Origin of the sequence: Pelagibacterium sp., from assembly GCF_048264985.1 — a bacterium.
Classification (GTDB): Bacteria; Pseudomonadota; Alphaproteobacteria; order Rhizobiales; family Devosiaceae; genus Pelagibacterium.
Map to the genome: position 1 here is coordinate 282,731 of NZ_JBLXCL010000002.1, position 192,153 is coordinate 474,883.

Sequence of the window (192,153 nt, forward strand, 5' to 3'; positions counted from 1 at the left end):
GTTGGCGTCGGAATCAACTTCCTCGCGGATACGCGAAGCAGCCTCATCAACCTCATACAGCGTCATGTCCTTGCCGCCAGTGATCGAAATCAGCAGCCCGCGGGCACCCTGCATCGAAACATCGTCGAGCAGCGGATTAGCGATAGCCGCTTCAGCAGCGTGACGCGCACGATCCTCACCCTCGGCCTCGCCAGTCCCCATCATCGCCTTGCCCATACCGCGCATCACGGCACGCACGTCGGCGAAATCGAGGTTAATGAGCCCCTCTTTGACCATCAAGTCCGTAATACAGGCAACGCCCGAGAACAGGACCTCGTCAGCCATGGCAAAAGCATCAGCAAACGTCGTCTTCTCGTTGGCAACCCGGAAGAGATTCTGGTTTGGAATCACGATCAGCGTATCGACGTGGCGATGCAGCTCATCGATACCTTCGTCCGCAAGCTTCATGCGGCGATTGCCTTCAAACTGAAAAGGCTTGGTTACCACCCCAACGGTCAGAATACCCTGCTCACGGGCGGCACGGGCCACAACTGGAGCAGCGCCTGTACCCGTACCACCGCCCATTCCGGCAGTGATAAAGACCATATGCGAACCCGAAAGGTGGTCATTGAGTTCGTCAAAACTCTCTTCGGCAGCGGCACGTCCGACCTCGGGGTGCGACCCAGCACCCAGACCTTCGGTTACACCGACGCCCAATTGAATAACACGCTGCGCGCGGGACAATGCCAGCGCCTGCGCATCTGTGTTTGCCACAACGAACTCGACGCCTTCAAGGCCCGAGTTTATCATGTTGTTGACCGCGTTTCCGCCTGCACCACCGACGCCAAAGACGGTGATTCTCGGCTTAAGCTCTTGGATTCCCGGAATCTGTAGGTTGATTGTCATCTCTGGCCTCATAGTGGCTGTATGGGAAAGATGTAGCGCTCAAATCGTTAACCGGACCCTAACAAAGCCATCGATTTCGTTAACCAAACTGCAAAATGCGAGACTTGACAGCCACAAAGTCACCGCATGTTAAGCATGATTTGGCCGCTTCGCCGTCAGTTTGACTTCACGGTCGATTGCCTCATAATCGGTCGCTGCGCATAGCTGGCTCTTTGGAGGAGGCTTGCATGTCTCGCATCACCCCAAGCCTATGGTTCGACGACAATCTCGAACAGGCGATGGAATTTTACGCTTCTATTTTCCCCGATGCCAAGGTTCACGGCACGACCCGTTATGGCGAAGGCGGCATGGGCAAGCCGGGAAAAGTCATGACCGGTGACTTCGAAATCCTTGGCCAGCGCTTCAACGCCATCAATGGCGGGCCACATTTCAAATTTTCTGAAGCGACTTCATTCATTATCGATTGTGTCGATCAGTCGGAAGTGGATTACTATTGGGACAAGCTCACCGAGGGTGAGGGCACCGAAAGCCAGTGCGGCTGGGTCAAAGACAAGTTCGGCCTTTCCTGGCAAATCGTCCCAAGAGCGCTCTATCGAACTGTCACGGGCAGTGACCCGTCTGGCGCTCAACGCGCCACCCAGGCCATGCTCAAGATGAATAAACTGATCGTCGCCGATCTCGAAGCCGCCTACCGCGGGGACTGAGCAAAAGCTTCTGTTCGCGCATAACACTTTGCGCGACAGCGGCGTAAGCGATCCGGTTTCCGGCATCGCCTGAGCGCTGACTTAAGCAATTGCAGGCACCACTGATCATTAGTGTTGTTCTGCGTTCTAAAGGAGCGGTTCAGGTGAACACTTCCTTTCAAACGAACCCGGACTTCAGCCAGCTTCCGACTTTGGCAAAGTAGCCGTCGGAGCCCGTCAACTTCCGCGTCGGTCGCGGTTGAACGTATTCGGCTCCGCATACTTGCGGATAGACGAGCATGCCAGCCACGGTGGCAAAAGCTGCCCCTTTAGCGCGATCAGGCAGACCGGACACCCCCAGCGGACGCCCGTTGCGCACGTTTCGTGCCAACATGCGACGCGCAAGTTCAGGCAACCCCGTCAGATCTGAAGCCCCACCGGTCAAAACAAAGCGCCGACCCGAAACGTCCATCATACCAGTTGCCTGCATGCGATCTCGAATTGCATCGAGAATTTCCTCGACGCGCGGCCGGATCACCCGCGTCAGCATCTCGCGCGAGATCGAGTTGGGCGATTCATGGGAATTGGCTCCGATGGGCATCACCGTGATGACGTCGGTTTCGTCCGTTTGGCCCTGCAGGCACGACCCGTAAAGCGTTTTCAGACGCTCGGCATCGGCCACGCTCACCGAAAGCTGCCGGGCGATATCGAGCGTGATGTGATGTCCGCCGATGGCCAACGCGTCGGCATAGACAAGATGGCCCTCGTTGAAGACCGAAACCGTCGTCGTCGCTCCGCCCATGTCGATGCAGGCAACACCAAGATCGGCTTCGTCGTCGACAAGCGTTGCAAGCCCCGACGCATAGGGCGTCGCCATCAGCGCTTCGACTTCAAGGTGGCATTTGTTCAATGCCAGCTCGATATTGCGCATGGCTAACGTTTCCGCCGAGACCACAGCAACGTCCACGCCCAATGTTTCACCAACCATGCCGCGTGGATCGCGCACACCCTTTTGCCCGTCCAGCGCATAGCCGATCGGGAGCGCATGGATAATTGAGCGTTCGTCGCGCACACTGCGATCATTGACCGCAATCAGCACACGCGAAATATCGCTTGGCTCGACCTCATGACCATCGAGCGAGACACTTGCCGAGAAAGTTTCTGACCCGAGCCGGCCGGCGGTGACGTTCACCACCACCGATTGAACTGTGATCCCCGCGGCCCGTTCCGCCATGCCCACGACCGAGCGGATCGCCTGTTCGGCCTTGTCGAGATCGGTCACGACCCCGCTCTTGACCCCGCCTGAAGGCCCGTAACCGAAGCCGATAATCTCGGCCATATGCGTACGACCACGCAGGGCCCTGCCCTCCCGTGGCACCAACCGTGCAATGACGCAGCAGATCTTTGTCGAGCCAATATCGAGCACTGTAACGAGCGAAGACCGTCCAGGCTGGACTGGCTTCAGGCGCGCTGTCATCGCAGAGGTCATCATTGATCGTCTTCTTCACGAACTGTCGGTCGAACGGCCACATATTGGGCAACACGCATGTCGATAAGATCGAGATCGCGTTGCAAGACCTGGTGATCGAGCTGGTAACCATTGAGCCGCCCCAACGCGTCGACAACGCCAGTTTCGGGCAATTGCACGCGCAATCCTGAATAGAAAATCAAATCCCAGCGGCGATCTGCCACGCGGTTCAGAGCCGCGAGGTCGAAGGTCAGATCTGGGTAGCGGTTGACCAAATTGATCATCGCCATGGCGTTATCTCCAGCACCCTCGCCGATAACGAGCGGCAGGTCGCCATTTTCGATGCTGGCCGGCGCAATGGGTGCGCCCGAAGCATCGATCAGCATCGTCGCGCCATCGATCCGCCACCGCGCCATCGGGGCTTTTTCGGTAATGGAAACCATAAGGGTATCGGGATAGACCTTGCGAATTGTCGCGGATGCGATTGAGGGGATTTCCTCTACTCGCAGGCGCGCTTCTGCAATATCAAATCCCAGGCTGGTTGAACCGATTTCAATTCCCAGCGCATGCGCAACATCGGCCTCCCGAGTCAGCGATAACCCATTGATCTCGATTTTCTCGATTCCGAACCCGACATCTGCCATATGGCCGGTCAGCACACTACCGACCACGTTCAGCCCTTCGGACACATCTTCGCGCATGACGTAGCAGCCCGCAGCCACACATAGCGCAACGAGCAGCGCGATAGCCCGCAGGGCCAGCCGCTTGTGCAACACCCACCAATTGCCAAGTGTAACCAGCATCCCACCGCGCCGCCGCACCGGCACAAGCATGCCGCGGCTCCCAGCCAGCGCCGGTGAGCGATCTCGGGTCAAAGGTGAAAGGCTCGGGACCACCCGCAGGGCAGGACGCTCGATGCGTGGCGCGGGCGGCGCGAGAGGGCTGGAAGCGGGCACGGCCCCTATTGCTTCCTTACGCCTCATCTGTTGCAACTTGCGTCCTCCACCATCCAACTTACCAACTCTTCGAAAGAATGGCCGGCATGGGCCGCCAATTCGGGCACCAAAGATGTTTTGGTCATCCCCGGCTGGGTATTGATCTCAAGACACACAAGCTCGCCATCATCGCCACCGCGCGCGTCGTAGCGGAAGTCGCTTCGAGTCACCCCGCGGCAGCCCAAAGCGGCATGGGCCATCAGCGACATCTTCTGAACTTTTTGGTAAATTTTCGGTGAAACTTGTGCCGGCAACTCGTGCCGCGAGCCACCATTTACGTATTTCGCCTCATAATTATAGAAAGCGAGGTCAGTGGCGATCTCGATCACCCCAAGAGCGACGTCTCCCATCACAGCGCAAGTTAGCTCACGTCCCGGTATGAACCGCTCCACCATCAACTCTTCATCGCCGTCCCAATCGCTGCGCAATATTTCCTGTGGCGGGTGCTCCTGTCCCTCCTTGACGATGAACACGTTGACGCTCGACCCGTCATTGTATGGCTTGACCACATAGGGCGGGCTCATCACATGGCTTTGCGCAATTGCATCCCTCGTCGCAATGACGTGATCGGTCACAGGTACACCGGCAGATTTGAACATCACCTTGGCCTGATGCTTATCCATAGCCACCGAAGAGGCCAGAACGCCTGAGTGAGTATAAGGAATACCCAGGATTTCCAGCATACCCTGAATGGTTCCGTCTTCGCCGAACCGTCCATGCAGCGCGTTAAACACAACATCCGGTTTGAGAGCACTTAGAACCTCACCTATGTCGCGCTGCACATCAATTTCGGTGACCGTATATCCAGCGTTACGTAATGCCTGAGCGCATTCCCCGCCCGAACTGAGGGACACCTCACGCTCATGAGACCATCCGCCTTTCAGCACTGCAACATGTTTGGCCATAGGTTCGCCCACTCCGCCTAGAGGATCGGCTCAATCAAGAGCCGCAGTTTCATTTCACGCCAGCAAACACATCGCCGTCGAGAAACTCTTTGACTTCTTGCCCTGGCAAAAAATGGCCCATCCGTCGGATTTCCCAGACAAGATCAAGCCCATGGGTTTTACGAACTTTTGCCCGCACGGTCTCGCCAAGCGTTTCAATGTCGTAAGCGGTCGCCGCATCGAGATTGACCAGAAAATTGGTATGCATTTTCGACACTTGCGCATCCCCGATCCGCAATCCACGGCAGCCGGCCTCATCGACAAGTTTCCAGGCCGAATGGCCGTCTGGGTTTTTAAACGTCGACCCGCCGGTGCGCGTATTGGTCGGCTGCGTGCTCTCGCGCCGCTCGGTAATATCGCGCATCTTTGCCAGTATTTCCTCGCTGTCCCCTGATAGCCCCTCAAACACCGCGGAGGTGAACACCACCCCTTCGGGCCCGTTGGACTTGCGATATTGATAGCCCATATCGGCATTGCGCAATTCGATGACGTCGCCCTGCCGCGTAACGCCGCGCAGGCTTACCACCCGCTCCTTGGCTTCGGTGCCATAGCACCCCGCATTCATGTACAGGGCGCCCCCGACCGCCCCGGGGATGCCCCGGAAGAATTCCAACCCGTCGATCCCCGCCTTGGCCGCCGCCGTGGCGATCTTGACGTCGGGAAGCCCGGCTCCGGCCCGAACCCGATTGCCCTCGAACACCTCGACCCCGCCGAACGTCTTGGCCGGCAGTTTGATAACCACCCCATCGATCCCGCCATCGCGGATCAGAAGGTTCGATCCCAGCCCGATTACGGTCACCCGGATGTCTTGAGGCAAATTTCTCAAAAACAGCGCAAGGTCGGCCTCATCAGCAGGCTCGAAATAGAGCTGCGCCGGCCCGCCCACGCGGAACCACACGGCTTTGGCCAGCGGATGATTGGGGATCAGCTTGCCCCGCACATCACCAATCCAGTCCGAAAACTGCGGCACGAGATCGGGAAAGCTCATGCGCTTGCCTTGGCCTTCCCAGCCAGTTCGGCTTCCAGCTCGCCGGGCAGCAATGCGGCCCAAAGCGTAATGTTCCCCGCGCCAAGGCACACGACGTAATCACCCTCGCCGGCCCGATTGGCGATTAGACCTGCAAGTTCTTCCGGCCCGGCAATCGCGCGGGCGTCGCGGTGCCCGCGCGCCCTGATCCGGTCGACAAGTTCGATATGGCTTACGCCCTCAATCGGCGCTTCACCCGCTGCATAAACCGGCGCTACCAGCACAGTGTCAGCCTCGTTGAAACAAGCCGAGAAGTCGTCGAACAAATCCTTGAGCCGCGAATAGCGGTGCGGCTGCACGACGGCGATCACGTCACGCTTGGTCGACTGCCGTGCAGCACGCAACACCGAGGATATCTCCACGGGGTGGTGACCATAATCGTCGATGATCGTAATTCCGTTGACTTCGCCAGTCCTCGTAAAGCGGCGTTTGACCCCGCCAAAGCCTTTTAAGCCTGCGCGAATCTGCGCGTCAGAGATCTTCAGCTCCTGCGCTACTGCAATCGCCGCAGTCGCATTGAGAACGTTATGCATCCCAGGCATCGGCAGTTCGAGCGCATCGATCAGCCGCGTCTGGCCGCTAATTCGATCCCGGACCACCACCGAGAATTTTGAAATCCCATGATCGTTGACGACATCGATCAGACGCACATCGGCTTGCGGATTGCATCCATAGGTAATCATCCTGCGATCTTCGATCTCACCGACCAGCGCCTGCACCGTGGGATGATCAAGACACATCACTGCAAAACCGTAGAACGGAACGTTCTCAACGAAATTGCGGAAGGCTTTCTTGACACCATCAAAGTCATGATAATGGTCAAGATGCTCGGGATCGATATTGGTCACCACAGCGACATCCGCGGGCAGCTTTACGAAAGTCCCGTCGCTTTCATCGGCCTCAACGACCATCCAGTCGCCCTGCCCTAACCGCGCATTGGTCCCATAGGCGTTGATAATACCGCCATTGATGACCGTCGGATCGAACTGGCCCGCATCGAGCAGCGCGGCAACCATCGAGGTTGTCGTCGTCTTGCCGTGTGTTCCCCCGATGGCGATTGCGTTTTTGAAGCGCATGATCTCGGCCAGCATCTCGGCCCGCCGCACGATCGGCAGCCCCTTGGCTCGCGCTTCCATCAGCTCGGGATTATCTTTCTTGATCGCAGAAGACACCACCACAGCCGCCGCATCACGAATGTTTCCAGCCTTTTGCCCCACCATTACTTCGATACCCATCGACTGCAGGCGCTGGACATTGGCGTTCATCGAAGCATCCGAACCACGAACTGTGTAGTTTTGGGTATGGAGCACTTCGGCAATACCGCTCATTCCGATCCCGCCAATGCCGATGAAATGCACAGGCCCGATATCGCGTGGCATCTTGGTGTTCATGAGTGTCCTTTGGCGGTTTGCTCAACGAGATCAGCGAGCCGTTCAACGGCATCGGGCATCCCCACCGACAAAGCGGCGGCGGCTGCTGCCCTAAGGCGATCCGGAGCGTTCAAGAGATCGTGAAGCTGGGTGGCAAGAGATTGCGGTGAAAGCGTGGCCTGATCGAAGACCCAGGCACCCCCGGCATCCTGCATGACCAGAGCATTCGATCTCTGATCCTGGTCAAGCGAGCCGGGCAATGGCACGAGAACCGAAGGGCGCCCCAAGGCTCCCAACTCGGCGATGGTTGATGCCCCCGCACGTCCAATCACCAGATGACTCGAAACTATGCGCTCGGGCAAATCGGCAAAAAACCCCGCAAGCTCCACGTTCACCCGCGCCGCCCGATACGCTTCGGCGACACGATCGAGATCTTCATCACGGCATTGCTGCGTGATGTTCAGCCGACGCCTGAGTGTCTCGTCCAATTCGGCGATCGCTGCAGGCACGATGTCGGAAAACGCCCGCGCCCCCTGACTTCCACCGAATACCAGAAGGTTTATCGGTCCATCCTCGGCGAGCGTCGGATAGCTCATTCCCGCGATAGCTCTAACTCTGTCACGGACCGGGTTACCCACAAGCACCTTTTCAGTTTTGAAAGCATCTGCGTGCGCGGTCTGGGCAAAACTCATCGCCAGAACTTTTGCAAATCGCGCCAGAGCACGATTGGCGCGCCCCATCACTGCGTTCTGCTCATGCAAAATGCCCGGGATGCGCAAAATCGACGCCGCGAGGAACGGTGGGAAGCATGGGTACCCGCCGAAGCCCACTACCGCAGCGGGCTTCATATTGCGCAGGATGCCAAATGCTGTCGCTGTGCCGCCGAGAATTGTAACTCCGGCTTTTGCGAATTTGACCGGATTGCGGATCGAGGGCGTTGCCGCGGCCACGACATGAACGGCGGTTGCCGGAAACTCCGCACCATAATGGCTGACCCGCTCATCGGTGACCAGATGAATGTCATGTCCCCGCCGGCGCAGTTCCTGCGCCAGTGCCATCGCTGGAAATAGATGTCCGCCCGTCCCCCCGGCCATCAATGCAAATGTACTCATAACTACCTGTTGTTCGTGCGCTGGAGGGCACTGCGGTTCAGCGTTTGCCTTGCACGCCCGATTGATCCAGGGCGCTGCGGATCGGCAGGCCGGTGGCAAAAGTTTCTTCGGGCTTGCGGCGTGTCAGCGCCAGCAATAACCCCATGGACAATCCAATCGCAATCATCGAAGTGCCGCCGTATGAAACGAACGGCAATGTCATCCCCTTCGGTGGCATCAGATTGAGGTTAACCGTCAGATTGATCGCCGACTGAACGCCAAATTGAATGGCCAGTGCGCTCGCCGCCAACCGGTTGAACAAATTGTGCTGGCACAGCGCGAGATTAAGCGCCCGGATGACGATGAAGGCAATTAAGCCCACCAGCATCAGGCAAAACAGAATGCCAAACTCGCTGGCGCCGGCAGCAAATACAAAGTCGGCATGAGCGTCGGGCAAATATCGCCGAGCGATCCCTTCTCCTGGCCCCATACCGAACCACCCTCCTTCAAGCAGCGATTCGAGCGCCCGCTCGGCCTGATAATTGTCACCGTTTTCGGGATTGATAAACGCATTTATGCGCCGGGCAACGTGGGGGAAAAACAGGTAGGCCAAGCCAACCATTCCAGCGGCCGCCCCACTGAAGGCAGCAATCAACCACCAGGAAATACCCGATAAAAACAACAAGCCACCATAGGTCGCGACCATCAGCGCCGTCTGACCAACATCAGGCTGCAAAAGCAGCAGCCCAACGATCAGCGCTGTTAGCCCCCCAGCCAACACGTGACCGGGAACATCCTTGCGCTTCATTTGCTCGGAGATCAGCCAGGCCGAAATAATTGCATAGGACGGTTTGACGAACTCGGAAGGCTGTAGCGACTGCCCCATAAACGATATCCAGCGTCGCGCACCTTTTACCTCTACGCCAAAGCGTAAAGTTAACGCCAATAGGACAACCCCGCTCACAAGTGTCCCCAGCGCAATGACGCGTGCCCAGCGCGCATTAACCAGTGACGCCAGCAGCATAGCCCCGAGCGCAGGAACGCAGAACAACACATGCCTTTGTGTAAAATGCCACGGCCCTAGTCCGATGCGCTCTGCCACCGGTGGGCTCGCGGCAAAGCTCAAAAGCACCCCGAAACCCATCAGCGCAAGCAATGCAAACATCAGTTCCCGGTCCACAGTCCACCACCATTCGGCGATGGGCGTCTTTCGCTCACGGGAAAACCAGGCTGAAATGGCGGTCACGGGTCACTCCGGTACGCAGGGCATAAATTGCAGATTGCAACACTTACCACTCCAGTGGTTACCATTTCGCAACCATGACTTTGTCGCGCCGCTCCATTCCACAATTGCGCTCGATAACGCCGGCATCGTCGCACAGATTCAGATCATCGAATTGAGACACTCATGAAAACTGTCCTCGCCGCGCTCGCTTTGGCTTCGCTAATGCTCCAATCCCAAATTGCCGCCGCCCAACGCGGCGAATTTGACAGCGTCCGCATCCTGGCGTCACAGCTCGAAGAAAACTTTGGCGCTCGTGTGGGCATTGCCGTGATGAATACAGCTACGGGCCAGATATGGAGCTGGAGGGGCAACGAACGCTTTCCCATGAACAGCACATTCAAGGCTTTTGCCTGCGCAGCGCTGCTGTCCGAACATGATGCTGGTGACGCTAGCTTGGAGGCACGTATAACTATTGCCCCAGAACATATTGTAAGCCATTCACCGGTTCTTGAGGGTCGGATCGATGCCTCCCTGAGCTACAGGCAATTGTGCGAAGCGGCGCTTTCGCAGAGCGATAACGCTGCCGCAAACCTCGTCGTCGATTATCTCGGCGGTCCGATGGCAATAACCGGCTTCATGCGATCGATTGGCGATACCCAGTTCAGCCTCGATAGGCTTGAACCGGAAATGAACCTTTCCGATCCAGAACGAACGATCGATGCCAGCACGCCGCTGGCAATGATTGCCAGTCTCCAATTGCTGCTCGAAGGCAACGGTTTGAGTGAGGCGGGTCGTACAACATTGACTGGCTGGCTGAAAAACAATCAAGTTTCCGACGAGTTGCTGCGCGCCTCGCTGCCTTACGGCTGGACGATCGCTGATCGCAGCGGAGCTGGCCGAACTCACACGCGCTCAATAATCGCCATGATTTCTCCGCCTGGCCGACCGTCATACTTCGTCGCGATATATCTCGACAACGCCAACAGCGACCTTGCCGCGCGAAGCGCTGTTGTCGCTGAGATTGGCGCCAGCGTGCTGGCTGTACTAACGCAACTTGAGTGAGGACAGGCCAATCAGCGCCAAGACCATCGCGATAATCCAGAAGCGGATCACGATCTGGCTCTCGGTCCATCCAAGATGTTCAAAATGGTGGTGGATGGGTGCCATCTTGAATACGCGCTTGCCTGTCAGGCGAAACGAAACAACCTGAACGATCACCGACACAGCTTCAAGAACGAACAAGCCACCAACAATGGCCATGACGATTTCATGCTTGGTGGCCACTGCTATTGTGCCGAGCGCACCGCCAAGCGACAGCGAACCGGTATCACCCATGATGATCTGGGCAGGCGGCGCATTGAACCAGAGAAACCCTAGCCCAGCGCCGATCAAAGCGCCGCAGACAATGGAAAGTTCGCCCGTGCCCGGCACGAAATTGAGAAACAGATAGTCTGAATAGACCTGGTTACCCACGAGATAGGCGATCAATCCAAAAGCCGACGCCGCGATCATAACCGGCACAATCGCCAGCCCATCCAGCCCATCTGTCAAATTGACGGCGTTGCCTGCCCCGACGATGACAAATGCCCCAAAAATAAAGAAGAAAAGTCCAAGATTAAGCGCCAGATCCTTGACGAATGGCAACAGCAGCGCATTCTCGTAGCCTTCAGGCGCCTGGGTCGCGATGATGATGCATGCAGCAATCGCTATTACCGATTCAATGGCCAGACGCGCTTTTCCGCCAAACCCTTTGTGGTTCTGGTGCTTGACCTTGAGATAGTCATCGTAAAAGCCGACAAGCCCAAATCCTGTCGTCACGAGCAACACGGCCCAGACATACATATTGGACAGATCTGCCCACAAGAGGATCGAAACCAGTCCCCCCGAAAGAATCATCAGCCCCCCCATAGTGGGCTTGCCCTTCTTGGTCAGTAGGTGGCTTTGAGGTCCATCTTCGCGAATGGGCTGCCCCTTGCCCTGTCGCACGCGCAATGAATTGACCATGCCGGGCCCGAACAAGAACACAAAGAACAGTGCTGTAATGATCGCACCACCTGTTCGGAATGAAAGATACCGGAACACGTTGAAGACTGGAAAGGCGTCAGCAAACTGCTGCAGGAAATAGAGCATGGGGTACCGTCTGTGCCTTTAATCTATTGAGCCGAACCGGTCTCGTATGCGAACCACCAAAGTGCCCAACCTCACTCCGTTCGATCCCTTGAGCATAACTGAGTCGCCCGGTGCAAGCGTTTCCAAAACACTTCCGGCAATGTCGTCCACAGCCTGTGTCCGAGCCGCAACAAGCTCTGCAGGCAGTTTTTCAGCCAAAGCGGCCATGTGCTCGCCCACCAGAAACACCAGATCCGGCTTTGCCGTAATCACGTCGCCTGCAAGGTCAGCATGATAATCGGCTGACGCTGCACCCAACTCACGCATATCGCCTAGCACCAATATCCGACGGCCCCGGGTTGGCACCTGGGCAAACACTTCGAGCGCCGCGCGCATCGAGGTGGGATTGGCATTGTAACTTTCATCGATCAGTCGAATCGGGTCGGCGACATTTCCAAGCAGGATCGCTGCGCCACGTCCTTCGGGCGCTCCGTGGGCTGACAGCGCCTCCAAGGTCGTCTGCTCATTGGCGCCAACCTGGCGGGCAGCCAATAGAGCCGCCACGGCGTTCGCCAGCATGTGCCGCCCCGCGGTGGCAATGGAGACCTCAAGACTAATCCCGACACCATCGACATGCCCTTTAGCGCCCTTTGGGGTCGATTGGTAATCGGAGATCCCAACATCTGCACGCATGTATCCATAGGTGGTGGTTGTTAGCCCTGCCGCCTGGGCCGCTTCAACGAGCCGGTCAACATGTGCATGATCGCTTCCAATGATTGCATGGCCGCCCGGTTCAACACCGACAAATATCTCCGCTTTTGCATCGGCAATTGCCGCCTCGGAAGCAAAGAACTCGATATGGGCTGGAGCCACAGTGGTCACGATTGCCACATGGGGGCGAACTAGCTTTGAGAGTGGCGTAATTTCTCCGGGCGCGCTCATGCCGATCTCGAATACTCCGAACTCTGCATCCGCTGGCATGCGCGCCAGCATAAGTGGCACGCCCCAATGATTGTTAAAGCTCTTGATCGAGGCATGGGTCGTTCCGTTCGCCTCAAGGGCCACCCGGGTCGCCTCCTTTGTGGACGTTTTGCCGACACTGCCGGTCACCGCGATGACGCGGGCCTTCGATCGCGCGCGTGAGAATGCTGCAAGGCCACACAACCCCTCCAGCGCATCCTCCACAACAATCAGCGGCAGCCCAGATAGGGCATCGGCCTGATCGCAGTTGACCATAGCTGCAACGGCTCCTGCCTGAATGGCCCTGGCCACAAAATCATGCCCGTCGAAATTGGCACCTCTGATGGCCACGAACAGCGCGCCGGCTGCAATTTCCCGCGAGTCTATGGAAATTGACGAGACACCGTCAGCTGCGACATCGCGGGCAGCTCCACCGCATGCAGTGAGAATGTCATCAATTCCATAGAGCATTGGCAAACTCAGCCCCCGAAGGCCGCGCGCGCGACCACATGGTCAGAGAATTGATGTTTGGTATTACCCACGATCTGATAATCTTCATGGCCCTTGCCAGCGATCAGCACGACGTCCTCTGCCCCCATTTGGGCGATTGCATGACTGATTGCTTCGGCGCGGTCGCCGATTTCCAGAGCGCCTGGTGCTGTCGCAAGGATTTGGGACCTTATGGCCGCAGCGTCTTCGGTTCTGGGATTGTCGTCGGTCACGATGACAAAGTCTGCCAACCTTTGAGCAACCTCACCAATTTGCGGGCGCTTGCCGGGATCTCTGTCGCCGCCACAGCCGAAAACCACAATCAGTCGTCCCTTTGCAAAGGGACGCAGCGCTGCAAGTGCGTTCTCGAGTGCATCAGGTGTGTGCGCATAATCGACAAAAACTGCAGCGCCACCACGCTGGGCAACCATTTCTAGCCGACCCTTTGCGCCTTGAAGCGTTTCAAGCGCTGCAATTGTGTCGCCGTTGGAAACGCCTGTAGCCATGGCAAGACCGGCTGCAACCACCGCGTTGTCCACCTGAAATCGCCCTACCAAAGGCAGGAAGAATTCGATGGGCTCGCCCACGAGCTTACCTTTGACCCGCTGGCCGAAACCCTCGCTCTCCACACTATCGACATCGATATGCGCCCCGCCAGCGCCGACTGTGAACACGGTTGCTCCCGTGTCCAGCGCGGCAAACATGAAGGGCAAGCCCTCCTCATTTTCAGCGTCCACGACGGCCGTCGCGTTGGCGTCGATCAATTCACGAAACAGCCGCAGTTTCGCATCGCGATAAGCTTCAATCGTCTCATGGTAGTCGAGGTGATCGCGGCTAAGATTGGTAAATGCGACCGCAGAAAATTTCACCCCATCCAGGCGTCGCTGATGGATGCCATGACTCGAAGCTTCTATTGCAACGTGGTCGACGCCTTCAGCTTTCAGCTTCGCAAGGGTTTTGTGCAACGACAGCGTGTCAGGAGTAGTCAACTCTCCCGGTACGTGCTCGTCACCCACCATAAGGCCCAACGTGCCCAGGCTCGCCCCGCGAATACCCGCATAAGCCCAGATTTGACGCAGGAAAGACACAACCGATGTTTTGCCATTCGTCCCTGTTACTGCGGCGCAAACGGCCGGTTGTGGCCCGCTGATGCTGGCGGCGGCAACGGCGTAGGCCGCCCGAACATCCTGGGCAATGACCACGGGAATACCCGGATCGATTTTGAGTGCCTCATCGGTAACAATCGCCACAGCGCCGCGCCCGGCGGCGTCCTGAGCGTATAGGTTTCCATGCCCGCGCGTGCCGGGCAAAGCAAAGAACACATCACCTTCGCCGATCAACCGACTATCAGCGTTGATACCTTTAATCTCGATGTCCGGCACAGACGTCATCACGCCGTCCCGTTGCAGAATGTCGGTCATCTTATGCGGCAATCTCACGTCCCCCGTTTTCCGCCACGTACATCAGAACCCGGTAAACTCGGCCCCGGTGCGCAACTGCATCGGAACAAGCTGCGCGTCAATTTCCGGTCCCAGGATCGGCTGGACACCAAGCATCGGCGCGATACGCTTTACAATACGGCCGGACATCTGACCGGCGTTCCAGCCCGCGGTTCGGCCCGACTGCTCATTTTCCGGCTTGGGTTCGTCTACGAAAATAATGAGGGCATACTTCGGATCATCAAGTGGAAACGCCGAAGAAAAGAAAGCGGTTACGAGGCTGCTCGAATAGCGCCCATCAACGACTTTCTCTGCTGTTCCCGTCTTGCCACCCCAGCGATAGCCCTCAGCAATCCTGTTGCCTGTGCTGCCTGAACCGACTGCGCCGTTCATACGCATCAAGTAGCGGATGTAGTCGCTTGTCTGCTCGGATACGACCTGCGTGGAGGCGGCCATAGCCTCCTGATGAGTCCGCGGAAACAATGTCGCATCCATCAGGTGTCCGCCGTTAACCAGCGCTGCCGTTGCCGTCAACACTTGCAGCGGCGTCACACTCAACCCGTGCCCAAACGAAGCTGTCGCTGCTCCAACCTCTGAAAAGCTCGCCGGAATAGCTGAACGCGTCACTTCGGGTAATTCGATCTGTGGAGAACCATCCAGACCGATACGAGTCAGAAAAGCCCGGAAGTTGTCCTTCCCCATAGCCTGCATGATTCTGATCGTCCCGATATTGGACGAATAACGGAAGACTTCCGGCACAGATAGCATGCGGTACTTGCCGTGAAAATCTTCAATCGTATAGCGCCCGAAACGAACCCCAAACCGTGCATCAATGCTGTCGGTGAGCTGTATCGCGCCAGCATCGAGAGCCGCAGCGAACGTGATCGGCTTGAAAATCGAACCCACTTCAAACTTGGCAGCGGTCAGACGATTAAAGCGGCCCTCCTCAAGCATGCTTGCTGGCGCATTGGGGTCGAAATCAGGAAGCGAAGCCATCGCGATAATCTCGCCGGTTCGCACATCCATGATTGCGCCCCCCGCGGCGACAGCCTGATAGCGATCCATGGACCCGACGAGCTCTTCGTGCAGAATGCTCTGGACACGCAGATCGATGGCAAGATTGACCGGTGTCAACGCACTGTCGCGTGCCAGTCCGAGATTCTGCAACAAAGCCAGATTGTCGTCATCGAGATGCTTTTCAACACCGGCAATTCCCACATTGTCGATGTTGACGGCGCCCATAAGATGGGCGGCAACCGTGCCACCGGGGTAGAACCGCTTGCTCTCTTCGAGAAAGTCGAGCCCCGGAATCCCGAGTCTCATGATCCGATCGCGTTGGGCTGGAGTCAATTCGCGCGCAACCCACACAAAGCCCTGGTCACCAGTCAACCTGTCGCGCAGCCATGCGCTGTCGAGATTGGGGAGGACAGTCAGGATCGCATCGGCGGCCTCATCGACATCAAGAATGCGCCTTGGCTCGGCAAATAAAGATGGGACCCGGATGTCGACGGCCATCTCAAGGCCATTGCGATCAAGAATTGCCGGTCGAGACGCCATAATGGCGTCACGTGTCTGACCCTCGATGGTTGTATCGATCTCGACATTTCCCAGCCAGATCAACCGCCCAAACATCACCGCGAATACGATAAGGACGAACGCCATCGCCCAGCGAATACGGGCGCCTGTAAGATTGCCACGCGTCTTGCGCGTACCATCAAGAGAAATAGTGTCCGGAGTGATCGCGCTCATAGCAACCCCTCCAAAAGGGATCCGATCGGATCTTCGCCCGCCTCTATCGTTTCGAACAAGGCGTCAAGGGACTCGGTATCCAGACGCTGTTGAGGGCGCATGGGCAAATCGGCAAAACTGCCGAACTGCTGTGCCTGCGCAACCTGGAGATTCAGAACATCGTTGTGACGGTCAACGATTGGTTGCACATGCGTTGGCTGGTTGAGATAGGCCCAGTCGGCCTTGAGAATCGACAGGTCCGCCTGTTGCTGGGCGATGGTCCGCTCGACCCTGCCAATTTCCTCGGCAGTGAGTTCAGCCATATGCTTTTGCGAGTATACGGCAACAACGGCGATCACAGCGATGACCCCCAGCACGATATTGAGACTATGCAGAAACCGGCTCACGCTGCGCCTCTCCGAAAACCTGGAACACCCAGACCCGCCGACTGCTGAGGTCGTGCTGCAGCTGCGGTGCGAATACCACTACGCAGCGTTGCTGAACGGGAACGTGGGTTGCGAGCCAATTCTTCGGCGCTGGCCCTGACGGCTTTCCGAACCGGCGCCCAACACGCCTCGATAGGTTCGGAGTATGGCAAGTGGCGCGATTGCGGCGCAGCCGTCTTGGTCTGATCAAAGAAGCGTTTGACGATACGGTCTTCAAGGGAATGGAAGGTAACGACAGCCAGCCGCCCGCCTTCGGGGAGCATGCGCTCTGCTGCGAAAAGGCCCGAAACCAGCTGATCGAACTCGCCGTTAACGGCGATCCGCAAGCCTTGGAACGTCCGCGTCGCGGGATGGGGAGAGCCGGGTTTGCGCCCGACTGTCTTTTCGATGAGTTGGGCCAGCGCGAGCGTATCGCTAATCGGCGCCAGTTTGCGCGCCTGGACGATCGCCTTTGCGATCCGTCGGGCAGCCCGCTCCTCACCGAACGCAAAGATCAGATTGCCAAGATCTGTTTCACTCAGCGTATTTACAAGATCGGCGGCTGTTTCGCCTTGCTGCCCCATGCGCATGTCCAAGGGACCGGATCGCATGAAGGAAAAGCCGCGTTCTGCTTGGTCTAGTTGCATAGAGCTGACCCCGATATCAAGCACGACCCCATCGACGACCGGCTCACCCACCAGAGTATCAATTTCGGAAAATGCTCCGGCAACAAATACGAAAGTGTCAGGAAATTCAGTACCAAGGGCATCCACGAATGGTGCAACTGTTGGATCGCGATCAATTCCGGTCACCAATGCGCCGGCAGTCAGAAGCGCCCGCGAATAGCCGCCCGCCCCGAACGTACCGTCGACAATGCGCGCGCCATCAAGCGGCGCAAGCGCTGTAAGCACTTCGCTCAACAACACCGATTCATGAGAGGATTGTGGCTCGCCCATCTGGTCAGATACTCGCGCCCGGCGCTCCTTGGGCCAGCCGAAATTCGGCTGGAACTCAAACAAAAAAACGTGGCATGAATCCACATTAAGCAGATTGCATCTCAGTCTTTAAGATTTTGTTTCCCAAACTGATTTGAAAGCAAAATGAACGGAAATACGGTCACCAGTTGACCTATAAGCCGGGTTCTGTAGGGCCCGCGCCGAAACGCAGACGTGGCGACCATTCATCTGGGAACCGCATTGCTGCAGTCCTCATGCAACCAACCCGGACGACAAGCCGAGAAAACACGGCCGAGGCAAGCCTCCATCGTCCCTATTCGGTTTTGCTCCCGGTGGGGTTTACCGTGCGATCCCTGTTGCCAGGCACCCGGTGCGCTCTTACCGCACCCTTTCACCCTTACCCCGGACAAGTCCGTGGCGGTTTGCTTTCTGTGGCACTTTCCCTGGGGTCGCCCCCGCCGGGCGTTACCCGGCACCGTGTTCTCATGGAGCCCGGACTTTCCTCCAGACGTAAAACGTCCAGCGGCCGCCCGGTCAACTGGTGACCGGGTGACATAGGGTGCTGACGGCAATACGGTCAAGTCGATTAAGTTGTCACCAATGCCGGCCGCGTGCCGCGAGCCTGGGTAACGTCACGATAGGCCGTGTTGATGGCCGCCATTTTTGCAGAGGCCAACCCCATCAGTTCGTCAGGAACACCCTTGGCGATCATCCGGTCGGGATGATGCTCTGCGACTAGCCTGCGGTAAGCGCGGCGTAGTTCGTCGTCAGTCACGTCTGGCGCCAAGCCCAGCACCGCATATGGGTCGCGATGCCCAGACGGAAGCAGGACATGTTGCGATGCGATCTGTTCGAACCGCACGGAGTCGAAGCCGAAAATTTCGCTCACTGCCTGCAAATAGGCCATCTCGTCGCCATGAACGAAGCCATCGGCAGTGGCAATTTCAAAGAGAGCATCAAGAACATGTTCGAGAGTGGCCGGACTGTCAGCGAACAGCTTGCGCACTTTGCGGGCATAGCTGTCGAACCCGGTGACGTCCTGTTGAGCAAGCGCAAAAAACCGGTCCACATGTGCGTCGGCCCCTTCGGGTATATCGACCAGTTTGTGAAAAGTGATGACCTCGCGCCGACTCACAACGCCATCTGCGACCGCCATTTTGGCCGAAAGCGCTATGATCGACATGGTAAAGGCTGTCTCGCGCCCGCCCGGCATCCAGTTATCGGGGTCCAGGACGCTGGCAATACCACCAGCCAAACCTGTCCCTTGCGAGAAAGATCCGAGGAGCGCTGCAATTTGCTGCCAGATCGACATGACCGTATTCCGTGCGAACCTTTGCCGGGACGTTCTTTATCGTCAGCAGCAATGGGGCACAAGCAAGACGGTTCGTCGGCCCTGCGTCAATGCGCGCCACTGTGTTAGTCTATTCGTAAACGAAGCCAAACGGGTTGGTCTGCGGCACCTGTTGCCTGCGCTCGATCGTGACTCGGCTGTTCAGGGTCGGCACCTGTTCCTCATAAACCCAGAGAACTTCACCGTTAGGCCCCACAACGCCAATCAGTTCGTCCTGCTCGGGCCGACCGCCGAGATTTCGTTCGTAGTCGGCGTTGGTTTCGGTCAAGGGTGCAAGCAACTGCGTATCGGGCGGCGTCAGAAAGTTGGTGACACTATTCTCATAATTCTCAATCGGGCCACGTGCAGCATTGGCAATTGCATCATAGTCGATGCCGTCAGCGTTCTGTCGCTGCGGTTTCTCGAGTCCCGCTGGCCGCGGCAAAGGGCGCGGCGGCTCAATCGCGGCCGTTTCAGCACTTCCGGTTACGGGAGCTGTCTCCGCCCCAACCGGCTGTACCGGCGCCTGCGGCGGTGTAGGATTGTATAATGCCGAATCTTCACCCAATGGCCGGCCATTGACAGTCACCACGGGACCATGGGTTGCCTCGCCTGCCCGATCGCGTTCCGCCTGAGGTACAACCGGAAAGCCTGCACTTTCCACCACGCGATCAGCAGCCGTCGCCTCCCGATCGAGAGCGGCGCTTTGTTGAGGCGCAACCGGTACATCGACAAAGCCAGCACCTGGTTCCTGCTGCAAGGCAGCAGCAGCAACGGCACCCATCATCACAACCAGCATTGCACCCGACGCAACGGGCTTAGACAGCATCATGTCTTTGATCCATTCGGCCTGTGGCCAGTGTGCCCCCGCACCACCAATCTCTTCGCCTTTGAAAATGGCAGCAGTTTGGTGAACGGAACATGAAGGCACCCTCAAAGCCTAAACTTATCAGGGCCGAATACCAAGCAATCGCGCCAGCGCAAGAACCAGATTGGAGCGATTGAGTGTATAGAAATGGAACTCGGTAACCCCTGAATCCAGAAGTTCAGTAACTTGCTCTGCCGCCACGGCCGCAGCAACCAGCGCATGGGTTTCGGGATCCTCATCGAGCCCACCGAACCGGTCCGCCAGCCATTGTGGAATTGAAGCTCCGCAGCGACCGGCAAAGCCAGCGATTTGCCGAAAGCTGTGAATCGGCTGGATGCCAGGCACGATAGGCGCCGAAATACCAGCCTTGCGGGCCCTCTCGACGAACCGCCAGTAGTCGCCATTTTCAAAGAACATCTGCGTAATCGCCCTGTCAGCCCCGGCGTCGAGTTTACGCTTGAGATTGTCGATATCGGCGTCCCAATCAGCGCTCTGTGGATGCTTTTCGGGATAGGCTGCAACTGAGATATCGAAATCACCGAGCTTTCGGATGCCCGCTACAAGATCCGCTGCGCTGTTATAGCCGTCCGGATGCGGTGTAAAGGCGTGCCCGACACCTTCTGGAGGGTCTCCGCGCAAAGCAACAATCCGGGCAATGCCCGCCTCTGCGTAGCCGCGCACAACGTCATCGACTTCGCCGCGCGTGGCTCCCACACATGTCAGATGGGCTGCCGCCGGCACACCGGTTTCATTGGTAATGCGCGATACCATGCGCAATGTTCGCTCTCGGGTCGAGCCACCCGCACCATATGTTACAGAAACAAACCGCGGGCCGAGCGGCGCCAGCCGGGAGAGGCTCGCCCAGAACCTGTCCTCCATTGCGTCAGTCTTTGGTGGGAAGAACTCAAAGCTCACGGCAATGTCGGGACGCCCTTCTTCGGGCTGACGGCTCAGCCGGCTCTCGCCTGTCGCAGACACCACGATCAGACTCCTTTTGTATTGTTCGAATTCAAATTCTCTAGCGCCCACAAGCACACGGTTAGCCCATCAGCGCGCGATGGTGGAAATGTTCGGCAGGTAACCACCGACAGGCCCGCGGCGTTCGCCCAAAGGGCCATCTGTTCCTCTGACAGCCCAAGGCGACGATGGGCCTGCTCACTACGCAGAAACTCAAGGTCGTGGGGCGCAAAATCGACTACGAGCATCCGGCCGTCGGGTTTCAGACATGACGCAGCGTGAACGATGGGAATTGACGGATCATCGAAATAATGAAGCACCTGGTGCAGCATCACAAGGTCAGCAGTGTCTCGATAATCGTCGAGCTCGATGATATTGCCCAGCCGCACCTGCGCTGTTTCGATCCCCTCGGCATCGAGTTTAGCGCGAGCCACCGAGAGCATCTCTCGGCTTGAATCCAACCCGATGCCCTGGACGTAGCGGTCAGCAAGCAGTTCAAGCATCCGGCCAGTGCCCGTACCAAGATCAAGGAATATGTCGATGAGTCCCTGGCCGGCTTCAGCGACAATAGCATCCTCAAGTGCGGACTCCGCGATGTGTAGACTACGCAGCTTGTCCCAGCTTTGAGCAATTGTGGCAAAAAAGGCCGCAGCACGCTCCTGCTGAGCACCGCGCAAGCTCGACAACTTATCCAGATCCCGCCGTATCTCTGGCGCATCGGTATCGAGATGCTCCATCAACCACGCAGAGAGAGCGCCACTGGTCTGGTCGCGATTGAGCCGATAATAGGCCCAGGCGCCCTCTGCATGCCGTGTGACCAGTCCCGCATCGGCAAGTAATTTTAGATGACGCGATATCCGCGGTTGGCTCTGCCCCAGAATCTCGGTGAAATCCTTGACCGAAAGCTCACCTTGAGCCAAAAGCGCAAGCAGGCGCAGGCGGGTAACTTCACCCGCCGCTTTCAATAGCAAGACGATGTCCTGCGGTTGCCGCATTGCTGTCCCAATCTGTCAAAACAGTTGGGGACATAAAGATATCTTTATATCTATCCTGTCAAGCCTGACGGCCGATCATGCTACAGCTTCTTCCTGGCGGCGCCGGAAAGAATGAGATCTCCACAGATCGAAAATACCTGAAGCCTCGTCTTCGCTCAGCGCTTCATAGCGTTTACGCACATTGACGATGTCGACTCGGCTCGGCATGTCGCGCCACGGCAGCACACTAACTATGGATTCAAACAGTGCTGCATCAAGTCCGATTGCACGGGCCGCAACCGTAAATGCCACGTAGTCTTGCATGGCCAGCCATTTAACGACAATTTCGGGTCTAACCTCGAGCAGCATTGTCAGACCGGCGGCCGTATGGTGTCCATAGCCGAAGCGTGTAAAGCGGTGCAACGCCTTGAGATCAAAGCGACGACGGTCGGCAAGCGCTTTCACCTGGTTCCAGGCAAGCTTCCACTCTTGTGATGAAAAGCCGGCCTGGTTCTTGATACGGTTGTAGACAACCGCCTGAACCCGGGAGGCAGTCTTGGCATTGTCCATTCGCGAGAAAATGCCGATTTTCTCCAACGCCGCCAGGCCCACAGTCGAAATTTCAGCTCTGGCCCCGGCCCAATCGATGTCTTTGCGGCCACGCAACAACGGTGCGAACGCCTCGTTTTCGAGTGCTCGCTGAGCAATCTTGTCAACGGCAAGATAGGTAATTTCAGCTTTGACATTGCCCAGCAACCCCATGATGGAAGGCTGCTCACCGGAGGTGGCGATAGCTTCGCCGACACGGCCCGCGAGGCCCTTTCGGTTGGCAATGGCCGACCGATGCGCCTCTGAACGATGCTCAACGATCTCGATGAGATCGTCATCGGAAAGCACCTGAGAGAATTCAAGAAGAGGCGCCGCAACTTCGATTTCGTCATTGGCAAGCTTGAGAACGACCGACCCTGGCGCCCTGTCGAGCGGAGCCAGCAACTTGGCCACATGCGCTCTTGCCTCTACCTCAACGATATCGGCAAGTTGACACAATACTTCATCATACTGCGCAACTTGTTCGTCATCGCATCTGTCCGATACGTAAGAGAACAATTGCGCCAAATTGCGGATCAGGTGATCGCGCTCGCCCGCATCAGCTTCGCCATTCAGAACCCTGAAATTTGCGAAGGCCCGTACGCTGTCACTTGCTTCGGTCATTATGTTCTCCCCGGCTGGTTGCCGCATGTTCGGTCTAGCTAACCGTTGCGCCTTTTCAGCCGGCTGAATTCGTCGCGTGACATTTAATTAAAAGGCTACGTACTTCTACTCTTGGCATAAAAAAGGGACCCGGCCCGAACCGGGTCCCACATTTGAGCGACATAATCGGGCTTATTCGGCTGCCGAGATTGCTGCCGGGCGTTCGGTCTTGCCGGCGGCAACCGCTGCGCGCACTCCGGCGCCGTACTCAGGATGAACTTCGTCGAACAACTTGCACTGACGCTCGATTATCGCATCCGGAGCATCGCCCATTGCTGCAGCAATATTGGCGAACAGACGCTTTTTCTGATCGTCGTCAAACAGATTGAACAAAGCGCGGGGCTGACTAAAATCGTCATTGCCATCGCGATGATTATACCGGTCCGCGTCACCCGATATTTTGAGCGGAGGCTCCTGAACCGACTTGTCTTCCGCCGGACCGTCAAAGCTGTTGGGCTCATAATACGCGTCAGGATTGCCGGTTTTAATACCGCCATAGAAATTCATTTGCCCATCGCGATGGTAGTGATGAACCGGGCATTTTGGCGCATTGACGGGCAATGCTTCGTAATGGGTTCCCAGTCGATAGCGATGAGCGTCGGCGTAAGAGAACACGCGAGCCTGCAGCATCTTGTCGGGCGAATGGCCAATGCCAGGCACGATGTTCGACGGTGAGAACGCAACCTGCTCGATTTCCGAGAAATAGTTTTCGGCGTTGCGGTTCAGTTCGAGTACGCCGATCTCAATTGGCGGATACTCGGCATGCGGCCATACTTTAGTGAGATCGAACGGGTTGTAGCTGGTCTTTTCAGCGTCCGCCTCAGGCATGATCTGAACCTGAACAGTCCAACGCGGAAACTTGCCGTTCTCGATCGCGCCGAAAAGCTCTTCCTGATAGCTCTCACGCGTAGAACCGATAACTTTCTCGGCCTCTTCATTAGTATAGTGCTTGTGGCCCTGCTGGGTCTTGAAGTGAAACTTCACCCAGAACCTCTCACCATTGTCATTCCAGAACGAATAAGTATGCGATCCGTACCCGTTCATGAACATTGGCGCGACAGGAAGTCCGCGATCGCTCATCAGGATGGTGACCTGGTGAAGGCTTTCCGGTGACAGTGACCAGAAATCCCACATCGCCGTTGCCGAGCGCAGATTGGTCTTGGGATGACGCTTTTGCGTGTGGATAAAGTCCGGGAACTTGAGCGGATCACGGACGAAAAAAACCGGTGTGTTGTTGCCAACCAGATCCCAGTTGCCTTCTTCGGTGTAGAATTTGATAGCAAAGCCGCGAACATCGCGCTCAGCGTCAGCAGCACCGAGCTCTCCGGCTACTGTTGAAAACCGCAGGATCAAGGGCGTCTCCGAGCCGGGCTGCAGGGCCTTGGCACGCGTGTATTTTGAGATATCGCCAGTGATCTTCAGAGTACCATGCGCACCCCAGCCCTTCGCGTGCACAACCCGCTCCGGGATACGCTCACGGTTCTGATGGGCAAGCTTTTCGATGAGCTGATAATCCTGCATCAGCACCGGGCCGCGCGGGCCAGCAGTAATCGAATTCTGGTTGTCGGGAACCGGCGCCCCAGCGCTGGTCGTCATCGTCGGCTTGTCGGACATGAGGCCTCCTAGTTTGTATCGATTCTAAAGAGCTGCCCTTTAGTAGCGCCACCATAACAATCATGCAAATTGATAAAACTGACAATTCTGATAACAATTACTTATCAAAATGAACGAGCCGCCATGCACACGATTACGTTGCGACAACTGCATTATGCGCAAGCCATCGCCGAAGAAGGTCATTTCGGTCGGGCTGCAATACGATGTCATGTCACCCAGCCAGCGCTGTCTCAGCAGATCAGGCTGCTCGAAAACCGGTGCCAGACGGCACTTTTCGACAGGCTCGGAAAAACAGTTACGCTGACCCCTTTCGGCAAGGAGTTTCTCGCCCATGCTGGCCGGGTACTAAGTGCAGCCGTCGACCTTGAGACATTTGCGGATATGTCCACAGGTCAACCTGCCCGAGCTTTGCGCTTTGGGCTGATACCCACAGTCGCACCCTATCTGTTACCCGATATACTGCCCTCGCTTGGAACCGACCTCGCCGATATCCGGTTCTCGGTGAGCGAAGGCAAGACAGAACGTTTGCTTGCAGCTTTAAATGATGGCGACCTCGATCTGGCGCTGATCGCCACGGACGCTGAACGCTCGAACCTGACATCAATGGCCCTGTTTGCCGATCCGTTCGTTCTGGCTACCCGCAATGGCACCGAATTGTCCAATCCGGTCAGCCTCGAAAATCTGCCGCGCGACAAATTTTTGCTGCTCGAAGAAGGCCATTGTCTGCGCGATCAAATGGTCGACGCCTGCGCTTTGAAGCCCGACCTGCAGGGCCGCACGTTCGCGGCGACCTCACTGACAACAATTTTAGAACTGGTTGCGAATGGATATGGCGTCACGCTCTTGCCCAGCATCAGTTTGCGACGCGAGAAGCACAACAGGCGCATAGAATTTCATACACTTGGCGCTCCGGGCGCATCGCGGGTACTTCGACTGGTCTGGCGTGCCAACTCCCCCTACGAGGCGCTGTATCGCAAAATCGGTGACATCGTTACTAGAGTGGGGCAATCCAGCCTGCGAACAGATCTGCAAAAAGATGTGAACGACCCCTCTAGTCTTCATCCAGATCGTCGTCTTCGGACTGTCCCGTCACCATCCTCAAGAACTCAAGCATGAGCGGATTGAAAAGTTCGGGCCGCTCGAGACTCGGCAAATGCGCTGTGTCCTCAATGACAACAGCAAAGGCGTTTTCCATCTCATCGGACAGATCGTCGTGGCGATTGACGATATGAGGAAAATCGAGTTCACCCGCAACAAGCAGCGCCGGCGTGTCGATCTCTGCAATGCGGTCGAGTGCAGCCTCAGGGCGCTCTTCCCGGGTCATTTCGCTCTTGCGCAGTATGTTGGCGTTCATTGCCTGAAACAGCGCCCGCACTTCACCCTTTACCCGACCACTCTCAGACAGTGGCCCGTCGAGCCAGGCGTGCGTATCAACCGCATTTATCGCGTCGACATCTCCGCTCTCTTCCACAGCTTCCATGGCATTGGCGATCTGCATGATTTCCGGTGGCAAATGCGGCACCCTGGCGCCGCTGATGGACGTGCCGACCAGTACCAACCCAGCAGTGCGCTCAGGATTGACGAGTGCAAAATCCAACGCCAATGCGCCCCCCATTGAGCAACCGACAAACACCGCCGCATGGACATCGAGGGCATCGAGAACCGCTTCTAGATCCTCCAGATGGGAGAAACCCTCATCCGGAGACGTCGTATCACCAAATCCACGCCGATCGTACGCAATGCCCCAAAACCCTGCGGCCGCAACTGCCTCAATCTGATTTTGCCACATGCGACGATCGCAGACCCCAGCATGCAAAAAAACAACCGGAATCCCTTCTCCTGCCTCAAAGCCAGCAAACAACGCATCGTCAATCTGGAGAGAAAACGGTTCAGCCATAATCAAGAGCCTATCGCAAAATGAACGGGCCGGGAAAAATCCCCGACCCTCATTCACAACCTTGTTACGTGCGCGAAATCGCGGCTTATCGCGTCAACGGTTTGTAACTCACCCGCTTGGGATTGACAGAGTCCGGTCCCAGGCGACGGACTTTATCCGCCTCATAATCCTGGAAGTTTCCTTCAAACCATTCCACATGACTGTCGCCTTCAAACGCCAGGATATGGGTGGCCAAACGATCGAGGAACATACGATCGTGCGAGATGATGACAGCGCAACCGGCAAATTCCTCAAGCGCTTCTTCGAGCGCCGCCAGCGTTTCAGTGTCCAGATCGTTTGTCGGTTCGTCGAGCAGCAGCACGTTGGCGCCGGATTTGAGCATCTTGGCAAGATGCACACGGTTGCGCTGTCCGCCGGAAAGTGTGCCGACGGGTTGCTGCTGGTCGCCACCCTTGAAGTTGAAAGATGATGTATAGGCGCGCGAATTGACCTCACGTTTGCCCAGCTTGATGATGTCGTTGCCGCCCGAAATTTCCTCCCAGACGCTCTTTTTTGCATCAAGGCTGTCGCGGCTTTGATCCACATATCCCATGTGGACGCTCTCGCCGACAGTAACAGACCCTTCATCGGGTTGTTCCTGACCGGTCAGCATCTTGAACAATGTTGTCTTACCCGCACCGTTTGGGCCGATAACCCCGACTATGCCCCCTGGCGGCAGCTTGAAGCTCAACCCGTCGATCAGCAAACGATCCCCGAAGCCTTTCTTGACGCCTTCGATATCGATAACATTCTGACCCAGTCTTTCGCCAGGCGGAATGATGATCTGGGCAGTGTTGGACTGCGTCCGTGCTTCGTTGATCTTGACCAGTTCATCATAGGCTCGGATACGTGCCTTAGATTTCGTCTGACGCGCTTGCGGCGACTGGCCCAACCATTCCTTTTCACGTTCCAGCACCTTAGAGCGCGCCTGATCTTCGCTCTTTTCCTGCTGCATGCGTTTGGCCTTGGCCGTCAGGTACGCTGTGTAATTGCCCTCATAGGGAATGCCACGACCACGGTCGAGTTCAAGAATCCAGCCAGTGACATTGTCAAGGAAGTAGCGATCGTGGGTGATGATAAGTACTGCGCCGGGATAGTCACGGAGATGTTTTTCAAGCCACGCAGTCGTTTCGGCGTCCAGATGGTTGGTCGGTTCATCGAGCAGTAGAAGATCGGGCTGGCTGAGAAGCAACTGGCAAAGAGCTACCCGGCGCTTTTCACCGCCTGACAAATTGGCAACGCTCTCGCTACCCGGCGGGCAGCGCAGTGCATCCATCGCCATCTCGACCTTGGAATCGAGATCCCAGAGATCGTCGGCATCGATCTGGTCCTGAAGCTTCGCAGCCTCATCTGCAGTCTCATCGGAATAGTCCATCATCAGCTCGTTGTACCGATCGAGAATGGCCTGCTTTTCCTTGACTCCGATCATGACGTTGCCCTTAACGTCGAGCTGTTCGTCAAGATGCGGCTCCTGCGGCAGATAGCCCACGGTGGCGCCGTCGGCCGCCCAGGCTTCACCGGTAAATTCGGTATCGATCCCTGCCATGATCTTGAGAAGAGTCGACTTACCAGCCCCGTTCGGCCCCAAAATACCGATCTTGGCATCGGGATAGAATGAGAGGTTCATGTTATCGATGACCTTCTTCCCGCCGGAATAAGCCTTCGACATGCCGTGCATGTGATAGATGAATTGACGCGCCATAAAGCGAGAGCCTCTTGGAAATTCGGATGTTTGAAACTTTGGGCCGTATGTAGGACAAGCTGGGTAGAGGTGCAATGGTCGTCCAGCGTTCGTGGCGGCGCGAGGAGGACAGCATGAACGGATCCGCAATCAGACTATCGAACCATTTCAACGCAAGTGATAGCGCTCTTTCCGTCGGGCATTACGCCGAATTGCGCACAATCGAATTCGATGGCAGCGACGAAAAGACCATCCTGATCGCCGACCAGGTCATCGAAGCCCCAAATTGGACGCCCGATGGGCAATGGCTCATTTTCAATGCAGGCGGAGAACTCTGGCGCATACACGCCGAAGGCGGCTACGAACCTGCGCTGATCGACACCGGTACCATTCGTGAGATCAACAACGACCATGTGGTCTCGCCGGACGGGCGAACCATTTACTTGAGCAATGGTGACGGTCACCTCTATGCAGCGCCTATTGCCGGCGGTGAACCACGCAAAGTCTCAAACGAGCACGGCGGCTTTTTTCGCTACTATTTGCACGGGATTTCGCCGGATGGAGAAACCCTTTCGTACATCGCCATCGAGGGTGACGAGCCGCGCCGCGTCAACATTTTCACGATTCCAGCCGCAGGGGGACCGGACAGGCGGCTGTCAGATATCGACAGGCCCAATGATGGCCCTGAATATTCGGCTGACGGCGAATGGATCTATTTTAACTCAGAGCGCGCTGCCGAAACGCCGGGACACGCTCAGATTTTCCGCATGCGCACAGATGGCTCGGGCATCGAGCAACTGACCGATGACGAGCGGGTGAACTGGTTTCCGCACCCCTCGCCGGACGGACAATGGGTGGTTTATCTCAGCTATCCCCCTGAAACGCTTGGACATCCACCGGACAAACATGTGATCTTGCGCCGTATGCGACCGGACGGCTCTGACATGGCCGACATCACCGAAATGTTCGGCGGCCAGGGGACGATCAATGTCAACTCCTGGGCTCCCGACAGCCGCCGCTTCGCATTTGTTGCCTATCCGATCACCGCTCGATCCAAATCGGAACCGACTTGAAGGCAGGTGTTTTCGAACGCGGGTCGATGACCGTGCCCACCAGAACATTGGCTTCGGGATAGTAGGCAAGAGCCGACCCGCGCGGAATATCGAAACTCAACGCCTTGAGTTTGCTCATTCTTCCTTGCTCGGAAGCTATATCTATGAGGTCACCTTCCGCGATCCCCATCTCCTCCATGTCCTTGCCGTTCAACAGGACTGACCAACGCGGGGCCTTGTTGCGATAGCTGTCGGTCTCTTCATAAACAATTGTGTTGAACTGCCCCTCGGAGCGGATTGTCGCAAGCGTAAGGGCCCTTCGTCCCTCTGGTGCGGCCGGGGTTTCAGGAATGGGGAGAACCTGGAAGTGGCCCTTGCCATCATCTGTCGAAAATCTCGGCTCGTGCATGACACGATTGGCGATATGGAACTCACGCTTTGCCACGTCAATCTCAGCTAAGTCCTTGAGCCCCGGAACAATTTCAGAGATTGCCCGTCGCACTTCAGTGTGTTTCTTGAAGGCCTGAAAGTTTATTGGGCTGTCGGGCAACAGACGGGTGGCGAGGTCGGTGAGGATGACGCTCTCTGGACGAACATTGGCCAGCCTCTCAATACCGCCATCCGATAAACGTATGAAATTAAACATCGATTCCTGTGTTGTCGGCTCCCACTCCTCGTCACGCGCTGTGACAGGGAGGATCAAACTCTCAGAGTCATCGTGCCCGTGGACGTGCCCAAGATTAAGTGTTGTTGTCAAAAAAAGCTTGAATCCTATGGAGTTAAGAGCTCTCTCCGCCCAGGCTGTGTCGGGCGCAGCGCCGTAGAGGTTGCCGCCCATGATGACTGCAGCGTCCATCTTGCCGCCATGGGCAGCATGAAGGCAGGCCATCGTGTCCAAGCCATTGGAACGACTAAGAGAAATCGAGAACTGGCGCTCCATTTCGGCCATGACGTCTTCGGCCAGCAGCGGTTTGACACCGATTGTGCCTATGCCTTGAACATTGGAGTGTCCGCGCAGTGGCAAAAGCCCGGCATGGGGGCGGCCAATCATCCCGCGCAGCAGCGCCAGATTAGCGATTGATTCAACGTTTTCAACACCGTGAACGTGATGGGTCATCCCCATCCCCCAGGCAAAGACCACATTCCTGGCGCGTCCATAGCGGTGCGCCACGCGCTCGATGTCGGCCCGCGTCACGCCCGTTGAATCTTCAATGTTTGCCCATGAAATTGCATGGACTTGAGCTCTATAGGCCCCCACATTGCCGGTAAATTTCTCAATAAAGTCGGCATCTTCCATGCCCGCCTCCATCACCGCTTTGGCGATGCCGAGCATCAAGGCAATGTCGGAGCCGATCCGAGGCTGGAGATAATCGGAAGCGATCTCATCTCCGCCCTTGAGCATGGATGATGGTGATTTGGGCACAGCGAATTTGACCAGCCCAGGCTCGCGTGCCGGATTGATGACCACGACCTGACCACCCCGGTCGCGGCAATTTTTTAGCATATGGATAAAGCGCGGATGGTTCGATGACGGATTGGCTCCGATCACAAAGATCATGTCGGCGCCAGTAAGGTCCGCAAGTTCAACGGTCGCTGTTCCCTTACCGATCGTGGTCGCCAATCCCTCACTGGTCGCCTGGTGGCAGAAGTACGAGCAATTATTGACATTGTTCGTGCCCAGAGCCCGCGCCAGAAGCTGAAAGATGAACCCGGCCTCATTGGACGACCGGCCGGAGGAATAAAAGAAAGTCCGATCCGGCACAGTCGCCAGCAACCTGCTGGCGGCATGGTCCAGCGCCCAATCCCAGTCGACCACGCGGTACTTCTGTGAATTGGCCGGCTTATAAACAGGATCGCCAAGGCGTCCCAGATGCTCCATTTCCTTGCCGGTCAGCTCTTTGAGATCGGCAAGGTCGTGGGAAAAAACCGCATGCGGTATTGCTGGCTGGATGTCTGTCGATTGCGCCTGCACCGACTTGTTGCAAACCGAGGGAAACTCGCCCAACTCGTTGGTCATGCCACCCTGTTGACCGCCCATGCCATAGGCGCAAGCCTTGCACGTATTCTTTGCGGTCAATGCCTTTGCAGCCTTGCCAACGCCCATGCGCGCAACTGTTTGCAGCGTATACAGTACCTTTTTGGGTCCCCCTCCAACGGTCTGGTACGGTTGCGACATGAAAATTCTCCTCGACCTAGTATGGACAGGCCCGGGCCTGCTTACCAGTGGCGATAAACAAGATCATCTGGATGGGGGCGGGCAGCATCGGCGTCGAGAACGGCGCCAAGCCGCTCCGCAAGGCTTCGGGATCGATAATTATCCCGATCGACATAGCTAACAAGCGTTCTTAAGCCCAGCGTATCCCGTGCCCAGCACTTGAGACATAACGCAGCTTCTTGAGCATAGCCCTTGCCCTCCGCCCCTTCATAGACCAACCAACCCAGTTCATGTTCGGGAAACAACGGACCTGCGTTCACAGCGACTTGCCCGACGGCCCGCCCCTCAGCCTCGATCATCAAGGCACCATGGCCAAGCAAAAGCCATTGGGCAGCATCATGGCAGAAGGCATGCCAGGCGCCCTCGATATCGAAGGGGCCGCCCATATGAACGGCGCGATCGGACTGCATGAGCGCTGAATAGGCTTCAAAATCAGCCATCACAGGCGCGCGCAGCACGAGACGGTCAGTATTGAGAAGAGGCGGCGTTGCTGTCATGTCCGGACTTTGCCTTTGGCGGCTGAACGAATGCGCTTATAGCCATTGTACTGCCCACTGGACGATTCGCCATGCCATCCTCGTCGCCATCAGTATACCGCCCCGCGCCATTGCACCTGCTTTTGGCCTTTGCAAGCGGTGGCCTGCTGACTCTGATGGTTGATTTCAACGGCCTGGTTGGCCTCCACGGCGGCGCCTTGTATTCGTCATGGGTCGCGCACGGTACCGGAACAATAGCGGCAATCCTCTTTCTGGCACTGCTGCGCCTTCGCGCCCGGCCGGCGGCCAATATCGATAAGCCCCACGCTCCGCTGTGGGCCTATCTCGGGGGCGTTTCCGGTGCGCTGACCGTCATGCTGACATCAACGACCGTCAATACCCCACTCGCGCTTTCAGGCACACTCGCGCTCGGCCTTGCCGGGCAAGTGCTGTTTTCGCTTGCCGCCGACCGCTGGGGGCTTTTCGGATTGCCCAAACGTATTCCAAGGCTCAAGGATTTTGCAGCGCTGGCTCTGATATTTGGTGGCTCGATGATCATTATTTTCGGCCAGGGGTAAACCAAATGACGACAGCTATTGTCTTTGCACTGCTTGCCGGCATTCTGGTTTCGCTCTCTCGTCAGCTGAACGGCCGGCTGGCGCTGTCGACGACCGCCTTGATCGCTTCCTATTGGAACCATTTTGTCGGCTTTGCCGTGCTGACCGTGCTGGGCCTTATCATTGGTGGGTTGTGGCCGGAGGGTGCTCTACGTGCACCCTGGTATGCCTATCTCGGCGGCATGATCGGCGTGATCTTTGTTGCGTCGGGAAGCTGGCTGATCGCCCGGATCGGCGCCATCAATACCGCCATGCTGGTCATTGGCGGGCAAATGATTTCCGGGGTACTGCTCGACCTTGCGCGCGGCAACACCGAGAACCTGTTGGCCAGCGGTATCGGTGTGGCCATGATTATCGCCGGCATGGCGTTGACGCAGCAGCGAAACTAGGCTGCCGACTACAAATTGCGACATCACGGGCTCTGGCTTATCAGCATAAATGGGCGTATATCGCGCCCATCAAATTGGAAATTGCCCGCAATGCTCCAGACCATGCTTGTCCCTGTCGCCGGCCTGATGATCCTTGTTGCTGCCATCAAAGGATTGATGCCCAAGGCAAAATGGCGCGAACGCCTTTATTCGATGTTTGCAGGTAGCTGGTCAGGTTTCGGCGTCGCGATCTATCACCCCATCTGGCTTGGCCGTTTCGCTCCGATGGGCTGGATACACAATCCCAACATCGTCATGGTGTTTGGCTTTGGCCTTGTGGCTCTTGGCGTTTTCGGAGCGTCAATTATGATTGGCGACCGCTAACTGCGCACTATAGGCTCGCTTGTATGCGGGTCGTGCCTCGCCGCGGGCAACATAAGCGCACAAATTCGGAAAATTCTCCAAAATCCCCTCGCCTTCGATCCGGCGCAGTACAAGCACCATAAGCAGATCGGCAGCGCTGAATGTACCGTCCAGCCAATCATTGTTGCCCAAACTGTCGGACAGCTGGCTAAGGCGAGTGCGGGCGTTTTCATTCATCACATCCAGCAACTGTGGAAACCACGGCATGTTACCGACGGTGAAATGGGCCTGTTCCCGCTCGACAATTGGCGGTTCCACAGTGTTGAGCGCAGCAAACATCCAGGTGATCGCTCGCGCACGCGCATACGCGTCGTCAGGCAAAAGACCGGAATTGTGCTGAGCGATGTGAAACACGATAGCGCCTGTCTCGAACAACGCCAACCCGCCCTCCTCATAGGTGGGAATCTGCCCGAACGGGTGAATGGCCATATGCGCGGGCTGCTTCATCGCCTTGAACGATACCAGTCGCACCCCATAGGGCCGGCCGACTTCCTCAAGCGCCCAGCGCACCCGCATATCGCGCGCCAGCCCTTTGCCACCGTCGGGCGACGTTTCAAAAGCCGTAATCGTAATCGTCATCACAGTTCTCCCAGACTGCCATGAAGACGGCCAATGGCGACCACTTCCGACACTCGGTCAAACAATTACGAAGATCGGTCCACCTCAGCCCGCCATTGTGGTCGAGCGGTGCGCCCATCCGGTCGTGCGTTTCTCGATCCATGCCATCAGCGCATACATGATGATGCCCTCAACAGCCAACATCACGAGGCCGGCAAAGACCAGCGGCACGTTGAATTGGGACTGCGCCGAACTCATCATGAACCCCAGGCCGGAATTGGCGGCAACGGTTTCCGAGATCACCGACCCCACGAACGCCAAGGTGATTGCCACTTTGAGCGATCCAAAGAAATAGGGCATCGAGCGCGGAATACCGACCTTGAGCATGATGTCCATTTTTTTGGCCCCGAGGGCGCGCAGGACGTCCTCGGTTTCCGGTTCGATGGTGGCAAGGCCAGTGGCAACGTTCACCACGATGGGGAAAAATGCGATAAGGAATGCCGTTAGCACCGCTGGAACCGTGCCGATACCGAACCAGATCACAAGAATGGGGACCAGAGCCACTTTCGGAATGGCATTAAAGCCCACCATGATCGGATAGAGCCCGGCATAGATTGTACGCGACCAGCCGATCAAGAGCCCCAGCGCCAGTCCGCCGACCACGGCAAGAATGAAGCCCAGCGTCGTCGTATAGAGCGTCTGGATCGAATGGCGCTGGATGGCCGGCCAGTATTGGACGATCGCCTCGAATATCCGGGACGGCGCAGGGAAAACCGTATGCGGCAGCCCCGAAAGTCGCACCCCGATTTCCCAAATGGCGAACAGGGCAACCGTATAGATCCACGGCATCCATGGCAGCCAGTTGAACGGCTTTTTGGCAATGGGGCGACTGACGGCGATTGCAGGTGCGGGATTGTCGGTCATGCCACGGCCCTCGCTTCGGCGATTTCTGCACGCAAGGCGTGCACCATGTCATTGAATGCCGGCTCGTACATCACGTCGAGCTCACGCGGGCGCGCGAAAGGCACTTTGTGGACGTTCACCACCCGTCCCGGTCGCGCACTCATGACATGGATTGTATCGGCAAGAAATGCAGCTTCGCGCAGATCATGGGTGACAAGAACAATGGTTACCCCCTGCGCTGCGTGCAGATCACGAATGACCTGCCAGAGCTCTTCACGTGTGAAGGCGTCCAGCGCACCAAACGGTTCGTCGAGCATCAGGAGTTCAGGCTCATGGATCAAGGCGCGGCACAGATTGGCGCGTTGCTGCATACCGCCCGACAATTGCCAGGGATATTTCGACCCGAACCCCTTTAGCCCCACGGTCTCCAGAAGCGCTTCGGCCTTTTCGACATACTCGGCCTTGTGCCGACGCAAACGATGGCGATGTCTTTCAACGATTTCGAGCGGGAGCAGTATGTTGTCCAACGTCGTGCGCCAAGGCAGCATTGTCGGGTTCTGAAACGCCATGCCCACTATCGACACAGGCTTGGTGACGTAGGTTCCCGCCACGGTCACCGCCCCGGTCTGGGGGATATGAAGGCCGGTGACAAGTTTCATCAAAGTGGATTTTCCACACCCGGATGGGCCGACCACCGCGGCAAACTCGCCCTTGGCAACAGCCATATCGAGGCCGGATACGGCCAGCGTGCCTTCAGCGCCACCATAGCGCATGTCGACGTTTTCGATTTCAACGAGCGGATTGCTCATGGTGTGCCCCTGCCCCAGATCGTTCCGGCCGAGCCGATGGTGTGGCCCGGCCAGGGTTGCGTCAATCGCTAGTCGAACATGCGTTCTTGAGCTGGCGAGAGGAAGCTGTCGTCAAAAACATCTGCAGCAGCAATGTCGGACGAGATGCCGATCGAAGTACCAAGTTGGGCGATGGCCCGATCGAGACGATCATAGTCGATACCGCCAAAGCCGTTCTCCTGAACGTATGGGGTATTGATATTCATCTCGTTGGCCATGGTCAGCCGCTCGGTCTCGATGTCGATATCGAGAATGTCGTTGGCAGCAACCACCGCTGCTGCACCGGCAGCGGGGTCGGCCACAGCATCGGCGAAGCCCTTGGCCAGTGCACGCAGCACGCCTTCGACAACGTCCGGATTTTCATCGGCAAAGTTGGTGTTGACCATGATGGCGTTGCCATAGAGCTCAAGTCCATAGTCGGCCATCATGATCGGCACGATATCCTCGTCGGACACCCCTTGCGCCTTGAGGTTGAGGATCACCGAAAAGGCAAAACCGAAAACCGCATCTACATCACCCTGAGCCAGCATCGGCTCGCGCACGGGAAAGCCGATGGATTCGATAGTGATATCGGACGTATCGATACCCGATGCCTCAACGAAAGCCGGCCATTGGGCAAAGGCACCATCGGGCGGCGGCGCGCCCAGCGTCTTGCCTTCAAGCGATGCGGGATCTTCGGTGATGCCCAGCGAAGAGCGCCCCACGACCGAGAAGGTCGGGGTTTCATAGACCATCATCACCGCCTTGATCGGCTGGCTGGCATCTTCGTCGAGAAATTTGATCAGCGAGTTGATATCGCCAAACCCCATGGCGTAAGCGCCGGTGGCGACACGCGGAATGACTTCGACTGAGCCGTTGCCGACATCGAATGTGACATCGAGCCCCTCTTCTTCGAAATAGCCATTGTCACGGGCCAGCATGAAGCCGGCCGCCGGACCCTCGATACGCCAATCAAGCGTGAAGCGAACCGGCGTCAAATCCTGGCTCATGGCCGGAACGGCAAAGCTTGCACCCAGAACCAGCGTCCCGGCAGCAAGCGTGAACACTCTGCGGTTGAACATGATGAAATTACCCCTTGGTTTTGCCCAAGGTTGATACAAGCGCGGCGATTTTTGACTGTAAAGTAAAAAATGCCAATTCCTGTGCAAGCCCACTCAATTGCCTAAGGCTTGAGCAGACTGTACAGGGGTTTTGGTTTTGCAATGAGCACTTGCGCCAGCCGGACCCTCCCCGACTAGCGCACGTCATCACCAAGTCAAGCGGCGACCCTGACCTTGGACACCCCGCCCTCGACATTGCCGTCGGCAACGCGGAAGATCTCGACAATGTCGTCGAGCTGACGCGCCTGAACTTCTGTCTGTTCGATGGCGGCGTTGGTCTCTTCGACAAGCGCAGCGTTGTGCTGGGTCATTTCGTCAAGCTGGCTCACGGCCCTGTTCACGTCCGAGATGGACTCGGCCTGCTCGCGATTGGCGCTGGCGACTTCGCCCATCAGGCGGGCGTTGACCAGAATCGCGTCGCGCATCTGTTCGAGCATGCCTGCTGCGTCCTGCACCAGTTTGGAGCCGCCATCGACTTCGTTGGCACTCTGCTCGATCAGCGCCTTGACGTCGGAAGAAGCCTGCGCCGCTGATTGAGCCAACCGGCGCACCTCAATTGCGACGACAGCAAAACCCTTTCCAGCTTCACCAGCCCGCGCGGCTTCCACCGAAGCATTAAGGGCGAGAAGGTTCGTCTGGAAGGCGATGTCGTCGATCATGCCGATGATATTTGAGATTTTACCCGAAGACGTCGTGATCCTCTCCATAGCGTGTGTGGCGCTGGCCATCACCTCTCCACCGCTTCCTGCAAGTTCGGAGACGTCGTTGACCGTATCGAGAGCCTGCTGCGCCCGCTGAGCATTCGACGCGATGGCCGCGGCGACGACTTCCATTGCCGCCGAAGTCTCTTCGATGGTTGCTGCCTGGCGCGTTGTGCGATTTGCCAGATCGGTAGCTCCAGACAGGATCTCGCCAGTTGCGGTGCGCACCGAACGCGAGGTCTGGCGCAAACGCCCGACGATTTCGGCCAGCCTGTCGGCGACCGCGTTGGTATCGGATTTGAGCTTGTCGAACGCGCCGCTATAGTCACCGGTGACACGCCGTGTCAGATCGGTCTGTGCCAATGCCGCGAGCACGCCCCCAGTTTCCTCTAGACCGTTGGCAACAGTGGAGACCAAGCCGTTGACGCTGCGTGCCAGCGCATTGAGCTGCTCGTCAGGGAAGGCTTCGTCGACCCTGTGAGAAAAATCACCCTCGACAGCGGCATCAACGACAGCTCCGAACGCGTCACGCAACTGTTCCATCATTGCAGCACGCTCGGCGCGGCGTTTTTCGACGGTCTCGCGCTCACTTTCGGTCATCTCGGCAATCTGCACACCGTTCTGCCGGAACACCTCAACCGAACGTGCCATATTGCCGATTTCGTTGCCGAAGTCGGCGTAGGGCACCTTTGCGCTGACCGGATCCGCCGCGACTTCGTCCATGCTCGCGGCCAGACGCACAAGGGGGCGCATCAACCGGCGCGACGCCACGAACACAATAAGGCCGGCAAGCAAGAACACGGCAATCGAAAGGCCACCGAGTTGCAACAATACCTCATCCTGATGTGCGACGATCTTGGCCCTTTCCACGCCGACATAAAGAATGCCCACAATCTCGCCACTGGGCGTCATGATCGGCTGGTAGGCTGTAAAATAGGGCTTACCCAGGATCACAGCCTCGCCCAGATACGTCTCGCCGGCCATGACCACTGGGTACACGGCGCCGGACTGGCCAAGCTCGGTGCCAATGGCACGTGTTCCGTCGGGCTTGATGATGTTTGTCGTACGGCGCCAGAAATCCTGGGTTTCATCATCCCAGACAAAGATTGTCGCCGTTTCACCGGTGATTTGGGTGATCTCGTCGATCAGGCTGTTGTCGGTAAATTCGGGAATAGCCGGCAGCGTTACTCCGGTGACTTCATTTTCCGCGTTCCAGGAAACTTGGCCACCCTCAACTGCACCAGCGAGCATCGTCGCGGCGATGCGAAGATTCATCTGCTGATTTTCGTGCGCGGTAGACGCTGTTTCAGAGCGAAACTGACTATCGATGAGCCAGTATATACTCCCGACAGACACGGCAAGCGCTACAAGAAACAGTAGAACGACCGAAGTCGATATCTTGATATTTTTTAGAGTAACCCGAGGAATTTTCATTGTGCACCTGCCGTGTTCGATGCCCAAAGAAATAGATAGTTCGATTAAATTTCGATAAACCAACTTAAGAAAGTGAGAGCAATAGCAACCGAAAAAAGCTATAGCGGGAAATGACTCAACTGTTTGACTTCACGAATACTCAAGTTTGAATGTATTCGTGCGACACCTGGCAGGCGGGCAACGAGGTCACGGTGAAGGCGTTCGAATGCGGCAGCGTCCTCGCAAACGACACGCAAAATGTAGTCTGACTGCCCGGCCATCAGGTGGCATTCAAGAATTTCCGGTATGGCCCGCACCGCTTTCTCGAATGCCTCAAAAGTCGTTTCTGACTGGCTGGTCAGCGACAGCTCAATAAAGAACTGCATCGACAGGCCAAGTTTCTCGCGGTTCAGCACAGCGCGATAGCCGGATATATAGCCGCGTTCTTCGAGCGCTTTGAGACGACGGTGACAGGCTGATGCGGAAAGCCCGATCTGATCGCCCAACTCGCTCATCGAGCGCGCTGAATCTTTCTGGATAGCGCGCAGGATCTTGCGATCTATCTCGTCGATTGGCAATTTCATCATCCATATCCCCCATATTGCACGATGCTATCCCGCCATAGCGGGAAATGGCAATGCAATCTGCAACAGGACTGTGCGGTTGAGGCGTTACACTGATTTCTTCACAAGGAGAGGAGATCGTCATGCGTATCGGCGTGCCGAGAGAAATCAAGAACCATGAATATCGGGTCGGCCTGACCCCTGAAAGCGCTGCCGAACTGAGCGCTGCAGGCCATGAAATTCTGATCGAGACCGGCGCCGGTGCCGGGATCGGGGCATCCGATGAGGCGTATCAGTCTGCAGGTGCAAAAATTGCCCCCGATGCGGGTGCTGTCTTTTCGACAAGTGACATGATCGTAAAGGTCAAAGAACCTCAGGCCGCCGAACGCGCAATGCTGTCTGACGGGCAGATCCTGTTCACCTATCTCCATCTCGCTCCGGACCCCGACCAGACCAAAGATCTTGTCAAGTCAGGCGCTGTCTGCATTGCATATGAAACCGTGACCGATCAATCCGGAGGCCTGCCGCTCCTCAAACCGATGAGCCAGGTGGCTGGGCGCATGTCCATACAGGCCGGTGCAACAGCGTTGGAAAAATCCCACGGCGGCCGTGGTGTTCTGCTCGGCGGTGTGCCGGGCGTACATCCAGCCAAAGTGACGGTACTGGGTGGGGGTGTTGTAGGCTTTCACGCAGCACAAATGGCCGTCGGGTTGCAGGCCGATGTATCAATCCTGGACAAGAGCCCGGCTGCACTCGAGCGGCTTTCAAACCATTTCGGCGCATCAGCCCGGGTACTCTACTCCAACCGCGCCGCTGTCGCCGCAGCCGTTGCAGAGGCCGATCTGGTGATCGGCGCTGTACTGGTTCCCGGCGCCGCAGCGCCCAAACTGGTGAGTCGCGAAATGCTGACGATGATGCAACCGGGCGCTGTGCTGGTCGACGTCGCTATCGATCAGGGTGGCTGTTTTGAAACATCAAAGCCCACCACACACGCCAACCCGACCTATGTCATCGATGACATCGTCCACTACTGCGTAGCAAACATGCCGGGCGGAGTGGCCCGCACATCGACCTACGCGCTCAACAACGTCACCCTGCCCTTTGCCCTGGCGCTCGCCAACAAAGGATGGAGAAAAGCTCTGGCCGACGATCCACATTTGCGGAACGGGCTCAACGTCGCCCGTGGCGCCGTCACCTGTGCGCCAGTAGCTCAAGTTCTGGGCTATAATCATATCCCTGCCGAACAGGTAATCGGGGCATAGATCCGGCGCAGCTTTCGCGGGTCCGATGGCCCGCCGCGCGACAATGGATCATTATCACCGCTCGTCCTGATCCACCAATTTGGATCATTCGGAGGATTTGACTGTGAAAATCGCTATATTGACGCCCGCTGCGCTCCTGGCAGCCAGCATTGCGTTGCCAGCAACGGCCACTGATTTCGACTATTCGAGCCTGATAGGTGCATGGACGGTCGAAGGAGTTGCCGTACCTGACGATGGTGTCCAGGCTTTGATTGAAGACGACCCCCAATATATGGGCGACGTAATCGAATTTGGCCCAGACATGATCGAATGGACAGCGGGTACAGATACCCGGCCCATTGATCCCTCAATCGACAATTGTCCGTCAGGTCCAAGCCTGGCGCCACATGCCGAAATGCCCGATGAAACGCCCATCGAAAATGGCTTCGACATAATGTGCGACAATGAGGAGTGGGGCACTATCGTACCTGTCGATGACCAAGGCATCCAATTGCACTGGTATGACAATGGTGTCCTCACGCTGACGCGGGAGTGATCGAGACGATGCGTTCTCCATCCTATCAGACTACGCGCAACGTGCCGAAGTCAGCATAAATCGATGCTCAGCAACTGTGACCGGGGCGATGGATGAGCCATCCTTCCGGTCACGGGTTTCCATTGGTGTGTGCAAGGATCACCACGCTGCGCGGTGGCAATGTCAACCGGGCATCCTCGATGGTGATTTCGGCATCGACTGCCGAGACCAGAGCCACTTCGAAATTCAAACCCTGCTCGCCGGGTAGATTGACCTCGACATCTTCACGCAACCTGTTGAACCAGACAAGCAGCACCTCGCCGGCCTCGTGCAAGAACATGCCCAAGACCCCCGCATCGGGACGGTTCCAGTCCTCTTCGAGCATCTCCACGCCATCAGGGCGCAGCCACATTACATCCTTAAAGCCGTCGGCTTTTTCGCCCGTGAGAAACGTGTCGCTCCTGAAGGCTGGATGATTGCTGCGCATTTCCGACAGGCCGGCAACGAAATTGACGAGATCGCCGTCGGCATTCTCCCAATCGAGCCAGGTGATTTCATTGTCCTGCGCATAAGCGTTGTTGTTGCCGCCCTGGGTGCGTCCGAACTCGTCGCCCGCAGTGATCATCAGCGAACCGTGGGAAACGAAAAGCGTAGCCAAAAGGGCTCGTGCATCATTGCGCCGAGCCGTAACGATGGCCGGGTCGTCAGTCTCGCCCTCTACTCCGTTGTTCCAAGAGTAATTGGCGTTGTGACCGTCGCGATTGTCTTCGCCATTGGCGTCGTTGTGCTTGCCCTCGTAAGAAACCAGGTCGGCAAGCGTGAACCCGTCATGGGCCGCCAAGAAATTCACCCCGGCCGAGGGCTTGCGTCCATCATGATTGAACTGATCGGCGGATCCGGCAACCTTTCCGGCCAGAGGGCCGATCATGTGATCCTCGCCACGCCAGAATTTTCGAATTGTATCGCGGTACTGGTCGTTCCATTCGATGAACGGTTCACCGAACTGGCCGACGTGATAGCCGCCCGGACCGGGATCCCAGGGCTCGGCAATCAACAGGCAGTCCTTTAGAATATCGTCATTGCGGATGCGCTCGAGCAATTCTGCTTCGCGCGAAAAGCCGTCAAGCGACCGCCCGAGGACTGTTGCGAGATCGAAACGAAACCCGGCGATGCCAAATTCCGTCACCCAATAGCGCAAGCTGTCGATGACAAGATCCTGCACCGCTGGATGATCGCAACGCAGCGTGTTGCCGGTGCCGGCGTCATTGACCAGATGCATTTCCCCATCAGCCTCGACATGGCGATAATAGGTCAACGCATCCAGGCCCTTCATAGAGATGACCGGGCCCTGGGAATCACCTTCTCCAGTGTGATTGTAAACGACATCGAGGATCACCCGGATGCCGGCCTCGCGATAGGTTTCGACCATATGGCGAAGCGATTGCGGACCGCGCGGGATGATGCGGGGATCGGTGGCGAAATATGTTATGGGGTTGTAACCCCACACATTGGTGAGCCCAAGCGACGGCAAATGCCCATCATCAATCCAGCCTGCAATCGGCATCAGCTCAACGACATCGACGCCCAAGTGTTGCAGATGCTCAATGACATAGCCAGTGGTCATTCCCGCCAGCGTTCCGCGTAATGGCCCCTGAACCGATGGGTGGCGCATGGTGAACGGGCGAACATTGAGCTCGTAGATGAAATTGGGACGGGTGGGATCGGGCTCAAGACCAGCTTCTGTCACGGGCCCCTGGACCAGAGCCTTGGGGACCAAGGGTGCTGTATCGACAGATTCGTCACGCGCCAGGCGCAGTTTGGGACTGCGCACGAACGTCCGGTCGATGCGGCGCGCATAGGGATCGACGAGAAGCTTGTTGGGATCGAAATAATAGCCTTGCGCCGGATCGTAGCGTCCATCGGCACGCAAGCCGTAGACGGCATTGGCGCCGATGCCTTCGATATGGGCGGACCAGCGATGGTCATCGTCCCGACTCATCTCTACCCTGTCGGTCTCTTCGTCCCGATCGTCGAACAGGCAAACCCAGATCTTTTCAGCAGTTTCGGAGTAAACTCCAAACGCCACACCGGTATCGGTCACCGTCGCGCCCAGGGGTGCGGGTGAGGCAGACTTGTTCTGTGATGACATTGAGTGACTTTCCGTCAGGTAATGACACTTGGCCCATCGCGGCCGGTTCGCGCCTTGATGTCGGCGACAGCATCGGCCAGAGAAATCAGGTCGGCAAGTGCTTCCTGGGTATCCCTGTCATGCATACCGTCGCTCGGTTCGAACCGTTCGATGTAAACGCGTAAAGTCGCGCCGACCGTTCCGGTTCCCGAAAGACGAAACACAACGCGCGATCCATCGTCAAAACCGATGCGCAACCCCTGCCCGGTGGCTGTCGAGCCATCCACGGGATCATGATAGGAAAAATCATCGGCCAGGATCACCTTGCGTCCATTCAGTCCATTGGCCAGAAAGCCCGGCAGCTTGGTGCGCAGATCGGTCATCAGCGCCTTGGCGTTATCGGCATCGACCTCTTCATAATCGTGCCGTGAATAGTAATTGCGGCCGTAGGTCGCCCAATGATCGAGCACGATCTCATCAATGCTCTGCTTGCGCGCGGCGAGTATGTTGAGCCACAGCAAAACGGCCCACAACCCATCCTTCTCGCGCACATGGTCCGAGCCGGTTCCGGCACTTTCCTCGCCGCAGATGGTCACCAGCCCGGAATCGAGAAGATTGCCGAAGAATTTCCAGCCCGTCGGTGTTTCATAAAGGGCAATGCCGAGCCGGTGGGCCACCCGGTCTGCCGCCGCGCTTGTGGGCATGGACCGCGCGATACCGGCAAGGCCTTTTGCGTATCCCGGCGCCAGATGCGCGTTCGCTGCCAGCAATGCCAGCGAATCCGAGGGGGTCACGAAACGGTTTTTCCCAATGATCAGATTGCGATCCCCATCGCCGTCTGAAGCGGCGCCGAAATCGGGGGCATCGGGGCCCATCATCAGATCGTAAAGGTCCTTGGCGTGGACGAGGTTGGGATCGGGGTGACCGCCGCCGAAATCTGGAAGCGGTGTGCCGTTGACGACGGTGCCGGGCTCCGCGCCGAGCCGACCTTCAATAATCGCCGCGGCATACGGTCCGGTCACAGCGTGCATAGCATCGAACCGCATGGTGAAACCAGCGGCGAACATCGACGCAATCGCGTCGAAATCGAACAGCGTCTCCATCAGTGCGGCATAATCGGCGACCGGATCAATCACTTCGACGTTCATGCCGGCAATCTCGTGAACGCCGATAGTTTCGAGATCGATATCGGCGGTGTCTACGCTCTTGTACTGGGTGATTTCCATCGAACGCGCATAGACAGCATCAGTGATCTTTTCCGAGGCTGGGCCGCCATTGGAAGCATTGTATTTGATGCCGAAATCCCCGTCCGGGCCGCCCGGATTATGGCTGGCCGACAGCACCAGCCCGCCAAACGCATTGTGGTGCCGGATGATGTGCGAAGCGGCCGGAGTCGACAAGATTCCGCCCTGCCCCACGATTACCTTGCCAAACCCATTGGCCGCAGCCATTCGGATCGCGATCTGAATGACAGTGTCATTGAAGTATCGTCCATCCCCGCCGATCACCAGTGTCTTGCCTTCACGACCGGACAGACTGTCGAACAATGACTGAATGAAGTTTTCGACGTAATTGGGCTGCTGGAAATGGCTGACCCGTTTGCGCAGTCCCGATGTCCCCGGCTTCTGATCTGAAAAAGGTGTAGTGGCGACAGTGCGGATGCTCACTGGGCTTCCCCCAAGATTTTTTGATAAAGGCCGGCATATTTGCCGGCGCTGTTGGTCCACGAAACGTCTGTCTTCATGCCCTTGCGCTGCATGCGCGTCCAGACGTCCGGGCGCTGATAGAGCGAAACTGTACGCGAAATCGCCTCGCCCAGCGCAAGTCCATCGACCGGGGAGAACTGTACGCCGGTCGCAACGCCGGCCTCCACCGCCGCTTCATTGGCATCGATCACCGTATCGGCCAGACCTCCAACGCGGCTGACCAGAGGCACCGCGCCATAGCGCAAGCCATAAAGCTGGGTTAGCCCGCACGGCTCGAACCGCGAGGACACCATGAGCACATCGGCGCCACCCTGCATCAGATGCGACAGCGCCTCATCATAGCCACGTATGAAACCCACGCGGCCCGGATGGCGCTCCGCAGCGTCGCTCATCGCCGCTTCAAGATGGCTATCGCCCGAGCCCAGGATCGCAATTGAGCCACCCAGCGAGATGAGCCAATCGACATTTTCGGCAATGATATCGATGCCTTTTTGCCATGTTAGCCGCGACACCAGCCCAAACAGGGGACCACTACCGGGCTCAATACCAAACCGCTCTGAAAGTGCGGCGCGATTGGTCGCACGCGCCCTTGTGTTGGCCGCAGTGTAATGCGCGGGCAGTTCAGGGTCCGTCTGCGGGTTCCATGCAGAAGAATCGATCCCGTTGAGAATACCATAGAGGTCATGTCCGCGCTCATTGAGCAGCCCCTCAAGACCCATGCCATATTCAGGCGTGCGGATTTCGCGCGCATAGGTTGGACTGACGGTTGTAATTGCGTGCGCGCAGCGCAGCCCGCCTTTGAGGAACCCGACCCCGCCATAATATTCCACCCCGGACATATCGAAGGCCTGCGTGGGCAGGCGAAGGTGGGGAAAAATGTCGGCACCGAACTGGCCCTGGAAGGCAATGTTGTGAATGGTAACGATCACCCGCGTTCGCGTATCGCCGCCAAACGCCACGTAAGCCGCAGCCATCGCAGCCTGCCAGTCGTGTGCATGAATGATAGCAGGCCGGTAACCCGCGACGAGACCATTGGCCAACTCGGCCGCAACCCACGATAGCGCGGCATAGCGCTGCCAATTGTCCGTCCAGTCCATCCCTGTCTGATCAACATAAATACCACCCGGACGATCATAAAGATGGCCAGCATCGATAACGATCAGATCAAGCCCGGCCACCCGCGCAGCAATCAGTTCGGCCGGCCCGCCGAACAGGTCATCGAAGGCTGCGACGGTCCGCCCCCGCTTTATTGCCGCCTTGACCTGTGGATAGCCCGGCACCAGCGTTCGCATAGCGATCTCGTGCTCGACAAGTGCAGCGGGCAGCGCTCCAGCCACATCGGCCAGTCCGCCTGTCTTGACCAGCGGGTAGATTTCGGAAGTGACCGAAAGAACGTCCATCATCGGGAAGCAACGAGTCTGTTGATCATGGGTTGGGTAATGAGTGTGACGCCACTCTCGGTGCGCCGGAACCATTTGGCATCGAATTCAGGGTCTTCTCCGACAACGAGACCCTCGGGAATTTCAACCCGCGCATCGACGACGACCTTGTTGAGCCGCACGCCACGACCGATTGTGCATTGGGGCAGAACCACGGCTTCGTTAAGTTCGGAATAGGAATTGACCCTCGCGCCCGTCGCCAGCAGCGTGCGCCGCAACTGCGCACCCGAGACGATGCAGTCGCCCGATACGAGCGAGGAAATCGCCTGGCCACGTCTCCCGTCGATATCGTGGACGAATTTTGCGGGGGGAGTGATTTCAGCGTGTGTCCAGATCGGCCATTCGCGGTCATAGAGATCGAGCTGGGGGGTAATGTCGGTCAAATCGGTATTGGCTTCCCAATAGGCGTCGATCGTTCCTACGTCCTTCCAATAGGACACCTGCTCATACTCCGAACGCACACAGGAGCGCGGGAACCTGTGGGCCCAGGCGGTGCCATTGGCGACGATATGGGGGATGATGTCCTTGCCGAAATCGCGGCTGGACCCCTCGGTCGCTGCATCGCGGCGCAATTGGTCCATAAGGAATTTAGTCTCGAATACATAGATGCCCATGGACGCCAGTGAGATGCCGGGCTTATCCGGGATCGAAGGCGGGTCCTTGGGCTTTTCCATGAACTCGACGATACGGTCCCGTCCGTCCACATGCATCACTCCGAACGCCGAGGCTTCGCTGGAGGGGACTTCGAGACAACCCACAGTGACATCGGCACCGGTATCGACATGCTGGCGCAGCATGATTTCGTAGTCCATCTTGTAGACGTGGTCACCTGCCAGAATGACGATGTACTTGGTGTTGTAGTCATCGATGATATCGATGTTTTGATACACCGCGTCCGCGGTGCCCGCATACCACATGTCTTCGGCAACGCGCTGACTAGCGGGGAGAATATCAAAACTCTCGTTACGCTCGGTGCGCAGAAAGTTCCAGCCGCGCTGCAGATGCCGGATCAGGCTGTGCGCTTGGTATTGCGTTGCAACGGAAATGCGGCGGATGCCTGAATTGATGGCGTTGGACAGCGCAAAATCGATAATTCGCGATTTGCCGCCGAAATAGACGGCCGGCTTGGCACGCCTGTCGGTCAGTTCCATAAGCCTCGTACCGCGCCCTCCCGCCAGGACATAGGCCATGGCATCACGAGCCAGCGGTGCCGGGTTGTTCTTATCGACCATCATCCTCTCCTTCGTTTCGCCCCCGATCGGTCTCTCTGACGGGGGCGTTTGCAGTCTTTTTTCAGAACGCTTCCGACGGAAAAGCCAATGTCCCGGTTGGATGCGCAGTCATCAAAAGCACCTATCCCGGTTCAAATTGCAGGATGAGGGTCGAGAGCGGAGGCAAAACAACCTCCGCAGTTGCCGGATAACCGAATTCATTGCCTTTGGTTGCAGTGACCACACCTTGATTGCCGGTATTGGACCCGGCATACCAACCTGCATCAGTGTTGATGCGCTCTATCCATCGCCCGGCGGCGGGCATTGGCAGACGATACTGCTCGCGCGGCACCGGGGTCAGATTGGTTATGACCACAACGGGCGCGGCGTCAGGAGCCTTTCGCACCCAGGCCAGAACCGAATTGGCATGATCATTGGCGATGATCCATTCAAACCCTTCAGGCTCGCAATCGCGCTCGTGCAGAGCGGGCAATTCGCGATAGACAGTGTTGAGGTCGGACACCAGCCGCCTGATCCCCTCATGAGCTTGCGCGTCGAGCAGCCACCAGTCGAGCGCCTGCGCCTCATTCCACTCTTCGCGCTGCGCAAATTCCTGCCCCATGAACAGAAGTTTCTTGCCCGGATAGCCCCACATGAACGCGTAATAGGCTCGCAGGTTTGCAAATTTCTGCCAGTCGTCGCCAGGCATCTTGTTGAGCAGCGATCCCTTGCCATGAACGACCTCGTCATGGCTGAGCGGCAGGGTGAAGTTCTCCGAGAACGCGTAGAGCAAACCGAAACTAAGATCGCTATGATGGAAGCGGCGGTGGATCGGTTCGCGCTGCATATAGCGCAGCGTATCGTTCATAAAGCCCATGTTCCACTTGAACCCGAACCCCAGTCCATCTGCGTAAGTCGGTGCCGTAACGCCCGGCCAGCTTGTGGATTCTTCGGCGACAGTAAACGTGCCAGGATGATTTCCGTACGTTTCGGCGTTCACACGCTTGAGGAAGGCAATGGCCTCAATATTTTCATTACCGCCATGCTGGTTGGGCACCCACTGGCCGGGCTGGCGCGAATAATCGAGATAAAGCATCGAGGCAACCGCATCCACGCGCAGGCCGTCGATGTGGAACTTCTCGAGCCAATACAGGGCGTTATTTGTCAGAAAGCTCGAAACTTCCTTGCGCCCAAAATTGTAGATCGCTGTATTCCAGTCAGGGTGGTAGCCCTGCCGCGGGTCGGCGTGCTCATAGAGCGCCGTGCCATCGAACTTGGCCAAACCATGCTCATCGGTTGGAAAATGCGCCGGCACCCAATCAAGAATGACCCCCAACCCGGCAGCATGGGCCGCGTCGACGAAGCGGGCGAAACCTTGAGGATCCCCGAACCGTGCAGTCGGCGCATAAAGCCCAGTCGGCTGATAGCCCCAGCTCGGATCATAGGGATGCTCGGTAATGGGCAGCAATTCGATATGGGTAAACCCCATATCGGCGGCATAGGGGATAAGTTGTTCAGCGAGTTGATCGTACGACAGAAACCCGCCATCCGGGCGTTTGCGCCAGGAGCCAAGATGGACCTCGTAGACGCTCATCGGCTCGTGGCGATAGTCGCGCGCCTTGCGCGTTTCCATATAGCCTGCATCTGTCCAGGCGAAAGGCGCGGGATCGGCGACCACCGAGGCGGTCTTGGGACGCAGCTCGGACTGCTGCGCGTAGGGGTCGGCCTTGAGCGGCAGCAATTTGCCCTCTTTGCCGATAATTTCATATTTGTACTGAGCACCCGGTCTTACGCCAGGCAGGAAGATCTCCCAGATACCGATCTGGTTCCGGCGCCGCATGGCGTGACGGCGGCCATCCCAATCGTTGAACGAGCCCACCACCGAAACCCGCTTCGCATTGGGCGCCCAGACAGCAAAATGGGTACCTTCGACGCCCTCAAATGTCATGAAATGAGCGCCCATTTTATCGAAAAGGCGCAGATGGGAACCTTCGCCGATAAAGTAGTCATCCATCGGGCCGAGCACCGGTCCAAAAGAGTAAGGATCGACCACGTCCCATTCGCCACCGTCATTGCCGGCGTGATAGACTACAGGCTGGAAGGCATCGATTTTGACCGCGCCTTCGAAAAACCCGGCATCATCTCTTTTCTCCAGTTTACCCAGAACCTTGCCATCAAGCGTACGCGCTTCGGCCCATTGAGCGTGCGGCACGAACGCGCGAGCTGTCCATTTTCCATCATGGGCGTGCAACCCCAAAATCGCGAACGGATCGTCGTGCTGGCCGCCGACGACGCGTGCGATCTGCTTGGGATCAGCTTGCCATTCTGACTGCTTTTTTGCCAAGTGCTCTACTCCCCCTCTGATGATTGTACATCAGCGTCTTGTTATTGAACCCGCCGGGGACCCCCAAGTTCCGGCGTCCCGCAGTCATATCTTTCAGATGTGTGGCGCTCCCCAGATATCATCGGCATATTCGCGGATCGTCCGATCCGAAGAGAACCAGGCCATACGGGCAGTGTTGCGGATCGCCATGGCGTTCCAGACCTTGCGGTCCGCCCAGTGGGCATCCACCTTGCGCTGACCTGCGCAATAGGCATCGAAATCGCGCGCCACCATGAACCAGTCGTGATCGTAAAGACCGTCCATCAGGCCGCGATAGCGCGCGCGGTCGTCCGGGGAGAACACGCCAGAGCCGATCGCTTCGATAACCTCGCGCAACGCATGGCTCGCTTCGATAATTTCGCGCGGGGACCGGTTTTGCGCCCGCATATCGTCGACCTGTTCAGCGCTCATGCCGAAAATTACGATGTTTTCGGGGCCTAGACGCTCGCGCATCTCCACATTGGCGCCATCCATAGTGCCAATGGTCAAGGCGCCATTGAGCGCAAATTTCATGTTGCCTGTGCCCGAGGCTTCCATGCCTGCTGTCGAAATCTGTTCGGAAAGATCGGCAGCGGGAATGATGGTCTCGGCCAGCGACACGTTGTAATTTGGCAGGAACACCACTTTCAACAGCCCACGTACTGCCGGGTCGTTGTTGATGACCTTGGCCACATCATTGATCAGCTTGATGATCAGTTTTGCATTCCAATAGCTCGGCGCTGCCTTGCCGGCGAACACTTTGACCCGTGGCACCCAGCGCTTTTCAGGGTGGGCGCGGATCATGTTGTATTGAGCAACAGCTTCCATGATGTTGAGCAGCTGGCGCTTGTATTCGTGGATACGCTTGATCTGGATGTCGAACAGCGCATCGGGCGACACCGAAATGCCGGTGCGCTCCTTGATGAGCGCTGCAAGCCGGTCTTTGTTTCCGCGTTTGACGGCTGCGAACTGATCCTGGAACGACTTGTCCTCGGCGTGTGCGTCGAGCTTGATGAGCTGCTCAATGTCGTCGCAAAAATCGGGACCGATCCGCTCGGATATAAGCCGCGTCAGTGACGGATTGCACTGCATCAGCCAGCGACGGGGGGTTACGCCATTGGTCTTGTTGTTGATGCGGTCGGGATAGAGGTTGTGCAAGTCCGCAAAGACAGTCTTCTTCATCAACTCGGTGTGCAGCGCCGATACGCCATTGATCGAATGCGATCCGACGAAGGCCAACTGGCCCATGCGCAGGCGGCGGCTGCCATTTTCGTCGATCAGGGAAATCGCTGCGATGCGCGAGTCTTCAAGACCCTTCTCGCGCGCCTCTTCCAGCACCATGGCGTTGATGGCATAGGCGATCTGCATCTGGCGCGGCAGCAACCGCTCAAGCAGGGCGACAGGCCATGTTTCAAGCGCTTCGGGCAATAACGTATGATTGGTGTAGGAGAATGTACGCTGGGTGAGCTTCCACGCTTCGTTCCAGGCGAGACCCTGGACGTCCATGAGGATCCGCATCATCTCGGCAATCGAGATCGCCGGGTGCGTATCGTTGAGCTGGATGGCAACCTTGTCCGGCAGCGATCCCAGATCGCCATATTGCTGCAAGTGACGCCTTACAATGTCTTGCAGCGACGCTGAAGAAAAGAAGAACTCTTGCCGCAACCGCAATTCCTGACCAGCGGGGGTAGAATCGGCGGGATAGAGCACGCGGGTGATCGAAACGGCGCGGGCGCTTTCCTCAAGCGCTCCGATGTGGTCGCCGGCATTGAACCTGTCGAGCAGGATGGGATCTATCGGCTGGGCGCTCCACAGGCGCAGTGTATTCACACGCGCACCGCGCCAGCCGACGACGGGGGTATCGAAGGCCACCGCACACACATGTTCGGCAGGGTGCCAGACCTGGCGCACACTTCCATCGGGCTGGGTAACGGGTTCTACCGAGCCGCCAAAACCGACTTCATAGGCGCTCTCTCGGCGCTCGAATTCCCACGGATTGCCGTGAGCCAACCAGTCTTCGGGCAGTTCGACCTGCCAGCCATCACTCATTTCCTGCCGGAAAAGTCCATGGACGTAACGGATGCCATAGCCATAGGCAGGCACCTTGATCGTCGACATCGATTCCAGAAAACAGGCGGCCAAGCGCCCCAAGCCGCCATTGCCCAGCGCAGCGTCGGGTTCACGCTCGATCAACTCGTCAAGATCGACATTGAAAGACGCCAGCGCTTCGCGCACCGGCTCCATCATGCCCAGATTGGATACGGCATCGCGCATCAGGCGCCCGATGAGAAACTCGAGACTGAGGTAATAAACGCGCTTTTGGGACGTCCGCCACGTGTCGCGTGTGGATTCCATCCACTGATCAATGATCCTGTCACGGATGGTCAGAATTGTCGCTGTCAGCCAGTCCGACCGGCGCGCAACAATTGGATCCTTGCCAACGGCATATGTCAGCTTTTCCAGGATTTCATTGCGAAGCGTTTCAGCGTCGCTAGCCCGGGGCTGAGGCGTGGGAGCATCGTAAACGATCGGCTTTTGCGGCATGTCGCAACCCATGGTTCATGTCTGTTCCTCCCCTCAGAGACCAAGAGTGTTGCACGAGTTCTGCCCGCTTTCCAGCACCTTTAGCACAGGCTCCACTTTCGCGTTTCTGGACAGAGGGATGTTGGCCGAAGGATGAGGGTGCGCGAAAGCGGTCGCGCCATTCCGGATGGAGCTCTCAGGCCGAGCGGGCGCCGATAGCGCAATGAAGATTTTCCGTGATGGTCAAGCCTGGCACTCAAACGCGTGGGGCTCGGTATGGCCGACTGGTGTCATGCGGTGATTCTCACCCAAACATGATTGAAGAAAAAAAGTTGGCGGTACGGAACCGGCAGCAGCCGTCGGCGTTTTATCAACAGCCGATGGAGGCGCCCCTACCTCCATCGTGCCAAGCCCTGACCCTAAAGAGGATTGCTGCCCGGCGATCCTCTTTTTTTATGCCAAGCAGGAACCATTTCCGGCTGATTGCATTTAGGGAGGACGCGAAGGCGTTTCCCCCAAACGCAGTCGCGCAAAAGAGAGACCGGGTGCCCCAAAAGGCGTCCCGGTCTTTCCTCGTTTTAGGCATGATTTCCAGTCCGAGCGAATTACTCAGGTGATGTGATTGCCGTCTATGCGCAATGCATAATCAACGCGGCTGCCCGCGACGGCCAACTCTCCCATGCCGTCGACGGCAAGCGGAACAACACTTTCAAGGAACTTGCGCGTCAGCGGTTCGATATCCTGCGCAGTTGATCCTGCCCTCAGGCGTTCAGTCCATTTTACCACCAGATTACGACCGCCATCCGAGCGCGACTCGACACTGAAGGCAACCTCAATTGCACCATCGCCCGGAGATAGCTGACCATTGCGGACGGCATTGGAGGCAAGCTCGTGGATGGCCAGCCCGACATAAAGCGCAGCGTTTGGGGATACCACGAGATCGTCGCCCCTCAGTTCTACGGGCAGCGCATTGTCACGATGGAACAGAGCAATCTGGCGCGATATCAAATCGCTGAGCAGCGCACCTTGCCAGTCCCGGTCGGTAACCAGATCCTGCGCCCGGGCAATTGCTTGCAGGCGCCCGGAAAAGGCTGTGACAAAGGCCGGCACGCTGGTCGCGCTGCGCGCCGTCTGGGACGCGAGCGAAAGAACTATGGCCAGCAGATTGCGGGAACGGTGGCTGACTTCGCGCAGAAGGTTCTTGAGCTGGACCTCGCGGCGCTTCTGGGCACTGATGTCGATGATGGTCGAATAAACGCCCATCGCGGATCCCGCCGGTTCAAGATCAGGATCGATCCAAATGTCGAACCACCTCACCTCGCCGGAGATATTGACGGGCAATTCGAACCGCTGGGGTTCACGCGTCTCAATGACATGGAGCTTGGTGACCCGTAGTCGTTCAGCCGCGAGGCGAGGAAAAAAGTTGGCGTCAGTATGCCCCAGGACATCATTGATCTCGACACCACTCGGGAGGTTCTCCGCCCACTCATAGATCAAGTCCCGGTTCTGGTAGCTCAATGACACCGGCGTCCGACTAAGGGCTCGCATCGCAAAGGCGAAGCGGCGAGAGCTGTCACGATCGCCCCCACCCGACTTTCCGTTGTCCTGCCCCTTCATAGTCGGCGCGTATTTGTCGGAATGTTCCACAAGCCCCACTTGGGCCCCGTTTGCGGGAGGCCCGGTTTTCGTCCCCAGATGGAGAGGCCCTTAACGCGCACGCCGAGCTAACCCCAGAATGAGACCAATAACCATTGCGACGAGAAATACAAAGAAGAGAATCTGTGCAATCGAAGACGCCGCTCCGGCGATCCCTCCAAAACCGAGAACGCCTGCTATTACCGCGATGATGAGAAATGCAAGTGCCCAGCCGAGCATGGAACGAACTCCCTAAATACTGAACTGCGGAGAGAACGAACCGGGGCGCCGGGTGGTTCCGGCGCCTCGCCGATTTATGCTGCCTGTTCCATCTGTTCGGAAAAGAACAGAACCTGGCTGACCAATGCCTTGACCATGTCGGGCTGGAACGGCTTGGTAACCAGGAAGGCGGGTTCAGGGCGTTCACCCGTCAACAGACGCTCCGGGAAAGCGGTGATGAAGATGACCGGCACACTGGCAGAACGCAGCATGTCGTTGACAGCATCAATACCCGAGCTGCCATCGGCAAGCTGAATATCGGCAAGCACAAGGCCGGGACGACGCTGATTAAACAGCTCCATGGCTTCCTTGTGGGTCCGCGCCACACCGGTCACCGTATGACCGAGTGCCTCAACCATCTGTTCGATGTCCATGGCAATCAATGGTTCATCTTCGATGATCAGCACGCTGGTCGCCACCTGACGCGCCATCTCGGTTGAAGCCGTGTCGATGAGATCTGCGAACTCAACGTCGCTGACGCCAAGAATTTCGGCACCTTCTTCATTTGAAAAACGCTCGACGGCCACCAGCAAAAAGGCCTGACGGGGCAATGGCGCTATGGCACGCAGGCTGCGACGTGCCTGCTCTTCCCACGCATGGGCAGCCGGAGGAAGTTCGGCGAGATTGATATCGACCGATTTCCAGAGCTGAGAAAAAACTTTGTAAAGCGCGACTTTGGAGTCGAGATCCGTCGGAAAGATCGACCTGTCGGCAACGAGCGCCTCAAGTGTAGCCGAGACATAAGCGTCGCCGCTGGACTGACTACCGGTCAACGACCGCGCAAAACGTCTAAGATAGGGTATGTGCGGCGCAATCAACTCAGCAAGATTCATAAATATAACTCCCTCGCATAGTCACGTCGCCCGACGCGCAGGCGATGACAATGCACCGGTAACGACACTTTTGAGAAATAGTTCCCCGGCCATTGGAACTTTTTTTGACTCGTCGCGTTTCCGAGGCCAATAAACAAGACGCAATGTGGGGTAATCGTGACGCAACTCAGCAGCAGAAATATGGCCAAGGACGAGCAGGACAGCAAAGAGCCCCAGGGCGAGACCAAGCCCAATTTGGGCGCGGATTCTCAAGCTTTTATCGGCCTTAAGCTCCGAGAATTCTACGACGATGTCGTCGCAGAGCCGGTACCTGATCGTCTTTTGGAGCTGCTAGGCAAGCTCGGAGACGACGACAAACCCAAGTCCGAGTAGGTGGTGCCCATGTCAGACACATACGATTTTCGCGCCGAACTTCTTGCTGTCATCCCAAACCTTCGCGCCTTTGCGATGTCGCTGGTCGGCGCCGCTGACAAGGCAGACGATCTGGTGCAGGAAACTCTGGTCCGCGCTTGGGACAAACGCTCATCGTTCACACCCGGCACCAACCTGAAGGGCTGGCTTTTCACGATTTTGCGCAACGAGTTTTATAGCCAGATGCGCAAGCGCAAACGCGAGGTTTCAGACCCTGAAGGGGCAATGGCTGAACGTTTGTCGAGCCACCCCGAACAGGTCGGTCGCCTCGACATGGAAGATTTCAAAAAGGCGGTCAACCAGCTACCCGAGGATCAACGCGAAGCGCTTATCCTGGTCGGCGCATCGGGCTTTTCCTACGAAGAGGCCGCCGACATCTGCGATTGCGCAGTCGGAACGATCAAGAGCAGGGTCAGCCGCGCACGCACGCAGCTTGCAACGATTCTCAAGCTCGAAGGGGACGGCGAGTTCGGTCCCGATGCGGTTGCCGTCGGCGTGATGAACCTCACTTCGTCAAGCGCAGCCTGAAAACAGCACAAACGCCCATATTTCAGGGGTTTCGGGCATTTCGCCCGGAACCTCTTTTTTGTTTCGACGTTTAAGCTGCGGGTATAACTCCAACATGGGAGGCCATCATGGCCCGAGCCGCAACGACTGCCCGTACAACAGCAAAATCAGACGGTGACGATCCCGCAAAGGATCTGGACGCCGAGATTGCAGCGCTGCGCGAAGACGTCGCCGCGATTACAGCCACGCTTGGCGATGTCGTGAAACATCGCACCACCGAAGCCAAAACCGAAGCCCGCCGACTCCGCAAGAATGTCGAACGCAAAGGCGAAGAAACGCTGGAGCAGGTCCAGGACAGTTTCGAGGCCGCGGAAGGCGAACTGAAAACGATGATCCGCGACAAGCCGATCTCATCAGTGCTTATCGCGGCCGGAATTGGCTACGTACTTTCCAAAATACTTTAAGGAGCGGCGCTATGGCGCTGACAGCTCCTTTTTCCGCGGTAACCAGCCGCGCAACGTCGGCCGTCCGCTCCGCCGGAATGTCCGCCGCCTTTTATGTAGTGATCGGGCTTTTGGGCCTGGTCGGTGCAGGGTTTCTTATCGCCGCGCTCTTTATCTGGCTGGCCCAGGAAACAAGCCCGCTGGGCGCAGCACTTCTTATGGGGGCCGGGTTTCTGGCAATTTCCGGCATTTCTCTTGCTATTGCGATCGCACGCAACAATCGCAAGAAGGAAGAACGCCGCCGCAACGCAGCCAGCTCGGCAACGATGGCGTCGACGATGTCATTGGCATCCGCGGGGATACGTCTCGCATCGCGTGCAAAAAAGGGCCCGCTGTTCTGGTCAGCCGTCGCAGCACTTGCTGCAGGCTGGTATTTCGGCACCTCAGGGGGCGACGACGATTGATTGAAATTCCCAGAGACTTTGAAAAAGGGCCGGTCCTTGCGACCGGCCCTTTTTTGTACCGCACGCTCCACCCGCCGGGACGCCATGCCCAAGACGGGCGCCAACAAAGCAAGCCGTACGATAGCTCGGCGGTTGTCCCAGGTCGCAAAGATTGATGAGAGTCAGAGACATGACGGGCGACTGAAATTCCAGTCGGAGAGAGCTTGAGGGCTCAAATGGCTTTGCGAGCCGGGCAGTGCGAGCGGCTGGAAAGCATAGTCTTTTCAAAGCGTAGGCACCAGCTCTCATGCCTTACTGGCGTTGGACATGAGCAGGGCTCAAGCAAGAGCTCATCTCATTTGTTGGGAGATCTGCACTTCGGTGGGCGGACTAGCTTGAGCTGCATGGACGTTAGCGCGGTGTTCGTGCGCCCATGGAGCTCTCCCCCGCGGTCGAATGGCAATTACCCACAGCAAAAGGGCCGGCTTTTCAGCCGGCCCTTAGAGATCGAACGTTAGAGACGATTACTGAACGATCAGCGAATTGTCTTCAGGAGCCGTGAGATAAGCATCCTCTTCATACTCCGGAGCAGCTTCCAGTTCCTCTGCAGTCAGCGGAGTGCGCAGGATCAGGCCACCATTTTCGTCGCGAACGAAGGTCAGGTTATCGAAGGCGACGGCAACAGGCTTGGTGCCGATACCGAGGAATCCGCCAAAGTCGATGATGACAGCATCAACGGCGCCATCTTCTGACAGAAGGATATCACCGATATCGCCAATTTCTTCATCACCCGCACCATAAACGGCGGTACCTGTCAGCTCTTCAGCTGAAATATCGGCAGTGGCAACAGCCTCAAGGCTGTCGAAGTCCATGGCGTTTGCATCTGATGCCATGGCATCATTGGCCGGAGCTTCATCGGCAGCCATAGAGTCTTCTTCAACGGCCATTGCGTCAGCAGCCGGCGCATCTTCTGTCACCACTGCATCTTCTTCGACGGCCATGGAGTCATCAGCAGGCGCCATTGCATCACCAGCCGGTGCCGCAGGGGCCATAGCGTCGCCAGCAGGAGCAGGAGCCATGGCATCGCCAGCGCCCATTGCGTCCATCTCAGCAGCGGCAGCCGATTCACTTGCCAACCATTCCTGACGATCGAACTCAGCTGCATTTTCGAGCTGTTCGCGGGTCATGGAAGCGACAAGGCGGTTGTTACCGTCCATATCCTGAGAGAGCTCAAGGTCCGACCAATTGATGGCAACGCTTTTCTGGCCAATACCAAGGAAACCGCCAACACCAACGACGACTGCGCCGATCTCACCGTTCTGATCGAGAACGAAGTCGTTTACATCGCCGATCTCTTCAGCATCGTCGCCTGTCGAATTGTAGATTGTCTCTCCGATGATTTCTGTCGCGAGCCAGCCATCGGCGTTAATGCCGGTTTCGGACGCATTGACGAGGGGCTCCTGCGGGGTTTCCGCCGGGGCTTCCATTGTGGGTTCTGCAGGGGCCATGGCGGGCTCAGCCGGAGCCGTTTCCTGAGCAAAGGCGCCGCCGGTAACAACCAGGGCCAGAGCGGTCGAGGCAAGTAGCTTGCGATACATTAGTTTTCTCCTGAAATCGCTTGTTTCAAGTTCTCAGGCTGGGGCCGCGAGGCTCAAACTTTTGCCTCGGTCGGCGATCCAACCGTCATGGCAAAAGAACGCCCCCTACCTCTCTTGGTTCCGCAACGGAACGAGAATCTCCAACAAATCGGGTGCTTGGAACCCAAGCGATTGGTAGGCCGTTTCCTAAGACTCACCTCAAACAGAGACAGGCGAAAATGTGTCGCGAATGCCCTTGTGTGGGCATGTTTGGGCCATCGGCCCGGCACATTCACCAAGGATAACCCGGTAGATCATCAACCCCTCCCGGATTTGTGATTTATGAGTTTACCAGGCTTTGCACGTAACCCAGCACACTCCACCACGTCGGCGCCAATAAGGGGCTGTAATCGACGCGGTTTCGTCATTGGGTGGTTGGCTATTATGTTGATTGCCGTTGCAGGCTACGTTTTTGCTTCGAGCCAGCTCTCACCATCGAGCGCACATTTGCAGCTCGCCAATATTGCCGGAACTGTCCACACGGTGCTTAGCCCAGGCTAGGCTGCAAGGCCGGCGGCCCGACCTGACGCCCAGGCCCATTGGAAATTGTACCCGCCAAGCCAGCCGGTAACATCGACGGCTTCGCCGATAAAATACAGACCAGGCACCGACTTGACCTGCATATCGGTGGAACTTAGCGCCGCCGTGTCAATGCCTCCAAGCGTTACCTCGGCAGTGCGATACCCTTCCGAACCGACGGGTTTCACCTGCCAGGCTGAAAGGCCAGCAATTATCGCGTCCATCGCCTTGCGCCCAAGATCGGCGAGATTGCCGGAAACGCCCGCTTCTCCCATGACGATTTCCGCCACACGGCGTGGCACAAGCTCAGCCACAGCGTTCAATGCCGACTGCTTGCCGTTCCGGGCACGCGCTTGCGCGAGCCATCCAGTGACATCAGTTTCCGGCGCCAAGTCGATGGCAACGGCGTCACCTTCACGCCAATAGGATGAAATTTGCAGGATCGAGGGGCCGCTCAACCCGCGATGGGTGAACAACAAGCCCTCGCGGAACACAGTCTTGCCGTGACTGACCCGCGCATCAACGGACACGCCGGCCAGTGGACGAAGACGCTCGAGCATGCCCGCTTCAAAGGTCAGCGGCACCAGGCCCGGGCGCGGGTCGACCACCGGCACGTCAAACTGGGCGGCTACCTGATAGGCAAATCCGGTTGCCCCCATCTTAGGAATGGATTTGCCGCCGGTGGCGATCACCAGCGATGTGCAGGTCACAGGTCCATCCGAAAGACGGACTGTGTACCCATCGCCCGTACGCTCAATGGCGTCTACGCTGGTCTCAAGCTTCAGATTCACCCCTCCCGACTGCATTTCATCAATCAGCATGTCGATAATCTGCTGGGCCGAGCCATCGCAAAACAACTGACCTAGCGTTTTTTCGTGATGCGCGATGCCGTAACGATCGACCAGAGCGATGAAATCGGCCGGGCGATAGCGTTTTAACGCCGAAATGGCAAATTTGGGGTTTTGTGAAAGGAAGGATTTTGGCGTCGTGTGGATGTTGGTGAAATTGCACCGCCCCCCGCCTGAAATCCGGATCTTTTTGCCCGGCGCATCCGCATGATCGACGATAAGCACTGATCGTCCGCGCTGACCAGCCTTGGCCGCGCACATCATGCCGGCGGCCCCGGCTCCTATCACAACGACATCGAAAGCGGCCATGACACCCTGCTGAAAAAAACGACCCGCCCGGTCGGTACCGGACGGGCGAGACTGGCGCAAACGCTCAAACCATCAGGCGACGATTAATGTGTTGCCTGTCGATACGCGCGAATAGAGATCCATGATGTCCTGGTTCATCAAGCGAACGCAGCCAGAGGACACGTTGGTTCCGATAGTCCAAGGCTCAGGCGTGCCGTGAATACGATAAAGGGTATCGCGGCCATTCTGGAAGATATAGAGGGCGCGCGCGCCGAGCGGGTTTTCGAGACCGCCAGGCTGGCCATTACGCCATTCCTCGAGTTCAGGCTGGCGCTCGATCATCGCGGCAGGTGGTGTCCAGGTCGGCCACGAGCGTTTGAACTGGATGGTGCCGCGGCCCGACCAGCCAAACCCCTCACGGCCAAGTCCTACGCCATAGCGCATCGCCTGACCATCTTCCTGAACCAGATAGAGATAATAGCTTGTGGTATCCACATAGATCGTACCGGGACGCTCGCCAGTGGGATCGGGAACGACCCGACGATAAAATGCGGGATCGACAAAGCGCAGATCAACTGCAGGAACGTAGAATTCGCCATCCTGCACTGCGCCATACATGTTCACATAGAACGGATCGAGTTGCGGGAGCGCTGGTTCCTGCGGAGCGGGCGTGCCCATGCTCGAACAGCCGGCCAGCGCAAGCGCCGAAATGCTGGCAGCTCCAGCTAGGAAACGGCGGCGGGGGAGTTTCGTGGTCAATGAGGTCATCTTGTCTGCTTTTTGTTATGCGGATGGCATGCACGGCGCGATAAGAAATATGGCAGAGGCGACATTGTTCCGCCTCGCTTGACGCAGCAAAGCCCTGTGTTGCCTTTCGGCACCACGGCCCGGTTGCATCCGGATGGTCCCCCGCGGATCACCGCACATCCTGAAAAGCGGCCCAATCGGCCCGGAAGCCGGCAATTTCCATGCGCGGTTATCTCAAACACGATCTAACCCGATATTGGTTTACAATCGGGAAAGGATAAATGTGATCGCAGATTTGTGAGAACCCCCGATCAGCCCTCGATCTCCTCACGCATCATTTCGAGCTCCAGCCAGCGATCTTCCATTTCAGCCAGTTTGACCTGCGCTGCGGCCAGATCGGCTGTGGCTTTCTCGAACTTACCGGGATCCTGATTGTAAAGGTTAGGATCGTCGAGCGTCTTTTGCAGGGCCGTCATCTTTGTACGTACGCCATCCATTTCCTTGGGCAAGGTTTCAAGCGCATGCTTGTCCTTGAACGTCAGCTTGCGTTTCTGCTGTGGCGGAGGCGCAGTGGGAGCGGACTTGGACTTTGGCTGAGTTTCGGCCTTTTCAAACTTGCGGGCAGACACCCCTGCCCCGCGCTGAACAACCATATCGGCATATCCGCCGGCATATTCGTTCCAGGTGCCATCGCCTTCGGCGACAATGACCGATGTCGCGACCTTGTCGAGAAAGTCCCGATCATGGCTGACCACAATGACCGTTCCCTGATAATCGGCAATCATCTCTTCGAGCAGGTCGAGTGTTTCGAGATCAAGATCGTTGGTGGGTTCGTCCAGCACCAGGACGTTGGACGGTAATGCCAGCGCCCGCGCGAGCGTGACCCGATTACGCTCCCCGCCCGACAGCTTACCCACAACTGTGCGCGCCTGCTCGGGTGTGAACAGAAATTCTTTCATGTACCCAATGACGTGCTTTGGCTCGCCATTGATCACTATGGTATCGCTGCCCCCGCCTGTCAGGACGTCCTTGAGCGTGGCGTCCGGATCCAATGATGCGCGCCGTTGATCGAGAACTGCGAGTTCGAGCCGCGTACCGAGACGCACGGTTCCGCTGTCCGGTTCGAGATCACCGGTCAACATACGGATCAGCGTGGTCTTGCCCGCTCCGTTTGGCCCAACGATGCCCACCCGTGCATTGCGCATGACGCGGGTGGAAAAATCCTGCACGACGACCCGTTCTCCAAACGCTTTGCGGATGTTTTCGGCTTCCACGACCATAGCGCCGGAACTGCGGCCCTCGGCCACCGTCATTTTTACAGTGCCCTGCGGGCCGCGATAGTCCTTGACCTGCTGACGCAGTCCGCCAAGCAGATCCATACGTCGCACATTGCGCTTGCGGCGAGCGGTAACGCCATAGCGCACCCAATGCTCTTCGGCAGCGATTTTGCGCGCCAGCTTGTGCTGTTCTTTTTCTTCCTGCTCGAGGAAATCGTCTCGCCAGGCTTCGAATGCCCCAAACCCCTGATCGATACGGCGTGTCTGGCCGCGATCGATCCACACTGTGGAGCGGGTCAAGTCGGATAGGAAACGGCGATCGTGGCTGATGAGGACGAGCGCGGATCGTAGAGATTTCAATTCGTCTTCCAGCCACTCGATGACCGGCAGATCGAGATGGTTTGTCGGTTCGTCCAGAAGCAAGATATCGGGTTCGGGTGCCAAAACGCGGGCCAGAGCCGCGCGACGCGCTTCTCCGCCTGAAAGGGACGAAGGGTTTTCGGTTCCCGTAAGACCGAGCTGCTCAAGCAGGTATTGCGCACGATAATTGTCATCGGCGCCTTCCAGTCCGTCCTCGACATAGGCAAGGGTTGTCTCGAACCCAGTAAGGTCAGGCTCCTGGGGAAGATATCGCACTGTTGCGCCAGGTTGAAAGAACCGTTTGCCGCCATCCGGTTCGATCGTCCCTGCAGCGATTTTCAGCAAAGTCGACTTGCCCGAGCCGTTGCGGCCGACGAGCGCGATCTTGTCTCCGGGAGACACCGATAGCTCGGCGCCCTCGAGCAAGGGCGTCGACCCCATGACGAGACCTATAGATTGCAGGGAGAGGAGTGGCGCGGCCATAAAAAACTCTGGTCATTTCGGGGAAATCTGTCGTGGGCGACAGATGGCCAATATCGGCGGCCAATGCAAGGGTCGCAGTCAGGCAGACTGCGCGATATCGCGTGTCTCGGCGTTGATTTTTATGCGCGCCCAGACAGGAAGGTGATCGGATCCCTTGCGTGACAGTTCGGACATATGCACGCCCGAGGCTGCGACATCGATATCCAGTGTGGTGATGATGCGATCGAAATAAAGCACCGGGCGCGACGAATGAAAACTTGGCCCCGGCGCAATGACCTGGTGGTTTTCAGCGAAATGAGCCAGACACCCGCCCTCAGTCGTCCATTGGTTGAGATCGCCCATGATGACCGTCGGCAGGCTTTCATCGAGAATATCGAGCTGGTTGAGCACCGATTGCGCCTGTCGGCGCCGCCAAAGATCGACAAGACCCAAATGCAGCCCGATAACACGCAAGCGCTCGTTGCCAACTTGAAAATCACCAAGCACGGCGCCCCGAGGCTCGAGAGCCGGCAGCGTTAGGGTCTTGGTATCGTGTACCTCAATGCCCTGGCGATAAAGAATCGTGTTGCCGTGCCAACCAAGGCTCTGTTCGCGCACACCGAAGCTTATGGCTCGATACTCGCTACGCTCGGACACCATCTCGGGCGACAGCGAGGCCGCACGACTCCCAAACCGCCTGTCGACTTCCTGCAGCGCGATTATATCTGCGCCGATTTCGGTAATAATATCAAGAATACGGGCTGGGTCGCGCCGCCAGTCAGTGCCCACACTTTTGCGGATATTATAGGAAGCGACAGTAATCATGGGGCCATCATTGCCGAGCGGATACGGCAGATCAATGAAGCCGGCCGCACTTGGTTGCTAAAAAATACTGTTCGCATGCTTCTCAATAATATCAACGGCACCTGCAAGCTTTTCATCGATGACCGCAAGGTCGCGCGTCCAATCGTTTATCCCGTTCAACGGTCCCACACCATCGGAAATGCCCCGAACGACAACGAGCGGCACCTCAAACGACTGGCAGGCGCGCATGATGGCAAAAGATTCCATATCAACCATATCGGCGTCGATAGCCGCGTAGGCCGAGCCCGATACCACATTGGCACCTGTCGATAACCGCGCCTGTACCAGACCCGGAATCTGAGGTTTGAGTGGCAGAAGGGCCGGCAGGTCCAGGAAAGGCGTTTCCCCGGGCGCAAAACCGAGCGCTGTTGCGTCCATATCGCGATAAGCGACCGAACTTGCCTGATACACTCCGGTATGATCGAGCGTTGACGATCCTGCGGAGCCGAGCGAGACAACGAGATCGGGCAATCGATTGGCAGCTTTGCGTTCTGACAAGGCGCGCGTTAGTGCAATCGCGGCTTCAACCGGACCGACCCCGCACATCAAAGGCGTAATCCGGGATTTCAGATGCGATCCATATTCAGGATCGGCAGCCATGACATAAAGAATTGAGACCATATATCTGCCTATGGCCCAGCCCAAATGCCCGCAAGAGAAATCACTCTAGGGCGTATCGGGGACGAAGACCTCGACAACCGACGAGCGGTCTCCACCAGCGGTCGGCGCCCCCATAAGCGTGAGGATCTGCCCATCGTGAACCACAGCGCCAAACCCATGTCGTGGCGTGGGCAATGGCGCCAGCGGAACCCAGGTGTCGGAGCTGGGGTCATAGGCCTCGGCGGCGTCAAAGGTGACCTCCCGCGTTTCGCCACCGAACACGAATGCCTTTCCATCGACCTCTGTGACTGCGACGCCGCTGCGGGCGGTGGGCATCGGCGCACGCTCACCCCAGGTATCGATCGTGGGATCGTAGATTTCCACTGTGTCGAGATTAAAGGCCGGATCACCGTCTATGCGCCCTCCCATGGCCACAAGTTTATCATCGATGACAACAACACCCAGATGATCGCGCTGTGTGGGCATGGGCGTAGCGGCGTCCCAAGCATCAGTCCGAGGATCATAGATCATGTGCACATCGGCATTGACTGCGCCCGACAAAGACCCGCCAACCAAATGGATTTTGCCATCGATGATGCCAGCGCCGCCAGCAGCGAGTCGGCTGGGCATAGGCGAAGCCTGGCGCCAATCAAGCGTTGCGCCATCGAGCACCCAGACCGCATCGCTTGCCTCCCACCCATTTACATAGCCACCGAACACAAAAACGTCTCCGTCCAGCGCTGCGGCCATCGGGTGATGGATCGGATACGGAAAGTCTGGCCCAACGGTCCAGGTCCGAGCTTCAAGATCGTAAATGAGCACCGCTGTGGCGCCAACAAAATCGCCGATGAGATAGGCACGCGATCCGTCCTGCGCCACCGCCATTTCCGATCGCGGCTGCGGCCCTTCAACACCGGTCTGCCAATGGCCCCGTTCGTGGGCACTAGAGGCAAACTGAACAGAGAAAACCAATACAAGAGCCAGACCAAATTGACGCAACATCGGTTAGTTCCTCCTCTCTAGCCGCCCAACTTTTCGGCAATGCGCCCGGCAACATCGCGCATTCGTGGCGCGAGGTCCTCAACACCCTCCCCTTCGCTGATCACACGGCGCAAAACCATGAGGCCCAGTGAGCCGTACAGTTCTTTTTCACCACGCACCGGAACGCTGATGCCCCAGATATCAGTGCCAAATGTGTGGGCAAGATAATTTGCATCGGCAACAGCATAGCCCTTCTGGCGCACGCCGGCGATCAATTCACTCACTTTCGCCGGCTCGGCTGCCATTACATTCCAGCCAGTCGGTTCGCGGCGAAGCACGTCCAGCAGGTCTTCACGCTTGTCGTCATCCATGAACGCCAGATAAGCACGCCCCAACGACGTCGTGAGCATGGGCGGCCGATGATGAGGCTGCCGCGTAACCATCATGCCGCGCCAGTCGCGTGTTGTGTCGGCGATGATCATGGCGTCGCGGTCGAAAATGCCAAAACTCGCCGGCCACTTGAGAACATCTTGACTGTCCCGCAGTACGGGACCGACCAGCCGCCCCATATCGTAAACGGCAGAGTAGCCGGCAGAGAGCGATATTGTTTTGCCGGCGGCCCGCCAATGGGCGCCTTCCGAGCGCACCACATAGCCATCCTGCTCCAGCGTTTCGAGCATGCGAACGATCGTTGCCTTGTCCAGCCCTTACTTCGCGTGAAGGCTGCCCACTGTCGCCTGGGTCTCCTCGTTAACGTATCGCAATATCGCCAGGCCGCGACTGAGCGCTTCCACTTTCTTGTACGAAACCATGCTTCCCCTCGCCTCGCTCCCACCGCAGATCAGTACAGCCGGTATAATGCATGTAACTAGACTTTCGTCTAACCCAACCTCATTCCCGCCAAGATTCGTATGATTACGGACGCATCAAAAACGATTTCGCACCATTTTTTGTGCAATTGACGCCCAAACAGGACGTTCGTTTCGCAGTCACCCCAAAATCCGGAATAACTTTGCGCAGCATTACTGACATATCAGCTTGACTTGGACCCGAACTAAGGCGCAATTTTGTGAAATGGCGTTTCACAATGCGACGCCTCGTCACCCCGGCCATAGGCCGCAACAGGTGATGTCAGCCGATTGAACCGGGAACAGGTGATCGGTGGAGGGAGAGGACATTCGGTTCTGAAAATGAAGGATTTGAGTATGTGGACATCCATCGATGTGGGCCGCGCTGGCCGGACGGCCATCGTTGCCGCCGGATTGGTCGCAGCGGTCGCAACGTCGGCTTTCGCGTTCGACAACATGACGGCCGAGCAACGCGAAGCGCTTGAGGCCAACGCGGCGGCAGCAGAACCAGGGCAAGCCTCCGGGAGTGGTGATGCCGGAGGGCGCACCATTTTTGATGGCGTCTACACCGAGGAGCAGGCTGATCGCGGCATGGAGTTCTTCGGAACTGACTGCGCGACTTGCCACTCCAATACTGCACGCGGCTCTTCCGCAGCCCCAGGACTGATCGGGTACACGCTTGACAGCAAGTATGCAGACCAGCCGCTCTACAACTATTTCGACTACATGCGCGCCAATATGCCCCCGGGCAATGCCGGCTGGTTCACCGACGAGGAATATGCCGACATCACTGCCTATCTGCTCGAACTGCATGGCGCACCCGCCGGCGATACCGAGCTAGCGGGTACCGAAGAAGCGCTGTCCTCCATAACAATCGTGCCCACGCCATAGGCAAGCGCGCGCGACAGCACACCAATTTGGAATGCCGAAACCGGCATATCCGTTTGGTTGAAAACAAGACTTCAAAAAGGGAAAGGGAGTGAGGCAATTGTCTTCCAAACTACTGAAAATGGTCCTTGTAGGGACCACGGCGCTCGGGCTGACCGCAGTACCGACGTTCGCCCAGACCGCAATCAACGATCTGGCGCCAGTGACAGATGACATGCTGGCGAGCCCGGCTGACGGTGACTGGCTGGCCTATGGCCGTGCCGTTGACAATTACCGGTTCAGCCCACTCGACCAGATCAACGACGACAATGTGAGCCAGCTTCAAATGGTCTGGTCTCGCGGCCTTGAAACCGGCCCGATGCAGACATCGCCGATCGTTTATGATGGCATCATGTTCATCGCCAACCCCGGCGACACAATCCAGGCACTGGACGCGGTGACAGGCGATCTGATCTGGCAATATCGCCGCCGCCTGCCCGATACGAACACGCTGCACTCGCTCGGCGACCGCAAGCGCGGAATCTCGATCTATGGCGATCACCTCTACTTCATGAGCTGGGATAATTATCTTGTCGCCCTGGACATGAAGACCGGCCAACTGGCCTGGGAAGTTGACCGCGGCCAAGGCACCGATTTGGTGTCAAACACCTCCGGCCCGGTCGTGGCCAACGGCGTTATCGTCGCGGGTTCGACATGCCAGTACTCAGCCTTCGGCTGCTTCATCTCCGGCCATGACGCTGAAACCGGCGAAGAGCTTTGGCGCAACACGTTCATTCCCGAGCCCGGCGAAGAAGGCGATGAAACCTGGGGCAACGACTATGAATCGCGCTGGATGACCGGCGTTTGGGGTCAGATCACCTATGATCCCGAACTCGACCTGGTCTTTTACGGTTCAAGCGCCGTTGGTCCGGCTTCGGAAACTCAGCGCGGCACCCCCGGTGGCACGCTTTACGGCACGAACACCCGCTTTGCGGTCAATCCGCAGACCGGTGAAATTGCATGGCGTCACCAGACCCTGCCCCGCGACAACTGGGACCAGGAATGCACTTTTGAAATGATCGTCGCCGATACCGACGTCAATCCCAGTGACTCCATGGATGGCCTGCAGGCAATCGGCGCCAACGCATCGGGCGAAGGCCGCCGCGTTCTGACCGGGGTGCCGTGCAAGACCGGAACGATGTGGCAGTTCGATGCCGAAACCGGTGAGTTTCTCTGGGCACGTGACACCAATTACCAGAACATGATCGAAAGCATCGACGAGACCGGACTGGTGACCGTCAATGAAGATGTGGTTCTGACCGAAATCGGCGTACCGGTTGAACATTGCCCCGCCTATCTCGGTGGTCGCGATTGGCCGCCCTCGGCCTTCAACCCGAACACGGGCATCTACTACATCCCGCTCAACAACACGTGTCAGATCTCCACGCCACGTGACAACGAGCCGACGGCACTCGATGTCTACAACACAGATTCCGAGTACGTTCTGCCGCCCGAGGAGACCAGTGTTGGCCGTATCGACGCCATCAACATCTCGACCGGCGAAACCCTCTGGAGCTGGGAACAGCCCGCCGCTCAGTATTCGCCAGTCATGACCACTGCGGGTAATCTGCTCTTTACTGGCGGTGGCGACCGTTACCTCAAGGCGTTTGACGCCGAGACCGGTGATATGCTGTGGCGTTCGCGCCTTGCTTCGGACGCTTCGGGCCACGCAATAACCTATGAAGTCGATGGACGTCAGTACGTTGCGATCCCCGCAGGTCCAGCAGGCTTCTCTTCGGCCCTGATGGGGATGATCGATGACAATGTCGATCAGGGTGGCAGCAGTTCTGCCGTCTATGTCTTCGCATTGCCCGAAGAATAAGGTCCGGCCACAAATCAGGGGTTCAGCGGCTTGCCGCTGGACCCTTTCTTGCCTCCAATGGGCAATTCACCAGAATGACCTGCGCTGATTTGGATGTGATTTTATCTGCGTTTCAGAACGATCAGAGTGGTATTCAACACTGTACGAAACGCCCTAAATGCCGATCATCCGGCGCCCGCGGACCTTCAGGGAGGATGGATGCCGCTTTCAAGCAAAATTGCAGTCCGCATCGCAATGCTCGGGACGACTCTGACGCTGTTCATTGGCTCGGCGCTGGGCCAGTCCTTCGACATCGTGCCCCGCGACCTCTACACCGAACGCATGCGTCAGGAAGGCAGCAAGCTGGTGTTCTGCATCAACCCCGAGGGGGTTCTCGCCCAATTCGAACGCGATCTCGCCCATAACATCGGACAGAGCCTGCTGGCTGAAGTCGAATTCTACGAAGTTGGCGCAGGCGACTGGCCAACACGGCCGCTGCCGCTCGATTATCGTATAGTGCTCACCGAACAGCAGATGTTCATCATGCTGGCGCAGGAGTGCGACGGCTTCATGGGGTTCCTGTTGTCTGCGAGCAATCCGAGCTGGATGACCATCAGCCAGCCCTATATCAGCGCCCGCACGGTGCTTGTGACCAGGTCCGATACCGCAAGCCTCGCCGAAGTGCCCTATGGTGAAAAGATCGGCGTGCGCATGATGGCTTCAGGCGACAACCGGCTAATCCAGTATCTTGCCGCTCAGCCCGATGATGCCAACTGGCGGCGCACGCCCTATCCGGACAATGCATTGATGCTCGAACGCCTCACCGACGGCACCATTGGAGCGGGCATGATCTGGGAATACGGGCTATTCGGCGCGACCGAAGGCGAACCGGCGGCCGCTGGCTTGAGCTATTCCTACGAGCTGCCGTTTCCCGTCGACCCCATCGAAATCGGCATCGCCACCCGCTCCGAAGACAGCTATCTCAATAATGTACTGTCCGAAGCGATAGCAGCGCTCAGAGCCGATGGCACCATCGACATGCTGCTTGCCGAGAACGGGCTGACAGCCGCAAGCGGCAATTAGACGATGATGGTCGCAGCGTTTGGAAGAAATCTGGACCTGGAGGCTCGCCGATGTTCGACCTGAGCTTCGTACAGATTCTGACCCGCGCCATAGCAGCCGCGCTTGTGTTGGCGCTAATGGGATTTTCTCTTGCCGGTTTCGCCAGGCTTCTTGGCGACAAGGGCGCTGTCCATGACGGCAAGCTGACGATCAATCCCCTCGTTCACGTCGACGCATTTGGCCTGTTGGCAGCAATCGCCGGACGGGTCGGATGGGTACGCCCGATCGCCATTTCTCCAAACGCCGGACGATTGGGCAAGGCAACGCCGGTCGTGGTTGCAGTGCTGACCATGGCCGCGATCCTTGTGTTTGGGCGTCTTATATTGCTGGCCCTGCCCTGGGTCGCAGCCTCATGGCCAACCAGCAGCGCTGCATTTGTCGATGCAACGATCAGGATGACAGCCGATGTTGCTGCCTGGACTGTGGCCATCAACATCATTCCAGTGCCACCGCTGCTGGGGGGGTATTTGCTGCTCACCATAGCCCCAGACATCCATGGATGGCTTGTGAAACGCCACCTCTACATATCGATTGGTCTGGCGGTTCTGATCGTGCTTACCTATCGGAGTTTTCCAGCGACACCATTTGGCGATTTGGCCCGCTTTCTTGGAGCGCGGTAATCCATGGACAATGTTGCGCTCTCAGACCCTATCCTTTCGCCACTTTACAAGGTTATCGCCCGGCGTCGGACCCGCACGCTGGCGCGCATTGCTCTGGCCTGCGCACTGACCGCACTGATTGCGCTTTTTGCCGTACTCGTCTTGAATCGATTTGCACGCCTTGCCCTTGATGCGATCACAATCGTAAGCGCAGTTGCATTGGCCACAATGCTAAGCGGAGCGATCATTGCATGGCTGCGCCGCCGATCCCCGGTGCAGGAAGCGTTCTTCATCGATCACGCCACCGGGTTCGGCGACGCCTATGGTACTGCTGTCGATCTTGTGCAGGGGTCAGTGTCGCATGACAACCCCGTCCCCCGTGAACTTCTCAATTCGGTGCGACGCCGCATCCACACCGTCGCGCCCAAGCGTCTGCTGAACATTGTAACGCCAGGTTTTGCAGTTGCATTTTGTGTTGCCACGCTCTTGGCTATTGCAATCGCATGGCTATTGCAGATGCCACCGCAACCGGTTGAAAATCTGCCTGACCCCGGGCAAGCAAGTCAGCCAGCAGCCCCTGAGACGATCACGACACTCTCGCAAATGCTGGCCGAAGACGCCGAGGCCCGCGATGATGTGCTGCTCGGCGCAATTGCCAGGACGCTTGCCGAAAGCGCTCAGACCGCCGGCGCAGATGGCATAACGGACGCGCTGGCTCGCGAAATCAACGATCTACTCGACCAGGCCGCGGCAACCTATGGCGACAACCCTCCCGATTGGCTCGGGGATGCTGATGGAACGCGGCTCGATACTGTCGAAGCCGGTCTCCAGGATATGCACGAGGACGTCACGGAAATACCATCGAGCGCGCCGCTGGCGCCAGTCCAGGGTCGCGGAGATGCAATCCAGGCAACGCCAGAGGCGCCAGGCATCTACGATACCAGGCCCGAGCTTGCAGAGCAGTATGGGGAACGGACAGATGATGAGCGCCTGGGCAACGCTGAGATTGTGTCCAACGGCGAACCACCGACTGATCTCGGCGGCAGTTCATCAGGCGAGGGCCCGCAATTGATGGAGCCGCAACAGCTTCAGTCCATCGGTAGCATACCCGTTGGTGCAGCCCTCGAATCCGGCCGCGGACTGTCCAATGCGGCTGGCCTGGGCGAACAGGACATGCAGGCAGACGACAGCTTCACCCAGCTCGGCGCCACCCCAGGCGAAGACATGATCGTCAGCGCAGAACCCAATGCCGGTGGCAGCCGCATCCGCATCGAGATTGCGCCACAGGCGGGTAATGTTACCGATGCCGGAGCTGCCAACGCAATCGGAGGCCAGATCGAGGCAGGCTCATCCGAGCCCGTAGCGCGCGACTTCATTCCGTTTTCGGCACGCGATATCACCGCGCGCTATTTCGAGCGGCAGCCGCAATGAACGTGTGGCCCACCCCATGATCGGATTTGCCGCGCCATTTTTCGCGATCCTGCTCGTCGCGGCCGGATTTGTCTGGTTCCTGCACAGCCGTAGGGAATACAGGCAAGTGGTGCCCAGTCTTACGCTTTGGCGGCAACTGCAGACCCATGCGGGGCTAAAGCCGAAAGCGCGGTTGATCCCCCCGATCACGCTCCCTCTGATATTCCAAATTCTAGCCGTCGCGCTACTGTCTCTGGCGCTGGCTCAGCCCTTCTGGGGCGGCCGCACCGTACCAGATCACTTGATCGTCATAATCGATACCGGCGCCGGGATGGGGACGGACGCCGAGGGTACGACGGCATTCGAAACGGCGAGAGATTCAATCGTCGAGAAATTTTCTCGTGATCTGCAACCGACGCCTGAGCGTGTCTCGGTGATTGCTGCGGGACCGCAGCCTTCCTACATCGCGGCACGATGGGCGTGGTCGGGCGATGCATTGGCCAGCGCTCTGGCCCAAGTATCCCAAACCGATGGCGCCCCCGATTGGCAGGAGACGGCCCGGCTCATTCCCGGCATTGTCCGCGCCGACGACGCCACCGAAGTGCTGTTTGTCTCCACGGCCCCGCCGCCCACCGGATTTTCCGACGGCCTCGACGATGTGGTCATATCTCAACATATCATCGCGACGCAGGGCGATAACGCCGGCATCAGTGGTTCACTGACGTTGACCGATGCTGCACGAAACGCCTGGACGTTGAGCGGCATCGGCCAAATGGGGGAAAACGACACGCTGCCCATTACCGTGCAATACGCAGCGGACAGCAGCAGAACGCCCCTCGACTGGACGACGATCACGTTGGAGCGATCAGGTACAGACTCCGTAGCGTTTTCGGAAGAGATCGAGCTTCCCGGTCCGGGCTTTGTAACTGCCTATATTCCCGCCGACACCACCCCCCACGACAACAAGCTGCGCTTTATCGCCGAACCGAATGCCAACACCCTCGACATTCTCTATGTCGGCGATGGCGAACAGCCCCTGCTTCGGGCGCTAAACGCTGTGCCAGGCGTTCAGATTTTTCAGGATTCGGGGCTCAACGAAGTCGCAGACGAGTTCGATCTGGTAATCGTGGAAGCAGACGGGCCTGTGGCTGCGCCAAAGACCAATATGATCAGTATTGAGACAGGGAGCACTCCGCTTGCCGATGCCGACCCCGACGATTGGGCGGTTGCTCACCCCCTCTCGCAAGACATCGACTGGCCAGCTCTTACCATAGAAGCGGCATCAGGGCTGACGATTGCGCCCGGTGAAACGACACTGCTGTCAGCTGATGGCGTGGCGCTGATATCAGCGGCCGCGAACGAAACCGGACGGCAAGTCCGCATCGGCTTTGACCCGCGACAATCGAACTGGCCTGAAACCACTAGCATGCCGATCTTTATCGCCAACTTCATAGATTGGATCGGCCAAACGCCAGGCGCTGAGCCACCCACGAGCTGCACAGTGGGGCTGCCCTGCCGGCTCGATGCGCGCCTGTTGGACCAGCCGCTCCTCAATCTCGAAAGGCCTGGCGCGCCGGTAGCGCGCGTGCCCGATGGAGATTTTATCCCCGATTCCGTTGGACTCTTTCGCGTGGGTCAGGGCGCCCTGACCCATCTTTTTGCCGTCAACCCCGCAGCGCAAGACCCCAAGGCTGGGAGCCTGGAGGACAATGTTGCTGCCGGTTGGCCGCAGGGCCTGGCGCTTTGGGCGCTCGGGGCCGGATTGGTTGTCCTGATCATCGAAGGTGCTATCACCGCGCGCAAGCAGGGCTGGATGCCACGCTTTTCGATGCTTCGTCTCGTCACACTGGGCCTGCTGGTGGCCGGGATCGCCAATCTTGCGTGGCCGTGGCCGGGTTCAGGCACGAGCGTCGTGGTCGTGAGTGCCCAGAACGCTGACATCCCACCCGCGAGCTCCAATGCTGTGGGCACGGCCCAGATCGGCAGCCTTGTCTCTGGCCCTGCAGCCCGGATCGAGGCTGACATCGGTGCAAGAGGGACAGCTATAGCCAATGTCTTGCGCGTGACGCACACAGCGCGAGCTGTCGAGCTTGCAGCCGCGATGATCCCACCCCTAGGGGAGCGACATCTGGTTCTGGCCGGCGACACGGCGGTCGAGCCTGAACTCGGACGGATTCTGGCCGCCCGCGGCATAATTGTCGATTATCTCGAAACCCCGCCTCTCGATGACCGGGAAATTTTGGCGGGACATCTCGACGTGCCCCAACAGGTACTCACAGGCGAAGCGGTGCCGTTCACTGCGCTCATCCATAGTGCCGGTGCACAGACGGTGAGCATGGACGTCTTTGCGAACGGCGAGTCTGTCGCAACCCAGAACGTGGACCTCGTGCCCGGCCAAAACCGCATAGAGGCCGTTCTGCCCGAAATCGAAAGCGGCGAAAACCTTGTCGAAGTCCGACTTGCCGCGACCGACCCCCATCCGCAAAATGACGCGATGGGACAAGTGTTGTCCACGGCCCCGGTCCGCCCCGTCGCCATCATTTCAGCCGACCCTGCCCATGGCGAAGCCTTTCAAAGACTACTGGAAAGTCAAGGGCTTGAGGCCGTCGTACTCGAGCCGCGTCGCGCGCCCTATTATATTAAAGACTGGCTGGAGTTCGGCGATATCGTGCTTTTGAACACGCCTGCCCTCTCGCTTACGACGCTGCAGCAATCCCTGATCGAAACTGCGGTCAAAGACTATGGCATGGGGCTATTGATCCTTGGCGGGCCGAACAGCTTTGGTCCCGGCGGATATTTCGGCACACCGCTCGAAGCCGTATCGCCGCTGTCCAGCCGTGTGCCACAGGATGCGCCCGAAGTCGTTATGGTTTTTGTCCTCGACCGCTCGGGATCGATGCAACAACCCGTGGGTGAAGGCAATCGGCTTGACGTTGCCAAGAGCGCGACACTGGCGGCCACCGAGCTGCTTAATCCCCAGAGCCGGGTCGGCATCGTCGCCTTCGATGCCGAGGCACAGACATTGCTGCCGCTGACCCGGCTTGCCGATGCGCCTGACGCGGCACAGGCATCGCTTGAGGGCTTCGACCCAGGTGGAGGTACCGCCATTTACCCCGGCCTGGTTGAAGCACTCGCACTACTCGAGGGCGTCGATGCACCGGCAAAACATGTTGTGATGATGACCGATGGGCTGAGCCAACCAGGAGATTTTGCCGGCATCGTCGGTCGGCTGCGCGCGGAAAATGTAACGGTTTCGGCAGTTGCCATCGGACAGGGTGCCGATACCAACATCGCCCGCACCATCGCCGATCTTGGCGGCGGTGCAGCCCATGTCACCTCAGACTTTGAAGCGCTCCCATCAATTTTGTCCCAGGAAGCGATGCTGTTCGCTTCACCGGTCAAGGAAGGTGTGACCCAACCTGTTTGGCAGGACCGCAGTGCTAATTTTCTACAGGCACTTCCCCCGCAACTGCCGCCGTTGACCGGCTTTGTCAGCACGACTGCAAAACCCGATGCGGAACTGGTGGCGACAACCACCGATGATGAAGGACGCGATATGCCCGTGCTTGCCTATTGGCGATATGGCAACGGCATGTCCATGGCGCTGACGACCGATGCGACAGGGCCTTGGTCGGAAGCGTGGCAGCGCCTGCCCCAATACGGTGCGCTTTGGAACGATATTTTACTCCAGTTCCAGCCGACAACGCCCCGGCCCGGCCTGACGTTGACCACGCAGAGCGATGGCGATTATCTAGATGTGCGCGTCAGTGCCCTCGACGAAGAGGGGCTGCCACTGACCGGTCGCACACTGTCGGCCACGATCACACCACCGAATGACCAAGCAGCCCAGATCACACTTTTGAGCGAAGTGCGGCCCGGGCTTTATCAAGGTCGGCGCGTCCTCGATGCCGTTGGTCGTTATGGCCTGAGTATCGAACAGGGCGATGAAACCGAGCCGGTCCAAGCAGCCTATTACCATGCCTATGATACGCGCTATGATTTCACGCGTCGTGGCGGCGCAGACGCTCTGGCACGCGCGACTGGCGGAAGGGCAATAGCCCCCGCCGAGATTTCCACGCTCGGGGCGGGTCTGACCCTCACCTGGCTGCGCAACTGGCCCGCATGGGCACTCTTGGCCTTTGCGGTTTTTCTTATCGATCTCGCTCTGCGCTATCGCAGATTTTCAACCCGGCGCCGTTCCGGAACATCAACTGACCACACTCGGACCTCGCGCCAAGGAGCATCAATCTCATGACTGCGATCTCGCCACACACATCACTCGAGGACGGCGCGCCCCAACTGGCCGCGCTGCGCGAAGCGCTGGTCCGCACACGCGAATCCGTTGCGACGACGGTGATCGGGCAGCATGGGGTTGTCGATCTCATGCTGATCGCGCTCATGGCAGGCGGTCACGTTCTACTTGAAGGACCGCCGGGTGTCGGCAAGACCTTGATGGTACGTTCGCTCGCCAAAGCTGCCGGGCTGAGTTTTTCTCGGGTGCAATTCACTCCGGACCTCATGCCGGCCGATATCACCGGGGCCTCGGTGCTGGTGCCGGGTGTCGACGGTCGCACACAGCTCGAATTTCGCAAGGGCCCCATCTTTGCGCAACTGCTCTTGGCTGACGAAATCAACCGCGCCACACCGCGCACGCAGTCCGCCCTCCTCGAAGCCATGCAGGAAGGCACTGTGTCGGCTGGTGGCACCACAATGGACTTGCCCAAGCCCTTCTTTGTTCTGGCAACGCAGAACCCCATCGAAATGGAAGGCACATACACGCTGCCCGAAGCCCAGATCGACAGGTTCCTGTTTCGCATCGACGTGCCATATCCCGACCAGGAGGTCCTGACGGGCATTCTGACGGCAACAACAGGAATCACTCGGGACACGCTGACCCAGGCGATGACCGCCGAGGATATATTGGCTTTGCAGACCCATGTGCGCTCTGTGCCCATCGCCACGGCAATTCAGCAGGCGATTGCAAAATTCTGTCTGGCCACCCAGCCCGGCGGCGCAACGGCAGACAAAGATGTTTCGAAATATGTCCGGTTTGGAGTCAGCCCGCGCGGTGCGCAGTCCCTTGTTGTCTCGGCCAAGGCACATGCATTCATGGCTGATCGCAACCACGTCTCGATTGACGATTTGCGCGCGGTTCTGTTGCCGGTCATGCGCCATCGCGTCCAAGTCAATTTCGAAGGTCGCGCAGCCGATATCGACATCGACAAAGTGTTGTTGCGCCTCTTCGATCAAACCATGGGTAAGCTCTGATGCGTCCCCCATCCGCTCTTCTTGAACGCATGACCACCAGCCGTTTGCTGCCAGCCTTCGCGCAGCCATCGGTGGGCACGGGCGAGCGCCCTTCGCGCCGCAAGGGAGCGGGTATGGAATTTGTCGACCATCGCCCCTATCAGACAGGCGACGACACAAGGCACCTCGATCCGCATCTTTATGCACGCACAGGCGAGTTCGTTGTGCGTGAGTATTCTCTCAACCAACAATTACCAGTCACCATAGTTCTTGACCTGTCAGGATCGATGAGCGCGGGCACCGGTGAAAAACGCGACCACGCCAAGCTCATTGCCCAATTGCTTGGGTTTGCTGCGCTTACCGGCGGCGACCGCGTGCAAATTGTGGTGCCCGGCGAAAAGACGAATATCTTTTCCCCGCGCTGGCACGGTGGCGCCCGCGCAGACTTGATGTTTGATTGGGTTGCCAGAGCCCCCGACGCGGGCCGGGCCGATCTTGAGGATACCTTGCGGGCGCTGCGCCGCGACCTGCCTTCACACGGGTTGGTCATCGTCGTGAGCGACTGGTGGGATGGCGATGTCGGCCCGGCGCTCGATATCTTGTTTTCCGCTGGGCACGAACTTCTTGCCATCCAGATCCTCTCGCCGCAGGAAATCGATCCGGCGACGATTGAAACAGGCGTTGTCACTATGGAAGACGCGGAAACCGGTGCCGAGCTCGAACTGTCCATAGATGCCGGGCTCTTGAGCCGCTACCGCAAGCTGTTTGCCGCCCGACAGGAAGAAATACGCGGACTTTTCAATTCAAAACACTGGCATTTCGTGACCGTATCGACTGACGATGATATCAGCCAGTTATTCACCCGCACGCTGCGGGCACAGGGAGTTCTTTCATGAGCGATGATGCCGCGGTCGCACCAGCAATTCTGGTAGAGGGCGTATCCAAGCGTTTTGGCCGCGTGCTGGCGCTCGATGACGTCTCCCTCTCGGTGCCGCAGGGCGAAACATTTGCTTTGCTCGGTCCGAACGGTGCGGGCAAATCGAGCCTGATCGATATCCTGTGCACCATTAGCCAGCCTGACGGCGGCCGCGCCGAGATCGCCGGGATCGATGTTGTCAAACAGCCCCTGCGTGCGCGCAAGCAACTGGGCGTGGTGTTTCAGGAAGCGACCCTCGATACTCGTTTGTCGGTTTACGAAAACCTCGATTTTCACGGTATGGTCTATCAGATGAGCCGGGCAGACCGGCGGCGGCGCATCGATGAAATGCTGAGCCTTGTCGAACTGACCGACTGGCGCGATGCCGTAGCAAGAACGCTTTCGGCCGGTATGCGGCGGCGGCTGGAAATCGCACGTGGCCTCATGCACCAGCCCAAAATCCTGTTTCTCGACGAACCGACTGTTGGCCTCGATGCCCAGTCGCGAGCCAAGATCTGGTCCTATCTCGAGCAGCTTAGAAAAAGTCAGAACCTGACCATAATCGTGACCACTCACTACATTGAGGAGGTCGACACCTGCGACGCGATCTGCATCATCGATCACGGCAAGATCCTGGCCAGCGGCACACCGGAGTCGCTCAAGGCGGCGCATGGCACGAGCCTTTTCCGCGTCACTCCGCGTACCCCCCAAGCCCACGCTGCACTCTTGGCGCGCTATCCCGAGACGGTTGAAGGGGCCGAAGGGCAATTGCTCATCAAGGCCGAGAACGCAGGCAGTGCGGATGCCTTGCTGGCCGAGTTCGGCACCCAGTTGCGCCAGGTATCCGTGGATCAGCCCAGTCTCGAAAGCGTCTTTCTCTCGCTCACCGGGCGCGATCTGCGCGAAGCGCCCCCGACCACAAGCAAGAAACGGGGGCGTCGATGAACCAGTCCACGCCCAACGCGATAGCTATTCAACCGGGCGGCGAGCCGGGCCCTTGGCTCGTTGCTGCAACCCGGATCGGGTTTCTGGGGCTCTTGATCATCCTGTGGTGGATCGCCTCGATCAATGTCGCGCGCAATATCATCCCCTCGCCCTGGGCAACGCTCCAGGCGGCAAGCGGGCTGTTGCAGGAAGGTCGTTTGCAAGCCGCCTTTATAGATTCGGTTTCAATCTATCTCTCGGGCTATGGCCTGGCCATCCTGTGCGCCATCCCCCTCGGTGTAGCGATGGGGGCGTTCAATCTGTTCGGCCGCACACTCGAGATATACGTTTACGCACTATCGGCAACGCCGCGCGTGGCATTTATCCCGCTGATCATCGTTTTGCTCGGCCTGGGCAGCGAGGCAAAGGTCTTCATTGTCTTTCTAGGCGCCGTGATGCCCATTCTGATCAACACCTATGCCGGTGTGCGACAGTCCGACCCCGAACTTATCGAGATGGCGCGTTCGGTCGGCGCGGGCCGCCTGCGGATATTTACAAAGATCGTCCTGCCCGGAGCTGTGCCTTACGTCATAGTGGGCCTGCGGCTGGGGGCCACAATCGGGCTTATCAATACAGTTGTTGCCGAGCTTTATACGGCAGTCCGCGGCCTGGGCGGGCTACTGGCTATATACGGCAACACATTCAGGATGGCGGAGTATTTCGTCATCGTCCTTTCGCTGGCAGTCATCGGAGTCATCGTGACCGAAGGACTGCGTTTCGTCGAACTGCGCCTCGCCAAATGGCGGCGCTAAAAACCCCTAAGGGAGAGAGTAGATGACCAGAAAAACCATGATGCTGGCCCTCGCCGGATCGGTCGCGAGCCTGGCCCTGACGACCGGTGCAGGCCTTGCTCAATCAAGTGAACCATTCCGTCTGATCGTGACCCATCTCGAAGCGCCACTTGTACCAAACTCGGTAATGGATCTGGCGCTCCAGCTTGGTTATTTCGAGGCCGAGGGTGTCGATGTCGAGCTGGTGCGGGTACAGCAGACCCCTTCGGCCATCGCCGCACTGCAATCGGGTGACGGCGAGATGGCCAATATTGGTGTCGATGCGCTCTTGCAGGTAATTCACAACGGCGCAACCGATTTCCGCGCCGTCACATCGCCCAACAAATCGCTGCCCTTCCTCATCGCCTCCAAGCAAGACATCGTGGCTCCCGCCGATCTGGCGGGCCGCAGTTTTGGTGTCGGTCGGGTGGGCAGTCTCGATCATTCGCTGTCGACGCTGGTTCTGTCGAGCCAGGGTGTTTCGATCGACGATTCCGAAGTCGTCGCACTCGGTCAGCCCAGCGTTCGTGCCCAGGCGCTTCTAGCGGGTCAGGTCGATGCAACGACAATGTCGATTGGCGTATGGAGCGAGTTGCCCGACACCGAAGGGCTGCATGTCTTGATCGATCAGGATGCCTATTATGAAGGTGCTCCGGTGGTCAACAAGGTCAATGCCGTGTCTGGCGACGTACTTGCCGAACGTGCTGACGATGTTGAAGCCGTGATCCGGGCGCTGACCAAGCTGTCACGTGACTTCGCTGAAAGCCCCCAGATGTGGGTTGATGCAATGACAGACGCTCGCCCGGACGTCAGCCCCGACGTACTCGAAATGCTCGCCGACTCCTTTGTCGGAAGCTGGAGCGTCAATGGCGGCATGAGCGTCCAGGAGCTGACCTTCACAAGCGAGTGGCTCTATGAAACCGAGGACTTCGCCGATATCGAGCCTCTGGCGCTTGAAGAGTGGGTCGATTTCGCGCCCGTCGACGCCGTCCTCGCCGATCTGGGCACCGACGACACCATGGACCCCGCCGATCGATGAGCGTGGTCCGTTTCCCGGGAGGTGATCACGTGGCACCAAAGCCGCAGGCGTCAAAGACCCTGCTCACATTCGCCGATGTGCAAAAACGCTTCGTCCAGTCTGACGGCACCGTCAACACGGCTGTCGATGGCGTTTCGCTCGACATCGTAGAACGCGAATTTGTTGCCCTTATCGGCCCTTCTGGATGCGGAAAGACAACTGTACTAAGGCTGGCCAACGGCCTGATCGTTCCCGATACGGGATCTGTCAGGATCGACGGCCAGCCGCCTCGGCCCGGCCCAGACATGGGATTTGTATTTCAGGCCTTCCGGCTCATCCCCTGGGCCAACGTACAGGCAAATATCGAGTTCGCCTTGGAAAGCCTGGAGCTTTCAAAAGCCGAGCGTGCCGAAAGGGCCAGGCATTATCTCGATCTCGTGGGGCTCTCGCGTTCGGCAAAAGCCTATCCGGCCCAGCTTTCAGGCGGCATGAAACAGCGTGTCGCTCTGGCGCGCGCATTGGCCGGCGAACCGCGCGTCCTGTTAATGGACGAGCCGTTTGCAAGCCTTGATGCCCAGACCCGCGAGTTGATGCAGGGTGAGCTGCTCTCGATCTGGCGGCGTCTGACCCCCACTGTGATGTTTGTCACCCATAGCGTGGACGAGGCGCTGGTGCTTGCCGATACAATCGTCGTGATGGGAGCTGGCAAAGTGCTCGAAACCATCACGATAGACCTGCCCCGCCCACGGCTGACAGTGGAAATGCGTGCCGATCCCCGATTTCTCGAACTGCGGTCCTACCTCTGGAACCGCATTCGCGACCTTGTTCTCACCGACCCGGCCTCTGAGTTTTACGGCCGAAATCTCAATGAATAGGAGCTCCCGATGACCGCCATATGGGGACAACTGGTCGGCGTTTATGCGATCTGGCTTCGCGAGGTCAAACGCTCGCTGCGCGACAAGGGACAACTGATCGGCGGCATCAGCCGTCCCTTGCTATGGGTTCTTATTCTGGGCATCGGGCTCAATCCGTATTTCCGGGGCGAAGTTTATGGAGAAGTGCGGTTTGTCGTGCCCTATACCTATCTTCAGTTCATCTTCCCCGCCGTCATCGTTCTCAACATTCTCTATACCTCGATCCAGTCGGCGGTTTCGCTGATCTGGGACCGCGAGTTCGGCTTCCTGCGCGAAGTGCTGGTCTCTCCGATGTCGCGCAACATGATTCTTCTGGGCAAAGTGCTGGGTGGCGCGACCACCGCGGTGATCCATGGCTGCATGGTGCTGGTGGTAGCGCGTTTTGTTGGCGTCGCTCTGACGCTCGAAACAGTCCTTGCAGCGCTGGGTTTGATGTTTGTCCTTGCTTTCGGTCTGACCGCATTCGGCATCGTCATCGCCAATTACGTGCGCGGTTTCGAAAGCTTCGGGGTGTTCTCGAACGCCGTGATCCTGCCGCTGTATTTTACCGCAAGTTCTGTGTTCCCGCTCGATCCCGCACTCACGCGCGCGCAGACATTGGTGACCTACCCTGAATGGCTGGTGATCATCGTCGAGCACAATCCGCTGACATACGCAGTCGACGCCATGCGCGGCATACTTATCAAGTTCAACCAGTTCGACCCCGCTCTTGGCTTCCAAGTTGTGGGAGGCATGGCCGTCGGTCTCTTCCTGCTGGCCATGTGGGAGTTCAGGAAAGTCTGATGTCTACTCCTGCTTCCAATCGACCGCGCAAACGGCACTGGCTGTTCGACATGATACCGCTCGGCCTGTGTTTTGCGCTGCTGTTCGGCGTTAGTTTTCTGCCCCCAGACAATGCGCGCTACGAGGTCGACAGGCTCGGCCGGCTGAGCGTTTGCATGCCGAGCCTTTATCCACCTCTCGTCACAGGCAATTCTGAAACGCCCGGCTTCGAGGTCGAGCTGATGCAGGAAGTCACCGAGCGGCTCGGCTGGCGGCTTAATATAGTGTCCAATGCTTCGATGGGGCGCGACTTTAACCCCCGCAACTGGCGCATAAATCGCGCCCAGTGCCAGATGCTGGCGGGAGGAATTGCGATCAATTCAACGACGAGTTCGTTTCTCGACACCACGGCGCCGCATCTACTAACGGGATGGGCTTTGATCGCACCGCCAGGCGCGACAATCGACACTATCGACAGTCCCGTCGGGTTCATGGCGGGCTTGACCGGCCTCGACCGGATTGGACTGGGCCAGTTCCTGCGCCAGCAGGACATTACGGCCACGATCGTCAATGACGCGAGCACCCTGCGCTCGCGTATGGAGGCTGGCGACTATGATGCAGCGATCACCGAAGCGTTGCTGGCCAGCACAACCTTCTCGGACGCAGATGTACAGATCACTGTTCTTGGCGCCCCTCTCGAACGCATTCCATTGGGTATGGGATTTTGGAAAGGGGATTTGACGCTGAAGCGCGCCGTCGAGACTACCCTTGCCGAGATCCGCGCCGATGGGACGCTTGCCGCCATTGCCGAACGGTATGACCTGGACGTTGATATCCTGTGTCCGTCCGGGGCCGGCATTTGTTGAAATGCGCACCCTCAGGCTGCGACGTCCATCTGCCAACCGATTTTGACGAGCTGATCGATTAACACTTGCGCGTCGTGATCTGAAAGCGCGATCAAAGGCGGGCGCAGCGTTTTGAGGCGCTGATCGTTCAATTTTCGGGACAACACAGCCTTGGCCGCTGCAATCAGCGGATAGCCAGCAAAAACTTGTCTTATGGCGGCTGCACGTGCCTGCAGTGCACTCTCTTGTTCGCTTCCCAACGCCTCGAGCAATGCGCGTATGCCCGAGGGATTGATGTTACCTGAAGCGCTGATGCAACCAACTCCGCCAAGGGCTGCCGCGCGCACGATGACGCCTTCTGAACTCGGAAAGACCCTGAAGCCGGGAAAGGTCTTGAGCAACGCTTCGGTGTTATCCCAATCGCCCGAACTGTCCTTGATCCCAAGGACAGTTCGCGGGTGGGCATCGATCAGCCGGGCGACGAGATCATGCGGGACCCCCACCCCTGTCATCTGGGGAATATGATATAGCCAAAGCCCGAGATCTGACGATCCGACGGCCTGGATGATCGTATCGTACGCCGCAAACAAACCATCGGACGTTACCGGCTTGTAGTAGAATGGTGGCAGTGCCAGTACCCCACCGCAACCCAGCGATACAGCATGGCGGGTCAGCGCTATCGTATCGGTTATCGAACACGTCCCGACGCCGGGCATAAGCACTGAAGGGTCCACCCCCGCCCCGACAAGACCCTCAAGTAAGTCCATCCGTTCAGTGGTCGAAAGCGAATTGGCCTCGCTTGTCGTACCCATCACCGCCAAACCGTGCGCACCATTGGCCAACAGCCATTTGCATGTATCGACAAACGCGTCCCGGTCCGGTGTCAGGTCTGGTTTGAACGGGGTAATGGCAGGCACGAGCAAGCCGCCAAACATTGTCTTGGGCATAGCGAAAATTCCTCATTTGCGCGATGCGAAAGCTGGCACGCGCCTTCGACCGAGGCAACGCTTCATGCCACCTTGTCGAAATCGATCCGACCGGCTGCGAGGAACCGGGGTATATCGATGGCGCGGATGGGCGGCGAGAACAGAAAGCCCTGGACCTCATCGACGCCTGGCAGCTCCCGGAGCAACGCAAGTTGGCGCGGCGTCTCGACACCTTCAACCACAACGGACATCCCCAACTCCGAGCTCAGGCTCGCCACACCGGCCAGCAGGCGACGCGAACGGCTGCTCACCTCGACATCCTGCAGGAAAGACCTGTCGATCTTCACCTTGTCGAGAGGGAAGTGATGAAGATAGCTCAGGCTGGCATAACCGGTCCCGAAATCATCAAGGGAAATGCGCACGCCAAGGCTGCGCAGCTTGTCGAGCGTTCCACGGGTCGCTGCGGTGTTTTCGAGGAGCAGGGATTCAGTGATCTCGATTTCGAGTCGATGGGCCGGCAGACCCGATTTTTCCAGCGCCGACATGACCGAAGAAATCACATCGCCGCGCCGGAACTGGACCGGCGAAATATTGACGGCGACATTGACGGTTGCCGGCCAGTTCATGCACTGCCGGCAGGCCTCGTGCAAAATGAACTCACCCAACTCGATGATCAGATTTGTTTCTTCGGCCACCGGAATAAACTCGCTTGGCGAGATCAGACCGCGCTGAGGATGCCGCCAGCGGGCCAGCGCTTCGCACACCGAACTCTTGCCCGAGCGCATATTGACGATGGGCTGAAAGAAGACCTCGAAATTCCCGTTATCGATAGCATTACGGATATCAATCTCAAGGGCGCGTCGCGCCTGGACCCTGGCGTCCATGTCCGGCTCGAAAAAGCGCCAAACACCACGACCGTCGGACTTGGCGCTGTATAGCGCCAGATCGGCACACTTGAGCATTTGTTCAAAGCTGGTCCCATCGCGGGGCGCCATGGCGATGCCAATGCTTGCGCCGATAACAAACTGATGGTCCTGAACGGTAAAGACCTCGGCCAAAGTCCGCACTATGCGTTGCGCGACTTGGCTGGCTTCATCGACCTGCCCGTTGAGTTCACGCAGAACGACAAACTCGTCCCCCCCGAGCCGGGCAATGATGTCGGTCGGCTTCATGACCTTGCGCAAACGGTCTGCAACAAGGCACAAAAGCGTATCGCCGCATGGGTGACCGAGCGTATCGTTGACCACCTTGAACTGATCGAGATCGATGAACAGCAATGCACAAGGTTGGCCACGCGAGACCAGTGCCTCGAACTGCTCCTGGAAGTGAGACCTGTTCGGCAGCCCAGTCAAAGCATCGTAGCGGGCAAGGTGCTCGATCCGTGCCTCTGCCTTGCGCTTCTCGGTGATATCTTCGATCAAGAGCACAAAGCCACCAGCCTCAATAGGCTGAAAGGTCAACTGAAGGATTCTGTGACCGGAAGCGTCGACCACAAGCGCATCGCCACCCTCCGATCCAAGCCAGCGCCGGAAAGCGGAAAGCACCACATCGCTGCCTGGGCTTGTTACCCCATTGGCGCTGAGCGCCGTGGTGAGAACTGAAGTAGCCTCCTGGCCCTTCCAGGTGGCACGACCATCGAGATTGAGCAGGCTGGTAAACCTGTCGTTGAAGACCACGAGCCTTTGGTCTGCGTCGAACATGCACAGCCCATGGGGCATGTTGTTTACAGCTGTATCGAAGTGGGTAGCGAGCGCACGCAGATCGTGTGAAGCCACAACGGCGTCAAAAAGGGTAAAGCGCAGCCGCGTAGCTATGGTCCGCACACTGAGAAAAAAAGGTATGAGCAAGACGGCCAGGAACACGTAAGCCGTTTCCATACGGAGCAGAAGCCCCATGATCATCGGTATTGCAGCGCTTGCCGTTGTGAACGTAACAAGCTGGTCGGACGAGTAGTTTCGTCCGGTAATGCCGATCATATAGGCCAGGCATACGGCAAAGCTGACAAGATGGACGGCCGCATCCTTCGAGAGCGCAAATGCCAGAAAACACCAGAGGCTCAGCAATACTGCGAAAGTCGATGAGCCCACGATATAGCGCCGTTCCCATCCGCGCGCCTCGTCAACTGTTTGCGCGCTGGACGTCTTGCGCTGATAGGCGTTCATGTCCATCCAACGCAGCAGGCCGGTTAGCGCAAGTGGCAGGGAGCACAGTGCCAGCCAGACAATGCCGCTGATCCATCCCGTCACGAGCGAAGCGGCCACCGCGCTGGCGGTGCCTGAAAAGAGTGAACGCCGGTCCCTGTAAAGTGCGCTCACCGAGGAAATATAGACCTCGGCGGGGAGGTTGGGCGCGTTTTCGGGAGAGCCTATACCCATGGTTAATTCGCCATACCCCTACAGAACCAATACGATATAAATTGAATACTTTTAAAATTCACTCACATCATCCCGACAATTTTAAATATTAACTCAAATCAGGAAAGTGAATGAAGACATTTTCCTACTAATAGAGCGCAATTTTGGCGCCATTCTCTTAAATTTCAAAAAACATGCAGAAGCCCGACCTGACGTCAGGCCGCATAGATTACATGTATTAGTTGGTTAATACTTAGTTAACGCTTAATTTTGGCATATGGATATGGAGCATAAATGCCAAAAAAGGCCATTGCGCGACCCGTGGCATGACAGGCCGTCAATTGACCGTAGTTAAAATTTAGTTAAAAGTGTCCCTAGTACGGTTAAGGGGGCAGTTCATGAGTTCACTAGCATCAGCAGGGACAGTTTCATTTTCCCAGCGCCTGATCGATTTCCTCAAGCGTATCGAATACCGCAGGCTCGAAGGCCCGGGAGATCGCGAGCATGCGTTCCATTTACGCTATGAAGCTTACGTGCGCGAAGGCATGATTCCGATTGGGTTTGAAAAACGCCTGACCGATGACTACGATCACTCTGAAAACGTGCATGTATTTGGCGTTTACATGGATGGCGACATGGCCAGCACCATTCGTGTACATTACGCCAGCCCTAAAAATCCCCACTCCCCTACTGTCGACGCGTTCCCAGAAACGTTGCGTCCCGAGATCGACAAGGGACATATCGTTGTGGATCCGACGCGCTTTGCCGTCAGCCCCTCAGTAAGCGGAAGACATCCGGAATTGCCCTATATCACGGCCAGACTTGGCTTTCTCGCCTCTGAATATTATAGCGCAAGTCTGGGCCTTGCATCCGTACGCGTTGAGCATCAGGCGTTTTATCGCCGCCTGTTCGGCATGAGGCCATTGTGCCCACCCCGCCAATATCATGGCTTGAAAAAACAGTTAAGCCTTATGGGCATTGACTATTGCGCTGTACGGGAGAGCGTTATTGCGCGCTACCCTTTCATGAACACTACAGCGGCAGAGATGGATTATTTGTTCGGGCCTGTTCATTCTTCACTCGAAACTATGGCCACAGCAGTGTTCTCGGGACGAGTGGAGCCCGCCAACCTCCACTAAATGCAAATCAGCCGTGGCGCCGGTGCAATCCCGACGCCTGGCTATTCGCCGCATAGGCCGCAGCATCGTTGATGAACCGGCCAAGCAATGCGTTGAACTGTTCAGGCGCCTCAAGAAACGGGGCATGTCCGGCCGCGTCAATAACATGACACTGCCCATCCCAAAGATTGGCATAATCTAGGCCCGCCAGATAATCGAGGCGGGCAAATGGCTCCCGCTTGCCATTGACCACCGCGAAAGGGACTGGGCTGTGCTCGACGACTTTTTTCTGATCGACGCCGGCGCCCATCATCAGGCCATGTCCCATGACTTTTCTCATCCGCCAGTCGGCACGCGCGATCGCGTCATGCAAGTTCTGAGGCGCTGCATCGCCAAAACACAACCGCGCCAGCCTCGCCATTTCCCTGCGGGTCAACCGACCCTTCGTCGTCAATGTGAGATCGAACTGCTTGTGAAAGCCACGGAGCAAACCGAGCACGCCACCGGATACCGGCGGTGTTCCAACAGCCATAAGCCCGGCTATGCGCGGATCTTTGTCAAGCAGCTCGATACCGACATGACCGCCAAGAGACCATCCGACAACCGCTATGGCTTCGACACCAAGCGCATCGATCAGCTCAACAACGGTGTCGGCAAATCCAGGAATTGTGTAGCCAGCCTTGGGGTCGGCGGCATTGTCCGACGCACCGTGGCCGGGCAAATCGATAGCGATGAAGCGATATCGATCTGCCAAAGGCGATTCAAATTGTTTGTAGAAAGCTGCGCTGGAACTCGAATTGCCGTGCAAAAACAACACCGGAAAGCCTTCTCCCCGGGTTTCAAGCAACGCGATGCTGGCTTGTCTCGTCTTTATGCGGCTGTACAACATCTCAGGTTCCACTCAGGATACCAGTTGAGCCAAACTACCGGACCGGACGTGTAAGCCACGTTAACGGCACCATCGAGAGCTTTCCGCGCACAAAATCCCAGTGCAACAGCCGACACCTTATCTTCAGAGGACCCCATGAGCGCCCAGCAGACCCAAGCAAAAGAGCACGATTATATCCTGGGCCATTCCCAGCGCGAGCTGGTTCGGCTTGAGCGTCAGGCTGCCCTGTTCGCAGAGCTGACGCGCGACATTCTGCTGCGCTCGGGGCTGAAAGAGGGTATGCGCGTCCTCGATGTTGGGTGCGGAGTTGGCGACGTTTCACTGATTGCAGCCGAAATCGTCGGGCCCCAAGGCAAGATTATAGGACTTGATCCCTCCGAAGCTGCACTTTCGGTGGCCAGGGCACGTGCGCAGGCCAAGGGCCTTGATGTGAAATTTGTTTCCGGCACGCTCGAGGACGCAACACTCCCCGCTGACATCGATGCAGTGACCGGCCGCTTTCTCTTGCTGCACATGGCCGATCCAGGCGCCGCAATGGCCGGTCTGGCCCAGCGCCTGAAGCAAGGAACGCTTGTCACGTTTATCGAGTTCGATATCTCAACGTCTTATGCTCAGCCGGCCCTGCCGCTCTTGCACAAATGCATCGATCAAATCAGTGAAGTGTATCGCCGTTCAGGCCGCACTGCCGATATGGGCGCAGCACTCTATCCAGCATACCGCACGGCGGGACTATCACCGGCCATGATCGGGCTGACGCGGATCAGCAACGATCAAGATGTGGACGGCTTCGAGTTCATCGTCGAATCCACGCGGAGCCTCATGCCGGCCATGGAAGCCCTTGGCATCGCAAGTCCAGACAATATCGATATCGGGACATTGCACGAGCGGCTCATCGCCGAAGCTCAGGCCGGAAACGATCCCTGCATCTACTATCCGCGTCTCGTTGGCGCATGGGCGCGCGTTGGCTGAAATCGGCCCGGCGCCGAGGGCACGGCGGCCGGATCATCCAGCCGTCACCCAACCTGCACGCGCGCTCGCAAAATCTTTCAGGCCCGCTGTGCAATCAGTAAAGCGAGCTTTGCCGGGATTGAGATTTCGCGTTTGATCGCCTCGACCCGCTCCGGAGCGTAGTGATGTTCAACGTCGAGCATGTTGACGGTGCCGACAAGCTCACCGGCGAGTACAACCGGTAGATTGACCACCGACTGACACCCAAGGGAATCGATAAGCTCGTAGTCGGGGAACACAGTCGATATGTCCTCGATGGTGTTTGCCACGAACAGCTGACGCTCTTTGTGGACGATATCGAACCAGCGATCATAGCGGATGGGTTTGGTGCCCGAGGCTGGGTAGCTCTCGGGGTCGGACGTATAGGACCGACGCGCGACCTCGGCCTCCATATCCACTTCCATTACAGTGAACAGCTTCGCCCCGACAATCTGGCGCGCCAATTCCTGGAGCGCCCCAAATGCCGCTTCAGCCGTTGTGGCGGCGGCGATGGCGGCATCAAACTGCAGGCGTGCGGAAACGGTATCGGAACTTGTCATGTCAAAATCCTTGAATCAGGCGGGGACACCGCCACTTGCGGCAAAAAGTTCGCGCGAATAGGGGTCGGCAAACGTGCCGGCGCGCAATTGGGAAGCCGTGGCGACTTCGACGATCCGACCGTGGCGCATCACGGCCAGACGATCGCAAAGGAAGGCAACAACGGGCAGATTGTGGGTCACGATAAGGTAGGTCAAGTTCTGCTCGCGCTGCAGGCGCTTGAGAAGATTGAGGATTTCTGCCTGCACCGAGACGTCGAGCGCCGAGGTGGGTTCGTCCAGGAGCAAGACTTTGGGTTCGAGCATCAACGCCCGAGCAATGGCGACGCGCTGACGCTGGCCGCCCGATAGCTGGTGCGGGTAGCGAAATCTGAACCGCCGATCGAGCCCGACAGCTTTGAGCATCTCTTCAACACGCTCTCCGCGATTGCCGTGGCCATGAATGGCCAGCGGTTCGGACAAAACCGAGTCGATGGTCTTGCGAGGATGCAGCGAACCGTAGGGGTCCTGAAACACCATCTGCGACGCGCGAACCGAAGCGGTCTCGATACCATGAGTGCGCGGCTCGCCCAACAGAGCGATCTCGCCGGTCCACTGCGGCGCAAGCCCGGCTATGGCGCGCAGAACCGTGGTCTTGCCTGACCCCGACTCGCCCACCAGCGCAAAGCTCTCCCCTTCCATTATGTCGAGGGAGATATCGTGAGTGATCGCCGTCTCGCCATAGGAGATCGAAAGATCCTTGAGTGTAATGGCGCTCGTCATGTCCCGCCCCAGCTTGCCCGATCGAGAACCGGCAGTTGTTCACGCGTCTCATCGAGCCGCGGCATAGCCGCAAGAAGGCCGCGTGTATAAGGATGTGTTGCATTGGCCAGATCCTTAGCCGCGCAACTTTCAACGATCTGACCGGCGTTCATCACCAATATCCTGTCGCAATAGCGCGAGACCAGATTGAGGTCATGGCTGATCAGGATAAGCCCCATGCCCTTGGTGCGAATGAGATCGTCGATGATATCGAGCACCTGAGCCTGCACCGAAACGTCCAGCGCAGAGGTCGGCTCATCGGCAATGAGCAGGTCGGGCTCGGGAATGAGCATCATGGCAATCATGATCCGCTGTCCCATGCCGCCTGAAACCTCATGCGGATAGAGTTTGGCAACGCGCGCCGGTTCGTTGATACGCACTGCCTCGAGCATCGATATAACGCGATCGCGTGCCTCCCGACCAGAAACCTTGTCATGCACCCTGAGCGCTTCGGCGATCTGTTCGCCAACGGTCATCACTGGATTGAGCGAAAACTTCGGGTCTTGCATGACCATCGAAATGCGCGCGCCGCGTATCGAACGCATCTGCTTTTCGCTTTGCGATAGAAGATCGATGCCATCGAAATTGAGCCTGTCGGCGCGCACGCGCCCTGGAGACCGGATGAGGCGCAGGATTGAGCGCCCAGTCATCGATTTCCCGGAGCCGCTTTCTCCGACAATCGCCAAACGCTCGCGCCCAAGGGAGAAGGAAATCCCTTTGACCACCTCGACGGGCCCGCGATGGGTCGAAAAAGAAACGCTCAGATTTTGGACGTCCAGCAGCGGGGTACTCAATGTTTTTCTCCCTGCTTGGGGTCGAGAACATCGCGCAGTCCATCGCCAAGGAAGCAAAAGCCAAGACTGACAACAACGATAGCGAGGCCGGGCATTGTTGCGACCCACCATTGGTTGAGAATGAAATCCCGTCCGGTTGCAATCATTGCGCCCCATTCAGGCAAGGGCGGTTGCGCACCAAGCCCGAGAAAGCCAAGTCCGGCAGCAGTCAGGATGATGCCAGCCATATCGAGTGTTACGCGGATAATCATCGACGAGGTACACAATGGCAGAATGTGCATGACGATGATGCGCAGGGGTGATGCACCCTGCAACTGCACTGCCGAGATGAACTCCGAATTGCGAAATGTAAGAGTCTCGGCACGCGCGATACGCGCATAGGCAGGCCATGTCGTCACAGCGATTGCGATGATGGCATTATTGATGCCCGGCCCGAGTGCGGCAACGAAAGCCAGCGCCAGTATAAGCTTGGGCATCGAAAGGAAGATATCGGTGATCCCCATGAGCACCCGATCGACCCAACCGCCGAAATAGCCCGACACAGCACCAATGACCAAGCCAAGCGGTGCAGCGATGACTGCCACAAGGCCGACGATCGTGAGCGTGATCTGCGAGCCATAGACGACGCGCGAGAAAATATCCCGACCAAGGGCGTCAGTGCCCATCAAATGATCCCAGCCTGGCGCCATCAGGCGATTGGAAAGATCCTGCCGGATGGCCGAATACGGCGCTATCCAATCGGCAGCCAGGGCGGTCACGATCAGGACGGTGATGATGATCAACCCCACGACCGTCAGCGGGTTGCTCAGCAGGCCCAGCGTAAGTCTGTAGAAGCGCCCGGCGAAAGCCTGCAATCGCGTGGTTGGAGAATCGGCAAGAAGCCAGTCACGTGTGGAGGCCATCAGCGCGCCCTCGGATCGAGGACGCGATAGAGCACGTCCGACAGTTTATTGATGAGGATGAACACGGCACCGATGACAAGTGTGGCACCCAGCACGGCATTCATGTCGGCATTGAACAGCCCCGTCGTCAGATAATTGCCGATACCGGGCCATGAAAAGACGGTCTCGATCATCACCGAACCTTCAAGAAGCCCCGCATAGGAAAGACTGATGACCGTGATCAGCTGAATTCGGATTGGGTAAAATCCATGCCGCCAGATCACCTGCCATTCTGGCACACCTTTGACGCGAGCCGTGGTCACGAACTCCTGGCTGAGCTGATCGAGCATGAATGAGCGGGTCATACGCGCGATATAGGCGAGCGAGAAGAAACCGAGGATTGAAGATGGCAGAACAATGTGGCTCACAGCGTCCCAGAACACCTCGACCTGACCGGTCAAAAGACTATCGACAAGCATAAGCCCGGTGATATGGGGCACCAGCCCATCGTAAAAAATGCCGACACGGCCCGGACCGCCAACCCAGCGAAGCTGCGCATAAAATAGCGCCAGCCCGACCAGACCGACCCAAAACGCCGGGATCGAATAGCCCAAAAGGCCAACGACGCGGATGACCTGATCGACCAGACTGCCCTGACGCGACGCCGCAAGAACGCCCATCGGCACACCCAGAAAAACACCGATCAGTATGCCGATAGTGGCCATTTCGAGCGTTGCGGGGAAGACGCGGGCCAGATCGTCGAGCACCGGACGCCCGGTGGAAACTGACGTGCCGAAATCACCGGTCAGAATATCGCCGACATAAGAAAAGAATTGCTGGTAAAGCGGCCGATCGAGGCCCATGGCAACGCGCGCCGCTTCATAGGTACTGGCCGAAGCCCTGTCACCGACAATAGCAAGGACAGGATCGATTGGCACGACGCGTCCGATGAAGAACGTAATCGCCAACAACCCCAGACAGGTCAGCGCCACAGTAACGACGAACCAGCCAACTTCCTTGAGCAGCGCATTGATGCGCCGGCGACTCCACTGCCGCACCGGCTGGTCTATCGGCTTGCTATCTGGCTGTCCGTCTAATGACACCGTGCCGCTACTCCTTTTGCGAACCCTATCAAACGATGGCGATTGGACCCTCGAGAACAAAAGAGATGTCACAATTCGCTTGGATCATACAAAATTTTTTGCTTAGATCAAAAAAATTTTGGTGGAGGCGCAATGACAGGGTTGGATGAAAGGGCGGCGACCGGCGACGGATCACCCAGAATCGGCGCCCTTGTTCGTGACCGCCGCAAGCAGCGACAGATGACGCTGCAAATGCTCGGCGACGCCGCCCAAACCTCAGTTGGCTATTTGAGCCAGATCGAGCGCGATCAAGCAACACCCTCCTTGGGCACCCTGGCCCAGATCGCCCGAGCGCTTGGCGTAAGGGTCGACTATTTCATTGCCGCTCCGACCGCCAAAGATGCGCTGAGCCAGGCCGACACTCGCCGCAAATTTTCCATCGATGGCACATCCATCGTCTATGAACGCCTTTCGACCGAATTCCCAGGCAACAGGCTTTCGTCTTTCATCATGACAGTGCCAGTAGGCTATCAATCGGAAACCGTAAGTCACGAGGGCGAAGAGCTGCTCTATGTTCTTTCGGGCACGATCACCCAGAGCCTGGCCAATGAGACGATGGTGTTGGGCGCCGGTGATGCGCTTCATTTTCGTGGCAACCAGCCGCACGCTTGGGCAAACCACGGCACCGAGCCAGCCAAGCTACTCTGGGCGGGCACGCTTGCGCTCTTTCAATCCATAACGGCGTCGAAGATTCTCCCAGACGCTCACAAGAAGCCGGACATCCAGCCGGTCACCCCAACATCAACGCAAAAGGAAGACCAATCATGAAGATTTTCCGCGCCGCATTGCTGGCAACGGCAATCGCCCTGCCGCTAACTCCCGTCGCCGCTCTTGCGGAGACACCTGCCGGCATCCTGGTCGTGGCCCAGAACATCGACGACATTGTCGCTATCGATCCGGCCCAAGCCTATGAATTCAGTTCGGGCGAACTTGTAACCAACGTCTATGACCGTCTCGTGCAGTACGATGCTGAAGACACAGCGGTTCTCGCCGCCGGTTTGGCCAGCGAATGGGAAGCCGACGACGAAAACAAGACCATCACCTTCACTATGCGCGAAGGCGCGACTTTCCATTCCGGCAACCCTGTCCGCCCGGAAGACGCCCTATTCTCGTTCAAGCGCGTCGTTGAGCTTGATCTGACACCGGCGTTTATTCTGACCCAGCTCGGCTGGACCCCTGAAAACATCGACGAAATGGTCACCGTCGACGGCAACACCGTTGTTGTTCGCTACGAGGGTGATTTCTCATCAGCGTTCGTCCTCAACGTGCTTGCGGCACGCCCTGCTTCGATCGTTGATGAAGTAACGGTCATGGCCAATGAAACCGATGGCGATATGGGCAATGGCTGGCTCAATGCCAATTCGGCAGGCTCGGGACCGTTCTCGCTTTCAGCCTATCGTCCTGCTGAAATCGTCCGCCTCGAATCCAACCCGGACTACTTCAACGGGGCACCAGCAATCGAAGGCGTCATCATCCGTCACGTCGCAGAAGCAGCCACTCAGCAATTGCTTCTCGAAACCGGCGATGTCGACCTTGCCCGCAATCTGACACCCGACCAGATTGCAGCGCTCGACGGCAGCGCCAAGGTGGAGACCTTCCCCCAGGCTGCAGTCCATTTCCTGTCCTTCAACCAGAAGTCCGAACAGTTGGCAGACGAAGCCGTTTGGGAAGCCGCGCGGTATCTGGTGGATTATGACGGCATGGCCGACAGCTTCCTTGCCGGTCAGATGGAAGTACATCAGGCATTCTGGCCCGATGGGTTCCCGGGCGCGCTCAACGACACGCCCTACAGCTACGACCCAGATCGCGCGATGGAAATCCTGGAAGAGGCAGGCATCGAAACCCCGATCACCGTCTCGCTCGACGTGATCAACGCTGCCCCCTTCACCGACATGGCTCAGTCACTGCAGGCAACATTTGGCGAAGCCGGGATCGACTTCGAGATCATTCCCGGCACCGCTGCTCAGGTCATCACGAAGTACCGCGAACGCAGCCACGAAGCGATGTTGCTTTATTGGGGCCCCGACTTCATGGATCCGCACTCCAACGCCAAGGCGTTCGCATACAACTCGGATAATTCCGACGAGGCGTATGCGGCAACGACAACCTGGCGCAATGCCTGGGCCGTTCCCGACGAAATGAACCAGGAAACAATGGCTGCCCTGGCGGAAGCTGATCCCGATGCACGCAACGAGCTCTACCTCGACCTGCAGCGCAAAGTTCAGGAAAATTCGCCGATCGTCATCATGTTCCAGGCCGCCTATGAGGTTGCCATGGCAGACAATGTCGATGGCTATGTGAACGGCGCCACATCCGACTTCGTATTCTATCGCCTTGTGACCAAGGACTAACAAACATCATATCGCACTTGGGAGCCGCCCACGGGCGGCTCCCTTTTCTGTTATATCCCGGAGACGATAATGACCGCACCTTCCCGCATCGATAGCCTTCGCCGGCGCATGGCCGAAACGGGCACAGACCTCGTCGCCATCGGGCCATCGAGCCACATGGTCTATTTGACCGGCGTCGATCCGCATGGAGACGAACGTCCGGTGATGTTGCTCGTTTCCGCAACCTATGCCGGCTTTCTGATGCCTGCGCTCAATCTGGACGCGGCGCGCAAATCTTCCAATTTGCCGATGGTGGCCTGGAGTGACAGTGACGGCCCCAACGCCGCACTCGCCAAGCTGCTAGACGATACCGGCATCGACCGTTCGGCACCTTCGATCGTCATCGACGAAACCATGCGCGCCGATTTCGCGCTGCTGCTGCTCGATGCTCTGCCGGGCGCCAAGCGCCGCTTTACAGGCGATACGGTTTCGTTCCTGCGCGCCCGCAAGGATGAGGATGAATGCCGCCGTCTCAAGGCAAGCCAATTGCTCAACGACAAGGCGATGCAGGCGGGCTTCGCCGCGCTCAAACCGGGCGTTACCGAGAGCGACGTCGCCTCGGTGATCCGCTCGGTCTATCTCGACAATGGCGCGCGCCCGCAGTTCGATCTCGTTTGTTTCGGCGAGAATGGCGCATTTCCGCACCATCATACTGGCGACACCGTCCTCAAGGACAATGACGCCGTATTGCTCGACATCGGCGGACGACTCGACGGGTATCCCAGCGACATGACACGTGTTGCCCATATGGGAGAGCCGAGCGAAGCCTTTAGCAGTGTCCACGCTATCGTCGACGCCGCAGTACAGGCAGCATTGGCAACGGCACGACCGGGCGTCAAAGCCAATGCGATCGACGCTGCAGCGCGCACAGTCATCGCGGAAGCAGGCTATGGGGAATTCTTCTTGCACCGCACCGGCCACGGCCTGGGCCTTGACGTTCACGAGCCTCCCTATATCGCCGCCAACAGCGACGCCGTGCTCGATGAAGGCATGGTGTTCTCCATCGAACCCGGCATCTACCTGCCCGGCCGTTTCGGAATCCGCCTTGAAGAAGTTGTCATCATGCGCGCCGACGGCCCTGAAGTTCTATCGGAACTGCCAAGAACAGCCGCGATCATTTAGAGACGAACCGATCACAGCATGCATGCTCGGCCTGGCTGCATTGCCGTCAGGCCGAGGAGCGTGCTCGGTCAAAAACTAGCCTTCTAGTAATTCGATCAGCCGTGTATGGCGCTCGCTAACTGTCCCGATCCGATGAATGTCGAGCCCTTCGGCGATCGATGCCCCAATGTTCTGCCGCGGGTTGAGCGAAGCGCCCGAATCCTGAAACACCGCCTGCACATTGCGTCGAAATGCGCCCAATGAAGAGCCACGCAAACCATAAAGATTTTTGCCCCCGACCGAGACCGCACCTGCATCAGGTGGCAACATGCGCAAGAGCACGCGCCCTAAAGTCGATTTACCCGACCCACTCTCGCCCACAATGCCCATGGTCGAACCGGCGGGAATGGAAAGCGTGATTTGATCGAGCGCCTTGACCGGCGCGCTACGCGAGAAAAGCCCCGAGCCATAGCTTACCGAGAGATTTTCGATTTCGATGTTCATGCGGCGACCCTCCAGCATCTGATCTGGCGGTCCATGTCGTCGCGGAGCGGCGGTGCCTGAATACATTCGCCGCGAGCGAGCGGACAACGGGGGCGAAACGCGCAGCCCTCATGTCATTCTCCCGGTGTTGAATACAAAAAAGCCGCCCTAAATGGGCGGCTTCACATGTCACTTTCATGCGAGACTGATGGGATGGACTAGGCAGGTTTCGCTGCCCGGACCGTTGCCAGTCTCTCCAAAGAACTTAGTTTATTGTGCGTGTCCCAGAGTTGAACTTCGCCCAGGAGATTGTTTTCCCTTCGTCACCAGCTTGCACGGTCAAACGGTAGTCGGAGTCCAGACGTCCGTCCGTGGTGTTGCACGGCGGCAAGAACGAATAGTTGACAACCGTTGTGCCGGATGCGTCCGATGAAACACGGGTGCTGCGATGGTTGAAGGTGCTTCCGTCGCTGAGGCGATCCGTTAGCGCAAGTCGAATGGGAACACCGGCCACAGCGGTATGGGTCACAGTCACTGTAGGCGCAGCGCCCTGGCCTCCCAGGTCACGACATAGATTCGCAGTTGTCATGCTGCTGATCGAAACGTCGTTGATTTCAAAAGCCTGCGATGCTTCGGCCATTTCAGGGGAGCTGCCAGAAGTAGAACACGCAGCGATTGCAGTTAAGGCAACTGCGGATAGCGCCAAGCGCGTCAAAGATGAAAAATTCATAAAAAGCCCTCTCATGATGTATACTGACTTCAATATCAGTGGCCACTGTCGAAGGCACTCCAGCTGTAAAAAAGCCCGTCTGGAGTTAAACAACGAGAAGCAGCGCTAGAACCTTATTGCAAGAAAGTGCGCACCGCAAAAGCCCCAAATTAGCCTTTCACAGCCGGACATAAAGCAACGCAGTGCGGCATGCTTCTACTTTTGTTGTACAGTCACGACCAAACCACTCTTTGCGAGTCAGCTAGCGCGGGAGCAAGGACCTCAGTCCTCGCCGAGATGCCTGCGTGTGCCGGACAGCGGATCACCATGCTTCGGGTTCCTGAAGTCGTGCTGGTTGCTTCGCAGTGGTTTGGTGATCGTTTCACCCAACTGAACAGGTTTCCCGCTTCGCCGGGTCTGTCCGTACCGATGGCTACGGGCTTTCCGTTGACCGAACCGGGATCGGGATAGGCGTTGGCACGGAATCCTTCCCTACGTTTGATATGCTCAATCACCTCGGGTTGGAGCGGTCTGGCCATAATGGCCTCCTATCGATGTCGATGTATCGGAAAAGAAAGAGGCGGTCCGGTGGGAACGCCTTGTTGGCATTGCAGTTTGAAATAAAATGCCGCCAATACTAGATTCTTTAGCTATAGACCGTTATTCCCACCAAACATTTGCGGATTGGGACGCGCGCCATGAATATTACTGAGCAGACCAGCATGGAATCGAGTTGGCGAGTTTGCCTAGCCGTACTGCTCTTAATATTTGCTGCGTTGCCGGTGCAAATTTTTGCCGTTCCTGGATTTGAGGTTACTCCGGCGTTGTTATTGGCGCCCGCAGCATTTCTACTCTTTCGGCCTGATGAGAAAGCCCATTGGGCAGTGGTTGCCTTCATGGTTTTGTGCGGCTTTCTAGCCCTGATTGGCAGCGTGGGTAGCGATGGACGGCTACGCAATCTATTGGGCGCGGCCAGCTATTCTAGTGGTGCCCCCTATCTCTTAGTAGGGATTACGCTCGCACGCCGCTTCGGAGACCTCGCCAGCATATTGAGGTGGATTGCACCAGTGTCTGTAGTTGTTGCAACCATCTTTGCGATTGATCTATTCATTACGAACGGCCACCTCGTCCCCTCGATGGCATACGAGTCCACCTCGTACAGTTCTGATGAAACTACATTCATCCAGTCATTCTTTCCGTTTTATGGAAAGTACGCGGTGATCACGTTGGCTACCATTTCTATGTTCATCGGAGCTCTGGGGCTTGGATCTGTCGAAGCGATAGAGAGGAAGTTTCTGGCACACCTTGTCCTCGCCTCATCGAGCTTACTAATCGCCATTTCCTTCACTATGTGGTCGCGCCAGGTAATGCTCGGAGCGATAATCTTTTTCCTTGCACTTCTGGCGCTCGCTCCTCGGCAGAAGAAGGCATGGCTGGCGTTCGCAATCTTCATTGTCGTCATCGGTATTTGGACCATTGGGCCGCAAGAATCGGGCTTGGGGGCCACTAAGTTTGATCGAGCGCTGACGAACATTGAAACCGGCAACGTTGACGACCTATCGACTGGCCGGCTGGAGATTTATCGCCAATCCCTCGAACGCTTAACGCCGAATATTGTGTTGAAGGGATGCGGATTCTGCAACCTGATTGACGTGATGGAGTTCGAGTTCTCCAGTCTGCACAACGTTCTGCTTACCGCAGTGTACAAGGGAGGGGCTATATATGCGTTCCTATACCTTGGGTCAGCTTTTTTCGGCCTTGCGTTGATTTGGATTGAACGAAACAGTTTCGCTCGAAATGTCACAATAGCGGCTGTTCTTTCGATAGGCGCTCAGTCCATTGTAAATGACGTCATTTACTTTCAGGTAATTCCTGCACTGATGTTTGTGATTTCAGGATACACTTTCGCCCAGATGATGAACCGAAGAAGACAAGGGCGCTCAGCAGTGAACAGAGTGCCCACCGCAGGTGCATAGCCACAAGGATGTGATCGTTACCAATCCACCCGCGCCATTAAGCGCACCGTTGATGCTGAAGTCGTGATCAGCAGCGCGATAGACACGATCCTTGGGGCCAGCCCCCTGGAAATTGAAGCTGGCCGTGCAATTATCGTTGAACCAGTCAGGGCCGATGTCCACGAAGGTTCCGGCGATACCAGGGATGATCCAGCCAGCGCCGTCGGCACTCCTGTCGGCTCATTGGCTAGGCCATCCCCAGTTTAGCGCTTGAAGTTGCGATAGACGCGGTTGACTGTTTGAGTAGATGTCTCGGGCATAGGAAACCTCAAATAGAAAAAGCACGCTCACTGGCCGGCGATAAAGGCGTTAGGGACAGGTACGGTTATTCGGGTACGGGCAGCGTTATCTCTGCCAATGGCGCTGACCAGCTACCCACGGTTGATTGCGGGCCGCGCCAACGGAACCGGGCTTAATAATCCCCGTCCTCGCTGGTCTGGAACACGGCTTCGGTCTGGCTGTTGATCTGCATTGCCTGCCAAAGCCCACCAGCACCAAGCCGGTTTTCAGCCTCAAGTTCGATATTGTCACGGTCTGGTGTGTCCACGGTACCGATAGTCAGCCCAGCGGTTTCCTCGGCTTCCTCAAGGACTGTGTTTTCAGGGACAGGGAACTCCAGATCGGGCGATGTCTCTTGCGGCAAGGCAGAGTTTCCCCTTCCTCGGCAGTTGACCACGTGTAAGCCGCCTCGTTGATGGTCACGACTTCAAGATCAACCGCGCTCAGGTCCGGTGAAAGCTCAATCCGGGACACAAAGAACGCCTCGGCAATCTCAAGCTCAGGGATAACCAACCGAACGGTACGTTCGCCCCATGAAGGAAGAATCGGCAATTCTGGACTTCACCGCTGCGGTGCGTAAGGTTCAATGAACCGGAGAGCACACCGTTGATTAGCGACAAAAGTACCGGAAAGACGTGGTGGGCCCGGAGGGACTCGAACCCCCAACCAGACCGTTATGAGCGGTCTTCTAATGGTTGAGAGATGGCCGAAACGCCCGGCTTTCCACCACTTTTGATGGGGCTTCATGCGCCCCGGTTCTCTTTGCGTTCTTAGCAACTGGACCCCGTACGGACCCCGTTACCGGGTCTGTTCTCAAGTTAGAGGACATTGGTCCTCTAGATAGCAGTTGCGCTTCGCAACAGCCACCATCCGCCTCCGATGAAACTAAGAAGGCCGCACCCCATCAACAGGGCCGTCGCCGATTGTCGGTAGTTGGGTTTCGAGTGAGGATGACCCGTCTCAGGAGTGTTGGGATGGTCGGCGAACTCTGTCCAAATCATTGCCAAGACTGCCATTGCGCCAGCAGTACCAAGTGTGACAGTAGGGCCCGTCAGACCCCGGACGTATTCAACATTTGCTGATGACACACCGGCTCCAATCAGACCCAACGCACCAAGGAGAAGCGCTCCCGATGCGCTCAGAAGTCCTATCGACAAGCGACGCAGTGACGCGACGTCCAGATCATTCGGCATAAGTGCCCCCAATCGGTAAAATGGGTGCAGAGGGCTCGATCATCGACCCCTTCTCCCAAGATTTTCAACCGCAGTTCGCTGGTGATCGGGATGATGGTGACCATACACCCGCTCTAGGGTCGCGACCGACATCCCTAAGAAGCCCGCGCTGTCCCATAAATCGGCGCCGCTCTGCATTAACCAGGTTGCCGCGGTGTGACGCAGAGTATGTGGCGTCACCTCAGGCCCCAGGCCGGCGGCTTTGACCAAGCTGGCAAACCCTTTATTTACCTCGCCGATCCTTTCACCGTCGTATTCAATCAGCCACGACTTCGAGATCGTGTCACCGCCCCTGTCTGCAGCCCAACGGCGAAAATGGCTCAAGGCGCGGACCGGTATCCGGATAGATGGCCGACGCTTCGTCCTGTCATCCTCACCCCTTGGACGCCGGTAAAAGACACCCCGCTCCATGTCGACGAACCCTGCCCCTTCGCGGACCGTCAGCGCCGCCCCGGTAATGACCCCTTGCCGGGATCCAGTATAAAGAGCAGCCACGATGAAACGTGCCAAGTGCTTCCAGGGACGGCGTTTCGTCGGCTTGCCGTGCTGGCGCTCGCGGTGCGTCCATGCCGTCCTGAGCAGCTTGGCAACCTCCTCACGGGTCAACCATCGCTCCTCTGGCTGCGCCCTGGGCGGCAGGGTCACTTCCACGACTTCGCGGCACAGGCCTTCTTTACGATGCCAGTTGATGGCTGCCCGCATGTCTTCGAGCTCACGGCGTGCGCCAGGTGCCGTTACCATCCTCGGCTTCTCACCATCCTTGGGTTTGGAGGACTTCCAAGGCATGGAGCAACGCCATTCGACGTATTGACGACAGGTGCGACCGGTAACATCTGCAAGGGTTTTGCCCTGCCACCATTCGCCGAGCTGGATCAGACGTAGTGCCGTCTTCTCCGGTCTGCGGTGGCTAGGGGCAACTTCTTCGCCATACAGGCGCAGAACGTCGGTCACTAGCCAAGCGGAAGCCGGCTGCTCCACCGTTGGCGTCGACGTGTGCTTCTCAGCCAGGTAGTCGCTTAACGCCTTTTCAGCTTGCTCGCGCTCATGCGCAGCGCATCCAGTGACGCGTCGGAGGGATCCATCTTTGATGATCCATGTGGCACGCTTCCGGAGCTTGCCGTCCTTGCCGTATTCGGCCGGCTTGAGGTAGAGCCGCGCTCCCAGGTTTTTTGACATTGAATTCTCCAGGCACGAAGGGATCGAGGGGTGACGACGATGCGGCGTCCGAGCCGCTCGCTCGATAGCTCTCCCCTTGATATCGCCCCGCGGATCATGCCGACTGTGATTGCGCCGCTGAATTCCGGCAAATGGATGATGTCAGCGATGCGCAAAGGGGCATTGTCGTGCACCTGCTCGCCAGCTGCGGGCATGGATGTAGGCTCATTCTGAAGCTCATGCTCCAGATGCGCCATTTGCGATATCATTTCGAATAAGGGAACGAATCCCTCGCGCACGTCTATCTTCATGATTCGACGTTGACGGATACAATCATCACCGGTCAAGCTCGGTTGCCGGGAAGATGAAGAAAAGGTTAACGGGGATATGAGTTGGACCGTCCGTATCCTCATCGCGTGCGGCATCCTGGGCATCATCATGTCCGTCATCGGCGCCCTTCAGCTCATCGCCACCGTGCTCTAAACCAAGCGAACTCGAGTTTACTTGGCTTTCCTTTCATCGACGATCCGCTTGCCCGTGTTCTGGTTTCGTTCTAATTTCGGGGCATGAAATCGAAGCCCGTCGTCATCGTCGATTATCCGTGGGTCGTGGTCAGGGTGCAGTGCAACCTGTGCCGCCGATCGGGCCAATATCGCCTTGCGCGGCTGGCAGAAAAATACGGCGCCGACACTAGCTTGGCACACATGCTCAGCCTTTTGTCAGCCGATTGTCCTTGGACGACAGATCGCCGAAAACCGCAGAAGTACAGAAAGCCTTGCGGCATCCATTTGCCTGACATCGAGCGCGATCCGACACCGCCCGACCTGCCGCCGGCATTGGGTGGTCTCCAGCTCATCGACGGCGGGAAAAAGAGGGCTGCCGGATGACGGACAAAAACGCACACAAAATCGCAATCTGTGTGTAATTTTGACCACCGAAACCAATACATCGAAAGCAAAGTGAACTCGAGTTCACTTGATTTAGAACCCTGGCGGCGGCGGCGTGTAGGCGTCGATTTCGACCACGTATCCGGGATCGAAAGCGTGATTATGGCCCCGCCCCAGGCCGTTTGTGACCACGCGGGTTTGGCCGACAGCGTACTCGCGCGTGACGTGGGTGTGCCCATGCAGCCAGAGGGCTGGCTGCCGGTCGATGATAAAATCTTCGAGGTCGGTGTAATAGCCCGATGACAACATCATTTTTTGGATGTTGTGCTGCATTGCCGTCGCCAACCCTTCGAACGACGGCGCATGGTGGGTCACGACGACATCGCCTGGCTCGAGGACTTCTTCCAGCCATGCGCGATCTCGCCGATGCTCAGCGCGCCAGGTGTCCGGCGTCAGATCTGGCACTGCAGCGAAATCGCCTTTGTCGCCCCAGTGTTCGTCGAGACGCGGCGAGAAATCAGACCACAAGGGGCAGCCGACGAATCGTTGATTGCCGATTTCGACCACGGACCGGTGAAGGATCGTGATGCCGGTCCGGTCGGTGAGACGGGTCAGATAGTCGGGGACGAGGTCCAAGCCTTGGCCATACGCTTCGTGATTTCCGGCGACAAAAAGAAGCTTGGCTCGCTCGTCGTCCGAAAACTCATTCAGGAGCCACGGCGCGGGGTCATGATACCCGCCATCACAAACGTCTCCGGCGACGATGATGACGTCGCAATCGGGATGCGGACCGAGGTCGAGATCGTCGGCGTGATTGACGTCGATGTGTAGGTCGCTGAGTGTCCAGATTTTCATCGCAATACCTTTTACCCACCCAAGCCGCTCGCAGCAGTCAACTGGGTAAACCTTTATGTTTCAACGACCTGCAGTTTGAAGCGTCATGGATGGCTCTTCATCAGTCCCGTCCAAAAAAACGAGCTGAGGAAGCTCAGCCAACCTGGCGCGAATGGTTTCGACCCCAACGGGCGCGTACGACATATTATCGACGCCCACGTCGATGCATTGGCTGGTCCCCGGAAGCCGCTTGTGTGAATGCCCGAAAAGGTGGATGGCGCCCCTCCGCATGTTGCGCCACGTGCGGAGGCCGTAGTGACACAGTACGAAGACCTGGTCGTCGACGGTGACCTCGGTCAGATCGTTGATTGAGGCCCACGGCAGGCGAAGGGTTTCACCCTTGTGGTCGTGGTTGCCACGGATCAGATGCTTGGTGCCGTTGAGCTGCTCGAAGATCCGGCGCGTCTGCTGAGGGCCACACCGATAAGCGAAATCGCCAAGGTGCCATACGGTATCCTCGGGGGCGACGACAGCATTCCAAGCGTCGATCAGGGCGCGGTCGTGGGAATCGATGTCGTCGAAGGGCCGGCTGCACATGCCGAGGATGCCGCGGTGGCCAAAATGAGTGTCGGCGGTGAAGAATACGCGCATCAATCCATCCCCTCTCAGTTGAAGCTGACAACGCAGTCAGGGTCTTCGAGACGATCGAATCGCGCGATCATCGACTTCGCAAAGCTGTCGGTATTGAAGTAGGCTTCCGAGAGCGGGACATCATAGCGATCGGAAATGTAGACCAACAGCGCGCTACCCCAGCTGACCTCTTCCTCGACCCAGAAGTCGAGCAGCTCGACCCACTTCTCGTCTTCGCCAATAACGCCTGTGGGCTCGAGTTCGGTGGGGGGCGCAACGTAGCCGATTTCTTCAGCCCGCAGTCCAGTCTCAATTTTCTCAGCAGCAGTTCGGGGCATGGTTCTCTCCAGATGTCAGCAATGAGGGTAGGATGCCCCGAAGGTATGAAAGTCACACGCGACGATTACGACGTCAGACCTTTATCGGCCGCATAGTCGAGCCACGCGACAATCGTCGTGTGCGCGAGCTCGGCATCGCTCGAGTCGACGTAATCATCGCGCCGGTAGCCCTCGACGCGCCCGATCTCGAAAAGGCAGTACGCCCGCTGCCGCTCGGTCATCGGCGGGACGCTGTTGTCGTCTCGCATCCATGCTCGAAGGGCGCGCTCTTTCAGCGGGCAGATGCAGCCGAAGGGGTAATTGGGGGCGCAGCAAGGTGCGTCAGGCCACTCGGTTTTCGACATCATGCTGCTCCCAGCTTTGCGTTGAAGCGTTCGAAAATCCGGCATCCTCTCTCGAGCGCTTCAGTGTAGGCGCACTCAATTTCGTATGAAGGAATGGTGAACTCGAATTCAATGTTGGGACCCTGATAATAACCCCTGTCCAACTTGGCCGTTTCAATTGTCACGCTCACGGAACACACTCCGTCGACCATGACTATGCGGTTCACTGTGGTGCTTATGTGTGTGAACATCACAGACCCTCCCCTTCTTCGGCATCGAAGAACGTGAAGTGCGGCTTCAAAAATGAAGTCCTGGGGCGCTCATACAAATCGTCGTCTGCACCACCATCGTCATTGAGTTGCTCGACATCTCCCTCGAGCGGCGCCAGCCCCTGCATCTTTCGATGGCACGAACGCAGCCGCCGGATATCGTCATCGCAATACATGCACACTTCATACAACCGACCATCCACGATCGCGTCCCACACCTTCGAGCCGTCGATGCCGTCCCCTTTCCCGGGGATGCCGAGGGATTTGCACAGGCGATCGAGGCTGATGCGGTTGCCGTGTCCGGCCCACATCGTCATGGTGTCGACGACTTGGTCATCTCGATATTTATTGTAGTTGATGGGCCACCAGCGCGGGATCGGGAAGCCGATCGCGATGGCTCGTTGCCAGATAAAACGGATGTCGAAATCGGCAAAGTGGGCGACGATGATCGGGTCTCGATTGAGGTGGTATCCCCCTTCCAAATGGATGCGGGCATCCTCTTGATCGAGCACCTCATCAAGCATCGAAAAGAAGTCGGCGAGCATCCCCATCTCGCCCGCGCGTACGGCGTCGAAATCGAGTTCAAATTCATCGAGGTTATCGAGACAAACGTTGCGGACGTTGTGGATTTTGCCATCACCGGCGGCAAAGCTAATGCACGCGAGATGGCCGTGGGTGCCGCTTTTCGACGTATTGCGCCATTCGATCTCGGCAGCGTCATCAGCCTTCTTAAGAGCGCCTTCGTAATCGGAAATGGCTTTCGCGCGGCGCTTCTCGAGATCGGCGCTGATCTTGCGCTCATCAACAAGATTGGCAGCGGCTTCGATCGAATCGAGGTCAGGGAATGTTGGGCGGTTGTTCGACTTGATCTGCTCGATCAGATCCGGGTCTTGTGAAGGAATTGTCTCAATGTCGAGACGGAGGAAGAGCTTGCGGGAGCGCCTACTGTCAGAGTCTCCATCACCATCGTCGTCGCCGGCATCTTCTTTAGCAGCACTACGGGCGGCAGGGGCAGCGGGTGTGGATGGTGCGGCGCCGGAACCACGTGCGTCGGGTGCCGAGCGGGTGGGCTTCATCTGGATGTTGGCGACGGTGAGCTGATACGTCATCGGTTTCTCCTTGTGGGGGTGGCGAAATTGCCGGATGCGGGCGCCACGTGGACGCCCTGATCGAGCGATTTTAGGGTGCGTAGAAGTCTCCGTCGAAGAAATTGGTCTCGAGATCGGGGACGTCTTCATCCACGGGCTCGAAGCCGAGAGCGCTGATCAGCGTGACGTACTCATCGCGGGTGATTTCGCGGCGAACGCGCCGGCCGGTGATGTCATCCCAGAGCAAGAGGACCGCGTTGATCTGTGCCGGTGTCATGTGCGCACCCCCTCGACAGCCATCCGTGCCTGCTCGTCATCGTCGTGGAGCAACGAGGCGAGAATTTCGCGCGCTATCGGCGAGCGCATTTCGTCAGCGAATGTACGCTCCGGCGGCAGGAGATCACGACAGCGACGAGCCCAAGGATCTTTAGGAAGGTTGGGGGTCGGGAAGCTCATATGGGGGTCACTCCTGACGTCCAGTTTTCACCGGCGTGGATCTGCTTACAGGGCTTGCAGACAACATTGCCGGCGCCTGTCGACGAAAACTCACTCTCGCAAACGACACACATGCGGCGACGACCTTTAGGTCTGCCAGCGCGGTGGTAACCGAGGACTTGGCGTGCAGAGACGCCGAGCCTGCGGCAGCGCTGCGTAACGGCGCCCTCGCTCGAACCATAACGGTGAGCGATAGCAGCGTAGGTTTCGCCATCGATGATGTGCTGGCGAAGAGCGGCGGCTGATACAGTCAACATTGGCCTATCTCCAGACATCGGGGACGGCAGCGGTGGTGAAACCACCTCCCACGATCTCGGTGGTTCCGGAGCGTGCCCAGACGGCGGCAATGCCTCCCCTGCGCCGTTTGCGCTGGATGCTGTCACCGACGGACGGCATGTCGCCGCGGCAATGCAGAACCATTCGCCGGGACTGGCCGGCGCGCTTGGCATGAATGTCGAGAAGGACGCAATCGCGGATGCCGCTTTCGCGCTGCTCGACGGACACGATTGTAAAGGCGCGATCGGGATGCGGAAGCACGTGAGCGCGCCGTTCGACGATGGGCTCGGACTGCATTAGCGCTTTCCTCCAAAAGTTTCGACAAAGAGAAAAGCCGGCAGCTCGTCATCGCCGACCTCGACGGTGGCCGGAGGTGATGTATCGACGAGACGTGCGCCATAGGGGTCGTCCCAGCCATCGTCTGCGGGGACTATCGGCTCGGCAGCCGTGGGGCCTTCGCCGACCAGCACATCGCCTTCCTCGTTCAGGTGATCGACGAGCGCGTCGACAAACAGCGAGGGACGCTCGACTGGGATTGGCACTCGGGTGGGGAAAGGTGGTCGACGCATAAAAATCCTCGCAGCTGATGAGCTGTAAGGATTGCGGAAACGAATCAGGATTGCAAGAAAAAATCCTGACAAACATCAATTAAATCGTGAGGGCCTCGATGTCAACATTGAATTCATGCGCTACAGGCCCCAATTTCTGGGCATCGTGGGATTTCCCAGAAGAATTCGGGCATCAATTCATTCGTTCGAAATTTGAATGATCCGTCTGCGTTATTGTGCCTTTCGCAAAACGAATCGATCATTTGGATTATCGATTGTTGAAAGGAGATGACCAGATGCGATTTCTTGCGATGATAAGAGCGGCTTTTGCGGCCCTGGCTACGGTGATGGTGACGTTCGTCCGCGAGGGCGGGAGGCTCGTTCGGAGGGTTGTGTCGATCGGATCGCCACCGGCTCCCCAGATGCCATTTGAGATTGCCGAGGCTGCGCTTCGCGACGCCGATCGGGAAGAAACAAAGGCCGGGAACGAGTGGGAGGCAATTCGGCAACTGGCTGCATCACTGGCGGCTGGGTCGGTTCGACCCGAGCAAGTGGAGGCAGTGTCGCCCGAGGTGGTTGAGTGGCTGCGAGCGATGCCCAGGTTGATGCTGTGCCGTGTGGCATGCGCATCCGACACGGCCATCGAGCTGCACCTTCACGGCATAAGCAGCATGAAGGGCGTGCTGGCATATGACCGCGAGGCCATCGCCGACTACGGTCGCGCCGACCCGGCACCCCGCCGTCGCTATCTGCGCGATGTGGTCAACGAGTTGGGTCAGATGCAGACCGCTTGAGCGCGGTGGCTCGAAGTGAGGAATGGCCGGCGGCATCCCACCGCCGGCTTTTTTATGCGCGGCTGCGGCGCTCGAGGTTCATCTCGGCGGCGATGCGGGCGCTGCGCTCGCGCTTGAGTAGCGCTTCCAAATCCGCGATGCGGCTGAGAGCGGCGCGGTGGGCCTGAGCGAGCCGCTCGACACTGTGGCGTGTGCGGGCATCGCTATTCGCGCGAGCGCGACGTTCGTTGCCAAGGACATTAGCGGCGTGAAGTGCGAGGACAAAGTCGTCGCTGTTATTGCTGGGTCCAAACATGGTTGATCTCCTTGATAGTCTGCATAGCATGGACCCCTTACGATCCAGCGGATCCGTTCGACGGCATTTGATTAGAATTCAACCTCATCACCCCACGGATCCGGATCCGTAGGTAGCGGGACGACCTGGGCCGACGCGCGCGGCGTCGAGACTGGCGCATCCGAAACTTGCTTGGCCGCGATTTTGTCGATCTGGATATCAATCCATCTCACACGACCGCCGCCCTTCCTCATGGACGGCGCTTTGACGGCCATGGCTTCCAACGACAGGTCGGTGACCGTGGTGATCTCTCGGATCGCCGGCTCCAGTTCCCGGCGCATCAAATCAACGGGTGGCGTCTTCGGATCCGCGCCTATTTCCGCACGCATCTCTTCTACAGGCAATCGCAGTATCAAAACGTCGTCACCGTCACGGTTGCGGCGCACCCACCTCTTGTCGTACTCCCCTGCGCCCCACGCCAATGCCCTAAGCGCCATCGGCAGCGTGTAACGCGACCGAGCACTGCGCAGAATCTCCAGCGGCAGCTCGATGACGGGTTCTCTCGGCGTGACGGCGAACGCAGTGCGTATCCGATTATCGACGGACCACTGGTAAGCGCCGCGGACGAGGCGACGTCGCATGCCGCGAGGCACGACCGGAGCGTCTACACCCTCCTCGAGGTCGGGCACGCGCTCGTCCGTTCGGATGCGACCCTTCTCAAGTCGATCGTACCGTGAAACCTCGCGACCCTCGTCGAGGCGGCGCAGGTCACCGAGAGCGCGGCGAAGTGGCAGATCCGGGATCGAGACAAGCTCATCCTGATATTCCTCCCTCGCTGCCAAATAGCTTACGGCGAGCAGAAGGCTCCGATCCCGAGCGGTCAGGTCCGGGTCGAATTGGATCGTGGCGGCAAGGGTAATCGGGATTTCGAGCGTTTCGGGCAGCATGCGGCACCTCCATGCTCAAAAGAATGGTGTCGCCGGTCGAATACGTCAACCCTGCCGTAACATAAATCATAAAAAGTCAGATAGATCAAAGCGTAACGGGATAAACTCGGCGAGTGCGGCGCTCCCTCTTAAGAATCAGGGAATCGTATTCAGTGACTCGATATCGTTCGGGTTCCGATTCAGGGAGTCGCAAAGGGGATGGTCGGAGAAGAGCTTTTAATGAGTCCCGGTCTCATTTTCTTACCGAGCCTCGGAAGCGTACCCCTGTTATTTTGGGGAGGAGCGCTCCTGCGGTCGGGCCCGCTGCGCGGACCGCTCCCTTCGGAGCTTATCCCGCTTCCATTATTTAACGGCTGGACTCCGAACACGCGTCCAAATGCAGGACGGTCAGAATTGGCCCTGGAGGTGGGTCGCGGCTGCTCGGCGAGAAGTTTCGGCGGGAGGGTCGCGGTTGCCCTCCAGCCTCTCCGCAGCGCCTTTCAAGGGCAAACCAATTCTTTACGCGTCATTCAAGCGGAGGTCATCGCCTGTGCCGACCGATGACTACCCCTGTGTCCTACACGGACGTGGTCCTCGACCACCCTCAAACCTTCTGAAAACGTCTTGTGTAGCGTCCCTCTCCAGATTGTCAGAGAAGCCCCCCTGATGCCGTCGAGTGCCTGCCGTGTGTCCTACACGGGAGTGAATAGCGTGACGGCAATCGGCGTGACGGGCGTGATTGTGCCTTGCTGCCGCCTCCACGATCATACCGACAATGGAGGTACCGATGCCCGAAGAGACACGATCCCAACGAGCGGCCCGCCAGCGTCGTAATGCAGCTGAGCGCGCACGACGCTACCGAGAGCGAAAGAAGAAAGAAGGGTCACCCGAGCCACGTGTCGTCGACGCCGCGCTGAGCGAAGCCATGAGTTTCTGGCTGGCGAAAACAGGCGCCCTTCGGCGAGAACTGGATGGGCTCGACGGCGGCCTATCGATCGTTGCGCTGATGAAGACTGCTCGCGTGATCTTGGAGCGTGAGGGTTACGCTGTGCAACCATCTGCCCAGGCCGTCGCAGACCGCCTTGTTCATCGCCCTGAGCACGAAGACCCTTACTGGATACCGAGCCTACGCCCTCGAGATCGGGCTGAACACGGGCGCCCGACGAAAGGCGGTGGCGAATGGTCGACATCTTTCGACGATATTCTCGATCTCATGGACGATGTGTGACGCGTCACCACTCAAATACGCCAACACCCCCGTTACTCCCTCAAACGCCATCACGCGGCCAAGAAAGCGTAAGGAATTCTTGTCTTTAGCCCATGCGTTTGTTGTGACTGTCGCCTGGAGGCACTATATATAGCGCAGTCATCCATCATCCGATGGCGAACCAGGAATTGTGACTTGAAAGGGCAGCCACCGCGCTGCCCTTCTTTTTCACAAGACCACCGGCGCATCCTCGCGCCATGGCAAACTTTGGTCTCCACATCAGTATCGACCCGCGGATCATCCGCACATGGGAGCAGCGCTTTGAGCGTGAGATCCCCGATACGTTTGCACGCGCCAACAAGTTTGTGTTGGATGAGGTGGCCAAGACCGCTGTCAACGCATTCCGTCGTGACGCACATAAGGTCATCGATCGGCCCAAGGCCTGGACGCTGCGTGGCATCAGATACAAGCGCGCGACATACTCTTCCGGTGACTGGAGCAATAGCTTCTCCGAGATATACATGCTCCCCGACCAGAGCGCCGTGCTTAAGTACCTCATGGGCGAGCGCACCCGCCGCCCTGGTGATGTTGGCCCGTCTACAGACTACATCGCCGTGCCGCGGTGGAAGAGCTTGGGCGAGATCGGGATCCGTCCGGATAAGTATGGCAACATGCCCTCCAGCACGATGGGGCGCCTGCGCCGTGAGGCTGGCGTGGTCTCGGGACGCGAGCATGCCAACACCCCCTCCCGGAAGCGAGCAACAACACAGCGCAAGCGAACCCGCAAGAAAGCGAACTACGGGGGGGTGTTCTTTGGCGAGCCGGTGATCAACGGCAACAAAGGGCTGCCGGGGTTCTGGATGCGTCCGAAGCGGGTGAAGCGTGCGGGGCGCTGGGTCAACGAGAGCGCACCGCGTCTCCTTATCTATGCCGCACGCGAGACCACGCACCAGCCTATCCTGCGGGAGTTCTGGGAGAAGAACGCTGCACGCGCTGGCGACGACTACTCGACGCTCATGAGCCTGGAGCTGCAGAGCAAGCTCAAGTGGCTGCGGGATCGGGGGCGCTGATGGGCATCCTAAGGTGTTGCGAAACCACCACATTCGCCGACAGGGGTCCCCTGGGGTACCCCCTATATATGCGGGTGTGGCTTGGCCACATACGTTTTCTACCTCCAAAATTTGAATCTCACCGCAACAACAACAATGGCGTTGGCTGCCTTCCCCATAGGGGAAGGCAAACTCGCGGATTATTGCGGATGCTGCGGAGTTCGATCGCATGAGCAACGTGACCGAGTTTCCCGGCGGCAAGAAGCGCGGCAACGGCAAAGGTGGTGGTGGACCTGGTCGTCCACCAACCGGCAATAATGGCGATCGCCTCGTCTCGATGCATGCCCTCGGCCAGCTTCTCGGAGTGGATCGATCGGCAATCACGCGCTGGGTGAAGACGCCGGACAATCCTTGCCCGTCCGTCCACGACCCTAAGGATGGCGCCGGAAAAGGATGGGTCTTCGACGTGAAGGCCGTCGTCGAATGGCGCATCGAAACCACGCGCCGGGCCGCCGTAGCTGCAGCGCTGTCGAATACTGGCGTCGACGGCGAGATGCTCGACTTCGACGAACGGTATAAGCGCGGTCGCGCGGTCGAGAAGGAGCTCAACGTCGGCGTCCTCCAGGACAGCCTTGTGTTCGCCGTCGATGTCGCAAAGGCCCGCGACGAGGAGATTGGTCGCTTCGCTCAGGAGATTCGCGCCATCCCAGCCAAGGCCGCGCGCGACATCAACCCGAAGGATCAGGTGCGTATCCAGGGGTTGCTTGATCGCTACATCGATGCGGCCCTGGATCGCCTCGCCGACGGTGGTGACGATGACGACGACGAATAGCGGTATTCCTCTCGACGAGCTGCGAAAGCTGTTGCCGTATTCCCGGCAGCGGCTCCGCGCGATGATGCGCGAGACCCGCAAGGCGATCCTCAAGCCGGTCCCGATCGTGCCGGCAGATGAATGGATCGAGGCCAACTGCGAGCTCTCGTCAGAGCTTTCCGATCAGGGCGGCTTCATTCGCCTTTACGGATATCAGCGTGAACTCGTCACCGCGCCGTTCGAGCCCGGCGTTCGCCAGGTGGTTGTGCCAAAGTCGGCGCGTGTCGGGTTCTCGTTGCTCGCGGCATGTCTGTTGGCCTACGTCGCCGCACATCGCAAGTACGACACGTTCCTATCGCAGCCGGTGCGCGCCGACGCTCAGGAATTCCATGATGACTTTCTCGCGCCTTTGCTTTCAGCGTCGCGCAGCCTTGCGTCCCTGAAACGGATCCCGACCAAGGGCGGGATCATGGATCGCTGGAACAAGATGCGCCTGATCACCGGCGCGGCGATCCGTCTGATCGGCGCCAAGAAGGACGACAGCTTTCGTCGCTTCAAGGCCTTCCTGGGCATCATGGATGAGCTCGATGCCGATGGATATGCGCCCGCCGCGAAGGGTGGTCAGGGTGACAAGGCGACCCAGGCCGAGCGCCGCCTCGATTCGTATCCCAATTCCGTCCTCATCATGGGCGGCACGCCGACCGAGTTGAAGACATCGCGTCTCTGGAAGATTTGGGACCAGGCTGAGCAGCGCCGCTATTTCTGGCCGTGCCTGGATTGCTGCGCCGATGGTCACCCCGATCGTGGCATGCAGTACCTCGAATGGGGATCGAAGGATGCCCAGCACGGCTTCAAGTGGGAGACCAACGAGCTCGGCGAGGTCGTCGACGTCTATTACCAGTGCCGACACAACCCCAAGCACCGCATGCGTGAGGACGACAAAGCGGTGATGGATGATCAGGGCGAGTGGCGCGTGACCCGGGCCGGTCGCCGCAAGGGCGTGCGCGGGTATCACATTTGGGAAGCATACGGGTTTAACCCGAAGTCGACCTGGCCGGTGATTGTCGATCGCTTCCTGCAGGCGAAACGCAGTGGCGATCTGCAGCCCTTCGTAAACCTGTCGCTCGGTGAACCACATGAGGATCGCCACAGTGTCATCCTGGAGCCGCACGTTCTCGCCTCGCACTGTCGCCCGTACGAAGCCGAACTCCCTGACGAGGCCATCGATTGGACCTTTGGTGTGGATGTTCAGAAGGGCAGCAACAAAGAGAACAGCGACGGCAGCCTGGAGGCCCCGCAGCGCTACGAAGCAACGGCTTGGGGCTGGGGCGTGGGCAACAAGCCCATCATGTTGTTCCACCGTGTGGTGCCGTTTGAGGGCGAACCGTTCGTGGGCGAATCGGCTGCGAAACTCGATGAGTTGTTGTGTGGGTTCACACTCCGACGCCGTGACGGATCCGAAGTCCCCTATGCCACCGCATTCATTGACGGTGGCCACGCTCAGGATGCCGCGATCGCGTATGTGAAATCGCGGGTCGAGCTGGGATGGAATGATATTCACGTCGTGCGTGGATCGAAATCTAACGATCCAAACGCGCCGATTATCATGTCGCGCAAAGGCAAGAGCTCCCGCACGGGTGACGAGTTCACCTGGCTCAACCTGCGTCCCGCTAAGGACCACCTGGATCGCTTGCTCCGCGTCCAGACGCCGGGCCCGAGATACGTCGAGTTTCCCGAAAGTATCCGGGAGAACCAGAGTTATTTCGCTGGGCTGCTCAACGAGGAGCTGCGACCCGAGCGCAAGGGTGGGCCGCTGCGCTGGCTGAAGAAGGGCGGGGCAACAGGCGAGCCTTGGGACTGCTTTGTGTACGCGTACGCCGCACAGATCCGAGCGCAGCAGGAATACCCTGCAATCGACCGCCTCATCGCCGGCGTGACCGACTCGCCCTTCAAAAGCGCAAGGGGTTCTGACGAGGATGTGGCCGAATATCCAGGACCGGACCGGAGCTTCATGTCAGACAAATCGGAAGAACGCGGGCTTGTACCCGCACGGAAATCGAAGCCTCCCCAGACGACCGATCGTGCCCAGCCGCGTGGGCAGACGACTGCTGCCGTTATTCATCAGCAGTCCGTTCCGGAATACGGCAGCCTTCAGCGCAAGGGATCGCGTCGGTCGAAGAGGAGTTCGATGTTCTGATGTTTCGGCTTTGGACAGACGACGAACTTAAGGACGCGATCCGGGCTATCGAAGAGGATCTGGCCGGCGGTATCGCGACGACCTCCTACGCCGGCGGCGGCATGGTTCAGATGACGCAGCCAGGGGAGCAGCGGATTACGCTGCAGTCGCTCTATGACGAACTCGGCACGCGTCTTGGATATCGGCACCTTGCGCGCAATCGCGGGCGCTTGGTCTATTACAAGATGAGGGACTGATGGCTGGGAAACAATCACGCGCTGTCGCGACACGCGAGGCTGCCATCGACAAACAGGTCGGCACGCATGTGCGGCGCATCACCGGTGCCATGACGACCTACTCGCGAAGCATGCTCCAGGGCGCACACGGCACCCCGTTCGATGCCCTGAAGCCCAATGCCGGCGTTCCCCAGGTCGGCACCCTCGGCCCCGAGTCGACTGGTTATTACCAGCCGCCGCTAACGCGCCTGGCGCGGCACCTTGATCGCAACGACGGCTTTATCCGTCGCGGCCTGGATATCCGTGCCGACGCGACTGTGGGCACTGGGCCCTGGCCCGAGTTTCAATTCAAAGCGCTCAATGATCTCTGGGAAGAGTGGATCGAAGACTGCGACAAACGCAAGAAGATGAGCTTCGGCAGTATCGCCCGCCAACTCCGTCGCAACGTCTGGAGCTCCGGTGAATCGTTCTTGCAGATCTATGATGAGCCGATGCACGACGATCGTGTCGTGCCGCTCTCGATTAAGGGGCTCGAGCTCGATCACGTCGATGCTTTTGATAATCGCTTCAATGCCACGAACGGCAATCGTATTATTTCCGGCATCGAGATCGATGAGCACGATGCTCCCGTGGCAGTGTGGGTTCTCCCCTATCACCCGCACAATATGCATATGACATCGCGGTGGGCACCGAGCGTGCGCACTCCGATAACTGACGTTTGCCACCTTCTCGATGAATCGGAATTTTCATCCTTGCGCGGCATCCCGATTATCGCGCCATCGATTGTCCGGCAGATCCAGTCGATGAAGTTCGAGAACGCGACCGTGGCCCGCATGATCTCATCCACTCTATTTACCGGATGGGCGAAGCAGACCGATCGCGCCGCCGGTGGAGCGCGCATGCCTGGGGAGCAAGAGCTCGATGATTGGGTCAGCGAGATCCTGGTCGAGCCCGGCGCGTTCAACGTCTTGCCATATGGTGTCGAGGTCGATTTCACCTCGCCGCCGGAGACCGGAAACACGTACGAAGCTTTCATGAAGATGAGCCAGCGCACGGCTGCTGCAGTCATGGGCGTGCTCTACCAGGAGGTCTCCAGCGATTGGGAAAACGCATCCGATCGCACCCATCGTGCGGCGACCCTCTCGATCAGCCGGCGTATCGATGTCGACCGGGAAACCGATGAGCACAAAGTTTGGCGGCGGCTGGCACGTCGCTTCGTCGATCGCGCATATCTGTCTGGAGCCTGGGAGCCACCCGAGGGCGTGCCGCAGCGCGAATGGTACAAGCATGATTGGCATTGGCCGGCGAAGAGGTATCAAAACCTCTTCCAAGAGTTCAACGCTTACGCGCTCGCGATCGAGAAGCGCTTGATGGATCGGGACAATGCGGTTGGCGAGCTGTTCGGCCTCGATGCGCGCAAAGTCGATCGTGCGCAGGCGAAGGCCGATGCACGCGTGGCCGCGCTCAATGAGGGTGACGCTGGCGATATCATCAAGACAGAAGTCGCCAAGGATGAGCTGTTAGAAGCCGAGCTGTTTGCGAAATCGGATGACGATGCGGCACAGCGGTCCCGACCGACGAACGAGAAAACGATGCAGAAATAACGATTTGCCTCCACTGGGAAAAACGTTGATCTTGACGATCTGACGCCGAGGGGGAACAGATCATCAATGGCAGAGACTGACGAACAACTAGAGGATCTTTCATATAGGCACGCGTTCAAAGATGCCTACGCGATCAACCTGGATCTCTTACATTTCGTAGCGGAGCAGGTGCAGCCTTTTGCGGAAAAACCACTCGCATTTGAGGTTCGGCTTAGTGGTGGGTTCTCCTTCAAAAAGGCGGATGTCGCATCCTTGGAGAAAATACCTCTTATCGAAACCAGCTTGATCGAATCGGTTTCAGTGTCTTCGGACAGCATGAGCTTGCCAATCTTCTCCCTCTCGATCAGTTCTAAATATGGGCCTGGAGAAATGTCTATGGCAGGTTCGCTTAGTCCTCTTAAGCTTGAGACACTGGCGTCCCGCATCAAAGGGCGCGTGCAGTCACTACGTCCTTGGTACTGGCCGATCTACAGGGGCTGGTTCGAATTCGCATTGATGGTCGCCGTTCTCACCGTCGGACCCTTCTTAGCTCAGGCACTATTTCCGAACACCGATCCAAATGTCAGAGTGATTGTGGTCAGCGTTCCTATGCTAGCGATCCCGTTGGCTTTGCGTTGGCTGCTATTCAGACGGGTCGAGTTCTTGGTTGGCCTCAGTGGGCGCCGGGCTAAAGCGCGGAGTTTCTGGCGCAAGATAGTGGGAACGGTGATCCTCATCCCTAGCGTGCTCGCGATCTTTTGGAGCTATCTCCTTCAATAGCAATTTGCCAGCCAGGTGAACTGCATTCAGCTGTCTTTTGGAACGCCACGGCGCCATTGCCAAATCCGGGCATCGTTCTCCTGCACCCAATCGGCCAATTTTTCGACTTCTTCGATCGCTTCCATCAGCCGTTCCCGGCTGATTTCGATCTTGAGGCGTCGCCACGGGAGAGTATTGTTGGGGTCGTAGTTCGCGTCATCTGAGATGAAGAACGGGTTCGGGTGCTTCTCGAGCGTTCGGGTGTTGTGGCTACCGTGAAACGAGTGGATATCGTCGTTGTGCGCGATGTCGTTGCGCGCCAAAACAACCTGCTCGATCAGATCAAAGCGGACTGTGCATGTCTGGTAAGCGTCGCCCATGACGTGCTCGATGATCTGACGATATCCCTCGACAAAACCTTGCTTGAAATGGGTCTTTCGATCCTTGTCGCGTGGAAACTCGATCCCAATCTCCTGCTCCAGCTCATTGAAATAGATCTTCAACGAGTCGGACAGGAGCGAGATGGAGAGCATTCCGACGAGTTCTCGGGCGTGCTCAGTATCAATCCATTCTTCGAGATAGGCAGGCTCGGGGCTGTCATAGTCTGGATCGAATGGAGGCGGCTCCCATTGTCCCTCGCCCTTTTCGATATCCTGCTTTCGCTGTTCGAACGGAAGCTGCCCCAGATCATAGAAGAGCCGTATGATGCGCGTCCGCTCCCGAAGGAAATACGCAAGGTTCATTGTAGCGCCTTCCTCGCGAGATCGCGCTCAAACAATTCCACTTTCGGTATCACCACCTGCAGCGCCCCAAAGGCGTCTTCCCAACCATCCCTTTTGCCATTCTGGTGGATAGCCACCAACGCGGCCTTGAGCTCCATGGCGGCAACGTCGAGGTCGGAGGAAATAGACGCGTCGTTCACAAGTTTGGTTGTTGCCAAGGCGTCTTGCGCTTGCTCAAGCATGTGGAGATCGCTCTGCATATCTCTCCCAGCAGATGCGGGTCGTGATGCTGTTCGTCGGCGGCCAAGAGCCGCAGACTTCGCTTGGCCCAGGATCTTGGACAATTCGCGTGCCTTGTCGCGATCGCGCTGCTCATCGCCTTTGAGGATCACTCTGTCCACAGCCTTCTTGGCATAGTCAGCCTGCCAGAGCGCCCAAGCCGATATTCCCACACCGATGATAGAAATTATGAATCCGGCGATTTCCATCACCGGTTCTCCGGATGGACCGCCGCAGCGAGGACCTGCTGTAGTTGTTCAGCGGTCATGTCAGACCGTTGCTCTGCCGGGATTTGCTTCCACGCCTCGAGCATCCGACCATAGATGTCGCGCATGGGCATGTGGGAGTTCCAGTACCCTGGCTTGAGCATGGGCAGGTATTCGAACCGACGGAGGCGCTCGACGGTGAACTGGGCAAAGCCCATGAACTTGCCTTCGTTGTTGCCATCGTAGCCAGCGAACTTTGTGAAGGAGGAGTCGGGGTTGACGAACTCATCCGACGTTGCGCGATTGATGGCGTCGAACATGTCCATGGTGTCCCAGACCTCCCGAGACTCCTCGGCCGTCATCACATCATCGCCGTCATAGACGTAGTCGGTGTCCCAAGCGTAGAGGATTTCGTAGCCTCGCTCGAAGGCTTCACGTTGACGACTGAGTTCTGGAGCTTCATCAGGATAGAGTGCCTCTAGTATCCGGAGCTGGTTGATCAGCATCATCCGCTCAAGCTTCGTAAGCCTCATCTCTTCTGCCATGTCTTCCCCCTTTGCTGTGGCGTCAGCAATAAAACAAAACGCGCGGTCCGGCCATATTTCCTGCCGCTACCGCCCTTCTTTCTCGCAAGCCTTGATCTGATCCTCCCATGAACACTGGGCGCACGCCCTTCTACGTGAGGATCGCATGGCCAAGGCCAAACCACGCACCGTCCGCAGCAACCGGCACCCCTCGGGTGACGACACTGTGCGCCGATTCGTTGAAGGTCCGGTTCGCACAACGCTGCCAGTGCAGCGCACCGTTCAAGCTGGCTCGGTCGATGTTGATGCGCGCACGCTGACAGCTGTGGTTGCCACCGGCGCCGGGCGCATCATGGAAGTGTGGGACGACGATCTCGACGCGTACATCGTCGTCGAGGAAGTGCTCGACATCGCCGGCATGGGTTTCGATCGTGTCGCGTCGGGCATGCAGTTCCTCGACAATCACAATTCCTGGGACCGCGATGCCAACCTCGGCGTCGTGCTTGAGGCCCGCGTCGAGGACCTGGGCGATGACGTCGGTAATGCCGTCGTCGTCGATGTGAAGATGTCGTCCCGCTCCGAGCTCGACAGCTTGGTTCAGGACCTGGCTGACGGCATCGTCGGCTGCATCTCATGCCAATACCGGCCAATCGAGTCGACGCTTGAGCTGCGCGACGGTCAGCATCCTTTGCTGACACACACGAAATCGGAATTGCTCGAGGTTTCCCTCGTCAGCGTTCCCGCCGACCCGCACGCCTTGGTGCGATCCGAAACTTCCTTGAAAGGACAGAACATGGCTCCGAAGCCAAAGACCGTGCAGCGCTCCGCTGCGGCGGCAAAACCCGCTGGCACCCAGCAGCGCAGTGACGACACCACGCTCGATGAAGCGACCATCGAAGAGATCGTCGCAGCCGCGATCGCGGAAGCGACTCCACAGATCGTGGAAGAGACCCTGACAGCCGCACGGGCCGAGGGCGAAATCGTGGAGATGACGGACGAGGAAAAGGCCGCTGCCGAAAAGGCCGAGGCTGAAGCCAAGAAGAAGGAAGATGAAGAGGCGGCTGCCGGTGGCGGCGATACCTCTGTCCGCTCTCTTGTTCGCTCGGCTGTCGCAAAGGCGCTTGGGCGCTCGAGCCCTCCTGAAAAGAAAGCCGGCGCAGAGCTCACTCAGCTCCGCAGCGTGGCCGCGAAATACGGCTTGGGCGGCGAGTTCGACGACATGAAGACGACTGGCGCAAGCCATGCCGAGCTTCGCAGCTTCGTGCTCAACGCCACTGCATCGCGCTCCGGCACCGGCCAGACCTTCGATGGTCGCAATCGTGGCGACACGGGCAACGAACTCACCTGGGCCAATTCGAATCGCGGTCGTCGTGCCGCCGAGCGGGCTGCCCGCCGGTAATCATTGTGGGGGCGATCTCGCCCCCACGCCAACGCAACGCGCCCCTGGCGCAACATAGAAGGTAGACAAACATGTTCACCGAACCCAAGCGCGCCGGGCAGTACCTCATGCAGGACAGCGGCGAGATGTCCTACGACGGTGGTCGTGCAGACGCCACTGTCGATCTCGCGGCCTGCACCATCGTCGCCGAGCGCACCGCCGACAACCTGATCGTCGCGTGGGATCCGACCAACGATGATGGCTCCGAAGTCGCGATTGGAGTCTTCGATGGCCCAAACATAAAGGGGACAGCGGGTGCTTCGCCTAAGCGCGTCAGCGTCTGCAAGCGCTGGGCTGCAATCACTTTCCACGAACTGGTCGTGCCGGAGGACATCGATATCGATGACGTTCGTGGGGCCCTTCCCAACCTCGTCGTCCGGGACTGATCCCGGACGACTCCCTTTAATCGTTCGCCGCTGAACGGCTGAACCTGGAGAAACAAAATGGACCAGCTTCTCGATATCTTCTCGGGCGAAGCCTTCAGCCTGACTGCGATGACCAAAGCCGTCATCAGCATGGACTACTCTGAAGGTGCGCTCGCTGACATCCTCGAATTCGAGGACGATCAGTCGCCCACCCCTGACTTCACGCTCGACAAAGAGCACGGCGAGATCTACGTCCTGCCGGCTCTCGGCGAGAACGAGCCGGCGCCTGAAGGCAAGCGCAACAAGCGTACCGCGCACAAGATGCCGATCCCGCGCTACGCCGAAGCCGCAACCATGCCGAACCGCGAGTTCATGGCCGTTCGTCAGACTGGAAACGGCAACCCGCAGATCGTCGAGATGGAGCGCGACAAGCGCCTCATGATGGCACTGCGCCGCCTCGCCAAGACCGAGGAATGGATTCGGTTTGGTGCCATGACTGGTGTTATCTATGACGCCAACCGCACCGACGTGCTCGTCAATCTTCGCACCGAGCTCGGTGTCGATCAGCAGGCCACTGCCACGTGGAACCTGTCTGCGGCATCGTTCAACACGAACGAAGCTCTGACCGAGCTCAAGGAACAGTCTGAGGACAGCCAGGGCGATTTCAACCCTGATGACTACGTACTCGTTTGCGGACGCAACGCCTTCAAGAACATCCGCAAGCACAAGTCCACTGTGGCTGCCTTCAGTGAGCTGACCAACCTCGCGTTCCTCAAGGCAGACGATCGCAAGAAGGGCTTTGTCCTCTCGTCCTCGGATGAGACTGACGTTCGCCTTGTCTCCTACGGCAAGGAACGCGGCAATGACGGCAACCCCTTCCTTGCAGCGAACAAGGCATACTTCTGCCCGAAGGCGCCAGGTCTCTGGAACTTCGTCTCCGGCCCGACCGATATCGGCGAGTTCCTGGGCGCGATCCTTCCGTTCTACACGGCCAAGGAACCGATGGAATACAACAAGGGCCTGAAGGCTCTCGTTGAGATGTACCGCATTGCGTACTGCGCACGCCCTGGTTCGGTGATCGAGGTCACCATCAACCCATAACCCCCGCAAGCAAGCGCTCGAGGGGCCGGCGATCCGGTCGGCCCCTTTATCTTCTCCGATCCCGAGGATCACGACATGCCCGCAAAGAACACCAAGACCATAAAGACCATGCAGTCGCAGAGCGGCCACGCAGTCGGTGTGTTTTTTCCTGACCTGTCGAGCATTCAGCGTCTCGAGCTCGAGGCCGGTGTTAACTCCCAGTTCCCGCCGACGACCGAGGGCGGCGTCTGGTACCTCTATGTCCCTGCAGGCAAGACCGCGCTGCTGATCGACGGACCGATGTCGGTCGCCGAAGAGCAGGACATCAACCTCGTCCTGGCGCGCGCGATGCCGATCGTCGGACCCGTGTATTTTCCGGTCGCCTTCGATGAGGGCAATTACGGCTACCTCGTTCCGGACGGTGCAGCGTTTGAAGTGCATTGCGCTCGGGTCGCGAACAACGGAGGCGCATGATGCTGGGACCTATTTCTCCAGGCGGCAGCGGATCCGGCACCAATCCCGAGCTCGAGGGTCGCGTCGAGACCGTCGAATACAAAGTCGACGTGCTCGAGAACGATCGCCAGACCGGGAACCCGGGCCAAGTTTGGACACAGACCGCTGAGGGTCCGACTTGGCAGAATTCAGCCTCCGCGCCAACTGGTGAGCGGCGCCTTGTCAGCGCGACGCGTATCGAGACATCCGGTTCGTGGGATCGCGATGCGAAGTGGGCAGAAGCCCTAGCGGAAGCTCAGACGATATTCGGCGAGGATATCACTGAAGATGACCTCGTCATGGACGTTGAGATTATCGGTGGCGGCTCGTCTGGTGCGTCAGCACGTACCGCGACCGCAGTCGGCCCAGGGCAAGGCGGCAACGCCGGATCGGTGCGCCGCGTCACGAATCTCCGCAAAGCCGATCTGACCTCAAGCGTCGCGATTGTCATCGGCGCTGGCGGTGTCGGGCAGCCAGCATATACGTGGGGATCTCACATCGGTGCTGGCGGCTATTCGCTTTTCGGTGACTATCGCGCGCCAGGTGGGCCTGGGCAGACTCTCGAATCCTCGGTGCTTTATCACCTTTACCCTTCTCCGTCTGACGTCCCTGTTGGCCTGCCAGGCTTGCCGGCGCGTGCAGGAAACCAATCCGGCATTCGCGCCACGGAGTCCTTTGGACCAGGCTGCGGGGGTGGTGGTGGCTACTATCAAAGTGGCGGTGGCTGGGGCCATGGCGGCAACGGCGGTAATGGCGGCGCAGGTACTGACGCAAATCTCACGCTCGGCGGCCTTGGGGGCCGCATGAATGACACCAGTGGCGATCCTACGCGCAATGCTCAGGACGGCGCCGATGCGTTCGACGCATTCTCCTACGGAGCCGGCGGTGGCGGCGGTGCCGGTTCCGGTTCATTCGCCCATGGCGGTGACGGTGGCGCGCCCGGCGGTGGCGGTGGCGGTGCTGCGCTTGTCAGCAGTTCATCTGGTGGAACTTCTGGAGCTGGGGGCCGCGGCGAGGTCCGCGTGTTCTTCTACTACGTTGGAGGTGCGTGATGGGTGATCGCTACGCAGTCGTGTCGCATGGTGTCGTCATCAATTTAGTGATTGGCGAAAAGCCCTCGGGCTACGCTGACGAAAATCACGCATGGGTCGAATGCACGGGAGCAAATGCCGCTGTCGAGATCGGATGGCGCCTACAGGGCGATGGCAGCTATGCGCCGCCCGCAATATCGCCGCCTCCCGAGCCTGAGGAGCCAGCAGCCTAATGCGCTCCCCTACCCCGCCTTACCTCGACCGCTACCGCCGCACGATGAAGCGCGGCCCACTCTTCATGCCCGCGAGCTTTGAGGGTAAAAGCCTTCGCGCACAGAAGATCACCGGCGAGGTCGAGGAAGAGATCGGCGGTCAAATCGTCATCACGATGCGCACCCGCGCACTGGTCGACTGGACCGATCTCGACGACGAGCCTGCCGAGGGTGACACAATTGCTTTTCCGGACCTCGCAGAGAGCTATTACGTGCGCAGCTGGATGCTGAAGGGTGACGGATTCGTCGAGCTGCATCTCATCAAGAACTGACGCTTAAGCGGCTTCCTTACTCGCCTCCCAGATATCTTCGAGGTCGATCTCCTGAAGCCTTATCTTCAGATATGCAAGCGCCTTCGGGCTGTAGCGTTTGTGCTCCTGCCTTCCGACCTTGATCAGCTTGAAGTAGTCGGGATTGTCCTGCATGCCGTCGTGACGGATCAGGCAAAGCAGTTTTGGCGGCGTGCATTGAAGCTTCTGCGCGAGGTCGTGCAGCCCGATATTGTAGAAATCGAGTTCATTGACCTTCCGCACAGCAATCACGCTGGCGTTCGGATCGCCTTCATTGACGAGATGAATCGCCTCGCCCTGATTTCGGGTGATCCTGAGTAGCAGGCCAGGACCGTCCGCTTCGGGGTCAATGGTCAAGGTCGAAACCCCAGGAAAGATGTCTCGCCAATCGGCGCCGTCGTTGATCCGTGCGACGATCTGATCGAGTTCCCGATCGCTGGCTTGGGATTTTCGCCCATCGAGCGACGCCTGCAGAACCGCCAATGACCGCAGCTTCGCCTTCGCATCCAAGCGCTTTCTCGATCCCGGCGCCACCATGGCCTTGATGTGTTCGAATTCGGCATCGAACAGCTGGCCCAAATCCTTGGGTGGCCGCGCACACACAGGCAGCACCCGCTCTGGTATCTCGTTCCTCATCGGCAGCCCGAGCTCGTCTGCGCAGAGGCGTGCGAACAGGGTCACTGCCGACTGGGCGTAGACGTAAAGATGCTCTTCCGAGAGCTCGATCATGTAATGCTGGGCGGCGTCTCGGAGCGCGTTCAAGGACTGCAGGGAGACCGCATCGTCCTCGGTCAGGCATTTCAGCTTGGCATCAGATACGCACCTCCGGAGGCAGACATCGAACCCGATCGTCATCTCCTGCTTCCGGGCCTCGCGGATCCGACCGCCTTTATGGATGATGATCGCCTTGAGCAGTAGCTCGAATGCCCGATCGAGCATGATGAGCACGGCTTCGTGGCGCCCGCGGTCCCAGGCACGGTTGAAGTGATCGACGCCCAATATGAGAGAGTCGAGCGCTTTACTGTGCAGCGTCTTGGCTTCCTTGCGCATGAGGCAGTCTAGCTATCGCCCTTCTTTCTCGCAAGCGTGCCAACGATCCTCGCGTCTGTAACGTGAGGACCGCATGGACCACATCGCCAAACAGATCCGCGACGGCATCAAAGCCCGGCTCGAGGCACCGCTCTCAGCTGAAGGCGTATCCACGTATTCGGGGCGCATCACCCGCTTCCGTGACGCCGAGCTCGACGCGGTCAATATCATCCCGCCCGAGAGTGCCGTCACTGACGCGAGCAGGCAGCAGCCACCGCGTCTCGACCGCGAGTTCGATATCGCAGTCGCGATCCTGATCTCCGGTCGCCAGCACGAAACCCTCGACCGCGCCGACGAAATCGCCGTGCACGTCGAGCGGCTGATGTGCCTTTCACCTGAGTGGTCTTTGCCCGTCCGCAAGCTGCAGTTCATCGGCGATGACCTGTCGCGGGCCGAGGGCGCCGATGGCGAGCTTCTCACGAAAACCCTTCGTTATGTCGCGACCGCTGCGCATCCCGCCGGCGCACCCGATCAGCCGATGATTTCGGCGCAACCTGTGAGGTAATCCAATGGACGCTGTATGGCAGTTTCTCGACAGCGATTGGTATTCGACCAGCCGCTCACTCGCCGCTCTCATTCTGGAAGATGGTACTGCCGTCGACCTGGGCGACAGCGACGACATCTCGGTGCAGTTCAACACCTCGTCGATCGAGCGTTACCGGAAGAATGCCGGTAAGAGAATTCTTGGCCGCAAGGATCCGAACCAGATTGGCGTGACCGTCAACCTGACGCTGCTTCAGCTTCCTCCCATCATGCGCGCCGCGCAGTGGGTGGGTACCGCAGATCAGTATTTCGAGCAGGACGCAGCACCGACGCCGGATCCGGTAACCGTCGCCGACTACAGGCTGGGTCGCATCGTTATCCTGCCGAACAACGTCATGAACGCCACGATCTCGAGCGTTATGCTCGATGCCGTGGAGCTTGAGGTCGATCAGTACCGGTTCGACAAGATGTCCGGAACGCTTCAGGTACCGCGCTCGGAAGGCCTTGCAGACGGCGAGCTTGAGATCACCTACACCGTCCCCGAGATTACCGCGACCACAAAGCGGGTCATGACAGGTATCGGCCAGGGTGGCGGCGTTCGCGCCGGTCTCCTTGTCCGTCAGGTCAACGACATCGGCCCCCGCCAGCTCGTCAAGATGAACCGTGGGCTCATCATGCCGCAGTCGGTCGCCCTGGTCGGTGGCGATGAGTACGACACCCACCAGTTCACGATGGAGCTTGAAGCCGACGAGACCCAGCCCGCCGGGTTCGAACTCGGCTGGATGCGCGACATCTCCAACACCGTCCTCGCGATCTAAGGAGAGCCGCCTTGCTTCATCCAGATTTCAAGGCCGCGATGGCGGTCATCCCCGACAGCTCCAAGATGGTGAAGCTGCGGGGTTTCGACGTCGAGCACTTCCCAATCGAGGTCCGCGATTTCGTTGTCCTTTGTCTCACCGATCCCCAGACGGCCATTGCTGCTTTTGGGGCTGATCTGGAAACCGGCAAGGCAGCGACGGCTGATCAGATTGGTAAGGCTCGCGAGACGCTGTCGGACCAGGTTGCGGCAAAGCTCATCGCGCTTTCGACGCGGGATCCCGAAATGGAAGCGCTGGTCCCCAATATGACCAGCGCCGAGAAGAGCCGTTCTCTCGCCGCCGCCTTTCAGGTGACCACGGGGGGCGATGTCACCGGTTTTTTCGGCGACGTGAGGAATCAGCTGGACATGCTGCTCGCGCTCGCCACTTCGCAGCAGTCAAAGCCAACAAAGCCAGGCGTGAAGGTAAGGCCCTCTGGGACGGTCACCCGATCCTCGAGTTCATCAAAGTCGTCAAAAGGCTCGAGAAAGAAGTAGGTCGCGAGGCCGCGTGGCGCATGTCGCCGGCCGAGGTGCTCTTCCACTCGAACCTTGATGCCGATGACCGGGCTGACGGCATCCACGACGCTGCTGTAGCCGCGCGCGCAGGCCAAGCAAACAAGGACGAATGGAAGGCGTTCCGCGCCGAGTTGGGATTGGGCAATGCAGCGTAGACCCGAGGAATTCAAAGTCAGGTTCGGTGCCACTGGCACCCGCGACCTGAAGGCTGACCTCGAGGGCATCTCGAAGTCGATCGGCAAGCTGCGTGACGTTTCCTTCAATGCCATCTCGTCCGTCGGCAAAATCGGCGCGGGGATTGGAGCTGCCGCCACCGCTTGGGTCGGCGGCATCTCCGCGATTGCCGTCTCGAACGACCAGTATGTCGATCAGGTCAACAGGATCTCCAACGCCACCGGAATGCAGCTCGAGACGATGAGCCGCATCGCTGGTGTCGCGCGCCAATATGGCATCGATATCGATGATCTGCGCGGCGCGTTCATCCAATTCTACGGACAGGTGAACGAAGGCGCCAAAGGGTCCAGCGTTGCTGAGGACTTTGAGGCGATGGGCATCAGCGCCCAGTACCTCGCGGATAACCTGAACAATCCGCTCGATGTTCTCATGCGCGTAGCCGAGGCGCAGCGCAGCCTTTCTGGCGCACAGCGCACCTCTATCCTTGCCGCAATGTTCGGCGAGGACGACTCGGCAAAGCTTGTTACATTCCTCGATGATCTCGGAACGGGTTCCGAGGCGCTTCAAGACAGCATCGAAAATATCGACCTGTCTGGCGCCGTCATCACCGAAGAAGACGTTCGTATCGGTCGCGAATTCAACGCAGCCGTCGCTGAGATCGGGGACGTCTTCCGCGGCATGCGCCTTGAGCTGGCGCGCACAGTGCTGCCAACGATCGGAGACCTTTCCGAGGCCTTCGCTGGCTGGATGCGCGAGAACCGCGAAATGCTCAGCGGTGGGCTCGAGACGAGCTGGCGCCGGGTTGGCTACGTCATCGACGACGTCGTCAAATATCTGCAAAGCGGACGTGATGCGGTTCAGGGTTCATGGCTCGAGCCGATCGTCAGGTGGGCTGAGAACCTTGGCAACGCCGCCGCGACGACCAGCCGCGCCCTCGGCGAACTTTTTGACGAGCTTTTCGGGCAGCGCCAGACCGACGAATTCGTCTGGGTCGAGGATGTTGCGCGCGGCATCCGGGGTCTCGGGACGCTGCTCGTCGCTGCCCTGGACGGCATTGGTAACATCACCGGCGCGTTCATCACTGAGATCGTCGGCTATTTAAATAGGCTGCCCGATGCCGTGGACGCCGTTGAGAGTGCCTGGGCTGAACTGCAGGAGGGGTTCCAGACGGGCGACGGCAATACGGTTCTCGGACAGACCGGGGCGTTACTGCGCGATCTTTGGGACTACGCAGTCGGCTTGAAGGATGCCCTTGCAGCCATCGCTGCAGGTGAAAGTGTCGATGGGCAGTTCGCTTGGGTCAAGGACCTTGCCGACAACATGCCCGGGCTGATCGAGGCGATCCGCTCTGCCGGCAATCTCGACGACATCCTGCTCGGCATCGTCTCCGGATTCGGCTCCATGCTCGACCTCGGTGCGCCCTTCGTTGCCGTTGTTGCAGGGCTGACCGTTGCATTCGGCGGCGTCGGCCTAGCGATCGGGGTGGCTGCTTTGGCGCTCGGCACGTTCCTCGCCAAACTGGCCGAGGGCAACGAATTGGTGAACGCGCCATTCAAGTGGCTCGATGGAATGATCCGCGAAATCAACGGCGCGGCCGACGCCGAACGCGAACTCCTCGACCAGATGCGTCAGGACGGCGATGACTGGTACGACCAGCGGAGGCGTCAGGGTTACGTCGACGATAGTGCTCGGAGTTCTGCGGGAGGCGCAACACAGCAAATCCAGACGGAGAACGTCCAAGCCATTGGCGCGGTCACGGTCGACATGGACATGGACCAGCTCCGTGGCTTGGTCGATCAAGCGGTCTCCATGGTCTCGGGCGCGCAGCAGACGGCAGCTTTCGCACCTCAGATCATGCAGCTCAGCGAGACCCGCGCTCCCGGCAGCCGGTCTGTCGAAAGCACACAACAGCAGCCGCAGGGGACGCCCGTCGTGATCGAGCTCTGGCCCACAGGCGAGCAGGTCACGGTCTACGCGCAGGACGACGACGTCGCGGAGCAACTGCTCGACCTGGTTTCTCGCGCCAAGCGGTCGTCGGCGACGCAGGGCGGGCTGCCGTTCGCAGGAGATGACTGATGGAGAAATGGTCCGCACTCGAACTCGACGGAATCGCCATCACGGATGCTGCTGCGCGCGGCATTCGCGAGACACTGATCTGGGACCACGCCGCGCAATTTGAGCGTGACGTGAATGGCGTCTTCATGACCGGATCTGCGATGCAGTCGCCGTGGGGAAGAAAAGCCCGCTACCGCTGGGAAGCGCGCGGTGCGGGCGTTCTCGATCTGCCAGCACTCGATCACCTCGAGCCACTTTCAATCCTGACGATCACCCCCATCGATCCATGGCGCGAGACCATTGCTGCCGGTGCGACGTCACACGTGTTGAAGCGCACGCCGCTTGCCGGATCCGTTCGCCTATTTCACCCCGTCACGGGTGACGCCATCACGCACAACCGCAACGGAAAGACCATCACGCTGGCTGGTCAGCCGCGCACCGTCCAAGTCGAATATCGCCCACCGCTGACAGTCACCCTGATCCAAGCCGACAAGTCCGTCGAGGAAGACGAGCAGCGCTATTCCTGGACCGTAGAAGTGGCAGAGGTCTGAGATGGCAAAGATATTTTTCGCATGGGTCGACACCCTGGATGTCGTTTTCAATCCATCAGTCCACGGACGCGTCGATGAGTCCTTTCGCCTGATCCAGACGCATCAAGAAGAAAACCACGCTGCGCGGGGACGAATCACGTTCCCCAATCCCGGCGTGGGTCTGCTGTCGGCATCGCGTCGGCGGTTCGCACTCATTTCCGAGTCCGAGAGCGGTGACCCTGAGGATGCCGTCCTCACGTTCCGGGCGCGCACCCTTGGTATGCCGACGGATCTGCAGGCGGTCATGATCACGACGGAATTGATCGCGGCGCCGGAAGACCTCGACGCGCGGCTGAAGGCAAAGGCCGCCGAGATGTACGGGCTGCCGTTCACCGATCCTCTGTTTGGTGACGACCTGGAGGACACCTCGGCAGCCCTGTCTGCTCGGGGCGCATCGTGGTTCATCGATCCCCGTACGCATGAGATCACGATCACGGACGTTCTCGAGAGCGACACAGTCGTCGACATCGGGACCGATCATGCGATGTCGGACTATGCGATCGCCGCCGGCGATCCACCGGTCAGGGCTGCGCGCATGAAGGTCGCCGTCGAGTATGAACAGCGCGCTATTGGCTACGTGGACATCAAGAATCGAATCGGCGCGACCAGCACAATGTCGACGGCGGGAGGGGACGGCGAATTCGTGCCACCGCCGATCGACGTTCAGGCCGGCGTCGGCTGGGAGATGGGGCAAAACGCATACCGCGTGACCGACTCCAGCCACCTCGCGCTCGACTTTGGGTGGCGCAAATCGCGGACATATCGAGGCTTCCAGTACAGCCATTCTGTCTACGCCTATCATCAGCAAAATAACGATCCCTTCGGTACAGGCCGGTCGGCAGGGCATTACTGGCGGCACTATTTCGACGATCTCGGCACGGCGCAGCAGATCTGGAAGGGGGTCGATGAGACCCGCGTTTGGACGTACGACTGGGAACAGCTCCTGATGACGTACGACTATCGCCAGATGCGTCGCGAGGAAGTCGAGATCAGGATGTCGGTGCCGACGCAAGACGTGCTTGGAGCGGTCGCCGAGCTGGACTTGGGCGAAATCACCTTGCGCGACCCCACCGATGACCCCGATACGCCGGCGTGGTATCCTGGACGTCCGGGCGAAGCTGGCGACCACGTGCTCTATGACGGCCGCAGATGGCAGTACAAGAACGCGCACGCGCTCGATTATTTCTATTTCAATTCTGTCCTCGACGGTAAATTGGTGGCGATCTCGACCCCAGGCTTTGAGCCTGCCGACAGCATCGCACCGCTTCCCGATGCGAGGTCGCCCACCTATCTCGACACGCCCCGCGGCGTGCAGTCGATCGAGCACGCGCTCCTCCTGATACGCGCCCGGCTGCGATATCGCCTGAGGTGTTTGAAGGTCCAGGTGCGGCCCAACAATTGGGAGATTGTGCGTGACATCCGTCTCGACCAGGACCTGGCTTGCGACCATCCCAGATTCGGCCCGGTCCGGGGCAAGGTCATCAGATGGGAGCGGTCCTGGGACGGAAGCGGTGGACGCCGGGGAACGGTCACTGTCGGCGCTTGCCTCGGCACGGGGGCGACGGGAGCAGGTCAGATTGAAGACGTGCAGTATGCGACTAGCTCTGATGCCATCGCGGTACCGGTAAATGCATTTTCCCTGGGCAATCCGGCATATGCCGTGACGGACGTCGACAAGGCGATGGAAGCGGAGGACCAGGCCGATCTGGCGAACACAGAGCTCGCCGCGGGGCGGGATCCCAGCTCTGCTCTTACGGCGAACAAGACTGCGGTGACCGTTTCCATGCGGCCATTGGCATCCATCGGCCTGATCACGCGGGGGCTGCGGATCGATGCATCACTTCAGGAGAGCCCCATGGGCTATGACGCAGGAGCTTCATGATGACGGATATCCTTAGCCTTCTTCGCAGCGGCACCCGCAAAACCGGCGGTGCGTCGCCACGATCGACGAACGCTATAATCACGCTGCCGCCGGAGACCGAGGGCGTCGATCGAGATAACTATCGGCCCCAAAGAACAGGGACGCGCGACTATGAAGTCGACATCGCGGCTCCCACGCCGAACGGAGAGATTTCAGGCTTCGCGAGCGAGAAACATCTGACATTTAGAGATGTCACGGATGCCAACAATATGGACTTGAAGATGTATAAGCCTGGGGCCCCGAACCAGGGAGACGAAGGCCCAGCTGACGCAACTGGAAAGTACTTTACGATTGAAAAGGGACTCGAGCTGTCCGGTCAAAGCGTGCTACCGACCACGTATTGGGGACATCACATTTCCGATCAAGATGCGGTCACGCAGCCTGACCTTGAATTACCTCCGATGGTTGAAGCCATTCGCCGCATGTTCGAGCGTGGGACGCGGTAGGTCAGATCGCGATATCCATCACATCGATCTCGTTGCTGATCGTGGCATCACTCGCCTTTGGTTCGGCCTCAATGTTTTCATCGCGGTGGATCATGGCGAGCCCCGTCAGCGTGAGCTTGATCTTGCTCAGGTCTTCGCCAGCGCCAACAGGATAGCGTCCCTTCCCGGGGTAGTAAGGCGGCTGCGACGTGTCGGCAGCGTGGGCTGCAACCATTCGCTCGATGACGCGATGACGGTCGGTCCACTCATGCTCCATGCGCTGCTCCAGCGACCCGATTTCGGTCTCGATGGCATCAATGGGCCGATCGGCCGCGGGTGCCACGGGTTCGTTTGAAGCAGCCCGCGTGACACGGATAGACTGAGTTTGATGCCCGGTCTGGGCAACAAGGCTTTCAACAAACTCGCAAGCATTCGCGCGCCAATGCACAGGTACGCCAGCGTGGTAGCGGTCACCCCGATCGCGGACGTAGCCCACCGCGTCAAAGCCAGCCTTCAGCTCGGCGGGGAGAAGCGAGAACTGCCGGCGAAATTCTTCGAGGGTCGCGAGGTCCGAGCGGTGCTGATACGCGAGATGGTAGTCCAGCACGCCGTACATAGACCGCGATGCATCCAGCAACTCAGCATACTCGGGGATCATGTCGGCAGCGGAAACCAGCTCGTCGACGATCAAGCCCTCTGGGATGCACTGGCTCATGATGTATGCCACCGGCGTGTCTTCCCGATAGACGGGACGCAGCCGCCCAACGGATTGGCGAATGGGTTCCTCGCGGAATTGCTCTTGCACGATCCGCAGCCAGCCGGCTGGGTTGAGGGCGGTCTCGAGGGAGATGTCGCTGCCGTCGCGCATTGCCAGCCGCACATCGCCCACGCGGGGACGAATGGGCTTGTCGTCGGCGTCGAGGCCATTGCCGCGTGGATCGAGGAGCTCGAAGGGTTGGTCGTCGCCATATGCCAGTGCGGCGGCGATGCCATCGTAAACGTGCGGGGGCAGCTCCATGCGGCCTGTGACCAGCGCCGCTAGATGGCGCTCGGCGAAGTTCAGCCCGCGCTCCGCACCGTAATGCAGATAGTCGACGTTCCCGGGGGTGGCGTAGCCCCAGCAGTATTCCCTGCGCAGGGCTTTTGGCATTGCGTGCGCCACGCGACCATTCGCGTGGATCGCCGACACGTGGTTCTCCACTGCGCGAATGGTTTCGATGTTTTGAGCGCATAGGGCGCGCTTCTCGAGCCTCGCCTTCTCGCCGGCGACGAGGCCGTTGTTTGCCATCCGCTTGTCTGCGATCGCAACGATTCTCAGGTTGAGGTCGGCATCGATGTCGTGAACGACGATGTCCCGATCGGGAAACACCTTATTCGTGATCTGCTCATTTGCCGACGCGTCGAGCAACAGCAAGGGCGCAGCGGGCCAGTTCGGGTGTGTCATCCACGAAATGCGAATGTAAGAGACAGGGCGATCCTTCTCGTCTTCCTCCATGCGCTCTTGGACCACCTTGTCGCTTTGCGGCTTATCGGTGCCATCGTCGATCGCGGCGATCTGCTGCTCGATGATCTTCCAGAAACGATACTCAGCCTTCACGTCTCGACCCGTCGCACGGGTGACAATGTCCGCAAAAGCGGCATCTGGCATGCCTGGATAAACGGCTACGTTTGACGATGACGCGGAGCCGCACACCCTTGCGGCGCTGTGCACCAGATCGGCTCCCGTGACCGTCTTTTTGCCATTCGCTTCGCTATGCAGGTGAAGCAATTCGGCGGGACGCATACCCCGCGAAAAGGCTTGCTTCACAAGGTCGACAGCCGCGTCGCGCTCTTGCAGCAGCTCGATCGGGTGCAGCCCGAGCTCGCGCTCCTTATTCGTCAGGCGCGGTTCATCGCGGGGCAAATCCAAAGACTTGGTGGGGAACTGTGCCGTGTGAACGCTCATCGTGAAAATGCGCTCGTCCGCGATAACCGCACGCACGGTCTTGAGCTCTTCGGGGATGGTCAAGTTCAGGAACGCGTGGGGCATGAAGACGATGTGGCTCTCCGCGATTCGTGCGCGCTGCTGGATCGCAGGGCAAGTCGCGTAGTGCGGGCAGTACCGGTCTTCCATTTCGCCTGTCGCAGTAGGCATGCGCGCATGGCACAAGCCCGAGGTTGCCACGCCGGCGTCCATCAACGCCTGCACCTTCTCCTCGAACTGGCAACCAGCTGCGATCTTGCCCTGGTAGGTCATCGTCTTCAGGCCGGCAGCCTCGGCATTGAGCCGGAGGTCCGCGATTTCCTCGAGCGCCCTGTCGTGGGCATAGATGCCCAACTCTGTAGCCTGTGCTGCCAGATCTTCGTCATCCAGAAGGGGATCGAGATTCATGGTTTCGGCGCGGCGCCGCAACTCGTCGATGTTGTTGTAAGTGGGAAGCAGGAACAGAATCGGCCCCGGACCTTCGCCCTGGTCGTCGATGTCAAAGCCGGAGAAGGTCCGGGGGTCGTGCGCGATGTAGCTGATCGCACGCGTCGTCTTCCCTGCGCCCGTGGGTGCCTTCAGCACGTGGGCCACTGGGCGTTCGATCTCGATTGAATAGACGGCGTCGAAGAATTGCCCCAGCGCACCATGCACCTGCCGCTCGACCTTTTCTGCCGTCGCACTGCGGTCAGTCTTGAGGGCCCGTGCTTTCGCAATCTCGGCGTCGGGCGCCGTCATGCCCGAATAGTTGAGGGGCTTGCGCTTGTCGGCAGGCGGCAAGAACCATGGATTCCATGTCGAGCTCTGCAACACGCCTTTGCGCGACTGACGAAGAGTGCCATCACCCTCGCGCCGTGGCTTTGGCAGATGCGTGATTTCGCCAGCGTGCAGCATTGCAACCGCGCGCTGAATGCGATCGACGACGGCTGTCCGAATATCCGTGCCGCCAACCTGCTTGCCACTCAGATCGAGGCGTTCCTTTGCGACCCGCAGTGCGACGTCGACGGCGGATGCCACGCCCTGCGCCGTGTCCAGACGCTCATGATTGAACCTGACGAGATCGAACGTGAAGGATTTGAGCCACCCTTCGCGACCGTCGGCGATCATTCCATCCTTAGCGACTGTGCCCTCGCGGTCGCGGGGAATGATCCAGCCGGATGTGTCGACCTCCAGAGATCCGTCGCCGACCTCCATGAAGCCCGTGCGCTTGCCACCGCTATGAAATGCGCGCAGTTCCTGCACTGCAGCCAAGAACTCGGTCACCTGCTCGCCGGTAACGAGCGGCGCGACATCCGGAGCTGCGTGCGTTGGCTGCGCGTCTGCCCATTTGAAGTAGCCGCCGGTTTTGTGATGGTTGCCATAAAGGGTGATGGTCTTGCCACGCCCGAGAATTTCGAGCCCGTGCTCGGATAGCCCTCCGTCCTCGTCGCAAAAGCGAAACGATTCGTTCGCCGGCAGCTCACTGGCATCTGCAACACGATAGAACAGCGCCATCTTCGGTGCCTGACCCTGACGCCGCAGACGGCTGCGTCCCAGGATCGTTGCCGCCAGTTCCTGAACGTCGAGGCTGAGTTCGGGATCCAGTACGTCGATATCGAGGACAAAAGAGTTGCCCGACACTGGACCCAGAATGACGGCTAGATTTGAAGCGTACGCCTGATGCGCCCAGCGGGCGATGTCGGACGCCTTTGGGCGTTCCTCAATGTATTTGCCCCACTTGAGTGTAGCGCCGTCGACACGCGACGGCAGGCGGCGTCCGTCCCGTTCCTGCGGGAAGCAGCACCAGCCATTGGCGAAGATCTCATTCGCCACGCCACCGAAGATGGCTTCCCCAGGATTGTGCATCAGCGAGGTCGCCTTGCGCGAGTCCGGCAGATCAACTTCATCCGCGCCACCGAAGATCTCCGCAGTGATGCTGAGAAACGGGTCGCGAGGGGGATGTGTGGCTTTGTGGGTGTCCATCATCGTCATCTGTTTGCGTACCAGGGATGCCCTCTTTGGGGCTTGACTGAAGAATGGGGTCTGATTCGGAATACCGCAAGTCCCAGAAATTGCTACGAAAATCGAAGGAACGGCTCCGACCCCCCAGTTATGGGGGTCGGAGGCAAATTTCTTACTGAAAATAAATTTTCGCGGAGAGTTTTTCTCGTCCCTTGCTGGGTCCCGGACGAGGATTTTCACACGAATCCTCGAAGACCGAGAAACGAATCCATGACGACCAGCACTTCGTACGAAGAAAGAACTTTCCATCAACTCAAGGACACCTTGGCAACTGCCATCCAGGAAGTCCTCGAGAGTGACCGCCACGCCGGCAGGGTCGCTCACCAGCTATATCCGCACCTGCGGGCGAAGGAGCTCAACAAGATCAAGAACGGCGACATCAGCGGGGTCGGCTACCGCCGGTTGAGCCAGATCGCCGATGCATTGCGGATCAAGGTGAAGATCGAAGTCGAGACGCCGAAGCGCACCACCAACTGACCTTCTTTCTCGCAAGCCTCGACCTGACCATCGCGGGCATGAGCGAGACCGTGACCACATTGCAGCTGCCGTTTCCACCGTCCGTGAACAACCTGTTCCGGAACGCGGGCAAGCGCCGTATCGACACCGAGCGATACGCTGCCTGGAAGAAAGAAGCGGCTTGGTCAATCCGCGCACAGCGCCCACGACCGGTGGCCGGACGCGTGGCCGTCACCATCGAGGTCGTCGCTCCCGATAACCGCCGGCGCGATGCCGACAACTGCAACAAGGCCTGCCTCGACGCCATCGTCGCCGCTGGTGTGATCCAGGCCGACGACTTCCGCGTCGTGCGCGAGGTCACGACGCGATGGGTCGAAGACGGCAGCCCGTGCACGGTCACCGTGAGGAGCCTGCCATGACCTACCACCTTTCGTCCGTCTCCCTTGGCAACCTCGAGGGGGTCCATCCCGACCTGGTCCGCGTCATCAAGCGCGCGATCACCATCACGCCGATCGATTTTCGCGTGATCGAAGGCACGCGCTCCGTCGATCGGCAGCGCGAGCTTGTGCGATCGGGTGCATCCCAGACAATGAATTCGCGGCACATTCCTGCTGCGAATGGCCACGCCCATGCCGTCGACGTCGTTCCCTATGTGGACACTGATGGCAATGGATCCAAAGAAGTGAGCTGGAGCTGGCCGCACTATTACCCGCTCGCCAAAGCCATCAAAGACGCCGCCAAGCTCGAGGGCGTCGTGATCGAATGGGGCGGCGACTGGAAGAGCTTCAAGGACGGCCCTCATTGGCAGTTGCCCTGGAAGCAATACCCGGGCAGCGCGCCTGCAGTCGCATACGATCAGCCGATCACCAACCGCACCGATCGCCAAGTCGCGACCCGCGATGCCGCCGTGATCGGTACCACCGGTGCCACGGCGGCTGCAGCGTCTGTCGGCGACAGCATCGGCCCCGTGGTGTCGACGCTGACCATGCAGCAGCATGAACTGTCCTCGGGTGACTGGATTCGTATCGCCGTCGCCGGCGTCATCGTCGCGCTCACCATCATCGGGATCGCCTCCAAGACAGGCATCCTGCCGTGGGGGAAGCGTAAGTGACCGAGGCCCTGCTCAAGATCGGTGCGATCCTTGCCGTCTTCCTCATAATTGGGGGTGGCGGCATGTATGTGCGCGATCTTCAGCACGACCTGCAGGAAACTCGCCAGGCGCTCGACGACGCCCATGACGCGATCGATGCCCTGGCCGCCGAGCGTGCCGCTGCCGATGCCCGGGCCCAGCGGCTGGCGAATGCACGTGAAGAGATTCTAACCGCACCTGCTGACGAAGACGGCCCGGTATCACCCGTGCTCGAGCGCGCGCTCAGAGCCGCCGATAAGATCGGAGGTATCAATCCATGATCCGCGCTCTTGTCGCCTTCCTTTACATTATGTGGCAGCCGGTCCTCATGGTCTTCGCGTGCCTTATCCTCGCTGCCCTGCTGTCCGCTTGTGCGACGACGAGCACGATACCGCCGCAGCTGCTTTCATGCGCTGCACAGCCCCCTGCACCAGTTTCCGGCACTCAAAGGGATGTCGGGCTCTACATCGTCGATCTTGCCGCAGCCGGTGATGATTGTCGCACGAAAATCAACACCATCCGTGGACTACAAGAATGATCGATATTGACCCTACAATTACGCTCGGCCAAATCCTGACCATCTGCGTCCCGATGGTCGGCTTCATCGTTGGCACCTACACCACTTACTTGGTCTTTCGGACGAAAACTCGGAAGGAGGTCAGCCACCTCACAACCCGGGTCGTCGACCTGGGCAAGGATGTCGTCAAGCTCGACACCAAAGTCGACAAGCACAAGAACGAAGCCGAAGCCACGTATGTGAAGAACGGCGATTTCCAGCGCTTCGAAGCCCAGATCAAGGTCGCAATGTCATCCCTCTCTGATGACGTCCGCACGGTCATCGGTACCACGTCCGACGTACGGGACACCGTGCTGCGCATGGAAGCCAGGTCGTCGAAGGATTCCCCAAAGCTTCCGCCCGCCAGGCGCAAAGCCACTTCCCGATCGAGCAACTCAGCAACGGACTGATGCCAGTGTCACGTGACTCAGAGAAAGCGACGCGAGATTCGCGGACATCAAATCGGAACGCAAAAAATGCATCACCGAAAAAATGATTGAAAAAATGTAGGTCGATAATCGGAGGGAACAAAACGAGTGCGAAAAATGCACAAACCGTTCTGAAAGCTAGAAATTCTGAATTTCAGGCGGGGCGGCTATAATGCGATTGCGTCAATTTGTAAATTGGAAAAAATCCAACCGCTAATTGACAAAGGATCGGTGCTACACACAAATGGGCCCAGGTGCTGCAAACACCTGGGCCCGGTCTCAGCTAGCTACGGAGGGGGCATTTCGCGTCACCTCCTTTCGGGTCATAAAAGCGCTAGTCGGTAGCCGCCGACTGGCGCTTTTCTATTGTGCCAAATAGCACGGCTCCATTTGTACAGGGGTGTTTGATTGACGCCAAGCGCGTTTTGGCAGTAAGTCAGCCAGTTTTCTCGCCGGGATCTAGCGGCTTGTTTAAAATCAATGACTTAACACCGCTCAAATCACCAAAAACCTGCGGAAAGTGGAGTCGAAACCTGTGCATACAGAGTGATTTTTTCCCCGACTTGTCTTGAGTTGACGCCGATTCCGTAGGTCACACCGAATCTGCTATCGCCTTTTGGCGCTGTAACCAGACCAGAATCGCAAACACTGCAGCGCAGATAAGCGGTACGTGTTCCTGGCCTCCACCATATCTGTAGAACGTAGGCGAAACGGCGAACGCAGCAGCGCCGTAAAGGCCGACGCATGCGATCAAAATCGGCATTCTCCGCTCGACAAGGACTAACAATCGAGCGAGCCATACAGGTGACGCGACCGCGATAACCGCGAAGGCATGCTCGAAAAAGCTAGCGCCAAGCCAGAAAGTCAGTTGACTGCCGAGATATAGCGAGGCCACAAGCCACAAAACTTCGATCAAATTGACCCAAGAAATCTTCTTCACCTGAGCAGCCCCCCCTTTTGCTCTGACCTACACAATATCAGCGCGGGATGTATTCATCCACCTCCGCCTCGGCCAGCTCCGTCACACACCCCCCGTCCTTCTTCACGCCAGATCCATTCACGGATCGTCTCCTAAGTCGTTGTTTTCGTCATCGAGCGATGAATTGAGACCGCGCTTCTTCATGTTGTCGACGTGCCGCTGATCGAGCTCGGACGAATGCGGATGCGCCGTTACGTCGGATTTTTGATACCTCTCAATCGCCGTTTCGATGGCGTCCCGATCCCGATAATCCAGCGCATCCATTGCGACGCCGACATCCACAATTTCGCTTTCGAGCCGATCAATTTTCGCAGACAGGGTAGCGATCCGATTCCGCATGACTTCCCGTGCGACGTGATATGCAGAGTCGCGCTCCAGATCGAAATCAACTTCCTCCGAACCGGCTTCCCGCCGCGGCAATCCTTCGAGCACCATCTGCTGTCCGAGCACATTCCGCGTCTCCGCTGCCAGCTTTTCATACTCGTCGACCTTCCGCTCAAGGGTCTCGCGCACCCTTCCATTATCGACCCCGACCTGATCAACGATGACAATCTCGGGTCGATCATCGCGCAGGATCAGAGCGCCCCGCGAGTCGCATTCCCACCCGGCGTGGGCGATGTCGAATGTGGTGACGATCTCGATATGCTCGCCGGGATAGCGTTCCTGGAGGTCCTCAAGTGCGCGCTTGAGCTCGGCTTCATTTGCCCATGTCATGACGCCACCTCCAGAATGAATCGGGGATCAAATCCACCATGCTCGCGCCTATACCCCCGCGGATTGCAGACCACCCTGGTGTCGCCGACGACATAATCTCGCCTCCAATGCAGATGCCCGTGCACCCATAAATCCGGTCGATATCGATCCATGACGTCACCCAGGTCGCTGGCGAAAGATCCATCTGACGGGTCCGGAAAGGCCGGGTCATCGAGGGAAAGGCGATGCGGCGCGTGATGTGTGATGACGACCGTAGGTCCTGAGAAAGGCTCCCATTTCAAGGTCTGCTCGATTGCGGAACGATGCATCCGATGCCAGTTGAGCGTGTCGTTTGGAGCCAAGGGCCGGTCGGCAATCTCGATATTTCGGTAATCGGGGATCGCGTGTTTGGCCCACACCTGCGCCGTTGCCACGTCGATGGGATCAGGAGACACGGCAGCGAAATCGGTCCACAGCGTCGCGCCGATGAAGCGCACACCTTTGCCGACGACGGACTCACCCCGACCAAGCACGGTGACGCCAAGCTCACGACAATCCCGCGTAATTGCATCGAGTGCGGCCTCTGGTTCGATACATCTGTAGAAATCGTGATTTCCCGGCACCCAAATGATGGGGGTCTTGATGCCGGCTTCGCGCTGGTGAATTAGCCACGCATACCCTTGCGAAAAGCCATCGCCGATATCACCCGCGATGACGAGCAGGTCGGCCTCCGGCGGCGGCGCAGGCAGGTCGAAATCACGGTCTTGGGCGTCGACGTGGAGGTCACTCATAATCCAAATTCTCATTGCTTACCTCCTATTCCATGCTGCCCAGATCGTGCGACGGACATCGTCTTCGAACCTGGTAAACCTTGCCGCTTCCAGCAGCTCCGACAGCGCCTCGGTCGTCGCGTCCGCAAGGACACCCTCCGCCGCCAGGCGAAGCCGATTCGTCTCCGCTTCCCGCTGCAGGCGACGGCAAAGGGCGTAGACATCAGACAGTTGCTCATGCTCCGTCATAGCTACGCCCTCCCCATAACGAGGTCGCGGGCGTCCAATGTCCCACGGATGGCGCCACGCAGAACACGGAGGGAACCGCCGTTCCAGGCGCTGCGAATGACCTCCATCTCGTCCTGGGCCAGCGGCTGATGCCACCGGGGATCGACCCCACGTTCCTTCGCGATATCGTCCAGGATCTGTCGGCTCAACGGGCCGATATGCTTCCATTCCGGGTTCGGCATCTGGATCACACGCATTCGATCCTTGAGCGGCGCTGGCACCTCATCGAGCGAGTTGGCTGTGGCAATGTGCGAGACCATGGACAAGTCGACTTCCACCTCGAGGGCGAGGTCGCGAATGCACCGCGACTGCGATGGCTCCAGCATCGGCAACAGAGCATCAAGCATCGAGCCATTATTCCGAGACGTGCCGACCTTTTCGATCTCGTCCCAGATCACGCACGGGTTCGCCGTCTTCGACCGACCAATAAGCTGCAAAGGCGCCGATGCCCGGGCGCTTGCCCACTGCGAGCTCGTTCCCATGCCGGACGCGTCGTGCACCCCCGCAAGCGAATACAGCTCCACCGGCAGCCCGATCTGCTCTGCGATCGCTCTGGCAAGACTCGACTTCCCGCTGCCCGGATCGCCGACAAGGATCGTCGGACGAATCCTCACCGGCTCCTGTGCCGCCAGGTCGCCCAGGATGGCTTCGATGACATGCTGGGCGTGGGGCCACCGACCCGTCAGAATTGTCGCGTGGCGCCATGGGTCACCCCGCGTTACCAGCGGCAGCGGTACACCTTCGACCTCCGAGAATTCCTTGCGGATTTCCTTTCGCGCACCCGACACCACCTTCGGCAAGGCTGGCACGACCAGATGCGTCGGCGGTGCCTTCTTGGGCTGGCGCTCGACCTCGGCACGGTCTTCATCGACATCGGCAAGGAGGTCGAGGACATCGCCTTCCCCGCGCTCTACGATGAGCTTCTTGAATAAGTCGATCTTCGAATCTTCGCGACCTTCACCCGATTCGAATGCTTCACATGCGGCATCGTAATCAGCCGCGATTTCGCCCAGGCGCTTGAGATCAGCGATGCCGAAATCCTGCGCGGCTTCGAGCGAGACGTCGCCACCCAAGGCGCGGTGGATCAGCCCATGAATTGTCGCCGAGCGCAGCATGCGCCCAAAAGCACCATCGCGATAATGGTGCCAATTATAGTCAAGAAGCCGATGGGCGGCAGCGTCGTCGTCAATGCAAGCGAGATAGATGTCGAGGCGCCGGACTGAGATCGGCATTGCGAGCTTGTCCATTGCATCGCGTGCGGTCTGAAGCGCAGCCAGTGATCCGTCGTCGACCGCGTGTCGAATCGCGGCTCCCAGCGCTGGATCGTTGACATCTGAATCGACATCGCTTTCCAGAAGAAAACCCTCCAGAAAGACGCGCCGGTCATGCGCAATCGAATCCCGCAAAAACGTTGCGTGGATCAAAACTTCTTCGCTGGTAGGGAGGTCGCCAGCCACGATTTCTTCGCGGCGGCGGTGCAGTTCAAAAATAGTGCGCGCGTTTGCTGCGGCTGCGCGTGCCGCCTTGTCGTCGTCCTTCATGTGTTTGGATGTTTTCAGAGCCGTGTGGGCGTCCGCGACATTGCGGTGTCGCCCCACGGTGCGCCGCCGACAGCATGAAGCCTCGACGTCCCAGGACGGCGCATAGAGCAAATTTGGCGCGAGCGGTCTAGAGGATGGATTTAGTAAAGTTAATCCGCGGTCGAGGGAAAAGGTCGCATTCGATGCAGGTCGGTATCGGATAAATTAGCTGGGGTCATTTACGCGGTATCGAGTCACAACGCCCTCACCCGCCGAGCGCGGGCGCCACCTTTGATCCAAGTCTGGCCTCGAATTCGGGGAGCGTCGTGGGTTCACCAGCTGTCAGACCGGTCACCGCGGCCTCGAGGGTGGTGAAGATGGTATCGTGGATGACGAGCCTCACCTCACCTGGTGCGGTGGTCTCATCATAGTCGACCACCACCCACACGATGTCGCAGTTTGAAATATGGTCGATCCGTTCCATATCATCCATTGCATCAAGGAAGGGCTTGTCGATCACGACGACCATCTTCTTTCCCCAGCGCCGAAGCGTGGGGACCTTGATTTGAAGCTGGGGCATCAAACGCTTCGGACCACTGCTTCGAAAGTCCGGTCGACGACCGCCCCCCGGCATAGGGACGCCGTTCCCGCTGTAGCCCCTGATGTTCGCATGATCCGCCGTCATCGTGGCGCCGCTGAAATAAACGGCCTGCATCTCGACGGCGCACCAGTTCTGCTTATTTTCCGGATCGACAAAAACCAGGTCGATCCTGCCGACATCTTCGCGGGCCTGGTCAGCGGGCGACTCGTCTTCCGAAGTCGCATCATCATCCTCGACGGACTCCTCGACCGCGGCGCGCGCTGCCTTGGATTTTGGTCGCCGAAGGAATGTGATCTCCTTGCCGAAATGGGGAGCAGACGTGCCAAGGATCGCCCGCCCAATGTGCTCGACGATGACACCGTTCTCGAGGAACCGATTAGGACAAGTCGCCGTGACGGGCCCGAAGGTCAGATCTTCCTCGGTATGTCGAGGCTCCTGAAAGTTTCGGATCGAGCAGACGCCGCCGGCCTTGTTGCAATTCAGCCGACCGCTCTTGGGGCCAAGAGCTGGCACCTGGTGAAAGAAGGGACAAGGTTGCTGGGTGTTGCGGGTCTCGAGATAAGCAACGCGCTCTGCATTGCTCAGAGAGCTGAATTTGCGCCCATACCATTCGGCGGTGCCGTACTGCTGCTTGTGCTTCTCGGGCCGTCTCGCCATGCCTTATGCCACGGCCAGCGCCTTGTCGCGCACACCGGACGCGCCGTTGGCTTCGAGCAGTGCAAGGGCAACAGCCCGCCCCATGAGCGGAGGGACAGCGTTGCCGACCTGGACATACTGCTCAGTTCGGCTGCCGTGAAATTCAAAGACGTCCGGAAAGGATTGAAGCCGCGCAGCCTCGCGCACCGAGATTGCCCGGTCCTGTTCAGGATGGATGTACGCGCCCCAATGAACGTCGCACTTCGTGAGGATGGTGCATGACAGATCGGTCTTACGGGGCCGCCCATAGCGTTTGGTATGGTCGCTCCGCTTGGCGCGCTTCATACCTTCGGGCAGTAGGTCGAATGGAATGTCACGCCACGACCCTCCGGCAGGGATGTGTTTCATCCGCTCGAGGTTCGTGGCCGAGAGCTTTGAAGCGCTATGGTTTGCCAGTCGGTTGGCTCCACGGCGCAGCTCACGCTGGAAGCCATTCGCTGGTGGAGTGCCATACAGGTCAATGCCTCGACCGTCGCCGTTCTCGAGCTTGGGGAGATCGGAGATTGCGTCCCAAATCGTGACGTATGGTTGAAGCCCAGGACCGTGTGTCGGCTCCGGGAAAACAATAGGCGCGCCGATGCGGTTGGCGATGAACACGATGCGACGGCGCTCTTGAGGCACGCCGTACTGTTCCGACTTCAGGATCTTCCAGTCGACGCTATAGCCGAGGGCGTCCATACCCTCTTTGATCTCTTGGATGATGGCGCCGTTGGCAATGGAAGTCAGGCCGCTCACATTTTCCATGACGAGCCACCGAGGCATCAGCCCTGCGACGATGCGCAAGTATTCCTTGAACAGTCCTGCGCGAGGATCGTGGACGCCGCGTTGGTGATTGTAGACCGAGTAGCCTTGGCACGGCGGTCCACCGACCAGCACGTCCAGCTCACCTTTCCGCAAACCGGTCGTGCGCAGCAGTTCTTTCACGTCGACGTTCTGAATAGGCCCGCCGATGAATTTCGCCTCGGGATGCGTGGCTGCAAACGTCTTGCCAGCAGTCTCGTCGATGTCGGAACCAGCCAGGACGTGGAAGCCAGCCTGACGAAATCCCTCGCTCAGGCCACCCGCGCCGCAGAACAGATCGATTACCGTGCCGGTGTGCGCCATTGTCATCCCTCTTCGCCCCGTCGGACCTTACATGCCGACGGTTTACGACCCGTTTACTAGGTCCTGTTTTGTTCTCGTTAGCAGATTCTCCTGGTTCTCACCAGAGTCTGTACAATCTCACCTTCTGCCCCATCGCGGGCGCGCATAGCCGAGTATAATAGCTCTAGGTCTCACGCGAACGATCGAGAACTCCACCACTAGCGAGGCCCACTGGACCCCGCACCGGACCCCCTAAAGAAAACGGGCGCCTCCGATCTATCGGAAACGCCCGGATTTCTTGGTGGGCCCGGAGGGACTCGAACCCCCAACCAGACCGTTATGAGCGGTCGGCTCTAACCAGTTGAGCTACAGGCCCACGCTTGGTTTACCTAGCGGGTCGGAGCGGCCAGGTCCATGGGGTTTTGCGTCAGTTTACCGTTTTTTCCGACATGCAGGTTAACTGCCGCAAAACGGTCTCAATGCCCCCAGAGAACTTGGGCGTTATGCGTGGGGCACAAACATTTTCAAATTACCAAAAATTGCAGGAGACACTTCATGCGCCTACCCCTGATGCTTGCACCGATTGCCACGGCTGCTTTGCTCGCGAGCCCGGCGCTTGCCGAAACGATGACACTGAATGGCACAGGAACCGTGCGCGCTGCACCGGACATGGCCACCGTCAACACGGGTGTAACCACCCACGCTGAGACCGCACGCGAAGCGCTCGATGCCAATACGGCAGCGATGGCGGAACTGGTCGCTGCCTTGCGCGAGGCCGGCCTTGAAAGCCGCGACATCCAGACGTCCGACTTCAACGTCAGCCCGCAATATGTCTATTCGGATCGCCGTGACGACAATGGCTATAATCTGCCACCTGAAATTCAGGGCTATCAGGTATCCAATACGGTCACCATTGTCGTGCGCGATCTCGAAGCGTTGGGCTCGGTGCTTGACCAGGCTGTGACCGTCGGCGCCAATACCATCAACGGCATCGTTTTCGCTGTCGATGACGTTTCAAAACTTGAAGAGGAAGCCCGCAAGCTGGCCTTTGCCGACGCCCGGGCCAAGGCCGAGACCTATGCCGATGCCGCCGGCCTGCGCCTTGGATCGATCGAATCGATCCGTGAAGGCGACATGCAGCAGCCACCGATGCCCATGTATCGTGCCCAGGCCATGGAGATGGTCGGTGACGCTGCGGTACCCGTGGAAGCTGGCGAGATGTCCTATTCAATCTCGGCAACGATTGCCTGGGAAATCGAGAACGAGAGCAACTGATTTTCAATTGCGACAAATAAGAAAAGCCGGGTTGTTCGACCCGGCTTTTTTTTTCGTTCAAATGCCCAGCGCCTGCAAGATCATGCGGCCGCCCACAACGACGAGAAAGGCAGCAAATACGATTTTTAGCAACTTTGCATCAAGCCTGTGAGCAAGCGCCACCCCGATCGGCGCCGTCAGCGTCGCAAGTCCGCCGATCAGGATGAGTGAGGGGATGTTGATAAAGCCGATGCTAAGCGGCGGTGCGCCGACAGCGCTCCAGCCAGAGATCACAAAGCCGATAACGGCCGGTACCGCCAGAATAACACCCAGCATGGAACTTGTGCCAACGGCTGTGTGAATCGGCGTTCCAAACGCCGTTAGGGTCGGTACCGTTAGCGAGCCGCCGCCAATGCCCATCAGAGCCGAGACATAGCCGATCACTGCTGCGGAAATACGGTTGACCATCGGCACACCTGCCAGCTTTTCCATGAGCCGGCGCTGCACCGGCAGGGCCATATTGAGTGCGATGAACAATGCCATGACACCGAAAATGACTTTGAGTGCCGCAGCGCTGTAGAGCCCAGCCATAAGCCCGCCGAGCAGAGACGCAGCAACAATCCAGGGCGCCCATAACTTCACGATCGTGCGGTCAACTGCCCCTCGCTTATCGTGCGAGCGCGCGCTGCGCATGCCAGTGGGTATGATGACAGCCAGCGAAGTGCCGACAGCCACATGCATGATAATATCGGGATTGTAGCCCAGCAATTGATAGGCGAACACCATGGCCGGGACCATGATGATTCCACCGCCTATACCGAGCAAACCGGCCATGATGCCCGATACGGCGCCGGTAAATGCAAGACCCAATGCGAAGGGAAGATATTGAGTAATGAGATCGGACACTAAAGACTATTCCTGAACGCTAGGACAATACGCGCAATCGGCAGGGCAGCAGATCCATTGCGACTCTTCGTGCAATCGGCGCGCGCCGCGGGACTATTGAGCACTTGGCAGGACCTGTCGAGGCCCGGTGCAGCAATAGGGCAGCACGGTCTAGGATCCTCCGAGCGCGTGGAAGACGATCTGGCGGCGGTGAGGCGCATCGCGGTGCTCGAACAGGTATACGCCCTGCCAGGTGCCGAGCATGGGCCGGCCATTGATCACCGGTATGGACACCGAAGTCTGGGTCAATGCAGCCTTGATGTGGGCGGGCATATCGTCTGGCCCTTCGGTCGTGTGAACCACCCAATCCATATTGGGCGGCACAAGCCTTGAAAAGAATGTCCTGAGGTCGGTCTGCACATCTGGATCAGCGTTTTCCTGAATGAGCAACGAGCACGACGTATGGCGGCAATACACCGTCAAAAGCCCCTCATCCACGCCACTCGATGCCATGAAACGGCCGAGCTGAGGGGTGAATTCGTACAGCCCCTGCCCGCGGGTCGTTATCTCCAGAACTTCATTCGATTGCACCATTTCACACCTCGTCTTTCCAGCACGCCGGCACCCTATCTGAAACCTGTCGGGGAACCCAAACGGGTTGATCGCGTTTTTGTGACATCTCGAGCGCCTACAGTCTTCGGTGCAGCATCGCAGAGCCCCTAGACGGATGCTGAAGTCGAATGCGCTTGAAACCTGACACCGACCGGCGGGGAACCCGCCCGCCGATGTGCAACTGAATGGAGACTGAAAATGGCTGATATTGATCGCGACTACACGGATGGCAATCGCACCGAGCGCGAGCGCATCTATGCAGTCAATTCCGGTGGAAGCGCCGGCTGGTGGATCGGTGGCGTGCTTGTTCTCGCTGTGCTGATTATTGGATTTATTGCGCTGAGCGGCGGTGAGCCTGCCCCAGTAGAAACCGCACCAGCAGCGGTTGAAACCACTGCACCAGTGACCGAGCCTGTCCCGATGACAGAAGCAGCGCCGGCCACTGAAACCGCTCCAGCGGTTGAAGCTGCTCCCGAAGCGGCTGCACCGGTCGAGGCGGCTCCTGCTGAAGCCGCTCCGGTTGAACCGGCTCCGGCCCAGTAAATTACTCTATGCGGAGCGTATCGTCCGGTACGCTCCGTTTTCGTTCAGCTTGGCGTCATTTTGACAATGTTAACGAACTCATTCGTGCGGCCGCCATTTAGCGAGCGCATCATTTGCCGGGGGGCAGAGGAGAAAATCTCATGAAGCTCAAACAACTGCTCTTGACCAGTACCGCTATGCTCATGCTCGGCACCCCTGTGGCGCCGCTTTTTGCGCAAAGCGGCAATACATCGCTCACTGTCGCCCAAGCCGCCCCGCCGGCGCTGGCTGGCGCCATTCAGACCTATCGCGAAGCCCAGGCCGCTCTGGAAGCCGCCCAAGCCGCTGGTGGCGACACCGCAGCTGCTCAGGACGCGGCAACTGCGGCGCGCGACGAACTTGGCGCGCTGTGCTCAGCGATGGGGCAGAGCGATATCGATGCTTGCATTGCCATGTTCGAAAGCGGCGAAATGACGCCAGCCGCGCCGGCGCCCGAAGCCGAGATGGCAGTCGAGGCTGAAGCCAAAGCAGCTGTAGAACCGGAAGCGCCTGCCGAGCCCGAGGCTCCAGCTGAAGAACCTGCCCCGATGGAGGCAGAAGCTGCACCAGCCGAGCCTGCTCCCGCCGAAGCTGAACCCGCACCCGCCGAGGCTGAGCCTGCCCCCGCGCCTGAAGCAACGCCCGAACCTGCTCCGGAGGTTGCCGAAGAGCCCGTTCCGGCAGAAGAGCAGGCACCAGTGCCCGCCGAAGAGTCAGCACCTGCCGAAGCGCCCGCTGCCGCTCCTGAAACTATGGACGAGGCAGAACCTGCAACACCCGAAGCGCCTGAGGCTCAACCTGAAGCCCCGGCAGAACAGCCCGTCGCCGACCCGGCATCGGCTGCACCGGCTGCGCTGGTTGAGGCCGCTGCCGTCTATGAAACAGCAATTGCCGACTTCCAGGCTTCTCTTGATGCGGGTGGAGACACCACTGCGACAGCCCAAGCCGTGAACGATGCCGAAGCCGAATTGCGCGGCATCTGTGAAGCGCTGGGACAAGCCGATCTGGACGCCTGCCTAACCGGTTTTGACATCGAACTCGACATTATCGATGTGCAGGCCGCTCTTGATGGCACCGCTGACGCACCTGTCGCTCCAGAAGGGGAAGCTGTTGTTGAGGACGAGGCGCCCCAGGAAATGGATGACGGCATCGTTCTAGACGGCGATGTTCAGGGCGAGATCGTGCCTGAAGGCACAAGTGCCGATGAAGTCGCCCCGCTTCTCGACAGCGACAAGGATGCTGCTTCGGGCGTCATGGATGACGAACAGAATGAATCCGATGTCCAGGCAGAAGGCGACGTTGACGCTGATGCTCAGTCCGAAGCTGCAGACGATCCCGCTGCCGCCCCGCAGCAGGTTGACGTAACCCAGATTCCTTCGATCGATACCGAAGAAGGCCAGGACCGTCAGGAAATTTCCATTCAGCAGATTGAGGACGCCGCAGCGGCATCTTCATCCGCAACGCTTCAGCAGGGTTCGGGCCAGCAACAGGCCGAGCAGCAGGGCGGTGTGCTCGTTGGACCGGTCCGTGAAGGTCCATCCAATGCCGAGATCATCGCCACCATCGGTCTGGCCACGGTTTTTGCGATCGGCGCCAACCAGTTCATCAACACACCTGACACCCCCCGGATCGTCTATCCCGACGATCAGCAGTATTATGTCGAGAACCTCTCGGAAGGCCGCACGCGCGAGACGATTCTGCGTGCAGATGGTAGCCGCGTCGTGACCATTCGCGATCGGTATGGCGATGTCATCCGCCGCTCGCGCATCGAACCCGATGGACGTGAAATTCTGCTCGTCTATGTTGACCCCAGCTATCGCCGTTATGACGAACAGGGCCGCTGGATCGATCCTGGCCGTCAGTTGCCGCCATTGCAGCTCAACATTCCAACCAGAGAGTATGTGCTGAATGCTTCGGCCGCAAATGAACAGCAGGTGGCGACATTCCTCAATCAGCCGCCAGTTGAAACCATCCAGCGCTACTACACGATCGATGAAGTGAAGCGGTCGTCGCGTCTGCGCGACATGGTACGCCGTCTCGAAATCGCCGATCTGACCTTTGAGACCGGTAGCGCCAACATTTCGCAAAGCGAAATCGGCACACTTTCGGCAACTGCCAACGCCATGCTGGCGTTGATCCGGCAGAACCCGGCAGAAACTTTCCTCATCGAAGGCCACACCGACGCGGTGGGTTCGGACGTTTCCAATTTGGCTCTGTCCGACCGTCGTGCCGAGGCCATAGCCTACGCGCTGACCCGTGTTTATGGCGTCCCAGCCGAAAACCTAGCAACGCAGGGTTATGGTGAGCGCTATCTCAAGGTCAATACGCAGGCCGCCGAGCGTACCAACCGTCGTGTTACGATCCGGCGTATCACGCCGCTCATCACTCCGATGAATGGCACGGCCGGGTAGACCGGCAAGTCTTTTGGAGACAACGACAAGGGCCGGGGCTAACGCTCCGGCCTTTCCCTTACCGGCTGACGCAACACTGTCCTGAGTTTTTCCGGAGCAGTTTTTCGCGGGTCGCCGAGATAGATTTCATGATGCCGGCCTACGGGAACCAATCCCAACTCGGGGATGAAGCTGTTGTGCATGCGCGCAATCACGGGGCCTTCATCGTCATACGCGCCGATATGCAATACTTGCACCGCCTTGCCCTCCGCCAGCGCTTCGACCCGCAGTCGATCAAGTGCTACTGGCCGTTTTTTAGTCCGAGCCGTTTCTATGGCGGCCACGATCATCGCCGGACCAATCCAGTCCGGTACCATGATCATCATCGTCCACTTCCATTTGTGCTTGTCGCGAGCCGCAAAGCTCTTGACGTCTCTTGCCCACCAGAGCCCTTCAAGCGGCGGAACGACATAATCTCTTTCCAACTGCGTCTTGGAGGCAGATTTGAGCGCATAGGCCACTGCGTAGAGCGTTTCGACGGCATCACGGTAACCGGACTCGATATTGGGATCGCCGCGCCCGTCTATCATCAGAAATCGCATGGTCGGCACATCGACCAGATAAAGCCCCCGGGACTTGGTCGGGCCATAGAGCGTCTTGAGCTGTTTTTTGAAATCGACCTTTTCCATCGGCGCCTCTCCCAACAACGAATACGCTACGATACGTTACGAGCTACCCTTAAAGTTTGGAAAGAATTCTTGCGCTGTTTGCCCGCAATCCCCATCTGTAAATCTCGGCAAACATCGGAGATTCTTTTTACGCAATGTTCGACATCGACAAGATCGTGACTGCTCTAAAAACGGACCCCAATATGCAACGTACGGCCGGCGCCGGCGCTGCCGGCCTTGCCGCGGGCATGCTCTTGGGAGGCGGCGGCATCAAGAAGATTGCCAAATACGGCGCACTCGCAGCAATCGGCGGCCTTGCCTATAACGCCTGGCAAAAGAGCCGGCAGGACAACACAACTGCCGAAGTGGATACGCCCCCTGAAGGTCCGTTCATGCCCGCACCGTCCGACCATATTGGTCAGGAAGAGCTGGGCAAAGCGCTCGTTCGCGCCATGATCTCAGCTGCGAAGGCCGACGGGCGGATCGACGCAGACGAGAAAGAGCTGATTTTCCAGCGGCTCGAGGACATGAACCTATCGTCTCAGGAAAAGGCATTCGTATTCGACGAACTCTCTACCCCGCTCGATATTGAGGCTGTGGTACGCAGTGCGGATACGCCTGAGCACGCTGCAGAAATCTATGCGGCGTCGCTGGTTGCCATTGATGCTGATACGGCGACTGAGCGCGCTTATCTTGACACGCTTGCCAACCGCCTCAACCTCCCCCAGGCACTGGTCAGCGAGATCCACAAGGCTGCTGCACGCTAGCGTATCGGGGAACGATTCCCCCATTGCGCACTTATTCATAGTCAATCGGAAGCGGGAGGTTGCCGTGACCTATCTCGACCCTGAACAGACCCGCCATGGCGGCGTGGGGCATGTCGTGCTGCGTGTGCTGGCAATCATTGTCGTCATTGCGTTTGGATGGTTTGCGCTCACTGTTGGCAGTCAAGATTCGACGGGACGCCCTGAAATCGTGCCCGAACCCATGGTCAATACGTCCTGACCCGTTCGTTACTTTTTGCCGCTGCGCTTGATTGAAACGATCTTGAGCGGCGGCACACCAGACTTTTCTGAAATTGCACGGTCTTGATCCATGATTGCGGTGAGCGCCGGCTCATCGCCATCAAGGCCGCCCAGCAAGCCAGCATCAACCTTGCGGTTGGACCGTTGGCTGCCATCTTCATAGACGATGTCGAAAAGCACGAACTCGGTGCGCATTGTCGGCTTTTTAGCCATGGGTATTTCCAATCTTGCAACTGAACAGGGCTGCCGCCAAGGCGACAGCCCATCATTGATGTCGGGAGTAAACCGGGATTAGTCGAACAGGAAGCGGCCCTGCTCATTGATGATCTGTCGGCCCTTGGCGAGGGTCGTCGCGATGCAATCATCTTTGTTGGCGAATTTGTCGGCCCGAATGAAGGAGTAGGTCTTGGTCTCACCCTCAACCTGCTTTTCGATAATGCCTGCGATCTGGAACTCGCCGCCGACCTTCATGAGCGTCGCCTTGATGGTGTGCCCTTCAAACTCTTCCTGACCATCCACCGCTGGCGCTGCAGTCTCTTGAGAAGTCTCACCACCGAACAGCTTCTTGAACCAGGACATTTGAACGCCTCCACATGGGTGAGGCGGCCACCGGCCGCCCCAAAAATCACTTTCTCCAACCTAGCGCGAAGTGCTTCGTTTGTCCAAGCTTGCTGACACCGCATGCGCTGGGGCCAGCAAAAACCTCTGACTGTTGATCAAGACTTAAGGTCGCCGCCACGCCAATTGCAGAGAGTGTTTCCAGACCGGTCAGGCCACCACAAAGCAGCAACGCACATGGTGCTCTGCATGCAATGACCATTCTATTATACGGCGCTTACCAGCGCTTATGCCGCAGCGGCAGCCAGCCAACGCTTCCAGTCGAAGACCATCGTCATCAAAGCCCAGTTTCCGGCAATCTCTATCCTGTTATGGTCATCGGGCAAACAGCCACGATGGCTGCTATTCACCGTCATGGTGCTGACAAGCCTTCCAGACTTTGCAAAACCACAAGTCAGTGACGCCCCTGGCGGGCAGGAAAAAGGCGGCCACTCGGGCCGCCTTTTTTTTAGTTATCCAGGAAACTGCGCAGCTTGCGGCTGCGGCTGGGGTGTTTGAGCTTGCGAAGCGCCTTGGCTTCGATCTGGCGAATACGTTCGCGGGTAACCGAGAACTGCTGGCCCACCTCTTCAAGCGTATGATCGGTGTTCATGCCAATACCGAACCGCATGCGCAGCACACGCTCTTCACGCGGGGTCAGTGAAGCCAGAACGCGAGTCGTTGTCTCACGCAAATTCGACTGAATCGCAGCGTCGATGGGCTGGATGGCGTTGGTATCGGGAATGAAATCGCCAAGGTTCGAATCTTCCTCATCACCGATCGGCGTCTCAAGCGAGATCGGTTCCTTTGCGATTTTCAGAACCTTTCGCACCTTGTCGAGCGGCATCTGCAGCTTTTCGCTGAGCTCTTCCGGAGTCGGCTCGCGGCCGATTTCATGGAGCATCTGGCGCGAGGTCCGTACAATCTTGTTGATCGTTTCGATCATGTGCACTGGAATACGGATAGTGCGCGCCTGATCGGCGATCGAACGTGTGATCGCCTGCCGGATCCACCACGTCGCATAGGTCGAGAATTTGTAGCCGCGCCGATATTCGAACTTATCGACGGCCTTCATAAGCCCGATATTGCCTTCCTGGATCAGATCGAGGAATTGCAAACCACGGTTCGTGTACTTCTTGGCGATCGAAATCACGAGACGCAGATTGGCCTCAACCATCTCCTTCTTGGCGATGGCGGCTTCACGTTCGCCCTTCTGCACCTTGGAAACGATCCGACGATATTCAGCAATATCGAGACCGGTCTCTGTAGCGAGCGTCTGGATTTCGCTGCGCAGTTCGTCGATCGTGGCGCGTTCGCGCGTAACGAAGTCGGTCCAGCCCTTTTCCGGACGATCAAAGATCTTGTCGATCCAGTCGGGATCGAGCTCAGATCCATAATATGCGTTCAGGAAGTCGTCGCGCTTGACCTTGTAGCTCTCGGCCAGACGCAACAGCCGACCCTCGTTGCGAACGAGGCGCTTGTTGATATCGTACAGCTGTTCGACAAGGCTCTCGATACGGCTTGCGTTGAGCGAGAGCGACTTGACGTCAAGGATGACCTGGTTACGCCACGCATCGAGTTCCTGAACTTCACCGGCATCCAAAGACTTGGCAGCGAGCTGATCTTCGACGTGCTGGTCCTGAACCTTACGCATGCGACCGTAAGTTTCAGCGATCCGATCGAAGGTTTCGACGACCTGGGGCTTGAGTTCAGCTTCCATAGCCGAGAGCGAGAGATTGTTCTCGTACTCGTCATCATCGTCGTCGTCGTCGGTCTGGCCGCCTTCCGATGCACCTTCCTGCGCGCCATTCTCGGACTTTTCCGAGCGATCGGAGCGTGCAGCGGGGGCCGCGGGCGCACCGCCGGCTGCAGAAGCCGGTGCGTCGTCTTCATCCTCGTCCTCGTCGTTCCCAGCGGTCGCGTCGGCCATTTTGGCGTCGGGGCCGGCATAGGTGGCTTCAAGATCGATAATGTCGCGCAGCAGAATTTCGCCTTCAGCGAGCTGATCACGCCAGATAATGATGGCCTGGAAGGTCAGCGGGCTTTCGCACAACCCGGCAATCATGGTTTCGCGACCGGCTTCGATGCGCTTTGCGATAGCGATTTCGCCTTCGCGCGACAGCAGTTCGACCGAGCCCATTTCGCGGAGATACATCCGCACCGGATCGTCGGTCCGGTCGGACCCCGACTTGGCGTTGGACGTATTGGCGACCGCTGTGGTCCCCGTCGTCGCGATCTCGCCGCCTTCTTCTTCGGTGTTGTTGTCGGCCTCGGCCTCTTCGACCTCGTCCTCATCGACAACATTGATGCCCATGTCCGAGAACATGGCCATGATGTCTTCGATCTGCTCGGACGTCACTTCTTCCGAAGGCAGAACCGCATTGATCTCTTCATAGGTCACATAGCCGCGTTTCTTGGCGGTTTTTATGAGCTTCTTGACGGCGGCATCGGAAAGATCGAGAAGCGGCCCGTCGGGGGCATCTGTCTGCGATTCCGGCTTGCTGTCGGTCTCGGTCTTGGTCTGGTTGGCTGCCTTGGTGGCCATATAGTTCGCTCTCCTGAGCCGCACCATGGTTTGCGGCACTGGTGTCATCACCCGATGATCGCACTGGAACTGGGATTGAAAGACATCTCAGGGTTAACAAATCGCTTCTTTAGTGCGAAATAACTCTGATTCTGGCTCGAATCCGCTTGATGTATGAGCGCTCCATACACGCAAAAGCGCACAGACACGAATCATCTTTTTTCAAAGACTCCGTGTCGCACGCCCGGATAGCGAACCAAATCCCTCAATCAATGCCTCAGTACCGTCGACACTGGAAATCTGATTCTGGATGTCGCGCAGCCGCTCGAATGCGTTTTCGCTCAGGTCTTCGCCTAGCGCCAGTTCAGCTGCTTTGAGTTCCCTATTTAGTTGAACGGATTTGTAATGCAAGGCCAGCGAGTGTTTTAATCCTGTTTCAGCGTCCGATTGTGCGGTTTCGGCATCGGCTTGCCATATGCCCTGACGCGCCAATTGGCTGCGCATCTTGTCGAGCACGGGACCATGTCCTCGGGCGATCAGCGCTTCGATGGTGCCGTGCGGCCCCAAGTCGGGATGGACTGTGACCAGATCGAGCAGTGCTGCAAGAACCTGTCGCGCAGGCAGCGATTGAAATTCGATTTCCGCCAGTGCCTCGAGCCGGGCCTGCGCGAGTTCGGGATGATTGACCAGGCTCATCAAAATGACGGCCTCGCGGGGAATGACGCCCGGCGTCGATGCGCCCTTGAGCAGTCGGGAATTGCGCAGCGTGTCTGAGACCAGCATTTTGGGGTTGCCGCGCTGGCCGCTGCGCCGCTGCTCATATCCGTTGTTTCGCCCCCCACCCCGGTACTGCCCTCGCGTCGAAACGAACAGCGAGGAGATCTTCTCATCGAAAGCCTGGCTGTAATGGCGCCGAACCGACACATCGGCAATGCGCGTCGCGCGCTCACGCAGACGCGCCTCCAGTGCTGCGCGCTGCTCGGGCGCTTCGGGTATGCCTCCAGCGGTTTCCATGGCCCAAACGGCGTCGGCAAGCGACCGCCCCCCGGCAACGAGGTCAGCAAAGGCCTGCCTCCCCTGCTGCTTGATGAGATCGTCAGGATCGAGCCCGCCTGGAAGCGTAACAATCTTCACGCTCTTGCCCGGCTTGAGAAGCGGCAAGGCAATATCGAGCGAGCGCTCGGCAGCGCGCATCCCTGCGCTGTCGCCGTCAAAACACAGAACCGGAATATCGGTCATACGCCAGAGCAGATTGAGGTGATCTTCAGTCAACGCCGTACCCAGTGGCGCAACAGCACCCTCAAAGCCAGCCGCCACAGCAGCGATCACATCGAGATAGCCCTCGACAACGATCAGCGGCTTGCCATCATAGCCTGCCTGGCGCGCCGCCTGGCCATTATAGAGCGTCTGGCGTTTGTGGAAGAGTTCGGTTTCCGGCGAATTGAGATATTTTGCCGCAACATCGGCGCTGAGCGCGCGCCCGCCAAAAGCAATCACCCGCCCCCGAAAGTCGGTGATTGGAAACATCAGCCGGTTGCGAAACCGGTCATAGGGCACGGAAATGTCTTCGCCGTGAACCACAAGTCCGGTGTCGGCCATCTCCCGTGCCGAGACGCCATTTGCGGCGAGAAATTCTTTAAGGCCATTGCGGCTATCAGGTGCAAACCCGATCTTGAATCGCTGCTGCATGGCGCCCGAGACGCCCCGCTCATGAAGATAACCCCGCGCCCGTGCGCCGACGTTGTGGGCCAGTGCTTCACCGAAATAGGCTGTCGCAATATCCATGACGTCATAGAGCGAACGCCGCGCCTCGGCGCGCTTTTCCTCGCGCTCGTCGCGGGCGGGCATCGGCACACCCGCGCGCCCCGCCAGCATTTCAACGGCCTCGGGGAAACTCACACCGGTCTTTTCAGTGAGAAATCGGAAATGGTCGCCACTGGCCCCGCACCCGAAGCAATGATAGCGGCCGCGCCGGTCATCGGCGTGAAAACTTGGACTCTTTTCGCCATGGAACGGGCAGCATGCCCACATGTCACCCTTGCCAGGCTGGGATTTGCGCTTATCCCAAACCACATGCTCCCCGACCACCTGTGTGATAGACAGGCGGTTTCTGATTTCGTCCAGAAAGTGATCGGAAAAGCGCATGAATGTTAGGTAAGCACTGGCTCGAACTTTGTCACCTGCCCATGCGCTTTCCCCCGCTATTCACAGGCTCAGTGCCCGGCTTTCCAGAGACGCCACGCAAGCCCCATCAGCCCGAAGGCAAACACCATCATCAAGATGCCGCCGACCATGACAAGCGCCGAAGCGGCAGCCATCGGCCAGAAGATCAGCAGGAGGCCGAACAGGACATAGAGCACACCACTCAATAGCACCGGCCATATTTTTGCATAGAGCTGGCGCTCGCGCACGATGACCACGATTTCCATTACACCCACGAATATGGCCTGAAACGCCACAAGATAGACAAGGAATGTCGCCGTGATCAGCGTTCCGAGAAGCGGGGAAATGAGAATCAGTATGCCAACGATGATCGACAGGGCATTGCGCACCACGTCGAACCAGAAATTGCCCGTTTTGCCACCACCAAATGTAATGGCCCACAATCCCAGTACACCATCGATGACGAACAGCGCCGCAGCAAAGGTGGTCAATACCAGAAGCGCCGCTGCGGGAAACAGGACGGCGTAAATCCCCGCGAGGAGCATCAGCACCCCGCGAATGCCTGTCAGTATGGACGGAAAACGAGATGACTTCTTTGTTTCAGACATTGTAATTCCCCAAGCCTAGAACTGCTGGAGAACCATACGCCCGATTATCTTTTGCGCAAAGGACAACCACCCGGCCCCAACGGGGCCTGGCGGCTGAACGACCCCGAAGATCTAGGCGCCGAGCTGGGCTTTGACTTGCTTGGATGCCTGTCCGAAATCGATCTGGCCCGGGTATTTTTGCTTGAGCACGCCCACAACCTTGCCCATGTCGCGCAAACCCTCTGCACCGGTCTCGGCAATAGCGGCCTTGATAGCTGCATCCACTTCGGCGTCGGTCAACGGCTTGGGAAGGAACTCCTTGATGATCTCAATTTCCTCGCGCTCCTGCGATTCAAGCTCGGGGCGCCCGTTCTGGCCATAAAGAACTGCGGACTCTTCGCGTTGCTTGACCATCTTTTGAAGGATGGCGAGGATATCTTCATCGCCGATGCCGTCCTTACCTTCGCCGCGGGCCGCAATTTCGCGGTCCTTGATTGCAGCGTTGATGAGTCGCAGCGTGGTCGTCCGCCGGCCGTCGCGCGCCTTCATGGCGTCCTTCATGGCAGCACTGATCTGGTCGCGCATGATCGGTTTTCCTTGAGTTTTGTTGTCCTGTTTGGTGCCGTTCCTATAGCTCAAGCGCCTGCTCAAAGCCAACAGCTTGGCCCAATCCGGCTAAGTCATTGATTTATAATACATTCAATTCCAAAGGACTCGGTTGACCGCGCCGTGCCCTTCAAATAGGTTCGCGCAAATTCAATATAGGGCGGAGCAGAACCACCAAACGGCGACCATGGCCGGAGGTTCCGCGCGCCTGAACTGATGCAGAAATGGAGAAGCCCCGTGTCCGGTTGGAAAGAATCCGTCCCCACCGCAGTTCTTATCCTGCGCGATGGAACGCGCCTTGAGGGCCAAGGTATCGGCGCAACGGGCACCGCTGCCGGCGAAGTGTGTTTCAACACGGCCATGACGGGCTATCAGGAGATCCTGACCGACCCATCCTACGCGGGGCAGATCATCACCTTTACATTCCCTCATATCGGCAATGTCGGCGCCAATGACGAAGACATTGAGACCGTCAACATGGCAGCCGCCTCCGGCGTCCGCGGCGCCGTGATCAAGGCCGATGTGACGAACCCATCGAACTACCGTGCCGTCGAACGGCTCGATGCCTGGCTCAAAAAGCGCGGCATCATCGGCATCGCCGGCCTCGATACTCGCGCGCTGACGGCTCTGATCCGCGAAAAAGGCATGGCCGACGCTGTCATCGCCCATGCACCCGATGGCAAGTTCGATGACGCGGCGCTCAAGGTCGAGCTCGATCAGTTTCCCGGCCTGGAAGGCCTCGATCTCGCCAAGGAAGTTTCAACGACCCAGACCTATAAATGGGATGAAACCCGCTGGCGGCTGGGCGAAGGCTATGGCCGCGTCGAAAACCCGCAGTTCCATATTGTTGCCATCGATTACGGCGCCAAGCGCAACATTTTGCGTTGCATTGCAGAACAGGGCGCGCGCGTGACCGTGGTGCCTGCTTCGGCAACGCTCGAAGACATCATGGCGCACAATCCCGATGGCGTGTTCCTGTCCAACGGCCCCGGCGATCCAGCCGCGACCGGCGAATACGCTGTACCGACCATAAAAAAGATCATCGAGACCGGCAAACCGCTGTTCGGCATTTGCCTTGGCCACCAGCTTTTGGGCCGCGCCCTCGGCGCTAGAACCGAAAAGATGCACCAGGGCCACCACGGCGCAAACCACCCGGTCAAAGACCTCACTACCGGCAAGGTAGAGATCACCTCGATGAATCATGGTTTTGCCGTCGACCGCGAAAGCCTGCCTGCCGGTGTAGTTGAAACACACGTTTCGCTCTTTGATGGGTCGAACGCGGGCCTTGCAGTCGAAGGCAAACCGATTTTTTCGGTCCAGTACCACCCGGAGGCCTCCCCCGGGCCCCACGACGCCCACTACCTCTTCAAGCGCTTCATCAATCTGGTGCGCGAGCAGAAGGGCATGGAAGTGGTTGCCGAGTAATCCTTAAAGGTGCCGGGTTTCGCTCGGCACCTCCCACCAATTATCATTCAGCCCGACATAATAGGTGACTGGCGCCGCGATCAGGTCCTCAGCCGTCGCATCGTCAAGACACGGGACGTTGACCCAAACGCGCTCGCCCTCGTTCCATTCCGCCGCCGCTGCGCGCCCAAATGGAGCAATCCCGCATCCCGGGCAGAACAGGGCATTCCCCGCGCTACCGGGAACCATCAAGACTTCGCCCTCCAGCGCCCGGAACGCGCGTGACACTCGCACGCCACCACTGCCGTTTCCGGCAGCTTGTTCAATTGCATTTCCCCGTGTCCTCAGACGGGTCGATTTCCGCCTCGAACAGCACGGCGGCGTGACACCTGATGTCAGCAGTGACGAGCGCACTCGGAGCCAAGGACGAGCCTCGGCCTGACAATCGGATGAACTGTCAACTTGCCGGGAAACCGTTTCGTCGTTCAGCGTGACGAGCTGGGGTCTGCATCTATAGCCACTGTCCTGTCTGACTCTCCTCGGTCCTGGAAACCGATTTCCACAGATCGCACTGTCATAATTTGACCAAACGATAAAAAAGGAAGACCTTATTCACGCGCGCGTCATCGGGCCGTCAGAAAACTGCGGCATTGGGGGAGACGCGCTCAGCTACGCATTTTGATTAATCATGCAAAAACCCCAGCGTCCTTTCGGAGGGACATCATGCACCACAAGCTTTCAATCAGCCGCCGCGCCTTTCTAGCAGGCACGGCTTCAGTCGGCGCAGTCGCCGTTGTCATGCATCCCTTTGCGGTGATGGCCCGGGCCAATCAGGCTCATCTGCGTATCCTTGAAACGACCGATATTCACGTCAACCTGCTGCCATACGATTACTACGCCGACCGTGAAGACAATACGCTGGGCATGGCCCGGACAGCATCCATTATCGAGACCATCCGCGCGGAGGCAGGCAACGCCATCCTGCTCGACAATGGCGACATGCTGCAGGGCAGCCCTATGGGAGACTATGTCGCATATGAACGTGGCGTCGACGATCAGGACATCCACCCCACTATCGCGGCAATGAACGCGCTGGGCTATGATGCCGGCACGATTGGCAACCACGAATTCAACTACGGCCTCGAGTTCCTCGAAGCGGCAATGGCCGGCGCAAACTTCCCCGTCGTTCTGGCCAATGTCGTGCGTGGAGAATCATTGTCCGAAAACCCGGCCGACGATGACACCCTGTTTGAACCGTTTGTCATCGTGGAAAAAGAACTGACCGATGGCGCGGGGGAAACCAAGACCATCCGCATCGGCCTTATCGGCTTCGTGCCACCCCAGATCATGACCTGGGATGCGGCGCACCTGACGGGCAAAGTTGCCCCGCGCGACATCATCGAAACCGCCCAATACTACGTACCGATGATGCGCGAACAGGGCGCTGACATTGTCGTCGCCATGAACCATGGCGGCATCGAGGGCGGCGAAGCGACCCCGATGATGGAAAACGTTTCGCTCCAGCTTGGCGCTATCGAGGGCATCGATGTCGTCCTGGCTGGCCATCAGCACCTGGTATTCCCCGGTCCCGACTATGAAGGCATTGAGGGCGTAGATATCGAGGCGGGAACGCTCAACGGAACACCCGCCGTCATGGCCGGCTTCTGGGGCAGTCACATGGGCCTTGTCGATCTCCTGCTCGAAGTCGACGATGCAGGTGCTTGGTCGGTGCTGTCGCACACATCCGAGGCACGCCCGATCTACGAACGCGTGGATGGCACTGTTACGCCAATTGTCGAGTCGGAAACTGCGGTGACCGAGGCTGTCGACGAAGAGCATCAGGCAACACTCGATTACGTCCGCCGCGCTGTGGGCGAAACTGCGGCTCCGCTTCATTCCTACTTTGCGCTCGTGGCTGACGACCCTTCCGTACAGATCGTCAATATTGCACAGAAGGCCTATCTCGAGCAGATGATGTCGGGCACCGAATGGGAAGGCATCCCGATCATCTCGGCCGCTGCTCCTTTCAAGGCCGGTGGCCGTGGCGGCCCTGAATACTACACCGACGTGCCCGTCGGTCCTGTCGCCATCCGCAACGTTGCCGACCTCTACCTCTACCCCAACACGATACAGGCTGTGCTGCTCACCGGTGCCGACGTCAAAGAATGGCTCGAACGCTCGGCCGGTATCTTCAATCAGGTGGAGCCCGGCGCGACCGATGCCGCCCTCATCAACCCTGCTTTCCCGTCCTACAATTTCGATGTAATCGACGGCGTGAGCTACAAGATCGACGTCTCCCAACCCTCGAAATACGCGGCCGATGGCGGCGCCCTGGAAAATCCCGACGCAGAGCGTATTGTCGATCTGATGTATGATGGTGAACCCATCGATCCAGATGCCCAGTTCATCGTTGCCACCAACAATTATCGTGCTGGCGGCGGCGGCGGCTTCCCCGGAATTTCGGCGGACAAGATCGTCTTCATGGGCCCCGACACAAACCGCGACCTGATCGTGCGTTACATCGTCGAACAGGGCACCATCGATCCCGCTGCCGACAGCAATTGGTCACTGGCGGAATTGGGCGACACGACTGTCCTTTTCGAAACTGGCCCCGCCGCAGAACAGCATCTTGCCGATGTCACGGCCGTCACCATTGAACCGACTGGTGAAACCAACGAAGCCGGCTTCGGCGTCTATCGCATCACGCTCTGACCATAGCGTACATACACAGAGGGGAGGCATGCGCCTCCCCTCTAAACGTCTCTCGATACGCCACGAACGCGTTCAACTTGGGACCAAATGCCCAGACGGCACCAAACCGATCCTGAATCGTGTCAGCGACAACGGCCCTCGCCACCATCCGGCTGCATGCAGATCAGATCGTGCCCGAAAACGTATCGCAGGTGCCGACATTGCCCGAACTATAGCCACGTTCAAACCAATCCTGCCGCTGCGCCGAAGTGCCATGGGTGAAGGTTTTGGGTATAACCACGCCTTGTGTCCGGCGCTGGATGGCATCGTCACCGATTTGCTCGGCGGCATTGATCGCCTCGGCGATGTCGCCGTCCTCGAGTAGATTTTCCTCGCCCACATAGCTCGCCCAAATCCCTGCATAGCAATCGGCCTGCAATTCGATCCGCACCGAATAGGCGTTGGCGTCAGCTTCGCTCATCGATTGAATGGCTTGTGAATATTCAGGTAGCACGCCCACCAGGTTCTGCACGTGGTGTCCGATTTCATGGGCGATGACATAGGCCTGGGCAAAATCGCCAGGAGCGCCAAACTGGCTGCGCAACGTCTCGTAGAACGAAAGGTCGATATAGACGTTCTGATCACCCGGACAATAAAAGGGGCCGGTCCGCGCATCGGCAAGCCCACATGCCGACCGGTCCGTGCCGGTGAACAAGACGACGGCAGCCGGCTCATAGGTCATGCCGTTCTCGACAAAAACCTCGGTCCACAGATCTTCGGTGTCCTGAACCACCACGGCCACGAAATCGGCGAGATCGTCTTCGCCCGCGTCCGGCAAAGGTCGCGAGACCGATCCCTGACCGCTCGTTCCTGTGCCGAGGCTACCATCGAGCAGTGACATGGGATTGATGCCAAGCACGGCACCGACGATCAGAACGATCACAATCATTCCGATTCCCATGCCGCCACCGGCCCGACCGCCCGTCGGTATGCGAAACCCAGACCCGCCCGTGCCCGAGGAACGCCGAAACATGCCTCCGCCGGAACCACGGCGATCCTGGATATTGGAAGATCGCTTACGCCCTTGCCATTTCATGGACTATTCCTCGCTCCATGCCTGATGAAGTGTGCCGGCCACGCCCTGCACCGGGTCGGTATCGGGCACCGCAACACTTGCAATATTGGCAAGCGCTGCTTCACGCTCACCGTCCTCACCGTTGAGGATATCCCATTCCTGACCTGGCGGGTACGCACCGACAACGGCAAAATCGGCGCTCGCGCTTACACGCTTGTGGGCTACCCCTGCCGGGATCACAACAGCGTCGCCAGCCTCGAGCGTAACAACGCGCCCCTTTGGGCCACCAAGCGCAACTTGCGCGCTTCCGCTCGCGACGCCCAGCACCTCATGCGCCGTGGAGTGGAAATGATGATAGTTATAGATCGAACCAACCCAACGGGCTGGCCAGCCATTTCGCGAAAACAGCGTTTCAAAACCTTCGGCCGAGACGTCGCCGTCTATTGCACCACGATAGATAAGCGCGGAAAGCCTGGAGTTCGGAAAACGACCGAAATCCTCAAACTCCAGCCGTTCCACAGCAGCTGGCCCGGACACTATTCCGAAACATCCACCGCTGGCACATCGACGGATATTGTTCCGCCCTCACCGCCAGTGTTGGCATTGACGAAATAAATAACGCCGACAACCACAACCAGAGCGATAATGATTGCAAAAATTAATCCACCGCCCCTGCCACCGCCGCCATCCGTGACAACAACAGTCTCGCGTTCACGATCGACCATCTTTAAATCCTCTACAACAATGATTTGCTCGAATACGGTCGGAAAACGGCAGGTGGGGGCCAAAGGTTCCTGATGGCGAACAAGGAGACGCAGCCTACGCCTTGTCTCCGGCCAACAGCACTTCGAGATTGCCGATCACCGATTTCAATCGCGCGCGATGCCGCTCACGTTCATTCGCATCAAGCCCATCAGTGGCAATGCTGTTGATCCGGGAAAGAGCTGCTTTCATATCGGCCACTTTCTCACGCCCGGAATCGCTTAATCCGATCAGCTGCTTACGCCCATCATTGGGATCGGCGCGCCGAGTCAGAAGCCCATCGCGATCCATGCGATTGAGCGTGGCTGCCATGGTCGGCTGCTCGATCCCGACAAAAGCCGTCAGTTCCGCCTGCGTCATCTCGGGCATCTCGCTAAGGGCATAGAATACCGGCACATATGCGCTCGCCAGGCCGAGTGGGCGCATGGCCTGCGTCATTGCCTGCACGAACAGTTTTGCCGCACGGTTGGTCAAGTAGCCCTCGGAGTCGGTACGTTGCATCTTCATCCATAGCATGCTATCCAATTCCCATAGCATGCTATATACCTCGACACGCGATAACAAGGTGCGATCATGGCCCTCAAGAGCACATCAGGCCGCTACGGCACAGTGGCGATCACGATTCACTGGACCACAGCGCTGTTGATCCTTGCGCTCATCATTTTGGGCCTCAACGCAGCAGGTGCTGACACCGACGCGACGAAGCGCGCCCTGCTGATCCCCCATATCGTGCTTGGCCTGCTAACACTTGCCTTGACTCTGTTTCGGATCATCTGGTGGTTCTTTGCCGACAAGCGCCCTGCCGAACTTGCGGGCATCCCTCAACTTCAGTCGCGCATCGCCGCCACTGTGCATCTACTGGCCTATGGTTTCATCATAGTTTTGGCATCGAGTGGGATAGCGACAAATCTTATCGGTGGTGTTATCCCCGCACTCGCGTCGGGCGCGCCCCTCCCCGATCTCGACGACATTGCCGTTCGCGATGTTCACGCTCTCTTGGCACGGCTGTTCATGGCCCTCCTGGCCATCCACATTGGCGCTGCCCTCTACCACCACTTCATTCGCCGCGATGGCCTGCTGGCCCGCATGGGGATCGGCAAGCTACCCCACTGATCCGAATCGTGGAACATGAGCGCCTTTCAAGGAGACGCTCATGCCGGTTCTCTCAATTCGCGATGCAACGCGCAGTGATTTGTGCTTCATTATCGGTCTCATAGCCCACGATACTGTACTCGACCTGATCGATGACCCAGCTCAGGCGGATGGCGACGACTATGCTGCAGCTTTCCAGGCCATCGATTCCGATCCTAATCAGCATCTGCTGGTTGCCGAGATCGATTGCACCCCGGTTGGCACGTTCCAGCTCACGTTTACGCTGGGCATTTTTCGCCGCGGGGCCTGGCGTTGTACAATCGAGGGTGTTCATGTTTCCTCCGAACACCGCAACAAACGTATCGGGGAAGCAATGATGGTCTGGGCAATCGAACGTGCCCGCGAACGGCGCTGCTCCATGGTGCAGCTCACCTCAAACAAAAAAAGAACCGACGCGCATCGCTTTTACGAGCGCCTCGGTTTCTCAAGAAGCCACGAAGGCTTCAAACTCTACATCTAAAGATCAGACTTGCAGGAATTCTGCATTGTCAGGGTTTGCGCCGGTTCGCCCCTCGGGGCTGTCGAGCGCCTCGATCCTGGCCATGTCATCGGCATCGAGTTCAAAGTCAAAAACGGCAAAATTTTCGGCGATCCGCTTGGGATTTGCTGATTTGGGGATGACAATGAGGCCGTTCTGGATGTGCCAGCGAATAGTGATCTGGCCCGGTGTCCTTCCGTGCTTGTCAGCAATCTGCTTGATCGCGTCCCCCGTCAGCACATCACCCTGCCCCAACGGGCTCCAGCTTTCAGTGCGGATATCGTGCTTGTCGTTAAAAGTACGAAGTTCTTTTTGCTGAAACACTGGCGACAGCTCGATCTGGTTGACGGCAGGTTTGACCCCCGTCTCGGCGATCAGCTTTTCCAGGTGCGCCTGATGAAAGTTTGACACACCGATAGATTTGATCCGCCCTTCATCCTTGAGCTTGATGAACGCCTTGAACGTATCGACAAAATTGCCGGTCTCGGGCATCGGCCAATGGATGAGGTAAAGGTCGAGAACATCGAGCTCGAGATTGGCCATCGTCTCGTCGAAGGTCTTGAGCGTCGAATCGTACCCGTGCCGCCCACTGGGCAATTTGCTGGTTACGAACAGTTCGTCAGCGCCCACGCCAGATGCTTTGAGCGCCGCGCCCAACGCGGCTTCGTTGCGATAGGCATACGCTGTGTCGAAATGTCGGTATCCTGCAGCAATCGCTGCCTCGACAACGCCTTGCATACTCTCCCCGTCGAGCTTCCATGTCCCGAGTCCAACTTGCGGAATCGTGTTGCCATCCGAAAGTTCGATAAAGCTCTGCTGCGTCATGGCTGCGCTCCTTGGTTTAATTTGAATGTGATGCGCCGCTGATAAGTGGGCGGCGTCGGAGGGTATTACCAGTGTAGCGCCTAAGCCGATTTGCGCCACCCTGACACGCCGCGAAATGGCCCCGCGACAATTAGGGGTAAAAGAATCCACTCCTTAACGCTGGAAATCAGCACAAGGTTGCTCTAAGGAGACCGCTTAGCCAACAGAATCCAAGATCCGTCCGACGCGCGACAGCTTTCCTGCCGCGCGCTTGCCGTACGAGAAGTATCACATGCCCAAACGCACAGACATCAAATCCATCCTCATCATCGGGGCTGGACCGATCATTATCGGCCAGGCCTGCGAGTTCGACTACTCGGGAACTCAAGCTTGCAAGGCACTGCGCGAAGAAGGCTATCGCATCATATTGGTGAACTCCAATCCGGCGACGATCATGACCGATCCCGACGTTGCCGACGCCACTTACATGGAGCCCATCACCCCTGAAGTGGTCGCCAAGATCATTGAAAAAGAGCGCCCCGATGCGCTGCTCCCGACTATGGGTGGTCAGACCGCACTCAATTGCGCCCTGTCGCTTAACAAGATGGGCGTCCTGGAAAAATTCGGCGTCGAAATGATCGGCGCGAATGCCGAGGCCATCGACAAGGCCGAAGATCGTGAACTGTTCCGCGACGCGATGACCAAGATCGGGCTCGATACGCCCCGCTCGCGCCTTGCCCACAACACCATCGAGTCTCTTCAGGCCCTTGAAGACATTGGCCTGCCTGCCATCATCCGTCCCAGCTTCACGCTTGGCGGCACCGGCGGCGGCATTGCCTACAACCGCGAAGAATATCTCGCCATCTGCGAAAGCGGCATCGACGCTTCGCCCACCAATGAAGTCCTGATCGAGGAATCCGTCCTCGGCTGGAAAGAATACGAGATGGAAGTTGTCCGCGACAAAAAGGACAACTGCATCATCGTGTGCTCGATTGAAAACATCGATCCCATGGGCGTCCATACCGGCGATTCGATCACGGTCGCCCCGGCCCTGACGCTGACCGACAAGGAATACCAGATCATGCGCGACGCCTCATTGGCGGTGCTGCGCGAGATCGGTGTGGAAACCGGCGGCTCCAACGTCCAGTTCGCCATCAACCCTGCCGATGGCCGTATGATCGTCATCGAGATGAACCCGCGCGTCTCGCGCTCCTCCGCACTGGCGTCGAAAGCCACGGGCTTTCCCATCGCCAAGGTCGCCGCGCGCCTCGCCGTCGGCTATACGCTCGACGAGCTTGAAAATGACATCACCGGCGGCGCGACCCCGGCCTCGTTCGAGCCGACCATCGATTACGTCGTCACCAAGATCCCGCGTTTCGCCTTTGAGAAATTCCCCGGCGCAGACAACCGCCTGACGACCTCGATGAAATCGGTCGGCGAAGCCATGGCCATTGGGCGGACATTCCCGGAATCGCTGCAAAAAGCGCTGCGCTCGCTCGAAACCGGTTTGACTGGCCTCAATGAAATCGGCATCCCTGGCCTCGGGGAAGGCGACGACAAGAACGCGGTCAAGGCTGCGCTTGGCACGCCCACGCCCGACCGCCTGCTCTGGGTCGCCGAGGCCATGAGGCGCGGCTATGATCACAAGATGATCTTCGAGGCCTGCCACATCGATCCCTGGTTCCTCGAACAGCTTCAAGCTATCGTCGACACCGAAGCCAAGGTTCGCGAGCATGGTTTGCCCGAAACCGAGGGCCAGATGCGCAGCCTTAAAGCTATGGGCTTTTCCGATGCTCGGCTCGCCGAACTCTCGGGAAAGACCTCCAAGGATGTGCGCACGCATCGCCACGATCTTGGTGTGCGCCCAGTCTATAAGCGCATCGACACATCGGCTGCCGAATTCGCCTCACCGACCGCCTATATGTATTCGACCTATGAGACTCCTTTTGCTGGTGCGGTTGCCGATGAGGCAAATCCCTCTGACAAGAAAAAAGTCGTTATTCTCGGTGGCGGCCCCAACCGGATCGGACAGGGTATCGAGTTCGACTATTGCTGCTGCCACGCGGCCTTTGCGCTCTCGGATGCCGGCTACGAAACCATCATGGTCAACTGCAACCCCGAAACGGTCTCGACCGATTACGACACCTCAGACCGTCTCTATTTCGAGCCGCTGACCGAGGAAGACGTTCTCGAAATTCTGAAGACCGAACAGCAGAACGGCACGCTGCATGGGGTCATTGTCCAGTTTGGCGGTCAAACGCCGCTCAAGCTTGCCAATGCCATCGAACGCGCTGGCATCCCAATTCTTGGTACCCAGCCCGACAAGATCGACCTGGCCGAAGACCGCGACCAGTTCATGAAGCTTTTGAACCGGCTCGATCTGACCCAGCCGCGTAACGGCATCGCTTATTCGCTCGAGCAGTCGCGCATCGTCGCCGAAGGTCTCGGCTTCCCGCTGGTCATTCGCCCGTCCAACGTGCTGGGCGGCCGCGCCATGATGATCTGCCATTCGGCCGAGGATTTCGAGCGCTACGTTCAGTCGACGCTGACCGAGCTCGTACCGCCCGAGATCAGGCACAAATACCCCAACGACAAGACCGGCCAGATCAACTCGGTCCTTGCTGCCAACCCCTTGCTGTTCGATAGCTACCTTCAGGGTGCGACCGAAATCGACGTCGATTGCCTGTGCGATGGCACCGATGTGTTCGTTGCAGGCATTATGGAGCACATTGAAGAGGCAGGAATCCATTCGGGTGACAGCGCCTGCTCGCTTCCGCCGCATTCGCTCAGCCCTGAAATTATCGCCGAACTCAAGCGTCAGGCCGCCGAAATGGCCCGCGCCCTGAACGTCGGCGGGCTGATGAACGTGCAGTTTGCACTCAAGGACGGCACACTCTACGTCCTTGAAGTCAATCCGCGCGCCTCGCGTACAGTCCCGTTCGTGGCCAAGGTTATCGGCTATCCCATCGCCAAGATCGCCGCACGCATCATGGCGGGCGAAAAACTCGCAACCTTCAATCTCGAAGAACGCGAGATCAAGCACATCGCGATCAAGGAAGCCGTCTTCCCCTTTGCGCGCTTCCCTGGTGTCGACACGGTCCTCGGGCCGGAAATGAAGTCGACTGGCGAAGTGATCGGCCTCGACACAGACTACGCCACCGCCTTTGCAAAATCCCAACTCGGCGGCGGCACGAAGGTGCCCCGTGAAGGCACAGTGTTTGTGTCGGTACGCGATGAGGATAAGGCAGCGCTTGTCAATTCGGTCCGTGACCTTGCCAATGCAGGTTTCAAGATCATTGCCACTGGCGGTACCCAGCGGTTCCTTGCCGAACAGGGTATCGAATGCACCAAGATCAACAAGGTGCTCGAAGGCCGCCCGCATATCGTGGATGCGATCAAGAACGGCGAAGTGCAGTTGGTCATAAACACGACCGACGGCGTCAAGGCGGTCTCTGACAGCCGCGATATCCGTCGCGCGGCACTAATGAGCAAAGTGCCCTATTATACGACAATTCCCGGCGCTGTGGCCGCTGCCGAGGGCATACTTGCCTACCGCAGTGGCAATCTCACGGTTCGGGCGCTACAAGACTATTTCGCAGCGTAACGACACACACGAAAGGGCGCTATGGCGCCCTTTTCTTTTCTCGTCTTGATTGCTAGAAGCCACCCATGAAATCAGCAGACCGAACCACCTTCATGGCGCTTTGCCAGGCCTGAGTGCCTGAGCCAGAGCGCGGTTCGCCGGGCGGGGCGCCGCCATGATTTTCGTGCGCCCTGCCAAATCGCAATGCGGCATTTTCGGCCGCATGATTTCAGGTTTCAAGCATGACCAATTTTTTCGAGAGCCCCTTCAAGGGCAAACTGCTCAGTGAGCAAGTCACCAACCCCAACATTTCCGTCGGCCGCTATAGCTATTACTCGGGCTATTATCACGGCCATGGATTTGATGATTGCGCCCGTTACCTGCTGCCCGACCCCGACGTGGACAAGCTCATCATTGGCAGCTTTTGTTCGATCGGTTCTGGCGCAGCGTTCATCATGGCCGGCAATCAGGGCCACCGCAGCGACTGGGTCTCGACTTTCCCCTTCCACTTCATGTCCGAAGTTCCGGCCTTTGCAGGTGCAAAAAGCGGATACGGCCCGGCAGGCGATACAATCATCGGATCCGATGTCTGGATCGGATCGGAAGCCATCATTATGCCCGGCATCACCATCGGCCACGGTGCGATAATCGGCACCCGCGCCTTGGTCACCAAACACGTTGCGCCCTATGCAATTGTCGGGGGAAATCCGGCCAAGCCTATCCGCAATCGCTTCTCCGATGATCACATCGACAAGCTATTGGAAATAGCTTGGTGGGACTGGCCAGAGCCGTTGCTTGAGGGCGCAATCCCGGTCCTGACAACGGGCGACATTGATGCGCTTTTTGCCTATTGGCAGGCCAATCGATAAGCCATCTCTGCCCGCGCGTTCACCCGCGCGGGCCATCCGAACCCGGCAATGGGTTGACCCTTGACCCCGTGGGCGACTGGCTGAATAGTCGACCGGAGTTTTCATGCAAAGGGACGCTTCATGAAACCCGTTTCGGCAATTGCTTTTCTTTTTCTCGCCCTCCCCACCCTTGCCAGTGCAAACGACGTCGATGACGCCATCACCAAGTTTATCGGGGCACCCGGCTATCAGCGCCTCGAGGCCATGGATCTCGAACGCGAACTCGACACCCTCTGGCTCGACAGCGAATTGGTTTCACCGGGCGGGGCAGTCGGGCCACTTGAAAAAGCTGTGCTTTTGGCCGCCGGCGCCATCCCCTCATCGCGCACCCGCACGGCAATTGCCTATGGCGAGATGATCGATGAACAGGCTGGACCCGTCAGTTTTGTCGACCTGCGCCATTACAATCTCGGTCCGCAGATCCGCCTTGAAGCCATCGCGTCCTATGGGGACGACAACGTTGCACCGGCCGACGAATTTGGACTGGGCGACCACATTGCCTGGCGCTTTGTCTTCACGCCAATGATGAACAATGCTGCAATCTTGCGCGACGTCTCCCGCCGCATTATTTCCGAAGACGACGCTGCCGATGACGATTGCTCGGGCCGGCCCTGCCTCGACCCCTACGCTTCGTTTGAAGACATAGCGGAATGGCAGGCGGTCGACAGCGCTTTGCCCGACTGGCCCGCACAGTACCCAAATAGCTCAGATCAACAGGCAACCCCGGCTTACGCAATAGCTCAACTCGCGGTCCTCGGTTTCTGGGCCAACGCTGAATCCGGCTCCTACCAATGGACTGGCGGCGAACATCCTGAGGCCGCTCGCAATTATCAGCCCTACCGGTTCATCGACATCGATCGCGACCTCGGCCAGGACCTCATGATCGATACGGTCTGGCGCGAAACGCTTCTCAATGACGACGCTTTGTCAGAGGTCCTGTTCCGCCGTTTCCAGGCCGGTGAGGTCTACCTGATGCAAGCGAGCGTTCCACGTTGACGTTGCAGACGGTTCAGCTACCGCTGAACCCATGATGATGTCCAAAATATTCGCAGTTTTCCTAAGCGCCTGGTGGGCGCTTCCCTTGGGAAGCATATGAGCTGGGCCGGCAAGCGGCCCGCGTGCTGTCGTGCGAAAACATGGACTTCCAAATGGCTGATATTGCAAACGCGCTGACATCGGCGCTGGTCGAAACCCTCATCACGGCGCTGCCGCCCTCGCCGATCCAGATTGCCATTCGCAAGGCCTGTAATCTTGAATTCCAGGATAACGCCGGGATGTAAGAGCCCCGGCCATTGGCTCAATTGACGCTTAGGGTTGGCAGTTCGGCTCCAATAGCGAGATCGGAAACCTCCATAGCATCATTGTCATGCGGCCGACGAGCGATATAGAGCAGGCCCCAGACGGGCATGCCGCGATCGGTACGGATCGTCTCCGTCATGACACGCAGCACCTCAAACCCGGCTTCGGCCAGCCCCCGGGCTATCGCATCGCCATTATGGGCAAAACGTAGCGATGCCTGAAGCCATTGCGCTTCCTCGCCATCGTGCCGCTCCACAGAAAATGCAAAAAGACCGCCCGGACGCAGCGCCGTGCGAACGAGAGCGAAAATTGGGGGCAAAGCCGGGCAGTACATGAACACATCGGCCGCAGTAACGATGTCGGCAGCATGCACACCTTCACCGAGAAAATCCGCAAGATCAGCCCGCTCGACACCATCATAGATACCCTTCTCGCGAGTTTCGGTCACCATGGCAGCGGAAATATCGACGCCTGTCAGATGGGACACCAGATGCCGCAACCGCTCGCCCATCAATCCGGTGCCGCAGCCCAAATCCAGCCCACGCGCGAACCCATCGGTACCAAGTTCAGCCATCGTCTCGCAAATGAGCGCGGCCAACAGTTCTGGCACAACATAGTCGAGCTTTTGCAGCAACGCCTGCTCGAATTGACCAGCATATTGATCGAAGAGCGCCTCGACATAGGCGGCCTGCGCTTCCGCTTCGACGTTGCCGATCCCGTGCGCGGCCAATTGCATCTGCGCGCCTAGCACACCCGAGGGATCGTGCTGCGCTGCACGCTCCCAGGCGGCAATAGCGGCACCAAGGGTTGCGGCCCTGAGATGGAAATCTCCCGCCATCATCCACCCAGCAGCCCAATCGGGCGCGTCATGCAGCGCCTGTTCCATAAGATCGGCGGCCGATGAGAAATCGCCGGCCTCGGCCAGCATTTGGGCATAAAGGGCCCGACGATCGACGATGAGGTCGCCCGAAGACAGAAAGGTCTTTGTCAATTTGCGCGGTAATCCAAATAACCGGCGAATACCGGCGCGCGGCAAATGCGCCCATGCGCGGCAAAAAGCAAGCGATCATTCAGAAACCGATCACGAATACTTCACATTGCCGCAGATCGGGCTTGCAACAAATGTCCTACGCCACAGCGCCGGCGGGTAATCGCTCCTAACTGGCCCTGAAAAACCCTTCGACGGCATCCAGCGCAGCGTCGATGGCATCGTCGGAGATATCCTTATGCGTGACCCAGCGTTGCTCACCATAACGCCCGGACACCGCGATACCGGCTGCCGCCAGATGCTCGGAAAACCCCTGTGCCGCGGACGGATCGACATTGAGAAAAATGATATTGGTCTGCGGCATCTCGACATCGATGGCTCCATGGCGCGCCAGCCCTTCTGCCAGGCGCCGCGCCCTTGCATGATCATCTGCCAGCCGGGAGACGTTATGATCGAGTGCATGTAAGCCCGCCGCGCCGACAATGCCCGCTTGCCGCATGCCGCCACCGAGCATTTTACGAAGTCGTCTGGCCGTACCGATCAGGATCTCATCGCCCACCAGAACCGAACCGACCGGTGCGCCCAATCCCTTTGAAAGGCAAACCGATACGCTGTCGAAACCTTCGGCCAGTGCAGCAACGCTACAATTGGACGCCACCGCGGCATTGAAGATACGCGCCCCGTCAAGATGGGTCGCAAGCCCGTACCGCCGCGCCAGTGCAATGGCATCGGCGACATAGCTCTGGTTCAGAACTTTGCCACCAATCGTGTTTTCCAGCGCCAGCAAGCGCGTACGTGCGAAATGGATGTCATCTGGCTTAATTGCCGCCTCGATCTTGTCGAGCGGTAATGAGCCATCGGGATCATTTTCGATCGGCTGAGGCTGTATGGATCCCAGAACGGCAGCGCCTCCGCCCTCGTATTTGTAGGCATGAGCATCCTGCCCTGCAATAAATTCGTCCCCTCTGCCGCAATGGCTCATCAGCGCAATCAGGTTCGATTGCGTGCCTGATGGCATATAGACACCGCACGCCTTGCCGGTCATTTCTGCCACACGGGCTTCAAGCGCGCTGACAGTGACATCCTCGCCGTAGACATCGTCACCCACTATCGCCTCAGCCATCGCCGCGCGCATATCAGCGTCGGGCCGGGTTACTGTGTCGGAACGGAAATCATAGCGGATGGTCGTCATCTGTTTGCCTTCGAGCCCGTGGGAGGAAGCTTTCCGGCCGATGCATATCGCGTCCCTGCCGAGCCGCCAACCGTGTGAGTAGCAACATGAATCCGCTCTTTCAGCCTGCCTATACTTTGCGATCAAGCAGAATTCCCTACCAAAATGGTATGCAATACTGACATGTCAGCTCCATGACGTCTGATTTCGAGCTTAACAACAGTGTTACTGACCTCGAAAATTTTTTTCTAAATGAATTTCTTGCAAGTGCTTGAATATTTCGGCCATTTCTTCTAAAAAATGGGATCGAAATTGCGGCCGACTGATCTAGCCGTGCGTCTTTCACGCCTGCTGACGTCCTGAACCAAGACTTCGATTTACCCGGGGGCGGCAAACCCCCTTTAGACAGCACGACGTGAAAGGACAAAGCCATGGCAACAGGCACTGTCAAATGGTTCAACACCCAAAAGGGGTACGGGTTCATTCAGCCCGATGAGGGTGGAGCGGATGTTTTCGTTCATATCTCGGCCGTCCAGAACTCCGGCATGACCGGTCTCGATGAAGGTCAAAAGATTTCCTACGAAATCGTCAAGGACAAGCGCACCGGCAAATCGGCCGCCGGCAACCTCGTCGCTGCCGACTAGTTCGGCACTCGCCAAATGAGCTTAGCCCGGCTCATTGGCCGGGCAGCAGGAACAGGGCGTAGACCAATTCGGTTTACGCTCTTTTCTTTTGGGCAAGAACAATCCCAGGGACACTTGCAGCCGCCGTTGGAAGCCCCATATGTGCCGGTGAACCGCGGAAGGCGCGGGGGGAATGCTCGCCGATTGGCCTTGACCATCATGGCCGGGACGGGCAACCTCTCGCAGGTAAGTTTCCCGAAAGCGTAGGTCGAGTCCGCTGACGTGAAGTCAGTGCGGATTTCGATATGCGCTTCAACGTATTTGTTAATTGATAGGAGGGATTGGCCGTTATGGACAAAGTCCCCATGACCGTGGCGGGACACGCCGCACTGCAAGCTGAACTTGAACGCCGCGCCGGTGTCGAACGTCGCGCGATCATCGACGCGATTTCCGAAGCGCGCGCCCATGGCGACCTTTCCGAAAACGCCGAATATCATGCGGCCAAAGAACAGCAGAGCCATAACGAAGGCCGCATCATGGAAATCGAATCCATGCTGGCCATGGCTGAGGTTGTCGATGTGTCCAAGCTGTCGGGTTCAACTGTTAAATTCGGCGCCACCGTAACCATGGTCGACGAAGACACTGACGAGGAAAAAACCTACCAGATCGTTGGCGACGCAGAGGCAGACGCCTCAGCGGGCCGCATATCGATATCCTCGCCGATTGCCCGCGCGCTGATCGGAAAGTCGGTTGGCGATTCGATAGAAGTGACGGCACCGGGCGGCGCCCGTGGCTATGAAATCCTCAAGATTGCCTTCATTTGATCGGACCGGGCGGGTCTGTTTGCAGGTCCGCCCATCCCCTTGATGTAATTTCGCCTCAGCAAACCAGGTTTTCCCCTGCCAAGTGGCACGCGCGCTTGTAACCTCGGGGCACCGTGCCATATTTGTTTCCAACACAAATTGATCGGCACGATACAATGCACGCCAAGACCATTATCATCGGCTCGGGCCCGGCCGGCTATACAGCCGCCATCTATGCCGCCCGCGCCATGCTCGAACCGCTCATGATCGCCGGCATGCAGCCGGGTGGCCAGCTTACAATCACAACAGACGTCGAGAACTATCCCGGCTTCGCCGATCCCATCCAGGGCCCCTGGCTTGTTGAGCAGATGCGCGCCCAGGCTGAACACATGGGTACAAAGATCGAGAATGATCTGATTGTCGACGTGGATTTCAACATCCGCCCCTTCCGGCTGACCGGCGATAGCGGCAAGATCTACACGGCCGACAGCGTCGTCATTGCCACCGGCGCACAGGCCAAGTGGCTCGGCCTGGAAACCGAAGAGAAATTTAAAGGCTTTGGTGTTTCCGCCTGCGCGACCTGCGATGGCTTTTTCTACCGCGACAAGACTGTTCTTGTAGTCGGTGGCGGCAATACAGCTGTCGAAGAAGCGCTGTTTCTGACCAATTTCGCTTCCAAGGTGATCATCGCGCACCGCCGTGATCAGTTCAGTGCGGAAAAGGTTATGCAGCAGCGCCTGTTCAAGCATCCCAAGATCGAGGTGCGCTGGAATACTGTTCTGGACGAAGTGCGCGGCGATAACATGCCCCCTTCGGTGCGCGGCGCCGTTCTGCGCGACGTCACCACCGATCAGACCCATGAACTTGAAGTCGATGGCATTTTCGTCGCAATCGGCCACGCTCCTGCCACTGAGATCTTTAATAGTAAGCTCGAAATGAAGCATGGTGGATATATCGTCACCGCGCCCGACAGCACAGCCACGTCGGTACCCGGCGTCTTTGCCGCAGGCGATGTGACTGACGATATCTATCGCCAGGCCGTTACCGCAGCCGGCATGGGCTGCATGGCAGCGCTTGAAGCCGAGCGCTATCTCGCGGCCCACGAAATGGCCGAAGCGGCCGAATAACGGCCAAAACAACGATTGATCGCCGCGCGCGGATCCCCCGCGAACGGCGCCACACAGAGGGGACATGGGGGATGCTCGACTGGGACAAGCTGCGCATATTCCATGTCGCCGCCGAATCGGGAAGCTTTACCCATTCGGCCGAAAAGCTCGGTATGTCCCAGTCAGCGGTATCGCGACAGATTTCGGCGCTTGAGGAAGACCTTGGCCTGAAACTGTTCATCCGCCATGCCCGTGGACTCGTGCTCACTGAAGTTGGCGAACAGCTCTTCCGGACTGCGCATCGCATGTCTTGGGAGTTGCAATCGGTGCAGGCCCAGATGACCGAGAGCCAGGATGTACCCACCGGCCCGCTTCTGGTCACCACCACTGTGGGCTTCGGTTCGACATGGCTGACAAAGCGCATCCACGAGTTCGTGACGCTGTACCCGACCATTCAGCTCGAAATCAAACTCAATGACGCCGAGCTTGACCTGGCCATGCGCGAGGCGGACGTCGCCATCCGCCTGCATCGGCCAAATCAGTCGGAAATGATTCAGCGCAAGCTCTTTACCGTTCACTTCCATATCTATGCCGCCGAGAGCTATCTCGCCGAGTACGGAACCCCCACCTCGATCGAAGAACTCGATTCTCACAAGATCGTCACGTTCGGCGAACCCTCGCCATCCTATCTCGGTGACGTGAATTTTCTTGAACGCATCGGGCGCCCGGACAACTCCCCACGCCGCACCACGCTCAAGGTCAACGCCATCTACGGGATGATGCAGGCGTGCCGTCAGGGAATCGGCATCGCCATGCTTCCCGACTACATCACCGAAGAAGAACCCAGCCTCAAGCGGGTCTTGACCGATGTCGATTTACCCGAGTTCGAGACTTACTTCGTCTACCCCCCAGCCCTCAAAAGCTCAAAGCGAGTCGGCGTTTTCCGCGACTTCCTGGTCGAAAAAGCCCGCGACTGGCAATACTAGGCCGCGCAGCCTCCCTCTAAATCTCGCTCAAATGGATTCGGCACACGCCTGATCGTAAGCAAGTCATGCCAACGCATGCTGCTGCGCTGGGTGCGTGGGTATGATCATGCCAAGGCACCGCCCCAATATCGCCCTCGCATTTGGGAAAGTAAAATTTTTTTACTCGCTCCGCGACCGCACTGCATACAAAAAAGTGTAAGGAAAACAGGCACATTGCCCGCCAATTAGGCACAGGCATGCATCGGATGCATGGCTGGCATAACCGGAACGGGCTTGTTGAGCCTGCATCTAATCTCTACCTATCCGCCAGACATTGCGCGTCTTTCCTCCTCCCTTTGGGCGCGTTTGATGTTCCCTCCTAACGAGAAGCTTGCTTCTCGTCCTGGCCCCGCTCTCCCCTCGAGCGGGGCTTCTTTTTTTTCTTCCTCCCCTTAATTGCCCACACATTGCGCATGCCTGTTCTGTGGCTTTGCACAAAATGCATGGCTGCCATGCCATTAGACGACTTCACAAGTCGTGATTACGATGGCATATACGCACTGTCACTGACGCGGCGCGCTTTTCCTCCTCCTCCCTAAAGCCCCCTGTGTCGTGACGCTAAGAGCGGGATGGGTTCCTCCTCCTCCCTCCCTGAACGCTCCTAAGGCCGTAATTCGAACTCCTCCTCCCTCGAATGCGGCCGACAGTTCAGAGGCCTCACCGACCCTCCTCGGTGAGGCCTCTTTTCATTTCCCCGCCCTATTTATGCTCAAAATTTAATCACAGAATGACGCATGCCTAATGCATAGCAGGTATGCGCTTTTGCTTGTTGTTGCAGCCCGCTGCAGCGCGCATATTCGCCTTGTCGATGAGCGACGCGCCCTCTCCTCCTCCCTGGGCCCCTCGCTCCCGGCAACCGAGTGAATGATGTATCCTCCTCCCACATCCTTCGCTCAACCGACCTGCGCCGTCTCCTCCTCCCTCGGCAGGGTCGTAAACTGAGAGATTTGGGCTTCGCCCGATCAAGGCTCCGTCTTCGGACGGAGCCTCTTTTTTTGCTTTCATCGCACGCATGCCAGCGATACTTCTCGAAGATCGGTTGAGGAGAATTGTCATGAAGGCCCTGGTGCTCGAGAAAACCCGCAGCCTTTCGCTGCGCGATATAGACCTGCCGGACACGCTCGGGCCACGCGATGTCAGAATTGCAATCGACACTGTGGGCATCTGCGGCAGCGATGTGCATTACTACACGCACGGTCGCATCGGTCCCTTCGTCGTCGAAAGTCCCATGGTGCTTGGCCACGAAGCGTCGGGCACTGTCAGCGAAATCGGAGCCGAGGTCACCACACTCAAGCCAGGCGATCGCGTCTGCATGGAGCCTGGCATCCCAAACCCGGACAACCGGGCGACGCGCTTGGGCCTCTACAATGTCGATCCTGATGTGACGTTCTGGGCAACTCCTCCGATCCATGGATGCCTCGCACCCAGCGTCGTCCACCCAGAAGCGTTTACCTACAAATTGCCTGATACAGTCTCATTTGCACAAGGCGCCATGATAGAGCCTCTGGCTGTCGGCATGCAGGCAGCCGCCAAGGCGAAAATAGCGCCCGGCGATACTGCATTGGTCATCGGCGCTGGTCCCATCGGCATCCTGACCGCTCTGGCCGCCCTCGCTGGTGGCTGCGCGCGCGTGTTCATTTCCGACCTTGAGCAGATCAAGCTCGACATCGCCGGTCAGTATTCCGGCGTCCATCCGATCAACATCGCTTCGCAAAACCTTAAGGACCGTATCCGCACCGAAACCGACGGCTGGGGCCTCGACGTCATCTTTGAGGCGAGTGGCAACCCACGCGCCTATGAGGGCATTTTCGACATGCTGCGCCCCTCGGGCGCCGTGGTGCTGGTCGGCATGCCCATTGCACCGGTGCCGCTCGATATCGTTGCCGCACAAGCTCGCGAAGCCCGGATCGAAACTGTGTTCCGCTACGCCCATGTTTACGATCGCGCCATCGCGCTGGTGGCCTCGGGCAAGATCGATCTTGATCCGCTCGTAACGAAGACATTTGCATTCGATGACGCGATTACAGCGTTCGAACGCGCCGCCGAGGGGCGCCCCGGCGACGTAAAGCTGCAAATCAAGCTTTAGCCGCCTCAAGGGGCCTAGCGAACCCCCGCGCAGAACGCCTCGATCCGATCCATGGCTTGTTCGAGCGTACGCTCCGATGCTGCGTATGAAACGCGGAAGTGTCCGCCCAGCCCGAACGCCGAGCCGTGGACAAGTGCGACACCATTCTCTTCAAGCAGAGCCATAACCAGGTCCTCGTCGCTTGCAAGGAGGCGCCCGCCGGCGCTTGTCTTGCCCAACAGCGCGGCACATGACGGAAACGCATAAAATGCGCCTTCGGGCACCAGGCACTCTAGCCCCACGCACTCTCTGAGCCGGGCAACCACCATATCCCGGCGCGCCTGGAAGGTCTCACGCCATTCCAGGAGAAATCCCTGCGGCCCATTGAGCGCCTCGACAGCAGCCCATTGAGAGATCGAAGGGGGATTGGTTGTCGACTGGCTCTGAAGCTTGAGCATGGCCTTCAATATGTCTTTAGGCCCCGTGCAGTACCCGATGCGCCAACCCGTCATCGCATGAGATTTTGAAACCCCGTTCATGGTCACTGTTCGCGCCATCAATTTTGGCTCCACCTCAGCTATGGTCGCAAAGCTGCGTGCGTCATAGACCAGCACCTCATAGATATCGTCGGTCAGGACATAGACATGGGGATGTCTCATCAGAACCGCTGCCAGCCCTGCCAGCTCATCGCGGGTATATGCAGCACCTGAAGGGTTGGACGGCGTGTTGAGAATGAGCCACTTGGTTCTCGGCGAGATCGCCGCATCCAGCGCTTGTGGTGTCAACTTGAAGCCAGTCTCCTGGCTGGCTTGGGCGAACACGGGTTCAGCTCCAGCCAACCTGACGATCTCGGGGTAGCTCACCCAATAGGGTACCGGCACCACCACCTCGTCACCGGGATTGAGAGTAGCCATCAGCGCGTTAAAAATGATCTGCTTGCCACCAGCGGAAACGAAACAATCCTCAGCGCTGACATCGAGCCCGTTGTCGCGGCGAAACTTGGCCGCAACTGCGTCTTTAAGTTCTGCAATGCCCTCGACATTGGTGTAGCGCGTCTCGCCCCGCTCGATTGCCGCGATGGCCGCTTTACGAACATGTTCGGGTGTATCGAAATCAGGTTCGCCTGCCGAAAGCGCTATGACATCCTTGCCGGCCTGCGCCATCTGACGGGCAAGCTGGGTGATACCCACGGTTGCTGACGGCTGCACACGCGACAATGCGTCTGAAATTAGTCCCATGACATGTCTCTACCTTTAGGTGGCATTTCCACCCGTTCTATAGCGGGTGATCGCACATCCAGCCATGTCTTTACCGGTGTCAATCGCCAATTTGTCGACCATGACATGCACTTGCGCGTTTGCATTGCACGAGGCAAGCTGACCATCAGCGAAGAGGAGGTAGAGGCCATGTTTGTTGAATCGATCCTGACCGTCAAAGGCAGCGACGTCATAACGGTTGCGTCGGACGCAACCATTGGCGACTTGATCGCCACCTTGGCCCGCCACAATATCGGCGCCGTCGTCGTCGTTGACCATGGCAAGGTAGAGGGTATCGTCTCCGAGCGCGATATCGTCCGCCATCTGGCCGGTAGCGCAGAAGGTTTCCGCGCCAAGCCCGTTGCTACGCTCATGACCCGGGCACCGAAGACCTGCACCAAGTCCGACACTGTCGATCAAGCAATGGGCATCATGTCCCAGGGGCGTTTCCGTCACCTGCCGGTTGTCGAGAACGGCCAATTGATCGGCATTATCTCGATAGGCGATGTGGTTAAGCGCAAGATTGAGGAGGCTGAGCAGGAAGCCGGAGCACTTCGCGATTATATCGCCAGTTGACCGGCTTGCCCGCGCCTGCGCGACCGGCTACCAGTGATTGTCTTTACATCTACTGGTAAAATTTCATGTCCGCTGCTCTGCCGTTAGCTCCCGATGCCGTTCGCGCGCATTTCCCTGCTTTTGCGGAACCTTCGCTAAGCGATTGGGCGTTCTTCGAGAACGCTGGCGGCTCCTACACGGCGCGGCAGGTCATTAATCGGCTTGCAGATTTTTACGCCAAGACCAAAGTCCAGCCCTATGGTGCCTATCCCGCTTCGATTTCGGGCGGAGAGGCAATGGATCTGGCCTATGAGCGCATGGCCACCGCACTCAATGTCGCTGTGGAGGCCGTTCAATTCGGCCCCTCCACAACGGCCAACACTTACGTCTTGGCGCAGGCCATTGGCCAGTGGCTCGAACCGGGCCAGACAATTGTCGTCACAGATCAGGATCATGAGGCAAATTCGGGCGCCTTGAGGCGCCTTGCCGAAAAGGGCATCACAATTCGCGAGTGGCGTTCCGATCCGGAGACCGGCCATCTCGATCCAGCTTCCCTTGATGCCCTGCTCGATGAAACGGTGCGCGTCGTCGCCTTCCCACACGCATCCAATATCGTTGGCGAGATCAATCCGGTTGCCAACATTTGCCGCAAGCTCAAATCGGTCGGCGTCATCTCGATGGTCGACGGGGTCTCTTACGCCCCACATGGATTGCCCGATGTCACAGCACTCGGCGCCGATATCTACCTGTTTTCCGCCTACAAGACTTTTGGTCCCCATCAGGGCATCATGGTCGTGCGTCCCGACCTCAACCAGGAGCTGCCCAATCAGGGCCATTTCTTCAACGCGGACCTCCCACGCAAGCGGCTGACCCCTGCAGGTCCCGACCATGCCCAGATTGCAGCCAGTGCCGGGATCTGCGATTACCTCGAAGCCATTGCAGCACTTTCAGGGGGCAGCGAAGGCGATCCTTTTCGCCGCGCCGAAACACTGATCCATGCCCAGGAACAAGCACTCCTGGAACCCCTCATGGAATATCTGCGGTCGCGCAGCGATCTGCGGCTCATTGGGCCGTCCGCTGCACACTTGCGCGCACCAACCATCGCGCTCGAACTGGGCGAGCCCGGTATTGCTGCGGCTAAACGGCTGGCCAATCACAAGATCATGGCTGGCGGTTCGCACTTTTACGCCTATCGACTCTTGCAGCGCCTGGGGATCGATCCCGAGAAAGGCGTGCTGCGCCTGAGCTTTGTTCACTACACAAGCCCCGAGGAAATCGACCGCCTCATCACTGCGCTCGACGCTGAGCTCTGAGCCGGCCGTGCCCCGTTCGCTTGCGCTGACGTGCCTGCTTTTGGCAACGGCTATCTGGGGCTTTGCCTTTATCGCCCAGAAGTCGGCGATGGATGCCATGGGTCCGCTCACCTTCACGGGCGCACGGTTTCTACTCGGCGGCTTGTTGATACTGCCGCTCGCCTTACGCGAAAATAACCGCCAGCCAGTTGCGCTGACAGCGCGGCAATGGGCGTTAATTGCGTTCCTGAGCTTCAATTTCTTTGCGGGCGCTATCCTCCAGCAATATGGGTTGCTGTTCACCACGGTCACGAATTCAGGCTTTCTTACCGGGCTTTATATTCTTCTGGTCCCGATGATCCTGCTGTTCGTTTTCCGACAGCCGCCTCATAAGGTCATATGGCTCGGCGTACCCGTCGCACTAATCGGCCTGTTTCTGCTCAACGGCGCGCGTCTCGATCGGCTCAACACCGGCGATGGGCTGGTCATCTTCAGCGCGGTTTTCTGGGCACTTCACGTGCTTTTGCTCGGCTATCTGGCACGGGAAACTGCGCGGCCCATCTTCATATCATCGATGAGCTTTCTCATTGCCGGAGCCCTTGGCACAATAGGCGCCTTCGCAGTTGAAGTCCCAACCATCTCAGCCCTATCCGCCGGCTGGATGGAAATCCTCTATGCCGGCGCCCTTTCAACGGCTGTCGGCTTCACCCTTCAGGCCATCGGGCAACAACACGTTCCACCTGCCAATGCCGCCATAATCCTGTCGGCAGAGAGCCTTTTCGCCGCAATTGGCGGGGCGCTCATTCTTGGCGAGCGGCTGCAATCGATTGGCTATTTTGGCGTTGCGCTGATCTTCGCGGCGGTGCTGCTTGTCGAGTTGCTGCCAAATCTCAAGCCAAAGCCTGTCACTGAATCCGGTTGAGCTGAATATCCTCGCAGAACACGAATAGCGCGCAGGCTTGGAGCCGCATCGCGTCGTTGCTGGTCTGGGTAACCGTGCCTCCGATGTTGAACCCTTCGAGCGTCACAGTGCCGTTCCATTCGTTCATACGAACATGGCGCGCGTTCTTGAACATGTATGTGTTGAGATATTTGGTATTGCGCGCATCTTTCTTGTCTTCCTGAATCCAGATCAGTTCCGCGCACAGACGGTCGCCGTTTTCCCCGCAATAGGTAAACTCATAGCGCGACTCCTTATTGTCGGGTTCCCATAGGCCAATGGGGTTGAATTGCTCCTGCGCCAAAGCGGGCGTTGCAACAAGCATTGCGACAAGCAACGGCATCGAGCGAAAAAGGGAACCAAAGCAATGCGCCATCGGGAAAAACTCCGCAGAGATAGAATGTACTGAGCCTGACTTTTTTGCCCTATGGCAACTGAACGTCGCATGAACCATGCAGACCAAGATCAATGTGTCATAGCAGCGTCATGAGTCGACATTACGTTCGTCAAGGCAGCCGGCACCCCCGCCGGTCAGCTCGACGCCGATACCCCATTCGGCACCACCTTCCGGTCGCCCGCCTCGGCGACCGTTTTCTTTTCCTGTGGAAGAGCATGCCGACACCCCCGCCACAAGGGCACACTCGGGTTACAAACATGGGTCACTCACATTTTCCGGGATGGCCCCGTGGCCAAGCTCTACTTTTCCTATGCCGCAATGAATGCGGGCAAATCCACCCTGCTGCTGCAGGCCGCCCACAATTACCGCGAACGCGGCATGCGCCCCCTCCTCTACACCTCGGCGCTCTATGTCGAGGACGGCATGGGCCTGATCCGCTCGCGGATCGGCATCGCTGAGCCTGCGCTCCTCTATAATCCGCATGACGACCTCTATCAGTCGGTTCGCGACAATGAGGAAGAGTCCAAGATCGATTGCGTGCTTGTCGATGAGGCGCAGTTTCTCTCCCGCGATCAGGTCTGGCAGTTGGCCCGGGTCGCCGACCGGTTGTCCATTCCGGTCATGTGTTACGGATTACGCACCGATTTTCAGGGTAAGCTCTTCCCTGGATCAATGGAATTGCTCGCCACCGCGGACACGCTGCGCGAAATCCGCACGGTTTGCACCTGCGGGGCAAAAGCGACAATGGTCGTGCGTCAGGATATGAATGGACGCGCGCTGACCGATGGCGATCAAGTCTCGATCGAAAAGTCGGTCTATCTCTCGCTTTGCCGCAAGCACTGGGAAGAAGCTGTCGGCCGCTGGCCGGTGAAAGGACCATAACCATGCAAGACAACGCAATCGAACCGCGCGGTGCGATGACCATCCGAACTATGGCCATGCCCGCCGATACAAACGCCGCTGGCGACATCTTCGGCGGCTGGGTTATGAGCCAGATGGACATTGCAGGCGCCATTTGCGCTGTCGAGACCATTGGAGGGCGGGTCGCAACGGTCGCTGTTGAAGCCATGAGTTTCATCGCACCGGTCAGGGTGGGCGATGTGCTTTGCGTCTATACGTGGATCGACAGGATTGGAAACACGTCCATCAAGGTCGGGATGGAGGCCTGGACAAAATCCCGCGACGTCCCCCGCCGCACCAAGGTCACCGAGGGCCATTTCATCTATGTCGCCCTCACCGATGACGGCAAGAAACGTTCGATTGGCAAGGACTAGACCGGCGAGACTAGAGCGCTGCGAGACGTTCCAAATTATCGGCCCGGTCGCGTTCGGCCAGGGGCAGCGCCAACAGCCGGGTTATCATCTCGCGCGAGAGTGGGTTTTTGTTGGCGGCAAACGCCAACGCAAAATGCTCTCCAAGTGTAATCCTGTCCCCATCAAAAGCAATTAATTCCAGGGTTTGCCCGGCCTCGATGTAACCTTCCGAAATCACCCTTAAATAAGCTCCGGGACGGCCTGCATCCCGGAACTTTTTAACGAACGCCGGGTCGCCCATCCGCTTGGCAAGCGTCGCACAGGGGATCCGCGATGACGTGACTTCAAGCAACACCTCGCCAACAGCCAGGCGGTCGCCAATACAAAGATTGGCGCTTTCGATTCCCGATACCGTCAGGTTTTCCCCGAACATTCCGGCCGCGCTCGTTACCTCGTGCGCCCTCCAGAACGCATAATCTTCCGACGAATAGAGATAGAGCGCCTGGCCCGGTCCACCGTGATGTCTGGTATCGAGCACAACGTCACCCTCGGCACCCAGCCGATGCACTCGCACTGCGCCTTGAACAGGCTGCTTGCAGATTCCCGTCAGTTTTTCCGGGCGTTCCGGATCAAGCGCGACAGGCTGGGCAATATTGACACTTTTGAGGACAATTTCGGACATATCGCTTTTAAGACAACCCTGTTCATTCACGGTTCAAGCAGCGTTTGCAATCTCTGTAGCCGAGAACCATTACTGCGGTAAACCGCGCATCGCGACTCGCGATGGAACCAAAGGGCCGGCTTGCAAATTTTTGCCACAAAGCCCCAATTCTCTCGAAGGGAGAGCGACATGAACTTCAGGACATTTGCGACCGCGGCAATTCTTGCGGTCACTGGCATTCTGGCGACTGTAACCGGTGCTCAAGCCTATCAGGCCTTTGCCACTGCGGCGCTTAACGTGCGGACCGGTCCCAGCACCAGCTATCCCGTCGTTGCCGCGCTTTCCACCAATCAGGTGGTCGAGGTTACAGGCTGCAACAATACCAACACCTGGTGCCAGGTTTCGGCAGCCAATATTCGCGGCTGGGCATCGGCCCGCTATTTGCGCCCCATCAACGATGGTCGCCCGACCCCGGCACCGGCTCCGGCCCCTGCTCCCAACCAGCCCGATATCGGATTTTCAATCAACACGCCCAATTTCAACGTGACAATCGGCAACAACCGTCCGGGTACACCTGCCCCGTCAGGCCGCGTCTGCTTTTATGAAGAATATGACTACGCCGGTCGCAGCTTCTGCGGCACCGGTGACGATAACGAGCGCTTCCTGGGCAATTTCTGGAACGATCGCATCCGCTCAGCCCGCGTCGAGGGCAATGTGAGCGCCACGGTCTGCACGAGCCCGAACTTCAACGGCCGTTGCGCCGTAATCGACCGCTCGGTGCGCAACCTGGGTATGCTTTCCGACGACATTTCATCGTATTATCTGGGTCGCCGTTGATCCGGATCAAACGCTGGATCGACCAACCCGCCCGGCACGTCCGGGCGGGATTTTTACGTTTCGCATCAGCAAATCCTGGGCGTTGCCGAAAAAGCACGGTTCCGCGCCAATTCGCCAATTTGGCTGATTGCCCATTTTTTGACCGATTCGTTCCTAGTTCTGGTCACAACTTCGTGTAGAAACCTGTTCCGTCGCCAAACAGAAACGGGTCAGGACCCTCATGAAATTCATCAAGCCTGCAGTGCTGATCACAGCACTCACTCTTGGAGCTTTCCCCCTCGCCACTTCAGCCATCAACGCGCAGGACACGATCGGTATCGTTCAAACCCTGTCAGGCACCGCATCATGGTATGGCGGCAAGTTCCACGGCAGAAAAACCGCCAACGGCGAAACCTACAATCAGCACGCCCTCACAGCAGCGCACCGCTACCTGCCCTTCGGCACCGAGGTTGTGGTCACCAACAGCAACAATGGTGAGAGCGTCGTGGTTCGCATCAATGATCGCGGTCCCTTCACGGGCGGACGCATCATCGACCTTTCGCACGAAGCTGCCAGCCAGATCGGCATGATCAATTCCGGCACTGCAAAGGTCGTTGTCGAAGTTATCGGCTGATTTCCTGCCATTACCGCATCGTCCACAGGGCGCTCCGAAGTACCGGAGCGCCCTGTTTTATGGAAAATTCAGGCGAGCGCTGCCGGTTCTCCACAGCCTGAAACCAGACGAAACCAAAAATTTACCTTCAATTTTAGTTTCCCGCACAACCAGCCGTTAACCGCGCATAGTTCGGGTGTCGCAAGGACGTACTTCCTGAGGTGCCCTGGCGATCGCGGCAGAAATGCCGCCGGCGTTGTGCGCACTGTTTGGCGACATGCGCACACGCCGGTTTGGGGGCTAGTTTGAGTATGAAGCCGACGGCGAAACCTTGCCGTTTGCACAGTTCCAAGTCCTTGGCCGGGTCGCCAACCCTGCCGTATCGAGGGTTGCTCATGTCCTACAAAATGACGACACAAAAACTGGTATCGATGTCCGTCGCTGCTCTGACGGGCGCAAGCCTTTGCGCTTTGTTCACAATGGTCCTTTTCGTGACCGGCGCTCTGGCTGCATAAAGAAAAGGGGCCCGCTGGGCCCCTTTTGCAAGCGATCTTTCCGCTTTGCCTTCTGCCGCGGCCAATTGCTCCACATAGTCCTCAAGCCCCCAGCGTAATGAAAACGCTGATTGAGGCGACACGGCAGCGACCGCTCTACACCCACGATCGTTTCACATGCCCCGCCTCGGTCTGAGGCAGACGCCCGATATAGGTTGGCCAGAAGAACGCGTCGGAATCCTCCTGGTTTTCGCAGCATGAAACCAGAATGGCCACAGGCTTGACGCCCCGTCTCCCTTCGCGCCGACATCCAATTTCGTGCACGAGAGCGTTTAGCAACGAAAAAGCCCGCGCAGCATGCTGCGCGGGCTCATTCAAATAGACTGCATGGAGGGATTAGAATTCCGCCCAGTCGTCCTCCTTGAGGGCGGCATTGCCGTCAACCAGGTAGGAACGTGCTGCCTTGGCGACGTCGCGCTTATGTGGCTGCGCCACCACAGGATCGTTCGAGATGGTCGTCGTTTTGTCGATGGTAAAGATTGCCACCACACGGTCGAGCTCTGAAGCCTGGGCCTCTGTCTGCTCGATTGCCGCATTGGTTTCCTCGACCAGCGCCGCATTGTGCTGGGTCATCTCGTCCATCTGCTGAACAGCTGTCCGCACTTCACCGATCGCCGTTGTCTGCTCGCGGTT

The 192,153-nt window shown here is 58.2% G+C and carries 191 protein-coding genes, 1 tRNA gene, 1 other RNA gene and 1 pseudogene (1 of these 194 running past the window's edge); 89 read left to right on the top strand and 105 right to left on the bottom strand.

What is annotated here, in order from left to right; all coding sequences use genetic code 11:
* A protein-coding gene (gene ftsZ / locus ACN0TA_RS10710; RefSeq protein ID WP_417582674.1) for a cell division protein FtsZ crosses the window boundary here: on the bottom strand, window positions 1-885 show its 5' portion. The gene continues 822 nt to the left of window position 1, outside the view; 885 of the gene's 1,707 nt are visible here — the first part of the coding sequence; the start codon lies at window positions 883-885; its stop codon lies off the left edge, out of view.
* Between the two features lie 227 nt (window positions 886-1,112).
* On the opposite strand from ftsZ, the gene ACN0TA_RS10715 reads away from it, so the two are divergent.
* A complete protein-coding gene (locus ACN0TA_RS10715; protein ID WP_417582676.1) occupies window positions 1,113-1,589 on the top strand; it encodes a VOC family protein in 477 nt (158 codons plus the stop codon).
* A 157-nt stretch (window positions 1,590-1,746) separates the two neighbouring features.
* Here ACN0TA_RS10715 and ftsA read toward each other — a convergent pair whose 3' ends face one another.
* The 7 genes from ftsA to ACN0TA_RS10750 are packed head-to-tail and all read right to left on the bottom strand — an operon-like array spanning window position 1,747 to window position 9,709.
* On the bottom strand, window positions 1,747-3,060 hold the full coding sequence (ftsA, locus tag ACN0TA_RS10720; RefSeq protein WP_417582678.1) for a cell division protein FtsA: 1,314 nt from the start codon (window positions 3,058-3,060) through the stop codon (window positions 1,747-1,749).
* On the bottom strand, window positions 3,057-3,992 hold the full coding sequence (locus ACN0TA_RS10725; protein ID WP_417582680.1) for a cell division protein FtsQ/DivIB: 936 nt from the start codon (window positions 3,990-3,992) through the stop codon (window positions 3,057-3,059). Before ACN0TA_RS10725 ends, ftsA begins: the two co-directional genes overlap by 4 nt.
* 23 nt (window positions 3,993-4,015) lie before the next feature.
* Entirely contained in the window at window positions 4,016-4,936 is a 921-nt protein-coding gene (locus ACN0TA_RS10730) for a D-alanine--D-alanine ligase (protein WP_417582682.1), read from the bottom strand.
* Window positions 4,937-4,985: 49 nt separating this feature from the next.
* Window positions 4,986-5,963: a UDP-N-acetylmuramate dehydrogenase gene (gene murB / locus ACN0TA_RS10735; RefSeq protein WP_417582684.1), complete on the bottom strand. Its 978-nt coding sequence runs from the start codon at window positions 5,961-5,963 to the stop codon at window positions 4,986-4,988.
* Entirely contained in the window at window positions 5,960-7,393 is a 1,434-nt protein-coding gene (murC, locus tag ACN0TA_RS10740) for a UDP-N-acetylmuramate--L-alanine ligase (protein WP_417582686.1), read from the bottom strand. Before murC ends, murB begins: the two co-directional genes overlap by 4 nt.
* The gene (gene murG, locus ACN0TA_RS10745; protein WP_417582688.1) at window positions 7,390-8,484 is read right to left on the bottom strand and encodes an undecaprenyldiphospho-muramoylpentapeptide beta-N-acetylglucosaminyltransferase; all 1,095 of its coding nucleotides are present in this window, start codon (window positions 8,482-8,484) and stop codon (window positions 7,390-7,392) included. Before murG ends, murC begins: the two co-directional genes overlap by 4 nt.
* A 37-nt stretch (window positions 8,485-8,521) precedes the next feature.
* Window positions 8,522-9,709, bottom strand: coding sequence for an FtsW/RodA/SpoVE family cell cycle protein (locus ACN0TA_RS10750; protein ID WP_417582690.1), 1,188 nt, complete (start codon window positions 9,707-9,709; stop codon window positions 8,522-8,524).
* A 162-nt stretch (window positions 9,710-9,871) separates the two neighbouring features.
* Between ACN0TA_RS10750 and bla the strand changes: the two genes are divergently transcribed.
* Window positions 9,872-10,750 (top strand): class A beta-lactamase, encoded by an 879-nt coding sequence (bla, locus tag ACN0TA_RS10755; RefSeq protein ID WP_417582692.1) that lies wholly within the window; start codon window positions 9,872-9,874, stop codon window positions 10,748-10,750.
* Here the strand turns inward: bla and mraY are convergent.
* The 13 genes from mraY to ACN0TA_RS10820 all read right to left on the bottom strand — a co-directional run bounded on the left by mraY (window position 10,733) and on the right by ACN0TA_RS10820 (window position 24,788).
* Window positions 10,733-11,818: a phospho-N-acetylmuramoyl-pentapeptide-transferase gene (mraY, locus tag ACN0TA_RS10760; protein WP_417582694.1), complete on the bottom strand. Its 1,086-nt coding sequence runs from the start codon at window positions 11,816-11,818 to the stop codon at window positions 10,733-10,735. The two genes, bla and mraY, sit on opposite strands and share 18 nt — an antisense overlap.
* An 18-nt stretch (window positions 11,819-11,836) precedes the next feature.
* Window positions 11,837-13,228, bottom strand: a complete 1,392-nt coding sequence (locus ACN0TA_RS10765) for a UDP-N-acetylmuramoyl-tripeptide--D-alanyl-D-alanine ligase (protein WP_417582696.1) — start codon at window positions 13,226-13,228, stop codon at window positions 11,837-11,839.
* 8 nt (window positions 13,229-13,236) lie between these two features.
* The gene (locus ACN0TA_RS10770) at window positions 13,237-14,667 is read right to left on the bottom strand and encodes a UDP-N-acetylmuramoyl-L-alanyl-D-glutamate--2,6-diaminopimelate ligase (protein WP_417582698.1); all 1,431 of its coding nucleotides are present in this window, start codon (window positions 14,665-14,667) and stop codon (window positions 13,237-13,239) included.
* A gap of 42 nt (window positions 14,668-14,709) precedes the next feature.
* Window positions 14,710-16,434 (bottom strand): peptidoglycan D,D-transpeptidase FtsI family protein, encoded by a 1,725-nt coding sequence (locus ACN0TA_RS10775; RefSeq protein ID WP_417582700.1) that lies wholly within the window; start codon window positions 16,432-16,434, stop codon window positions 14,710-14,712.
* Window positions 16,431-16,820 carry a cell division protein FtsL gene (gene ftsL / locus ACN0TA_RS10780; protein ID WP_417582702.1) on the bottom strand — a complete coding sequence of 130 codons (390 nt, stop codon included), beginning with the start codon at window positions 16,818-16,820 and terminating at the stop codon, window positions 16,431-16,433. Before ftsL ends, ACN0TA_RS10775 begins: the two co-directional genes overlap by 4 nt.
* The gene (gene rsmH, locus ACN0TA_RS10785) at window positions 16,817-17,794 is read right to left on the bottom strand and encodes a 16S rRNA (cytosine(1402)-N(4))-methyltransferase RsmH (protein ID WP_417582704.1); all 978 of its coding nucleotides are present in this window, start codon (window positions 17,792-17,794) and stop codon (window positions 16,817-16,819) included. The genes ftsL and rsmH overlap by 4 nt, the downstream gene beginning before the upstream one ends.
* A gap of 159 nt (window positions 17,795-17,953) precedes the next feature.
* Window positions 17,954-18,336, bottom strand: an RNA gene (gene rnpB / locus ACN0TA_RS10790) — RNase P RNA component class A.
* Between the two features lie 44 nt (window positions 18,337-18,380).
* Entirely contained in the window at window positions 18,381-19,106 is a 726-nt protein-coding gene (locus tag ACN0TA_RS10795; protein WP_417582706.1) for a TerB family tellurite resistance protein, read from the bottom strand.
* Between the two features lie 109 nt (window positions 19,107-19,215).
* Window positions 19,216-19,956, bottom strand: coding sequence for a hypothetical protein (locus ACN0TA_RS10800; protein WP_417582708.1), 741 nt, complete (start codon window positions 19,954-19,956; stop codon window positions 19,216-19,218).
* 117 nt (window positions 19,957-20,073) lie between these two features.
* Window positions 20,074-20,973 (bottom strand): methylenetetrahydrofolate reductase [NAD(P)H], encoded by a 900-nt coding sequence (gene metF, locus ACN0TA_RS10805; RefSeq protein WP_417582710.1) that lies wholly within the window; start codon window positions 20,971-20,973, stop codon window positions 20,074-20,076.
* A 2-nt stretch (window positions 20,974-20,975) separates the two neighbouring features.
* On the bottom strand, window positions 20,976-21,944 hold the full coding sequence (locus ACN0TA_RS10810; RefSeq protein ID WP_417582712.1) for an ArsR/SmtB family transcription factor: 969 nt from the start codon (window positions 21,942-21,944) through the stop codon (window positions 20,976-20,978).
* A gap of 75 nt (window positions 21,945-22,019) precedes the next feature.
* The gene (locus ACN0TA_RS10815) at window positions 22,020-23,135 is read right to left on the bottom strand and encodes a DUF2336 domain-containing protein (RefSeq protein ID WP_417582714.1); all 1,116 of its coding nucleotides are present in this window, start codon (window positions 23,133-23,135) and stop codon (window positions 22,020-22,022) included.
* 171 nt (window positions 23,136-23,306) lie between these two features.
* Complete coding sequence (locus ACN0TA_RS10820; protein ID WP_417582716.1) at window positions 23,307-24,788, bottom strand: catalase; 1,482 nt, start codon at window positions 24,786-24,788, stop codon at window positions 23,307-23,309.
* Window positions 24,789-24,911: 123 nt separating this feature from the next.
* Between ACN0TA_RS10820 and ACN0TA_RS10825 the strand changes: the two genes are divergently transcribed.
* Entirely contained in the window at window positions 24,912-25,904 is a 993-nt protein-coding gene (locus ACN0TA_RS10825; RefSeq protein WP_417582718.1) for a hydrogen peroxide-inducible genes activator, read from the top strand.
* Here the strand turns inward: ACN0TA_RS10825 and ACN0TA_RS10830 are convergent.
* Together ACN0TA_RS10830 and ettA are read right to left on the bottom strand one after the other, a co-directional pair.
* Window positions 25,840-26,685, bottom strand: a complete 846-nt coding sequence (locus tag ACN0TA_RS10830) for an alpha/beta fold hydrolase (protein WP_417582720.1) — start codon at window positions 26,683-26,685, stop codon at window positions 25,840-25,842. The genes ACN0TA_RS10825 and ACN0TA_RS10830 overlap by 65 nt on opposite strands.
* 85 nt (window positions 26,686-26,770) lie before the next feature.
* Window positions 26,771-28,426, bottom strand: a complete 1,656-nt coding sequence (gene ettA / locus ACN0TA_RS10835; RefSeq protein WP_417582722.1) for an energy-dependent translational throttle protein EttA — start codon at window positions 28,424-28,426, stop codon at window positions 26,771-26,773.
* Between the two features lie 113 nt (window positions 28,427-28,539).
* Between ettA and ACN0TA_RS10840 the strand changes: the two genes are divergently transcribed.
* Window positions 28,540-29,478, top strand: coding sequence for a TolB family protein (locus ACN0TA_RS10840; RefSeq protein ID WP_417582724.1), 939 nt, complete (start codon window positions 28,540-28,542; stop codon window positions 29,476-29,478).
* On the opposite strand, the gene ACN0TA_RS10845 is transcribed toward ACN0TA_RS10840, so the two are convergent.
* Window positions 29,447-31,633, bottom strand: a complete 2,187-nt coding sequence (locus ACN0TA_RS10845) for an FdhF/YdeP family oxidoreductase (RefSeq protein WP_417582726.1) — start codon at window positions 31,631-31,633, stop codon at window positions 29,447-29,449. The two genes, ACN0TA_RS10840 and ACN0TA_RS10845, sit on opposite strands and share 32 nt — an antisense overlap.
* Before the next feature lie 41 nt (window positions 31,634-31,674).
* Window positions 31,675-32,169, bottom strand: a complete 495-nt coding sequence (locus ACN0TA_RS10850; RefSeq protein WP_417582728.1) for a GNAT family N-acetyltransferase — start codon at window positions 32,167-32,169, stop codon at window positions 31,675-31,677.
* Between the two features lie 71 nt (window positions 32,170-32,240).
* Here ACN0TA_RS10850 and ACN0TA_RS10855 point away from each other — a divergent pair, with 71 nt between their 5' ends.
* The 3 genes from ACN0TA_RS10855 to ACN0TA_RS10865 all read left to right on the top strand — a co-directional run bounded on the left by ACN0TA_RS10855 (window position 32,241) and on the right by ACN0TA_RS10865 (window position 33,517).
* Window positions 32,241-32,726: a DMT family transporter gene (locus tag ACN0TA_RS10855; RefSeq protein ID WP_417582730.1), complete on the top strand. Its 486-nt coding sequence runs from the start codon at window positions 32,241-32,243 to the stop codon at window positions 32,724-32,726.
* 5 nt (window positions 32,727-32,731) lie between these two features.
* On the top strand, window positions 32,732-33,154 hold the full coding sequence (locus ACN0TA_RS10860; RefSeq protein ID WP_417582732.1) for a DMT family transporter: 423 nt from the start codon (window positions 32,732-32,734) through the stop codon (window positions 33,152-33,154).
* A 90-nt stretch (window positions 33,155-33,244) separates the two neighbouring features.
* The gene (locus ACN0TA_RS10865; protein WP_417582734.1) at window positions 33,245-33,517 is read left to right on the top strand and encodes a hypothetical protein; all 273 of its coding nucleotides are present in this window, start codon (window positions 33,245-33,247) and stop codon (window positions 33,515-33,517) included.
* On the opposite strand, the gene ACN0TA_RS10870 is transcribed toward ACN0TA_RS10865, so the two are convergent.
* The 6 genes from ACN0TA_RS10870 to ACN0TA_RS10895 form a co-directional block, all read right to left on the bottom strand.
* Complete coding sequence (locus ACN0TA_RS10870) at window positions 33,494-34,135, bottom strand: glutathione S-transferase family protein (protein WP_417582736.1); 642 nt, start codon at window positions 34,133-34,135, stop codon at window positions 33,494-33,496. The two genes, ACN0TA_RS10865 and ACN0TA_RS10870, sit on opposite strands and share 24 nt — an antisense overlap.
* 84 nt (window positions 34,136-34,219) lie before the next feature.
* Window positions 34,220-34,963, bottom strand: coding sequence for an ABC transporter permease (locus tag ACN0TA_RS10875; RefSeq protein WP_417583055.1), 744 nt, complete (start codon window positions 34,961-34,963; stop codon window positions 34,220-34,222).
* A 71-nt stretch (window positions 34,964-35,034) separates the two neighbouring features.
* The gene (locus tag ACN0TA_RS10880; RefSeq protein WP_417582738.1) at window positions 35,035-35,826 is read right to left on the bottom strand and encodes an ABC transporter ATP-binding protein; all 792 of its coding nucleotides are present in this window, start codon (window positions 35,824-35,826) and stop codon (window positions 35,035-35,037) included.
* Window positions 35,827-35,894: 68 nt separating this feature from the next.
* Window positions 35,895-36,926 (bottom strand): ABC transporter substrate-binding protein, encoded by a 1,032-nt coding sequence (locus tag ACN0TA_RS10885; protein ID WP_417582740.1) that lies wholly within the window; start codon window positions 36,924-36,926, stop codon window positions 35,895-35,897.
* A gap of 194 nt (window positions 36,927-37,120) precedes the next feature.
* The gene (locus tag ACN0TA_RS10890) at window positions 37,121-39,100 is read right to left on the bottom strand and encodes a methyl-accepting chemotaxis protein (RefSeq protein ID WP_417582742.1); all 1,980 of its coding nucleotides are present in this window, start codon (window positions 39,098-39,100) and stop codon (window positions 37,121-37,123) included.
* 98 nt (window positions 39,101-39,198) lie between these two features.
* On the bottom strand, window positions 39,199-39,666 hold the full coding sequence (locus ACN0TA_RS10895) for an Lrp/AsnC family transcriptional regulator (protein WP_417582744.1): 468 nt from the start codon (window positions 39,664-39,666) through the stop codon (window positions 39,199-39,201).
* A 119-nt stretch (window positions 39,667-39,785) separates the two neighbouring features.
* On the opposite strand from ACN0TA_RS10895, the gene ald reads away from it, so the two are divergent.
* Both ald and ACN0TA_RS10905 read left to right on the top strand, forming a co-directional pair.
* Window positions 39,786-40,904: an alanine dehydrogenase gene (gene ald, locus ACN0TA_RS10900; protein WP_417582746.1), complete on the top strand. Its 1,119-nt coding sequence runs from the start codon at window positions 39,786-39,788 to the stop codon at window positions 40,902-40,904.
* Window positions 40,905-41,007: 103 nt separating this feature from the next.
* Entirely contained in the window at window positions 41,008-41,439 is a 432-nt protein-coding gene (locus tag ACN0TA_RS10905; RefSeq protein ID WP_417582748.1) for a hypothetical protein, read from the top strand.
* 109 nt (window positions 41,440-41,548) lie between these two features.
* Here the strand turns inward: ACN0TA_RS10905 and glgX are convergent, their stop codons facing one another.
* The 9 genes from glgX to ACN0TA_RS10950 all read right to left on the bottom strand — a co-directional run bounded on the left by glgX (window position 41,549) and on the right by ACN0TA_RS10950 (window position 55,534).
* Window positions 41,549-43,567: a glycogen debranching protein GlgX gene (glgX, locus tag ACN0TA_RS10910; protein ID WP_417582750.1), complete on the bottom strand. Its 2,019-nt coding sequence runs from the start codon at window positions 43,565-43,567 to the stop codon at window positions 41,549-41,551.
* Between the two features lie 14 nt (window positions 43,568-43,581).
* Window positions 43,582-45,213 (bottom strand): alpha-D-glucose phosphate-specific phosphoglucomutase, encoded by a 1,632-nt coding sequence (locus ACN0TA_RS10915; RefSeq protein WP_417582752.1) that lies wholly within the window; start codon window positions 45,211-45,213, stop codon window positions 43,582-43,584.
* Window positions 45,210-46,652, bottom strand: a complete 1,443-nt coding sequence (gene glgA / locus ACN0TA_RS10920; protein WP_417583057.1) for a glycogen synthase GlgA — start codon at window positions 46,650-46,652, stop codon at window positions 45,210-45,212. The genes ACN0TA_RS10915 and glgA overlap by 4 nt, the downstream gene beginning before the upstream one ends.
* Complete coding sequence (gene glgC, locus ACN0TA_RS10925) at window positions 46,652-47,923, bottom strand: glucose-1-phosphate adenylyltransferase (protein WP_417582754.1); 1,272 nt, start codon at window positions 47,921-47,923, stop codon at window positions 46,652-46,654. Before glgC ends, glgA begins: the two co-directional genes overlap by 1 nt.
* A gap of 121 nt (window positions 47,924-48,044) precedes the next feature.
* Entirely contained in the window at window positions 48,045-50,246 is a 2,202-nt protein-coding gene (glgB, locus tag ACN0TA_RS10930) for a 1,4-alpha-glucan branching protein GlgB (RefSeq protein WP_417582756.1), read from the bottom strand.
* A gap of 93 nt (window positions 50,247-50,339) precedes the next feature.
* Window positions 50,340-52,808: a glycogen/starch/alpha-glucan phosphorylase gene (locus tag ACN0TA_RS10935; protein ID WP_417582758.1), complete on the bottom strand. Its 2,469-nt coding sequence runs from the start codon at window positions 52,806-52,808 to the stop codon at window positions 50,340-50,342.
* Between the two features lie 588 nt (window positions 52,809-53,396).
* Window positions 53,397-54,434 (bottom strand): sensor histidine kinase, encoded by a 1,038-nt coding sequence (locus tag ACN0TA_RS10940; protein ID WP_417582760.1) that lies wholly within the window; start codon window positions 54,432-54,434, stop codon window positions 53,397-53,399.
* A gap of 60 nt (window positions 54,435-54,494) precedes the next feature.
* Window positions 54,495-54,662 (bottom strand): DUF1328 domain-containing protein, encoded by a 168-nt coding sequence (locus ACN0TA_RS10945; RefSeq protein WP_417582762.1) that lies wholly within the window; start codon window positions 54,660-54,662, stop codon window positions 54,495-54,497.
* A 74-nt stretch (window positions 54,663-54,736) separates the two neighbouring features.
* Entirely contained in the window at window positions 54,737-55,534 is a 798-nt protein-coding gene (locus ACN0TA_RS10950; protein WP_417582764.1) for a response regulator, read from the bottom strand.
* Window positions 55,535-55,714: 180 nt separating this feature from the next.
* Between ACN0TA_RS10950 and ACN0TA_RS10955 the strand changes: the two genes are divergently transcribed.
* The 4 genes from ACN0TA_RS10955 to ACN0TA_RS10970 all read left to right on the top strand — a co-directional run bounded on the left by ACN0TA_RS10955 (window position 55,715) and on the right by ACN0TA_RS10970 (window position 57,359).
* Window positions 55,715-55,906 (top strand): NepR family anti-sigma factor, encoded by a 192-nt coding sequence (locus ACN0TA_RS10955; protein WP_417582766.1) that lies wholly within the window; start codon window positions 55,715-55,717, stop codon window positions 55,904-55,906.
* 9 nt (window positions 55,907-55,915) lie between these two features.
* A complete protein-coding gene (locus tag ACN0TA_RS10960) occupies window positions 55,916-56,473 on the top strand; it encodes a sigma-70 family RNA polymerase sigma factor (RefSeq protein WP_417582768.1) in 558 nt (185 codons plus the stop codon).
* Window positions 56,474-56,580: 107 nt separating this feature from the next.
* Window positions 56,581-56,916 (top strand): DUF883 family protein, encoded by a 336-nt coding sequence (locus ACN0TA_RS10965; protein WP_417582769.1) that lies wholly within the window; start codon window positions 56,581-56,583, stop codon window positions 56,914-56,916.
* A gap of 11 nt (window positions 56,917-56,927) precedes the next feature.
* Complete coding sequence (locus ACN0TA_RS10970; protein ID WP_417582771.1) at window positions 56,928-57,359, top strand: phage holin family protein; 432 nt, start codon at window positions 56,928-56,930, stop codon at window positions 57,357-57,359.
* 503 nt (window positions 57,360-57,862) lie between these two features.
* Here the strand turns inward: ACN0TA_RS10970 and ACN0TA_RS10975 are convergent.
* The 8 genes from ACN0TA_RS10975 to ACN0TA_RS11010 form a co-directional block, all read right to left on the bottom strand.
* The gene (locus ACN0TA_RS10975) at window positions 57,863-58,936 is read right to left on the bottom strand and encodes a PRC-barrel domain-containing protein (protein WP_417582773.1); all 1,074 of its coding nucleotides are present in this window, start codon (window positions 58,934-58,936) and stop codon (window positions 57,863-57,865) included.
* 536 nt (window positions 58,937-59,472) lie between these two features.
* Window positions 59,473-60,651: an NAD(P)/FAD-dependent oxidoreductase gene (locus ACN0TA_RS10980; RefSeq protein WP_417582775.1), complete on the bottom strand. Its 1,179-nt coding sequence runs from the start codon at window positions 60,649-60,651 to the stop codon at window positions 59,473-59,475.
* A gap of 72 nt (window positions 60,652-60,723) precedes the next feature.
* The gene (locus tag ACN0TA_RS10985) at window positions 60,724-61,398 is read right to left on the bottom strand and encodes a L,D-transpeptidase (protein WP_417582778.1); all 675 of its coding nucleotides are present in this window, start codon (window positions 61,396-61,398) and stop codon (window positions 60,724-60,726) included.
* Window positions 61,399-61,688: 290 nt separating this feature from the next.
* Window positions 61,689-63,497, bottom strand: a complete 1,809-nt coding sequence (locus ACN0TA_RS10990) for an ABC-F family ATP-binding cassette domain-containing protein (protein ID WP_417582780.1) — start codon at window positions 63,495-63,497, stop codon at window positions 61,689-61,691.
* Window positions 63,498-63,575: 78 nt separating this feature from the next.
* Window positions 63,576-64,301 carry an endonuclease/exonuclease/phosphatase family protein gene (locus tag ACN0TA_RS10995; RefSeq protein ID WP_417582782.1) on the bottom strand — a complete coding sequence of 242 codons (726 nt, stop codon included), beginning with the start codon at window positions 64,299-64,301 and terminating at the stop codon, window positions 63,576-63,578.
* A 57-nt stretch (window positions 64,302-64,358) separates the two neighbouring features.
* Window positions 64,359-64,961: a 5'-methylthioadenosine/S-adenosylhomocysteine nucleosidase gene (locus ACN0TA_RS11000; protein ID WP_417582784.1), complete on the bottom strand. Its 603-nt coding sequence runs from the start codon at window positions 64,959-64,961 to the stop codon at window positions 64,359-64,361.
* Window positions 64,962-65,006: 45 nt separating this feature from the next.
* On the bottom strand, window positions 65,007-65,942 hold the full coding sequence (locus ACN0TA_RS11005) for a Kelch repeat-containing protein (protein ID WP_417582786.1): 936 nt from the start codon (window positions 65,940-65,942) through the stop codon (window positions 65,007-65,009).
* Between the two features lie 17 nt (window positions 65,943-65,959).
* Window positions 65,960-66,601 carry an IclR family transcriptional regulator domain-containing protein gene (locus ACN0TA_RS11010; protein ID WP_417582788.1) on the bottom strand — a complete coding sequence of 214 codons (642 nt, stop codon included), beginning with the start codon at window positions 66,599-66,601 and terminating at the stop codon, window positions 65,960-65,962.
* A 525-nt stretch (window positions 66,602-67,126) separates the two neighbouring features.
* Between ACN0TA_RS11010 and ACN0TA_RS11015 the strand changes: the two genes are divergently transcribed.
* From ACN0TA_RS11015 to ACN0TA_RS11080, 14 genes are all read left to right on the top strand, one after another.
* Window positions 67,127-67,660, top strand: coding sequence for a c-type cytochrome (locus ACN0TA_RS11015; protein ID WP_417582790.1), 534 nt, complete (start codon window positions 67,127-67,129; stop codon window positions 67,658-67,660).
* 88 nt (window positions 67,661-67,748) lie between these two features.
* A complete protein-coding gene (locus tag ACN0TA_RS11020) occupies window positions 67,749-69,518 on the top strand; it encodes a pyrroloquinoline quinone-dependent dehydrogenase (protein ID WP_417582792.1) in 1,770 nt (589 codons plus the stop codon).
* A gap of 198 nt (window positions 69,519-69,716) precedes the next feature.
* The gene (locus tag ACN0TA_RS11025) at window positions 69,717-70,580 is read left to right on the top strand and encodes a substrate-binding periplasmic protein (protein ID WP_417582794.1); all 864 of its coding nucleotides are present in this window, start codon (window positions 69,717-69,719) and stop codon (window positions 70,578-70,580) included.
* Between the two features lie 50 nt (window positions 70,581-70,630).
* Complete coding sequence (locus tag ACN0TA_RS11030; RefSeq protein WP_417582796.1) at window positions 70,631-71,239, top strand: hypothetical protein; 609 nt, start codon at window positions 70,631-70,633, stop codon at window positions 71,237-71,239.
* A gap of 3 nt (window positions 71,240-71,242) precedes the next feature.
* A complete protein-coding gene (locus ACN0TA_RS11035; RefSeq protein WP_417582798.1) occupies window positions 71,243-72,649 on the top strand; it encodes a hypothetical protein in 1,407 nt (468 codons plus the stop codon).
* 16 nt (window positions 72,650-72,665) lie between these two features.
* On the top strand, window positions 72,666-76,883 hold the full coding sequence (locus ACN0TA_RS11040; protein WP_417582800.1) for a VWA domain-containing protein: 4,218 nt from the start codon (window positions 72,666-72,668) through the stop codon (window positions 76,881-76,883).
* Window positions 76,880-77,896: an AAA family ATPase gene (locus ACN0TA_RS11045; RefSeq protein WP_417582802.1), complete on the top strand. Its 1,017-nt coding sequence runs from the start codon at window positions 76,880-76,882 to the stop codon at window positions 77,894-77,896. Before ACN0TA_RS11040 ends, ACN0TA_RS11045 begins: the two co-directional genes overlap by 4 nt.
* Window positions 77,896-78,771, top strand: coding sequence for a DUF58 domain-containing protein (locus ACN0TA_RS11050; RefSeq protein WP_417582804.1), 876 nt, complete (start codon window positions 77,896-77,898; stop codon window positions 78,769-78,771). Before ACN0TA_RS11045 ends, ACN0TA_RS11050 begins: the two co-directional genes overlap by 1 nt.
* Entirely contained in the window at window positions 78,768-79,736 is a 969-nt protein-coding gene (locus ACN0TA_RS11055; RefSeq protein WP_417582806.1) for an ATP-binding cassette domain-containing protein, read from the top strand. The genes ACN0TA_RS11050 and ACN0TA_RS11055 overlap by 4 nt, the downstream gene beginning before the upstream one ends.
* Window positions 79,733-80,527 (top strand): ABC transporter permease, encoded by a 795-nt coding sequence (locus ACN0TA_RS11060; RefSeq protein WP_417582808.1) that lies wholly within the window; start codon window positions 79,733-79,735, stop codon window positions 80,525-80,527. Before ACN0TA_RS11055 ends, ACN0TA_RS11060 begins: the two co-directional genes overlap by 4 nt.
* A 22-nt stretch (window positions 80,528-80,549) precedes the next feature.
* Window positions 80,550-81,584, top strand: coding sequence for an ABC transporter substrate-binding protein (locus tag ACN0TA_RS11065; protein ID WP_417582810.1), 1,035 nt, complete (start codon window positions 80,550-80,552; stop codon window positions 81,582-81,584).
* Window positions 81,585-81,613: 29 nt separating this feature from the next.
* The gene (locus tag ACN0TA_RS11070; protein ID WP_417582812.1) at window positions 81,614-82,438 is read left to right on the top strand and encodes an ABC transporter ATP-binding protein; all 825 of its coding nucleotides are present in this window, start codon (window positions 81,614-81,616) and stop codon (window positions 82,436-82,438) included.
* A gap of 9 nt (window positions 82,439-82,447) precedes the next feature.
* A complete protein-coding gene (locus ACN0TA_RS11075) occupies window positions 82,448-83,260 on the top strand; it encodes an ABC transporter permease (RefSeq protein ID WP_417582814.1) in 813 nt (270 codons plus the stop codon).
* On the top strand, window positions 83,260-84,105 hold the full coding sequence (locus tag ACN0TA_RS11080) for a substrate-binding periplasmic protein (RefSeq protein WP_417582816.1): 846 nt from the start codon (window positions 83,260-83,262) through the stop codon (window positions 84,103-84,105). The genes ACN0TA_RS11075 and ACN0TA_RS11080 overlap by 1 nt, the downstream gene beginning before the upstream one ends.
* Window positions 84,106-84,116: 11 nt before the next feature.
* Here ACN0TA_RS11080 and ACN0TA_RS11085 read toward each other — a convergent pair whose 3' ends face one another.
* Together ACN0TA_RS11085 and ACN0TA_RS11090 are read right to left on the bottom strand one after the other, a co-directional pair.
* Entirely contained in the window at window positions 84,117-85,031 is a 915-nt protein-coding gene (locus ACN0TA_RS11085; RefSeq protein WP_417582818.1) for a dihydrodipicolinate synthase family protein, read from the bottom strand.
* Between the two features lie 62 nt (window positions 85,032-85,093).
* Window positions 85,094-87,385 (bottom strand): putative bifunctional diguanylate cyclase/phosphodiesterase, encoded by a 2,292-nt coding sequence (locus tag ACN0TA_RS11090; RefSeq protein WP_417582820.1) that lies wholly within the window; start codon window positions 87,383-87,385, stop codon window positions 85,094-85,096.
* A 377-nt stretch (window positions 87,386-87,762) separates the two neighbouring features.
* Between ACN0TA_RS11090 and ACN0TA_RS11095 the strand changes: the two genes are divergently transcribed.
* Window positions 87,763-88,503, top strand: coding sequence for an N-acyl amino acid synthase FeeM domain-containing protein (locus ACN0TA_RS11095; protein ID WP_417582822.1), 741 nt, complete (start codon window positions 87,763-87,765; stop codon window positions 88,501-88,503).
* A 7-nt stretch (window positions 88,504-88,510) separates the two neighbouring features.
* On the opposite strand, the gene ACN0TA_RS11100 is transcribed toward ACN0TA_RS11095, so the two are convergent.
* Window positions 88,511-89,371, bottom strand: a complete 861-nt coding sequence (locus ACN0TA_RS11100; RefSeq protein WP_417582824.1) for an alpha/beta fold hydrolase — start codon at window positions 89,369-89,371, stop codon at window positions 88,511-88,513.
* A gap of 135 nt (window positions 89,372-89,506) precedes the next feature.
* Between ACN0TA_RS11100 and ACN0TA_RS11105 the strand changes: the two genes are divergently transcribed.
* Window positions 89,507-90,340, top strand: a complete 834-nt coding sequence (locus ACN0TA_RS11105) for a class I SAM-dependent methyltransferase (RefSeq protein ID WP_417582826.1) — start codon at window positions 89,507-89,509, stop codon at window positions 90,338-90,340.
* A gap of 77 nt (window positions 90,341-90,417) precedes the next feature.
* Here ACN0TA_RS11105 and ACN0TA_RS11110 read toward each other — a convergent pair whose 3' ends face one another.
* The 5 genes from ACN0TA_RS11110 to ACN0TA_RS11130 are packed head-to-tail and all read right to left on the bottom strand — an operon-like array spanning window position 90,418 to window position 94,449.
* Complete coding sequence (locus tag ACN0TA_RS11110) at window positions 90,418-90,918, bottom strand: GAF domain-containing protein (RefSeq protein WP_417582828.1); 501 nt, start codon at window positions 90,916-90,918, stop codon at window positions 90,418-90,420.
* Window positions 90,919-90,933: 15 nt separating this feature from the next.
* Window positions 90,934-91,677 (bottom strand): ABC transporter ATP-binding protein, encoded by a 744-nt coding sequence (locus ACN0TA_RS11115; protein WP_417582830.1) that lies wholly within the window; start codon window positions 91,675-91,677, stop codon window positions 90,934-90,936.
* Window positions 91,674-92,510 (bottom strand): ABC transporter ATP-binding protein, encoded by an 837-nt coding sequence (locus ACN0TA_RS11120; protein ID WP_417582832.1) that lies wholly within the window; start codon window positions 92,508-92,510, stop codon window positions 91,674-91,676. The genes ACN0TA_RS11115 and ACN0TA_RS11120 overlap by 4 nt, the downstream gene beginning before the upstream one ends.
* Complete coding sequence (locus tag ACN0TA_RS11125; RefSeq protein WP_417582834.1) at window positions 92,507-93,412, bottom strand: ABC transporter permease; 906 nt, start codon at window positions 93,410-93,412, stop codon at window positions 92,507-92,509. The genes ACN0TA_RS11120 and ACN0TA_RS11125 overlap by 4 nt, the downstream gene beginning before the upstream one ends.
* Window positions 93,412-94,449, bottom strand: coding sequence for an ABC transporter permease (locus tag ACN0TA_RS11130; protein WP_417583059.1), 1,038 nt, complete (start codon window positions 94,447-94,449; stop codon window positions 93,412-93,414). The genes ACN0TA_RS11125 and ACN0TA_RS11130 overlap by 1 nt, the downstream gene beginning before the upstream one ends.
* Window positions 94,450-94,626: 177 nt before the next feature.
* On the opposite strand from ACN0TA_RS11130, the gene ACN0TA_RS11135 reads away from it, so the two are divergent.
* The 3 genes from ACN0TA_RS11135 (at window position 94,627) to ACN0TA_RS11145 (ending at window position 98,045) form a co-directional block, all read left to right on the top strand.
* Window positions 94,627-95,301 (top strand): helix-turn-helix domain-containing protein, encoded by a 675-nt coding sequence (locus tag ACN0TA_RS11135; RefSeq protein WP_417582836.1) that lies wholly within the window; start codon window positions 94,627-94,629, stop codon window positions 95,299-95,301.
* Window positions 95,298-96,884 (top strand): ABC transporter substrate-binding protein, encoded by a 1,587-nt coding sequence (locus tag ACN0TA_RS11140; RefSeq protein ID WP_417582838.1) that lies wholly within the window; start codon window positions 95,298-95,300, stop codon window positions 96,882-96,884. The genes ACN0TA_RS11135 and ACN0TA_RS11140 overlap by 4 nt, the downstream gene beginning before the upstream one ends.
* A 69-nt stretch (window positions 96,885-96,953) precedes the next feature.
* Window positions 96,954-98,045, top strand: coding sequence for a M24 family metallopeptidase (locus ACN0TA_RS11145; protein WP_417582840.1), 1,092 nt, complete (start codon window positions 96,954-96,956; stop codon window positions 98,043-98,045).
* A 75-nt stretch (window positions 98,046-98,120) separates the two neighbouring features.
* Here ACN0TA_RS11145 and ACN0TA_RS11150 read toward each other — a convergent pair whose 3' ends face one another.
* Window positions 98,121-98,528 (bottom strand): ATP-binding cassette domain-containing protein, encoded by a 408-nt coding sequence (locus ACN0TA_RS11150; protein ID WP_417582842.1) that lies wholly within the window; start codon window positions 98,526-98,528, stop codon window positions 98,121-98,123.
* Window positions 98,529-99,094: 566 nt separating this feature from the next.
* On the opposite strand from ACN0TA_RS11150, the gene ACN0TA_RS11155 reads away from it, so the two are divergent.
* Window positions 99,095-99,346: a hypothetical protein gene (locus ACN0TA_RS11155; RefSeq protein ID WP_417582844.1), complete on the top strand. Its 252-nt coding sequence runs from the start codon at window positions 99,095-99,097 to the stop codon at window positions 99,344-99,346.
* Between the two features lie 568 nt (window positions 99,347-99,914).
* Complete coding sequence (locus ACN0TA_RS11160) at window positions 99,915-101,192, top strand: hypothetical protein (protein ID WP_417582846.1); 1,278 nt, start codon at window positions 99,915-99,917, stop codon at window positions 101,190-101,192.
* 451 nt (window positions 101,193-101,643) lie between these two features.
* On the opposite strand, the gene ACN0TA_RS11165 is transcribed toward ACN0TA_RS11160, so the two are convergent.
* Window positions 101,644-101,874, bottom strand: coding sequence for a hypothetical protein (locus tag ACN0TA_RS11165; RefSeq protein WP_417582848.1), 231 nt, complete (start codon window positions 101,872-101,874; stop codon window positions 101,644-101,646).
* Between the two features lie 868 nt (window positions 101,875-102,742).
* Complete coding sequence (locus tag ACN0TA_RS11170; RefSeq protein WP_417582850.1) at window positions 102,743-103,918, bottom strand: tyrosine-type recombinase/integrase; 1,176 nt, start codon at window positions 103,916-103,918, stop codon at window positions 102,743-102,745.
* 545 nt (window positions 103,919-104,463) lie between these two features.
* Here ACN0TA_RS11170 and ACN0TA_RS11175 point away from each other — a divergent pair.
* Complete coding sequence (locus ACN0TA_RS11175; RefSeq protein ID WP_417582852.1) at window positions 104,464-104,784, top strand: hypothetical protein; 321 nt, start codon at window positions 104,464-104,466, stop codon at window positions 104,782-104,784.
* A gap of 93 nt (window positions 104,785-104,877) precedes the next feature.
* Here ACN0TA_RS11175 and ACN0TA_RS11180 read toward each other — a convergent pair whose 3' ends face one another.
* The 11 genes from ACN0TA_RS11180 to ACN0TA_RS11230 all read right to left on the bottom strand — a co-directional run bounded on the left by ACN0TA_RS11180 (window position 104,878) and on the right by ACN0TA_RS11230 (window position 109,606).
* Window positions 104,878-105,639, bottom strand: coding sequence for a metallophosphoesterase (locus tag ACN0TA_RS11180; RefSeq protein ID WP_417582854.1), 762 nt, complete (start codon window positions 105,637-105,639; stop codon window positions 104,878-104,880).
* 60 nt (window positions 105,640-105,699) lie between these two features.
* Complete coding sequence (locus tag ACN0TA_RS11185; protein WP_417582856.1) at window positions 105,700-106,269, bottom strand: metallophosphoesterase family protein; 570 nt, start codon at window positions 106,267-106,269, stop codon at window positions 105,700-105,702.
* Between the two features lie 14 nt (window positions 106,270-106,283).
* Window positions 106,284-106,586: a hypothetical protein gene (locus ACN0TA_RS11190; protein ID WP_417582858.1), complete on the bottom strand. Its 303-nt coding sequence runs from the start codon at window positions 106,584-106,586 to the stop codon at window positions 106,284-106,286.
* A gap of 65 nt (window positions 106,587-106,651) precedes the next feature.
* Window positions 106,652-106,933 carry a hypothetical protein gene (locus tag ACN0TA_RS11195; RefSeq protein WP_417582860.1) on the bottom strand — a complete coding sequence of 94 codons (282 nt, stop codon included), beginning with the start codon at window positions 106,931-106,933 and terminating at the stop codon, window positions 106,652-106,654.
* On the bottom strand, window positions 106,930-107,160 hold the full coding sequence (locus ACN0TA_RS11200) for a hypothetical protein (RefSeq protein ID WP_417582862.1): 231 nt from the start codon (window positions 107,158-107,160) through the stop codon (window positions 106,930-106,932). Before ACN0TA_RS11200 ends, ACN0TA_RS11195 begins: the two co-directional genes overlap by 4 nt.
* Window positions 107,160-108,287: a hypothetical protein gene (locus tag ACN0TA_RS11205; RefSeq protein WP_417582865.1), complete on the bottom strand. Its 1,128-nt coding sequence runs from the start codon at window positions 108,285-108,287 to the stop codon at window positions 107,160-107,162. Before ACN0TA_RS11205 ends, ACN0TA_RS11200 begins: the two co-directional genes overlap by 1 nt.
* Before the next feature lie 70 nt (window positions 108,288-108,357).
* Window positions 108,358-108,543 carry a hypothetical protein gene (locus ACN0TA_RS11210; RefSeq protein ID WP_417582867.1) on the bottom strand — a complete coding sequence of 62 codons (186 nt, stop codon included), beginning with the start codon at window positions 108,541-108,543 and terminating at the stop codon, window positions 108,358-108,360.
* Complete coding sequence (locus tag ACN0TA_RS11215; RefSeq protein ID WP_417582869.1) at window positions 108,540-108,722, bottom strand: hypothetical protein; 183 nt, start codon at window positions 108,720-108,722, stop codon at window positions 108,540-108,542. Before ACN0TA_RS11215 ends, ACN0TA_RS11210 begins: the two co-directional genes overlap by 4 nt.
* On the bottom strand, window positions 108,719-109,018 hold the full coding sequence (locus tag ACN0TA_RS11220; protein WP_417582871.1) for a hypothetical protein: 300 nt from the start codon (window positions 109,016-109,018) through the stop codon (window positions 108,719-108,721). Before ACN0TA_RS11220 ends, ACN0TA_RS11215 begins: the two co-directional genes overlap by 4 nt.
* A gap of 4 nt (window positions 109,019-109,022) precedes the next feature.
* Window positions 109,023-109,334: a hypothetical protein gene (locus tag ACN0TA_RS11225; RefSeq protein WP_417582873.1), complete on the bottom strand. Its 312-nt coding sequence runs from the start codon at window positions 109,332-109,334 to the stop codon at window positions 109,023-109,025.
* Window positions 109,334-109,606, bottom strand: coding sequence for a hypothetical protein (locus tag ACN0TA_RS11230; protein ID WP_417582875.1), 273 nt, complete (start codon window positions 109,604-109,606; stop codon window positions 109,334-109,336). Before ACN0TA_RS11230 ends, ACN0TA_RS11225 begins: the two co-directional genes overlap by 1 nt.
* A 275-nt stretch (window positions 109,607-109,881) precedes the next feature.
* Between ACN0TA_RS11230 and ACN0TA_RS11235 the strand changes: the two genes are divergently transcribed.
* A complete protein-coding gene (locus tag ACN0TA_RS11235; protein ID WP_417582877.1) occupies window positions 109,882-110,379 on the top strand; it encodes a hypothetical protein in 498 nt (165 codons plus the stop codon).
* Between the two features lie 52 nt (window positions 110,380-110,431).
* On the opposite strand, the gene ACN0TA_RS11240 is transcribed toward ACN0TA_RS11235, so the two are convergent.
* On the bottom strand, window positions 110,432-110,674 hold the full coding sequence (locus tag ACN0TA_RS11240; protein WP_417582879.1) for a hypothetical protein: 243 nt from the start codon (window positions 110,672-110,674) through the stop codon (window positions 110,432-110,434).
* Window positions 110,675-110,745: 71 nt separating this feature from the next.
* Window positions 110,746-111,600 carry a replication initiation protein gene (locus tag ACN0TA_RS11245; RefSeq protein ID WP_417582881.1) on the bottom strand — a complete coding sequence of 285 codons (855 nt, stop codon included), beginning with the start codon at window positions 111,598-111,600 and terminating at the stop codon, window positions 110,746-110,748.
* 766 nt (window positions 111,601-112,366) lie between these two features.
* On the opposite strand from ACN0TA_RS11245, the gene ACN0TA_RS11250 reads away from it, so the two are divergent.
* From ACN0TA_RS11250 to ACN0TA_RS11280, 7 genes are all read left to right on the top strand, one after another.
* Window positions 112,367-112,807, top strand: a complete 441-nt coding sequence (locus ACN0TA_RS11250) for a hypothetical protein (RefSeq protein ID WP_417582883.1) — start codon at window positions 112,367-112,369, stop codon at window positions 112,805-112,807.
* Between the two features lie 236 nt (window positions 112,808-113,043).
* Window positions 113,044-113,856, top strand: a complete 813-nt coding sequence (locus ACN0TA_RS11255; protein WP_417582885.1) for a hypothetical protein — start codon at window positions 113,044-113,046, stop codon at window positions 113,854-113,856.
* A 208-nt stretch (window positions 113,857-114,064) separates the two neighbouring features.
* Window positions 114,065-114,667 carry a hypothetical protein gene (locus tag ACN0TA_RS11260; protein WP_417582887.1) on the top strand — a complete coding sequence of 201 codons (603 nt, stop codon included), beginning with the start codon at window positions 114,065-114,067 and terminating at the stop codon, window positions 114,665-114,667.
* Window positions 114,651-116,843, top strand: a complete 2,193-nt coding sequence (locus ACN0TA_RS11265; protein ID WP_417582889.1) for a terminase gpA endonuclease subunit — start codon at window positions 114,651-114,653, stop codon at window positions 116,841-116,843. The genes ACN0TA_RS11260 and ACN0TA_RS11265 overlap by 17 nt, the downstream gene beginning before the upstream one ends.
* Window positions 116,843-117,079 (top strand): hypothetical protein, encoded by a 237-nt coding sequence (locus ACN0TA_RS11270; protein WP_417582891.1) that lies wholly within the window; start codon window positions 116,843-116,845, stop codon window positions 117,077-117,079. Before ACN0TA_RS11265 ends, ACN0TA_RS11270 begins: the two co-directional genes overlap by 1 nt.
* A complete protein-coding gene (locus tag ACN0TA_RS11275; RefSeq protein ID WP_417582893.1) occupies window positions 117,079-118,662 on the top strand; it encodes a phage portal protein in 1,584 nt (527 codons plus the stop codon). The genes ACN0TA_RS11270 and ACN0TA_RS11275 overlap by 1 nt, the downstream gene beginning before the upstream one ends.
* Window positions 118,663-118,728: 66 nt before the next feature.
* A complete protein-coding gene (locus ACN0TA_RS11280) occupies window positions 118,729-119,421 on the top strand; it encodes a hypothetical protein (protein WP_417582895.1) in 693 nt (230 codons plus the stop codon).
* Window positions 119,422-119,447: 26 nt separating this feature from the next.
* Here the strand turns inward: ACN0TA_RS11280 and ACN0TA_RS11285 are convergent, their stop codons facing one another.
* The 3 genes from ACN0TA_RS11285 to ACN0TA_RS11295 are packed head-to-tail and all read right to left on the bottom strand — an operon-like array spanning window position 119,448 to window position 121,152.
* Entirely contained in the window at window positions 119,448-120,143 is a 696-nt protein-coding gene (locus ACN0TA_RS11285; RefSeq protein WP_417582897.1) for a hypothetical protein, read from the bottom strand.
* Complete coding sequence (locus ACN0TA_RS11290) at window positions 120,140-120,610, bottom strand: hypothetical protein (RefSeq protein ID WP_417582899.1); 471 nt, start codon at window positions 120,608-120,610, stop codon at window positions 120,140-120,142. The genes ACN0TA_RS11285 and ACN0TA_RS11290 overlap by 4 nt, the downstream gene beginning before the upstream one ends.
* Complete coding sequence (locus ACN0TA_RS11295) at window positions 120,610-121,152, bottom strand: YfbU family protein (protein ID WP_417582901.1); 543 nt, start codon at window positions 121,150-121,152, stop codon at window positions 120,610-120,612. Before ACN0TA_RS11295 ends, ACN0TA_RS11290 begins: the two co-directional genes overlap by 1 nt.
* Before the next feature lie 145 nt (window positions 121,153-121,297).
* Between ACN0TA_RS11295 and ACN0TA_RS11300 the strand changes: the two genes are divergently transcribed.
* The 7 genes from ACN0TA_RS11300 (at window position 121,298) to ACN0TA_RS11330 (ending at window position 126,081) form a co-directional block, all read left to right on the top strand.
* A complete protein-coding gene (locus ACN0TA_RS11300; protein WP_417582903.1) occupies window positions 121,298-122,530 on the top strand; it encodes an HK97 family phage prohead protease in 1,233 nt (410 codons plus the stop codon).
* A 71-nt stretch (window positions 122,531-122,601) separates the two neighbouring features.
* Window positions 122,602-122,955, top strand: a complete 354-nt coding sequence (locus tag ACN0TA_RS11305) for a head decoration protein (protein ID WP_417582905.1) — start codon at window positions 122,602-122,604, stop codon at window positions 122,953-122,955.
* A gap of 57 nt (window positions 122,956-123,012) precedes the next feature.
* Window positions 123,013-124,035, top strand: coding sequence for a major capsid protein (locus ACN0TA_RS11310; protein WP_417582907.1), 1,023 nt, complete (start codon window positions 123,013-123,015; stop codon window positions 124,033-124,035).
* A gap of 75 nt (window positions 124,036-124,110) precedes the next feature.
* Window positions 124,111-124,488, top strand: a complete 378-nt coding sequence (locus ACN0TA_RS11315) for a hypothetical protein (RefSeq protein ID WP_417582909.1) — start codon at window positions 124,111-124,113, stop codon at window positions 124,486-124,488.
* Window positions 124,485-125,558: a hypothetical protein gene (locus ACN0TA_RS11320; RefSeq protein ID WP_417582911.1), complete on the top strand. Its 1,074-nt coding sequence runs from the start codon at window positions 124,485-124,487 to the stop codon at window positions 125,556-125,558. The genes ACN0TA_RS11315 and ACN0TA_RS11320 overlap by 4 nt, the downstream gene beginning before the upstream one ends.
* The gene (locus ACN0TA_RS11325) at window positions 125,558-125,770 is read left to right on the top strand and encodes a hypothetical protein (RefSeq protein WP_417582913.1); all 213 of its coding nucleotides are present in this window, start codon (window positions 125,558-125,560) and stop codon (window positions 125,768-125,770) included. Before ACN0TA_RS11320 ends, ACN0TA_RS11325 begins: the two co-directional genes overlap by 1 nt.
* Window positions 125,770-126,081, top strand: coding sequence for a hypothetical protein (locus ACN0TA_RS11330; protein WP_417582915.1), 312 nt, complete (start codon window positions 125,770-125,772; stop codon window positions 126,079-126,081). Before ACN0TA_RS11325 ends, ACN0TA_RS11330 begins: the two co-directional genes overlap by 1 nt.
* 3 nt (window positions 126,082-126,084) lie before the next feature.
* On the opposite strand, the gene ACN0TA_RS11335 is transcribed toward ACN0TA_RS11330, so the two are convergent.
* Window positions 126,085-127,149, bottom strand: a complete 1,065-nt coding sequence (locus tag ACN0TA_RS11335; protein ID WP_417582917.1) for a DUF3644 domain-containing protein — start codon at window positions 127,147-127,149, stop codon at window positions 126,085-126,087.
* A 73-nt stretch (window positions 127,150-127,222) separates the two neighbouring features.
* Here ACN0TA_RS11335 and ACN0TA_RS11340 point away from each other — a divergent pair, with 73 nt between their 5' ends.
* Genes ACN0TA_RS11340 through ACN0TA_RS11375 form a run of 8 tightly spaced genes read left to right on the top strand, consistent with a single transcriptional unit; the run spans window position 127,223 to window position 134,232 of the window.
* On the top strand, window positions 127,223-127,693 hold the full coding sequence (locus ACN0TA_RS11340; protein WP_417582919.1) for a hypothetical protein: 471 nt from the start codon (window positions 127,223-127,225) through the stop codon (window positions 127,691-127,693).
* Window positions 127,694-127,697: 4 nt separating this feature from the next.
* Window positions 127,698-128,489, top strand: a complete 792-nt coding sequence (locus tag ACN0TA_RS11345; RefSeq protein WP_417582921.1) for a hypothetical protein — start codon at window positions 127,698-127,700, stop codon at window positions 128,487-128,489.
* An 11-nt stretch (window positions 128,490-128,500) separates the two neighbouring features.
* Entirely contained in the window at window positions 128,501-129,025 is a 525-nt protein-coding gene (locus tag ACN0TA_RS11350) for a hypothetical protein (protein WP_417582923.1), read from the top strand.
* A gap of 20 nt (window positions 129,026-129,045) precedes the next feature.
* Window positions 129,046-129,201, top strand: a complete 156-nt coding sequence (locus tag ACN0TA_RS11355) for a hypothetical protein (RefSeq protein ID WP_417582925.1) — start codon at window positions 129,046-129,048, stop codon at window positions 129,199-129,201.
* The gene (locus ACN0TA_RS11360) at window positions 129,191-131,296 is read left to right on the top strand and encodes a phage tail tape measure protein (RefSeq protein ID WP_417582927.1); all 2,106 of its coding nucleotides are present in this window, start codon (window positions 129,191-129,193) and stop codon (window positions 131,294-131,296) included. The genes ACN0TA_RS11355 and ACN0TA_RS11360 overlap by 11 nt, the downstream gene beginning before the upstream one ends.
* Window positions 131,296-131,826: a hypothetical protein gene (locus ACN0TA_RS11365; RefSeq protein WP_417582929.1), complete on the top strand. Its 531-nt coding sequence runs from the start codon at window positions 131,296-131,298 to the stop codon at window positions 131,824-131,826. The genes ACN0TA_RS11360 and ACN0TA_RS11365 overlap by 1 nt, the downstream gene beginning before the upstream one ends.
* A gap of 1 nt (window position 131,827) precedes the next feature.
* Window positions 131,828-133,747, top strand: a complete 1,920-nt coding sequence (locus ACN0TA_RS11370; protein ID WP_417582931.1) for a hypothetical protein — start codon at window positions 131,828-131,830, stop codon at window positions 133,745-133,747.
* Window positions 133,744-134,232, top strand: coding sequence for a hypothetical protein (locus ACN0TA_RS11375; RefSeq protein WP_417582932.1), 489 nt, complete (start codon window positions 133,744-133,746; stop codon window positions 134,230-134,232). The genes ACN0TA_RS11370 and ACN0TA_RS11375 overlap by 4 nt, the downstream gene beginning before the upstream one ends.
* Window position 134,233: 1 nt before the next feature.
* Here ACN0TA_RS11375 and ACN0TA_RS11380 read toward each other — a convergent pair whose 3' ends face one another.
* Window positions 134,234-138,145 carry a bifunctional DNA primase/polymerase gene (locus ACN0TA_RS11380; RefSeq protein ID WP_417582934.1) on the bottom strand — a complete coding sequence of 1,304 codons (3,912 nt, stop codon included), beginning with the start codon at window positions 138,143-138,145 and terminating at the stop codon, window positions 134,234-134,236.
* Window positions 138,146-138,385: 240 nt separating this feature from the next.
* Between ACN0TA_RS11380 and ACN0TA_RS11385 the strand changes: the two genes are divergently transcribed.
* From ACN0TA_RS11385 to ACN0TA_RS11410, 6 genes are read left to right on the top strand one after another with little or no spacing between them, the layout of a single operon-like run.
* The gene (locus ACN0TA_RS11385) at window positions 138,386-138,652 is read left to right on the top strand and encodes a hypothetical protein (protein ID WP_417582936.1); all 267 of its coding nucleotides are present in this window, start codon (window positions 138,386-138,388) and stop codon (window positions 138,650-138,652) included.
* A gap of 38 nt (window positions 138,653-138,690) precedes the next feature.
* Window positions 138,691-139,050, top strand: coding sequence for a RusA family crossover junction endodeoxyribonuclease (locus tag ACN0TA_RS11390; RefSeq protein ID WP_417582938.1), 360 nt, complete (start codon window positions 138,691-138,693; stop codon window positions 139,048-139,050).
* On the top strand, window positions 139,047-139,742 hold the full coding sequence (locus ACN0TA_RS11395) for a M15 family metallopeptidase (protein WP_417582940.1): 696 nt from the start codon (window positions 139,047-139,049) through the stop codon (window positions 139,740-139,742). The genes ACN0TA_RS11390 and ACN0TA_RS11395 overlap by 4 nt, the downstream gene beginning before the upstream one ends.
* Complete coding sequence (locus ACN0TA_RS11400; protein ID WP_417582942.1) at window positions 139,739-140,041, top strand: hypothetical protein; 303 nt, start codon at window positions 139,739-139,741, stop codon at window positions 140,039-140,041. Before ACN0TA_RS11395 ends, ACN0TA_RS11400 begins: the two co-directional genes overlap by 4 nt.
* Complete coding sequence (locus ACN0TA_RS11405; RefSeq protein WP_417582944.1) at window positions 140,038-140,298, top strand: hypothetical protein; 261 nt, start codon at window positions 140,038-140,040, stop codon at window positions 140,296-140,298. The genes ACN0TA_RS11400 and ACN0TA_RS11405 overlap by 4 nt, the downstream gene beginning before the upstream one ends.
* A complete protein-coding gene (locus ACN0TA_RS11410) occupies window positions 140,295-140,726 on the top strand; it encodes a hypothetical protein (RefSeq protein WP_417582946.1) in 432 nt (143 codons plus the stop codon). Before ACN0TA_RS11405 ends, ACN0TA_RS11410 begins: the two co-directional genes overlap by 4 nt.
* 610 nt (window positions 140,727-141,336) lie before the next feature.
* Here the strand turns inward: ACN0TA_RS11410 and ACN0TA_RS11415 are convergent.
* The 7 genes from ACN0TA_RS11415 to ACN0TA_RS11445 all read right to left on the bottom strand — a co-directional run bounded on the left by ACN0TA_RS11415 (window position 141,337) and on the right by ACN0TA_RS11445 (window position 147,750).
* The gene (locus ACN0TA_RS11415) at window positions 141,337-141,684 is read right to left on the bottom strand and encodes a hypothetical protein (RefSeq protein WP_417582948.1); all 348 of its coding nucleotides are present in this window, start codon (window positions 141,682-141,684) and stop codon (window positions 141,337-141,339) included.
* A gap of 117 nt (window positions 141,685-141,801) precedes the next feature.
* The gene (locus tag ACN0TA_RS11420) at window positions 141,802-142,437 is read right to left on the bottom strand and encodes a hypothetical protein (protein ID WP_417582950.1); all 636 of its coding nucleotides are present in this window, start codon (window positions 142,435-142,437) and stop codon (window positions 141,802-141,804) included.
* Window positions 142,434-143,222, bottom strand: a complete 789-nt coding sequence (locus tag ACN0TA_RS11425; protein WP_417582952.1) for a metallophosphoesterase — start codon at window positions 143,220-143,222, stop codon at window positions 142,434-142,436. Before ACN0TA_RS11425 ends, ACN0TA_RS11420 begins: the two co-directional genes overlap by 4 nt.
* 215 nt (window positions 143,223-143,437) lie before the next feature.
* Window positions 143,438-145,015, bottom strand: a complete 1,578-nt coding sequence (locus tag ACN0TA_RS11430) for an AAA family ATPase (protein ID WP_417582954.1) — start codon at window positions 145,013-145,015, stop codon at window positions 143,438-143,440.
* Between the two features lie 244 nt (window positions 145,016-145,259).
* Window positions 145,260-146,252 (bottom strand): NotI family restriction endonuclease, encoded by a 993-nt coding sequence (locus tag ACN0TA_RS11435; RefSeq protein ID WP_417582956.1) that lies wholly within the window; start codon window positions 146,250-146,252, stop codon window positions 145,260-145,262.
* Window positions 146,253-146,255: 3 nt separating this feature from the next.
* Window positions 146,256-147,395, bottom strand: a complete 1,140-nt coding sequence (locus tag ACN0TA_RS11440; protein WP_417582958.1) for a DNA cytosine methyltransferase — start codon at window positions 147,393-147,395, stop codon at window positions 146,256-146,258.
* A 278-nt stretch (window positions 147,396-147,673) separates the two neighbouring features.
* Window positions 147,674-147,750: transfer RNA gene (locus tag ACN0TA_RS11445), tRNA-Ile, on the bottom strand.
* Between the two features lie 179 nt (window positions 147,751-147,929).
* Here ACN0TA_RS11445 and ACN0TA_RS11450 point away from each other — a divergent pair.
* Window positions 147,930-148,649, top strand: coding sequence for an SIMPL domain-containing protein (locus tag ACN0TA_RS11450; RefSeq protein WP_417582960.1), 720 nt, complete (start codon window positions 147,930-147,932; stop codon window positions 148,647-148,649).
* Between the two features lie 57 nt (window positions 148,650-148,706).
* Here ACN0TA_RS11450 and ACN0TA_RS11455 read toward each other — a convergent pair whose 3' ends face one another.
* On the bottom strand, window positions 148,707-149,534 hold the full coding sequence (locus ACN0TA_RS11455; RefSeq protein ID WP_417582962.1) for a sulfite exporter TauE/SafE family protein: 828 nt from the start codon (window positions 149,532-149,534) through the stop codon (window positions 148,707-148,709).
* A gap of 150 nt (window positions 149,535-149,684) precedes the next feature.
* Entirely contained in the window at window positions 149,685-150,107 is a 423-nt protein-coding gene (locus ACN0TA_RS11460) for a secondary thiamine-phosphate synthase enzyme YjbQ (protein WP_417582964.1), read from the bottom strand.
* Between the two features lie 216 nt (window positions 150,108-150,323).
* Between ACN0TA_RS11460 and ACN0TA_RS11465 the strand changes: the two genes are divergently transcribed.
* Together ACN0TA_RS11465 and ACN0TA_RS11470 are read left to right on the top strand one after the other, a co-directional pair.
* Window positions 150,324-150,668: a hypothetical protein gene (locus tag ACN0TA_RS11465; RefSeq protein ID WP_417582966.1), complete on the top strand. Its 345-nt coding sequence runs from the start codon at window positions 150,324-150,326 to the stop codon at window positions 150,666-150,668.
* Window positions 150,669-150,808: 140 nt separating this feature from the next.
* Window positions 150,809-153,097: an OmpA family protein gene (locus tag ACN0TA_RS11470; RefSeq protein ID WP_417582968.1), complete on the top strand. Its 2,289-nt coding sequence runs from the start codon at window positions 150,809-150,811 to the stop codon at window positions 153,095-153,097.
* Between the two features lie 38 nt (window positions 153,098-153,135).
* Here the strand turns inward: ACN0TA_RS11470 and ACN0TA_RS11475 are convergent, their stop codons facing one another.
* Window positions 153,136-153,765 (bottom strand): GyrI-like domain-containing protein, encoded by a 630-nt coding sequence (locus ACN0TA_RS11475; protein ID WP_417582970.1) that lies wholly within the window; start codon window positions 153,763-153,765, stop codon window positions 153,136-153,138.
* A 134-nt stretch (window positions 153,766-153,899) separates the two neighbouring features.
* Between ACN0TA_RS11475 and ACN0TA_RS11480 the strand changes: the two genes are divergently transcribed.
* Together ACN0TA_RS11480 and ACN0TA_RS11485 are read left to right on the top strand one after the other, a co-directional pair.
* Window positions 153,900-154,511 carry a tellurite resistance TerB family protein gene (locus tag ACN0TA_RS11480; protein ID WP_417582972.1) on the top strand — a complete coding sequence of 204 codons (612 nt, stop codon included), beginning with the start codon at window positions 153,900-153,902 and terminating at the stop codon, window positions 154,509-154,511.
* 64 nt (window positions 154,512-154,575) lie between these two features.
* On the top strand, window positions 154,576-154,749 hold the full coding sequence (locus tag ACN0TA_RS11485) for a hypothetical protein (RefSeq protein ID WP_417582974.1): 174 nt from the start codon (window positions 154,576-154,578) through the stop codon (window positions 154,747-154,749).
* 8 nt (window positions 154,750-154,757) lie between these two features.
* Here the strand turns inward: ACN0TA_RS11485 and ACN0TA_RS11490 are convergent, their stop codons facing one another.
* The 6 genes from ACN0TA_RS11490 to ACN0TA_RS11515 all read right to left on the bottom strand — a co-directional run bounded on the left by ACN0TA_RS11490 (window position 154,758) and on the right by ACN0TA_RS11515 (window position 161,228).
* Window positions 154,758-154,982, bottom strand: coding sequence for a hypothetical protein (locus ACN0TA_RS11490; RefSeq protein WP_417582976.1), 225 nt, complete (start codon window positions 154,980-154,982; stop codon window positions 154,758-154,760).
* Between the two features lie 78 nt (window positions 154,983-155,060).
* Entirely contained in the window at window positions 155,061-155,348 is a 288-nt protein-coding gene (locus ACN0TA_RS11495) for an HlyU family transcriptional regulator (protein WP_417582978.1), read from the bottom strand.
* 487 nt (window positions 155,349-155,835) lie between these two features.
* On the bottom strand, window positions 155,836-157,911 hold the full coding sequence (gene rpoD, locus ACN0TA_RS11500) for an RNA polymerase sigma factor RpoD (RefSeq protein WP_417582980.1): 2,076 nt from the start codon (window positions 157,909-157,911) through the stop codon (window positions 155,836-155,838).
* Window positions 157,912-158,112: 201 nt separating this feature from the next.
* Window positions 158,113-160,035 (bottom strand): DNA primase, encoded by a 1,923-nt coding sequence (dnaG, locus tag ACN0TA_RS11505; protein WP_417582982.1) that lies wholly within the window; start codon window positions 160,033-160,035, stop codon window positions 158,113-158,115.
* Between the two features lie 68 nt (window positions 160,036-160,103).
* Window positions 160,104-160,661, bottom strand: a complete 558-nt coding sequence (locus ACN0TA_RS11510) for an HdeD family acid-resistance protein (RefSeq protein ID WP_417582984.1) — start codon at window positions 160,659-160,661, stop codon at window positions 160,104-160,106.
* Window positions 160,662-160,772: 111 nt separating this feature from the next.
* Window positions 160,773-161,228, bottom strand: a complete 456-nt coding sequence (locus tag ACN0TA_RS11515; protein WP_417583061.1) for a GatB/YqeY domain-containing protein — start codon at window positions 161,226-161,228, stop codon at window positions 160,773-160,775.
* A 234-nt stretch (window positions 161,229-161,462) separates the two neighbouring features.
* Between ACN0TA_RS11515 and carA the strand changes: the two genes are divergently transcribed.
* Window positions 161,463-162,671, top strand: a complete 1,209-nt coding sequence (gene carA, locus ACN0TA_RS11520; RefSeq protein ID WP_417582986.1) for a glutamine-hydrolyzing carbamoyl-phosphate synthase small subunit — start codon at window positions 161,463-161,465, stop codon at window positions 162,669-162,671.
* Window positions 162,672-162,674: 3 nt separating this feature from the next.
* Here carA and ACN0TA_RS11525 read toward each other — a convergent pair whose 3' ends face one another.
* The gene (locus ACN0TA_RS11525) at window positions 162,675-162,938 is read right to left on the bottom strand and encodes a hypothetical protein (protein ID WP_417582988.1); all 264 of its coding nucleotides are present in this window, start codon (window positions 162,936-162,938) and stop codon (window positions 162,675-162,677) included.
* 435 nt (window positions 162,939-163,373) lie between these two features.
* Here ACN0TA_RS11525 and ACN0TA_RS11530 point away from each other — a divergent pair, with 435 nt between their 5' ends.
* Window positions 163,374-165,362, top strand: coding sequence for a bifunctional 2',3'-cyclic-nucleotide 2'-phosphodiesterase/3'-nucleotidase (locus tag ACN0TA_RS11530; RefSeq protein WP_417582990.1), 1,989 nt, complete (start codon window positions 163,374-163,376; stop codon window positions 165,360-165,362).
* A gap of 163 nt (window positions 165,363-165,525) precedes the next feature.
* Here the strand turns inward: ACN0TA_RS11530 and ACN0TA_RS11535 are convergent, their stop codons facing one another.
* The 4 genes from ACN0TA_RS11535 to ACN0TA_RS11550 all read right to left on the bottom strand — a co-directional run bounded on the left by ACN0TA_RS11535 (window position 165,526) and on the right by ACN0TA_RS11550 (window position 167,685).
* The gene (locus ACN0TA_RS11535) at window positions 165,526-166,437 is read right to left on the bottom strand and encodes a neutral zinc metallopeptidase (protein WP_417582992.1); all 912 of its coding nucleotides are present in this window, start codon (window positions 166,435-166,437) and stop codon (window positions 165,526-165,528) included.
* A 3-nt stretch (window positions 166,438-166,440) separates the two neighbouring features.
* Entirely contained in the window at window positions 166,441-166,953 is a 513-nt protein-coding gene (locus ACN0TA_RS11540) for a cupin domain-containing protein (protein WP_417582994.1), read from the bottom strand.
* Window positions 166,953-167,141, bottom strand: coding sequence for a hypothetical protein (locus ACN0TA_RS11545; RefSeq protein WP_417582996.1), 189 nt, complete (start codon window positions 167,139-167,141; stop codon window positions 166,953-166,955). Before ACN0TA_RS11545 ends, ACN0TA_RS11540 begins: the two co-directional genes overlap by 1 nt.
* 94 nt (window positions 167,142-167,235) lie before the next feature.
* Window positions 167,236-167,685: a MarR family winged helix-turn-helix transcriptional regulator gene (locus tag ACN0TA_RS11550; protein WP_417582998.1), complete on the bottom strand. Its 450-nt coding sequence runs from the start codon at window positions 167,683-167,685 to the stop codon at window positions 167,236-167,238.
* A gap of 66 nt (window positions 167,686-167,751) precedes the next feature.
* On the opposite strand from ACN0TA_RS11550, the gene ACN0TA_RS11555 reads away from it, so the two are divergent.
* Window positions 167,752-168,291, top strand: a complete 540-nt coding sequence (locus ACN0TA_RS11555) for a cytochrome b (RefSeq protein WP_417583000.1) — start codon at window positions 167,752-167,754, stop codon at window positions 168,289-168,291.
* A gap of 40 nt (window positions 168,292-168,331) precedes the next feature.
* Window positions 168,332-168,790 carry a GNAT family N-acetyltransferase gene (locus ACN0TA_RS11560; protein WP_417583002.1) on the top strand — a complete coding sequence of 153 codons (459 nt, stop codon included), beginning with the start codon at window positions 168,332-168,334 and terminating at the stop codon, window positions 168,788-168,790.
* 3 nt (window positions 168,791-168,793) lie between these two features.
* On the opposite strand, the gene ACN0TA_RS11565 is transcribed toward ACN0TA_RS11560, so the two are convergent.
* Window positions 168,794-169,633 carry an aldo/keto reductase gene (locus ACN0TA_RS11565; protein WP_417583004.1) on the bottom strand — a complete coding sequence of 280 codons (840 nt, stop codon included), beginning with the start codon at window positions 169,631-169,633 and terminating at the stop codon, window positions 168,794-168,796.
* Window positions 169,634-169,904: 271 nt separating this feature from the next.
* Between ACN0TA_RS11565 and carB the strand changes: the two genes are divergently transcribed.
* The 4 genes from carB (at window position 169,905) to ACN0TA_RS11585 (ending at window position 175,383) form a co-directional block, all read left to right on the top strand.
* Window positions 169,905-173,216 carry a carbamoyl-phosphate synthase large subunit gene (gene carB / locus ACN0TA_RS11570; RefSeq protein ID WP_417583006.1) on the top strand — a complete coding sequence of 1,104 codons (3,312 nt, stop codon included), beginning with the start codon at window positions 169,905-169,907 and terminating at the stop codon, window positions 173,214-173,216.
* Window positions 173,217-173,437: 221 nt separating this feature from the next.
* Window positions 173,438-174,064: a type B chloramphenicol O-acetyltransferase gene (gene catB / locus ACN0TA_RS11575; protein ID WP_417583008.1), complete on the top strand. Its 627-nt coding sequence runs from the start codon at window positions 173,438-173,440 to the stop codon at window positions 174,062-174,064.
* Between the two features lie 120 nt (window positions 174,065-174,184).
* Complete coding sequence (locus ACN0TA_RS11580; RefSeq protein ID WP_417583010.1) at window positions 174,185-175,099, top strand: hypothetical protein; 915 nt, start codon at window positions 174,185-174,187, stop codon at window positions 175,097-175,099.
* A gap of 152 nt (window positions 175,100-175,251) precedes the next feature.
* On the top strand, window positions 175,252-175,383 hold the full coding sequence (locus tag ACN0TA_RS11585; protein ID WP_417583012.1) for a hypothetical protein: 132 nt from the start codon (window positions 175,252-175,254) through the stop codon (window positions 175,381-175,383).
* 17 nt (window positions 175,384-175,400) lie between these two features.
* On the opposite strand, the gene ACN0TA_RS11590 is transcribed toward ACN0TA_RS11585, so the two are convergent.
* Window positions 175,401-176,393: a class I SAM-dependent DNA methyltransferase gene (locus ACN0TA_RS11590; protein WP_417583014.1), complete on the bottom strand. Its 993-nt coding sequence runs from the start codon at window positions 176,391-176,393 to the stop codon at window positions 175,401-175,403.
* 166 nt (window positions 176,394-176,559) lie between these two features.
* Complete coding sequence (ltaE, locus tag ACN0TA_RS11595) at window positions 176,560-177,582, bottom strand: low-specificity L-threonine aldolase (protein ID WP_417583016.1); 1,023 nt, start codon at window positions 177,580-177,582, stop codon at window positions 176,560-176,562.
* Between the two features lie 410 nt (window positions 177,583-177,992).
* Here ltaE and ACN0TA_RS11600 point away from each other — a divergent pair, with 410 nt between their 5' ends.
* From ACN0TA_RS11600 to ACN0TA_RS11620, 5 genes are all read left to right on the top strand, one after another.
* Window positions 177,993-178,205, top strand: a complete 213-nt coding sequence (locus ACN0TA_RS11600; protein ID WP_264226951.1) for a cold-shock protein — start codon at window positions 177,993-177,995, stop codon at window positions 178,203-178,205.
* Between the two features lie 329 nt (window positions 178,206-178,534).
* Window positions 178,535-179,008, top strand: coding sequence for a transcription elongation factor GreA (gene greA, locus ACN0TA_RS11605; protein ID WP_417583018.1), 474 nt, complete (start codon window positions 178,535-178,537; stop codon window positions 179,006-179,008).
* Window positions 179,009-179,163: 155 nt separating this feature from the next.
* A complete protein-coding gene (gene trxB / locus ACN0TA_RS11610; RefSeq protein WP_417583020.1) occupies window positions 179,164-180,114 on the top strand; it encodes a thioredoxin-disulfide reductase in 951 nt (316 codons plus the stop codon).
* A 71-nt stretch (window positions 180,115-180,185) separates the two neighbouring features.
* On the top strand, window positions 180,186-181,079 hold the full coding sequence (locus ACN0TA_RS11615; protein WP_417583022.1) for a LysR family transcriptional regulator: 894 nt from the start codon (window positions 180,186-180,188) through the stop codon (window positions 181,077-181,079).
* 1,093 nt (window positions 181,080-182,172) lie between these two features.
* Window positions 182,173-183,204, top strand: coding sequence for an NAD(P)-dependent alcohol dehydrogenase (locus tag ACN0TA_RS11620; protein ID WP_417583024.1), 1,032 nt, complete (start codon window positions 182,173-182,175; stop codon window positions 183,202-183,204).
* A 14-nt stretch (window positions 183,205-183,218) separates the two neighbouring features.
* Here the strand turns inward: ACN0TA_RS11620 and ACN0TA_RS11625 are convergent, their stop codons facing one another.
* Entirely contained in the window at window positions 183,219-184,421 is a 1,203-nt protein-coding gene (locus tag ACN0TA_RS11625) for a pyridoxal phosphate-dependent aminotransferase (RefSeq protein ID WP_417583026.1), read from the bottom strand.
* A gap of 3 nt (window positions 184,422-184,424) precedes the next feature.
* Here ACN0TA_RS11625 and ACN0TA_RS11630 point away from each other — a divergent pair, with 3 nt between their 5' ends.
* The 3 genes from ACN0TA_RS11630 (at window position 184,425) to ACN0TA_RS11640 (ending at window position 187,208) form a co-directional block, all read left to right on the top strand.
* Window positions 184,425-185,015, top strand: coding sequence for a CBS domain-containing protein (locus ACN0TA_RS11630; RefSeq protein WP_417583028.1), 591 nt, complete (start codon window positions 184,425-184,427; stop codon window positions 185,013-185,015).
* Between the two features lie 65 nt (window positions 185,016-185,080).
* A complete protein-coding gene (locus tag ACN0TA_RS11635) occupies window positions 185,081-186,307 on the top strand; it encodes an aminotransferase class V-fold PLP-dependent enzyme (RefSeq protein ID WP_417583030.1) in 1,227 nt (408 codons plus the stop codon).
* Between the two features lie 7 nt (window positions 186,308-186,314).
* Complete coding sequence (locus ACN0TA_RS11640) at window positions 186,315-187,208, top strand: DMT family transporter (RefSeq protein ID WP_417583032.1); 894 nt, start codon at window positions 186,315-186,317, stop codon at window positions 187,206-187,208.
* On the opposite strand, the gene ACN0TA_RS11645 is transcribed toward ACN0TA_RS11640, so the two are convergent.
* Window positions 187,192-187,602, bottom strand: a complete 411-nt coding sequence (locus tag ACN0TA_RS11645) for a hypothetical protein (protein ID WP_417583034.1) — start codon at window positions 187,600-187,602, stop codon at window positions 187,192-187,194. The genes ACN0TA_RS11640 and ACN0TA_RS11645 overlap by 17 nt on opposite strands.
* A 309-nt stretch (window positions 187,603-187,911) precedes the next feature.
* On the opposite strand from ACN0TA_RS11645, the gene ACN0TA_RS11650 reads away from it, so the two are divergent.
* Both ACN0TA_RS11650 and ACN0TA_RS11655 read left to right on the top strand, forming a co-directional pair.
* Complete coding sequence (locus ACN0TA_RS11650) at window positions 187,912-188,505, top strand: thymidine kinase (protein WP_417583036.1); 594 nt, start codon at window positions 187,912-187,914, stop codon at window positions 188,503-188,505.
* A 2-nt stretch (window positions 188,506-188,507) separates the two neighbouring features.
* Window positions 188,508-188,897, top strand: a complete 390-nt coding sequence (locus tag ACN0TA_RS11655) for an acyl-CoA thioesterase (RefSeq protein ID WP_417583038.1) — start codon at window positions 188,508-188,510, stop codon at window positions 188,895-188,897.
* 10 nt (window positions 188,898-188,907) lie between these two features.
* Here the strand turns inward: ACN0TA_RS11655 and ACN0TA_RS11660 are convergent, their stop codons facing one another.
* Window positions 188,908-189,558 (bottom strand): MOSC domain-containing protein, encoded by a 651-nt coding sequence (locus ACN0TA_RS11660; protein ID WP_417583040.1) that lies wholly within the window; start codon window positions 189,556-189,558, stop codon window positions 188,908-188,910.
* A 168-nt stretch (window positions 189,559-189,726) separates the two neighbouring features.
* Between ACN0TA_RS11660 and ACN0TA_RS11665 the strand changes: the two genes are divergently transcribed.
* A complete protein-coding gene (locus ACN0TA_RS11665; protein ID WP_417583042.1) occupies window positions 189,727-190,374 on the top strand; it encodes a peptidase inhibitor family I36 protein in 648 nt (215 codons plus the stop codon).
* 220 nt (window positions 190,375-190,594) lie between these two features.
* Window positions 190,595-190,987 (top strand): septal ring lytic transglycosylase RlpA family protein, encoded by a 393-nt coding sequence (locus tag ACN0TA_RS11670; protein ID WP_417583044.1) that lies wholly within the window; start codon window positions 190,595-190,597, stop codon window positions 190,985-190,987.
* Window positions 190,988-191,856: 869 nt separating this feature from the next.
* On the opposite strand, the pseudogene ACN0TA_RS11675 reads toward ACN0TA_RS11670, so the two are convergent.
* Window positions 191,857-192,153, bottom strand: a pseudogene (locus ACN0TA_RS11675) (methyl-accepting chemotaxis protein); the annotation flags it as partial.

Bases quoted from the DNA above. Each gene is read 5' to 3' on its own strand.
- ACN0TA_RS11140 (WP_417582838.1), top strand. From the start codon at position 95,298: ATGAAGATTTTCCGCGCCGCATTGCTGGCAACGGCAATCGCCCTGCCG.
- ACN0TA_RS11235 (WP_417582877.1), top strand. From the start codon at position 109,882: ATGCGATTTCTTGCGATGATAAGAGCGGCTTTTGCGGCCCTGGCTACG.
- ACN0TA_RS11150 (WP_417582842.1), bottom strand. From the start codon at position 98,528: ATGAACATCGAAATCGAAAATCTCTCGGTAAGCTATGGCTCGGGGCTT.
- ACN0TA_RS10730 (WP_417582682.1), bottom strand. From the start codon at position 4,936: ATGGCCAAACATGTTGCAGTGCTGAAAGGCGGATGGTCTCATGAGCGT.
- ACN0TA_RS10990 (WP_417582780.1), bottom strand. From the start codon at position 63,497: ATGGCCGCGCCACTCCTCTCCCTGCAATCTATAGGTCTCGTCATGGGG.
- ACN0TA_RS11040 (WP_417582800.1), top strand. From the start codon at position 72,666: ATGATCGGATTTGCCGCGCCATTTTTCGCGATCCTGCTCGTCGCGGCC.
- ACN0TA_RS11645 (WP_417583034.1), bottom strand. From the start codon at position 187,602: ATGGCGCATTGCTTTGGTTCCCTTTTTCGCTCGATGCCGTTGCTTGTC.
- ACN0TA_RS11405 (WP_417582944.1), top strand. From the start codon at position 140,038: ATGATCCGCGCTCTTGTCGCCTTCCTTTACATTATGTGGCAGCCGGTC.
- ACN0TA_RS11545 (WP_417582996.1), bottom strand. From the start codon at position 167,141: ATGGTCGATCGTGAACGCGAGACTGTTGTTGTCACGGATGGCGGCGGT.
- ACN0TA_RS11665 (WP_417583042.1), top strand. From the start codon at position 189,727: ATGAACTTCAGGACATTTGCGACCGCGGCAATTCTTGCGGTCACTGGC.
- ACN0TA_RS11190 (WP_417582858.1), bottom strand. From the start codon at position 106,586: ATGCCCCGAACTGCTGCTGAGAAAATTGAGACTGGACTGCGGGCTGAA.
- ACN0TA_RS10965 (WP_417582769.1), top strand. From the start codon at position 56,581: ATGGCCCGAGCCGCAACGACTGCCCGTACAACAGCAAAATCAGACGGT.
- ACN0TA_RS10950 (WP_417582764.1), bottom strand. From the start codon at position 55,534: ATGAATCTTGCTGAGTTGATTGCGCCGCACATACCCTATCTTAGACGT.
- glgC (WP_417582754.1), bottom strand. From the start codon at position 47,923: ATGGTCGATAAGAACAACCCGGCACCGCTGGCTCGTGATGCCATGGCC.
- ACN0TA_RS11295 (WP_417582901.1), bottom strand. From the start codon at position 121,152: ATGGCAGAAGAGATGAGGCTTACGAAGCTTGAGCGGATGATGCTGATC.
- ACN0TA_RS11095 (WP_417582822.1), top strand. From the start codon at position 87,763: ATGAGTTCACTAGCATCAGCAGGGACAGTTTCATTTTCCCAGCGCCTG.
- ACN0TA_RS11160 (WP_417582846.1), top strand. From the start codon at position 99,915: ATGAATATTACTGAGCAGACCAGCATGGAATCGAGTTGGCGAGTTTGC.
- ACN0TA_RS10985 (WP_417582778.1), bottom strand. From the start codon at position 61,398: ATGACCTCATTGACCACGAAACTCCCCCGCCGCCGTTTCCTAGCTGGA.
- ACN0TA_RS11245 (WP_417582881.1), bottom strand. From the start codon at position 111,600: ATGCTGCCCGAAACGCTCGAAATCCCGATTACCCTTGCCGCCACGATC.
- ACN0TA_RS11560 (WP_417583002.1), top strand. From the start codon at position 168,332: ATGCCGGTTCTCTCAATTCGCGATGCAACGCGCAGTGATTTGTGCTTC.
- ACN0TA_RS11450 (WP_417582960.1), top strand. From the start codon at position 147,930: ATGCGCCTACCCCTGATGCTTGCACCGATTGCCACGGCTGCTTTGCTC.
- ACN0TA_RS10765 (WP_417582696.1), bottom strand. From the start codon at position 13,228: ATGCTCTATGGAATTGATGACATTCTCACTGCATGCGGTGGAGCTGCC.
- ACN0TA_RS11615 (WP_417583022.1), top strand. From the start codon at position 180,186: ATGCTCGACTGGGACAAGCTGCGCATATTCCATGTCGCCGCCGAATCG.
- ACN0TA_RS11260 (WP_417582887.1), top strand. From the start codon at position 114,065: ATGAGCAACGTGACCGAGTTTCCCGGCGGCAAGAAGCGCGGCAACGGC.
- ACN0TA_RS11565 (WP_417583004.1), bottom strand. From the start codon at position 169,633: ATGACGCAGCAGAGCTTTATCGAACTTTCGGATGGCAACACGATTCCG.
- ACN0TA_RS11100 (WP_417582824.1), bottom strand. From the start codon at position 89,371: ATGTTGTACAGCCGCATAAAGACGAGACAAGCCAGCATCGCGTTGCTT.
- glgA (WP_417583057.1), bottom strand. From the start codon at position 46,652: ATGGACGTTCTTTCGGTCACTTCCGAAATCTACCCGCTGGTCAAGACA.
- ACN0TA_RS11220 (WP_417582871.1), bottom strand. From the start codon at position 109,018: ATGTTGACTGTATCAGCCGCCGCTCTTCGCCAGCACATCATCGATGGC.
- ACN0TA_RS11115 (WP_417582830.1), bottom strand. From the start codon at position 91,677: ATGACGAGCGCCATTACACTCAAGGATCTTTCGATCTCCTATGGCGAG.
- ACN0TA_RS11250 (WP_417582883.1), top strand. From the start codon at position 112,367: ATGCCCGAAGAGACACGATCCCAACGAGCGGCCCGCCAGCGTCGTAAT.
- ACN0TA_RS11355 (WP_417582925.1), top strand. From the start codon at position 129,046: ATGTCGCCGGCCGAGGTGCTCTTCCACTCGAACCTTGATGCCGATGAC.
- ACN0TA_RS11555 (WP_417583000.1), top strand. From the start codon at position 167,752: ATGGCCCTCAAGAGCACATCAGGCCGCTACGGCACAGTGGCGATCACG.
- ACN0TA_RS11275 (WP_417582893.1), top strand. From the start codon at position 117,079: ATGGCTGGGAAACAATCACGCGCTGTCGCGACACGCGAGGCTGCCATC.
- ACN0TA_RS10975 (WP_417582773.1), bottom strand. From the start codon at position 58,936: ATGTATCGCAAGCTACTTGCCTCGACCGCTCTGGCCCTGGTTGTTACC.
- ACN0TA_RS11490 (WP_417582976.1), bottom strand. From the start codon at position 154,982: ATGGCTAAAAAGCCGACAATGCGCACCGAGTTCGTGCTTTTCGACATC.
- ACN0TA_RS10825 (WP_417582718.1), top strand. From the start codon at position 24,912: ATGCACACGATTACGTTGCGACAACTGCATTATGCGCAAGCCATCGCC.
- ACN0TA_RS11085 (WP_417582818.1), bottom strand. From the start codon at position 85,031: ATGCCCAAGACAATGTTTGGCGGCTTGCTCGTGCCTGCCATTACCCCG.
- ACN0TA_RS11145 (WP_417582840.1), top strand. From the start codon at position 96,954: ATGACCGCACCTTCCCGCATCGATAGCCTTCGCCGGCGCATGGCCGAA.
- ACN0TA_RS10850 (WP_417582728.1), bottom strand. From the start codon at position 32,169: ATGACAGCAACGCCGCCTCTTCTCAATACTGACCGTCTCGTGCTGCGC.
- ACN0TA_RS11580 (WP_417583010.1), top strand. From the start codon at position 174,185: ATGAAACCCGTTTCGGCAATTGCTTTTCTTTTTCTCGCCCTCCCCACC.
- ftsA (WP_417582678.1), bottom strand. From the start codon at position 3,060: ATGATGACCTCTGCGATGACAGCGCGCCTGAAGCCAGTCCAGCCTGGA.
- ACN0TA_RS11050 (WP_417582804.1), top strand. From the start codon at position 77,896: ATGCGTCCCCCATCCGCTCTTCTTGAACGCATGACCACCAGCCGTTTG.
- ACN0TA_RS10995 (WP_417582782.1), bottom strand. From the start codon at position 64,301: ATGATTACTGTCGCTTCCTATAATATCCGCAAAAGTGTGGGCACTGAC.
- ACN0TA_RS11345 (WP_417582921.1), top strand. From the start codon at position 127,698: ATGGACGCTGTATGGCAGTTTCTCGACAGCGATTGGTATTCGACCAGC.
- ACN0TA_RS11200 (WP_417582862.1), bottom strand. From the start codon at position 107,160: ATGTTCACACACATAAGCACCACAGTGAACCGCATAGTCATGGTCGAC.
- ACN0TA_RS11330 (WP_417582915.1), top strand. From the start codon at position 125,770: ATGCGCTCCCCTACCCCGCCTTACCTCGACCGCTACCGCCGCACGATG.
- ACN0TA_RS11255 (WP_417582885.1), top strand. From the start codon at position 113,044: ATGGCAAACTTTGGTCTCCACATCAGTATCGACCCGCGGATCATCCGC.
- ACN0TA_RS11045 (WP_417582802.1), top strand. From the start codon at position 76,880: ATGACTGCGATCTCGCCACACACATCACTCGAGGACGGCGCGCCCCAA.
- bla (WP_417582692.1), top strand. From the start codon at position 9,872: ATGAAAACTGTCCTCGCCGCGCTCGCTTTGGCTTCGCTAATGCTCCAA.
- ACN0TA_RS11090 (WP_417582820.1), bottom strand. From the start codon at position 87,385: ATGGGTATAGGCTCTCCCGAAAACGCGCCCAACCTCCCCGCCGAGGTC.
- ACN0TA_RS11180 (WP_417582854.1), bottom strand. From the start codon at position 105,639: ATGAAAATCTGGACACTCAGCGACCTACACATCGACGTCAATCACGCC.
- murG (WP_417582688.1), bottom strand. From the start codon at position 8,484: ATGAGTACATTTGCATTGATGGCCGGGGGGACGGGCGGACATCTATTT.
- ACN0TA_RS11315 (WP_417582909.1), top strand. From the start codon at position 124,111: ATGCCCGCAAAGAACACCAAGACCATAAAGACCATGCAGTCGCAGAGC.
- glgX (WP_417582750.1), bottom strand. From the start codon at position 43,567: ATGTCATCACAGAACAAGTCTGCCTCACCCGCACCCCTGGGCGCGACG.
- ACN0TA_RS11225 (WP_417582873.1), bottom strand. From the start codon at position 109,334: ATGCAGTCCGAGCCCATCGTCGAACGGCGCGCTCACGTGCTTCCGCAT.
- ACN0TA_RS11370 (WP_417582931.1), top strand. From the start codon at position 131,828: ATGGCAAAGATATTTTTCGCATGGGTCGACACCCTGGATGTCGTTTTC.
- ACN0TA_RS10770 (WP_417582698.1), bottom strand. From the start codon at position 14,667: ATGACCGACATTCTGCAACGGGACGGCGTGATGACGTCTGTGCCGGAC.
- ACN0TA_RS10820 (WP_417582716.1), bottom strand. From the start codon at position 24,788: ATGTCCGACAAGCCGACGATGACGACCAGCGCTGGGGCGCCGGTTCCC.
- ACN0TA_RS11230 (WP_417582875.1), bottom strand. From the start codon at position 109,606: ATGCGTCGACCACCTTTCCCCACCCGAGTGCCAATCCCAGTCGAGCGT.
- ACN0TA_RS11635 (WP_417583030.1), top strand. From the start codon at position 185,081: ATGTCCGCTGCTCTGCCGTTAGCTCCCGATGCCGTTCGCGCGCATTTC.
- ACN0TA_RS10885 (WP_417582740.1), bottom strand. From the start codon at position 36,926: ATGTTCAACCGCAGAGTGTTCACGCTTGCTGCCGGGACGCTGGTTCTG.
- ACN0TA_RS10895 (WP_417582744.1), bottom strand. From the start codon at position 39,666: ATGATGAAATTGCCAATCGACGAGATAGATCGCAAGATCCTGCGCGCT.
- ACN0TA_RS11435 (WP_417582956.1), bottom strand. From the start codon at position 146,252: ATGGCGAGACGGCCCGAGAAGCACAAGCAGCAGTACGGCACCGCCGAA.
- ACN0TA_RS11440 (WP_417582958.1), bottom strand. From the start codon at position 147,395: ATGGCGCACACCGGCACGGTAATCGATCTGTTCTGCGGCGCGGGTGGC.
- trxB (WP_417583020.1), top strand. From the start codon at position 179,164: ATGCACGCCAAGACCATTATCATCGGCTCGGGCCCGGCCGGCTATACA.
- ACN0TA_RS11265 (WP_417582889.1), top strand. From the start codon at position 114,651: ATGACGACGACGAATAGCGGTATTCCTCTCGACGAGCTGCGAAAGCTG.
- ACN0TA_RS10945 (WP_417582762.1), bottom strand. From the start codon at position 54,662: ATGCTCGGCTGGGCACTTGCATTTCTCATCATCGCGGTAATAGCAGGC.
- ACN0TA_RS10970 (WP_417582771.1), top strand. From the start codon at position 56,928: ATGGCGCTGACAGCTCCTTTTTCCGCGGTAACCAGCCGCGCAACGTCG.
- ACN0TA_RS11375 (WP_417582932.1), top strand. From the start codon at position 133,744: ATGATGACGGATATCCTTAGCCTTCTTCGCAGCGGCACCCGCAAAACC.
- ACN0TA_RS11585 (WP_417583012.1), top strand. From the start codon at position 175,252: ATGGCTGATATTGCAAACGCGCTGACATCGGCGCTGGTCGAAACCCTC.
- ACN0TA_RS10855 (WP_417582730.1), top strand. From the start codon at position 32,241: ATGCCATCCTCGTCGCCATCAGTATACCGCCCCGCGCCATTGCACCTG.
- ACN0TA_RS11475 (WP_417582970.1), bottom strand. From the start codon at position 153,765: ATGGAAAAGGTCGATTTCAAAAAACAGCTCAAGACGCTCTATGGCCCG.
- ACN0TA_RS11320 (WP_417582911.1), top strand. From the start codon at position 124,485: ATGATGCTGGGACCTATTTCTCCAGGCGGCAGCGGATCCGGCACCAAT.
- ACN0TA_RS11125 (WP_417582834.1), bottom strand. From the start codon at position 93,412: ATGGCCTCCACACGTGACTGGCTTCTTGCCGATTCTCCAACCACGCGA.
- ACN0TA_RS10955 (WP_417582766.1), top strand. From the start codon at position 55,715: ATGGCCAAGGACGAGCAGGACAGCAAAGAGCCCCAGGGCGAGACCAAG.
- ACN0TA_RS11030 (WP_417582796.1), top strand. From the start codon at position 70,631: ATGTTCGACCTGAGCTTCGTACAGATTCTGACCCGCGCCATAGCAGCC.
- greA (WP_417583018.1), top strand. From the start codon at position 178,535: ATGGACAAAGTCCCCATGACCGTGGCGGGACACGCCGCACTGCAAGCT.
- ACN0TA_RS10845 (WP_417582726.1), bottom strand. From the start codon at position 31,633: ATGTCGCAACCGTACCAGACCGTTGGAGGGGGACCCAAAAAGGTACTG.
- ACN0TA_RS11280 (WP_417582895.1), top strand. From the start codon at position 118,729: ATGGCAGAGACTGACGAACAACTAGAGGATCTTTCATATAGGCACGCG.
- ACN0TA_RS11340 (WP_417582919.1), top strand. From the start codon at position 127,223: ATGGACCACATCGCCAAACAGATCCGCGACGGCATCAAAGCCCGGCTC.
- ACN0TA_RS11300 (WP_417582903.1), top strand. From the start codon at position 121,298: ATGGCCAAGGCCAAACCACGCACCGTCCGCAGCAACCGGCACCCCTCG.
- ACN0TA_RS11365 (WP_417582929.1), top strand. From the start codon at position 131,296: ATGGAGAAATGGTCCGCACTCGAACTCGACGGAATCGCCATCACGGAT.
- dnaG (WP_417582982.1), bottom strand. From the start codon at position 160,035: ATGCGCTTTTCCGATCACTTTCTGGACGAAATCAGAAACCGCCTGTCT.
- ACN0TA_RS10810 (WP_417582712.1), bottom strand. From the start codon at position 21,944: ATGCGGCAACCGCAGGACATCGTCTTGCTATTGAAAGCGGCGGGTGAA.
- ACN0TA_RS11270 (WP_417582891.1), top strand. From the start codon at position 116,843: ATGTTTCGGCTTTGGACAGACGACGAACTTAAGGACGCGATCCGGGCT.
- ACN0TA_RS10890 (WP_417582742.1), bottom strand. From the start codon at position 39,100: ATGAAAATTCCTCGGGTTACTCTAAAAAATATCAAGATATCGACTTCG.
- carB (WP_417583006.1), top strand. From the start codon at position 169,905: ATGCCCAAACGCACAGACATCAAATCCATCCTCATCATCGGGGCTGGA.
- ACN0TA_RS11620 (WP_417583024.1), top strand. From the start codon at position 182,173: ATGAAGGCCCTGGTGCTCGAGAAAACCCGCAGCCTTTCGCTGCGCGAT.
- murB (WP_417582684.1), bottom strand. From the start codon at position 5,963: ATGAGCTTTCCCGATCTCGTGCCGCAGTTTTCGGACTGGATTGGTGAT.
- ACN0TA_RS11470 (WP_417582968.1), top strand. From the start codon at position 150,809: ATGAAGCTCAAACAACTGCTCTTGACCAGTACCGCTATGCTCATGCTC.
- ACN0TA_RS11015 (WP_417582790.1), top strand. From the start codon at position 67,127: ATGTGGACATCCATCGATGTGGGCCGCGCTGGCCGGACGGCCATCGTT.
- carA (WP_417582986.1), top strand. From the start codon at position 161,463: ATGCAGAAATGGAGAAGCCCCGTGTCCGGTTGGAAAGAATCCGTCCCC.
- catB (WP_417583008.1), top strand. From the start codon at position 173,438: ATGACCAATTTTTTCGAGAGCCCCTTCAAGGGCAAACTGCTCAGTGAG.
- ACN0TA_RS11360 (WP_417582927.1), top strand. From the start codon at position 129,191: ATGCAGCGTAGACCCGAGGAATTCAAAGTCAGGTTCGGTGCCACTGGC.
- ACN0TA_RS10875 (WP_417583055.1), bottom strand. From the start codon at position 34,963: ATGCCGTGGATCTATACGGTTGCCCTGTTCGCCATTTGGGAAATCGGG.
- ACN0TA_RS11535 (WP_417582992.1), bottom strand. From the start codon at position 166,437: ATGAAATGGCAAGGGCGTAAGCGATCTTCCAATATCCAGGATCGCCGT.
- ACN0TA_RS11305 (WP_417582905.1), top strand. From the start codon at position 122,602: ATGTTCACCGAACCCAAGCGCGCCGGGCAGTACCTCATGCAGGACAGC.
- ACN0TA_RS11625 (WP_417583026.1), bottom strand. From the start codon at position 184,421: ATGGGACTAATTTCAGACGCATTGTCGCGTGTGCAGCCGTCAGCAACC.
- ACN0TA_RS11550 (WP_417582998.1), bottom strand. From the start codon at position 167,685: ATGAAGATGCAACGTACCGACTCCGAGGGCTACTTGACCAACCGTGCG.
- ACN0TA_RS11000 (WP_417582784.1), bottom strand. From the start codon at position 64,961: ATGGTCTCAATTCTTTATGTCATGGCTGCCGATCCTGAATATGGATCG.
- ACN0TA_RS11110 (WP_417582828.1), bottom strand. From the start codon at position 90,918: ATGACAAGTTCCGATACCGTTTCCGCACGCCTGCAGTTTGATGCCGCC.
- ACN0TA_RS11425 (WP_417582952.1), bottom strand. From the start codon at position 143,222: ATGAGAATTTGGATTATGAGTGACCTCCACGTCGACGCCCAAGACCGT.
- ACN0TA_RS11510 (WP_417582984.1), bottom strand. From the start codon at position 160,661: ATGTCTGAAACAAAGAAGTCATCTCGTTTTCCGTCCATACTGACAGGC.
- ACN0TA_RS11215 (WP_417582869.1), bottom strand. From the start codon at position 108,722: ATGAGCTTCCCGACCCCCAACCTTCCTAAAGATCCTTGGGCTCGTCGC.
- ACN0TA_RS11530 (WP_417582990.1), top strand. From the start codon at position 163,374: ATGCACCACAAGCTTTCAATCAGCCGCCGCGCCTTTCTAGCAGGCACG.
- ACN0TA_RS10860 (WP_417582732.1), top strand. From the start codon at position 32,732: ATGACGACAGCTATTGTCTTTGCACTGCTTGCCGGCATTCTGGTTTCG.
- ACN0TA_RS11390 (WP_417582938.1), top strand. From the start codon at position 138,691: ATGAGCGAGACCGTGACCACATTGCAGCTGCCGTTTCCACCGTCCGTG.
- ACN0TA_RS10980 (WP_417582775.1), bottom strand. From the start codon at position 60,651: ATGGCCGCTTTCGATGTCGTTGTGATAGGAGCCGGGGCCGCCGGCATG.
- ACN0TA_RS11465 (WP_417582966.1), top strand. From the start codon at position 150,324: ATGGCTGATATTGATCGCGACTACACGGATGGCAATCGCACCGAGCGC.
- ACN0TA_RS11185 (WP_417582856.1), bottom strand. From the start codon at position 106,269: ATGCGCGTATTCTTCACCGCCGACACTCATTTTGGCCACCGCGGCATC.
- ACN0TA_RS11325 (WP_417582913.1), top strand. From the start codon at position 125,558: ATGGGTGATCGCTACGCAGTCGTGTCGCATGGTGTCGTCATCAATTTA.
- ACN0TA_RS10870 (WP_417582736.1), bottom strand. From the start codon at position 34,135: ATGACGATTACGATTACGGCTTTTGAAACGTCGCCCGACGGTGGCAAA.
- ACN0TA_RS10865 (WP_417582734.1), top strand. From the start codon at position 33,245: ATGCTCCAGACCATGCTTGTCCCTGTCGCCGGCCTGATGATCCTTGTT.
- ACN0TA_RS11105 (WP_417582826.1), top strand. From the start codon at position 89,507: ATGAGCGCCCAGCAGACCCAAGCAAAAGAGCACGATTATATCCTGGGC.
- ACN0TA_RS11495 (WP_417582978.1), bottom strand. From the start codon at position 155,348: ATGTCCTGGTTCAAGAAGCTGTTCGGTGGTGAGACTTCTCAAGAGACT.
- ACN0TA_RS11205 (WP_417582865.1), bottom strand. From the start codon at position 108,287: ATGACGTATCAGCTCACCGTCGCCAACATCCAGATGAAGCCCACCCGC.
- ACN0TA_RS11035 (WP_417582798.1), top strand. From the start codon at position 71,243: ATGGACAATGTTGCGCTCTCAGACCCTATCCTTTCGCCACTTTACAAG.
- ACN0TA_RS11655 (WP_417583038.1), top strand. From the start codon at position 188,508: ATGCAAGACAACGCAATCGAACCGCGCGGTGCGATGACCATCCGAACT.
- ACN0TA_RS11460 (WP_417582964.1), bottom strand. From the start codon at position 150,107: ATGGTGCAATCGAATGAAGTTCTGGAGATAACGACCCGCGGGCAGGGG.
- ACN0TA_RS10775 (WP_417582700.1), bottom strand. From the start codon at position 16,434: ATGAGCGCGATCACTCCGGACACTATTTCTCTTGATGGTACGCGCAAG.
- ACN0TA_RS11080 (WP_417582816.1), top strand. From the start codon at position 83,260: ATGTCTACTCCTGCTTCCAATCGACCGCGCAAACGGCACTGGCTGTTC.
- ald (WP_417582746.1), top strand. From the start codon at position 39,786: ATGCGTATCGGCGTGCCGAGAGAAATCAAGAACCATGAATATCGGGTC.
- ACN0TA_RS11630 (WP_417583028.1), top strand. From the start codon at position 184,425: ATGTCTCTACCTTTAGGTGGCATTTCCACCCGTTCTATAGCGGGTGAT.
- ACN0TA_RS11025 (WP_417582794.1), top strand. From the start codon at position 69,717: ATGCCGCTTTCAAGCAAAATTGCAGTCCGCATCGCAATGCTCGGGACG.
- ACN0TA_RS11240 (WP_417582879.1), bottom strand. From the start codon at position 110,674: ATGTTTGGACCCAGCAATAACAGCGACGACTTTGTCCTCGCACTTCAC.
- ACN0TA_RS11195 (WP_417582860.1), bottom strand. From the start codon at position 106,933: ATGATGTCGAAAACCGAGTGGCCTGACGCACCTTGCTGCGCCCCCAAT.
- ACN0TA_RS11480 (WP_417582972.1), top strand. From the start codon at position 153,900: ATGTTCGACATCGACAAGATCGTGACTGCTCTAAAAACGGACCCCAAT.
- ACN0TA_RS11670 (WP_417583044.1), top strand. From the start codon at position 190,595: ATGAAATTCATCAAGCCTGCAGTGCTGATCACAGCACTCACTCTTGGA.
- ACN0TA_RS11660 (WP_417583040.1), bottom strand. From the start codon at position 189,558: ATGTCCGAAATTGTCCTCAAAAGTGTCAATATTGCCCAGCCTGTCGCG.
- ACN0TA_RS11170 (WP_417582850.1), bottom strand. From the start codon at position 103,918: ATGTCAAAAAACCTGGGAGCGCGGCTCTACCTCAAGCCGGCCGAATAC.
- ACN0TA_RS10715 (WP_417582676.1), top strand. From the start codon at position 1,113: ATGTCTCGCATCACCCCAAGCCTATGGTTCGACGACAATCTCGAACAG.
- ACN0TA_RS11135 (WP_417582836.1), top strand. From the start codon at position 94,627: ATGACAGGGTTGGATGAAAGGGCGGCGACCGGCGACGGATCACCCAGA.
- ACN0TA_RS10830 (WP_417582720.1), bottom strand. From the start codon at position 26,685: ATGGCTGAACCGTTTTCTCTCCAGATTGACGATGCGTTGTTTGCTGGC.
- ACN0TA_RS10800 (WP_417582708.1), bottom strand. From the start codon at position 19,956: ATGATGCTGTCTAAGCCCGTTGCGTCGGGTGCAATGCTGGTTGTGATG.
- ACN0TA_RS11210 (WP_417582867.1), bottom strand. From the start codon at position 108,543: ATGACACCGGCACAGATCAACGCGGTCCTCTTGCTCTGGGATGACATC.
- ACN0TA_RS11410 (WP_417582946.1), top strand. From the start codon at position 140,295: ATGATCGATATTGACCCTACAATTACGCTCGGCCAAATCCTGACCATC.
- ACN0TA_RS11380 (WP_417582934.1), bottom strand. From the start codon at position 138,145: ATGACGATGATGGACACCCACAAAGCCACACATCCCCCTCGCGACCCG.
- ACN0TA_RS11335 (WP_417582917.1), bottom strand. From the start codon at position 127,149: ATGCGCAAGGAAGCCAAGACGCTGCACAGTAAAGCGCTCGACTCTCTC.
- murC (WP_417582686.1), bottom strand. From the start codon at position 7,393: ATGAACACCAAGATGCCACGCGATATCGGGCCTGTGCATTTCATCGGC.
- rsmH (WP_417582704.1), bottom strand. From the start codon at position 17,794: ATGGGCGAGCCACAATCCTCTCATGAATCGGTGTTGTTGAGCGAAGTG.
- mraY (WP_417582694.1), bottom strand. From the start codon at position 11,818: ATGCTCTATTTCCTGCAGCAGTTTGCTGACGCCTTTCCAGTCTTCAAC.
- ACN0TA_RS10880 (WP_417582738.1), bottom strand. From the start codon at position 35,826: ATGAGCAATCCGCTCGTTGAAATCGAAAACGTCGACATGCGCTATGGT.
- ACN0TA_RS11285 (WP_417582897.1), bottom strand. From the start codon at position 120,143: ATGAACCTTGCGTATTTCCTTCGGGAGCGGACGCGCATCATACGGCTC.
- ACN0TA_RS10960 (WP_417582768.1), top strand. From the start codon at position 55,916: ATGTCAGACACATACGATTTTCGCGCCGAACTTCTTGCTGTCATCCCA.
- ACN0TA_RS11055 (WP_417582806.1), top strand. From the start codon at position 78,768: ATGAGCGATGATGCCGCGGTCGCACCAGCAATTCTGGTAGAGGGCGTA.
- ACN0TA_RS11005 (WP_417582786.1), bottom strand. From the start codon at position 65,942: ATGTTGCGTCAATTTGGTCTGGCTCTTGTATTGGTTTTCTCTGTTCAG.
- ACN0TA_RS10815 (WP_417582714.1), bottom strand. From the start codon at position 23,135: ATGACCGAAGCAAGTGACAGCGTACGGGCCTTCGCAAATTTCAGGGTT.
- ACN0TA_RS11010 (WP_417582788.1), bottom strand. From the start codon at position 66,601: ATGCTCGAAACGCTGGAGCAGGATGGCTATGTGGTGCGCTCGGAAGGC.
- ACN0TA_RS10840 (WP_417582724.1), top strand. From the start codon at position 28,540: ATGAACGGATCCGCAATCAGACTATCGAACCATTTCAACGCAAGTGAT.
- ACN0TA_RS11600 (WP_264226951.1), top strand. From the start codon at position 177,993: ATGGCAACAGGCACTGTCAAATGGTTCAACACCCAAAAGGGGTACGGG.
- rpoD (WP_417582980.1), bottom strand. From the start codon at position 157,911: ATGGCCACCAAGGCAGCCAACCAGACCAAGACCGAGACCGACAGCAAG.
- ACN0TA_RS11155 (WP_417582844.1), top strand. From the start codon at position 99,095: ATGCTGCTGATCGAAACGTCGTTGATTTCAAAAGCCTGCGATGCTTCG.
- ACN0TA_RS11075 (WP_417582814.1), top strand. From the start codon at position 82,448: ATGACCGCCATATGGGGACAACTGGTCGGCGTTTATGCGATCTGGCTT.
- ACN0TA_RS11290 (WP_417582899.1), bottom strand. From the start codon at position 120,610: ATGGAAATCGCCGGATTCATAATTTCTATCATCGGTGTGGGAATATCG.
- ettA (WP_417582722.1), bottom strand. From the start codon at position 28,426: ATGGCGCGTCAATTCATCTATCACATGCACGGCATGTCGAAGGCTTAT.
- ACN0TA_RS11385 (WP_417582936.1), top strand. From the start codon at position 138,386: ATGACGACCAGCACTTCGTACGAAGAAAGAACTTTCCATCAACTCAAG.
- ACN0TA_RS11420 (WP_417582950.1), bottom strand. From the start codon at position 142,437: ATGACATGGGCAAATGAAGCCGAGCTCAAGCGCGCACTTGAGGACCTC.
- ACN0TA_RS11065 (WP_417582810.1), top strand. From the start codon at position 80,550: ATGACCAGAAAAACCATGATGCTGGCCCTCGCCGGATCGGTCGCGAGC.
- ACN0TA_RS11060 (WP_417582808.1), top strand. From the start codon at position 79,733: ATGAACCAGTCCACGCCCAACGCGATAGCTATTCAACCGGGCGGCGAG.
- ltaE (WP_417583016.1), bottom strand. From the start codon at position 177,582: ATGACGACCATCCGCTATGATTTCCGTTCCGACACAGTAACCCGGCCC.
- ACN0TA_RS11310 (WP_417582907.1), top strand. From the start codon at position 123,013: ATGGACCAGCTTCTCGATATCTTCTCGGGCGAAGCCTTCAGCCTGACT.
- ACN0TA_RS10795 (WP_417582706.1), bottom strand. From the start codon at position 19,106: ATGTCGATCTGGCAGCAAATTGCAGCGCTCCTCGGATCTTTCTCGCAA.
- ACN0TA_RS11175 (WP_417582852.1), top strand. From the start codon at position 104,464: ATGAAATCGAAGCCCGTCGTCATCGTCGATTATCCGTGGGTCGTGGTC.
- ACN0TA_RS11430 (WP_417582954.1), bottom strand. From the start codon at position 145,015: ATGAAGGACGACGACAAGGCGGCACGCGCAGCCGCAGCAAACGCGCGC.
- ACN0TA_RS10935 (WP_417582758.1), bottom strand. From the start codon at position 52,808: ATGCCGCAAAAGCCGATCGTTTACGATGCTCCCACGCCTCAGCCCCGG.
- ACN0TA_RS11395 (WP_417582940.1), top strand. From the start codon at position 139,047: ATGACCTACCACCTTTCGTCCGTCTCCCTTGGCAACCTCGAGGGGGTC.